This window comes from Streptomyces sp. NPDC032198 (genome assembly GCF_040636975.1).
GTDB lineage: Bacteria > Actinomycetota > Actinomycetes > Streptomycetales > Streptomycetaceae > Streptomyces.
The window spans coordinates 1-203,203 of record NZ_JBEZVL010000018.1; the positions used below are offsets into that span (position 1 = coordinate 1).

General features: G+C 71.0%; 163 protein-coding genes and 4 pseudogenes. 79 read left to right on the forward strand and 88 right to left on the reverse strand.

Annotated features, from left to right (window positions below):
• The 3 genes from AB0E78_RS36725 to AB0E78_RS36735 form a co-directional block, all read right to left on the reverse strand.
• A partial coding sequence (locus tag AB0E78_RS36725; RefSeq protein WP_361842419.1) for a type I polyketide synthase occupies positions 1 to 2,298 on the reverse strand: 2,298 nt, incomplete at its 3' end.
• A 463-nt stretch (positions 2,299 to 2,761) separates the two neighbouring features.
• Positions 2,762 to 3,505 (reverse strand): TetR/AcrR family transcriptional regulator, encoded by a 744-nt coding sequence (locus AB0E78_RS36730; protein ID WP_361842422.1) that lies wholly within the window; start codon positions 3,503 to 3,505, stop codon positions 2,762 to 2,764.
• Between the two features lie 5 nt (positions 3,506 to 3,510).
• Complete coding sequence (locus AB0E78_RS36735) at positions 3,511 to 5,103, reverse strand: MFS transporter (RefSeq protein ID WP_361842425.1); 1,593 nt, start codon at positions 5,101 to 5,103, stop codon at positions 3,511 to 3,513.
• Between the two features lie 531 nt (positions 5,104 to 5,634).
• Between AB0E78_RS36735 and AB0E78_RS36740 the strand changes: the two genes are divergently transcribed.
• The 5 genes from AB0E78_RS36740 (at position 5,635) to AB0E78_RS36760 (ending at position 12,624) form a co-directional block, all read left to right on the forward strand.
• The gene (locus tag AB0E78_RS36740; protein WP_361842428.1) at positions 5,635 to 6,909 is read left to right on the forward strand and encodes an acyltransferase domain-containing protein; all 1,275 of its coding nucleotides are present in this window, start codon (positions 5,635 to 5,637) and stop codon (positions 6,907 to 6,909) included.
• A 236-nt stretch (positions 6,910 to 7,145) separates the two neighbouring features.
• Positions 7,146 to 7,325: a DUF5302 domain-containing protein gene (locus AB0E78_RS36745; protein WP_361842429.1), complete on the forward strand. Its 180-nt coding sequence runs from the start codon at positions 7,146 to 7,148 to the stop codon at positions 7,323 to 7,325.
• Positions 7,326 to 7,546: 221 nt separating this feature from the next.
• Positions 7,547 to 9,361, forward strand: coding sequence for an acyl-CoA dehydrogenase (locus tag AB0E78_RS36750; protein WP_361842432.1), 1,815 nt, complete (start codon positions 7,547 to 7,549; stop codon positions 9,359 to 9,361).
• A complete protein-coding gene (locus AB0E78_RS36755; protein ID WP_361842435.1) occupies positions 9,358 to 10,359 on the forward strand; it encodes a 4'-phosphopantetheinyl transferase superfamily protein in 1,002 nt (333 codons plus the stop codon). The genes AB0E78_RS36750 and AB0E78_RS36755 overlap by 4 nt, the downstream gene beginning before the upstream one ends.
• Positions 10,360 to 10,563: 204 nt before the next feature.
• Complete coding sequence (locus AB0E78_RS36760) at positions 10,564 to 12,624, forward strand: condensation domain-containing protein (RefSeq protein WP_361842438.1); 2,061 nt, start codon at positions 10,564 to 10,566, stop codon at positions 12,622 to 12,624.
• A 105-nt stretch (positions 12,625 to 12,729) separates the two neighbouring features.
• On the opposite strand, the gene AB0E78_RS36765 is transcribed toward AB0E78_RS36760, so the two are convergent.
• Genes AB0E78_RS36765 through AB0E78_RS36780 form a run of 4 tightly spaced genes read right to left on the reverse strand, consistent with a single transcriptional unit; the run spans position 12,730 to position 17,292 of the window.
• A complete protein-coding gene (locus AB0E78_RS36765; RefSeq protein ID WP_361842441.1) occupies positions 12,730 to 13,752 on the reverse strand; it encodes an acyltransferase domain-containing protein in 1,023 nt (340 codons plus the stop codon).
• 41 nt (positions 13,753 to 13,793) lie between these two features.
• A complete protein-coding gene (locus AB0E78_RS36770) occupies positions 13,794 to 14,837 on the reverse strand; it encodes a polyprenyl synthetase family protein (RefSeq protein ID WP_361842443.1) in 1,044 nt (347 codons plus the stop codon).
• On the reverse strand, positions 14,834 to 15,886 hold the full coding sequence (locus tag AB0E78_RS36775; protein WP_361842446.1) for a terpene cyclase: 1,053 nt from the start codon (positions 15,884 to 15,886) through the stop codon (positions 14,834 to 14,836). The genes AB0E78_RS36770 and AB0E78_RS36775 overlap by 4 nt, the downstream gene beginning before the upstream one ends.
• A complete protein-coding gene (locus AB0E78_RS36780) occupies positions 15,883 to 17,292 on the reverse strand; it encodes a cytochrome P450 (protein ID WP_361842449.1) in 1,410 nt (469 codons plus the stop codon). The genes AB0E78_RS36775 and AB0E78_RS36780 overlap by 4 nt, the downstream gene beginning before the upstream one ends.
• Positions 17,293 to 17,546: 254 nt before the next feature.
• Here AB0E78_RS36780 and AB0E78_RS36785 point away from each other — a divergent pair, with 254 nt between their 5' ends.
• The gene (locus AB0E78_RS36785) at positions 17,547 to 18,731 is read left to right on the forward strand and encodes a spore photoproduct lyase family protein (RefSeq protein ID WP_361842451.1); all 1,185 of its coding nucleotides are present in this window, start codon (positions 17,547 to 17,549) and stop codon (positions 18,729 to 18,731) included.
• On the opposite strand, the gene thrS is transcribed toward AB0E78_RS36785, so the two are convergent.
• From thrS to AB0E78_RS36800, 3 genes and pseudogenes are all read right to left on the reverse strand, one after another.
• Entirely contained in the window at positions 18,708 to 20,081 is a 1,374-nt protein-coding gene (thrS, locus tag AB0E78_RS36790; RefSeq protein WP_361842454.1) for a threonine--tRNA ligase, read from the reverse strand. The two genes, AB0E78_RS36785 and thrS, sit on opposite strands and share 24 nt — an antisense overlap.
• Before the next feature lie 463 nt (positions 20,082 to 20,544).
• Positions 20,545 to 22,367, reverse strand: a pseudogene (locus AB0E78_RS36795) (discoidin domain-containing protein).
• A gap of 122 nt (positions 22,368 to 22,489) precedes the next feature.
• Positions 22,490 to 24,304 (reverse strand): coagulation factor 5/8 type domain-containing protein, encoded by a 1,815-nt coding sequence (locus tag AB0E78_RS36800; RefSeq protein WP_361842455.1) that lies wholly within the window; start codon positions 24,302 to 24,304, stop codon positions 22,490 to 22,492.
• Between the two features lie 392 nt (positions 24,305 to 24,696).
• Between AB0E78_RS36800 and AB0E78_RS36805 the strand changes: the two genes are divergently transcribed.
• Positions 24,697 to 25,749, forward strand: coding sequence for a LacI family DNA-binding transcriptional regulator (locus AB0E78_RS36805; protein WP_361842458.1), 1,053 nt, complete (start codon positions 24,697 to 24,699; stop codon positions 25,747 to 25,749).
• Positions 25,750 to 25,773: 24 nt separating this feature from the next.
• On the opposite strand, the gene AB0E78_RS36810 is transcribed toward AB0E78_RS36805, so the two are convergent.
• Together AB0E78_RS36810 and AB0E78_RS36815 are read right to left on the reverse strand one after the other, a co-directional pair.
• Positions 25,774 to 26,262 carry an ATP-binding protein gene (locus tag AB0E78_RS36810; RefSeq protein WP_361842460.1) on the reverse strand — a complete coding sequence of 163 codons (489 nt, stop codon included), beginning with the start codon at positions 26,260 to 26,262 and terminating at the stop codon, positions 25,774 to 25,776.
• 8 nt (positions 26,263 to 26,270) lie between these two features.
• Entirely contained in the window at positions 26,271 to 27,134 is an 864-nt protein-coding gene (locus AB0E78_RS36815; protein WP_361842463.1) for an MEDS domain-containing protein, read from the reverse strand.
• A gap of 128 nt (positions 27,135 to 27,262) precedes the next feature.
• Here AB0E78_RS36815 and AB0E78_RS36820 point away from each other — a divergent pair, with 128 nt between their 5' ends.
• Positions 27,263 to 28,171, forward strand: a complete 909-nt coding sequence (locus AB0E78_RS36820; RefSeq protein ID WP_361842466.1) for an aminoglycoside phosphotransferase family protein — start codon at positions 27,263 to 27,265, stop codon at positions 28,169 to 28,171.
• 35 nt (positions 28,172 to 28,206) lie between these two features.
• On the opposite strand, the gene AB0E78_RS36825 is transcribed toward AB0E78_RS36820, so the two are convergent.
• From AB0E78_RS36825 to AB0E78_RS36840, 4 genes are all read right to left on the reverse strand, one after another.
• Entirely contained in the window at positions 28,207 to 30,183 is a 1,977-nt protein-coding gene (locus AB0E78_RS36825) for an ABC transporter permease (RefSeq protein WP_361842469.1), read from the reverse strand.
• Positions 30,184 to 30,360: 177 nt separating this feature from the next.
• Positions 30,361 to 31,176 (reverse strand): molybdate ABC transporter substrate-binding protein, encoded by an 816-nt coding sequence (modA, locus tag AB0E78_RS36830; protein ID WP_361842472.1) that lies wholly within the window; start codon positions 31,174 to 31,176, stop codon positions 30,361 to 30,363.
• A gap of 82 nt (positions 31,177 to 31,258) precedes the next feature.
• Positions 31,259 to 31,660 carry a helix-turn-helix transcriptional regulator gene (locus tag AB0E78_RS36835; RefSeq protein ID WP_361842475.1) on the reverse strand — a complete coding sequence of 134 codons (402 nt, stop codon included), beginning with the start codon at positions 31,658 to 31,660 and terminating at the stop codon, positions 31,259 to 31,261.
• An 87-nt stretch (positions 31,661 to 31,747) separates the two neighbouring features.
• Positions 31,748 to 32,602 (reverse strand): arylamine N-acetyltransferase, encoded by an 855-nt coding sequence (locus AB0E78_RS36840; protein ID WP_361842478.1) that lies wholly within the window; start codon positions 32,600 to 32,602, stop codon positions 31,748 to 31,750.
• A gap of 116 nt (positions 32,603 to 32,718) precedes the next feature.
• Here AB0E78_RS36840 and AB0E78_RS36845 point away from each other — a divergent pair, with 116 nt between their 5' ends.
• The 6 genes from AB0E78_RS36845 (at position 32,719) to AB0E78_RS36870 (ending at position 38,128) form a co-directional block, all read left to right on the forward strand.
• Positions 32,719 to 33,873, forward strand: coding sequence for an epoxide hydrolase family protein (locus AB0E78_RS36845; protein ID WP_361842480.1), 1,155 nt, complete (start codon positions 32,719 to 32,721; stop codon positions 33,871 to 33,873).
• Positions 33,874 to 34,012: 139 nt separating this feature from the next.
• A complete protein-coding gene (gene fes, locus AB0E78_RS36850; protein WP_361842483.1) occupies positions 34,013 to 35,251 on the forward strand; it encodes an enterochelin esterase in 1,239 nt (412 codons plus the stop codon).
• 118 nt (positions 35,252 to 35,369) lie between these two features.
• Positions 35,370 to 35,750 (forward strand): cell division protein SepF, encoded by a 381-nt coding sequence (locus AB0E78_RS36855; RefSeq protein ID WP_361842486.1) that lies wholly within the window; start codon positions 35,370 to 35,372, stop codon positions 35,748 to 35,750.
• Between the two features lie 178 nt (positions 35,751 to 35,928).
• Positions 35,929 to 37,095, forward strand: a complete 1,167-nt coding sequence (locus tag AB0E78_RS36860; RefSeq protein WP_361842489.1) for an ATP-binding protein — start codon at positions 35,929 to 35,931, stop codon at positions 37,093 to 37,095.
• Positions 37,047 to 37,415 (forward strand): nucleotide pyrophosphohydrolase, encoded by a 369-nt coding sequence (locus AB0E78_RS36865; RefSeq protein WP_361842492.1) that lies wholly within the window; start codon positions 37,047 to 37,049, stop codon positions 37,413 to 37,415. The genes AB0E78_RS36860 and AB0E78_RS36865 overlap by 49 nt, the downstream gene beginning before the upstream one ends.
• Positions 37,416 to 37,645: 230 nt before the next feature.
• Positions 37,646 to 38,128, forward strand: coding sequence for a DUF6099 family protein (locus AB0E78_RS36870; protein ID WP_361842820.1), 483 nt, complete (start codon positions 37,646 to 37,648; stop codon positions 38,126 to 38,128).
• Between the two features lie 65 nt (positions 38,129 to 38,193).
• On the opposite strand, the gene AB0E78_RS36875 is transcribed toward AB0E78_RS36870, so the two are convergent.
• Both AB0E78_RS36875 and AB0E78_RS36880 read right to left on the reverse strand, forming a co-directional pair.
• Positions 38,194 to 38,418, reverse strand: coding sequence for a hypothetical protein (locus AB0E78_RS36875; RefSeq protein WP_361842495.1), 225 nt, complete (start codon positions 38,416 to 38,418; stop codon positions 38,194 to 38,196).
• Between the two features lie 315 nt (positions 38,419 to 38,733).
• Positions 38,734 to 39,657: an LLM class F420-dependent oxidoreductase gene (locus AB0E78_RS36880; protein ID WP_361842498.1), complete on the reverse strand. Its 924-nt coding sequence runs from the start codon at positions 39,655 to 39,657 to the stop codon at positions 38,734 to 38,736.
• A gap of 178 nt (positions 39,658 to 39,835) precedes the next feature.
• Here AB0E78_RS36880 and AB0E78_RS36885 point away from each other — a divergent pair, with 178 nt between their 5' ends.
• The 6 genes from AB0E78_RS36885 to AB0E78_RS36910 all read left to right on the forward strand — a co-directional run bounded on the left by AB0E78_RS36885 (position 39,836) and on the right by AB0E78_RS36910 (position 48,546).
• The gene (locus tag AB0E78_RS36885; RefSeq protein WP_361842501.1) at positions 39,836 to 40,288 is read left to right on the forward strand and encodes a cold shock domain-containing protein; all 453 of its coding nucleotides are present in this window, start codon (positions 39,836 to 39,838) and stop codon (positions 40,286 to 40,288) included.
• Positions 40,289 to 40,412: 124 nt separating this feature from the next.
• Positions 40,413 to 41,957, forward strand: a complete 1,545-nt coding sequence (locus AB0E78_RS36890; protein WP_361842504.1) for a 3' terminal RNA ribose 2'-O-methyltransferase Hen1 — start codon at positions 40,413 to 40,415, stop codon at positions 41,955 to 41,957.
• On the forward strand, positions 41,954 to 44,548 hold the full coding sequence (locus AB0E78_RS36895) for a polynucleotide kinase-phosphatase (RefSeq protein WP_361842506.1): 2,595 nt from the start codon (positions 41,954 to 41,956) through the stop codon (positions 44,546 to 44,548). Before AB0E78_RS36890 ends, AB0E78_RS36895 begins: the two co-directional genes overlap by 4 nt.
• A 65-nt stretch (positions 44,549 to 44,613) precedes the next feature.
• Positions 44,614 to 45,840 (forward strand): arginine deiminase, encoded by a 1,227-nt coding sequence (locus AB0E78_RS36900; RefSeq protein ID WP_361842509.1) that lies wholly within the window; start codon positions 44,614 to 44,616, stop codon positions 45,838 to 45,840.
• Positions 45,841 to 45,954: 114 nt separating this feature from the next.
• Positions 45,955 to 46,953 (forward strand): ornithine carbamoyltransferase, encoded by a 999-nt coding sequence (gene argF, locus AB0E78_RS36905; protein WP_361842512.1) that lies wholly within the window; start codon positions 45,955 to 45,957, stop codon positions 46,951 to 46,953.
• A gap of 141 nt (positions 46,954 to 47,094) precedes the next feature.
• A complete protein-coding gene (locus AB0E78_RS36910; RefSeq protein WP_361842515.1) occupies positions 47,095 to 48,546 on the forward strand; it encodes an amino acid permease in 1,452 nt (483 codons plus the stop codon).
• Here AB0E78_RS36910 and AB0E78_RS36915 read toward each other — a convergent pair.
• The gene (locus tag AB0E78_RS36915) at positions 48,527 to 48,943 is read right to left on the reverse strand and encodes an ATP-binding protein (protein ID WP_361842518.1); all 417 of its coding nucleotides are present in this window, start codon (positions 48,941 to 48,943) and stop codon (positions 48,527 to 48,529) included. The two genes, AB0E78_RS36910 and AB0E78_RS36915, sit on opposite strands and share 20 nt — an antisense overlap.
• 219 nt (positions 48,944 to 49,162) lie before the next feature.
• Between AB0E78_RS36915 and AB0E78_RS36920 the strand changes: the two genes are divergently transcribed.
• Both AB0E78_RS36920 and AB0E78_RS36925 read left to right on the forward strand, forming a co-directional pair.
• The gene (locus AB0E78_RS36920; protein ID WP_361842521.1) at positions 49,163 to 49,990 is read left to right on the forward strand and encodes an enoyl-CoA hydratase family protein; all 828 of its coding nucleotides are present in this window, start codon (positions 49,163 to 49,165) and stop codon (positions 49,988 to 49,990) included.
• Positions 49,991 to 49,992: 2 nt separating this feature from the next.
• Positions 49,993 to 52,296 carry a bifunctional salicylyl-CoA 5-hydroxylase/oxidoreductase gene (locus tag AB0E78_RS36925; RefSeq protein ID WP_361842523.1) on the forward strand — a complete coding sequence of 768 codons (2,304 nt, stop codon included), beginning with the start codon at positions 49,993 to 49,995 and terminating at the stop codon, positions 52,294 to 52,296.
• Here the strand turns inward: AB0E78_RS36925 and AB0E78_RS36930 are convergent.
• Together AB0E78_RS36930 and AB0E78_RS36935 are read right to left on the reverse strand one after the other, a co-directional pair.
• A complete protein-coding gene (locus AB0E78_RS36930; protein ID WP_361842526.1) occupies positions 52,280 to 53,101 on the reverse strand; it encodes a PaaX family transcriptional regulator C-terminal domain-containing protein in 822 nt (273 codons plus the stop codon). The two genes, AB0E78_RS36925 and AB0E78_RS36930, sit on opposite strands and share 17 nt — an antisense overlap.
• A gap of 4 nt (positions 53,102 to 53,105) precedes the next feature.
• Positions 53,106 to 54,746, reverse strand: coding sequence for an AMP-binding protein (locus tag AB0E78_RS36935; protein WP_361842529.1), 1,641 nt, complete (start codon positions 54,744 to 54,746; stop codon positions 53,106 to 53,108).
• 103 nt (positions 54,747 to 54,849) lie between these two features.
• Between AB0E78_RS36935 and AB0E78_RS36940 the strand changes: the two genes are divergently transcribed.
• The 3 genes from AB0E78_RS36940 to AB0E78_RS36950 are packed head-to-tail and all read left to right on the forward strand — an operon-like array spanning position 54,850 to position 57,363.
• Positions 54,850 to 56,079: an acyl-CoA dehydrogenase family protein gene (locus AB0E78_RS36940; RefSeq protein ID WP_361842531.1), complete on the forward strand. Its 1,230-nt coding sequence runs from the start codon at positions 54,850 to 54,852 to the stop codon at positions 56,077 to 56,079.
• A complete protein-coding gene (locus tag AB0E78_RS36945; protein ID WP_361842534.1) occupies positions 56,076 to 56,474 on the forward strand; it encodes a RidA family protein in 399 nt (132 codons plus the stop codon). Before AB0E78_RS36940 ends, AB0E78_RS36945 begins: the two co-directional genes overlap by 4 nt.
• A 52-nt stretch (positions 56,475 to 56,526) precedes the next feature.
• Positions 56,527 to 57,363, forward strand: coding sequence for an alpha/beta hydrolase (locus AB0E78_RS36950; protein WP_361842535.1), 837 nt, complete (start codon positions 56,527 to 56,529; stop codon positions 57,361 to 57,363).
• A 37-nt stretch (positions 57,364 to 57,400) separates the two neighbouring features.
• Here AB0E78_RS36950 and AB0E78_RS36955 read toward each other — a convergent pair whose 3' ends face one another.
• From AB0E78_RS36955 to AB0E78_RS36965, 3 genes are all read right to left on the reverse strand, one after another.
• Complete coding sequence (locus AB0E78_RS36955; RefSeq protein ID WP_361842538.1) at positions 57,401 to 58,762, reverse strand: VCBS repeat-containing protein; 1,362 nt, start codon at positions 58,760 to 58,762, stop codon at positions 57,401 to 57,403.
• 98 nt (positions 58,763 to 58,860) lie between these two features.
• Complete coding sequence (locus AB0E78_RS36960; RefSeq protein ID WP_361842539.1) at positions 58,861 to 60,390, reverse strand: UDP-N-acetylglucosamine 1-carboxyvinyltransferase; 1,530 nt, start codon at positions 60,388 to 60,390, stop codon at positions 58,861 to 58,863.
• A 121-nt stretch (positions 60,391 to 60,511) separates the two neighbouring features.
• Entirely contained in the window at positions 60,512 to 62,440 is a 1,929-nt protein-coding gene (locus tag AB0E78_RS36965; RefSeq protein WP_361842541.1) for an amidohydrolase, read from the reverse strand.
• Positions 62,441 to 62,573: 133 nt separating this feature from the next.
• Here AB0E78_RS36965 and AB0E78_RS36970 point away from each other — a divergent pair, with 133 nt between their 5' ends.
• Positions 62,574 to 63,575, forward strand: a complete 1,002-nt coding sequence (locus tag AB0E78_RS36970; RefSeq protein ID WP_361842544.1) for a LacI family DNA-binding transcriptional regulator — start codon at positions 62,574 to 62,576, stop codon at positions 63,573 to 63,575.
• Here the strand turns inward: AB0E78_RS36970 and AB0E78_RS36975 are convergent.
• Positions 63,557 to 64,666, reverse strand: coding sequence for an alkene reductase (locus AB0E78_RS36975; RefSeq protein ID WP_361842546.1), 1,110 nt, complete (start codon positions 64,664 to 64,666; stop codon positions 63,557 to 63,559). The genes AB0E78_RS36970 and AB0E78_RS36975 overlap by 19 nt on opposite strands.
• An 87-nt stretch (positions 64,667 to 64,753) precedes the next feature.
• On the opposite strand from AB0E78_RS36975, the gene AB0E78_RS36980 reads away from it, so the two are divergent.
• The 5 genes from AB0E78_RS36980 (at position 64,754) to AB0E78_RS37000 (ending at position 75,726) form a co-directional block, all read left to right on the forward strand.
• Positions 64,754 to 65,653 (forward strand): sigma-70 family RNA polymerase sigma factor, encoded by a 900-nt coding sequence (locus AB0E78_RS36980; RefSeq protein ID WP_361842548.1) that lies wholly within the window; start codon positions 64,754 to 64,756, stop codon positions 65,651 to 65,653.
• A gap of 157 nt (positions 65,654 to 65,810) precedes the next feature.
• Positions 65,811 to 68,525 carry an aconitate hydratase AcnA gene (gene acnA / locus AB0E78_RS36985; protein ID WP_361842550.1) on the forward strand — a complete coding sequence of 905 codons (2,715 nt, stop codon included), beginning with the start codon at positions 65,811 to 65,813 and terminating at the stop codon, positions 68,523 to 68,525.
• A 112-nt stretch (positions 68,526 to 68,637) separates the two neighbouring features.
• Entirely contained in the window at positions 68,638 to 71,817 is a 3,180-nt protein-coding gene (locus tag AB0E78_RS36990; RefSeq protein WP_361842552.1) for an NACHT domain-containing protein, read from the forward strand.
• 130 nt (positions 71,818 to 71,947) lie between these two features.
• Positions 71,948 to 74,152 carry an ATP-binding protein gene (locus tag AB0E78_RS36995; protein ID WP_361842555.1) on the forward strand — a complete coding sequence of 735 codons (2,205 nt, stop codon included), beginning with the start codon at positions 71,948 to 71,950 and terminating at the stop codon, positions 74,150 to 74,152.
• A complete protein-coding gene (locus tag AB0E78_RS37000) occupies positions 74,149 to 75,726 on the forward strand; it encodes an ABC transporter substrate-binding protein (RefSeq protein ID WP_361842558.1) in 1,578 nt (525 codons plus the stop codon). Before AB0E78_RS36995 ends, AB0E78_RS37000 begins: the two co-directional genes overlap by 4 nt.
• A 16-nt stretch (positions 75,727 to 75,742) precedes the next feature.
• Here AB0E78_RS37000 and AB0E78_RS37005 read toward each other — a convergent pair whose 3' ends face one another.
• The 3 genes from AB0E78_RS37005 to AB0E78_RS37015 form a co-directional block, all read right to left on the reverse strand.
• Positions 75,743 to 76,132: a VOC family protein gene (locus AB0E78_RS37005; RefSeq protein ID WP_361842561.1), complete on the reverse strand. Its 390-nt coding sequence runs from the start codon at positions 76,130 to 76,132 to the stop codon at positions 75,743 to 75,745.
• Between the two features lie 124 nt (positions 76,133 to 76,256).
• Entirely contained in the window at positions 76,257 to 78,230 is a 1,974-nt protein-coding gene (locus AB0E78_RS37010) for a HEAT repeat domain-containing protein (RefSeq protein ID WP_361842563.1), read from the reverse strand.
• Positions 78,231 to 78,875, reverse strand: coding sequence for an SAVMC3_10250 family protein (locus AB0E78_RS37015; protein WP_361842566.1), 645 nt, complete (start codon positions 78,873 to 78,875; stop codon positions 78,231 to 78,233).
• 352 nt (positions 78,876 to 79,227) lie between these two features.
• Between AB0E78_RS37015 and AB0E78_RS37020 the strand changes: the two genes are divergently transcribed.
• Complete coding sequence (locus AB0E78_RS37020) at positions 79,228 to 79,851, forward strand: hypothetical protein (protein ID WP_361842568.1); 624 nt, start codon at positions 79,228 to 79,230, stop codon at positions 79,849 to 79,851.
• Positions 79,852 to 79,952: 101 nt separating this feature from the next.
• On the opposite strand, the gene AB0E78_RS37025 is transcribed toward AB0E78_RS37020, so the two are convergent.
• A complete protein-coding gene (locus tag AB0E78_RS37025; RefSeq protein ID WP_361842571.1) occupies positions 79,953 to 83,807 on the reverse strand; it encodes a GH92 family glycosyl hydrolase in 3,855 nt (1,284 codons plus the stop codon).
• Positions 83,808 to 84,329: 522 nt separating this feature from the next.
• Between AB0E78_RS37025 and ngcE the strand changes: the two genes are divergently transcribed.
• The 13 genes from ngcE to AB0E78_RS37090 all read left to right on the forward strand — a co-directional run bounded on the left by ngcE (position 84,330) and on the right by AB0E78_RS37090 (position 101,316).
• Complete coding sequence (ngcE, locus tag AB0E78_RS37030; RefSeq protein ID WP_361842574.1) at positions 84,330 to 85,763, forward strand: N-acetylglucosamine/diacetylchitobiose ABC transporter substrate-binding protein; 1,434 nt, start codon at positions 84,330 to 84,332, stop codon at positions 85,761 to 85,763.
• Between the two features lie 58 nt (positions 85,764 to 85,821).
• On the forward strand, positions 85,822 to 86,871 hold the full coding sequence (locus AB0E78_RS37035) for a sugar ABC transporter permease (protein WP_361842577.1): 1,050 nt from the start codon (positions 85,822 to 85,824) through the stop codon (positions 86,869 to 86,871).
• Positions 86,872 to 86,892: 21 nt separating this feature from the next.
• A complete protein-coding gene (locus AB0E78_RS37040) occupies positions 86,893 to 87,786 on the forward strand; it encodes a carbohydrate ABC transporter permease (protein WP_361842580.1) in 894 nt (297 codons plus the stop codon).
• A 150-nt stretch (positions 87,787 to 87,936) separates the two neighbouring features.
• Entirely contained in the window at positions 87,937 to 89,199 is a 1,263-nt protein-coding gene (locus AB0E78_RS37045; protein ID WP_361842583.1) for an extracellular solute-binding protein, read from the forward strand.
• 111 nt (positions 89,200 to 89,310) lie between these two features.
• Entirely contained in the window at positions 89,311 to 90,189 is an 879-nt protein-coding gene (locus AB0E78_RS37050; RefSeq protein ID WP_361842586.1) for a sugar ABC transporter permease, read from the forward strand.
• Positions 90,189 to 91,073, forward strand: coding sequence for a carbohydrate ABC transporter permease (locus AB0E78_RS37055; protein ID WP_361842589.1), 885 nt, complete (start codon positions 90,189 to 90,191; stop codon positions 91,071 to 91,073). The genes AB0E78_RS37050 and AB0E78_RS37055 overlap by 1 nt, the downstream gene beginning before the upstream one ends.
• Positions 91,074 to 91,272: 199 nt before the next feature.
• Positions 91,273 to 92,472, forward strand: a complete 1,200-nt coding sequence (locus AB0E78_RS37060) for an ROK family transcriptional regulator (protein WP_361842592.1) — start codon at positions 91,273 to 91,275, stop codon at positions 92,470 to 92,472.
• A gap of 120 nt (positions 92,473 to 92,592) precedes the next feature.
• Positions 92,593 to 93,708 carry a sugar ABC transporter substrate-binding protein gene (locus AB0E78_RS37065; protein ID WP_361842595.1) on the forward strand — a complete coding sequence of 372 codons (1,116 nt, stop codon included), beginning with the start codon at positions 92,593 to 92,595 and terminating at the stop codon, positions 93,706 to 93,708.
• 193 nt (positions 93,709 to 93,901) lie between these two features.
• Entirely contained in the window at positions 93,902 to 94,690 is a 789-nt protein-coding gene (locus tag AB0E78_RS37070; protein ID WP_361842598.1) for an ATP-binding cassette domain-containing protein, read from the forward strand.
• Positions 94,687 to 95,976 carry a sugar ABC transporter permease gene (locus AB0E78_RS37075; RefSeq protein WP_361842601.1) on the forward strand — a complete coding sequence of 430 codons (1,290 nt, stop codon included), beginning with the start codon at positions 94,687 to 94,689 and terminating at the stop codon, positions 95,974 to 95,976. The genes AB0E78_RS37070 and AB0E78_RS37075 overlap by 4 nt, the downstream gene beginning before the upstream one ends.
• Positions 95,977 to 96,176: 200 nt before the next feature.
• Positions 96,177 to 98,111 carry a 1-deoxy-D-xylulose-5-phosphate synthase gene (gene dxs, locus AB0E78_RS37080; protein ID WP_361842604.1) on the forward strand — a complete coding sequence of 645 codons (1,935 nt, stop codon included), beginning with the start codon at positions 96,177 to 96,179 and terminating at the stop codon, positions 98,109 to 98,111.
• A gap of 113 nt (positions 98,112 to 98,224) precedes the next feature.
• Positions 98,225 to 99,751 carry an amino acid permease gene (locus AB0E78_RS37085; protein ID WP_361842606.1) on the forward strand — a complete coding sequence of 509 codons (1,527 nt, stop codon included), beginning with the start codon at positions 98,225 to 98,227 and terminating at the stop codon, positions 99,749 to 99,751.
• Between the two features lie 83 nt (positions 99,752 to 99,834).
• Entirely contained in the window at positions 99,835 to 101,316 is a 1,482-nt protein-coding gene (locus tag AB0E78_RS37090) for a glycosyltransferase family 39 protein (RefSeq protein ID WP_361842609.1), read from the forward strand.
• Here the strand turns inward: AB0E78_RS37090 and AB0E78_RS37095 are convergent.
• Positions 101,271 to 101,678: an NTP pyrophosphohydrolase gene (locus tag AB0E78_RS37095; RefSeq protein WP_361842612.1), complete on the reverse strand. Its 408-nt coding sequence runs from the start codon at positions 101,676 to 101,678 to the stop codon at positions 101,271 to 101,273. The genes AB0E78_RS37090 and AB0E78_RS37095 overlap by 46 nt on opposite strands.
• A 113-nt stretch (positions 101,679 to 101,791) precedes the next feature.
• Between AB0E78_RS37095 and AB0E78_RS37100 the strand changes: the two genes are divergently transcribed.
• Positions 101,792 to 102,934, forward strand: coding sequence for a hypothetical protein (locus AB0E78_RS37100; protein WP_361842614.1), 1,143 nt, complete (start codon positions 101,792 to 101,794; stop codon positions 102,932 to 102,934).
• A 63-nt stretch (positions 102,935 to 102,997) separates the two neighbouring features.
• Here the strand turns inward: AB0E78_RS37100 and AB0E78_RS37105 are convergent, their stop codons facing one another.
• The 5 genes from AB0E78_RS37105 to AB0E78_RS37125 all read right to left on the reverse strand — a co-directional run bounded on the left by AB0E78_RS37105 (position 102,998) and on the right by AB0E78_RS37125 (position 109,939).
• Entirely contained in the window at positions 102,998 to 105,130 is a 2,133-nt protein-coding gene (locus AB0E78_RS37105) for a 3-hydroxyacyl-CoA dehydrogenase NAD-binding domain-containing protein (protein ID WP_361842616.1), read from the reverse strand.
• Positions 105,127 to 106,353, reverse strand: coding sequence for an acetyl-CoA C-acyltransferase (locus tag AB0E78_RS37110; RefSeq protein WP_361842619.1), 1,227 nt, complete (start codon positions 106,351 to 106,353; stop codon positions 105,127 to 105,129). The genes AB0E78_RS37105 and AB0E78_RS37110 overlap by 4 nt, the downstream gene beginning before the upstream one ends.
• A 607-nt stretch (positions 106,354 to 106,960) precedes the next feature.
• On the reverse strand, positions 106,961 to 108,238 hold the full coding sequence (locus tag AB0E78_RS37115; RefSeq protein ID WP_361842622.1) for a ribonuclease D: 1,278 nt from the start codon (positions 108,236 to 108,238) through the stop codon (positions 106,961 to 106,963).
• A gap of 78 nt (positions 108,239 to 108,316) precedes the next feature.
• The gene (locus tag AB0E78_RS37120) at positions 108,317 to 108,979 is read right to left on the reverse strand and encodes a response regulator transcription factor (protein ID WP_160507754.1); all 663 of its coding nucleotides are present in this window, start codon (positions 108,977 to 108,979) and stop codon (positions 108,317 to 108,319) included.
• A 291-nt stretch (positions 108,980 to 109,270) separates the two neighbouring features.
• A complete protein-coding gene (locus tag AB0E78_RS37125) occupies positions 109,271 to 109,939 on the reverse strand; it encodes a DUF3000 domain-containing protein (protein WP_361842624.1) in 669 nt (222 codons plus the stop codon).
• Positions 109,940 to 110,061: 122 nt separating this feature from the next.
• Between AB0E78_RS37125 and hemE the strand changes: the two genes are divergently transcribed.
• On the forward strand, positions 110,062 to 111,129 hold the full coding sequence (hemE, locus tag AB0E78_RS37130; RefSeq protein ID WP_361842627.1) for a uroporphyrinogen decarboxylase: 1,068 nt from the start codon (positions 110,062 to 110,064) through the stop codon (positions 111,127 to 111,129).
• Between the two features lie 167 nt (positions 111,130 to 111,296).
• On the opposite strand, the gene AB0E78_RS37135 is transcribed toward hemE, so the two are convergent.
• Together AB0E78_RS37135 and AB0E78_RS37140 are read right to left on the reverse strand one after the other, a co-directional pair.
• A complete protein-coding gene (locus AB0E78_RS37135) occupies positions 111,297 to 112,679 on the reverse strand; it encodes an FAD-dependent oxidoreductase (protein ID WP_361842630.1) in 1,383 nt (460 codons plus the stop codon).
• A 37-nt stretch (positions 112,680 to 112,716) separates the two neighbouring features.
• Positions 112,717 to 113,670 carry a DUF4349 domain-containing protein gene (locus tag AB0E78_RS37140; protein WP_361842633.1) on the reverse strand — a complete coding sequence of 318 codons (954 nt, stop codon included), beginning with the start codon at positions 113,668 to 113,670 and terminating at the stop codon, positions 112,717 to 112,719.
• Between the two features lie 126 nt (positions 113,671 to 113,796).
• Between AB0E78_RS37140 and hemG the strand changes: the two genes are divergently transcribed.
• From hemG to AB0E78_RS37155, 3 genes and pseudogenes are all read left to right on the forward strand, one after another.
• Positions 113,797 to 115,257 carry a protoporphyrinogen oxidase gene (hemG, locus tag AB0E78_RS37145; RefSeq protein ID WP_361842636.1) on the forward strand — a complete coding sequence of 487 codons (1,461 nt, stop codon included), beginning with the start codon at positions 113,797 to 113,799 and terminating at the stop codon, positions 115,255 to 115,257.
• A 4-nt stretch (positions 115,258 to 115,261) separates the two neighbouring features.
• Positions 115,262 to 115,981 carry a hydrogen peroxide-dependent heme synthase gene (hemQ, locus tag AB0E78_RS37150; RefSeq protein ID WP_361842639.1) on the forward strand — a complete coding sequence of 240 codons (720 nt, stop codon included), beginning with the start codon at positions 115,262 to 115,264 and terminating at the stop codon, positions 115,979 to 115,981.
• A gap of 202 nt (positions 115,982 to 116,183) precedes the next feature.
• A pseudogene (locus tag AB0E78_RS37155) lies at positions 116,184 to 116,590 on the forward strand (RNHCP domain-containing protein).
• A 4-nt stretch (positions 116,591 to 116,594) separates the two neighbouring features.
• Here AB0E78_RS37155 and AB0E78_RS37160 read toward each other — a convergent pair.
• From AB0E78_RS37160 to AB0E78_RS37205, 10 genes are all read right to left on the reverse strand, one after another.
• Positions 116,595 to 118,214, reverse strand: coding sequence for an alpha/beta hydrolase (locus tag AB0E78_RS37160; RefSeq protein WP_361842642.1), 1,620 nt, complete (start codon positions 118,212 to 118,214; stop codon positions 116,595 to 116,597).
• 97 nt (positions 118,215 to 118,311) lie between these two features.
• On the reverse strand, positions 118,312 to 119,073 hold the full coding sequence (locus AB0E78_RS37165; protein WP_361842644.1) for a TIGR04222 domain-containing membrane protein: 762 nt from the start codon (positions 119,071 to 119,073) through the stop codon (positions 118,312 to 118,314).
• Between the two features lie 40 nt (positions 119,074 to 119,113).
• A complete protein-coding gene (locus AB0E78_RS37170; protein WP_361842646.1) occupies positions 119,114 to 119,968 on the reverse strand; it encodes a DUF4142 domain-containing protein in 855 nt (284 codons plus the stop codon).
• 134 nt (positions 119,969 to 120,102) lie between these two features.
• Positions 120,103 to 121,095, reverse strand: coding sequence for a TIGR04222 domain-containing membrane protein (locus AB0E78_RS37175; RefSeq protein ID WP_361842649.1), 993 nt, complete (start codon positions 121,093 to 121,095; stop codon positions 120,103 to 120,105).
• 13 nt (positions 121,096 to 121,108) lie between these two features.
• Positions 121,109 to 122,428: a DUF692 domain-containing protein gene (locus tag AB0E78_RS37180; protein WP_361842651.1), complete on the reverse strand. Its 1,320-nt coding sequence runs from the start codon at positions 122,426 to 122,428 to the stop codon at positions 121,109 to 121,111.
• Between the two features lie 110 nt (positions 122,429 to 122,538).
• Positions 122,539 to 123,303: a DUF4142 domain-containing protein gene (locus AB0E78_RS37185; RefSeq protein ID WP_361842654.1), complete on the reverse strand. Its 765-nt coding sequence runs from the start codon at positions 123,301 to 123,303 to the stop codon at positions 122,539 to 122,541.
• Between the two features lie 97 nt (positions 123,304 to 123,400).
• Positions 123,401 to 124,039: a TIGR03086 family metal-binding protein gene (locus tag AB0E78_RS37190; RefSeq protein ID WP_361842656.1), complete on the reverse strand. Its 639-nt coding sequence runs from the start codon at positions 124,037 to 124,039 to the stop codon at positions 123,401 to 123,403.
• A gap of 6 nt (positions 124,040 to 124,045) precedes the next feature.
• The gene (locus AB0E78_RS37195; protein ID WP_361842659.1) at positions 124,046 to 124,501 is read right to left on the reverse strand and encodes a hypothetical protein; all 456 of its coding nucleotides are present in this window, start codon (positions 124,499 to 124,501) and stop codon (positions 124,046 to 124,048) included.
• Positions 124,502 to 124,623: 122 nt separating this feature from the next.
• Entirely contained in the window at positions 124,624 to 125,337 is a 714-nt protein-coding gene (locus tag AB0E78_RS37200) for a TetR/AcrR family transcriptional regulator (protein WP_361842662.1), read from the reverse strand.
• A gap of 80 nt (positions 125,338 to 125,417) precedes the next feature.
• Complete coding sequence (locus AB0E78_RS37205) at positions 125,418 to 126,392, reverse strand: LysR family transcriptional regulator (protein WP_361842823.1); 975 nt, start codon at positions 126,390 to 126,392, stop codon at positions 125,418 to 125,420.
• A 245-nt stretch (positions 126,393 to 126,637) separates the two neighbouring features.
• On the opposite strand from AB0E78_RS37205, the gene AB0E78_RS37210 reads away from it, so the two are divergent.
• Together AB0E78_RS37210 and AB0E78_RS37215 are read left to right on the forward strand one after the other, a co-directional pair.
• Complete coding sequence (locus tag AB0E78_RS37210) at positions 126,638 to 127,531, forward strand: NAD(P)H-binding protein (RefSeq protein ID WP_361842663.1); 894 nt, start codon at positions 126,638 to 126,640, stop codon at positions 127,529 to 127,531.
• A gap of 67 nt (positions 127,532 to 127,598) precedes the next feature.
• Complete coding sequence (locus tag AB0E78_RS37215) at positions 127,599 to 128,012, forward strand: darcynin family protein (protein WP_361842666.1); 414 nt, start codon at positions 127,599 to 127,601, stop codon at positions 128,010 to 128,012.
• A gap of 62 nt (positions 128,013 to 128,074) precedes the next feature.
• Here the strand turns inward: AB0E78_RS37215 and AB0E78_RS37220 are convergent, their stop codons facing one another.
• Entirely contained in the window at positions 128,075 to 128,821 is a 747-nt protein-coding gene (locus AB0E78_RS37220; RefSeq protein ID WP_361842669.1) for an aminoacyl-tRNA hydrolase, read from the reverse strand.
• A gap of 81 nt (positions 128,822 to 128,902) precedes the next feature.
• Here AB0E78_RS37220 and AB0E78_RS37225 point away from each other — a divergent pair.
• Positions 128,903 to 129,754 (forward strand): annotated as a pseudogene (locus AB0E78_RS37225) (ATP-binding cassette domain-containing protein); the annotation flags it as partial.
• 311 nt (positions 129,755 to 130,065) lie between these two features.
• Positions 130,066 to 130,734 (forward strand): ABC transporter, encoded by a 669-nt coding sequence (locus AB0E78_RS37230; protein ID WP_361842670.1) that lies wholly within the window; start codon positions 130,066 to 130,068, stop codon positions 130,732 to 130,734.
• 35 nt (positions 130,735 to 130,769) lie between these two features.
• Here AB0E78_RS37230 and AB0E78_RS37235 read toward each other — a convergent pair whose 3' ends face one another.
• From AB0E78_RS37235 to AB0E78_RS37245, 3 genes and pseudogenes are all read right to left on the reverse strand, one after another.
• Positions 130,770 to 130,940 (reverse strand): hypothetical protein, encoded by a 171-nt coding sequence (locus AB0E78_RS37235; RefSeq protein ID WP_361842673.1) that lies wholly within the window; start codon positions 130,938 to 130,940, stop codon positions 130,770 to 130,772.
• 10 nt (positions 130,941 to 130,950) lie between these two features.
• Positions 130,951 to 131,862 carry a polysaccharide deacetylase family protein gene (locus tag AB0E78_RS37240; protein ID WP_361842675.1) on the reverse strand — a complete coding sequence of 304 codons (912 nt, stop codon included), beginning with the start codon at positions 131,860 to 131,862 and terminating at the stop codon, positions 130,951 to 130,953.
• A 140-nt stretch (positions 131,863 to 132,002) separates the two neighbouring features.
• Positions 132,003 to 132,110: pseudogene (locus AB0E78_RS37245) on the reverse strand (transcriptional regulator); the annotation flags it as partial.
• Between the two features lie 485 nt (positions 132,111 to 132,595).
• On the opposite strand from AB0E78_RS37245, the gene AB0E78_RS37250 reads away from it, so the two are divergent.
• Positions 132,596 to 133,201 carry a TetR-like C-terminal domain-containing protein gene (locus AB0E78_RS37250; protein ID WP_361842678.1) on the forward strand — a complete coding sequence of 202 codons (606 nt, stop codon included), beginning with the start codon at positions 132,596 to 132,598 and terminating at the stop codon, positions 133,199 to 133,201.
• Between the two features lie 42 nt (positions 133,202 to 133,243).
• Here the strand turns inward: AB0E78_RS37250 and AB0E78_RS37255 are convergent, their stop codons facing one another.
• The gene (locus AB0E78_RS37255) at positions 133,244 to 133,687 is read right to left on the reverse strand and encodes a hypothetical protein (RefSeq protein WP_361842681.1); all 444 of its coding nucleotides are present in this window, start codon (positions 133,685 to 133,687) and stop codon (positions 133,244 to 133,246) included.
• Positions 133,688 to 133,716: 29 nt separating this feature from the next.
• Here AB0E78_RS37255 and AB0E78_RS37260 point away from each other — a divergent pair, with 29 nt between their 5' ends.
• The 4 genes from AB0E78_RS37260 to sph all read left to right on the forward strand — a co-directional run bounded on the left by AB0E78_RS37260 (position 133,717) and on the right by sph (position 137,282).
• On the forward strand, positions 133,717 to 134,013 hold the full coding sequence (locus AB0E78_RS37260; RefSeq protein ID WP_361842684.1) for a VOC family protein: 297 nt from the start codon (positions 133,717 to 133,719) through the stop codon (positions 134,011 to 134,013).
• Between the two features lie 138 nt (positions 134,014 to 134,151).
• Complete coding sequence (locus AB0E78_RS37265) at positions 134,152 to 135,390, forward strand: Cmx/CmrA family chloramphenicol efflux MFS transporter (RefSeq protein WP_361842687.1); 1,239 nt, start codon at positions 134,152 to 134,154, stop codon at positions 135,388 to 135,390.
• Positions 135,391 to 135,468: 78 nt separating this feature from the next.
• Positions 135,469 to 136,047, forward strand: a complete 579-nt coding sequence (locus tag AB0E78_RS37270; protein ID WP_361842690.1) for a TetR/AcrR family transcriptional regulator — start codon at positions 135,469 to 135,471, stop codon at positions 136,045 to 136,047.
• A gap of 227 nt (positions 136,048 to 136,274) precedes the next feature.
• A complete protein-coding gene (gene sph / locus AB0E78_RS37275) occupies positions 136,275 to 137,282 on the forward strand; it encodes a sphingomyelin phosphodiesterase (protein WP_361842693.1) in 1,008 nt (335 codons plus the stop codon).
• A gap of 59 nt (positions 137,283 to 137,341) precedes the next feature.
• Here sph and AB0E78_RS37280 read toward each other — a convergent pair whose 3' ends face one another.
• Positions 137,342 to 138,706 carry an alkaline phosphatase PhoX gene (locus tag AB0E78_RS37280; RefSeq protein ID WP_361842695.1) on the reverse strand — a complete coding sequence of 455 codons (1,365 nt, stop codon included), beginning with the start codon at positions 138,704 to 138,706 and terminating at the stop codon, positions 137,342 to 137,344.
• A 94-nt stretch (positions 138,707 to 138,800) separates the two neighbouring features.
• Positions 138,801 to 139,895 (reverse strand): cell division protein ZapE, encoded by a 1,095-nt coding sequence (gene zapE / locus AB0E78_RS37285; RefSeq protein WP_361842697.1) that lies wholly within the window; start codon positions 139,893 to 139,895, stop codon positions 138,801 to 138,803.
• Between the two features lie 37 nt (positions 139,896 to 139,932).
• Here zapE and AB0E78_RS37290 point away from each other — a divergent pair, with 37 nt between their 5' ends.
• The 4 genes from AB0E78_RS37290 to msrB all read left to right on the forward strand — a co-directional run bounded on the left by AB0E78_RS37290 (position 139,933) and on the right by msrB (position 143,305).
• A complete protein-coding gene (locus AB0E78_RS37290; RefSeq protein WP_361842700.1) occupies positions 139,933 to 140,697 on the forward strand; it encodes a pyrimidine reductase family protein in 765 nt (254 codons plus the stop codon).
• 145 nt (positions 140,698 to 140,842) lie between these two features.
• Positions 140,843 to 141,316 (forward strand): indole-3-glycerol phosphate synthase, encoded by a 474-nt coding sequence (locus AB0E78_RS37295; protein WP_361842702.1) that lies wholly within the window; start codon positions 140,843 to 140,845, stop codon positions 141,314 to 141,316.
• 143 nt (positions 141,317 to 141,459) lie between these two features.
• Positions 141,460 to 142,857: a UDP-N-acetylmuramate--L-alanine ligase gene (murC, locus tag AB0E78_RS37300; RefSeq protein WP_361842704.1), complete on the forward strand. Its 1,398-nt coding sequence runs from the start codon at positions 141,460 to 141,462 to the stop codon at positions 142,855 to 142,857.
• Positions 142,858 to 142,897: 40 nt separating this feature from the next.
• Positions 142,898 to 143,305 carry a peptide-methionine (R)-S-oxide reductase MsrB gene (gene msrB, locus AB0E78_RS37305; protein ID WP_361842707.1) on the forward strand — a complete coding sequence of 136 codons (408 nt, stop codon included), beginning with the start codon at positions 142,898 to 142,900 and terminating at the stop codon, positions 143,303 to 143,305.
• 2 nt (positions 143,306 to 143,307) lie between these two features.
• Here msrB and AB0E78_RS37310 read toward each other — a convergent pair whose 3' ends face one another.
• The 11 genes from AB0E78_RS37310 to AB0E78_RS37360 form a co-directional block, all read right to left on the reverse strand.
• Positions 143,308 to 143,718, reverse strand: coding sequence for a hypothetical protein (locus AB0E78_RS37310; RefSeq protein ID WP_361842709.1), 411 nt, complete (start codon positions 143,716 to 143,718; stop codon positions 143,308 to 143,310).
• Between the two features lie 652 nt (positions 143,719 to 144,370).
• Positions 144,371 to 144,682 (reverse strand): hypothetical protein, encoded by a 312-nt coding sequence (locus AB0E78_RS37315; protein ID WP_361842712.1) that lies wholly within the window; start codon positions 144,680 to 144,682, stop codon positions 144,371 to 144,373.
• A gap of 110 nt (positions 144,683 to 144,792) precedes the next feature.
• Entirely contained in the window at positions 144,793 to 145,503 is a 711-nt protein-coding gene (locus AB0E78_RS37320; RefSeq protein WP_361842714.1) for a vWA domain-containing protein, read from the reverse strand.
• A gap of 27 nt (positions 145,504 to 145,530) precedes the next feature.
• Positions 145,531 to 146,715: a protein kinase gene (locus AB0E78_RS37325; RefSeq protein WP_361842717.1), complete on the reverse strand. Its 1,185-nt coding sequence runs from the start codon at positions 146,713 to 146,715 to the stop codon at positions 145,531 to 145,533.
• A complete protein-coding gene (locus tag AB0E78_RS37330) occupies positions 146,712 to 147,764 on the reverse strand; it encodes a serine/threonine protein phosphatase (protein ID WP_361842720.1) in 1,053 nt (350 codons plus the stop codon). The genes AB0E78_RS37325 and AB0E78_RS37330 overlap by 4 nt, the downstream gene beginning before the upstream one ends.
• Positions 147,765 to 147,847: 83 nt before the next feature.
• Complete coding sequence (locus tag AB0E78_RS37335; RefSeq protein WP_361842722.1) at positions 147,848 to 149,044, reverse strand: hypothetical protein; 1,197 nt, start codon at positions 149,042 to 149,044, stop codon at positions 147,848 to 147,850.
• Between the two features lie 63 nt (positions 149,045 to 149,107).
• Positions 149,108 to 151,366 (reverse strand): hypothetical protein, encoded by a 2,259-nt coding sequence (locus AB0E78_RS37340; RefSeq protein WP_361842723.1) that lies wholly within the window; start codon positions 151,364 to 151,366, stop codon positions 149,108 to 149,110.
• A 33-nt stretch (positions 151,367 to 151,399) separates the two neighbouring features.
• Positions 151,400 to 151,795, reverse strand: a complete 396-nt coding sequence (locus AB0E78_RS37345) for a hypothetical protein (RefSeq protein WP_361842725.1) — start codon at positions 151,793 to 151,795, stop codon at positions 151,400 to 151,402.
• A 254-nt stretch (positions 151,796 to 152,049) separates the two neighbouring features.
• The gene (locus AB0E78_RS37350; RefSeq protein ID WP_361842728.1) at positions 152,050 to 153,378 is read right to left on the reverse strand and encodes a M28 family metallopeptidase; all 1,329 of its coding nucleotides are present in this window, start codon (positions 153,376 to 153,378) and stop codon (positions 152,050 to 152,052) included.
• Positions 153,379 to 153,660: 282 nt separating this feature from the next.
• The gene (locus AB0E78_RS37355) at positions 153,661 to 154,122 is read right to left on the reverse strand and encodes a hypothetical protein (RefSeq protein ID WP_361842731.1); all 462 of its coding nucleotides are present in this window, start codon (positions 154,120 to 154,122) and stop codon (positions 153,661 to 153,663) included.
• A gap of 138 nt (positions 154,123 to 154,260) precedes the next feature.
• Positions 154,261 to 154,671 carry an organic hydroperoxide resistance protein gene (locus AB0E78_RS37360; protein WP_361054176.1) on the reverse strand — a complete coding sequence of 137 codons (411 nt, stop codon included), beginning with the start codon at positions 154,669 to 154,671 and terminating at the stop codon, positions 154,261 to 154,263.
• A 179-nt stretch (positions 154,672 to 154,850) separates the two neighbouring features.
• Here AB0E78_RS37360 and AB0E78_RS37365 point away from each other — a divergent pair, with 179 nt between their 5' ends.
• The gene (locus AB0E78_RS37365) at positions 154,851 to 155,315 is read left to right on the forward strand and encodes a MarR family transcriptional regulator (RefSeq protein WP_361842826.1); all 465 of its coding nucleotides are present in this window, start codon (positions 154,851 to 154,853) and stop codon (positions 155,313 to 155,315) included.
• A 58-nt stretch (positions 155,316 to 155,373) separates the two neighbouring features.
• Here the strand turns inward: AB0E78_RS37365 and AB0E78_RS37370 are convergent, their stop codons facing one another.
• From AB0E78_RS37370 to AB0E78_RS37395, 6 genes are all read right to left on the reverse strand, one after another.
• Positions 155,374 to 156,387, reverse strand: coding sequence for an ABC transporter substrate-binding protein (locus AB0E78_RS37370; protein WP_361842735.1), 1,014 nt, complete (start codon positions 156,385 to 156,387; stop codon positions 155,374 to 155,376).
• 38 nt (positions 156,388 to 156,425) lie between these two features.
• Positions 156,426 to 157,205: an ABC transporter ATP-binding protein gene (locus tag AB0E78_RS37375; protein ID WP_361842737.1), complete on the reverse strand. Its 780-nt coding sequence runs from the start codon at positions 157,203 to 157,205 to the stop codon at positions 156,426 to 156,428.
• 1 nt (position 157,206) lies between these two features.
• The gene (locus AB0E78_RS37380; protein ID WP_361842739.1) at positions 157,207 to 158,343 is read right to left on the reverse strand and encodes an iron ABC transporter permease; all 1,137 of its coding nucleotides are present in this window, start codon (positions 158,341 to 158,343) and stop codon (positions 157,207 to 157,209) included.
• A 105-nt stretch (positions 158,344 to 158,448) separates the two neighbouring features.
• Entirely contained in the window at positions 158,449 to 159,747 is a 1,299-nt protein-coding gene (locus AB0E78_RS37385; protein WP_361842742.1) for an MFS transporter, read from the reverse strand.
• Positions 159,744 to 160,571 (reverse strand): DUF364 domain-containing protein, encoded by an 828-nt coding sequence (locus tag AB0E78_RS37390; RefSeq protein ID WP_361842744.1) that lies wholly within the window; start codon positions 160,569 to 160,571, stop codon positions 159,744 to 159,746. Before AB0E78_RS37390 ends, AB0E78_RS37385 begins: the two co-directional genes overlap by 4 nt.
• Positions 160,572 to 160,616: 45 nt before the next feature.
• Positions 160,617 to 161,606 (reverse strand): pyridoxal-phosphate dependent enzyme, encoded by a 990-nt coding sequence (locus tag AB0E78_RS37395; RefSeq protein WP_361842747.1) that lies wholly within the window; start codon positions 161,604 to 161,606, stop codon positions 160,617 to 160,619.
• Between the two features lie 135 nt (positions 161,607 to 161,741).
• Here AB0E78_RS37395 and AB0E78_RS37400 point away from each other — a divergent pair, with 135 nt between their 5' ends.
• A complete protein-coding gene (locus AB0E78_RS37400; protein WP_361842829.1) occupies positions 161,742 to 162,686 on the forward strand; it encodes a kinase in 945 nt (314 codons plus the stop codon).
• Between the two features lie 43 nt (positions 162,687 to 162,729).
• Here AB0E78_RS37400 and rbsD read toward each other — a convergent pair whose 3' ends face one another.
• The 9 genes from rbsD to AB0E78_RS37445 all read right to left on the reverse strand — a co-directional run bounded on the left by rbsD (position 162,730) and on the right by AB0E78_RS37445 (position 174,145).
• Positions 162,730 to 163,119: a D-ribose pyranase gene (gene rbsD / locus AB0E78_RS37405; protein ID WP_361842750.1), complete on the reverse strand. Its 390-nt coding sequence runs from the start codon at positions 163,117 to 163,119 to the stop codon at positions 162,730 to 162,732.
• Positions 163,116 to 164,039 carry a ribokinase gene (locus tag AB0E78_RS37410; protein WP_361842752.1) on the reverse strand — a complete coding sequence of 308 codons (924 nt, stop codon included), beginning with the start codon at positions 164,037 to 164,039 and terminating at the stop codon, positions 163,116 to 163,118. Before AB0E78_RS37410 ends, rbsD begins: the two co-directional genes overlap by 4 nt.
• Before the next feature lie 70 nt (positions 164,040 to 164,109).
• Positions 164,110 to 166,056 carry a substrate-binding domain-containing protein gene (locus tag AB0E78_RS37415; protein WP_361842755.1) on the reverse strand — a complete coding sequence of 649 codons (1,947 nt, stop codon included), beginning with the start codon at positions 166,054 to 166,056 and terminating at the stop codon, positions 164,110 to 164,112.
• Positions 166,046 to 167,650, reverse strand: coding sequence for a sugar ABC transporter ATP-binding protein (locus AB0E78_RS37420; protein WP_361842832.1), 1,605 nt, complete (start codon positions 167,648 to 167,650; stop codon positions 166,046 to 166,048). Before AB0E78_RS37420 ends, AB0E78_RS37415 begins: the two co-directional genes overlap by 11 nt.
• Before the next feature lie 14 nt (positions 167,651 to 167,664).
• Positions 167,665 to 168,681, reverse strand: a complete 1,017-nt coding sequence (locus AB0E78_RS37425) for a LacI family DNA-binding transcriptional regulator (RefSeq protein WP_361842757.1) — start codon at positions 168,679 to 168,681, stop codon at positions 167,665 to 167,667.
• A 524-nt stretch (positions 168,682 to 169,205) separates the two neighbouring features.
• Entirely contained in the window at positions 169,206 to 170,492 is a 1,287-nt protein-coding gene (locus AB0E78_RS37430; protein ID WP_361842760.1) for a DUF1266 domain-containing protein, read from the reverse strand.
• Positions 170,493 to 170,583: 91 nt separating this feature from the next.
• On the reverse strand, positions 170,584 to 171,855 hold the full coding sequence (locus AB0E78_RS37435; protein ID WP_361842763.1) for a cytochrome P450: 1,272 nt from the start codon (positions 171,853 to 171,855) through the stop codon (positions 170,584 to 170,586).
• 74 nt (positions 171,856 to 171,929) lie between these two features.
• Positions 171,930 to 172,751, reverse strand: a complete 822-nt coding sequence (locus AB0E78_RS37440; RefSeq protein WP_361842766.1) for an alpha/beta hydrolase — start codon at positions 172,749 to 172,751, stop codon at positions 171,930 to 171,932.
• A gap of 173 nt (positions 172,752 to 172,924) precedes the next feature.
• Positions 172,925 to 174,145, reverse strand: a complete 1,221-nt coding sequence (locus AB0E78_RS37445) for a hypothetical protein (RefSeq protein WP_361842769.1) — start codon at positions 174,143 to 174,145, stop codon at positions 172,925 to 172,927.
• A gap of 247 nt (positions 174,146 to 174,392) precedes the next feature.
• On the opposite strand from AB0E78_RS37445, the gene phsA reads away from it, so the two are divergent.
• The gene (gene phsA, locus AB0E78_RS37450; RefSeq protein WP_361842771.1) at positions 174,393 to 176,303 is read left to right on the forward strand and encodes an O-aminophenol oxidase PhsA; all 1,911 of its coding nucleotides are present in this window, start codon (positions 174,393 to 174,395) and stop codon (positions 176,301 to 176,303) included.
• Here phsA and AB0E78_RS37455 read toward each other — a convergent pair.
• Positions 176,291 to 176,644, reverse strand: coding sequence for a hypothetical protein (locus AB0E78_RS37455; protein WP_361842774.1), 354 nt, complete (start codon positions 176,642 to 176,644; stop codon positions 176,291 to 176,293). The two genes, phsA and AB0E78_RS37455, sit on opposite strands and share 13 nt — an antisense overlap.
• Before the next feature lie 111 nt (positions 176,645 to 176,755).
• Between AB0E78_RS37455 and AB0E78_RS37460 the strand changes: the two genes are divergently transcribed.
• Positions 176,756 to 177,589, forward strand: coding sequence for a PDZ domain-containing protein (locus tag AB0E78_RS37460; RefSeq protein WP_361842777.1), 834 nt, complete (start codon positions 176,756 to 176,758; stop codon positions 177,587 to 177,589).
• Positions 177,590 to 177,787: 198 nt separating this feature from the next.
• Positions 177,788 to 178,909 (forward strand): aminopeptidase P family protein, encoded by a 1,122-nt coding sequence (locus AB0E78_RS37465; protein WP_361842835.1) that lies wholly within the window; start codon positions 177,788 to 177,790, stop codon positions 178,907 to 178,909.
• Positions 178,910 to 178,963: 54 nt separating this feature from the next.
• Here AB0E78_RS37465 and treZ read toward each other — a convergent pair whose 3' ends face one another.
• Positions 178,964 to 180,709 (reverse strand): malto-oligosyltrehalose trehalohydrolase, encoded by a 1,746-nt coding sequence (treZ, locus tag AB0E78_RS37470; protein ID WP_361842838.1) that lies wholly within the window; start codon positions 180,707 to 180,709, stop codon positions 178,964 to 178,966.
• 158 nt (positions 180,710 to 180,867) lie between these two features.
• On the opposite strand from treZ, the gene AB0E78_RS37475 reads away from it, so the two are divergent.
• Positions 180,868 to 181,419, forward strand: coding sequence for a DUF1707 and FHA domain-containing protein (locus tag AB0E78_RS37475; RefSeq protein WP_361842779.1), 552 nt, complete (start codon positions 180,868 to 180,870; stop codon positions 181,417 to 181,419).
• 44 nt (positions 181,420 to 181,463) lie between these two features.
• Here AB0E78_RS37475 and AB0E78_RS37480 read toward each other — a convergent pair whose 3' ends face one another.
• Complete coding sequence (locus AB0E78_RS37480; RefSeq protein WP_361842781.1) at positions 181,464 to 182,714, reverse strand: M14 family zinc carboxypeptidase; 1,251 nt, start codon at positions 182,712 to 182,714, stop codon at positions 181,464 to 181,466.
• Between the two features lie 301 nt (positions 182,715 to 183,015).
• Between AB0E78_RS37480 and AB0E78_RS37485 the strand changes: the two genes are divergently transcribed.
• The gene (locus tag AB0E78_RS37485; protein WP_361842841.1) at positions 183,016 to 184,071 is read left to right on the forward strand and encodes a cytochrome P450; all 1,056 of its coding nucleotides are present in this window, start codon (positions 183,016 to 183,018) and stop codon (positions 184,069 to 184,071) included.
• Here the strand turns inward: AB0E78_RS37485 and treY are convergent.
• A complete protein-coding gene (gene treY / locus AB0E78_RS37490) occupies positions 184,051 to 186,477 on the reverse strand; it encodes a malto-oligosyltrehalose synthase (protein ID WP_361842784.1) in 2,427 nt (808 codons plus the stop codon). The genes AB0E78_RS37485 and treY overlap by 21 nt on opposite strands.
• Positions 186,478 to 186,558: 81 nt before the next feature.
• Here treY and AB0E78_RS37495 point away from each other — a divergent pair, with 81 nt between their 5' ends.
• Positions 186,559 to 187,893, forward strand: coding sequence for an MFS transporter (locus AB0E78_RS37495; protein ID WP_361842786.1), 1,335 nt, complete (start codon positions 186,559 to 186,561; stop codon positions 187,891 to 187,893).
• On the opposite strand, the gene glgX is transcribed toward AB0E78_RS37495, so the two are convergent.
• Positions 187,868 to 189,976 carry a glycogen debranching protein GlgX gene (gene glgX, locus AB0E78_RS37500; RefSeq protein ID WP_361842789.1) on the reverse strand — a complete coding sequence of 703 codons (2,109 nt, stop codon included), beginning with the start codon at positions 189,974 to 189,976 and terminating at the stop codon, positions 187,868 to 187,870. The two genes, AB0E78_RS37495 and glgX, sit on opposite strands and share 26 nt — an antisense overlap.
• A gap of 158 nt (positions 189,977 to 190,134) precedes the next feature.
• Here glgX and AB0E78_RS37505 point away from each other — a divergent pair, with 158 nt between their 5' ends.
• The 4 genes from AB0E78_RS37505 to AB0E78_RS37520 all read left to right on the forward strand — a co-directional run bounded on the left by AB0E78_RS37505 (position 190,135) and on the right by AB0E78_RS37520 (position 194,484).
• Entirely contained in the window at positions 190,135 to 190,920 is a 786-nt protein-coding gene (locus tag AB0E78_RS37505; RefSeq protein ID WP_361842792.1) for a Tat pathway signal sequence domain protein, read from the forward strand.
• Between the two features lie 64 nt (positions 190,921 to 190,984).
• Positions 190,985 to 192,301, forward strand: coding sequence for a copper amine oxidase (locus AB0E78_RS37510; RefSeq protein ID WP_361842794.1), 1,317 nt, complete (start codon positions 190,985 to 190,987; stop codon positions 192,299 to 192,301).
• A gap of 103 nt (positions 192,302 to 192,404) precedes the next feature.
• Positions 192,405 to 193,646: an SAV2148 family HEPN domain-containing protein gene (locus tag AB0E78_RS37515; protein WP_361842797.1), complete on the forward strand. Its 1,242-nt coding sequence runs from the start codon at positions 192,405 to 192,407 to the stop codon at positions 193,644 to 193,646.
• 112 nt (positions 193,647 to 193,758) lie between these two features.
• Complete coding sequence (locus AB0E78_RS37520) at positions 193,759 to 194,484, forward strand: 3'-5' exonuclease (RefSeq protein WP_361842799.1); 726 nt, start codon at positions 193,759 to 193,761, stop codon at positions 194,482 to 194,484.
• Positions 194,485 to 194,513: 29 nt separating this feature from the next.
• Here the strand turns inward: AB0E78_RS37520 and AB0E78_RS37525 are convergent, their stop codons facing one another.
• Positions 194,514 to 195,368 carry an aminoglycoside phosphotransferase family protein gene (locus tag AB0E78_RS37525; RefSeq protein ID WP_361842802.1) on the reverse strand — a complete coding sequence of 285 codons (855 nt, stop codon included), beginning with the start codon at positions 195,366 to 195,368 and terminating at the stop codon, positions 194,514 to 194,516.
• A gap of 182 nt (positions 195,369 to 195,550) precedes the next feature.
• Between AB0E78_RS37525 and AB0E78_RS37530 the strand changes: the two genes are divergently transcribed.
• Genes AB0E78_RS37530 through AB0E78_RS37540 form a run of 3 tightly spaced genes read left to right on the forward strand, consistent with a single transcriptional unit; the run spans position 195,551 to position 198,602 of the window.
• Complete coding sequence (locus tag AB0E78_RS37530) at positions 195,551 to 196,474, forward strand: sugar ABC transporter permease (protein ID WP_361842805.1); 924 nt, start codon at positions 195,551 to 195,553, stop codon at positions 196,472 to 196,474.
• A complete protein-coding gene (locus tag AB0E78_RS37535) occupies positions 196,471 to 197,313 on the forward strand; it encodes a carbohydrate ABC transporter permease (RefSeq protein WP_361842808.1) in 843 nt (280 codons plus the stop codon). Before AB0E78_RS37530 ends, AB0E78_RS37535 begins: the two co-directional genes overlap by 4 nt.
• Complete coding sequence (locus AB0E78_RS37540; RefSeq protein WP_361842810.1) at positions 197,313 to 198,602, forward strand: sugar ABC transporter substrate-binding protein; 1,290 nt, start codon at positions 197,313 to 197,315, stop codon at positions 198,600 to 198,602. The genes AB0E78_RS37535 and AB0E78_RS37540 overlap by 1 nt, the downstream gene beginning before the upstream one ends.
• 19 nt (positions 198,603 to 198,621) lie before the next feature.
• Here AB0E78_RS37540 and AB0E78_RS37545 read toward each other — a convergent pair whose 3' ends face one another.
• Positions 198,622 to 199,362, reverse strand: coding sequence for a response regulator transcription factor (locus tag AB0E78_RS37545; RefSeq protein WP_361842813.1), 741 nt, complete (start codon positions 199,360 to 199,362; stop codon positions 198,622 to 198,624).
• On the reverse strand, positions 199,359 to 200,564 hold the full coding sequence (locus AB0E78_RS37550; protein ID WP_361842815.1) for a sensor histidine kinase: 1,206 nt from the start codon (positions 200,562 to 200,564) through the stop codon (positions 199,359 to 199,361). The genes AB0E78_RS37545 and AB0E78_RS37550 overlap by 4 nt, the downstream gene beginning before the upstream one ends.
• A gap of 285 nt (positions 200,565 to 200,849) precedes the next feature.
• Between AB0E78_RS37550 and AB0E78_RS37555 the strand changes: the two genes are divergently transcribed.
• Positions 200,850 to 203,069: an MMPL family transporter gene (locus tag AB0E78_RS37555; protein ID WP_361842818.1), complete on the forward strand. Its 2,220-nt coding sequence runs from the start codon at positions 200,850 to 200,852 to the stop codon at positions 203,067 to 203,069.
• Positions 203,070 to 203,203 lie beyond the last annotated feature (134 nt).

Sequence of the window (203,203 nt, forward strand, 5' to 3'; positions counted from 1 at the left end):
CTTGAAGGCTTCTGCGAGTTGGGGTAGGAGGGGGTCCATTTGGGCGTGGTGGGAGGCGTAGTCGACGTTGATTTTGCGGGTGTAGATGTTTTGTTCGTCCAGGTGGGTGATGAGTTGGTCGATGGCGTGGGTGGTGCCGGAGATGACGGTGGAGGTGGTGGTGTTGATGGCGGCGATGGAGAGGTCGTTGCCGTAGGGGGTGATGAGGTTTTGGACGGTGGTGTGGGGTTGTTCGATCAGGGCCATGGCGCCGTTGCCGGTGTGGGGCAGGACGGCTTTGGAGCGGGTGGCGGCGATGTGGGCGCCTTGGTTGAGGGTGAGGGCGCCGCTGGTGACGGCGGCGACGACTTCGCCCTGGGAGTGGCCGATGACGGCGGCGGGGGTGATGCCCAGTGCCTGCCAGGCGGCGGTGAGGGCGATGCCCATGGCGAACAGGGCGGGCTGGACGACATCGACGCGGTCCAGCGGCGGGTTGTCGGGGTGGTCGGGGTCGGTGAGCACTTGGCGCACGGACCAGCCGGTGTGGGGCATGAGGGCGGTGTCGCAGGCGTCGATGGCTTCGGCGAAGGCGGGGTTGTGGTGGTAGAGGTCGGTGCCCATGCCGTGCCACTGGCTGCCTTGGCCGGGGTAGACGAACACGATCTTCCCGCGCGGGGCGGCCGTACCGGTGACGGTGTGGTCGTGGGGCTGGTCGGTGGCCAGCGCGCGCAGGGCTTCGGCGGCTTCCTCGGCGGTTGAGGCCAGGATGGCGCCCCGGCTGTCGAAGTGTGTGCGGTGCAGGGCTGCGGTGGTGGCCACGGCGCCCAGGTCGGCGGTGTCGTGTTGCTGGAGCCAGTCGGCCCACCGTCCGGCCTGCTCGCGCATGGCGTTCTCGGTGCGCCCGGAGACCACAACCGGCAGTACTGCCCCGGGAGTTGGCCCGCCCGAGTCCTCCTCGGCGGCGACTTCGGCGACCTCGGCCCTCTCGGGTGCTTCTTCGATGATGACGTGCGCGTTGGTGCCGCTGATGCCGAAGGAGGACACGCCTGCCCGGCGTATGCGCTCGCCGCGTTGCCAGGGCTGGTTGTCCTGGAGGAGTTCCAGGCCGCTGCCGTCCCATTCGATGTGGCTGCTGGGTGCCTGGGCGTGCAGCGTCTTGGGAAGCGTCTGGTGCTGGAGTGCCAGGACCATCTTGATGACCCCGGCCACACCGGCGGCGGCCTGCGCGTGCCCGATGTTGGACTTGGAGGAGCCCAGATAGAGGGGCCGGTCGGCAGCCCGGCCGGGGCCGAACACCTCGGCCAGCGCACCCGCCTCGATCGGGTCACCCAGCGAGGTGCCGGTGCCATGCGCCTCGATGGCGTCGATGTCGGCGGGGGCGAGGCGCGCGGACGCCAACGCGTCGTGGACGACCCGCTGTTGGGAGGGGCCGTTGGGGACGGTCAGGCCCTGGCTGCGGCCGTCCTGGTTGACGGCCGAACCCTTGATGACGGCGAGGATCTGGTCACCGTCACGCTGGGCCGCCGACAGGCGCTTGAGGACGAGGATGCCCACGCCCTCGGACCAGCCCGCGCCGTCCGCGTCATCGGAGAAGCTCTTGCACCGCCCGTCCGCGGCCATGCCCTTGAACTGGCTCGACTCCACGAACAGTGCGGGCGAGGACATCACGGTCACGCCGCCCGCCAGGGCGAGTTCGCACTCGCCGGCGCGCAGTGCGGCCGCAGCGGAATGCAGGGCGACCAGGGAGGACGAGCAGGCGGTGTCGATCGTGACGGCGGGGCCCTGCAGGCCGAGCACGTACGAGACGCGGCCCGAGATGACGCTGCTGGAGACGCCGGTGCCCTGGTAACCGTCCAGGTAGGTCAGGCCGGTCTGGTCGTCGGCGTAGTCGGCACGCATGGCGCCGAGGTAGACGCCGGTGCGGCTCTCGGCCAGTGTCTCGGGCCGGATGCCCGCACGCTCCAACGCCTCCCAGGAGGCCTCCAGGACCAGCCGCTGCTGCGGGTCCATCGACTGCGCCTCGCGCGGCGGGATCCCGAAGAACTCGGCGTCGAACCCCTCGACGCCGGCGAGGAACCCTCCTTCGTGGGCGTAGCTCTTGCCCGGGGTCTGCGGATCCGGGTCGTAGAGCTCCAGGTCGTCCCAGCGGGCCGGGAACTCCCCTATGGCGTCCCGCCCTTCGTGCAGGAGCCGCCAGTACTCCTCGGGGCTGGTCACCTCGCCGGGGAAGCGGCAGGCCATCGACACGATCGCGACCGGTTCGACGCGCTGTTCCTCGAGTTCCGCGTTGCGCTGCTGAAGCTGCAGCACTGCTGCCATCGCTCGGCGCAGACGATCTTCGTTACCGGTGGGCCTGCTCACGTCCGTCATTCGACTCGACTCCGTCACTTTCTCCGTGAATGCGACAGAGCCGTATCGCGGGTGCGATACGGCTCTGGGGGCAAATCTCTGATTTCCAGTGAAGGAAAGATTGTCCAAGATCTTCGTCTTCAGAACGCGATTGATGATTCGCGGAAGTGACCTTGAATGAACGGGGGTTGCCTGTGTGCAGACACACCGATCCCGTTCGAAAAGTGTGACAGACGAGATGTGGTCGCGTCAACTTTCAAACGACGCGACGAGTGGGGCGTGACCTGGGGGTTCGGCCGCTCGTCTGCTGGTAAGGAGCCATTTTTGGCGGCACTTGAGGGAGACTGTAGAAATGGCTGACGAATAGGATGAGTTCCTATTCGCCAGCCATGGTGAAGCAATATTGAAGTGTTCTTCGAGCGGTTCTTGAGTCCTAGTCCGTCTCGCCGGCCTTGATGCGCATGCCGTCCACCATGCAGCTGAGTCCGAAGGAGAAATGGTCGTCCCAGTCACGGGATTCACCGGCCTCCAGATTCGCCCGCATGCGCGGGAACTGATCTCCCACGGCCTCCAGCATCGGAGGGAGCCAGAGCGACTTGACCTCTTCGGGGTCGAGGGCCGCCTCGCGCATCCGGGACAGCCACTTCACCTCGTCGGCGGCGAAGCCGAGGACGTAGTTCACCAGCGTTCCCACCGCGCGGTAGGCGTGGGGCGGCGCGAACCCGCCCTGCTCGACGAGACCGATGAGGGTCTCGAACATGGCCAGGGCGTGCGGCCCGACCATGGCGTACGTTCCGGCGAGCTGGCTGGACCACGGGTGTTCCCGGATGACGCGCCGCAGGTCGTGGGCGATGTGCTCGGCCTGCCTGCCCCAGTCCGCATCGGGTTTCGGTGCCCGGTCGAGCCGGCCGAAGATCTCGTCGAGTGCGAACTCCAGGAGGGCGTCCTTGGTCGGGACGTGCCAGTAGAGGGACATCGCCGCGACCCCGAGGTCGGTCGCGAGGCGGCGCATGGAGAGGGCGCCGAGGCCCTCGGTGTCGAGGATCTGGACGGCGGCCGACACGATCTGATCGCGGCTCAGGGCGGGATGGCTGCCGCTGGTCTGGGGCCGACGACGGGCCGGCCCGGACAGCCAGATGCTGTCCAGGCGCGGCTTTCCGCCGGTGTTCGTCGTCATGGCGGTCAGGATACGCCCGCGTTGTCCTGGCTCAGCTGCTGGTCCAGCGCCTCCTCGGGTTCGGCGGGGGCCGCCGCCGGGGTGCTGCCCTTGCGCAGGACGAACCAGGCGAGGAGGCCGGCGGCCACGGCCGCCGCGGCGCCGAACCGCAGGCTCTGGGAGATGCCGGAGACGAACGCCTCCCGGACCTCGTCGACGACACGGGGTGCGTTCGCGCCCTGGGCCGCCGCGTCCAGCGCCTGGCCGACCGAGTGTCCGGAGTCCTCGGGCAGCGAGCCGGGCAGCTTCGACGTGAACTGCGCGGCGGCCAGGCTGCCGAGCGCCGCCACACCGAACGCGCTGCCGAACTCCTGCATCGTGGAGTTGAGCCCGGAGGCCATGCCCGCACGCTCCGGCGGAATGGCGCTCATGAGGGTGTTCGACGAGGCGGGCAGCGCGATGCCGACACCGCCGCCCATCAGGGCCAGGCCGAACAGGGTGACCACGTAGCCGGTGTCCGCGCCCACGAAGCTCAGGGTGACGAGCCCCAGACCCAGCACGATCAGGCCGAACGCCAGGGTGGCCGGGGCGCCGATGCGGGCGCTCAGCTTCGGGCTGAACGGGGTCATCGCGAGCAGGACGATCGCCATGGGAATGACGCCGAAACCGGCCTGGAGCGGGCTGTATCCGAGGACGAACTGCAGGTACTGCGTGAAGAGGAAGAGCGAGCCCGCCATGGCGACGGACGTCAGCGCGGCACTGCCCACGGCCCCGCTGAACAGGGGATTGCGGAAGAGGGAGAGGTCCAGCATCGGGTCCTTGGCCCGCCGCTCCCAGATGATGAAGCCGATCAGCGCGACCAGGCCGGCGGCGAGCGGAACGATCACATCGGCGGAGCCCCAGCCGTGCTCGGGCGCGGAGATGACCGCGTACACCAGGCCGACGCCCATCACCGCGGACAGCACGACGCCGGGTACATCGGGCTTGCGGACCTGCGGGTCCCGCGACTCGGGCACCAGGGCGACCATGACGACCAGTGCGGCGATGCCGATCGGGACGTTGATCAACAGGACCGAGCCCCACCAGAAGTGGTCGAGCATGAACCCGCCGATCACCGGGCCGAGAGCGATGCCGCCCGATGCCACGCCCGTCCAGATCGCGATGGCCTTGGGCCGTTCCTTCTCGTCGAAGACCTGGAGCAGGACGGCGAGGGTGCTGGGCATCAGGAAGGCCGCGCCCACGCCCATGCCGATCCGGCTCACGATGAGCTGGGTCGGGCTCTCGGAGAAGGACGCCACCCCGGAGCCGACGGTGAACAGCACCAGCCCCAGGAGCAGGGCCCGCTTGCGGCCGAAGCGGTCGGACAGTGACCCCGTGGTCATCAGCAGTCCGGCCAGCACCAAGGTGTAGCCGTTCATGACCCACTGGATCGACGAGGTGTCGGCGTGCAGTGACTCGGTGATCGAGGGGATCGCCACCGTCAGCACGGTGTTGTCGAGCAGGACCAGGAGGAGTGCGAGGCACAGGGCGGAGAGGATCCACCAGCGCTGCGGATGCGCTTGGGGTCCTGTCGCTGTCCCCGTCGCGTCCGGCGTTCCGTGCGATGAGTTCTTGGTCAAGGCGAGTTCTCCCTTGCGGATGCGCAGCCTTACGGCGTACGTGCCACTTACGGCGTACGTGCAACTTACGACGTACGAGACACTTACACAGTAAGGGAACTGCTGTCGTGGGGGGCGGTGATTTCCGGCCACGGCCACAAGGGGCGGCCGGAGCACGGTCGGAGAGGTGCGGCGCGGCATCGGCGCATCCGCGCGACGAGAGCGAGCCGGGCCGGTGCCATCAACCCTGCTGCACCCGGGAGGTGTTGTCGACGCAGGTGGACGCGTCCTCGAGCGGCCCTCGAGCGGAAGTGGCGCTTCTCAAGGGAACTTCAAGCGGGACTGGTGAAAGTGGGTCGATCTGTCCACGCGGATGGGCCGGAACCCGTCGCGACCAGAGCCGAGGAGGAGCCGATGGGTCATGTCACGTCGAGCAGCGGGGGAGGGCCTGCCGCGGCTGTCGGGCCCGCCGTGTCCCGGGCGCCCGTCGCCGTCGTCGGAGTCGGCCGGGGCCGTCACCGCAATCGGCCGGATCCTGTCGCCGTTCGGTGGATGGTGCTCGACGCCGTCTGGTCCGCCGTACGGGACGCCCGTCTCACCCCCCTGGAACTGACGGGCCGCCGGACGGGTGCGTTCTTCCCCCGGGAGCTCGCGGCGCTCGGCGGCGGCACCATCTCCGCGCACCTGGCCCGGGTGCTCGGGCTGCGCGGCCCGGTGGACCCGGTGCCGGGCGCCGACGGTGCGACCGCCGCGCTGCTCGCCGTGCGGAGCCTGGGTGACGGCGAGAGCGACGTGGCCCTGCTGGGCGGAGCCGGGCGCGGGGAACACGACGTACTCGTGCTCTGCCGTCTCGCGGACGCGTTCGCCGCGGGGCGGCGCGTGTACGCGGAGATAGGCGGTACCGGAGCGCGGCGGGCGCCGGGGGAGGCCGTCGAGGGAGAGCTCACCGGGCTGCTGCGTGCCGTGACGCCGCTGGACCGGGGGGAGTTGGTGCCGGATGCGCCGGGCACCCGGCTCGGGCTCGTCCCGTCGCCGGCGCGACACGGTGGACCGGTCACGCGCGGCCTCCTGCCGTCGCCCGGGGCGCCGGGACCGCCGGGACCGCCGGGACCGCCGGACGGATCCGGGGTGGCGGTGCTCTTCGCGGGGGAGTGCCGCGCGTGGTGGCCGACGGGGCGCGAGCTCTACCGGCACTACCCGGTGTTCCGGAAGGCGTTCGACGAGGCGAGTGCCGCACTCGACGTCCATCTGCCGCTGCCGCTCGCCGCCGTGGCGTTCGCGCCGGAAGCGGGCGTGGACGCGGAACTGATCGAGGAGCCCGAGTTCGGCCAGGCGGTCTCCTTCGCCTGCGAACTGGCCCTGTTCCGCCTCTGGGAGGCCTGGGGGCTGCGGGCCGCCGCGGTCACGGGACACGCGGCCGGGGGCCTGACGGCCGCTCATGCGGCGGGAGTTCTCGGGATGGAGGACGCGGCACGGCTGATCGTCGCCCGGGGGCGGCTGGTGCGCACCCCCGCGCGGGGCGGCTCGACGCCGGGCGACTTCCTGGAGGTGGCCCGACGGTGCCGGTTCGAAGAGCCCCTACGGACCTGGATCTGCCCGGAAGTTGAGAGGCGGTCGGGTCATGGACCGCGGTCGGAGGAAGGTGGGCGCTCGCCGGACTACTGGTTGCGGCAGGCGGTTTCGGCACCCGGCCTGCCGCGTGTGGCGGACGCGCTGACGGCGGCGGGGTTCCGTCGCCAGGTGGAGTGCGGGCCGGCGGGGCGGTATGCGGTGCTCTCCGTGCTGGGTGACGCGGAAGGGGCGCCGGTGGTTCAGGGCCGACGGTGAAGTGGGATTCAACCGTTCCTCAAGTGAAGAGAGATGCACTTGCAGTCGTCGGCCGACCAACCATCGGCGGACACGTGAGTGGCACCCCCGTCGCCTCTCCCGGGAACGCGTGCAATGCCGTACTGCCGTCTTTGCTCGATATTCGTTGATCGATTCGACGTCCTCCGTTCCGGGTATTTGTGGGACAGAATATGTGTGCCACTCTGGTTTTGTCATCGATTGCTCAGGAGGCATTTATGACCGATACGCCCGAGCGGAACGCGGACGAGGCCGAAGTCAAGCGTCGCTTCAAGGAGGCCCTTGAGAAGAAGGGGCGTTCCAAGGGGCGATCGGCGCACGAGGAAGGCCGGTTGCGAGTGAAGAGCATGAGCGGAGCAGTGGGACAGAAGCGGTTCTTCCGCCGCAAGACCGGCTGATCCCACCGCGCTTTTGCGCAACAGCTCCGGGAATCGCCCCGGCCCGATCACCGATCGGGCCGGGGCGATTTCCGTGCTCCCCTCGAATATGGCTCGAAGGTGAATTGAATTTCGCTCGACAAACGCTGGAGAAGCGCTTGAGAACCACTTGAGGAGTTTTCTCGTGCAGAGCTGTACGAGGGTTCAAGGCGTCCTTGAGTGAATCTCGTCAAGGTGTTCCCATGACCATCAGCGCCGAGACCGTCCAGTCGCCGGCCGCCGCGCACGGCAGGGCGGAAGCGGACGCCTCCGCCCGGGCCGCGCGGTTCGAGGCGCTGCTCGGCGACCCGTACGACCTCGGCAATCCCCATGGTCTGCACGCCCTGTTCGCCGCCGACGCCCGGCGCACACCGCCCGCGGGGACCGAGGCGCTGCTTGCCCGCGAAGGGCTCGGCGCGGAGTTCGTGCCCGCCGCGTACGGCGGCCGTCTCACCCGCGCCGACCTGCTCGTGCGCGTCCTGCGCCCCGTCTTCCGGCGCGACATCGCGCTCGGGTTCGGCTCCGGCGTCACCTCGCTGTTCGCGGCCGGTGCCGTCTGGGCCGCAGGCAGCGGGCGCCAGCGCCGGGACACCGCCGACCTGCTGCTCGGTGGCGGGCGGGCCACGGCCCTGCACCACGCACCCGCCCCCGCCGACGCGTCACCGCACCAGGACCGCACCGTGACCGCACACGCGAAGGCCGGTGGATACCGCGTCGACGGCCGAAGGGACATGGTCGTCGACGCGGAACGGGCCGACCTCCAGGTGGTCTACGCCCGCACCGCTGCCGCCCCCGGAGCCCGCAGCCACTCCGTGCTGCTCCTCGACCCCGCCGGCCGGCACCCCGGCCACCTGCGGCACCTGCCGCGCGTGGAGACCCTCGGCATGCGCGGAGTGCCGTTCTCCGGCCTGGAGTTCACCGACTGCGCCGTCCCCGCGGACGCGCTCGTGGGCGGTGCGGGGGACGGCACGGAGCTGGCCCTGCGCGTGTTCCAGGTGAACGGCAGCGTGCTCTGCGGCCTCGTCACCCCGGCCGTCGACACCGTGCTGCACTCCGCCGTACGGGCCGTGACCGCCGGTCGCGGCGGGCCCGTCGCCAAGCGCTGGCGCAAGCCGCTCGCGGGCGTCTTCGCCGACCTCCTCGCCTGCGACGCCATGGCCACGGTCGCCCTGCGCGCACTGAGCCTGCTGCCCGCGGGAGCCCACCTTCTCGCCGCCGCCGTGATGTACGTGGTGCCGGGCCAGTTGCGCGAGGACCTGGAGGAACTCGCCACCGTCCTCGGCTCGCACGGTTACGAGCACGCGAGCGCGGAGTACGGCGCGCTCGGCAAACTCATGCGCGACCTGACCGTCGCCGGGCTCGGCCCCACCGGCACCGTGCTCTGCCGGTCCCTGCTCGCCCCCCAGTTGGGGGGCCTCGCGAGAGGCTCCTGGTTCGCCGAACCGGAGCCGCCGCCCGAGCTGTTCCATTCTGCTGCCGAACTCCCCTTCCTGGACTATGGGTTGATCGCGGTCGCGGGCGGCGGCGACTTCATGTGTGCCGCGCTCGTCGGCTCCGCCGCCCGGCTCGCCGCCCTCCGTGGCGCCGGCGGCCACATCGCCGAACTCGCCGTACTTGCCGAGAGGTTCGTCGGTGAACTGCGGGCCCTCAGGGAGGAGTGCCGCCGCCTGCCGACGTCGGGTGCGGCGCTCACCGACCCCGCCGTGATCGTGCTCATCGACCGCTACAGCCGGGTGGTCGGCGCCGCCGCGGTGCTCGGCGTCTGGGAGAGCCAGGACGGCAGCGACCCCTTCCTCGCCGACCCCGCCTGGGCGCTGCTCGCCCTGTCCCGGATCGGCGGAAACCTGGCCCTGCCGGTGCCCGACCTGCCCCACGACTGCCAGGACCGGGTCTTCGGCGAACTCGTCCGCCGCTACCGGGAGGGCCGCGGCTTCGGCCTCGACACGCCGGCCCCCGCACGGGCGGCACCCACCGGTAGGGCACGCACCGCGACCGCACAGGTGAGGAAGGGCCCTTGAGGACCACGCGCACCTCCCCGGAGGCCACCACACAAGCCTTCGGAGCGGCGGCCCGCATCGGCCCGCCGATCCACGTCAGCGGGCCGGACGCACCCTGGCACCGCGTACGCGAGTCCATGGGCCGCCACGGCAACGCCGTCGTCCACGCCACCTGGGGAGAGTGGCTCACCGCGGCCGTCGCCGACCCCGCGCTGCGCCGCCTCCTCGGCCGCGACTGGCAGCGCTACCGGAGCACCGGCGACCCCGCCGTCCGCTTCCGCTTCGCCGTCTCCCGGCTCGTCACGAAGTTCACGGCCGCCGTCGCCCTGCACGTCGAGCCGGCCGAACTGGAACTCGCGTACAAGATCGGCGGACGCCCGTACCTGCGCGGATTCGACCAGCTCGATGTGAGCCTGACCCACACCGACGACCTGATCGCCGTGGTCATCAGCCGCGACGGCCGTATCGGCGTCGACGCGGAACCCGTCGACCGGCCCATGTCCTACGAACTGCTGCACGGCCATGTCCTGACGGCCGCGGAACGCGCCGCACTCGCACCTCTGCCCCCGGACGAACGCGCCGCCGAGATGCTGCGGCTGTGGACCCTGAAGGAGGCCTACACCAAGGCGCTCGGCCAGGGACTGCGGCTCGGCTTCACCGAGTTCGGCTTCGGCCCGGGCGACGGCGAGTCGCACACACCCGGTGGCGAGCTGCACACGCCCGACGGCAGGCCCGCCGCCCGCGGCGAGTGGTCGTTCGCCACGCACCGCGTCCTCGGCCGCTACCTGCTGAGTGTGGCCCGCCAGGACACGGGCCTCGGCGGCTGCCGCGACACGACGGCCCGCGGCATGCTCGACGAGGGCCTCGTGGCGGCGGTCGCCGAACGCCTCGCGGAAGGCGTCGACGAGCGCGTCGACGAGCGCGTCGCCGAGCGGCCCCGCCAGGGCGGTCTCGACAGCCGGTCGCAGGTCCGTCCAGGTCGGCTGGAAGAATCCGGCGCACCTCCCACACACGGCTAACGTGCCCTGCAACGGCAGCGGGGGCGCAGACGACCGGACCATCACGTGTCGGCGCCGTGCCGGCGCCGTAGGAGCGGGCCCGTGCACGCTCGTACCGCACGTGTGGAGAGAGAGGAGGAGGGGCTCTCCGCAGGTACGCGGAGCCCGTGTACGCAGACCGGCGGCGAGACGCCGCGGCACGCGACGCAGGCGCCCCGGACGATCATGAGCACCGACCACGCCCCGCACAGCAGGCCCGACGCACCGATGACCGTCGTCGTCGATCTCGCCGGTGCGCCCGGTCCTGCCCTGCCCGTCCTGGAGCTGCGGGGCCCACTGGACACCCACCGCCTCGAAGCCGCCCTCGACCGCATCGACCGCGAGAGCGCCCGCCCCGCCCGCAGGCCGCTGTGGCGCCACCGTCTGGAGGAGCACGGGCCCGGCCACCACACGCTGCGGCTCACCGCCCGCGCGTCCGCGGGCAGTTCCGTCGACTTCCCGGCCGGCCTGCTCGCCGACCTGCTCACCGACACCCCGCGGCACGAAGAGGGTGCCCGCAGGATCGTGCCGACCTCGCTGCAGCGCGAGCTGATCGCCGACTCCGACGCCCACCCCGGCACCGGCAGGCACAGCGAACAATTCGCCTTCGCCTGGAACGGACCGCTCGATCCGGACAGGTTCACCACCGCCTGGCAGTCCGTCTTCGACCGTGAGAGCGTCCTGCGCGCCACCTTCGAGGACGGTCCCGAGCCCCAGCTGGTGCTGCACGAGCGGATCACGCCCGAAGTCGTCCACCTGCCGCATGCCGCCACCGACTGGTACGCGCTCGTCGAGGCCGACCGCCGCCGGGGTCTCGACCCGCGCGGCCCCGGCCCCCTGCGCATCACCGTCCTGGCCGGCGGCCCGCCAGGGCAGGACACCCCCGCGCCCGCCCGCGTGCTGCTCACCTTCCACCACGCCCTGCTCGACGGCTGGAGCGTACGCAGCCTGCTGCAGGAGTTCTATCGCGCCTATCTCGCGGACGGCGCGCTGCCCGGCGGCGAGCGGCGCCCCGACATCGGCGACTACGCACACTGGCTCACCGCCCAGGACACCGCGCCCGCACGGGACTTCTGGTCCCGAAACGACCTCGCCCCCGCCACCGAGCCGCCCGCCGCCGCCCTCACCGGCGCGGGCGTCGGCCACGCCCGTACCCGCCTCGACACCGAGGAGACCGAGCGGCTCAGGACGTGGGCGGCGGCGCTCGGCAGCCCCGAGAGCAGCGTGCTGCACGCCGTGTGGGCGCTGCTCCTGTACCGGGCCCGGGGCACCGCGGGCCCGGCCCGTGTCCGCTTCAGCTCCACCGTCTCGGGCCGCGGCATCCACTTCGACGGCGTCGAGCGGCTGCCCGCCCCCCTGCGCAATCCGCTGCCGGTCACCGTCGACGTCGACCCGTGCGCGACCGTGCTCGCGGTCCTGGCCGGACTGCGCGACGAAGCCGTGGACCGCGGCGCGTACGAGTGGGTGACGGCAGGTCAGATACGGTCCTGGTCGGGAGCACGGGACACCGGGGCGAGCGGCAGCCTGCTCGTCTTCGAGCACCGGCCGTGCGATCCCGACGGGCTCACGGAGCTGCTCGCCGCGCAGGGCATCCTGGTCGGCTCCCCCGAGACCCTCGGTGTCCGTACCGCCTTCCCCCTCACCCTCGTGGCCCACCACGGCGACGACGGCGGACTCGTCGTCACGGCCTCCTACGACCGCACGCGGCTCGGCGACGCCGACCAGGTCCTCGCGGACACCGCGTTCCTGCTCCGCCAACTCCCCGGCAGGGAAGGGGAGAGGACGACCGTCGGGGAGGTGCTCGCGCTGCTCGACGACCTCCCGAGGCCGCTGGCCCCCGGGCCCGACCGCACCGCGGGGCCGCCCTCCGACGACACCGAGGTGCCCCCGCTCGTGGTGCTGCGCCCGGCCACGCACCCCGGGGCGGGAACGGTCTGCCTGATCCAGACGCCGAGTACCCCGCACTCCGTCCACACCCGGGTCGTGCGGGCCTACCGGGGACCGGAGATGATCGCGCTGCTGCGCCCGGCAGCGGGTTCCCGCCGGCATGAGGCCGTCCTGCGGGCGCTGCGGGAAGGACCCCTGGTCCTGGGCGGATTCTCCGGCGGAGGTGTCGCCGCGTACGAGATCGCGCGATCGGTCGCCGCGTCCGGCGGGCGGGCGCCGGTCGTGGTGCTCACCGGTGCCGCCACGCGGCCCGCCGACTTCGCCCGGACGCTCGAAGCCACGGCACGCCGCTCCCGCTGAGCAAGCGCTGGGTGGTGGTGACGTGCGGAAGCCCGGTCCTCTGGTGCGGAGGACCGGGCTTCCGTGTGTCCTGACAGCTGGGCCGGGTGCGTTGGGCCCTGCCGCCTACCGGACCGGGCCGGACAGGCGTGCCACGAGGTCCTCGAGGCCCTGGCGCGGCGGCACGTCCCGGTGGGACGTGGCCAGGATCTCGGAGCGGGTCGCTCCGTGTTCCGCCAGCGTCTGTTCGAGCGAGTACGAGGCGACCGGGTGCGGGGAGATCTCGACGATCCGCACCGGGTGCCGTGCGGCGAGCCGGGCCGTCGCTTCCGTCAGGAGCGTGGGTTCGCACATGTTGCGCACCCAGTACGCCGCGTCGAGCGCGTGACCGTCGGCGAAGCCGTTCGTGACCGTCGACCAGTACGGCACGGCGGTGCGCCGGGTGCGCAGGGTGCCGAGGCGGCGGATGAGTTCGGGGCCGAGGCCGGCCAGCAGGGTGCTGTGGCCGGCGTAGTCGACGGGGGTGCGCTGGGTGCGCACGCCCCTTTCGGACAGTTCCCGTTCGACCTCGGCGATGCCGTCGTTCGTCCCGGACAAGCACACCTGTACGGGGGAGAGATGACTCGCGAGGAAGACCCGCCCCGCACTTCCGGCGCTGAGGCGTCCGGCTTCCTCGGGCGACAGGTCGCAGACGATGAGCGTGCCGTGCCCCGCCGCCCGTTCGGCCACGAGCCCGGACCAGGTCGCGATGAGCCGCGCCCCTTCCGTAAGGGACAGGGCACCGGCGTCGACCGCCGCGGCGGCCTCGCCGATGCTCGCCCCCAGCACGATGTCGCTCCGCACGCCCCACTCCCGCAGGGTGCGGGCCAGAGCGGTCTGCACGGAGAACAGGACGGGCTGGAGGACGTCGGTGCTCACCAGGGTGCTGCCGTCGTCGGCGCGGAGCTTCTCGGTCACCGACCATCCGGCGACGGCGCGCACGGCGCGGTCGCACTCGTCCAGGGTGGCCCGGAAGGCGGGTTCGGCGAGCAGCGCATGGCCCATGCCGATCCACTGCGGCCCGCCGCCCGAGAAGAGGAAGGCCACCTCGGGGGAGTCCAGTACGGAACTCCGGGCGGCTCGTGCGGTATTCACTGGATTACGGGTCATGAGCGTGTCCTCGGCATTCCTGATGGACCACGGGGCTGTGCTCAGCGGTCGCGACGGGTGATGAGGTCGGCGATCGCGAGCAGTCCCCGCGTCGCCCCAGGACCGAGGGAAGCGCCGAAGAGCTGGTCGAGCGCCTGCTTCCACTGGCGTGCGGCCTCCTGCTCGGCCCAGTCCCGGCCGCCCGCCTCCTCGATCAGCCGGGCCGCCCGGACGACTTCCCCGTCGTTCAGCGGCCGGGGGAGGCGGTACAGCTCCGCGAGGCGGCGCCCCGCATTGCTGTCGCCGGTCAGCGCCGCGACCACCGGCAGGGACTTCTTGTGCCGCCGCAGATCACCGCCGGTGACCTTGCCGGTCGCCCGGGTGTCTCCCCAGATCCCCAGCAGGTCGTCGACGAGCTGAAAGACCATCCCCACGTGGTGTCCGAACCCGCGCAGCCCGGCGACCTGCCGCGAAGTCGCGTCCACCGACAGCGCGCCGAGCGCACACGCCCCGGCGAGGAGCGAGGCGGTCTTGCCCGCCGCCATCGTCAGGCACTCCTCCAGGCCGACCTCCTGACGGTCCTCGAAGGCCATGTCGGAACCCTGGCCCGCCACCAGCTCAAGCAGGGCCCGGCACAGCTCCGACGTCCCGGTGGCATCCGCGGGAGGGGGCGTGGACGCCAGCGTGTCCAGCGCGAGCGCCAGCAGAGCGTCGCCCGCGAGCACGGCCTGAGCCTTGCCGAAGACGTTCCAGGCGGTGCGGCGTCCGCGCCGGAACAGGTCTCCGTCCATCAGGTCGTCGTGCAGCAGCGAGAAGTTGTGCACCAGTTCCACCGCGGCGGCGCCGTCCAGGGCACGGTCGGCCGGACCGCCCGCCGCCTCGGCTGCGGACAGGACCAGGGCTCCCCGCACGCCTTTGCCCCAGCCGTCCTGGCACGGGTTCCCGTTCTCGTCGCACCAGCCGAAGTGGTAGCGGGCGACCGTCCCCACGGGCTCGCTCAGCCGGTCGACGGCACGGCGGATGCGCGGGCCGGTGAGCTGCTGGTACTGCCGCAGCAGGGCCCAGGCCTGTTCCGTGTCCGGCGCCAGGTCCACGGCCGCCGTCATCGTTCCGCCCCCATCAGGGCGCGTTCCAGGTACGCGGCGGGGTGTTCCTGCGAGAGCTGCGCCCCGTCCTGGTAGCGCTTGGTGCGCCGCGACCAGTCGAGGTTGCCGCGCATCCAGGTCCGCATGCCGGCGAGACAGGGCACCAGCAGCGCGGCATGGCGCGGCTGGGCCCGCATCAGCTCCGCCTCGGCGCTCAGGAAGCGCTCGGTCTCCGCGCCGGTGGCGGCGCACACCTCGGCCAGCGCCTGCTCCCGGTCGAGCCCGCGGTGGTACTGCATGAGGTAGGCGAGATTGTGCACCTCGCCCAGCGCACGCTCCTTGTCCAGCGAGTAGACGTCGTTGGTCCAGCACACCACGTTGCAGGCGGCGTCGCGTGCGGCGGTGAACTCCGCGCTGTCGTAGAGGCTTTCGGGGACATCGAGCCCCTCGACGATGTCGATCAGGTCCATGCAGACGTAGATGGCGCCCGTGTGCCGCCTCTTCTCGATGTACGTCGTCTCGTCGGGGACGGTGCCCCTGACCCGGTTGCCGCCCTCCCACACCGTGGCCGTGACCAGGCAGTCCCGCAGATGGCCGATGAACCTGCGGCGCCACTGGGGGGAGGCGCCCGCCGCGGTGCGCTGCCACAGCTCGGCCAGCGAGGAGACCGCGAGCGGTGTGTTCGCCGCGTATCTGACGCTCTCGCCGAAGTCGGGCGCCTCCAGGACCTCCTGCATGGCGCGGACCGTCCGCTCCATGTGGTCAGGGCTGCGGCCGACGCCGCCGTCGTCCAGCTGGTCGTCGACGAGGAAGAGCCAGGCGAACCAGTCGGCCATCAGCTCCAGGTGCCGCGCGCTCGCGGAGGGGTGGACGAGGGAGACGAACCAGCCGAAGTCCGCCCGGTCGAAACGCTCCCTGGCCGACTCGCGGTGCACCAGGCCGGTGCGCCGCACCCAGTCCGCGAGCTGTGCGCGCGCCCGGTCGGTGTGCGGGTTCTCCCGGTAGGGGAAGGGGCAGAAGATCTCGGGTATGTGCGCGAGTTCCGCGCCACCGGTGCTCCGCGCGCTCATGAACGCCGCTCCAGTCGAAGGTGGACGCCGCCCTTGGGGTGCAGCGTGATCAGTGCGTCGGGCAGCACCTCGGGAGCCCCCTCGGGCGTCACCAGGCGGTGCCCGCGGGCCACGGTGGCCAGGGCGAGGCAGATCTCGGTCAGCGCGAAGTGCTTGCCGAGGCAGACCCGGGGGCCGCTGCCGAAGGGAACGTAGGCGTGCTTGGGGCGCTCGGCGATCGCCTCCGGCGTGAAGCGCTCCGGGTCGAACCGCTCCGGGTCGTCCCAGAAGTCCGGGTGGCGGTGCAGGAGATAGCTGTTGACCAGGACCTGAGTGCCCGCGGGCACCCGGTAGCCGTCGATGATGTCCTCTTCGCGGGTGTGCCGCATGAGCTGGTACGCCGGGGAGTAGATGCGCAGGACCTCGTCGACGATCATCCTGGTGTACTTCAGCTTGGCCAGGTCCTCGAATTCCGGCACCGTGCGGTCGCCGAGAACCTCGTCCAGTTCGGCGTGGAGCTTGCTCTCCACCTCGGGGTTCCTGGCCAGCAGATAGAAGGCCCAGGCAAGGGTGTTGGTGGTGGTTTCGTAGGCCCCCACACAGATGTTGAGCACCTCGTGGTGAAGCTGCTCCAGGTCCATTCCCTTTCCGTCCCCCTCGTCCACGGCGTGGAGGAAAAGAGAGAGCATGTCCGGCTCCTCACCGGGCGGGGAATCATCGGCGAGCCGCTTCTTGATGAACTCGGAGACACACTCGTCCATGCAGTCGATCGCCCGGCGCAGCCGCACATGGCTGGGGGTGGGAAAACTCAGCGGCGGGAACGGGAAACTGAAGAAATCTCCCAGTACGGTGTTGGCCAGCTGGAAAGCGCGCTCGAAGGACTGCGCCACACCGCTGATGTCGGCGCTGAAGAGAGACCGGCCGACGATGCGCAGCGCCAGTTGCCCGAATTCGTCGGTGACGTCCAGCGGGGCTTCGGCGTCGGTCCTGGCGTCCCAGCGCTCCAGCATGCTCACCGTCTCGTCCGTCATGTTCCGGGCGAACTTGGGCACCGTGCGCGGGGTGAAGAAGGGCGCCATCATCCGGCGCTGCCTGCGCCAGAGGTCCATGTCGGCGGTGGCGATCAGTCCGTCGCGCAGCACCGGGCGGGCTATGCGGAAGATCGCGGCGTTCTTGTCGTACTGCTCGCTCTTGTCCACCAGGACATGGCGAATGTAGTCCGGATGATTGAGCATGACCATCCGCATGCCGAGCAGCCGGAACCGGTAGATGTCCCCGTGCCTTTCGAGCCCCCCCTTGAGGAAACCGATCTGATCGCGCCGGAATGCGCGGGTGCCGCCGATCCCGTCACGGGCCCGCAGGACGGGAATCTCCTTGAATGGGGTGCTCCGCTGCCCAGGAATGGATTTGCTCAGCGTGGTGGACACCGATACGCACCTCTTTCTGATGTGGAAGCGAAGGGCCTCCTCGGGGAGTTCCCTTTCCGGGAGGATCTCTCGTGCGTCCTCGAACCCCGATTCGACCTCCGATCAATCCAACTGTCAAAGCAGATCGACCCGTTGACGGCAATCCCTCAAGCGAGGCTCCACCGCTGCGTGCCTTTACCTCCGAGCGACCGCCGGGGCTGAGACCCTTGTGTGCGGTGGGGCAGGGAAAAGCAACCGGTGGAAAGGACCAGTACGTGGAGCGGTCGGCGGCAGGAGCTGCCTCGGAAGAGCCTGAGCAGCAGGCTCTCTTCGGGTGGACGGACACCTCGCCGGCCCCGGCCGCCGCACCCGGGGGCGGAGCCTTCCGGGACAGTCCGCGGGCCCGGCGGATGCTCGACGTGCGGGAGGTGTACGCCGAGCCCGCGGCCCTCGACTCGCCGCGCGGCCAGCAGATCATGGCCCGGCTGCCGGGAGTGCGCGTGACCGAGGTCGAGAGCCACTGGCGCATCCCCGCCCTCCACGGCAACGACGGCAACGTCGCCCGGTGGGCCCGCATCAAGACCGAGACGCTCGTCCTCGGCGTCAAGCACACCCTCGCCACCCGCCCCAACGGCAGATCCGCCGACTGGATCGCGCCGGGCCCCTCCAACGGCTGCGCGATGGCCTGCGCCTACTGCTACGTTCCGCGCCGCAAGGGCTTCGCCAACCCCATCACGCTGTTCACCAACATCGAGGCGATCGTCGCCCACGTCCGGCGGCACGTGCGGGCCCAGGGCCCCAAGACGGAACCCAACCAGTGCGACCCCCGGGCCTGGGTCTACGACATCGGCGAGAACGGCGACTGCTCCGTCGACGCCCTGGTCTGCGACAACACGGCCGATCTGGTCGCCGCGTTCCGCGGCCTGCCGACGGCGAAGGCCTCCTTCGCGACCAAGTTCGTCAACCCCGACCTGCTCGCGCTCGACCCGCAGGGGCGCACACGGGTGCGCTTCTCCCTCATGCCCGCCGCCGATGCCCGGCTGCTGGACATCCGCACCAGCCCCGTCGAGGAGCGCATCGCCGCCGCCCCGGACTTCCTCGACGCCGGGTACGAGGTCCACTTCAACCTCTCGCCCGTCGTGCTGCGCCCGGGGTGGCAGCGCGACTGGGCCGACCTGCTGGCCCACCTCGACGACGTCCTGCCCGCCCGCGTGAAGGAGCAGGCGGCGGCCGAAGTCATCATGCTGACCCACAACGAGGCGCTCCACGAGGTCAACCTGGGCTGGCACCCCCGGGCCGAGGACGTGCTGTGGCAGCCGGAGGCCCAGGAGACCAAGCGCTCACAGAACGGGGCACTCAATGTCCGCTACGCCCATGACATCAAGCAGCAGTCACTGACGCGCGTCCAGCAGCTCCTTGCGGCGCACGCGCCGTGGCTACGCGTCAGATACGCCTTCTGAGCCCCCTCGGCGGTGCGGGCGCCCGTGTTCCCACAGGTCGGTGCCGTGGGCCTCGACGAGCGCGCCGACACGGGCGAGGAGGCCGTCCGCGGGCATGGGGTCGAGCCGGCGCCCGTCGCGCAGCCGCAGGGCGACCTGGTCGTCGGCGGCCTCCTTGGCACCGATGACCGCCTGGTAGGGCACCAGGCGGGCCTCCCTGATGCGGGCACCCAGGGTGCCGCGCTCCGGCCCCGCGATCTCGGCCCGCAGTCCGAGCTCCCCGCAGCGCCGCGCGAACGCCACGGCGTTCGGCAGTTCGGCGTCGGAGATGGGCAGGACGGCCAGCTGGGTGGGGGCGAGCCAGGCCGGGAAGGCGCCGCCGTGCTGTTCGATGAGGTGGGCGACGGCTCGCTCCACGCTGCCGATGATGCTGCGGTGGACCATGACCGGGCGGTGCTTCGCGCCGTCCGCGCCGATGTAGTGCAGGTCGAAGCGGTCGGGCTGATGGAAGTCGACCTGGACGGTGGAGAGAGTGGACTCCCGGCCCGCTCCGTCGGCGACCTGGACGTCGATCTTGGGGCCGTAGAACGCGGCTTCCCCCTCCACCGCCTCGTAGGGCAGTCCGGAGCGGTCGAGGACGTCGGTCAGCAGGGCGGTGGACCGTTGCCACAGCTCGGGGGCGGCGACGTACTTGCCGCCGGGGCCCGGCAGGGAGAGCCGGTGGCGGGCCGGGGTGATGCCGAGGGCCTCGTACGCCCGGCGGATCATCTCCAGGGCGGACCGTGCCTCGTCGGCGACCTGGTCCAGGGTGCAGAAGATGTGCGCGTCGTTGAGGTGGATGGCACGGACTCGGGTCAGGCCGCCCAGCACGCCCGAGAGTTCGGAGCGGTACATGCCCCCCAACTCGGCCATGCGCAGCGGGAGTTCACGGTAGCTGTGCGGACGCGAGCGGTAGATCACCGCGTGGTGGGGGCAGAGGCTCGGCCGCAGGACGACCTGCTCCCCGCCGAGGTCCATCGGCGGGAACATGTCCTCGCTGTAGTGCGACCAGTGCCCCGAGATCTCGTACAGCTCCCGCTTGCCGAGCACCGGCGAGTACACGTGCTGGTAGCCCGCCCCGCGCTCGGCGGCGCGGATGTACTCCTCCAGGGTGTGCCGCACGGCCGCGCCGTCCGGCAGCCAGTACGGCAGTCCAGCGCCGATCAGGGGGTCGGTGTCGAACAGGTCGAGCTCGCGGCCGAGCCTGCGGTGGTCATGCATGGCGGTCTCCTCGCGTACGTAGGGCGTACATCGGGCGAGTGACCATGGCGAAGCCCCGGGGCACTCGCCCCGGGGCCTTCGACTGGAACATCGGTCAGCGCGCCGGGACACTCTCCGGCGTCGTCGTCATCGCAGCGCGCTTCATGCGGGGGACGCTAACAGAGGAGCGGCGGTGTCCACCCGGTATTTTTCGCGCGCCGGGGAAGCGCCGGAGCAGGGCTGTGCGGGACGCAGCTCCCGTGGCCGCACCGGCAGCTGTCCTACGCCATCCTGCTCGGCGCCGACCGGACACTCCCTGCGGGCCAGCAGGAGCCGCATCACCGACGAGGCGGCTCCTGCCAGAGCCCTTCGTGGTGGGAAATCCCGCATCTCACCCATGGAGGGCACTGCGCGAGGAAGCGACGAGGGGGAGCCTCGTTCCTCGCGCCCCGGGCGGCCGTCGCCACCCCGTGCGCGGCGGCCGCCGTCAGATCAGCCGCTCCCTTCGCACAGCCACGACGTTACTCCGCCTTTCCTTCACCGTCCGTACACAAGCCGGGAGTTGGTACGAATCGGTGTCCGGTGCGGGCGTGGGTCAGCCCTTCTGTTCCACCCGCACCCAGTCGATCTCCGCCTTGACCCCGCCCGCCGCGACCTTGTCGACGCTGGACTGCGGTAGGCCCCAGTACGGCTGGGTCACCTTGTTCCAGCCCGCCGGGTAGGCGCCGCCGAGGGCGAGGTTGAGGATGACGTACTGGTGGTGGTCGAAGACCCACTCGCCGCGCGTGGACTCCAGCTTGTTGCGCGTCGTCTCCTGGACGAGGCGGTCGTCGACGGAGAAGCGCATGCCCGTCGGCGTCCACTCCACCGCGTATGTGTGCCACTGGTCGGCGGTGCCGCCGTTCGGATACGTCTGGCGGGCGCCGACGTTGCCGTCCGCCGAGTAGCCGGGGCCGTGCAGGGCGGAGCTCGTCCAGTCCGCGTAGCCGATGTTCTCCATGATGTCGGTCTCGCCGGAGGCGGGCCACGAGACGTCCGGGTCGTCCACGTCGCTGCCCAGCATCCAGAACGCGGGCCAGAACCCGTCCCCGACGGGCAGCTTCATGCGGGCACTGACCTTGCCGTACGTGAAGTCGAACGTGGTGTTGGTGTCGACGCGGCCCGAGGTGAAGTCATAGGTGCCGCCGCCCGCGGTGGTGCAGTTGTCGCAGTACTTGGCCTGGAGGACGAGATTTCCGTTCTCCGTACGGATGTTGTTCGTGGAGTCGACGTACGCCTGCGACTCGCCGTTGACCGAGCCCATCTCCGTGCCGGTGCGCACCACCCGCCACTTGGAGCGGTCAAGGCCCCCGCGGTGAAGTCGTCGAAGAACGTCGTCCGGTACGCCCCCGACTGCTCGCCCGGCAACGCCGGATACGCGGCGGACGCGCTGCCGCCCGTGCCCCACACCTGGAACTCGTAGAGGGAGTAGCCGAATTGGGCGGTGGCCGGCGCAGGATTGTAGAAGGACCGGCGTTCCTTGCCGAGCATCCGTACGTAGCGGCCGGTCGCGGGCTGCGAGAGCTTCACGCTGTCGTGCCGGCCCACCGCGTCACCGGGCGACTTGACGTCCGCCCGGCGCGCGGCGACCTCCGAGGCGGAGGGCTTGTGGACCGTGCGCCAGGTCTGGTTGTCGTCGGAGACCTGGAGCTCGTAGTCGACCGCGTAGGCCGCCTCCCAGTACAGGTCCACGGTGTCGATGGTGGAGCGCGCGCCCAGGTCGACCGCGATCCAGCGGTTGGCGTTCCAGTCGCTGGACCAGCGGGTCTGATCGGCCTTGAGGTCGGCGGGCCAGCCGCCGTCGGTCGCGAAGGACGGTGCGTTGCCCGCGTGCTGATAGCGGTTGGAGTAGGCCGGGTGGTTCAGGGCGAGGTTCGAGCGGGTCGTCGAGGCCGGGGCGGGTGTGCCGCCGTACACCTTGAGGGCGTGCAGCGAGTAGCCCCAGGGCGTGGCGCGTTCGACGCCGCGCATCCGTACGTAGCGGCCCGTCACTTCCTGGGGGTAGGTGTGGGCGGTGACGGAGCCGCCCGTGCCCGCCGTCTCGGTGTAGAAGGGGGTCCAGTCGGTGCCGTTCCCGGACACCTCAAGGACGTACTTCTTGCCGTACGCGGCCTCCCAGTCCAGCACGACGCGGTCGACGCGCAGGGTGGCACCGAGGTCGACGCGTATCCACGCGTCGTCGGCGAACTGGCTGGACCAGCGGGTCGAGGCGTTGCCGTCGAAGGCGGCGCCAGGACCCGCGCTGCCCGCCTCGTTGCCGGACGCGGTCGCGGAGGCCGGGTTCGCGGTGTATGCCTCGGCGGCGCGGTCGGTGTCCCAGGCCGCTGCGGCGACCGCGCCGGGAGGGTCGGCCGGCGCCGCGGACGCGAGGCCGGCCATCAGGGTCAGGACGCAGGCCGTCGCCAGCGCGACGACCGGGGTGAGTCTCTTTCTTCGGAACGTGCCGGAGCGCATGCTGCTCTCCTTGCGGGTGGGTGAACTGGCTGAAGGGGGAGGGCGGTTCATGGGAAGGAGACCACCGTGGACGGCACCGTGTTGGACCCCGACGTGGGAGCACCGGTCGAGTTGATGACGTGCGCGTACTGACCCTTGCCGCCGAGCGAGACGACGAGCAGGTGGTGGAACTTCACCCCTGACTTGTTGGGTGCGGCGAAGCCGTGTTCCTGCACGATCGTCGGATCGACGTTGTAGTAGCAGTAGCTGCCGAGCCCCCAGCCCTCATGGGTGGTGACGGAGTCGGCGACCTTGTACGAGGCGAAGCCCTTGATGCCGCCGTTCTGGATGGCGGCCTGGTTGGGGGCGTCGTACGCCTTCTCGTTCTGATAGAAGATCGTGCGCCCGCGCTCGCCGTTCCACTGCACGTCGTACTTGTTGAAGTGCTCCACGAACAGGCCGGTGGCCAGCACGTCCGCGCCGTTGACGACGACTCCGTAGTCGGCCCGGTTGGTCTCCCAGCCGACGCCGTCCCCGTGGTCGGCGCGCCAGATCCAGGTGTGGTCGACGATGGTGTGGCGGCTGTTGACCACCATGCTGGTGGTGGCCTTGCCCGCGCCCGCACCGCCGATACGGATGAACACGTCCTGCACGGTGGTCGGGTTGCCGACGTGCGAGGCGCCCGCGCCCGACGGGCCGATCTCGACGAGCGTCCGGGAGTTCTGCGGCCCGGCGTCGACCAGGAACCCGGCCAGCCGCACCCCGTCGACGTCGGCGGTCTTCACCGCGGTGACCCCGCCGTCCGGTATGAGGGTGGCGTAACCGAGCCCGAGAACCACGGTGTTCGCCTTCTTGACCTCGATCGGCCGGTCGAGGTGGTAGATGCCGGGGGTGAGCAGGAGGTGCAGCCCCCGGTCGAGTGCGGCGTTGAGGGTGGCCGCGCTGTCGCCCGGCTTGGCGAGGTAGAAGGCGGAGAGGGAGAGGGACTGGCCCTGCGGGGTGCCGTGGCCCCAGCTGGTGCCGCGCGCGTTGGTGCGCAGGGCGGGAAGGAAGACCTTGTACTCCGCGCCGTCGAGGTAGAGGAAGGGCTTCTCGCGGGAGTACGGGGTGTTGTTCAGGGTGGTGTAGGGCGGGTTGGGGAAGGAGTCGCCGGGCGCGCCCTCGACCCCGGAGAAGACCATGTTCCACACCGCGTTGAGCCAGCCTCCGATCGAGCTGTCGCGGGTGTACCACTGCTGCTGGGAGTACGGCTGGACGGTGCCGTCGATCCGGCTGTCGGCGATGTAGCCGCCGCTGGCCCAGCCGTAGCCGTTGGGCGCGAGGTTCAGGTCGCCGCGCACGTGCATGCGGCGGAACGGTGCGGCCTGCGAGACGGCCCAGCGGTTGGCTCCGCTGACCGGGGAGAGGGAGAGGTTCTCCGCCGAACGCCAGAAGTTCTGCGTGGCGTTTCCGTTGAACCAGCCCGCGTCGACGGTGACGTCGCCGTTGAAGTGGGTGTCGTCGGGGGAGAGGCCCAGGCCCATGATCGAGGTGTAGAAGCCGATCTGGGCGTTGAGGCCGTTGTAGGTCCCCGGCTTGAACAGTAGGGCGTAGCGGCCGGCGGCGAACTGCGCCGACTCCTGCTTCTTGAAGATCTCGTCCAGCTTCCCCTGGATGCCGCCGGTGGAGGGGTCGAAGACGATGACGTTCGGGCCGAAGTCGGGGGCGAGGGCGTTCGCCGGCTGCGGGCGGCGCGCGGCGTGGAGCTGCGCCGGGGCGGCGTCGGGAGCGGCGACCGCCTGCGAGGCGAGCAGACCGGTGGCCGGGACCGCCAGCGCGGCGGCCAGGGCGGAGCGACGGGAGAGCGTGGATTTCGCGGCGGGCGCAGGCTGGTGCTCGGACATGGCAAGTCTCCCTGGTGGCTGCGTGACGGGTGCGGGGAAGCGCTGGTGGTGGGGGCGGACACCGCTCCGGAGTCAGTGGGGCAGAGCGGTGCCGCATGCGTGCGGCTTTAGTTCAGGATCTGAACGGTGATCGCTGAGAGAGCGCTCTCTCGCGTTGGATAGTTGTGTCTGGGACAAGGCGCGTCAAGGGGGTGCGCACGATGTCGCGCTGTCCGGGTGGGAAGAAGTCAACTAGGTGCCCCTGTGCGCAAGTTGGCGTCAATCGCTCTGGCCTGGGCGTTATGTCCGACGGTGGGAGGTGTCGACCAATAGCGCGCGCCGCACGCCGAATTGATGGGCCGTCAGGCGCCGGGACCCGAACGCCCGCCCACCCCGGTTGCTATAAAGACCCCGTGACTGCCGACGCCCTGCGCCCCGCCCGCCCCGTGACCCTGGAGGACGTGGCCCGGACGGCCGGAGTGTCACGCGCCACTGTCTCCCGGGTGGTGAACGGCGCGCCCACCGTCGACCCGGTGCTGCGCCGCAAGGTGGAGGAGGCGGTCGAGGCCACCGGCTACGTCCCCAATCAGGCCGCCCGCTCCCTGGTGACCCAGCGGACCGACTCCATCGCCCTGGTGGTGTCCGAGCGTGAGCGCAGGCCGGTCGAGGCGCCCTTCGTCGGCCGGATGTTCACCGACCCCCACTTCGGCCGGGTGGTCGGCGGGCTCCTCGACGTGCTGCGCCCGGCCGGGGTCCAGATGGTCCTGATGCTGGTGGACGACGACGCCTCGCGCCGGCAGCTCCTGTCGTATCTGCGCCAAGGTCATGTGGACGGCACGGTGCTCGTCTCCTCGCACGCTTCCGACCCGCTGCCCCTGCTGCTCGCGGAGACCGGCCTGCCCGCCGTGCTCGCCGGGCGCCCGGCCCAGACGGTCCCGCTGCCATACGTGGAGGTGGACCAGCGGGCGGGCGCGCGGATGGCCGTCGACCGCCTGGTCGCCGGGGGGCGCCGCAGGATCGGCAGCATCGCGGGGCCGCAGGACATGCCGGCCGCCCAGGAACGCCTCGAAGGGTTCCGTGACGCGCTGGCCGCGCACGGCATCACCGACGCGCCCTGGGCGGAGGCCGACTTCACCCGGGTGGGCGGCGCGGAGGCGACACGGCGCCTGCTGGACCAACTCCCCGACCTGGACGGTGTGTTCGTCGCCTCGGACCTGATGGCGCAGGGCGCGCTGCAGACCCTGTTGCGGGCGGGCAGGCGGCTGCCGCAGGACGTCGCGGTGGTCGGCTTCGACGACAGCGAGGCCGCCGGTGCCTGCGAGCCCGCCCTGACCACGGTCCGGCAGCCGGTGGAGGAGATGGCCGCCGAGATGGCCCGGCTGCTGCTGGGGCGGATCAAACGGCCGGGAGCGGCACCGCTGTCGATGGTGTTCCGTCCGGCGCTGGTCGAGCGGGCCTCGGCATGAGCGGCGATGGCCGCGCGGCCCACCTCAGGACAGCAGCGCCACCAGCGTGACCTTGGTCCCTGCCGGGCAGACCGAGACGTCGAAGTGGTCCGTGAGGGCCTGGGCCAGCCACAGGCCCCGTCCGCTCTCCGCCTCGTCGGCGTCGGGCAGCGTGGCCGCCTCGCACGGCTTCGCCCGGGTCAGCCCCGGACCGCTGTCCGCGATGACGCACCGCAACCCCTGCGCTGTGTGCGCGAGTTGGATACGGCCCTTGCCGCCGCCGTGTACGACGGCGTTGCTCGCGACCTCGTGCACGGCGAGCACGAAGTCGCTGAGCCGGGGGTCGCAGAGGCCCGCGTCCTCGGCGCGACGGGTGACCTGGAGCCGTAGCCTCGCCAAGTCGGCCATGGTGAAGGGTAGTTCGAGGAGAGGTGCCCTGCCCGGTGAGAGGGAGAGGGTGATGTCGATGTGCTCCCGGTGCGGGGCGGGGTCACCGCCGTTGTCGTCGTTGCCGATACCGCGGTTGAGGATCACTTCGCGGATCACCCTTCGCCCAGGCCGAGTTGAGGTACGTCGACGGCTCCGCAGAGCCGTATCACTCTGTCCTGCTCGGGCCGGGAGCGGACCGCGAGGAGGTGGTCGCGGGGCAGCCCGCCCGCGAGCCGCACCAGCGTCGATGCGGCGTGTACGTCCATGAAGCACAACTCGGAGAGATCGAGTACGCGGGGGCGGTCCGGTCCGGTCAGGGCCTGCGCGAGTGCCGAGTCGAACTCCTCGCGTGTGGCGAGGTCGACGTCTCCGGAGACCCGCAGTTCGGTGCCGGTCCGGGTGATGTCCAGGGCGCCGAGGTGTCGCAGGACCTGTTTGGGGTGCGCGTGGCGGACCCGGTCAAGGAGGCCGTCGCCGAACTTCCGCCGGTCGTACTCACAGATGGCGGTGAACCCGATCTCGGCGAAGAGCGGCGAGAGCCCGGTCTCGTACTCCACCAGGAGTTCCTGGTCGACGCCCGGTCCGGCGGCCCAGCCCATGTCACCGACCACCCGGATGCCGGAGAAGCCGTCGTGACGTGCTCTGTCCGTCAACTCGGCCCAGGTCTTGGCCCGTTCGTCCGGGTCGAAGCCGGTGTCCGGGTCGAACCCGGGGACTTCGTTGACCACGGCGAGCCGTCCGTCCATGAGCGCGGGACCCAGCGGGAAGCCGCCGACGCTCAGCCGCTCGGCCGCGAGGGCGGGAGTGGTGGTCCGGTCGGTGAAGAACACCACCTGCTCGCCGCGCGACAGACCGATGTCGGCGTACGCGGCACGGAGTTCCCAGCGGGTTTCGTCGTCGTCGAATCCGAGGCAGGCGTGGTCCCCGGAGTTCATACGGGTGACGGAGACCGTCCTGGTCACAGAACTGGCATCCATGGGGCAGAGCCTAGGGTCCGCGCGAGGCATCACAGCCGTCGTGATCACTGTTGACTGAAGTCGTTCCAATCGCTCGACAACTCGATAATTCGTTGCGCGACGCGATCGCAGGAGGTGATGATCCCCGCATGGTTCCGACTCCTCCCGACGGCCGCGCCGGAATCGACGCCGCCCTGGTGAAGCGTTTGATCGCCGAGCAGTTCCCGCAGTGGCGCGACCTGCCGGTCAGGCCGGTGGAGGTCGACGGCTGGGACAACCGGACCTACCGCATCGGGGACAGCCTGACGGCCCGGCTGCCCACCGCCGCCGGCTATGTGCCCGCGGTGGCCAAGGAGAACGAGTGGCTGCCCCGGCTCGCGCCGTCCCTGCCGTTCGCCGTCCCGCCGATCCTGGGCGAGGGCGCGCCGGGCGAGGGCTATCCCTACCCGTGGTCCGTCCGCGGCTGGCTGGACGGCGAGACGGCCGCGCCCGGACGCATCGACGACATGGCCCAGTTCGCGCTCTCCGTCGCGGAGTTCATCCTCGCGCTCCAGCGCTGCGACGCCACCGGAGGCCCGCTCGCGGGCGAGCACAGCTGGTACCGGGGGGCGTCACCGGCGTACTACGACGAGGAGACCCGGCGGTGCCTCGCCGCACTGGAGGGACGCGTCGACACCGGCAGGGCGGCGGCCGTCTGGGAGGCCGCCCTCGCCGCCGAGTGGCACGGGACGCCCGTGTGGTTCCACGGTGACATCGCCCCGGGCAACCTCCTGGTAGCCGACGGCAAGCTCACCGCCGTCATCGACTTCGGCACGTCGGGCGTCGGGGACCCGGCCTGCGACCTCGTCATCGCGTGGGGGATGTTCTCGGGGGAGAGCAGGGAGGCGTTCCGGCGCGCGGTCGGCCACGACGAGGGCACCTGGGCGCGGGCCCGCGGCTGGCTGCTGTGGAAGAGCCTGCTGACCCTGACCGGGCACATCGACACCGATCCGGAGCGGGCGGCCGTCGACCGGCGGCTGATCGCCGAGGTCCTGGCCGACCACGAGCTCTTCGGCTGACGCCGCCCAGGTGACGGGGCGCGGAGCCGGGCGGCTCAGGTGGGCACGACCGTGGTCTCCGTCGCCTTCACGCTGGTCCACACCCGCGTACCGTCGGTGAGGCCGAGCTCGGCCGCCGCCTGCGGGGTGATCTCGGCGACCAGATCGGGTGCCTGGGGCGAGGTGATCAGCAGGCGGAGGCGGCTGCCGCTGGTGGTGATCTCGCGGATGGTGCCGGGCCAGACGTTGCGGGGACTGCCGGTGGGCTTGTCGCGGTGCACGGAGACCGCCTCCGGCGCGATGATCGCCAGCGCCTCGGTGCCCGCCGGGAGCGGGTCGGCGATCACGAGGGTCCCGCCGCCGGGCAGGGCGAGCCCCTCCGGCACCGCGGTGCCGGACCAGGCGTTGCGGCCCAGCATCCTGGCCACCCACGGAGAGCGGGGGTGCCGGGTCACCTCGGCGGGCGCCTCGTCCTGCAGGGCGAGCCCTTGGTCGAGTACGAGCACCCGGTCGGCGAGGGACACCGCCTCGACGGGGTCGTGCGTGACGATCAGGCAGACGCCGCCGAAGGTGTCGAGATGCGTGCGCAGGGTGTGGCGCACATGGGCCCGCGTCGTCTGGTCGAGCGCGGCGAGCGGTTCGTCGAGCAGGAGCAGCCGGGGGCGGGCCGCCAACGCCCGCGCCAGCGCCACCCGTTGGGCCTGACCGCCGGAGACCTGTGCCGGCCTGCGGTGCGCGAGGTGCCCGACGCCGAGCCGGTCGAGCCACTCCTGTGCGCGCCGCCGGGCCTCGGCCCTCGGGACACCCAGCGCACGCGGCCCGTACGCCGTGTTGGCGAGGGCGCTCATGTGCGGGAACAGGGCACCGTCCTGCGGCACCCAGGCGACGTGGCGGCGGTGCGGCGGCAGGTCGGTGACGTCGGTGTCACCGAGCCGGAGCGCGGCGTGGGCGCGCGGGGTGAGGCCGAGAAGCGCGCGCAACAGCGTGGTCTTGCCCGCGCCGTTGGGTCCGACGACGGCGATCGTGGTGCCCGGTTCCGCGTCCAGGGTGAGCTGGTTGAAGCCGGTGACCTCGGCGTGCAGGGACCAGCGCTCCGTGGACGTGGACGGCGGCACGGGCTCGGCATCGGCGGACCCCGCGTCAACAGGCCCTGCGTCGGCGGCTCGGGGCAACGCAGGCGAGTCCGTCTCGTCCGGCAGCCGCTCGGACCGCCCTTGGCGCCGGGTGCCCGGAGTGCTCATCCAGCGGCCGCGCAGGGCGACGAGCACCGCCATGGCGATGGCGAGCAGCAGCAGCGACACGGAGGTCGCGGCCTCGGGGGAGTCCTGGAGCAGCAGGTACACCTGGAGGGGCAGGGTCTGCGTGGTGCCGGGGAGGTTCCCGGCGAAGGTGATGGTCGCGCCGAACTCGCCCAGGGCCCGCGCCCAGGTCAGGGCGGCACCCGCGATGAGCCCGGGGGCGACCATGGGCAGCGTGACGGTGCAAAACACCCGTACGGGCGAGGCGCCCAGGGACGCCGCGGTCTCCTCGTAACGGGGGCGGAGGCCACCGAGCGCGCCTTCCAGGCTGATGACGAGGAACGGCATCGCGACGAAGGTCGCGGCGAGCACCGCGCCGGACGTGTGGAACGGCAGGGTGATCCCGAACGTGCCCTCCAGCCACGGGCCGAGCAGCCCGCGCCGCCCGAAGGCGAGCAGCAGGGCGACGCCGCCCACGGTGGGCGGAAGCACCATCGGGAGCAGCACCAGGGACCGTACGACCGCCTTGCCGGGAAAGTCGACACGGGCGAGCAGCCAGGCGAGCGGCACCCCGAGCAGCAGGGAGAGCCCCAGCGCCCAGAAGGAGACGACGAGGGACAGCCGCAGCGCCTGCGTGGTCCCCTCGCTGGTCAGATGGGACCCGAGCGCACTCCACTCGGTCCGCAGCAGGATCCCGAGCAGCGGCAGCATCAGGAACGCGATGGCGAGCAGCGCGGGGACCGCGAGGGCGATCGGGGTGCGGGGGCCGGCGGTGCGGCCACGCAGGCGTTTCATCGTGGTCCCTGGGGTGCGCTCGGTGCGGTGCTACGAGGTGAGGGGGCGTCCGGGGCGTTCCGGGAGACGGCCGGTACGCCCCCGACCGGGGAGGCGGTCGGCCCCCTCACCCCGGCGGGTGTGGCCCCGCCCGGCCGGAGGAGGGCGGGCCTCCAGCGGAAGGACGGGGCCGACGGGCTACGGCTTCTCGAAGCCCGCGTCCTGGAGGATCTTCTGGGCCTCGGGCGTGGCCAGCCACTTCACGAACGCCGCCGCTGCCTCGCCGTGCTTCGACGTCTTCAGGGTGGCCGCGGGGTACGAGGCGATCGCGTTCTCGGCGTCGGGGATCTTGATCGCGTCGACCTTCTTGGGGGAGGCGGCGGCGTCGGTCTTGTAGACCAGACCGGCGTCCGCCTCGCCCAGCTCGACCTTGCTGAGGACCGCGCGGACGTTGGGCTCCTGCGAGACCGGCTTCACGTCGATCTTCTGGGCGTCCAGGATCTGCTCGCTGTAGCGGCCGACCGGCACCTCGGGTGCGGCGAGGACGACCTTCAGCTTGCTGTCCGAGAGGTCCTTCAGCGCGTCGATCTTCTTCGGGTTGCCCTCGCCGGCCGCGATGACCAGGCGGTTCTTGGCGATGACGGACGGGCTGCCGGTGTCCGACTTCAGGCCGTCCATGGTCTTGGTGTCGGCGGTGACCAGGGCGTCGGCAGGGGCGCCCTGCTTGACCTGGGCGGCCAGTTCCTGCGAACCGGCGAAGGAGAAGTTGACCTTCGTCCCCGGGTTCTTCTTCTCGTACGCGGCGCCCGCGGTCTTGAAGACGTCGGTGAGCGAGGAGGCGGCGAGCACGGTGAGGTCGGCCTTCGGGGCGGCTGAGCCCGAGGACTTCTTGCCGCTGTCCTTCTTGCCGTCGTTGCCGTCGTCGTTGCCGCAGGCGGCGAGCGGGACGAGCAGCGCGGCCGTCAGCACGGCGGCTGCGGTACGGCGCTTGGTGGGACCGAGAGTGAGGGACATGAGCGTGGAACTCCTTGGGGGACGCGGCGGCCGGCGGCACGGACCGGCCCTTGGCTGAGGGCCTTGGGTACGGACCCGAAGGTCAGGTGCGGTCGATGTGCACGCTGGTGGACTTCACGCGGGCGGTTGCCTGCATGCCGACCTCCAGGCCGAGCTCTTCCACGGCCTCCCGGGTCAGGAGCGAGACGAGCCGGTGCGGACCTGCCTGGATCTCGACCTGGGCCGCGACGTCGCCCAGCTTCACGGCGGTGACGATGCCGGGGAAGGCGTTGCGGGCAGAGGTGTAAGGGACGTCGTCCTCGCCGTTGCCCCCCTGCCCCTGTGCGACCTCGATGGAGAACGCGGCGAGCGCGCGGCCGTCGATGAGCCGGCGGCCGCCCTCGTCCCGGTGGGTGGCGACCCGTCCGGCGTCGGCCCAGCGACGAGCGGTGTCGGGGCTGACGCCGAGCAGGCGTGCCGCCTGTCCGATGGTGTAGGACTGCATGCGCGTCACGATATGCCGCCCCACCTGGCATCTACAACACTTCTGGGTCTTTCTCCATAGCAGATGCCACCTCCCTTGGAGGAAAGGTCAAGAGGTGACATCGCCTCCGGGGGACGCGGTCTTCCGCACCTGCGGCACCTGCTTCAGGGTGATGCCGAAGTGCGTGGCGTACGCGTCGAGCACCTCGGCGTCCGTGGCCAGTTCGGCGGTGTGCCGCTCACCTGCTGTCGTCGTGGTGAGGGTGCGGCCGCTGAGGGTGATCCGCCCGGTCCCGGTGAGCATCGAGCAGACCAGCGACCGCGTGAAGTGGGACGTGGGCGAGGTGCGGTGCCACCAGGCGCCGGACGTGAAGTCGCCGAGGGCGCGCGGGCGCCGGTCGACCACGTACTGCGCCTTGCCGTCCCTGCTGACGTCCAGGTCGCCCTCGGCGGTCTCGGTGATGCGGAAGGTGCCGCCGGGGTCCTGCTGCTCGCCGCGTTCGCCGTAGGCCAGCGGGAAGTGGCTGTGGGTGCCGAAGCCGACGTCCGCGAGCCAGTCGCCGCCGTCGGAGGTGCGCACACGCAACGCCAGGTGGTCGTAGGGGATCCCGGGGGTCCCGGTGTCGTCGTACACGCGGGCCTGCAACAGCGTCACCTCGAAGCCGAGCGAGGTGAGCAACGCGGCGAAGGCCCCGTTGAGTTCGTAGCAGAAGCCGCCGCGGTGGGCGTCGACGACCTTGGCCACCAGGGCGTCGTCGGTGAGTTCGATGTTCTCGCCGAGGTGGATGGAGAGGTTCTCGAAGGGAACGGCGAGCAGGTGCGCGAGATGCAGATCGCGCAGGGCGTGCGTGGTGGGCGCGGTGGGGCGGTCGGCGCCGATGCGCCGCAGGTAGGCATCCGTACGGTCAGAGTTCTGGTCAGCGATCCGGTCAGCTGTCTGGTCAGCGGTCTGGTCAAAATCCATGGGCAGATTCTTGCGCGTCGCGCATCATGGGCCTGCCCGTCGCAAGCTGCTGCCGCGTAGCCGCGGTTCGGCGCTGTGGCGCTGTGGCACCCCTTGCCTCTCGTACCGAAGGAACCATGACAGCCGAACCCGCTCCTTTCCGGACCTCCGTCTCCGACGACGTACTGGACGACCTGCGTACGCGCCTGCGGCGCACCCTCTTCACCCAGCCCTCCGACTCCGCGTACTGGGCGGCAGGCGTCGACCCCGGTTATCTGCGCGAACTCGTCGCGTACTGGGCGGACGGCTTCGACTGGCGCGCCGCCGAGGCCGCGCTCAACGTCTTTCCGCAGTACGTCGCCGAAGTCGCCGGACGGCGCGTGCACTACGTCCATCTGCGCGGTCGCCGCCCCGAAGGTGCCCCCGCACCGCTGCCGTTGATCCTGAGCCACGGCTGGCCGAGCAGCTTCGTGGAGATGCTGCGGGTCGCCGAACGCCTGGCCGACCCGGCGGCGCACGGCGGTGACCCGGCCGACGCCTTCGACGTGGTGATCCCCTCGCTGCCCGGCTTCCTCCACTCCGAGCTGCCGCGCGAGCCGTTCACGCGCAGAGGCGTCGCCGAGATCTGGCACGAGCTGATGACCACGACCCTGGGCTACGAACGCTTCGGGGCCTTCGGCGGGGACATCGGGGGCGGGGTGACGCAGTGGCTCGGCGCGCTCTACCCGCGGGAGGTGGCCGGGGTGCACGTCACGTCCGCGGTGATCACGGAGCAGTTCGACGCGGGGCCGCCGACCCCCGAGGAGCAGACGTTCCTCGACGCCCTGGACGCGTACGACGCGACCGACCAGGGCTACAGCGAGATCATGTGCACCCGCCCGGACACCGTCGCCGCCGCCCTGATGGACTCCCCGGCGGGGCTCGTCGCCTGGATCGCCGACAAGTACCGCGACTGGAGCGACTGCGGCGGCGAGCTGGAGGCCCGCTGGGACAAGGACGCCCTGCTCACGGTCGCGACGCTCTACTGGGCCACCGGCAGCATCGGCTCGTCCTTCCGGCAGTACTACGACTACCCCCGGAACAAGCCCGTCCCGCCCATCACCGTCCCCGCCGCCGTCACCCTCAGCCATGAACCGGCGTTCGCGGACTTCCCCAGGAGCCTGGCCGAGCGCACCTTCAGGGATCTGCGCCACTGGAGCACGCCGAAGCGGGGCGGGCACTTCATGGCGCACGAGGAGCCGGAGCAGGTGGCGCGGGAGCTGCGGACGTTCTTCCGGCCGCTGAGGGGCTGATTCGGGCGGCGCGGAGGGGTGCGGCGAGGCTGGTTCTCCATGACAACAATTGACTTAGGTTAGGCTAAGCTAAGTTGATGTTGCTGTCGTGTGCTGGACCAGGAAGGCGGGGAACGATGCGGGTCCTCTTCGTGTGCGGATGACTGTCACCACGGGGGTGCTCGCGGCCGACGCGGCGCCCCGCAGGATCGCGGGCGCCGTGCCCCGCGTGCAACGCGCCGCGGCCCGCGCCGCCGACGCCCCCGAAGCCGAACGCGCCGTCATCCTGGAGGAGTTCTGGGCGGATGCCGCGCGCCACGGCACCCCCCTGGTCGAAGCCATCGAAGGCGACCCGGATCACCGCGCCGTGACGTTCCTGTGGCGCGGCCACCGCGCCACCCGGCAGGTCCTGCTCCTCGCCGAGGGCATCACGGACCCCGCCGACCCCGCCGCGGCGCTGCTGACCCCACTGCCCGGCACGGACATCTGGCACCTCACCTACCGGCTGCGCGCCGACCACCGCGCCTCGTACCGGATGGCCGCCGACGTCTCGCCCGGCGAACCGCCGGCCTCCGCCGAGCTCCTCCGGCGACGGCTGCTCTCCCTTTCCGCGCACGCCGCTCCCGACCCGCTCAACCACCTTCGGACACCCGGCCGCCGGCCGGACCGCGACACCTCCGTGCTCGAACTCCCGCAGGCGCCCGCGCCCGCGCGTGCCTGGTCCGATCGGCGTGCCGGGGCGTCCCGGGGGAGGGTCGAGCGGCACCGGCTGCCCGCCGGGGTGCTCGGCGCCGAGCGGGACGTATGGGCGTATCTCCCGCCGGGTGGCCGCGCAGTCGACCTGCCGGTGCTCGTGCTGAACGACGGCGACATGTGGTTCGGGCGGCTCGCCTTCCAGGACACTCTGGACGCCCTCATCGCCGAGGGCGCCCTGCCGCCCCTCGCGGTCCTCGCCCCGGACTCCGTCGACCGGGCCACGCGCAGCCGGGAACTGGGCGCGCACGACAGCCATGTCGGCTTCCTCGCCGACGAACTGCTGCCGTGGGCGGCCGGCCGCTGGCCCCTCACCACCGACCCCGCGCGCACGCTCGTCGCGGGCCAGGGCCTGGGCGGACTGGCCTCCCTGTACGCGGGTTTCCAGCGGCCGGAACGGTTCGGCAACGTCCTGGCCCAGTCCGCGCCCGTCTCCCGGCTCGACGGCCGTGCGACCGGCCCCGTCGCCGTGCGCATGGATGTCGGACTGCGTGAGGAAGAAATTCTTGATCACCATCGTGACCTGTACGAGATGCTGCGCTCGCGCGGCTGCCCGGTGACCCTGAACGAGTACAACGGCGGTCACGACTGGGCCTGTTGGCGCGTTTGTCTCATCGAAGGGCTTGTGGGACTCCTGGGACACTGACCCGCCGGCCCTGGCACACTGGTCGGCCCGCCCCGTGTCGCTGTTGGGCCGAACGGGTGAGGTCGCGTAAGAATGAGCCGGTGCAGATATCGAGTGCGAGCCAGGACGGGGTGGAGCGTTGAACAGCCACGACGTCACCGATGAACAGTGGGAAGGGCTCGCCCAGGTCGTACCGCTGCGCAGCCGCAACGAATGGCCGTCCTGGCCCGGCCACCGCGCGATGCCCGACGCGGAGACCGAGGCGCGGCGGCGTTTTGTGGTGATGCGGGTGAACGTCTTCGCGGACGCCCGCGAGGTCGCCGAGACCGTGATGGCGCAGATTCCGGTCCTGCTCGACCTGACCGGGGCGGAGACGGAGGTCGCCAAGCGCGTCCTGGACTTCAGCAGCGGCGTGGTCCTCGGCCTCGGCTGCGGGATGCACCGGGTCGACAAGAACGTCTTCCTGCTCGCCCCGCCCGGCACCGAGGTGCAGGGACTTGTCGCGGCGGCGCAGTCGTAGCGGGGCAGTTGTGCGAGGCGGGGGCCCGGCTGTTCGCCACGGCCGCAGTCGGGCATAGGCCAGGCGCATAGCCGCTCGCGGTGCGGCGCCTGGGCACCTCCTGCCGGAATCCCTCATTCGTAGGAAGGTCACTTGGGCGGAACGGTTCACCAGATCCGTCGCCGCCTACCGTCCGGACATGACTGTGCACCTCCCGGAGGCGGGCGCCGAGCCACCGCCGGGTCCGGACCGGAGCCGCGTCACCGAACTGCGGCTATCGGCGTTCGCCTCGCACCGGGGCGCCGTGTTCCCGCTCGGACCGCTGACCCTCGTCGCGGGGCCGAGCGGGAGCGGCAAGTCCACGGCGCTCGCCGCGTACGAGGCGCTGGCGCGGCTCGGTGCGGGCGAGGAACTCGTCGACGTCTTCGCCGATCCCGTGGCCTGCGTCCCCGATCGCGCACGAGGTGACGAGCAGCAGCGGCGCGGATTCCGCATCGGCTGCACGGTCGACGGGCCCGTCGGGGCGGTGCGGCTCGACGTCGCCGTACAGGCGGAGCCCGAACTGCGCGTCGTGGGCGAGCGGCTGACCTGGGGCGGGCTCGCCCTCCTGGAGACGGCGCTACGCGACCCGGGGCGGCGCGCGGTGCAGGCGGCCTGGCACACGGCGGGCTCCACGCCGGTGACGCGCGGCCCCCTGCCGGACGACCGGCTCGGCACGGCGCTGCTCCCGCTGCGCGTCGCGGGGAAGACCGAGGGGCAGCGCCTGGTGCTCGCGGCGGCCGAGCAGGTGGTGGTCGCGCTGCGTTCGGTGTTCCCGTGCGCGCCACGGCCCGGACGCATGCGGCTGCCCGTGCCTCCCGGGATGATCGGCGCGGGCCGCCTGCTGGGCGGCTGCGACAACCTCGCGGAGGTCCTTCTCCGTACGAGGGAGGAGTGCGGGCAGCGTCATGCGCGGCTGGTGGCCGCGGTGCGGGCGGGGTGTGCGGGGCCGGTCGCCGACGTGGTCTCGGAGGTGGCCTACGACGGGTCGGTCCACGCGTTCATCGACCGGGGCGGTGGGATCAGAACGCCCGTCGGGCGGCTCGGGGACGGCGAGTTGAGGTATCTGGCGCTCGCGCTGGTACTGCTCACCGGTCCCGGAGTCCTTGAGGTGGACCCGGTGGCCGAGGTGCCGTCGGCCTACCAGAACCTCACCGTGCTCGCCGACGGCCTCGACCACTTCCTGGACCAGCGGCAGAAGCGCGCCCTGGCCGAACTGGCGGCGCGTACCTGCGAACGCGGACACATTCGCCTCGTCGGGACGGTGAGCGACGCGTCGTGGGCGGATCTGGTCGGCGGGGCCGCGATGGTAGACCTGGAGGCGTGACGGAACTTGATGTAGCGGGACTGCAGCGCAGGCTGGCCGACTTCGCGGCCAAGCGGGACTGGGAGCAGTACCACACGCCGAAGAACCTGGCCGCCGCGCTCAGCGTGGAGGCGTCCGAACTGGTCGAGATCTTCCAGTGGTTGACCCCCGAGCAGTCGGCACGGGTGATGGAGGACCCCGGCTCGGCGCATCGGGTGACGGACGAGGTCGCCGATGTGCTCGCCTACTTGCTGCAGTTCTGCGAGGTGCTCGGCATCGACGCGCTGGCGGCGCTCGCAGCGAAGATCGACCGGAACGAGCAGCGCTTTCCGGCGAAGTGAGATCGCCTGTCCACCACTTGCCCCACATCGGCCCACGACCCCTACCCAACGTCTATCTATGGCGCGTAGATTTGTCACTCTCCGGAGTGGACGCGTTGTCCACAGTCGATAGCTTGTCCACAGATTTCCGGGTTGCTCTGGCTTTTCGTCCCGCTGGCACTCACTCTGGGTAGCGGGTAAGGGAGTTCGGGCGATCGTGCGACGGATGCGCGGGATGGGTGGGGGTGAGCATGGAGGCGATGCGGCTCATCGAGGCGAGCAGGCACGCGCTGGCGCGGAGCCAGGAGCCGTCGGACGTCGTGGCCGAGGTATGGCAGTCCCAGGCCCTCGCGCAGGCGATCGGCAGCCGCCTCGCGATCGCCGGACCTCCGGAGTTACGGGGCGAGGCGCTGGGCCTGAGCGAAGTCGGCGGCAGGGGCTGCGGGGTCCTCGATGCCCCGGGTCTCGGCACGGAGGGCATCCGGGCGGCGCGGCTGACCGGTATCGGCCGGGCGCACGAGGTGCTGCGGGGGCTCGACGAACTGCTCGGCGAGGCGGGGATCGCGCTCGTCGCCGTGGCCATGGGCGCGGACGACGAGGGGGTGTACTGGCAGTGCATGGAAGCGATCGACGCCGCCGACGAGGCGCGGGACCGGGTGCTCGAGATGCTGCGCAGACTCGCGGTCCGCGAACAGAGCCTGCCCGAGCCGGACTCGGCTGCGGGGGCGCCATGACCCGGCGCCGTGACGGGGGCCGCGGGCGGCCGGGCGGCACAGGCGCCGGGGGAGTGCCGGCGCCGTCAGAAGCGGGTGGGCTCGTCGCCGGCGGGGGGACGAGGGGCGGGGGGTGCGGTGTCGCCGGCCGTCGTCGACTGCTGCAGATCCGCGTCGAGCTGAGTCAGATCCGCGTTGAGCGCGGCCATCAGCTCCTCCATCTGCTGGAGCAGGCCCTTGGGTGGGCCCTGCTGCTCGGGCACGGACGGTTCGCGCGCGGCCTCCTGATCGGGTACGGCTTCCTGGGACATGACGGCCTCCTCGGCCCTCGCCCTCCCGGTGGTGGAGGGCTGCTGATGCGAGCGACGCACCAGCAGCGGCCGCCGGCGCGGGTGCCGGGCGGTCCGGCTCCGCCCGAGCCAACGATCACCTGCGGCGGCGGGTCACTGGGGCGGGGCCACACCGGATGCCGGGTTGACGGAATTTCACCCGGCCGGGGCCGCGCGGGACCGGCGGCACCGGTGGAGTTGACGGGAGCGCGACCGGCTCCGAAGGCACGGAGGCCGAATGCACGGAGGCCTACTGCACCGGGGCCGCTCGGCGGCCGAGGGGTGGGCGCGCCGCGGTCAGCTCAGCTGCGACATGACCTGCGAGGAGATCAGCTCCAGGTGGTCGAGGTCGTCCAGGTCGAGCATTTGGAGGTACATGCGCTGCGAGCCGACGGCCTGGTAGGCGGCGATCTTCTCGACGACCTCGGCGGGGGAGCCCGCGAGTCCGTTCGCCTTCAGGTCCTCCACCTCGCGCCCGATCGCGTCGGCGCGGCGCTTCACCTCCGCGTCCGTCTTGCCGACGCAGGCCACCAGCGCGTTGGAGTAGGTGAGGTCGTCGGCCTTGCGGCCGATCTCTTCGGCGGCGGCGCGGACCCGCTTGAACTGCTGCTCGGTGTCGGAAAGAGAGGCGAAGGGGATGTTGAACTCGCTCGCGTAGCGGGCCGCGAGGGCCGGCGTCCGCTTGGCGCCGTGTCCGCCGATGAGGACGGGCACCTTGGGCTGCGCGGGCTTGGGAAGGGCGGGGGAATCGGCGAGTTGGTAGTAGGTGCCGTCAAAGGTGAACCGTTCGCCGACCGGGGTCTCCCACAGGCCGGTGACGATGGCGAGTTGCTCCTCCAGGCGACCGAACTTCTCCTTCGGGAAGGGGATTCCGTACGCGGCGTGCTCCGCCTCGTACCACCCCGAGCCGAGGCCGAGTTCGATGCGGCCGCCCGACATCTGGTCGACCTGCGCGACCTGGATGGCGAGGACGCCGGGCAGCCGGAAGGTGCCCGCGGTCATCAGGGTGCCGAGCCGGATCCGGCGGGTCTCACGGGCCAGGCCCGCGAGGGTGATCCAGGCGTCCGTGGGGCCGGGGAGACCGTCGGAGGAGCCCATCACGAGGTAGTGGTCGGAGCGGAAGAAGGCGCTGTAGCCGAGGTCCTCGGTGGCCTTGGCGACGCGGAGGAGCGTCTCGTAGGTCGCACCCTGCTGCGGTTCGGTGAAGATTCGAAGGTCCATGCAGCTATCTTGCCCGGATGCCCGTTCCACTTTCAGTCCCGCACGGGCCGTGTTGCCGCCGCCGACGGCCGGGGCCTGAGGGGACGCTCGGTCGTACGGCGCAGGGGAGCGGAGGTTAGGCTTCGGCACTGGCTGTCCGGGCGAGGGGCCCGGAGATGGTGTGGGGGTTGGGGTCGAGATGGTCGCTGGCAGGGTTGTCCGGTTCGACGGCGCGCGAGGGTATGGATTCATCGCCCCGGAGCATGGTGGGGAAGACGTGTTCCTGCACGCCAACGACCTGCTGATCCCGGAGCCTCTGGTGCACACGGGGGCGCTGGTCGAGTTCGAGATCGAGGAGGGCGAGCGCGGCCCCAAGGCGTCCTCCGTCCGCCTCCCCAAGGGGGCGCAGGCGTCGGCGGCAGTGCCGTTCGTCGGTGGCAGGGCGCAGATGCCCCCGTCGATCCAGGCGTCCGCCGCGGGGTTCGACGACGGCGAGGAGCCGACCTGCGATGTGCTGAGCGTCGCGGAGTACTCGTTCGAGGTGACCGAGCTGCTGCTCGGCGCGGCTCCGTGGATGACCGGTGAGCAGATCAAGCACCTCCGCGAACAACTGGTGCAGCACGGCAGGAGCCACGGCTGGGTCGAGGGCTGAAGGGCCCCTGACGGGGAGCGAAAAACCCCTGAGTGAGTCCGTGATGTTCGCTGTACGGTCTAGAGGCGCGCTGGAGCCGCAACCGTAAGTTTCCGCAGTTCAGATTGCGTTTCGAGGCATACCCGTGTTCCTGACGATCAGTACTTCCGGTACCCCTGAGAGCCCCGCGACCGACCTCGGTTTCCTGCTGCACAAGCATCCCGAGAAGGCGCAGGCGTTCTCCACTTCCTACGGCACCGCGCATGTCCTCTACCCCGAGGCGTCCGTGGAGCGTTGCACCGCGGCGCTGCTGCTCGAGGTGGATCCCGTGGCGCTGGTGCGGCGGGGAAAGGGCAAGGGCCGGGGCGGGGCGCCCGATGCCGCGCTCGCACAGTATGTGAACGACCGGCCCTACGCCGCTTCGTCGCTGCTCGCCGTGGCGCTGAGCGCGGTGTTCTCCAGCGCCATGCGCGGGGTGTGCAACGCGCGGCCCGAGCGGGCGGGGCAGCCGCTGCCGCTGCGCATCGAGGTGCCCGCGCTGCCCGCGCGGGGCGGCGCCGACCTGGTGCGCAAGCTGTTCGAGCCGCTGGGCTGGACGGTCACGGTGACGCGGATTCCGCTGGACGAGCAGTTCCCGGAGTGGGGCGACTCGCGGTACGTCCACCTCGTACTCGACGTCCCGGACGGGAAGTTGACCTTGGGTGAGGCGCTTCGGCACCTCTATGTCCTGCTCCCCGTGCTCGACGACGCCAAGCACTACTGGGTCTCGCCTGACGAGGTCGACAAGCTGCTGCGCGCCGGTGAGGGCTGGCTCGCGGACCACCCGGAGCAGAAGGTCATCACCAGCCGCTATCTCGCGCGGCGCTGGTCGCTGACCCAGGAGGCCATGCAGCGGTTGGAACTGGTGCGGCTCGCGGACGCGGACGACACGGATGTCGAGGACATCGACAACGCGGTCGTCGAGGAGAGCGCTGACCCCGAGGGCGAGGAGCGCGCGGAGAGCACGGGCAGGCCCGTCCCGCTCGCCGTGCTGCGGCGCGAGGCGATCCTCGCGGCGCTGGCCGGCGCCGGTGCCGGTCGCGTGCTCGATCTCGGCTGCGGGCAGGGCCAGTTGGTCCAGGAGCTGCTCAAGGACACCCGGTTCACCGAGATAGCCGGTGTCGATGTGTCGATGCGGGCGCTGACCATCGCGTCGCGGCGGCTGAAGCTCGACCGCATGGGCGAGCGGCAGGCCGAGCGGGTCAAGCTCTTCCAGGGCTCGCTCGCCTACACGGACAAGCGGCTCAAGGGGTACGACGCGGCGGTGCTCAGCGAGGTCATCGAGCACCTCGACGAGGAGCGGCTGCCCGCCCTGGAGTACGCCGTGTTCGGCTCGGCCCGGCCGCGCACCGTGCTCGTGACGACACCGAACGTCGAGTACAACGTCCGCTGGGAGACGCTCGCCGCCGGGCACGTCCGGCACGGCGACCACCGGTTCGAGTGGACGCGCGAGGAGTTCCGGGGCTGGGCCCGGCAGGTGGCCGAACGGCATGGCTACGGAGTGGAGTTCGTGCCCATCGGGGAGAACGACCCCGAGGTGGGGCCGCCGACCCAGATGGCCGTGTTCACGCAGGCCGACAAGACGGACGACAAGACCACCCTCAAGACCGACAAGACCGACACGAAGGCGAAGGAGGTGCAGGCGGCATGACGAACGAAACCAGCAGCGGCTCCAGCACGGAAGCCACTCACGCGGGACGTGTGCTGCCCGTCACCGACCTCTCCCTCGTCGTCCTCGTCGGCGCCACCGGCTCCGGCAAGTCGACCTTCGGCCGCAAGCACTTCAAGCCCACCGAGGTCCTCTCCAGCGACTTCTGCCGCGGCCTCGTCGCCGACGACGAGAACGACCAGGGCGCGAGCGGCGACGCCTTCGACGTGCTGCACTACATCGCGGGCAAGCGCCTCGCCGCGGGCCGCCGCACCGTCGTCGACGCGACGAACGTGCAGAGCGAGAGCCGCAAGCAGCTCATCGAGCTGGCCAGGCAGTACGACGTCCTGCCCATCGCCATCGTCCTGGACGTGCCCGAGGACGTCTGCGCCGCACGCAACGCGGGGCGCGCCGACCGGGCCGGCATGCCCCGCCGTGTCATCCAGCGCCACCAGCGCGAACTGCGGCGCTCGCTCAAGCACTTGGAGCGCGAGGGGTTCAGGAAGGTGCACGTCCTCAAGGGCGTGGAGGAGGTCGACCACGCCACCATCGTCACCGAGAAGCGCTACAACGACCTCTCGCACCTCACAGGACCCTTCGACATCATCGGCGACATCCACGGCTGCGCCGCCGAGCTGGAGACGCTGCTCGGCAAGCTCGGTTACGTGGACGGCGCGCACCCCGAAGGGCGTACGGCCGTGTTCGTGGGCGACCTCGTCGACCGCGGACCGGACTCGCCGGGCGTGCTGCGCCGCGTGATGTCGATGGTCGGCGACGGCAGCGCCCTGTGCGTGCCGGGTAATCACGAGAACAAGCTCAGCCGCTATCTCAAGGGCCGCAAGGTCCAGCACACCCACGGACTCGCCGAGACCGTCGAGCAGTTGGACGCCGAGAGCGAGGAGTTTCGCGCGAGCGTGCGGGAGTTCGTGGACGGCCTCGTCTCGCACTACGTCCTCGACGGGGGCAAGCTCGTCGTCTGCCACGCGGGTCTGCCCGAGAAGTACCACGGGCGGACGTCGGGCCGGGTGCGCTCGCACGCGTTGTACGGCGACACCACCGGCGAGACCGACGAGTTCGGCCTGCCCGTGCGCTACCCGTGGGCGGAGGACTACCGCGGCAGCGCCGCCGTGGTCTACGGCCACACCCCCGTGCCGACGGCGACCTGGCTGAACAACACCATCTGCCTGGACACCGGTGCCGTGTTCGGCGGCAGGCTCACCGCGCTGCGCTGGCCGGAGCGCGAACTGGTCGACGTACCGGCGGAGCAGGTCTGGTACGAACCGGCCAGGCCGCTCCGCACGGAGGCCCCCGGCGGCCACGACGGCCGTCCGCTCGACCTGAACGACGTGCACGGCCGCCGCGCCGTGGAGACCGGTCACGCCGGCCGTGTCGCGGTGCGCGAGGAGAACGCGGCGGCGGCCCTTGAGGTCATGAGCCGTTTCGCCGTGGACCCGCGGCTCCTTCCCTACCTCCCGCCGACGATGGCCCCGACCGCGACATCGCAGCGTGAGGGCTATTTGGAGCACCCGGCCGAGGCCTTCGCCTCGTACGCCAAGGACGGGGTGGGCCGGGTCGTGTGCGAGGAGAAGCACATGGGCTCGCGCGCCGTGGCCCTGGTGTGCCGTGACGCGGACGTGGCCCGCGAGCGCTTCGGCGTGGACGGCCCGACCGGCTCGCTCTGCACCCGTACGGGACGTCCCTTCTTCGACGACCCGGAGATCACCGAGGAGATACTCGGCCGGGTGCGCGACGCCGTCACCGAGGCGGGACTGTGGCAGGAGCTCGCTGAGTCCGATAGCGCCTCCGGCGCGGGCGACTGGCTGCTGCTCGACGCCGAGTTGATGCCCTGGTCGCTGAAGGCCTCCGGCCTGCTCCGCACGCAGTACGCGGCCGTGGGCGCCGCGGCCGGAGCCGTCTTCCCCGGCGCGATCGCCGCCCTGGAAGCGGCGACGGCGCGCGGCGTGGACACCGGGGGGCTCCTGGCCAAGCAGCGCGAACGAGCCGTGGACGCCGCCGCGTTCACGGACGCCTACCGCCGCTACTGCTGGCCGACCGAGGGCCTGGAGGGCGTGCGTCTCGCGCCGTTCCAGATCCTGGCCGTCCAGGGCCGCAGCCTCGCCGCGCTCCCGCACGACGGACAGCTCGCCCTGATCGACCGCATGGTGGAGCACGACGGCACCGGCCTGCTGCAGACCACCCGGCGGCTCTACGTCGACACGGGCGACGAGGCGTCGGTCCAGGCGGGCATCGACTGGTGGCTGGAGATGACCAGCCGCGGCGGCGAGGGCATGGTCGTCAAGCCGGTCGAGGCGCTGGTCAGGGACGGTAAGGGCCGGATCGTGCAGCCCGGCATCAAGTGCCGCGGACGCGAGTACCTCCGGATCATCTACGGCCCGGAGTACACACGGCCCGACCACCTCGACAAGCTGCGCGACCGCTTCCTCGGCCACAAGCGCTCGCTCGCCGTCCGTGAGTACGCGCTCGGCCTTGAGGCCCTCGACCGGCTCGCGGCGGGTGAGCCGCTGTGGCGCGTGCACGAAGCGGTGTTCGCGGTTCTCGCCCTGGAGTCGGAGCCGGTGGACCCGCGGCTCTAGGCAACGAGAACCGGGCTTTGGCCAACGGCAGGCGTCGGCCGCCCGGCCGGGGAAAGATGGACTCCATGGGATTCCATGTCGACTCCGAGGCCGGGCGGCTGCGCCGCGTGATCCTGCACCGACCTGATCTGGAGCTCAAGCGGCTCACCCCGAGCAACAAGGACGCGTTGCTCTTCGACGACGTCCTGTGGGTCCGCAGGGCCCGTCAGGAACACGACGGATTCGCCGACGTGCTGCGCGACCGCGGGGTGGCCGTCCACCTCTTCGGGGACCTCCTGACCGAGGCCATGGACGTGCCAGGGGCGCGTCTGCTCGTCCTGGACCGGGTCTTCGACGAGAAGGAGTACGGCCCGCTGGCGACGGACCATCTGCGGGCCGCGTTCGAGACGTTGCCGTCCGCGGAGCTCGCCGACGCGCTGATCGGCGGGATGACCAAGCGGGAGTTCCTGGAGCGGCACCCCGAGCCGACGTCCGTGCGCTTCCACTGCATGGACCTGGACGACTTCCTGCTCGGCCCGCTGCCCAACCACCTCTTCACGCGCGACACCTCGGCGTGGATCTACGACGGCGTCTCCATCAACGCGATGCGTTGGCCCGCGCGGCAGCGCGAGACCGTGCACTTCGAGGCGATCTACCGGCACCACCCGCTCTTCCGCGGCGAGGACTTCCACGTCTGGTCCCAGGGGCAGGCGGACTACCCCTCCACCATCGAGGGCGGCGACGTCCTGGTGATCGGCCGGGGCGCGGTCCTCATCGGCATGAGCGAGCGCACCACGCCGCAGGCCGTGGAAATGCTCGCGCACAAGCTCTTCGCGGCGGGCTCCGCGCAGACGATCGTGGCCCTGGACATGCCGAAGAGACGCGCGTTCATGCATCTCGACACGGTGATGACGATGGTCGACAGCGACACCTTCACGCAGTACGCGGGCCTGGGGATGCTGCGCTCGTACACCATCGAGCCCGGCGTCGACGGGCGGGAGCTGAAGGTGACCGACCATCCGCCCGAGCACATGCACCGGGCCATAGCGGCGGCCCTCGGGATGAGCGGCATCCGGGTCCTCACGGCGACCCAGGACGTGCACGCGGCCGAGCGTGAGCAGTGGGACGACGGCTGCAACGTGCTGGCGGTCGAGCCCGGCGTCGTCGTGGCGTACGAACGGAACTCGACCACGAACACGCATCTGCGCAAGGAGGGCATCGAGGTGATCGAGATCCTGGGCAGCGAGCTGGGGCGCGGCCGGGGCGGTCCGCGGTGCATGAGCTGTCCGGTGCAGCGGGACGCCATCGACTGACGGCCACCGAACTGGCAGCCATCGAGTGGCCTGTGCGGAAGTGGGCCTGTATAGAAATGTGGAGCGTCGTATAGACTTCCAGTATCCCCGTACGCGTACCCCTGGAGCGCCCTCATGGCCATCGACCTCACCGGCCGCCACTTCCTCAAGGAGCTGGACTTCACCGCCGAGGAGTTCCGCGGCCTGATCGAGCTCGCCGCCGAGCTGAAGGCGGCCAAGAAGGCGGGGACCGAGACGCAGCGGCTGCGCGGCAGGAACATCGCGCTGATCTTCGAGAAGTCCTCCACGCGGACCCGCTGCTCCTTCGAGGTCGCCGCCGCCGACCAGGGTGCCTCGACAACGTACATAGACCCGGCCGGATCGCACATCGGCAGCAAGGAGTCCGCCAAGGACACCGCCCGGGTGCTCGGCCGGATGTTCGACGCCATCGAGTTCCGCGGCGACGCCCAGTCGACCGTCGAGGAGCTCGGCGCGTACGCGGGCGTGCCCGTCTACAACGGCCTGACCGACGACTGGCACCCCACCCAGATGCTCGCCGACGTGCTCACGATGACCGAGCACAGCACGAAGCCGCTCACCGAGATCGCGTTCGCCTATCTCGGTGACGCCCGTTTCAACATGGGCAACTCGTACCTGATCACCGCCGCGCTCCTCGGCATGGACGTACGCATCGTGGCGCCCAAGGCCTACTGGCCCGCCGAGGAGATCGTCGCCCGGGCCCGCGAGCTCGCCGGGACCAGCGGTGCCCGGATCACGCTCAGTGAGGACGTCACCGGGGCCGTCGCGGGCGCCGACTTCGTCGTGACCGACGTCTGGGTCTCCATGGGCGAGCCCAAGGAGGTCTGGGACGAGCGCATCACGGCCCTCGCGCCCTACGCCGTGACCATGGACGTCCTGCGCGCCACGGGCAACGCCGACGTGAAGTTCCTGCACTGCCTCCCGGCCTTCCACGACCTGGGCACGAAGGTCGGCCGCGAGATCCACGCCCGGCACGGTCTAAGCTCTCTCGAGGTCACCGACGAGGTCTTCGAGTCCGCGCACTCCGTCGTCTTCGACGAGGCGGAGAACCGGCTCCACACGATCAAGGCGATTCTCGTCGCGACACTCGCCTGACAGAAGCTCACACTGGCGGGGCCGGGGAACACCTTCCCCCGGCCCCGCTTCTTTGCGGCACTTCCCCAAGCTCTCGACTTCGTTCGAGCAGGGGAGGCCCCAATCCGCCGCGCCCAGCACCACCGAAATGAGAACCACCGCATGCGCTCGACCGGTCCGGCAGGACTCCGCGTCAAGTCCCCCGAACTCCTAGTCGCCGAATCGGGTGCCGACCTCGAGGGCCACGGCCTGAAGCGCACCATGGGCCTGTTCCAGCTGGTGTGCTTCGGCGTCGGCGCGATCGTCGGCACCGGCATCTTCGTCGGCCTCTCCGACAGCGTCGCCGAGGCGGGCCCCGCGGTCGCCGTCTCGTACCTCCTGGCCGCCGTGACCTGCATCTTCACCGCGTTCTCGTTCGCCGAGCTGGGTGGCGCGATCCCGGTCTCCGGCAGCTCGTACTCCTTCGCGTACGCCTCGCTCGGCGAGCGCACCGCGTTCCTCGTCGGCTGGTGCCTGCTCCTGGAGTACGGCGTCTCCGTCTCCGCCGTGGCGGTCGGCTGGAGCCAGTACCTGAACGAGCTGCTCGAAAGCCTCACCGGCTGGCACCTGCCCGACGCGCTCTCCGCCGGGCCCGGCGAGGGCGGCGCCGTGAACCTGCCCGCCGTGGTCGTGATCCTGCTGGCCGCCGTGCTGCTCGTACGCGGCATCCGGGAGAGCGCGCGGGCGACGGCCGCCATGGCCATGCTCAAGATCGGGATCCTGCTGCTGTTCCTCGCGATCGCGTTCACCGCGTTCAAGGCCGGCCACCTCACCCCCTTCGCGGGCGCCGGGGCCTCCGGCATCACCGCGGGCGCCTCGCTCGCCTTCTTCTCCTTCATCGGCTTCGACGCGATCACCACGGCGGGCGAAGAGGTCAAGAACCCCCGCAGGAACATCCCGATCGCCATCCTGATCTGCATCGGCGTCGCCACCCTGCTGTACGTCGCCGTCGCCCTCGGGGCGATCGGCGCGCTGGGCGCGGACGCGGTGGCCGACAAGCCCGCCGCGCTCTCGCTGGTCGTCAACCAGGTCACCGACTCCTCGGTCGGCGGCGGGATCATCGCCTTCGGCGCGGTCGTGGCCATCGCGTCCGTCGTGCTCGCCGTGATGTACGGCCAGACCCGCATCCTGATGTCGATGTCCCGCGACGGGCTGGTCCCGCGTGTCTTCGAGCGCGTCTCGCCCAAGACGTCGACGCCGGTCGCCAACACCTGGATCGTCGCCGCGGTCTTCGCCGTACCGGCCGCCTTCTCGTCGCTCGACGTGGTGGTCAACCTGACGACGATCGGCACGCTGGCCATCATGGTCGTGGTGAATGTCGCGGTGCTCGCGCTGCGCCGCTCGGCGCCGGAGCTGAAGCGCACCTTCCGGGTGCCGCTGTACCCGGTGAGCCCGGTCCTGGGCGTGGGTTTCTGCCTCTACCTGATCTGGGGCACGGGCTGGACGACGTGGGTGCAGTTCGCCGTTTTCCTGGTCGTGGGCTCCCTGGTGTACGCGCTGTACGGGCGCCGTCACTCGCGGCTCGGCAAGGCCGAGGCGGCCGACTCCGCGACGCCTACGCCGCGGGCAGGGTGAACCAGACCGCCTTGCCGGAGCCGGTGGTGCGGTGACCGCAGGACGAGCTGAGGGTGCGGATCAGGAGCAGGCCGCGCCCGTGTTCCTGCCAGGGGTCCGGCTCGTTCATCGGCCCCGGGTCGGAGAGATCGCCGGGCGGCAGCGGGTTCGAGTCGTGGACCTCGACCTGGCAGCCGGTCGGCAGGAGCTCGATGACGAGCTCTATCGGGTCCTGCCCCGAGGTGTGCTCCACCGCGTTGGCCACCAGCTCGGCCGTGAGCAGCTCGGCGGTGTCGCTGTCGGCGGGCGTGTCGATCTCCATGAGCGCCGTACGCACCAGTGCGCGGGCGATCGGCACCGCGGCAGTGGTGTGCGGCAGCGCGATGCGCCACGAGGTGGGAGCGGGAGATTCGTGCAAGGCGGGTCCGTTCAGGGCAGCAGGCGATCCTGCTTTCAACCGTACGAAGCTTAAGCGCTATGTCGACAGGGTCGACGGTCGGGCAGAACCGGGACGTCTGGCCCTTGAGGGGTATCGCGTACTCGTGACGACAGTCACGGACAGGTGATAGCTTCGAAGAGCAGAGAGAACGTCACGAGATGGACCGCCGCCGCCCGACCGAGGAGGCCGCACGTCGTCATGAGTCCCTTCACCGGCTCCGCCCCCCGCACCCCCGAATGGCAGCACCTCCGCTTCGAGGTGCACGACGGGGTCGCCACGGTCACCCTGGCCCGCCCCGACAAGCTGAACGCGCTCACCTTCGGCGCCTACGCCGACCTGCGCGACCTCCTGGCCGAACTGTCCCGCGACAAATCCGTGCGCGCCCTGGTGCTCGGCGGGGAGGGACGCGGCTTCTGCTCGGGCGGTGACGTCGACGAGATCATCGGCGCGACCCTCGGCATGGACACCGCCCAGCTCCTCGACTTCAACCGCATGACGGGCCAGGTCGTCCGCGCCATCCGCGAGTGCCCCTTCCCGGTGATCACCGCCGTGCACGGGGTGGCCGCGGGCGCGGGTGCCGTGCTCGCCCTCGCCTCGGACTTCCGGGTGGCGGATCCCTCGGCGCGGTTCTCCTTCCTCTTCACCCGGGTCGGCCTGTCGGGCGGCGACATGGGCGCCGCTTACCTCCTGCCCCGTGTCGTCGGCCTCGGCCACGCCACCCGCATCCTGATGCTGGGCGACCCGGTGCGCGCCCCCGAGGCCGAACGGATCGGCCTGATCAGCGAGCTGACGGACGAGGGCAGGGCTCCCGAGGCCGCACAGACCCTCGCGCGCCGCCTCGCCGACGGCCCCGCCCTCGCGTACGCGCAGACCAAGGCGCTGCTGACCTCGGAACTGGACATGCCGCTCGCCGCGGCCGTGGAGCTGGACGCGGCGACACAGGCACTCCTCATGACCGGCGAGGACTACAAGGAATTCCACGCGGCGTTCACGGAGAAGCGCTCGCCCAAGTGGCAGGGGCGCTGACGATGACGGCCCCCGACCACGGCTCCGCCCACCGCATCGCCGTCATCGGCGGCGGCCCCGGCGGGCTCTACGCCGCCGCCCTCCTCAAGCGGCTCGACCCGGAGCGCGAGATCACCGTCTGGGAGCGCAACGCCCCGGACGACACCTTCGGCTTCGGAGTCGTCCTCTCGGATGAGACCCTCGGCGGCATCGAGCACGCCGACCCCGTCGTCTACCGCGCCCTGCAGGCCGAGTTCGTGCGCTGGGACGACATCGACATCGTGCACCGGGGGAGCCGGCACACCTCCGGCGGGCACGGCTTCGCGGCCCTCGGGCGGCGCAGGCTGCTCGGCATCCTGCACGAGCGGTGCCGTGAACTCGGCGTCGACCTGCGCTTCCGGGCCGAGGCGCCGCCCGCCGCCGAGCTCGCCACCGCGTACGACCTGGTGATCGCGGCGGACGGCGTGCACAGTCTCACGCGTGAGGCGCACGCCGAAGCGTTCGGGCCGAGCGTGGAGACGCACCGCTGCCGCTACATCTGGCTCGCCGCCGACTTCGCCTTCGACGCCTTCCGCTTCGAGATCGCCGAGACCGAGCACGGCGTGATGCAGCTGCACGGCTACCCCTTCTCCACGGCCGGCACGGGCGAGTCCACGGTCATCGTCGAGATGCGCGAAGAGGTGTGGGAGGCGGCCGGGTTCGCGGAGCTCGACGAGCGGGAGTCGACCGAACGCTGCGCCAAGATCTTCGCCGACGCCCTCGACGGCCGGACGCTGCGCGGCAACAAGTCCGCCTGGATCAACTTCCGCACGGTTGTCAACAAGCGTTGGTCGCACGGCAATACGGTGCTTCTCGGCGACGCGGCCCACACCGCCCACTTCTCCATCGGCTCCGGCACCAAACTCGCCGTCGAGGACGCGCTCGCGCTCGCCGCCTGCCTGGAGGAGCAGCCGGACATCGCCGACGCCCTCGCCGCGTACGAGACGGAGCGCCGTCCCGTCGTCGAGTCCACGCAGCGCGCGGCCCGCGCGAGCCTGGAGTGGTTCGAGCGGCTCCCGGACTACCTCGGCCAGCCGCCGCGCCAGTTCGCGTTCAACCTGCTCACCCGCAGCCGCCGCGTCACCCACGACAACCTGCGCCTGCGCGACGCCCACTTCACCGAGTCCGTCGAGCGCGACTTCGGCTGCCCGGCCGGTACGCCGCCGATGTTCACGCCCTTCCGCCTTCGCGGCCTGACCCTGCGCAACCGCGTGGTCGTGTCGCCCATGGACATGTACTCCGCGGTGGACGGCGTCCCCGGCGACTTCCACCTCGTCCACCTGGGCGCTCGGGCGCTCGGCGGCGCGGGCCTGGTCATGACCGAGATGGTGTGCGTCAGCGACCGGGGCCGCATCACGCCGGGCTGCGCAGGGCTCTACACCGACGGGCAGAGCGACGCCTGGCGCCGCATCACCGACTTCGTGCACGCGCAGGCGCCCGGCACCGCGATCGGCGTCCAGCTCGGCCACTCAGGGCGCAAGGGCTCGACGAAGCTGATGTGGGAGGGCATCGACGAACCCCTCGACGAGGGGAACTGGCCGCTGGTGGCGCCCTCGCCCCTCCCGTACAAGGCGGGCAGCCGGCGCCCGCACGAGCTGGACCGGGCCGGGCTCGACGAGATCCGCGAACAGTTCACCGAGGCGGCCCGGCGGGCCGAGCGGAGCGGCTTCGACCTTCTCGAACTGCACTGCGCCCACGGCTATCTGCTGTCCGGCTTCCTCTCGCCGCTGACCAACCGACGGACCGACGAGTACGGTGGCTCGCTGGCCAACCGCATGCGTTTCCCGCTCGAAGTCTTCGACGCGGTAAGGGAGTTGTGGCCGGACGGCAAGCCCATGACTGTCCGCGTCTCGGCCACCGACTGGGCCGACGGCGGCACCACCGCGGACGACGCCGTCGAGATCGCCCGCGCCTTCGCCGCGCACGGAGCCGACGCGATCGACGTCTCCACCGGCCAGGTCGTCTCCGACGAGCGCCCCGCGTACGGCCGCTCCTACCAGACCCCGTTCGCCGACCGCATCCGCAACGAAACCGGCGTCCCCGTCCTCACGGTCGGCGCCATCTCCTCCTGGGACGACGTCAACTCCCTGATCCTGGCGGGTCGTACGGACCTGTGCGCGCTCGCGCGCCCGCATCTGTACGACCCGCACTGGACCCTGCACGCGGCGGCCGAGCAGGGGTACGCCGGACCGGGCGTCAGCTGGCCCGTGCAGTACGGGGCGGGCAGCCGCCGGCCGCAGACCGGCCGTACCGACGCCCCCAAGCCTCGCCTCAAGCTGGGGAGTTGAGCGTCACGAAGCGCGCTCCCGCGTCCCGCAGCCGTCCGTCGAGGGCCGTGAACACCTCGGCGGACCGGTCCCCGGGCCACCCCTCGGGGAGGAGTTCCCCCGGCAGCCCCGGATCGGCGTAGGGCAGCCGGCGCCAGGAGTCCAGGGCGAGGAGGTAGTCGGGGTACGCCTCCTCCGGCGGGGTGTCCGTGCGCCCCTGCCAGGCCCTGAGCACCGGCTCGTGCCGGTCGAGGAACGCCTCGTGCTCCTTGGCGATGGACGACAGGTCCCACCAGCGGGCCACCGCGTCGGCCGTCGCCGCGAAGCCCAGGTGCTCGCCGCGGAACAGGTCGACGTACGAGGCCAGTTGGAGGCGCTCCAGGGTGTGCCGGGTCTCTTCGTAGAGGTGCGCCGGGGCGATCCACACCCCCGGAGCGGCCGTTCCGAAGCCGAGCCCGGCAAGGCGGGAGCGCAGCACGTGCCGCTTCTGGCGTTCCGACTCCGGCACGGAGAACACGGCGAGCACCCAGCCGCCGCCCTGCCGCGCCGCCGGGGGAGAGGCGTAGATGCGCCGGTCGCCGTCGTCCAGGAGCTGGCGCGCGTCCGGCGAGAGGGCGTAACCCGCCGCGCCCGCCGCCGTCCGCGCGGGGACGAGGAGACCGCGCCGCTTGAGCCGGGACACGGAGGAGCGCACGGACGGGGCGTCCACGCCGACCGGGGCGAGGAGCCTGACCAGCTCGGCGACGGGCACCGGGCCGGGGGCCGCGCGCCCGTAGGCGCCGTAGAAGGTGACGATCAGGGACCGTGGAGTGTGCTGCTCGGACACGTGATCACTCTACGGGCCCGGGCTCGCGCAGCCGGAACCGTTGCAGCTTGCCTGTCGCGGTGCGCGGCAGGGCGTCCAGATAGACGATCTCGCGCGGACACTTGTACGGCACCAGCTCGCCCTTCACGAACTCGCGCAGCCGGTCCGGGTCCCGCTCCGTGCCCGCGCGCTGGACGACGTACGCGACGACGCTCTGCCCGCGCAGCTCGTCCGGGCGCCCCACGACGGCGGTCTCCAGGACGTCCGGGTGGCGCAGGAGCGCCTCCTCGACCTCAGGGCCCGCGATGTTGTACCCGGCCGAGATGATCATGTCGTCCGCGCGGGCCACGTAGGTGAAATAGCCGTCGGCGTCGCGGACATAGGTGTCGCCGGTGACGTTCCAGCCGTGGCGCACGTACTGGAGCTGCCGTTCGTCGCCCAGATACCGGCAGCCGACGGGACCGCGCACGGCGAGCAGCCCGGGCTCCCCGTCCGGCACCGGGGCGCCCGAGTCGTCGACCACGCGCGCGTGCCACCCCGGGACGGGGCGGCCCGTGGTGCCGGGACGGACCGCCTCGTCGGCGGCGGAGATGAAGATGTGCAGGAGCTCCGTCGCGCCGATTCCGTTGATGATGCGGAGCCCGGTGCGCTCGTGCCAGGCCCGCCAGGTGGCGGCGGGCAGGTTCTCGCCCGCGGAGACGCAGCGCCGCAGCGTGGAGACGTCCGGCGCGTCCGGCTTGCCCAGCTCGTCGAGCATCGTGCGGTAGGCGGTCGGCGCCGTGAACAGCACCGTCACGCCGTGCTCGGCGATCGCGGGCAGCAGCTGCCGGGGGCCCGCCTGTTCGAGCAGGACCGAGGAGGCGCCGACCCGCAGCGGGAAGATGACGAGCCCGCCGAGCCCGAAGGTGAAACCGAGCGGCGGGCTGCCCGTGAACACGTCGTCGGGCCCCGGTTTCAGGACGTGGCGCGCGAAGGTGTCGGCGATGGCGAGCACGTCACGGTGGAAGTGCATGCAGCCCTTGGGGCGGCCCGTGGTGCCGGACGTGAAGGCGATGAGGGCGACGTCGTCGGATGCGGTGTCGACGGGTTCGTAGACGTCCGGCTGCCGGGCGGCGCGTGCCAGCAGGTCGTCGTCCGCGTCCCCGCCGAAGGGGGTGACACCGAGCCCGGGGATCCCGGCCTTGATCAGGTCGTCCACGGCGCGGGCGTCGCACAGCGCGTGGCCGACCTCGGCGATCTCGCAGATCGTGGCCAGCTCGTGCGGGCGCTGCTGGGCCAGGACGGTGACCGCGACCGCGCCCGCCTTCATCACCGCGAGCCAGCAGGCCGCGAGCCAGGGGGTGGTGGGGCCGCGCAGCAGGACGCGCTCACCAGGCCGCACGCCGAGCTCGGCGGTCAGGACGTGGGCGGTCCGGTCGACGTGCCGCTGCAGCTCGCCGTACGTCCATGCGTCGCCGGAGCCCGTACGGAAGGCGGGCCGGTCGCCGCCGAGCCGGTCCACCGTCCGGTCCAGGAGCTCGGCACCGCAGTTGAGGCGATCGGCGTAGTGCAGTTCGGGCCGGTCGCGGACGAACGCGGGCCACTGCTCCGGCGGCGGGAGATGATCCCGGGCGAAGGTGTCCACGTGGGCCGATGGGTGGAGTCGCAGTGCACTCTTGGCGTCCACAGCGGGTCGCCCCCTTGCCGTTCGGGCTTGTGGTGAGCTCGCGGAACGAGCGTATCGTGATGGTGACGACAGTCAACGGTGCGCGATAAAGGAGGGGCCCGGGATGACGGCATTCTCGCTCAATCCGGAACAAATCGCCTGGTGTGCGGAGCTGCGCACCCTCGCCGACGAGCGATTGCGTCCGCTGGCCGAGAAGGGCGAGCCGGGCCGCGTGAACCGCCCGCTGGTGGAGGCGCTGGGGGAACTCGGCCTCCTGGACCGCCTGTTCGCGGGGGAGGGGGCGGCCGGCTCCACCGCCTCACGGGCGACCTCGCACGCCACGTCGGGCGCCCTGGGGCTCTGCCTCCTGCGCGAGTCCCTCGCCCACGCCTGCACGGAGGCCGAGACCGCCCTCGCCCTGCAGGGGCTGGGGGCGCACCCCATCGCCGCGTACGGCTCCGCGCGGCAACGTGAACAGTGGCTCGCCCCCGCCCGCGCTGGCCGTGCCATCGCCGCCTTCGCGCTCTCCGAACCCGGGGCGGGCTCGGACGCCGCCGCCCTGGCCCTGGCCGCCGCACCGGACGGCCCCTCCTCCTGGCGGCTCACCGGCGAGAAGTGCTGGATCTCGAACGCCCCCGAAGCCGACTTCTACACCGTCTTCGCCCGTACGACCCCCGGCGCGGGCGCCCGCGGAGTCACCGCCTTCCTCGTGCCCGCCGACCGCGCGGGCCTCACCGGCACGCCCCTGGACATGCTCTCCCCGCACCCCATCGGAGCCCTCGCCTTCGACGGCGTGACCGTCACCGCCGACGACGTCCTGGGCGAGCCCGACCGCGGCTTCCGCGTCGCCATGACCACCCTCAACCGTTTCCGCCCCAGTGTCGGCGCCTTCGCGGTCGGCATGGCCGCCGCGGCCCTGGACGCGACGCTCGCGCACACCGCCGAACGGGACGCGTTCGGGGGCAAGTTGAAGGACCTCCAGGCGGTGGCGCACCAGGTCGCGGAGATGGCCACCCGGACCGAAGCGGCCCGCCTCATGGTGCACGCGGCAGCGGCTGCCTACGACCGCGGCGAGCCGGACATCGCCCAACGGGCCGCGATGGCCAAGCTGATGGCCACGGAAACGGCGCAGTACGTCGTCGACGCCGCGGTCCAGCTGCACGGCGCGCGCGCCCTGCAGCGGGGGCACCTCCTGGAGCACCTCTACCGCGAGGTGCGGGCACCTCGCATCTACGAAGGGGCGAGCGAGGTCCAACGGACCATCATCGCCAAGGAGTTGTACGCCGCTCAGGCCGCCACCGAGTCCGCCGCCCCGTCCGTCCCGTCCGTCAGCCACGAGGAGCCCTCCGCATGAGCCTCGAACGCGTCAACCCCGACGAACTCTCCCCGCCCACCGGCTTCTCGCACGCCGTCACCGCGACCGGCGGCCGTCTCGTCTTCCTCGCGGGCCAGACCGCGCTCGACGCCGACGGCAAGGTCACCGGCACGACCCTGCCCGAGCAGTTCGAGCGGGCGCTGGCCAATCTCCTCACCGCCCTGCGCCACGCGGGCGGCACCCCCGCCGACCTCGCCCGCGTCACCGTCTACGCCACGGACGTCGCGGACTACCGGACCCAGGCACCCCAACTGGGCCGTATCTGGAAGCGGTTGGCGGGCCGGGACTACCCCGCCATGGCGGTGATCGGTGCGGTCCGTCTCTGGGACGAGGAGTGCCTGGTGGAGCTGGACGGGGTGGCGGTCATCGACTGATCCGCATAGCGTCGGGCCGACGATCACGCGAGGTTACGGGGGCGGGGCGGCCATGGCACGGATCGAGCTCACTGCGGGACCGGTCGAGTACGAGGACACCGGCGGGACGGGCACACCGCTCGTCCTCCTGCACGGCCTCGTCCAGGACGGCAGCGTATGGCGGTATGTCGTCGACGAGCTGCGCCACGAGTTCCGCTGCCTGGTGCCGACCCTCCCGTACGGCAGTCACCGCGTGCCGCTGAGGCCCGGCGCCGAGCTGACCCCGATGGGCATGGCACGGCTGATCGGCGAGTTCGCCGACGCGCTGGAACTCGGCGACGACGCGGTCTTCGTCGAGAACGACGCCGGGCGGCTCCAGCAGCTGGCGGCCGAGCGCCCCGACCGCGTCGGCCGGATGGTCATCGCGGGCTGCGAGGCCTTCGACAACTACCCGCCGCGCGCCGGCGGCAAGATGATGGACGCCGCCGCGCGCGTCCCCGGCGGCATCGCGCTCCTGATCCGCATCCTGTCCGTGCGCGCCCTGCGCCGCGTCCCCGGCACGGGATACGCGGTCATGGCGCACCGCCAGGTCCCGCACGACCTGACGGACCGCTGGCTGGCCCCCCTGCGCACCGACCCCGTGGCCCGCCAGATCCTGGTCCACTACCTGCGCTCCGCACGCAGGACGGAAATGCTCGAAGCGGCCGACTCCCTGCGCACGTACGACAGGCCCGCCCTGGTCGTCTGGGGCAGGCAGGACAAGATGATGCCCCCGGAACACGCCCGCAGATTCGCCGCGCTGCTCCCCAAGAGCCGCCTGGTGGAACTGGACGACTGCCGCACCCTGATCCCACTGGACCGCCCCGACGGCCTTGCGGCGGCGATCCGGGAGTTCGTGGCGAGCACCTGAGCGCCGGGACTACGGGACGCCGGGGCGCGGGGGTGCCTCAGTCGCGTCCCGCGAACGACGTCGTGGTGAACGCGGTCTTGTCCCGCGACGACGTGCCGTCCGTGATCCACCAGTGCGTCGGCTGCTCGCCGTACAGAGCGAAGAGCACATCTATCGCCCAGTGCAGGATCAGCTCCTCCTTGCCGTCACCGTCGAAATCGGCGGCGGCGTACGGGCGGGCATGGCGCCACCGCGGCTGGGTCTTCGTGTCCTTCACCCGGGCGGGCCCCTCCCGGAGCACCTCGGTGCGGTCCTTCTCGCCGTCGATCAGCAGCGCGCCGGTGTCCGTGGCGATGAGGAGGCTGTCCTTGCCGTCGCCGTCGGGGTCGGCGGACGTGTAACCGCCGGGCCCGAACTCGGAGTTGCGGCTCTGCGGGATCTTGTACGTGAGCGGGTCGCCGCCCTTGCCGGGGTAGACCGCGAGCGAGGCGATCACCTCCGGGCTCTCGTCCGTGTCCGGCTCGTCGTTGCGGCCCCCGTCGTCGCCGATGGCCAGGTCGGTGGCCCCGTCACCGTCGTAGTCGCCGAACGCCGCCCCATTGCCTTCGCGCAAGGTGATGGGCGTGCGGGAGAGGCCGCTCCCCGTGCGCGCCCAGTAGAGGACCCCACCGCTCTGCTCGCCGTCGTCGCCCTCATGGATGAGCAGCGCGGTCGCGTGCGCCTTGCCCGACGGATCGATGTCGTCCGCGGCGAGCCAGTTTCCCCGGCCGGGCCGGGTATCGGTGCGGGCCGGGACACCGGAACGGGTGACGGGGCCGTACACCAGGGTCACCGACCCGTCCTGCCGGACCGCCGCGATGTCGTGGTGCCCGTCCCCGTCGAAGTCGCCCCGCACCGGCCCGTGCAGGCCGGAGCCCGACCCGCCGTCCGGTGCCTGGATCCGGGTCGCACCCACGCCCGGCTTCGGCCCGCTCGGGCCGCCCCAGTCCACGGTCAGCCGCTCCGGCCGCCGGGGCTCGTCGGTGGCGACGAAGTCGGGGTAGCCGTCGCCGTCCAGGTCGGCGGTGGTGACGGTGCCCGAGCGGTAGTCGTACACGGCGTGTGTCGACGGGTCGAGCCCCTCGGCGGAGCCGAAGACGACGGCGGTCCGCCCGACTTCCTTCTTGCTGTCGCGAGAAGCCAGGGGAAGAAGCAGATCGCGGTGCCCGTCCCCGTTGATGTCGTCCGGGTCCTTGGAGCCCTTGCCGTCGGAGGGCACGGGACGCGAAGCGGTCGGCGTCGACACGGGGTTGCCGCCGTCCTTGGACGGCGACGGTTTGCCGTGGTTGCCCTGCTCGCCGCACCCCGCCGCGAGCAGGGCCAGCGAGGCACAGAACACGACGAGGGCGCGTGTGCCGGGAACAAGGGTGCGATCTGCCATGCACCCACCCCAGCACCGCGCCCTCGTACATCTCCAGGGACGGCTGCCGATCGTTGCCCAGTCGTAGCGGGAAGATCCGGTTCCGGTGCCGTTCGCTCTTAGATGTCCCGGAACGTCTCGATCTGCGCGCCCACGGAGTTGAGCCGCTCGGCCAGTTCCTCGTAGCCACGGTTGATCACGTACACGTTGCGCAGCACCGACGTGCCCTCGGCGGCCATCATCGCGAGCAGCACGACCACGGCGGGCCGCAGCGCGGGCGGGCACATCATCTCGGCGGCACGCCAGCGGGTCGGGCCCTCCACCAGGACCCGATGCGGGTCGAGGAGCTGGAGGCGCCCGCCGAGGCGGTTCAGGTCGGTCAGATAGATCGCGCGGTTGTCGTAGACCCAGTCGTGGATGAGGGTCTTGCCCTGCGCCGCCGCCGCGATGGCCGCGAAGAAGGGGACGTTGTCGATGTTCAGGCCGGGGAACGGCATCGGGTGGATCTTGTCGATCGGCGCCTCCAGCTTGGAGGGCCTGACGGTGAGGTCGATCAGACGCGTACGGCCGTTGTCGGCGAAGTACTCCGCCGTGCGGTCGTGGTCGAGCCCCATCTCCTCCAGGACCGCGAGTTCGATCTCCAGGAACTCGATCGGGACGCGGTTCACGGTCAGTTCGGACTCCGTGACGACCGCCGCGGCGAGCAGGCTCATCGCCTCGACCGGGTCCTCGGAGGGCGAGTAGTCGACGTCGACGTCGATGTCCGGGACGCCGTGCACCGTGAGGGTCGTCGTGCCGATGCCCTCGACCTTCACGCCGAGCGCCTCCAGGAAGAAGCACAGGTCCTGGACCATGTAGTTCGACGAGGCGTTGCGGATGACGGTCGTGCAGTCGCTGCGCGCCGCGGCGAGCAGGGCGTTCTCGGTCACGGTGTCGCCGCGCTCGGTCAGCACGATCGGGCGGTCCGGGACGACGTCACGCGCGACCTCCGCGTGGTAGAGCCCCTCGGTCGCCGCGATGTCGAGGCCGAAGCGGCGCAGCGCGATCATGTGCGGCTCGATCGTGCGGGTGCCGAGGTCGCAACCGCCCGCGTACGGCAGCTTGAAGCGGTCCATGCGGTGAAGGAGCGGACCCAGGAACATGATGATCGAGCGGGTCCGGATCGCGGCCTCCGCGTCGATCGCCTCCATGTCGAGCTTGGCCGGCGGCACGATCTCCAGGTCGACCCCGTCGTTGATCCACCGGGTGCGGACGCCGATCGAGCCGAGCACCTCCAGGAGGCGGTAGACCTCCTCGATGCGCGCCACGCGGCGCAGCACCGTGCGCCCCTTGTTGAGGAGGGAGGCACAGAGCAGCGCCACGCAGGCGTTCTTGCTCGTCTTGACGTCGATGGAGCCGGAGAGCCGTCGGTTGCCGACGACGCGCAGATGCATGGGCCCCGCGTACCCGAGCGAGACGATTTCACTGTCGAGAGCCTCGCCAATACGGGCGATCATCTCAAGGCTGATGTTCTGGTTGCCCCGCTCGATGCGGTTCACGGCGCTCTGACTTGTGCTGAGCGCCTCGGCAAGCTGCGACTGTGTCCAGCCCCTGTGCTGACGGGCGTCGCGGATGAGCTTGCCGATACGTACGAGGTAATCGTCTGCCATGTTTCGCAGGTTATCTCAGATATGAGATGACGCATGCGCTGGGGTAGGCCATCCGGGAAACGACCGATTCAGTACGGAAGTTCCCGTACGTCGTTTCCGTACGCCACCTGCCCCTGCCGGGTCAGCCGCATCCGCACGAGGCGTGCCGCCCCGCGTGCACCGCGGCCTGCGCCGTGGGCCGGGGCCCGGCCGCCGCGCGCGTCACCCGGGCGGCGGCAGCGCGCCCGGCCGACGACTCGGCGTCATGCACCACTGTGCCTCCGGTCAACGTCAGACGCACTTCGGAGGAGCTGATATCGGCCACCGGACACCGCGTCACATCGCGGTCGAGCAGCACCAGATCGGCCGACTTTCCCGTTTCGACGGAGCCCGTCAGATGGTCCATCCGGAGCTGACGCGCCGTGCCGAGGGTGTGCATGAGCAGGGCGGACGAGCGGCTCAGTCCCTCCTCCTCGCGATACAGATCGCCCTCGCCCTCGTTCCCGAACCGGTCGACGGCGGTGCGCACCTGGTTCCACACCTGGAGCGGATCGACCGGCCAGTCCGAGCCACCGGAGAGCCGCGCCCCGTGCCGCTCCAGGCTGCGCGCCGGGTACTGCCATCGGTGCCGCCCGGCACCGATGTAGGGCAGCAGCGCGTCCATCGTCCAGGTGTTGCGGGTGGCCCACTGGAGCTGCATGCAGGGGATGACGCCGAGCCGGGCGAAGCGGGGCAGGTCGGCGGGGTCGACGAGTTGGAGATGGGCGGTGGTGTTGCGCAGGCCGCGCGCTCCGGTCGTGCGCAGGGCGTACGCGTACCCGTCGAGTGAGGTGCGGACGGCACGGTCGCCGATGGCGTGCGCGTGCATCTGCCAGCCGTCCTCGTTGAAGGCCGCGGTGAGCCGGCCGTAGTCCGCCGCCGACACATAGAGGTCGCCGCGGTGGTCGGTGGGCCTGCCGTCCTTGTCGAGGTAGGGCTTCAGGAGCGCCGCGGTCTGCGCCGGGTACTCGATGACCCCGTCGAGGAACACCTTGACGGTGCCGAACCGCAGTCCGGGTACGTCCTTGAACTCCGCGCGCAGTCCCCGCGCGTACGCGAGCGCGGCGGCCGGGTCCTTCGTCATGTCGGTGTCGATGCGCAGGGCGGGCACGATGCGCTGCGGCAGCTTCCCGCTCTCGGCGAGCGCCTTGTAGAGGCCCAACTCGCCCTTGCCGACGACGGCTTCCATGAACGTGGTGATGCCCGACGCGGCGGCCTCGGCGAAGACCTTCGCGGCGGCGGCCACGAGCTGCTCCTGGTCGGGCTCGGGGATGTGCCGGGTGACGAGCGGCTGGGCGTCGTCCTTGAGCACACCGGTGGGCTTGCCGTCCTGGCCCTTGACGATCTTGCCGCCGACCGGGTCAGGGGTGGACGCGGTGATGCCCGCGATGTCGAGGGCGCGCTTGCTGACCCAGGTGTTGTGCCCGTCGCCGCCGCGCAGCGCGATGGGCCGCCGGGTCGGCAGCGCGTCCAGCATGGAGTGGTGTGGGGCGGTGCCGTGCGGCAGCAGCCCCACGGGGTTCCAGTCCTCCACCACCAGCCATCCGTCGGGCTCCTGGTCGGCGGAGTCCTTCAGGAACGCGGTCAGCGTCTTCTGCAGGTCGGCGACGGTCTGCTCGGCTCCGGCGAGCGAGGGGCGCAGCGAGCGGCTCGCGGCGTCCATGGGGTGGGCGTGCCCGTCGTGGATGCCGCTCATGAGGGTCCCGCCGCGGCCGTCCACCACCTCGGTGTCCCGCCCGATGAACCGCTTGAGCGAGGAGTCGCTCCCGACGGCAAGGATCTTCCCGTCCCGCCCGACGGCGACGGCCCGCGCCCGCTCGTGCTCCCGAGTGCCGCTGAAGACACGGGTGTTGTGCACCACGAGGACGGCGGACCGGCGCCGCGGGGCGGGCCCGGCGGCCTCGGCGGCCTCGGCGGGAGCACCCACCGCGGCGAGCAGTCCGGCGGCCCCGGCGGAGGCGATGAGGCCGCGCCGGGAGAGGGAGGAGGTATACGGAGACGAGGGGGAGGACGGAGTGGACGGAGAGGGCATGGGCGCTCCTGAGTCGGGAGGGGTCCGCCGCGAAGCGGTGGCACAGAGACTCACCGAGTAACCCGTTAACCAGAAGCGGCCGTCCGCGACGGATTCCGTGGGGACATGGCCCCCGGGGCAGGGAATCCGTAGGATGACCGTCGTGCCAGGGCCCACCCTCACCGACATAGCCCGCGCGGCGGAGGTGTCGACAGCGACGGTCTCGCACGCCCTGAACGGCACCGGCCGCCTGGGCGCCGCCACCCGCCGCAGGGTGCGGGAGACCGCCACCGCCCTCGGGTACGGCACGCCGGGGCCACCGCGCAGCCGAACGCTCGGCATCGCCGTCACCACGTTCGCCACGGCCTGGAACTACACGGAGATCGCGTACTTCTCACGCGCCGTCACGGCGGCCACCTCCGCGGCCCACGCGCGCGGCTACGCCCTCACCACGCTGCCCGCCGACCGCGCCGCGGACGACACCTGGCACAGCCTCGCCGTCGACGGCATGCTGATCATGGACAGCCCGCGCGGTGACCCCATGGTCCACGCGCTGCGCGCCCGCGGCATTCCGCTCGTCTTCGACGGCGTCCCCGGCGACCCTCGCCCCGGCGACCACTGGGTCGACAACGACCACGAGGCGACCACCCGCGAGGTCCTCGACCACCTCGCCGCCTCCGGCGCCCGCCGCATCGCCCTGCAGTCGGGCCACGGCGACGAGCACTACGCACGCGCGGTGACGGCCGCGTACACCCGGTGGTGCGCGGAGCGCGGCGCCGAGCCGCTGGTGGTGCCCTTCGACGTGGCGGACGATCAGGGCCGGGCGTTCGACGCGCTGCTGCGGGGCCCGGATCGCGCCGACGCCGTCCACGCGGTGTACGACCCGGGCGGCCGCCAGCTCCTGGCCGCCGCGGCCCGTCTCGGGCTGCGGGTCCCGGACGAGCTGCGTGTGGTGTGCGCGAGCGAGGACCCCGGGTACGCGACGACACGGCCGCCCGTGACCACGGTGACCCTCGACCCGGAGCGCACGGCACGCGCCGCCGTCGGCCTCCTCGTCGACCTGATCGAGGGCGCCGTGACGCCGCCGGGCCCGGTCGTCGTACCGGCGAGCCTCCTGGTGCGTGACTCGTCGCGCGCTCAGCCCGCGGCCGGATAGTCGACGTACCCCCGCGCGCCGCCCTGGTAGTACGTGGCGGGGTCACCGGTCGCCAGCTCCCGGCCCAGGGCGAACCGGCCGACCAGGTCGGGGTTGGCGACGAAGTGGGTGGCGAAGGACACGGCGTCGGCGCATCCGGCGTCGACGAGGGCGTTCGCGGAGTCCTGGCCGAAGCCGTTGTTCGCGATCAGCGGCCCGTCGAACCGCTTCCGGTAGCGGGCGAACGCCTCGAAGGCAGGAGCCCCGCCGGGCGCCGCGACGTCGGGGCCGCGCAGGTGGAGATAGGCCAGGGGGCGGTCATTCAGCGCCGTCACCAGCTCGTCGTGGCCGGCGAGCATCTCCTCGTCGACGACGAAGCGGTCGGTCGCGGCCATGTACGGGGAGAGGCGCACGCCCACCCGCCGCCCGTCCCACTCGGCGGCGACCGCGTCGACGACGTCGAGCAGCAGGCGCCGCCGTCCCGCGCGGTCACCGCCGTAGGCGTCGGTGCGGTGGTTGAGACGGGGGTTGAGGAACTGGGCGAAGAGGAACGCGCCGAGGGCGCCGATCTCGACCCCGTCGAACCCGGCACGCCGCGCGTTGGCCGCCGCCGCGCGGAACTCGGCGACGGTCGCCTCGATGTCGCCCGCGGTCATCGCGCGCGGCGTGTGCGTCGCCCGGAACCCGCCGGGGGTGAAGGTCCGCGCACGGGGGTCGATCGCCGAGGGCCCCGCGGGCAGTTCGCCCCCGAGGTGGTCGGGGTGCGAGGCGGCGCCGGTGTGCCAGAGCTGCTGCACGATGCGGCCGCCGAGGGCGTGGACGACTTCGGTGACGCGGCGCCATCCGGCGACCTGGGCCTCGCTGTAGATGCCGGGGACGTTGACGAACCCGATGGCCCGCTCGCTGACCCAGGTCCCTTCGGTGATGATGAGCCCGGCGCAGGCCCGCTGTCCGTAGTAGGCGGCGTGCAGTTCCGTGGGGACGAGGCCGGGATTGTCGGCGCGGGCCCGGGTGAGCGGGGCCATCACCACGCGGTTGGGCAGCCGGAGCTCGCCCAGGCCGGTGCCGCGCAGGAGCGGCTGGTCGAGGGCGGTGGGCAGGGTGGCGGTCATGGTGGTTCTCCTTCGTGGCGCTACGGTCACGGCGGCTCGGCCGCGGGGGACACGAGGGTGACGGCGTACGACGGGGAAAGGTGACCGATGGACGGGCAAGAGGTGCTCGCGGACCGCTTCGAGGCGCACCGGGGCCATCTGCGCGGTGTCGCGTACCGCATGCTCGGCTCGCTCAGCGACGCCGACGACGTCGTGCAGGAGGCCTGGCTGCGGCTCAGCCGCACCGACGCCGACGAGATCGAGAACCTCACCGGCTGGCTCCGCACGGTCGTCTCCCGCCTCTGCCTGGACCTGCTCCGGTCGGCCGCCGCACGCCACGAGCAGCCGGCCGGCGAGCACCTGCCCGACCGGATCCCGGAAACCGGCGACGGCGGGGACCCGGAGGAGGAAGTGCTGCTCGCCGACTCGGTGGGCCGGGCCCTGCTCGTGGTGCTCGGCACCCTGGGTCCCGCCGAAAGGGTCGCGTTCGTGCTGCACGACCTGTTCGCCGTGCCGTTCACGCAGATCGCCCCGATCGTGGAGCGCACACCGGCCGCCGCCAAGAAGCTCGCGAGCCGCGCGCGCCACAAGGTCCAGGCCCCGCCCGAGGTCCTCGCCGCACCCGGGCTCGCGGGGGACCGGCGTGTCGTCGAGGCCTTCCTGGGGGCGGCCCGCGACGGCGACCTCGAAGCGCTGCTCACGGTCCTCGCCCCCGACGTGGTGCGCACCGCCGACCTCTCCGCGGTGATCCGCGGCGCGCGGGCGGTGGCGGAAGAGACGGTGCTCCTTCGACGCAACGCCCGCTTCGCGGAGCCCGCGCTCGTCGACGGCACGGTGGGCGTGGTCGTGGCCCCGTACGGGCGACTGCTCCTCGCGCTGCTGGTCAGGGTCGAGGGCGAGCGGGTCGCCGCGTACGAGGTGATCGCCGATCCGGAGCGGCTGCGCGGGCTGGATCTGCGCACGCTGGCATGCGGGCAGGCGGGCGCGCCTCGTCGTACACGCGGGTGATGTACTAGAGTTATCTCGACATCGAGATATCTGCCGAGGCGCACCAGAAGCCGCCACTCGGTAAGGGTTACCTAACTAAGCCTTACCTTAGCGGATCGACGAGGAGTCGTGGCGGCAGGATGTGACGGAAACGCGCACATATATGAAGGAGACTGTCGTGTCGGCGAACAGCTTCGACGCCCGCAGCACGCTGCGCGTGGGCGACGAGTCGTACGAGATCTTCAAGCTGGACAAGGTCGAGGGCTCCGCGCGGCTGCCCTATAGCCTGAAAGTCCTTCTTGAGAACCTGCTCCGCACCGAGGACGGCGCGAACATCACCGCCGACCACATCCGTGCGATCGGCGGCTGGGACTCCCAGGCCCAGCCCTCGCAGGAGATCCAGTTCACGCCGGCCCGCGTGATCATGCAGGACTTCACCGGCGTGCCCTGCGTCGTCGACCTCGCCACCATGCGTGAGGCCGTCAAGGAGCTCGGCGGCGACGCGGACAAGGTCAACCCGCTCTCCCCGGCCGAGCTGGTCATCGACCACTCCGTCATCGCCGACAAGTTCGGCACGGCGGACGCCTTCGGCCAGAACGTCGAGCTGGAGTACGGCCGCAACAAGGAGCGCTACCAGTTCCTGCGCTGGGGCCAGACCGCCTTCGACGACTTCAAGGTCGTCCCGCCGGGCACCGGCATCGTCCACCAGGTCAACATCGAGAAGCTGGCCCGTACGGTCATGGTCCGGGGCGGCCAGGCCTACCCCGACACCCTGGTCGGCACCGACTCGCACACCACGATGGTCAACGGCCTGGGCGTCCTGGGCTGGGGCGTCGGCGGCATCGAGGCCGAGGCCGCGATGCTGGGCCAGCCGGTCTCCATGCTCATCCCGCGCGTCGTCGGCTTCAAGCTGACCGGTGAGCTGCCCGCGGGCACCACCGCCACCGACCTGGTGCTCACGATCACCGAGATGCTGCGCAAGCACGGCGTCGTCGGCAAGTTCGTCGAGTTCTACGGCGAGGGCGTCGCCGCCACCTCGCTCGCCAACCGCGCCACCATCGGCAACATGTCGCCGGAGTTCGGCTCCACCGCCGCGATCTTCCCGATCGACGACGAGACGCTGAAGTACCTGCGCCTGACCGGCCGTGACGAGCAGCAGGTCGCGCTCGTCGAGGCGTACGCCAAGGAGCAGGGCCTCTGGCTCGACCCGGCCGCCGAGCCCGACTTCTCCGAGAAGCTGGAGCTCGACCTCTCCACGGTCGTCCCCTCCATCGCAGGACCGAAGCGTCCGCAGGACCGCATCGTCCTCGCCAACGCCGCGCAGCAGTTCGCGCTCGACGTACGCAACTACGTCGATGACGACGACGAGGCGGGCAAGGAGTCCTTCCCGGCCTCCGACGCTCCGGCCAGCACGAACGGTGTCCCGTCGCGTCCGACCACCGTCACCGCCCCCGACGGTTCGACGTACGAGATCGACCACGGCGCCGTCACCGTCGCCGCGATCACCTCCTGCACCAACACCTCGAACCCGTACGTGATGGTCGCCGCCGCGCTCGTCGCGAAGAAGGCCGTGGAGAAGGGCCTGACCCGCAAGCCGTGGGTCAAGACGACCCTCGCCCCGGGCTCCAAGGTCGTCACCGACTACTTCGACAAGGCGGGGCTCACCCCCTACCTCGACAAGGTCGGCTTCAACCTCGTCGGCTACGGCTGCACCACCTGCATCGGCAACTCGGGCCCGCTGCCCGAGGAGGTCTCCAAGGCGGTCAACGAGCACGACCTGGCCGTGACGTCGGTCCTCTCCGGCAACCGGAACTTCGAGGGCCGCATCAACCCCGACGTCAAGATGAACTACCTGGCGTCCCCGCCGCTCGTCGTCGCGTACGCCCTCGCCGGTTCGATGAAGGTGGACATCACCAAGGACGCGCTCGGCGCGGACCAGGACGGCAACCCCGTCTACCTGAAGGACATCTGGCCCTCCGAGGCCGAGGTGAACGACGTCGTCGCCAACTCCATCGGCGAGGACATGTTCAACAAGTCCTACCAGGACGTCTTCGCGGGCGACGCCCAGTGGCAGGCGCTGTCGATCCCGACCGGCAACACCTTCGAGTGGGACCCGCAGTCGACCTACGTGCGCAAGCCCCCTTACTTCGAGGGCATGACGATGGAGACCACCCCGGTGGCCGACATCACGGGCGCCCGCGTCCTGGCTAAGCTGGGCGACTCGGTCACCACCGACCACATCTCCCCGGCCGGTGCGATCAAGGCCGACACCCCGGCCGGCAAGTACCTCACGGAGCACGGCGTCGAGCGCCGCGACTTCAACTCCTACGGCTCGCGCCGAGGCAACCACGAGGTCATGATCCGCGGCACGTTCGCCAACATCCGCCTGCGCAACCAGATCGCGCCGGGCACCGAGGGCGGCTTCACCCGCGACTTCACGAAGGACGACGCCCCGGTGTCGTTCATCTACGACGCCTCGCGGAACTACCAGGCGGCCGGCACCCCGCTCGCGATCCTGGCGGGCAAGGAGTACGGCTCGGGCTCGTCCCGCGACTGGGCCGCCAAGGGCACCGCGCTCCTGGGCGTGAAGGCCGTCATCGCCGAGTCGTACGAGCGCATCCACCGCTCGAACCTCATCGGCATGGGCGTCCTGCCGCTCCAGTTCCCGGAGGGCCAGACCGCCGAGACCCTCGGTCTCACCGGCGAGGAGTCCTTCTCCTTCACCGGCGTGACCGAGCTCAACGAGGGCCGCACGCCGAGCACCGTCAAGGTCACCACCGACACGGGCGTGGAGTTCGACGCGGTCGTCCGCATCGACACCCCCGGTGAGGCGGACTACTACCGCAACGGCGGCATCATGCAGTACGTGCTGCGCTCGCTGATCCGCAAGTAGGTATTGCCGTAAGGCAGTTGGGCCCGCATCCCCCTCACCGGGGGGTGCGGGCCCTACGCTTTGTGTGCCAGGGAGCACGGCGGCGACGGGGGTTTCTGTGGACGCGGGAGCAGTGGGTATCAAGGTCGCCTCCTCGGTCGTCGTGCCGCTCCTGAAGCGGCTGCTGCTGCCGCCGCCCAAGGCACCCGGAGCCGAGTACACCGAACGGCCCGTCCGGATCAAGGGACTGCTGGCCTTCGTGGGGGACCACCCCTCGCTCAGCAAGGACGACATGCACCGGCTCGCCCAGGAGCTGGTGCGCCGGGCGGTGCGGGCCGCGGGACCCCACGAGCGGCCGATCGCGGACAACGAGCACGACGCCGTCGGGCAGGCCCTGACCCGGACCCTCTTCGCCCTCGGCGAGCTCGACATGGACGACGTACAGATCTTCGTGCTCGGGCCCGAGGAACTGGCCAAGGAGCTCTCCCGGAAGGCCGGGCCCGACACGCGCAGGCTCCTCACCCGCGACGCGGCGCTCTTCCATGACGTACTCCTGCGCACGGCGTGCGTGCACCTCGTGCGCTTCTTCACCCAGCGGCCCGGATTCGCGGCCCGCGCCCAGCTGGAGGAGTTCCACGAACTGCGGCGCCAGCGCGAGCAGTTGGAGGTCATCCTGCGCCGCGTGTCGGGCGACGACTGGACGGCGGCGGACGCCCGCTTCGAGGAGAAGTACGCGGGCTACGTCGTCAAGCGCCACGGCAGTCTGACCCTCTACGGAGTCGACCTGCGCGACCGCCGCGGCAAGGAATGGCCCCTGGAGAGCGCCTACCTGAGCCTGCGGGCGGTCGCCACGGCCGCCGTGGACGAGGAACCCGAGGCGGCCCGCGAGGGAAGGGCGGCGGAGCTGGAGGAGAGCGTCGAAACCGTCCTCGTCGGGCGACGGCGCGTCCTGCTCCAGGGGCTCGCCGGTACGGGCAAGACGACACTCGTCCAGTGGCTGGCCCTGACCACCGCCCAGCAGGACACCGTGCCGGGGCATCTGCCGCAGCTCCTGGGGCGCGTCCCGTTCGTCCTGCCGCTGCGCACCCTGGTCCGCGAAGGCACGGAACTTCCGCTGCCCGACGACTTCCTGCGCCGGATGGGCTGCCCGCTGGCCGGCACCGAACCCGCGGGATGGACGGCGCGCCTGCTCCAGAACGGCCGCGGGGTCCTGCTCATCGACGGCCTCGACGAAATCCCGCACGCCGACCGCAGCCGCACCCGGGACTGGCTGCGCCAGCTCCTCGCCGCCTTCTCCGGCAACCTGTGGCTCGCCACCACCCGCCCCTCGGCGCTCGACCCCGGCTGGCTGGAGCGCGAGGGCTTCCACGAGTTCACCCTGAACGCGCTGCGCCCCGACGACCTGCGGCGCTTCATCCAGCGGTGGCACACGGCCGCCGCGGCGGAAGAGGGCGAGGACGACGCGCTCATCCAGTCCCTGCGCGCCCGGCCGGAGTTGAGCAGGCTCGCCACCAACCCGCTGATGTGCACCCTGATCTGCGCGCTGCACCGGGAGCGCAGCGGCTATCTGCCCGCGGGCCGCGCCGCCCTCTACAAGGCGGCCCTGTCCATGCTGCTCGAACGGCGCGACGTGGAGCGCGGACTGCGCGGTCTCAAGCTTAGCGAGGAGGCCGCCGCCGAACCCCTCAAGCGCCTCGCGTACTGGCTGATCCGCAACGAACGCACCCAGATCGAGCGCCCGGACGCGGTGGAGCTGGTCCGCAGGCTCCAGCCCCAGGTGCCGAGCCTGCAGGAGATGGGCGAACCCGAGGACGCACTGCAGTACCTCATCGAGCGCACCGGAGTGCTCCGCGAACCCGCTTCGGGGGCCGTCGACTTCATTCACCGCACCTTTCAGGATTATCTCGGGGCCAAGGCGGTGCTCGAAGAGCGGGACTTCGGCATTCTGGTGAAGAACGCCCATGCCGACCAGTGGGAGGACGTGGTGCAGATGGCTGTCGCGCAGAGCGATCACAACGGACGCGCCGATCTGCTCATGCGGCTCAGCGACCGAGGCAACCGCGAGAAGGACGCCACGGTCCAGGCCAGGCTCCGGCTGCTCGCCCTCGCGTCACTGGAGCAGGCCACCCGCCTCGACCCCACCGTGCGGCAGACCATCGAGACCGAGGCGGCGCGCATGGTCCCGCCGCGCAGCCTGCGCCAGGCCAGGGTCCTCGCGCGCACCGGGCCGCTGCTGCTCGGCCTGCTGGACAAGGCGCGCGACCTGGAAGGCGACGAGGAACTGGCGACCGTCCACGCGATCTGCCAGATCGGCGGTGACGCCGCCATCCCGCGCCTGCGGAAGTTCCTCGGCACCCGCCAGCCCGCCGTACGCGCCCAACTCCTGGGCCACTGGGACCGGTTCGAGACCGGGGTGTACGCCGACGAGATCATCCGGCCGCTCCTCACCGAGGACCCCTCGCAGCCCGTCACCGTGCGCTCGCGCGCCGAGCTCGACGCGCTCGCGACGCTGCCCGGCTGCGAACGCGTCGGCATCCACGGCGACTTCGCCCCCGAGGCCGTACGCGCGGCACTGGACCCCCGGCGCCTGCGCGAGCTGCGGCTGCGCGGCGCGCTCCAGCTCGACGACCTCGGTCTGCTCGATGACTTCCCGGCACTGGAGAGCCTCACCCTGCGGGGCTGCCGCAACGTCAGGGAGCCCGCGCCGCTCACCCGGCTGCCCCGACTGCACACCCTCGTACTGGAGGACCTCCCGCAGTTCGAGCCGCTGGCGAAGCTGGCGGAGTGCCCGAACCTCACCGCCCTGCACCTGGGCCTGCAGGTGCCCTGGCGCGGGCTCGCCGACCTGTCCCGCCTCGGGGACCTGCGCGTCCTCGCGCTGCCGATGGGCACCGTCGAACTGACGGAGATCAGGCACTTCCAGGCGCTGGAGGAACTGCGCCTGCACGAAGCGGGCGACCGGCTGCTGCCGGACGGGTGGGGTGCCCTGCTCGCCCGGCTGCCCGAGCTGCGCACGCTGACCCTCTCCCCGGAGCAGCTGAGCACGCTGCTCTTCGACCCCAGGGCGCAGGTCTCCCAGGTCACCCATCTCTATGTGTACGCCAAGCCGGGCGCCTCCGTGTCGTTGCGGCGCATCGCCCGGCGGCTGCCGGGGCTCGTGGAGATCCACCTCACCCAGGGCACCGACATCGATCTCTCGCACCTGGCGGGCCTGTCCGGGCTGCGACGGGTCAGGCTCGCCTATCCGGGAGCGGTCCGTGCGGCGGTGGACCTCCCAGACCGGGTCGATCTGGAGATTTACCCGCATCCCTGAAGCGAAGGGGGGTAAGTTCCACTGTTCCGAGGGGAGTTGGAGCAGCAGTCAGCGGCTGGTGTCCGGGGGAGCGCTGCGCCTCGCCCCGGTGGTGGCCGAAGGCTCCCAGGGGGAAGCAGGATGTCGTCGGATGGGCAAGCCGCACATGCCACTGCTGTACGGTCGCGGGCCACTGGTGGGCTCGCTCGTACCGTCGCTCACCGGGCTGGCCTACGACGAACGGGCGCGCAGGAAACGGGAGTTCGGCGACGACGTGCCCGTCCTCCTGCTCACCGGGCAGCACGGGCTCGGACGCAGCGCCGTCCTCGAAGGGCTGGCGCGGCACTACCACAAGCGGCTCCCTCTGGCGCATGTGCGGGTCGTCGTGCCCGGCGCACCCGCCGCCGTATCCGTCGGGTCCACGCAGCCCGGGGGTGTGCCCGCTGCCCCCGCCGCCGACTTCGTGCAGATCCTGGAGCGGATCGTGTGCGCGCTCGCACCCGGGTTCGGCCTGTTCCCGGTCCTGGTGCCCGGCCTGTTCGCGGTCTCCGGCTGGTCGCTCGGCGACGCGGACGTGCGGGACGCCGTGTGCGCCCGGCACGCCCGGCTCCTGATCGCCTGCGGGCTGCTCGCCGGGGGCGAGCGGGACGTGGCGCGGGAGTGGTCGGATCGGGTCGAGGCCTCCGTCGCCGAGGCGAAGGGCGTGGCCGACGCGGGCGCGGTCGACGCGGGCGTGGAGGTGGCGGACGACGACGGCTCGCTGCCGGTCACCGCGGCGATCCTGCGTGAACTCCAGTCCCTGCGGGGCCTGGCCCCGGCCCGGAACTGGTACGGGCAGCGGCACACCGCGCCGGACGGCGCCACCGGGAAGCCCGATGCCCTCCTCGAACTCGGCCGGCGTTTCCACCGGGGCGGCGACTACCGGCACGCCGTCGAGAACACCCTCATGGCCGCCTTCCTGGAGGAGGTGGCCGCCGGCTACGGCGTGGTGCGGCACCTGAACCGTGAGCCCTGGCCGCTGATCCTCCTCGACGAGGCGCACGCCCCCGCGGGGCAGCGCTTCCTGCACCTGCTCCTCGAACACCGCGCCCTCGTGCAGCGTCCCCACCGGGACCGCATCACCGTCGTCGCCACCCGGCTCGGGGACATACCCGAGGAGGAGGCGCCGCAGGCGGTCCGCCGCGAACTGGCCGATCTGCTGCCGGCCGCGGGCAGCGGGCGGCGCAAACAGGCCGCCGCCATCTGGCAGCGCACCGGACACGATCCGTCCGCCGGACTGCTCGTCGTGCCGCTCACACCGCTGTCCAGGGACGACGTCCTGTCGATGCTCGACCGTGCGTCGGCGCGGCTGCTCCACCCGCACCTGGCGTCGGCGCTGCACTCGCTGACCGGCGGACACCCGGCGGCCAGCACCGTGCTGTGCGACGCCGTGGTGCACGCGGCCCGGCAGAACCGCACGGTGGCCCCCAGGGACCTCCTCGACCTGCCCACCCCGCAGGGGCGCCCGGTCACCCAGGTGCTCCTGGAGGACCTGCTGCCGGACCGGCGCCAGCGCGACCGGCTCCTCGTGCTGTGCCTGGCGCGGGACAACGCGACCGCGGAGACCCTCGCCGAGGACCTGCGTCTCGACGGGCCGGAGCAACTGCCCGCCAACGCGGCGGCGCAGTACCTGGTGGAGCGGCAGTGGCAGCAGTCCGTCCCCGTCGACGCGCCGCTGGTGGAGAGCCCGCTCCTCCAGTCGCTCCTCGTCCACGAGGCGCGCCGCACCTCGCCGCCGCCCGACGACCCGCACAGCTGGCACCAGATCCACCGCTTCCTGCACCTGCATCACGTGCAGCGCTCCGACACCGGGGAAGCGGACGCGCTGCGGCACAGCCTGGCCGCCGGGAACGCGCCCCGGGTGGTGGACATGCTGACGGACGAGTTCGGCGCGGAGGAGGCGGAGCAGAGCGTCCAGCACTGGCTGCTCTGCCTGCGGCACTGCGCCACCGCCCCGACCCCGCCGTCGGGCGGCACCGCGGCCGCCAGGAACTCCCATGAGGACAGCGGCGGCTGGAGCGACCACCGGGTGGAGATCGCGCTCGGCGAGCACGCCGCCCGCTACACCCACCTCGACGAGGCGGGCCGCTGCATCAACCGCCTCCTGCACGCCCTGTGGTACCTGTCCGAGCCGTACGCCGACCCGGCGATCGACCCGGACGCCGAGACCCTGTGCCAGGCGGTGGGCGACGAACTGGGGTTCCTCTCCCGCCGCCACCGCACCTGGTACGCAGCCCTGGGCAGGGCCGCCCGCGACTGGCCGGTGGCCGCCCGTAAACGGCAGGTCCTGCCCGTCCCCGCCAGTGAGGGGTCATGATGTTCAACCACCCGCCCAAGGAGTGGGGCCCCCTCGAATGGCTGGTGGCCGCGGTGGTGGCCGGCGCCCTCGTGATCGGCCTCGTCACCTGGAACGGTTCGCGCCCCGGCCCGTGCGGCGAGGGCCTCGACGAACTCGCCGGGCAGTGCGTCGGCGTCACCGACCAGGCCTTCGACGCGGACGAGAAGGCCGAGAGCCTCATCAAGGCGGTGGCGGACGAGAACGCCCGGGTCGCGCGGGACTGGGAGAACCCACCGGGCGACGGGCCGCACATTCCCTACGTACGCATCGCGCTGATGATGCCCTTCACGTCGGACGCGTCCAGCGCGATGACCGACGACATGATCCGGCGCGCCCTCGCGGGGGCGCTCGCGGCGCAACTGGAGGCCAACAGCGCGAGCGGGCCGCACTACCAGCTGCTCTTCGCCCCCGACGGCAAGGACCTCAGCCAGTGGAAGCCCGTCGTCGACCGGCTCGCCGAGCTGGCGAAGGACACCGAGACCCCGCTGGTGGGCGTGACCGGCATCCCCAGCAGTACGACGGAGACCCGCAAGGCCGTGGCCGAGCTCACCGAGCGCGGCATCCCCACGGTCGGCCCGGTGATCACCGCCGCGTCCATGAACTTCCGGTACTTCTTCAAGACCTCGCCCAACAACGAGCAGTTCGCCAAGGCCCTGTCCCGCTATCTCGACCGCTATCCGCAGAACGAGAAGGGCCTGCTCCTCTGGGACAGCCGCGAGGGCGACGTCTACTCGAAGAACCTGCGGGAGATATTCGACCGGCACTTCGGGAAGACCTACGACCTGAAGAACCACAACTCCCACTACATCGGCTCGTCGGGCGACGACCAGGGCATCCCGCGGCGTTTCGCCGACGCCGTCGCGAGGATCTGCCGCGACAAGGCGGACACCGTCTTCTTCGCGGGCCGCGACCAGGATCTGCCCGCCTTCATCAACCGCCTTGCCAATGAGGGTGGTTGCGACCGGAGGGGCAAGCTGCGGATCCTCAAGGTCGGCATCGGTCTCGAACCGACGCTCACCTCCGCCGGCATCGAACGCAGCCTGCGCAGGGCCAACGCCACGATCGTCGACGCCTCGGCCTACGACCCGGACTGGGCCGACCGCCCCGGCGAAGCACCCTCGGGCTTCTCCCCCTTCCACGCGCGCTTCAAGAAGATGGAAAGCGAGCACGACCTCGGCCCCAATGCGTTGAAGGACGGGTACGCGGCCATGTACTACGACGGGTTCGCACTCCTCGCCTCCGCCGTCGACCGCACGTACAGCGAGATCAGCGAAGGCGGCAGGAAGACGCCGGATCCGAAGCGGCTGCCCTCCACCAAGGACGTGTACAGCACGCTCACCATCTCGACCATCAGCGGCGACACCTGCACCGGCTGTCTCGTCGGGGCGGGCGGCACCTACGGGTTCACCGGCCCGGGGGAGAACGACCAGTGGGCCGTCTGCAAGCCCGTCCCGGTCATCGAATTCCCCCCGGTGGCCCGCTCCGACGACGAGAAGAAGCTGCCGCTGTACCGGACGTACCGGGGGGACAAGGCGAAGAGCTGCCCGTCATGAACGGGCGGGGCGGCGACTACTGCGGGAAGCCGCCGTACGGCACGGTGATGAGTTCCATGGCGTGCCCCGCTGGATCCAGGAAGTACACGCCCCGGCCGCCGTCATTGGTGTTGATCTCGCCCGGCAGCTTCTGGTGCGGGTCGGCCCAGTGCTCGACGTCGCGCGCCTTGATCTTCTCGTACGCCGCCTCGAACTCCGGCTCGGAGACCAGGAACGCGTAGTGCTGCGGAGTGATCTTGTCCGCGGGGATGGTGGCGAAGTCCAGGGTGACGGAGTTGCTCAGCTCCACCGCGATGAACGGGCCCCACTCGGAGGTGATTTCGAGGCCCAGAACGTCCGCGAAGAACTCGGCGGACTCCCGGTTGTCCCGGGCGTGGATGATCGTGTGATTCAGTTCGACCGACAAGGAATGCCTCCAGAAGGCATCTCCCGACACCTCCATGCCTCACCCAGCCGGTGACCGACACGCGATGTCGCCGTGGATCTTAGGCACGGTGACATCGCGCTGTCGAGGTGTTTCCCGCGGACGGTCATCCTCCGCTGCCGGGCGACCGCGGTCGGCCGGGGCTCTGGGCGCCTTCGGCTTCCCGGCGGTCCGCCATGGTGGTGAGGGCCGCGCGCTGGGCGTCGCCGTCGTGCCCGGCCCTGCGGCAGTAGGCCAGCACGTACCCGTCGGCCTCCTCGGTGCCCAGCTCGGCGAGGGCCCGCACGGCGGCATCGCAGTGGGCGTACCGGAGGTCGCCGGTCAGCGGCGCCGCCAGCGGCCCGGCGCTCTCCGGCGCGCGGTGCCTGCCCAGCGCTTCGGCCACCGCCGCGTACTCGCCCTCCGACAGGCGCGTCACCCCGGCCAACTGGCAGAGCCCTGGGACCGCTTCGGCCCCGGGAAGGCGCGTGAGCGCCTCGACCAGCTCATCGGCGACATCACTCCGGAGCTGCCGCGCGAGGGAGGCGAGGACGGGTCCTGCGGGGGCGCCGACCCGGCCCAGGGCTTCCACGGCGGCCCGTGCGACATGGAGGTTCGCGTCCAGCGCGGCGACCGTCCCGAGCGCCATGGCCGCCTCCGCCACGGGGAAACCGCCCAGCGCCTGCACCGCCTGGAGCCGCACCGCCTCCGACGGGTCCCATACGGCGGCGAGGACCACCGGCAGCGACTCCCGTGCCCCGATCAGACCCAGCGCGTGCAGGGCGCGGGCCCTGAGTGTCCCGGGCTGCTCCCCGTCCCCCGCCAGGGCCGCGAGGCGTTCGGCCGCAGGCCGGTGGCGCAGCGCGCCGAGGGCGTCGGCGGCAGCGGTACGCAGCCGCGTCGCCTCCTCGCCGTTCAGGGCCGCGAGGAGCGGCGGCACGGCGTCCGTCCGTCGCAGAAGCCCCAACGCCCGCGCGGCATTGCACCGTTGGGCTGAGTGGCCGCCCCCGGACAGGATGGTGAGCAGCTCCTGTACGGGTGGCTGCGGCAGCCGGGCCACCGCCCGCGCGACCGCCTCGCCGATCCGCCCGTCGCCGAGCACGGCAAGGAGCGCGTGGGCCGCCGCCGCGCCGCCGACGGCCCCGAGTGCCGAGGCCGCGGCCCTGCGCACGGTCGGCACGACCGCCTCGTCGAGGAGCTTGATCAGGGTCGGCACATCCCGGTAGTCATGTGCTGCGCCGAAGAGCTCGGGCCGCTGCTGGATGAAGGCGCAGACCGTGACGGCGGCGCAGGCGGGCGCTTTGCGGGCGGCAGGACGACCGGGTACGGAATCCATCAGTTCGCCACGGAGCTCGTCCCGGCCGGTCTTGGTCCTGGCGAGGAGCGCGGCCGTGGGCGCCGCGGTCGCCGCGTCCGGATCGCGCAGCGCGCGCCGCAGCATGATCTCGGGGATCCGGCCGGCCGGTGGCGGCCACGACTCCTCGGGGAGGTCGACGAGCGCCTCGACGGCGGCTCTGCGCAGTTCGGGCGACGTGCCCTTCGCGTCCACGACGAACAGCAGCGCCGCTCCCGTACGGGGATCACGCAGCGCACCGAGCGCCCGGACCGCGGACACGTCGTCACGCGGCAGCAGCGTCCAGAGCGCGGCCAGCAGCACGGGCGCGGCCTTAGGCGGGCGCAGCGCGGCCACCGCGTCGACCACCAGCCGCGAGGGACGCGGCTCGGCGAGCCGGTCCAGCAGCTCACGGACGACCTCGGGTCCGCCGAAGGCGCCCAGGGCCCGGAACACCCTCTCCTCCTGCCCGTGGTTCTCCAGCAGCCCGTCGCGCAGCAGCCGCAGCAGCAGGGGGACGGCGCGGCGTTCGTTCAGCCTCACCAGGGGGTCGATGACCCGCAGATGGAGATAGCGGGGGTAGCTGCCGGGATGCTCCAGGCAGTCGAGGAGCGCGTCGGCGGCCGTCGGGCCGCCGACGTCACCGAGCAGCGCGGCAGCCTGCCGCGCCATGGGGAACTCGTTGGACCGCAGGACCCGGACCAGACCGTCGACATCCCCGGTCAGCCGCATCAGGCCCAGGTCGGCGCGTGCCGCACCCTGCTCCACTCAGGCCCCCCGCTCCTGGTCCTCGTCCGCCATCGCCACGTACAGCGGTGTGCCGATGACGATCTTCAGTTCGCGCCCGTCCTCGCCGGTGACGGTGCCGTGCAGCAGCCGCCGCGCGAGGAACTCGCAGTAGACGGGCGGCACGGTCAACGATGCGGAGAATTCCAGGACTTGATCCAGTGGGGACTGCCTGCTCGCCGGGCGTCGGCGGTCCGGAAAGTCGTCCAGGAGCCGGAACAGCGACGGCAGGTTGGAGTGGGCCGCCTGGATGGTGTCGACAGCCGCCCGCTGCCCGATCAGGTGGTGCGCCGACCCGATGAGCGCGATGACCGTGTCACCCTCGCGTCCCGTCATGAACATCGGCCGGTCGGCGGTGCCGTACCCCGCGATCCGCAGCCCCAGATCGCCCCGGAACCAGGGCCTCGGCTCCGTCATCCAGCTGACGTCGAACTCCCGCTCCAGGTAGGTCTCGACGACGTCGAGCCGGTCGTACGTGCCCGCCTCGGCGCGCGGCGACTGCAGGGCGACGCTCAGCACCTTCAGGTCGACCTTCGCCTCGACGGCGATCCGCTTGAGCAGCTTGGGCGGGATCTGCTCGTACAGCATGTCCAGCTTGGAGCCGGAGACGTAGAGGTAGTACCGCACGGGCCGCAGCATCGCATACTCGCGCCGGAGGATGGGGCACCTCGCCGCCCCGCAGGGGGGACTGCCCATGTGGCCCGTAAGGCTGCCCCCGCGTCCCTGGAGCCGCGTCGACCTCGCGCGTAAGGGTGGAGCGGTTGGTCCACCCCCTTGACCGCCGGAGGAACACAGACGGCCCTGGCCCGAGACGACAACGACAAGGCCGGGGCCCGGAAGAAGGGCGCGCCCGAGCGGGCCCGGCATGATGCGCCGCACCGGGCATGCGTGGGCGCAGGACCAGCACCAGCACGGCGCCGGATGCGGACACGAGACGAGGGAGACGAAGGGGGCGCCGGGGACGCAGGTCCAGCGTTCCGTGAGCAGTACGGTCGCGCGACGCGTCGCGCGGGAGGCCACCGCCCCCTCCGTCACCGCCCAGCGCAAGACCGCCGACCACGGCCAGGGGCTCACGCGGACGGAAACCGTGCAGCGGGCGCCCGCAGCCGCCTACTACGCCCCGGACGAGGAGTCGACCGCGCATCCGGGATTCACCACCACCGTGGTGGCGACGCTGAACGGGCACCCCATCGGGCAGTGGACCAGCGAGACCACCGCCCAGTCGGACAACGACCACGCGGAGGACCAGATGCTCGACTACCTGGACTCGGAGATCGACTACTACGAGGGCTCCTACGACCCCGACTCCGTCATGTCCACCGGTGTGCCGAGGATCCGCGGCGGCATGAGGCACCAGCTGGCGCTCCAGATCACCGCGAGCCCGTGCTCCACGACGCACGGAACCTCCAGGAAGCCCCACGGAGACGGCTGCGCCGAGCGGCTCATCGACTACGCCGAGAACGGCTATCGGGGGCACAAGTTCACCATTTCGATGACCGCGCACCACTACTACCAGCCGCAGGGCGTGCGCGGCGCCAAGGACAAGTCCAGGTCGGCCGTGAGGGACAGGCGCAATGCCGGGATCCATGTGAGCGTCGGCTGAGCGGGGACGGAGACGGGGGCGGGGCCGAACGCCAGCGGGGGCGGGAGTGAACGCGCCACTCCCGCCCCCTTGTTGACCGGCGGTCGTCCCGCCGGTGCGGATCAGCCCAGGAGCTCGACCTCCGCGAGCGTCGCGGACCCGTCGGGCACGAGCCGGTAGTGCGCGTAGGTTCCCGGACGGTCGACCGTGAACACCCGGGTCTGCTTGTCCCAGGCGAAGGACTCGCCGGACCGCTTGTCGAGGTCCTTCCACTTCTCGCCGTCGGCGGAGCCCTGGAGGACCCAGCCGCGCGGCGCCTTCGCCTTGTCGGTGGCGGACGTCAGCGTGTACTGCACCGCCTTGGTCTCCTTGCCGACCGGAAGGTCCACGGCGGCCTCCGAAGTTGCCTCCGTCTTCGACGAGTTGTCGAAGAGCGCGCCGTCACCCCTGAGGGCGTCACCGCGCGGCGACGGCACCTCGTCGTCCTGCGTGACCGACGCCGGCTGCGCGTTCTTGCCGGTGCCCCACGACGAGGGCTCGGGGCCCATGTCGAACTCCAGGACGCCACCGCGTGCGATCTCCTTGTGGGGGAGCGCCGTCGAGGTCCACTGCTTGCCGTTGACCTTCAGGCCCTGGACGTAGATGTTCTTCGCGCTGTTCTTCGGCGCCTTGACGACCAGGTCGCGACCGCCGTCCATGTGCACCGTCATCTTGGTGAACTGGGGCGACCCGATCGCGTACTCGCCGCTGCCCATGACCAGCGGGTAGAAGCCGAGCGAGGAGAAGAGGTACCAGGCCGACTGCTCGCCGTTGTCCTCGTCGCCGTGGTAGCCCTGCCCTATCTCGCTGCCGGTGTAGAGGCGGGAGAGGACCTCGCGGACCTTCTCCTGCGTCTTGGACGGCTGCCCTGCCGCGTCGTACATGTAGGCGACGTGGTGGGCGACCTGGTTGGAGTGCCCGTACATGCCCATGCGTACGTCGCGTGCCTCGGTCATCTCGTGGATGACGCCTCCGTAGGAACCCGCGAACTCGGCGGACCCGGTCTCCGGAGTGGCGAAGTACGTGTCGAGCTTGTCGCCGAGGCCCTTGCGGCCGCCGTAGAGGTTGGCGAGGCCGCGCGAGTCCTGCGGGGCGGTGAAGGCATAGCCCCAGGCGTTCGTCTCGGTGTAGTCGTAGCCCCACACGCGCGGGTCGAACTTGTCGGACGGGACGCGCCACTCGCCCTTCTCGCTCTTGCCCTGGAAGAACCCGGCCTTGTCGTCGAAGAGCTTCACGTAGTCGCGGGCGCGGTTGAGGAAGTAGTCCGACTCCTCCTTGTAGTGCTTCTCGCCCGTCTTCTTGTAGAGGGCCTGGCCCATGCGCGAGATGCCGTAGTCGTTGAGGTAGCCCTCAAGAGCCCAGGAAAGGCCCTCGTGGGTCTCGCTGGGGGTGTAGCCGAGGAAGGGCGACGTCTCCATGCCCTTGCGGCCGACGCCCGAACTCGGCGGCACCACGGTCGCGTTCTTCAGCGCCGCGTCGTACGCGTCCTTCGCGTCGAAGTCCACGCCCTTGACGTACGCGTCGGCGAACGCCACGTCCGACGAGGTGCCCGTCATCAGGTCCGCGTAGCCGGGTGACGACCAACGGGACGTCCAGCCGCCGTCCTTGTACTGCTGTACGAAGCCGTCGACCAGCTCACCCGCCTTCTTCGGCGTGAGGAGCGAGTAGGCGGGCCAGGTCGTGCGATAGGTGTCCCAGAAGCCGTTGTTCACATAAGGCTTGCCGTCGACGATCTTCGCGCCGGTGTGGGTCGGGGTGTCGGGCCCGGTCTGCGGCGAGAAGGGCGAGGCGTACTGGTACTTCGACTTGCCGCCCGCCGAAGTGACCTTCTCGAAGCCCGAGTTGGGGTAGAGGTAGAGGCGGTAGAGGGAGGAGTAGAGCGAGGTCCGCTGACCCTCGCTCGCGCCCTGGACCTCGACCTTGCCGAGGATGTCGTCCCAGCTCCGCTGCGCGCGGTTCTGCACGCGGTCGAAGGAGGTGCCGGACGGGATCTCGCGGTCCAGGTTGGCCTTGGCCTGGTCGAGGCTGATGAGCGAGGTCGCGAGGCGCAGGTTGACCGTGCGGTCCTTGCCCGCCTCGAAGCGCAGATAGCCGGTGACGTCACCGCCGCCCCCGCCGTCGAGCTTGCCGCCCGCGGTGACGGGCGCGTCGAAGGTCCCGTACACGAAGAGGCGGCTGGCTCCGGCGGAGAGCCCGGACTTCACGTCCGAGAATCCGCTCACCACACCGCTCTCCTTGTCGAGGGTGAGGCCGCCCTTCTCGGAGACGTTGTCGAAGATGACGCTCGCGTCGTCACCGGGATAGGTGAACTTCATCATCGCCGCGTGGTCGGTCGGGGCCATCTCGGCCTTCAGACCGTTCTCGAACGTCACGCCGTAGTAGTGCGGGCGTGCCGTCTCCTTCTCGTGCCTGAAGGGCAGCGCGCGCTTGGTGCGGGACGCCGACGGGGTGTCCTTGTCGACCGACGGCATCATCTGGAAGGTCTGCCGGTCGCCCATCCAGGGGCTCGGCTCGTGGCTCGCGCTGAACGCCTGGATCGTCGGCAGGTTGTCCGCGTTGTTGCCGCGCGCGTAGTCGTAGAGCCAGCTCAGGGAGCCCGCGTTGGTCACCGGCGTCCAGAAGTTGAAGCCGTGCGGTACGGCCGTCGCGGGGAAGGTGTTGCCGCGCGAGAAGCCGCCGCTCGAGTTCGTGCCGCGGGTGGTGTCCGCGTAGTCCGAAGGGTGGGCCTTCGGCTTCGCCGGGGCCTTCTCCTTCAGGGAGACGTCGTCCACCCAGCCCCGGAACTTCGCGGGACCCTTGGGGGAGTCGTACGCGACGAGCACCCGGTCGACGGTCTTGCCGCCCGCGACCTGCCCGATCCGCGCGGCCACGTTGTTCCACTGGTTGACGTAGAGGCCCTTGGCGGCGCCCTGGCCCCGCGGCGTCAACGGGAAACCGTTCTGGTCCGTCGCCTTGAGGTCACTCAGATAGGTGCCATCGGTGAACGCCAGGTCCACGGACACGTTCGTGGCGTCGTAGTCGAGGTCGCCCTCCGCCATGGAGGGGAAGATCCGGTACGACAGCTCGGTGTCACGCCGCACCGAGACGTTCACGTCGAAGACCTTGTTGTACGAATAGCCGCGGCCGTCCACCTTGTGGGTGCCCGCGTAGCGCAGCGCGCGCTTGCCGGTGAACCCGGCGCCCGACTTCGCGGTCGGGGAGCCGCTGGGGCCGCGGTCCACGAGGGAGAGCATGTCCTCGGGGACGGGCGTCTCGCTGCCGCCCACGGAGAGCTGGACGTCGGAGAGCTGGAGGGCGTCGGACGCGCCGTTGTTGGCGGTCATCTCCAGGCGGTAGTGCGCGTACGCCGTGCCGTTCTCGAAGTCGTACTTCTTCGTCTGGTGACGCTTGTCGAACGTTTCACCCTTCCGGGTGTCGAGGACCTTCCAGTCCTTGCCGTCCGTGGAGCCCTGCAGCGTCCAGTCCTTGGGGTCGCGCTCGTCGTGGTCGTTCGCCGACGTCAGCGCGTACGTGATGGCCTTGGCGGGCGCGTCGAGGTCGAACTCCACCCATCCGGTGGGCGCGAAGGTGAGCCACTTGCTGGTGGGCTCCCCGTCGATGAGGTTCTCCTTGACCTCGCCGCTGCCGGAGTTCTCGCCGCTGGCGCGGACCTCCGTGACGTGGTCGTTCACACTCCCGGGGATCCCCGAACTGAACGCGCCGTTGACCCCGGCGGTCCGCTTCTTCCCGTCGGGACCGGTCTCCACGGTGTTCAGCCAGTCGGGCTGGGCGTCGCCCTCCTCGAACGATGAGACGAACTCCTTGGCCGCTTTGGGTGGTTCCTCCGGTTTGGCGACGGCGGCGCCCTGCGCTGTCGCGACGAGCGTGAACGCGGCCGCTCCGAGGACCGCGGCCGAACGATGGTGTCTGAAGCGAGGTCTGCGTGATCTGTGCGGCATCCCCGAGCCCCTCCCTGCGAGTTGGACAACGTTGTCACATCGCTGCGCAAGGTCCAGTAGGGCGTCAAGTTGCCGGTGGTGTCAAGGCTGTTGAAAGCGCCGGAAGAGCCGGGAGGGGCGCCGGGCCCCGGGGGAAAGTCCAAGGGGATCCAGGAGAAAGTCCAATGAGGTGCAAGTGGGCGCCAGGGAAGATCCATGAAGGGGAGCGAAGGCGGGTCCCGGATGCGATCGCATGCGTCGGCTGAATTTGCTCACGCCGTGAACGAACCAGGCCGTGTCTCCGCGAGGTCTCAACTCGGGAAAGACTGCAGGCCCAAGCTGCGTTCGATCTTGCTCTGTCGCCGAGAAGTGGACTATACCTATCGGCACCCTGAGTGGCGGGTGCGAGCCCTTGCCATGTAGTTGTCGCACTAACGCACCACCGAAGCTTCAACTGACCCGCGGTGTCGGGCCCTTCGCCACTGGCGAGCTGTCGGGAGCCCCGTACGCCGCCTGAGTCCTGGAGAAGGCGAGGACTTGAGCATGGGATCCACCAGCATCAACCGTCGTGACGTGATGAAGAGGGCGGCGGCCACCAGCCTTCTCGCGGTGCCGGCCATGGGCGCCCTGAGCTCCTGCGCGAGCGGGGGCGGGGACGAGAACAAGGCGGAGAAGGGCGAGAAGTCCAAGAAGAATCCGCTCGGCGTGAAGACGGACGCCGGTCTTGGGGTCTACATCTTCAACGGTGGATACGGCGACAAGTACGCCCAGTTCGTCACCGACATGTACAAGAAGAAGTACCCCAAGTCGGACGCCGGCCAGAAGGCCACGACGAAGATCGCCACGCAGCTCCAGCCGAAGATCGTCCGCGGCAAGCCGACGGCCGACGTGGTCAACAACTCCGGCGCCGACCAGATGAACATCGGCAAGCTGGTGCACAACAAGCAGGTCGCCGACCTCAGCGAGCTGCTGAGCGCCCCCTCCTGGGACGACCCGAGCGTGACGGTGCGCGAGACCCTCGTACCGGTGGTCGAGCAGATGGGCACCTTCGGCAGCAAGGAGGTCTACCAGCTCAACATCGCCCTGACGGTGTACGGCAACTGGTACTCCAAGAAGCTGCTCGAGCAGGGCCTCGACACCGAGTACCCCAAGACCTGGGACGAGATGCTCGCGGTCTGCAAGAAGGCCAAGGCCAAGGGCATCCACGGCTGGAGCTACCCGGGCGGCCACCCCCGCTACGTGTTCTTCAGCATGTACGCGATGTTCGCCCAGCGCGGCGGGCGCGACGTCACCGACGCCATGGACTACCTGGAGCCCGACGCCTGGAAGAACGACGCCGTCAAGGACGTCTTCGAGGCGTGGGAGGAGCTCGTCGCCAAGAAGTACGTGCTGACCGGCTTCGACGGCACCGAGGCGCACACGGAGATGCAGACCGCCTGGACCAAGGGCGGCAAGTGCGTCTTCGTGCCCAACGGCTCCTGGGTGGAGAACGAGGCCAAGGACACCACGCCGAAGGACTTCGAGATGACGGTGGGGGCCACCCCCTCCCTCGACTCCGGCGACAAGCTGCCCTTCGGCACGCTCTACGCCCCCGCCGGTGAGCCGTTCATCGTCCCCGCCAAGGCCCAGAACGTACAGGGCGGCATGGAATGGCTGCGGATGATGTACAGCAAGGAAGCCGCCCTGAACCTGTTCAAGGACGTCGGCTCGATGCCCGTGGTCAAGGGCGCCATCGACGGCGAGAAGCTCCCGTCCGGCACGGCGAGCGCACAGGCCGCCATCAAGGCCGCCGGGTCCAACATCGTCATCCCGAAGTTCTTCGACTGGTACAACGAGCTGTTCCGCGAGGACTTCAACAACATGATCGCCAAGTTCATGCTGGGCCAGATCGGAACCAAGCAGGCGATGGAGACCATGCAGAAGGCGTCGGACCGGATCAAGAACGACCCCGACATCACCAAGATCAAGAAGTCCTGACCGGCACCGGCGGCGGGACCGAGAACTCAGGCATGTGAGCGAGGCGGGGCGGAGCAGCATGACGACGGACACCCGGGTGGACAGTTCCCCACCCCCGAAGAAGACGACGGAACGGACGCCCGGCGGCAAACCGGCGAACCGGCTGTTGTTCCTCCTGGCGGTCCTGCTGCCGCCCCGCTTCACCCCGGAGAGCGTGCGCTACGACCGGCGCTACCGGACGCTGGACAAGTACCGCTTCATCGCGGGCTTCCTGGCCCTGCCGCTCGCGTTCTACGCCCTGTTCGTCATCTCACCCTTCGTTCAGGCGATCTACTACTCGTTCACCGACTGGTCGGGCGGGCCGGTGGCGAACTTCATCGGCTTCGACAACTTCACGAAGATGTGGAACGACGAGCGCTTCTGGGACTCCCTGCAGGTGAGCGTCACCCTGGCGGTCGTCGCCCCGGTGCTCACTCTCGTGCTCGGCATGTTCTTCGCGTACATGATCACGTCGGGCGGCCGGCACCGTAAGGGCCAGGCCATCGCCGGCGTCGCGGGCTCGTCGTTCTACAAGGTCGTCTACTTCTTCCCCCAGGTCCTGTCCGTCGCGATCATCGCCGTCGTCTGGGGCCGCGTCTTCAACACCAACAGCGGCCTGATCAACGGCGGGCTCGACAAGGTGGGCATCGCGGGCCCGGCCTGGCTGGGCGGCGACCGCTCGCTCGCCCTCATCGCGGTGCTCGTCGTGCTCTCCTGGAGCTTCGTCGGCTTCTACGTGGTGCTGTTCTCCGCCGCGATGGGCGCGATCCCCAAGGACATCTACGAGGCCGCGCTGCTCGACGGCGCGGGCCGGGGGCGGACCTTCTTCAGCGTGACGCTCCCGCTGATCTGGGACACGGTGCGGACCGGCTGGATCTACATGGGCATCCAGGCCCTCGACTCGTTCGCGATCGTGCTGGTCATGGTGCCGGAGCACGTCCTGAAGGTGACCCCGGTCTTCCTCTACGAACGATTCCGTGACGGTCAATACGGCTATGCCACGTCCATCGGTGTCGTCCTCCTCGTCCTCAGCATGGCGTTCTCGCTGATCGTCATGAGGATCGGGAATCGCGACCGGATCGAATACTGAGACCGCGGGAGCCACTGCATCATGACCACGACCACCGCGCCCCGCACCGATGCCGCCAAGGAACCCCGCCGTGGGACCGGTGAGGCGGGCGGAACGACGCTGAACGTCTTCTCGCACGCCTTCCTCGTCCTGTGGGTGATCCTCGCCGCGGGCCCCCTCGTCTGGGTCGCGCTCACCGCGCTGCGCCCCTCGGTCGAGATCCTCAGCGATCCGATGGGCTGGCCGACGTCCTTCCACTGGGAGAACTTCGCCCACGCGTGGACCACGGCCAACATCGGGCAGTACGCCCTCAACTCGCTGATCATCCTGGCCGGTTCACTGACCGGGACGATGCTTCTGGGTTCGATGGCGGCGTACGTGATCGCCCGCTTCACCTTTCCGGGCAACCGGCTGATCTTCATGCTCTTCGCGGGCGGGATGATGTTCCCGGTCATCCTCGCCCTCGTCCCGCTCTTCGCGGTCATGGAGAACTTCGGCCTCCTGGACACCCGGCCGGGCCTGATGATCGCCTACATCGCGTACTCGCTGCCCTTCACCGTCTTCTTCCTGACCTCCTTCTTCCGGACGCTGCCGACCGGCGTCCAGGAGGCGGCGATGGTCGACGGGGCGTCGCACACGCGCACGTTCTTCCAGATCATGCTGCCGATGGCCAAGCCCGGTCTGGTGAGCATCGGCATCTTCAACTTCCTCGGGCAGTGGAACCAGTACCTGCTTCCGCTGCTGCTCAACAACGAGGAGGAGAGCAGGTACGTGCTGCCCCAGGGCCTTGCCACGCTGGCCGTGTCACAGGGCTACCGGGGCGACTGGGGAGCCCTCTTCGCGGGCCTGACGATCGCGATGGTTCCGGTGCTCGTCGTGTACGCGGTCTTCCAGCGCCAGGTGCAGGCGGGGCTCACTGCGGGTGCTCTCAAGTGACCCTGCGCACAGGTGATTTCAGCTTGGCCACGAAAGTGGTCTAGGCCTGTCGCGGCAATTCCGGCCGTGAGTAATGTCGGCCCCACGGCGCCGCGGGGGGAACCTTTTGCCCGCGTTCAAGTCGACACCGATGTCGAAGGGTTGAACAGCATGAGGAATCGATTGATCGCCACCGGTGCGGCGACGCTCGCGATGGCCATGGGACTCACCGCGTGCGGCGGTGACAGCGACAGCGGCGACGGCAAGACCATCAAGCTCGTCGCCGCCGACTACGGCGACAAGGCCTCCAACGCCTCCAAGAAGTACTGGGACGGCGTGAAGAAGGAGTTCGAGAAGGAGAACAAGGGCTACACGGTCGACGTCCAGGTCATCAACTGGAACGAGATCGACAAGTCCGTCAAGAACATGATCCAGGCGGGCAACCAGCCCGACCTCCTGCAGACCGGTGGCTACGCCGACAAGGTCGCGGACGACCTGCTCTACAAGGCCGACGAGGTCCTCTCGCCCAAGACGCGGGAGAACCTCATTCCGACCTTCGCCAAGGCCGGCGAGGTCAAGGGCACCCAGTACGGCATCCCGTGGGTCTCCTCCAGCCGCGTCATGTTCTACAACAAGGCCGTCCTGAAGAAGGCGGGCGTGAAGACGCCGCCCAAGACGTGGGACGAGGTCGCCGCCGCGGCGAAGAAGATCAAGTCCTCCAAGGCCGCCGAGACCCCGTACGCCCTGCCGCTTGGCCCCGAGGAGACCCAGGGCGAGACGATGATGTGGGAGCTCGGCAACGGCGGTGGCTACACCGACGCGAGCGGCAAGTACACGCTCGACAGCGCCAAGAACGTCGAGACCTTCGACTGGCTGCAGAAGAACCTCGTCAAGCCCGGCCTCACGTACTCCAACCCGGCCTCCACCGACCGCAAGACGGCCTTCGCCGACTTCGCGGCGGGCAAGGTCGGCATGCTCAACGGCCACCCGAGCCTGATCCAGATGGCCAAGGACGGCAAGGTCGACTACGGCGTCGCGCCCATCCCCGGCAAGGAGGGCCCGCTGCAGTCCACCCTCGGCGTGGCCGACTGGATGATGGCCTTCAAGGACGGCGGCGCGGAGAAGGAGGGCGTGAAGAAGTTCCTGGACTTCACGTACTCCAAGAAGATGCTGCAGTTCGACGAGATGTACAACCTGATGCCCGTCACCCAGGACACCCTGAAGACGATGCAGACCAGCGGCAAGCACAAGGACCTGGAGCCGTTCTTCGCGGTCCTGCCGAACGCCAAGTTCTACCCGCTGGGCGACACCTCGTGGGACGTCATCTCCGCCGAGATGAAGAAGACCGGCGGCAAGGCCGCGAGCGATGACCCCAAGACGGTCCTCGGTGACCTGCAGAAGAAGGCGGAAGCGGCGGCTGCCGAGGCCAAGTAGCAGCCATACCGCACCAGTTCGCTCCGTACGCAAGGAGACCTTGTGTCACTGAAGGCCCCTCCGCCCCCGGCCGAAACCGGCCGGGGACGGAGCGGGCGCGCACCCAGGCCGGTGAGCCGACGCAGCGGCATCGCCCGACTCGGCCCGTTGCCCTGGATAGCGCCCGTCATTCTGCTGATCCTCGCCGTGGTCATCTGGCCGGTCGTCGAGCTGATCCGCACCTCGTTCCTCAACATCTCCATCGCCGGCATCGTGCGCGGCAGCGCGGGGACCGACAAGTACAAGAAGCTCTTCGAGGAGACCGACTTCGGGTCGGTCCTGCTCTGGACGGTCGTGTGGACCGTCGTCGTGGTGTCGGTGACGATGCTGCTCTCGCTCGCCCTCGCCCAGCTCTTCAACCAGAAGTTCCCCGGCCGCACCGTCACCCGCTGGGCGCTCATCGCGCCCTGGGCGGCATCCGTCCTGATGACCGCCATCGGCTTCAAGTGGATGCTCAACCAGACCGCGGGTGTGCTCAACACGCTGATGCTGGACCTCGGTCTCATCGACAAGTCCAAGGACTGGCTCGGCAAACCGGAGACGGCCTGGCCGTGGATGATGGCCGTCGCGATCTTCGTGTCGCTGCCCTTCACCACGTACACGCTCCTCGCCGGACTGCAGACCATCCCGCACGAGGTCTACGAGGCGTCGCGGATCGACGGGGCGAGCCCCTGGCAGACGTACCGGCACATCACGGTGCCGATGCTGCGGCCCGCGTTCCTGGTCGGCGTGGTCATCAACCTCATCAACGTCTTCAACTCGTTCCCGATCATCTGGGCCATGACGCAGGGCGGTCCCGGCTATGACACCTCCACGACCATGGTGTTCATGTACAAGCTGAAGGAGACCGACATCGGCGAATCCGCCGCGATGTCGGTGGTCAACTTCGCGATGGTCGTCGTACTCGTGCTGATCTTCCTGAAGGTCAGCCGATGGAACGAGGAGGACTGATGGCCACCGCGACCCAGACCCGCGCGGGGTCACCGAAGAGCCCCGCGCCCCGCCCCACGGCCAAGCGCACGTTCCGGCCGCGCACCCTGGTCATCACCGTGGTCGCCTGGGCGCTCGCGGCGATCTTCCTGGCTCCGTACCTGGAGATGGTGATCACCGCGCTGCGTCCCAAGGACGAGCTGCGCGACCGGACGTACCTCCCGCAGAACCTGGAGTGGTCGAACTTCATCGAGGTCTGGAAGGAGTCCGAGCTCGGCCAGAACCTGCAGGTGACCCTGCTGGTCGCGGGCGGCGCGACGCTCCTGGTGCTCCTGGTCTCGCTGCCCGCCGCGTACTACACGGCGCGCGTGCGCTACCGGGGACGCAAGGCCTTCCTGCTGCTCGTCCTGATCACCCAGATGTTCCAGCCCACCGCCCTCCTGGTCGGCCTCTACCGCGAGTTCCACCAGCTGGACATGCTCAACTCGGTCTGGACGCTGATCATCACGAACGCGGCGTTCAACCTCGCGTTCGCGGTGTGGATCCTGACCGCCTACATCAGCTCCATCCCGCCGGAGCTGGAGGAGGCGGCGATGGTGGACGGCACCAGCCGCTTCGGGGCGATGGTGAAGGTGACGCTGCCGCTCGCGCTGCCGGGCGTGGTCACCGCGGTGATCTTCACCTTCATCACCTCCTGGAACGAGTTCGTGATGGGCCTCACGCTCACCACCGAACCCGACAAGCAGCCGCTGACCGTCGGCATCAACAACTTCATCGGCGCCTACACCGTGGAGTGGAACTACCTCTTCGCGGCGTCCGTGGTGGCGATCGTGCCGGTCATCGTGCTGTTCGCCTTCATCGAGCGGCACGTGGTCTCGGGTCTCACCGCGGGATCGGTCAAGTAACGGATCGGCCCTCTCAGGCCGGGTCTGGGTGGTTTGGGGTGCATCCTCGCCACTTGGACCCGGCCTGTCCCGCTGTTCCGGAGTGCCGATTTGGGTCAAGGACTTGACTGCGCCAACCCGTTCAGCAGAGCTTGGAGTTCACAACTTGTACGGGCAGCGAAGTCGCTGTGACGTCATACGGAAAAGGGTGGCTGAGTCAATGGAGACTCCGGGGTCGCAGTCGTCGCTGCACCGGGCCAATCTCGAGCGGGTCGTACGTGCCGTACGGCTCGCCGGGTCGCTCACTCAGGCGGAGATCGCCAGGACGACAGGTCTGTCCGCGGCCACGGTCTCCAACATCGTCCGGGAGCTCAAGGACGGTGGAACGGTCGAGGTCACGCCCACCTCGGCAGGCGGCCGCAGGGCCCGCAGCGTCGCGCTCAGCGGCGACGCGGGCATCGTCATCGGCGTGGACTTCGGCCATACGCACCTGCGCGTGGCCGTCGGCAACCTCGCCCACCAGGTGCTCGCCGAAGAGGCCGAGCCGCTGGACGTGGACGCGTCGGCCGCGCAGGGCTTCGACCGGGCGGAGCAGCTGGTCAGCAGGCTGATCGCGGCGACCGGCGTGGACCGCGCGAAGATCGCGGGCATCGGCCTCGGCGTGCCGGGGCCCATCGACGTGGAGTCCGGGACGCTCGGCTCGACCTCGATCCTGCCGGGCTGGACGGGGACGAAGCCCGCCGAGGAGCTCAAGGACCGCCTCGGGGTCCCCGTGCACGTCGACAACGACGCCAACCTCGGCGCGCTCGGCGAGCTGGTCTGGGGGAGCGGCCGCGGAGTCAAGGACCTCGCGTACATCAAGGTCGCGAGCGGTGTCGGCGCCGGTCTCGTCATCGACGGGCGGATCTACCGCGGCCCCGGCGGCACCGCGGGCGAGATCGGCCACATCACGCTGGACGAGTCGGGCCCGGTCTGCCGCTGCGGCAACCGCGGCTGCCTGGAGACCTTCGCGGCGGCCCGCTATGTGCTGCCCCTGCTCCAGTCCAGCCACGGCACCGAGCTGACCATGGAGCGCGTGGTGGGCCTCGCGCGGGACGGCGACCCCGGCTGCCGCCGCGTGATCGCCGACGTCGGCCGGCACATCGGCAGCGGTGTGGCCAACCTCTGCAACCTCCTGAACCCCAGCAGGGTCGTCCTCGGCGGTGACCTGGCGGAGGCCGGTGAGCTGGTCCTGGGGCCCATCAGGGAGTCCGTGGGGCGCTATGCGATCCCCAGCGCCGCGCGCCAGCTCTCCGTGCTTCCAGGGGCTCTGGGGGGCCGTGCGGAGGTGCTCGGAGCGCTGGCCCTCGCACTCAGTGAAATGGGCGATTCGACCCTTTTGGATGGCTCTGCACCGGTGGCCGCACCTGCCTTCACTTAGATAACGCATGGCACCGTTGTCATCTCGTTAAGGATTTACTCCTTGACGCCGGTGTGGCGGCCGAGTTGACTTCGAGCCACCTCGGCCGCAACGACGCGGCCACGTCAGGGAGGCCCCCGAATGAACACGCGTATGCGTCGTGCCGCCGTTGCCGTTGCCGCCACCACCATGGCCGTCACCCTCGCCGCCTGTGGCAGCGCCAAGGAGTCCAGTGGTGACAAGTCCGATGAGCCCAGCTCCAAGAAGGGCGACGCGCTGAACATAGGTCTGCTCCTGCCGGAGAACCAGACCGCGCGTTACGAGAAGTTCGACAAGCCGCTGATCGAGAAGCACGTCAAGGATCTGACGAACGGCAAGGGCAAGATCACCTACGCCAACGCCAAGCAGGACGCCAACACGCAGAACCAGCAGGCCGACACCATGATCACCAACAAGGTGGACGTGCTGATCGTGGACGCCGTGGACTCCAAGGCGATCGCCGGTTCGGTCAAGAAGGCCAAGGAGGCGGGCATCCCGGTCGTCGCGTACGACCGCCTCGCCGAAGGCCCGATCGACTCCTACACCTCCTTCGACAACGAAGAGGTCGGCCACGTCCAGGGCAAGGCCCTCCTCGAGGAGATGGGCGACAAGGCCAAGGACGGTGAGATCGTGATGATGAACGGCGCGATCACCGACCCGAACGCCAAGCTCTTCAAGAAGGGCGCCGAGGCCGAGCTCAAGGGCAAGGTCAAGGTCGGCAAGTCGTACGACACCAAGGAGTGGAAGCCGGAGAACGCCAACGCCAACATGGAGGGCGCGATCTCGGCGATCGGCAAGGACAAGATCGTCGGTGTCTACTCCGCGAACGACGGCATGGCGGGCGGCATCATCACCGCCCTCAAGGCCGCCGGCATCTCCAAGCTCCCGCCGGTCACCGGCCAGGACGCCGAACTCGCCGGTGTGCAGCGCATCGTCGCGGGCGAGCAGTTCATGAGCGTCTACAAGTCCTACCCGCAGGAAGCCGAGATCGCCGCGAAGATGGCCGTCGCGCTCGGCAAGGGCGAGAAGCTCGACTCGATCGCCAAGACGACCGTCGACAGCCCCACCGCCAAGGACGTTCCCACCGTTCTCGTCCCGGTCGTCTCGCTGACCGACAAGAACATCAAGGAGACCGTCATCAAGGACGGCATCTACTCCGTCGACGAGATCTGCACGGCCAAGTACAAGGCCGACTGCGGCAAGGTCGGCCTGAAGTAAGTCCCCCCAGCAGCCCGGGACTTCACCACCATTGAGGCCTGTCCGGCGCCCCGTTCCAACAGCCCCGCAGCTCTAGGCGGGGCGCCGGACAGAAACGCGCTCCGGTCACCCGCGGCTCGTTTCGTTCCTTTCGTTCTTCTCGTTCTTCTCGTTCTCTTCTGTTCAACCTCCCGCCGGTCAGGCGGCGAAGGAGATGGTTCACGTGTCCGCTACGCCCGTGTTGGCGTTGCGCGGGGTCTCCAAGCGATTCGGTGCCGTCCAGGCGCTCACCGACGTCGAGCTTGAGGTCCACGCCGGTGAGGTGGTCGCCCTGGTCGGCGACAACGGCGCAGGAAAGTCCACGCTGGTCAAGACGATCGCCGGCGTGCATCCCATCGATGACGGCGTCATCGAGTGGGAGAGCAAGGCCGTCCAGATCAACAAGCCGCACGACGCCCAGAACCTGGGCATCGCGACGGTCTACCAGGACCTCTCGCTGTGCGACAACATCGACGTCGTCGGCAACCTCTTCCTCGGGCGTGAGCTGCGCAAGCGCGGTGTGCTCAACGAGGTCGAGATGGAGCGCCGCGCCCGCGAGCTCCTCACCACGCTGTCGATTCGCATACCCAGCGTCCGCATTCCGATCGCCTCGCTCTCCGGCGGTCAGCGCCAGACGGTGGCGATCGCCCGCTCGATGCTCGGCGAGCCCAAGCTCGTCATCCTCGACGAGCCCACCGCCGCCCTCGGCGTCGAGCAGACCGCGCAGGTCCTCGACCTGGTGGAGCGGCTGCGCGAGCGTGGCCACGCGGTCATTCTCATCAGCCACAACATGGCGGACGTCAAGGCCGTCGCGGACAAGGTGGCGGTGCTCCGGCTCGGCCGGAACAACGGGATCTTCGACGTGAAGACCACCTCGCAGGAAGAGATCATCTCCGCGATCACGGGTGCCACGGAAAACGCCGTGACCCGTCGCGCGGCGCGCAACGTGGAGGTCCAGAAGTGAGCATCGAGAAGACCTCCACGCCAGGCGACGCACCCGTCGACGCCCCGCCGGCCGCGGCCGACGCCGTCACCGCGGTGGACCCCCGCCTGCTCGTGCGCGAGCAGGGGTTCGCGGGCTACATCACCGAGTTCAAGCGCAAGATACGCGCCGGTGACCTGGGTTCCATCCCGGTCATCGCGGGCCTCATCATCATCTGGGCGATCTTCGCCAGCATGAACTCGCGCTTCATGACCGCGGAGAACCTCAGCAACATCTCCGTCGCCATGGTCGGCACCGGCCTGATCGCGGTCGGCATCGTCTTCGTGCTGCTGCTCGGCGAGATCGACCTGTCGGTCGGCTCGGTCAGCGGTGTCTCGGGCGCGGTCGCCGCCGTGCTCGCCGTCACGCACGGCGCCCCCGAGTGGGTCGCGCTGATCGTCGCCATCCTCACCGGCACCGTGATCGGCACCATCCACGGCTTCTTCTTCGCGCGCATCGGCGCCCCGGCGTTCGCCGTCACCCTGGCAGGCCTGCTGTTCTGGCAGGGCTTCATGCTGCAGATCCTGGGTGACAACGGCACCATCAACCTGGACTCCGACGGCCTGATCGCCAAGCTGACCTCGTACTACTTCACGGACGTCGCCGCCGCCTACGGCCTCGCGGTCGTCGCCGTCGCCGCCTTCTTCCTCTCCGCCTTCCTGGACAGCCGCCGCCGCGAGGCGGCCGGCGTCCCGTCCAGGCCGCTGAGCGAGATCATCGTGCGCACGGTGGCCCTGGCCGTCGTGGCCTTCGCCGCGGCGATCATGTTCAACCAGTACAAGGGCCTGCCCCTGGCCCTGGTGATCTTCCTGGTGGTCCTGGTCGGCACCGACTTCGTGCTGCGCCGCACCACCTACGGCCGCAAGGTCTTCGCCCTCGGCGGCAGCGTCGAGGCGTCCCGCCGCGCGGGCATCAACGTCACCCTGGTCCGTACGTCGGTCTACGCGATCGCCGGTACGTTCGCGGCGACCGGCGGTCTCTTCATGGCCTCCAAGATCGCCGCCGCCAACCAGGGCGCCGGCACCGGTGACCTCCTGATGAACGCCATCGCGGCGGCCGTCATCGGCGGCACCAGCCTCTTCGGTGGCCGGGGCCGCACCTGGAACGCCCTCCTGGGCGTCATGGTGATCACGTCGATCCAGTACGGCTTGGCGCTCGAAGGAATCGCGACTCCGGTCCAGTACATGATCACCGGTGGCGTACTGCTCGCCACGGTCGTGATCGACTCGATCACCCGCAAGACCCAGAAGACGGCAGGCCGCGCCTGACCTGCCAGAACCCGGTACAGAGCTGCCCGGCACCGCAATGACGCGGTGCCGGGCAGCTCTCTGTGTCCCGCCGGGGTACCGCCGATCGCGTGATGCGGAACTCCCGGCCCGGACGTCACCTTCGGCGGCGGAACATTAGACTCAACAGGCCCGGCAACATCCGGTCAACGCTCGAACAGCTCTACTGCAAGGAGGCACGGGTGCCGCTGCTGACCCGCATCAGGGGACCGCGCGATCTGGACCGGCTCAGCCCGGAGGAGCTGAACCAGCTGGCCGGCGAGATCCGCGCCTTCCTCGTCGACGCAGTGTCCAAGACAGGCGGCCACCTCGGCCCCAACCTCGGCGTGGTCGAGCTCACGATCGCCATGCACCGCGTCTTCGAGTCGCCCCGCGACAAGGTGCTCTTCGACACCGGCCACCAGAGCTACGTGCACAAGCTGCTCACCGGCCGTCAGGACTTCGGCAAGCTGCGCACCAAGGGCGGCCTCTCCGGCTACCCCTCGCGCGCCGAGTCCGACCACGACGTGATCGAGAACTCGCACGCCTCGACGGTCCTCGGCTGGGCCGACGGTCTCGCCAAGGCCAACGAGGTGCGGGGCAAGGACGACCACGTCGTCGCCGTCATCGGCGACGGCGCCCTCACCGGCGGCATGGCCTGGGAGGCGCTGAACAACATCGCCGCCGCCAAGGACCGCCCCCTGGTGATCGTCGTCAACGACAACGAGCGTTCGTACGCCCCCACCATCGGCGGCCTCGCGAACCACCTGGCGACCCTGCGCACCACCGACGGCTACGAGCGCTTCCTGGCCCGCGGCAAGGACTTCCTGGAGCGCACCCCGGTCGTCGGCAAGCCCCTCTACGAGACACTGCACGGCGCGAAGAAGGGCCTGAAGGACTTCATCGCCCCGCAGGGCATGTTCGAGGACCTCGGCCTGAAGTACGTCGGCCCGATCGACGGCCACGACATCGAGGCCCTGGAGTCCGCCCTGGTGCGCGCCAAGCGCTTCGGCGGCCCGGTCATCGTGCACTGCATCACCGAGAAGGGCCGCGGCTACAAGCCCGCAGAGGAGGACGAGGCCGACCACTTCCACGGCATCGGCCCGATCCACCCCGACACCGGCCTGCCCATCGCGTCCGGCGGCATGGACTGGACGTCCGTGTTCGGCGAGGAGATGGTCAAGCTCGGTCACGAGCGCGAGGACATCGTCGCCATCACGGCCGCGATGCTCCAGCCGGTCGGCTTGCAGAAGTTCTCCAAGGCCTTCCCCGACCGGGTCTACGACGTGGGCATCGCCGAGCAGCACGCGGCCGTCTCCGCGGCGGGCCTGGCCAGCGGCGGCCTGCACCCCGTCTTCGCGGTGTACGCGACGTTCCTCAACCGCGCCTTCGACCAGCTCCTGATGGACGTGGCCCTGCACAAGTGCGGCGTCACCTTCGTCCTGGACCGCGCCGGAGTCACCGGCACGGACGGCGCCTCGCACAACGGCATGTGGGACATGTCGATCCTGCAGTGCGTGCCGACCCTGCGGATCGCCGCCCCGCGCGACGCCGACCAGGTCCGCCTCCAGCTGCGCGAGGCCGTCGAGGTGGACGACGCCCCGACCGTCGTGCGCTACTCGAAGGGCGCGGTCGGCCCGGCGGTCAAGGCCGTCGGCAAGGTCGGCGGCATGGACGTCCTGCGCAAGGCGGGCACCAGCCGGCCCGACGTCCTCCTGGTCTCCGTGGGCGCGCTCGCCCCGATGTGCCTGGAGATCGCGGACCTCCTGAACAAGCAGGGCATCACGACGACGGTCGTCGACCCCCGCTGGGTCAAGCCCGTCGACGAGGCGCTCGCCCCGCTCGCCGAGCAGCACCGCGTGGTCGTCACCGTCGAGGACAACTCCCGTGCGGGCGGCGTCGGTTCGGCGATCGCCCAGGCCCTGCGCGACGCGGGCGTCGACGTACCGCTGCGCGACTTCGGCATCCCGCCGCGCTTCCTGGACCACGCGTCGCGCAAGGAGATCATGGCCGAGATCGGTCTGACCGCCCCGGACATCTCCCGCCAGGTGACCGGCCTGGTCGCCAAGCTGGACGGCAGGTTCGAGCGCACGGCAGCCGTGGACTCGGTCGAGGCGGGGGAGCCCGCGCGCGACTGAGTCAACATGCACCGCCGATGGGCCGGTTTCAGCACCCTGTACGGGTGGTGGAACCGGCCCATTCGCGTGAATCGACACGCGCCGGGGCTTTCGGGGTACTCGCTCTCTCGATCATGTCGGGGACGACAAGCGTGGGAGGTACGCCCGTGAGCAGCAGTCTCTTCAGGACGAAGAGCGTCGAGCAGTCCATCAGGGACACCGAGGAGCCGGAACACGCGCTCAAGAAGTCGCTGTCCGCCCTCGACCTCACGGTCTTCGGCGTCGGTGTCATCATCGGCACCGGCATCTTCGTGCTGACCGGAAAGATCGCCAAGGAGACGGCGGGGCCCGCGGTCGCCCTCGCCTTCGTCGTGGCCGGACTCGTCTGCGGACTCGCGGCGCTCTGCTATGCCGAGTTCGCGTCGACGGTGCCGGTCGCCGGGTCCGCGTACACCTTCTCGTACGCCTCTCTCGGGGAGTTCCCGGCCTGGATCATCGGCTGGGACCTCATCCTCGAGCTGGCGCTCGGCTGTGCGGTGGTCGCCGTCGGCTGGTCGGGCTATCTGCGCTCGCTCCTGGACACCGCCGGGATGCATCTGCCGCAGTCGCTGAGCGGCACGCACGAAGGGAACTTCGGCTTCGACCTGCTCGCCTGTGTGCTGGTGCTCGTCCTGACCGGCATCCTGGTCGCGGGCATGAAGCTGTCGTCGCGGGTCACGAACGTCATCGTCGCCGTCAAGGTCACCGTGGTGCTCCTGGTCATCATCGTCGGCGCCTTCTTCATCACCGGCGCCAACTACGACCCGTTCATCCCGGCGTCCGAGCCCGCCGAGGGCGGCGGCGGCATCACGGCGCCGCTGGTCCAGCTGATCTTCGGCTTCACGCCCTCGCACTTCGGCGTGATGGGCGTCTTCACCGCGGCGGCCGTCGTCTTCTTCGCGTTCATCGGCTTCGACATCGTCGCGACCGCCGCCGAGGAGACCCACAACCCGCAGCGCGACGTGCCCCGCGGCATCCTCGGCTCGCTCTTCATCTGCACGATCCTGTACGTCGCCGTCTCCGTCGTCGTCACGGGCATGCAGAAATACAGCGAACTCTCCACGGACGCGCCACTCGCGGACGCGTTCAAAGCCGTCGGACACCCCTTCTGGGCGGGCCTGATCAGCTTCGGGGCGGCGGTCGGACTGACCTCGGTCTGCATGATCCTGCTGCTCGGCCAGACCCGCGTGTTCTTCGCGATGAGCCGTGACGGGCTGCTGCCCCTGACCTTCTCCAAGGTCCACCCCACGTTCGGCACCCCCTACCGCTCCACGCTGCTGCTCGGCGGGATCGTCGCGGTCGTCGCGGGCTTCACCTCCATCGACGAACTGGCCGAACTGGTCAACATCGGGACGCTGTTCGCCTTCGTCGTGGTCGCTCTCGGCGTCATCCTGCTGCGCAAGCAGCGCCCCGACCTGCCGCGTTCCTTCCGCACCCCGCTGGTGCCGTTCGTGCCGATCCTTTCGGTGCTCGCGTCGCTGTGGCTGATGCTCAACCTGCCGGCGGAGACCTGGCTGCGGTTCGGCGTCTGGATGGTGCTCGGCATCGTCATCTACTTCGTCTACGGGCGTTCGCACAGCCGTCTGCACCAGCGCGACCCGCAGGCCGACGACGCACGGTAGTCGTCCATCCTTCACCGAGCCTTCTCGTCCGGCCCTGTATGTCCCGATCCAAGGGGAAGTGCGGGGCCGGATACCGTGCACACATGCTCGCCGAGCCCTCCGCATCACTACGCTCCGTACGCACGCTCCCGGCGCCCCGAGCGCCGTACTGGCCGCGCCTGCTCCCCCTGCTCGCCGCGCTGGCCTGCCTCACCCGGATCCCCTCCTTCCGGTGGCCGCTGTGGAGTCCGGACGAGGGCTATCTCGCCGTCCAGGCAAGGATGCTGGCCGACGGGGGAGAGCTCTATGAAACGGTCGTCGACCGCAAGCCACCGCTCGTCCCCTGGCTGTACGAGGGGGCGTTCGCGCTCTTCGGGGACGCCACCCTGCTCCCGCTGAAGGTGCTCGCGGTGGCGGCCCAGCTCCTGACCGCCGTCCTCCTCGCCCTCATCGCCAGGCGCCGCTGGGGCGACCGCGCGGGCCGCACGGCGGGCGTGCTCCACCTCCTCGTCTCCGTCGGCCTGAACCCCGAGGACGCGCAGGCCGCCACCTTCGAGGTCTTCATGCTGCCGTGCACGGCCGCCGCCCTCTGGTGCGCGGACCGGCGCCGCTGGGGGGCGGCGGGTGCCGCGGTGGCCTGCGCGTTCCTCGCCAAGCAGACCGGGGGAGCGGCCCTGGTGCCGGTGGCGTGGCTGCTGTGGCGGACGGGCGGCGCCCGAAGGGACTTACTGCGCCTGGGAGTCGGGCTGTGCGGGCCGGTCATCGCGGCGGCCGCGGTGACGCATCCCGCGGGGTTCCTGTTCTGGACGGTGACGGGCTCGGGGGCGTACGCCTCCTTCACCGGCTCCGAACTCCACGTGCTCTTCCGGGGTCTGACGAACACGGCACTCCTCGCGGCGGCCTGCACCGGGTTCATCCCGCCCGTCGTACGGGTCCTGCGCATCGCCCGCACCGGATCGACGGAACTATGGCTCTGGCTCGCCTCATCGGCGGGCGCGGTCCTCGCCGGCTTCCACTTCTTCGGGCACTACTACCTCCAACTGACGCCGCCGCTCGCCCTGTTGGGCACCGCCGCGCTCCAGATCCTGCCCCGGGAGCGCACCCTGACGGCGGTGTCGGTCTCGGCCGGGGCGTGCGCGCTGTTCCTGGCCTGGGGGATGCTGGCGCCGCGCCCCGAGCTGGCGCACGCGGAGCGGATCGCGGGCGAGATCCGGGCCCGCACGTCACCCGGGGAGCGGGTCCTGGTGTGGGGCATACACCCCGAGACGTACTGGCTGGCCGACCGCGCCCCCGCGAGCCGCTATCTCACGGCGGGGCTCCTGACCAACTACAGCGGTGGCCGCGACGGCCCTCAGGTGGGCGAGAAGTACGCCGTGGAGGGCGCCTGGCAGGTCTTCCGCGGCGAACTGGCGGCCCATCCGCCCGCGCTCGTCGTGGACGACTCCCGGGGCAAGCCCTTCGCGCCGCAGCGGGTGCCCTCCCTGCGGCGGATCCTCGCTGCGGGGTACGAGCGCGTGGGGGTGGTGGACGGCGCGGTGATCTACTCGCGCCCCGACGCGGGCCGCTCCCCCTCGGCCGCGGGCTGACGCACCGCACGCGGGCCCAGGCACTCGGCACCCAGCTCGCCGACGCGGCGGCGCAGCTCCCGGTCGGCCGTGACGACGACGCAGGGGCGCGGTGCCGCATCGGCGACCAGCTCCACGATGCGGTCGTCGCCGCTGCCGGGCGCCGGGACCACACGTACCCCTTCGACGGACTCCACGCCGCGAGCCGCGCCCTCCACCACGAGGGTGACGTCGAGCGGCCCCGGACGGCCCGGGAGCCCCGCTTCGGCGTACGCGACGAGCCGGTCCCGCAGCCGCTCGGCGGCCCCGTGCCGGTCACGCCACCAGCCGTCGGGGACCGAGCCGACGACGTTCGCCGCGTCCACGACGAGAAGAGTTCTCATGGCGTCACCCTGGCACACCGGGGCCGCTCGCCCCGGCCGGGAGCCGATCGCGGCGAACGTAGACTGACAGGACCGGAGAAAACGAACACTCGTAGGAAGGCCCGCGCCGAGTCATGCCGCAGAGGTCCGCCCCCAGGCCCGAGCGGGACCCCTCCCGCCAGACGGCCGCCGCCGCCGACCACGCGGCGAGCGGCACCCTCGCGACCGGCCGCTGGCTGCTGCGCGGCAAGGACGGCAGGCTCACCGCGTACGCCCGCTCGGCGGACGGTCTGCTGCGCTGGACGGAGACCCGTCCCGGCGGCCCCGACTGGACGGGCCCCGACCTCTTCGAGGCGCCGCACCTGACCCATCTGACCCTGGCCCAAGGTGCCGACGGGTACGTCCACTTCATCGCCCTGCGCACCCTGCCCAAGGAGGGCGGCGGCACGGAGGTCGACGTCGTGCACGCCCTCCAGTACCAGTCGGGCCGCCCGCTCATGGACTGGCGCTCGCTCGGCAACCCGCACACGAAGATGGTCGAGCGTGCCCCGCACCTCGGCGCGCCGACCGCCGCGGTGGACGCCGCGGGCACGGTCCACGTCTTCGTGCGCGACGCGGTGAACAGCGTCCGGCTGCGGCGCGAGGGCAAGGGCGGCAAGTGGGAGGGGTGGAAGGACTTCAAGGTCCGCGAGGTCCTCGACGGCATCACGGCGGTCGCCACCTCCACGGGCCGGGTGGAGGTCTACGGCCCGGCGGAGAACAAGACGCTGCACTGGGCCCAGGAGAAGCAGGGCGGCGAGTTCCAGCGCGCCGGCGACATCCCGCTGCCCCCGGCCGCGGGCTCGGGCACGGCCCTGGAGACGGGCCCCGATCGCCTCACGTTCTACGCGGCCGACGCGCGCGGCAAGGGCGTCCTGGCCCACCGCGGTGACGACGAGGACATGCGGCCCCTCGGCGGGGTCCCGGACCAGGGCCCCACGGCAGCCGTACGCGCGACGATAGAGGGGCACGACTGCACGGTCCTCGCCCACCGGGGCCAGGACGGCCGCCCGGTCATAGCGGCCTACCCCACGGAGGACGAGAAGGCGGGCGTCTGGTGGTCCGAGACGGGTGAACCCTGTCTGGGCTCCCCGGCGTTGGCGCTCGACGCCCGGGGCCGTGTGGTCATGGCGACCATCGGCCTGGACGGCACGCTGCGGCTCGCACGCCAGAAGGCGGAGTCGGGGCTCGCGCTGGGCGCGTGGGCGCGGGTTCAGGGAGTCCTGCGAAACGGGTGACGCCCGGCCGGCCCCAGGGGCCGGCCGGGCATCACCCGTCTGCGGAGGTGCTGCGCGAGGGTGTTACGCGGGCACGCTGGCCACGCCCTGCGCCAGGAACGGCTTGCCGTTGACCCGCTCGCTGACACCGGCCCGGTCCAGGTACGGCGTGATGCCGCCCAGGTGGAAGGGCCAGCCCGCGCCGGTGATCAGGCACAGGTCGATGTCCTGCGCCTCGGCGACGACGCCCTCGTCGAGCATCAGGCCGATCTCCTGCGCCACGGCGTCGAGCACGCGGTCGCGGGTCTGCTCCTCGGTCAGGACGGTGTCGCCCTGCTTGAGGAGAGCGGCGACCTCGGGGTCGAGCTCCGGCTTGCCGGAGTCGTAGACGTAGAAGCCGCGCTTGCCGGCCTTGACGACCGCCGCGAGGTTCGGGGAGACGGTGAAGCGGTCGGGGAAGGCACGGTTGAGCGTCTCGGAGACGTGCAGACCGATGGCCGGACCGACCAGTTCGAGGAGCACCAGCGGCGACATCGGCAGACCGAGCGGCTCGACGGCCTTCTCGGCGACGGTGACCGGGGTGCCCTCGTCGATGACGTTCTGGATCTCGCCCATGAAGCGGGTGAGGATGCGGTTCACGACGAACGCCGGGGCGTCCTTCACGAGCACCGCGGTCTTCTTCAGCTTCTTGGCGACACCGAAGGCCGTGGCCAGCGAGGCGTCGTCCGTCTGCTCGCCGCGCACGATCTCCAGGAGCGGGAGGATCGCGACGGGGTTGAAGAAGTGGAAGCCGACGACCCGCTCGGGGTGCTTCAGCTTCGACGCCATCTCGGAGACCGAGAGCGAGGAGGTGTTGGTGGCGAAGATCGCGTGCGCCGGGGCGACCGCCTCGACCTCCGCGAACACCTGCTGCTTGACGCCGATCTCCTCGAAGACGGCCTCGATGACGAAGTCGGCGTCGGAGAAGCCCTCGGCCTTGTCCAGGACACCGGAGACCAGGCCCTTGAGGCGGTTCGCCTTGTCCTGGTTGACGCGGCCCTTGAGGAGGAGCTTGTCGATCTCCTCGTGGACGTAGCCGACGCCCTTGTCGACGCGCGCCTGGTCGATGTCGGTCAGCACGACCGGCACCTCCAGGCGGCGCAGGAAGAGCAGCGCGAGCTGCGAGGCCATCAGGCCCGCGCCGACGACGCCGACCTTCGTGACCGGGCGCGCCAGGTTCTTGTCCGGGGCACCCGCCGGGCGCTTGGCGCGCTTCTGGACGAGGTTGAACGCGTAGATGCCGCTGCGCAGTTCGCCGCCCATGATGAGGTCGGCGAGCGCCTTGTCCTCGGCGTCGAAGCCCTTCTGCAGGTCGCCGTCCTTGGCGGCCTCGATGATCTCCAGGGCGCGGTAGGCGGCCGGGGCCGCACCGTGCACCTTGGAGTCCGCGATGCCACGGCCGCGCGCCACGGCGGCGTCCCAGCCCTCGCCGCGGTCGATCTCGGGGCGCTCCACCGTGAGCGAACCGTTCAGGACGGAGGCCGTCCAGATCAGCGACTGCTCAAGGAAGTCCGCGCCCTCGAAGAGCGCGTCGGCGATGCCGAGCTCGAAGACCTGCTTGCCCTTGAGCTGGCGGTTCTGGTTCAGCGAGTTCTCGATGATGACCGAGACGGCCTTGTCGGCGCCGATCAGGTTCGGGAGCAGCGCGCAGCCGCCCCAGCCCGGTACGAGACCGAGGAAGACCTCGGGCAGCGAGAAGGCCGGCAGGGCCTTGGAGACGGTGCGGTACGAGCAGTGCAGACCGACCTCGACACCGCCGCCCATGGCAGCGCCGTTGTAGTACGCGAAGGTCGGCACGGCGAGGCCGGAGAGGCGCTTGAAGACCTCGTGGCCGCCCTTGCCGATGGCGAGCGCGTCCTCGTGCCGCTTGAGGATCTCGACGCCCTTGAGGTCGGCGCCGACGGCGAAGATGAACGGCTTGCCGGTGACACCGACGCCGACGATCGTGCCCTCGGCCGCCTCCTTCTCGACCTGGTCGATGGCGGTGTTCAGGTTCGCCAGGGAGCCGGGGCCGAAGGTGGTCGGCTTGGTGTGGTCGAAGCCGTTGTCGAGCGTGATGAGCGCGAAGCGCCCGGCGCCCGCGGGCAGGTCGAGGTGGCGTACGTGCGCCTGCGTGACGACCTCGTCCGGGAACAGCTCGGCCGCACCCTTCAGAAGCTCAGTGGTGGAGCTGCTCACTTGTCGCCTCCGGCGTCCTTGTGGTTCGGGTTCTCCCAGATGACCGTGGCGCCCATGCCGAAGCCGACGCACATCGTCGTCAGGCCGTAGCGGACGTCCGGCTGCTCCTCGAACTGCCGCGCCAGCTGCGTCATCAGACGCACGCCGGAGGAGGCGAGGGGGTGGCCGTACGCGATGGCGCCGCCGTACTGGTTCACGCGCGTGTCGTCGTCCGCGATGCCGTAGTGCTCCAGGAAGGCGAGCACCTGCACGGCGAAGGCCTCATTGATCTCGAAGAGACCGATGTCGGAGATGGACAGACCCGCCTGGGCGAGCGCCTTCTCGGTGGCCGGGATCGGGCCGTAGCCCATGACCTCGGGCTCAACACCCGCGAAGGAGTACGAGACGAGCCGCATCTTGACCGGCAGGTCGTGCTCGCGGGCGAAGTCCTCGGAGGCGATGATCGACGCCGTGGCGCCGTCGTTGAGGCCCGCGGCGTTGCCGGCGGTGACGCGGCCGTGCGTACGGAACGGTGTCTTCAGCCCGGCGAGGCTCTCCAGGGTGGTGCCCGGACGCATCGGCTCATCGGCGGTGGCGAGACCCCAACCGGTCTCGCCCGCTTCTTCGTTGGTCCGCCGTACGGAGACGGGCACCAGGTCCTGCTGGATCTTGCCGTTGGCGTACGCCTTGGCGGCCTTCTCCTGCGAGCGCACCGCGTACTCGTCGGCACGCTGCTTGGTGATGCTCGGGTAGCGGTCGTGCAGGTTCTCGGCGGTCATGCCCATGAAGAGGGCGGACTCGTCGACGAGCTTCTCGCTCACGAACCGGGGGTTCGGGTCGACGCCCTCGCCCATGGGGTGGCGGCCCATGTGCTCGACGCCACCGGCGATGACGGCGTCGTACGCACCGAACGCGATGGAGCCCGCGGTCGCCGTCACGGCGGTCAGCGCGCCCGCACACATGCGGTCGATGGAGTAGCCCGGCACGGACTGCGGGAGCCCCGCGAGGATCCCGGCGGTGCGGCCCAGCGTCAGACCCTGGTCGCCGATCTGCGTGGTCGCGGCGATGGCGACCTCGTCGATCTTGGCGGGGTCGAGGGCCGGGTTGCGGCGGAGCAGCTCCCGGATGGCCTTGACGATCAGGTCATCCGCACGGGTCTCGTGGTAGATGCCCTTCGGGCCCGCCTTGCCGAACGGGGTGCGGACGCCATCAACGAAGACGACGTCCCTGACGGTACGAGGCACGATGGCTCTCCTCCAGGGTGCGGGTGCGCCTGCCGGCGCGCTTCCGGGTTCCATGCTACTTGCCGGTAACTATGCTGCCCAGTCCCGGTTCGGGGAGGCGAAGGTCACATTGTCCGGCGGGGGCGCCTTTAGCGGGGGCGCCGGGGGGTGAGGCTGCTGCTGGGGACCTTGTACGGGTACGCCCCCGCGGCGCCGGGGCCACTCCCTACGCCGCAGATCAGCTCGCCCTGCCCCGCGGCTTCGCGCCGGATGCCACCCACTTTCTGCGGCCGGCGGGGGCGTGTCCTGTCCCGCCGCTTCGCGCCGGATGTCTCCCGCCCGCCCACCCGATCGCCCTGCGTGCTTCCGGGAGCTGTAGGTGCTCGATGCACTGCCGGGTAAACGGGTGGGCGGGAGGAGGAGATCCGCCGCGAAGCGGCGATCCAGGGAGGCCCCCACGGCGCCCAGGGAGGCTCCCCACGCGAACCACCCACCCGCCCCTCACCCCGGCACTGCGGGGTAATCGGGTGGGTGGGTGGGAGACATCCGCCGCGGAGCGGCGGGCCGGGCCGGGATGGCGGCGGCGTCAGGACGAGGCCGCGGCGGTCCAGCTCGGGTGGCCCCGGCGTCAGGCCGGGGTCGTGGTGAGGGCCTTCACCAAGGCGGGCGTCACCTGCGTGATCTGCCACTGCCGCGCCCCGTGCGAGGCCAACGCCGCGGCCACGGAATCCGCGTCCACCTGACCCGGCGGCTCCCAGCAGACCCTTCGTACCGTGTCCGGAGTGATCAGGTTCTCCTGGGGCATGTTCAGCTCCTCGGCGAGAGCCGAGACTCCGGCCCGCGCGGCGGAGAGCCGAGCGGCGGCGGCCGGGTCGCGGTCCGCCCAGGACCGGGGCGGCGGCGGCCCGGAGACGGTCTGTCCGGGCTGCGGGAGCTCCGCGTCGGGCAGGGCCTTCGCACGGTCCACCGCGGCCTGCCACTGCTCAAGCTGGCGCCGCCCCATGCGGTGCCCGAAGCCGGTGAGACCGGAGAGCGCGTGGACGTTCGGCGGAAGGCCGAGCGCCGCCTCCACGATCGCGCCGTCACTGAGCACCTTGCCGGGCGACACGTCCCGCCGCTGGGCCACCTTGTCGCGGGCGGTCCACAGCTCACGTACGACCGCCATCTGGCGACGGCGCCGCACCTTGTGCATCCCGGACGTACGCCGCCAGGGGTCCTTGCGCGGCGGCGCCGGCGGGGCGGAGGAGATCGCGTCGAACTCCTCGCGGGCCCACCCCAGCTTCCCCTGCCGGTCGAGCTCCTTCTCCAGCGCGTCCCGCAGGTCCACGAGCAGCTCGACGTCGAGCGCCGCGTACCGCAGCCAGGGGTCGGGCAGCGGCCGTGTCGACCAGTCGACCGCCGAGTGGCCCTTCTCCAGGACGAAGCCGAGCACGCCCTCGACCATCGCGCCGAGGCCGACCCGGGGGAAACCCGCGAGGCGCCCGGCGAGTTCCGTGTCGAAGATGCTGGTGGGGATCATGCCTATTTCGCGGAGGCACGGCAGATCCTGCGTCGCGGCGTGCAGCACCCACTCCGCGTCGGAGATCGCCTCACCGAGCTCCGACAGGTCGGGGCAGGCGACGGGATCGATCAGAGCGCTGCCCGCGCCTTCACGGCGGAGCTGCACGAGATAGGCACGCTGGCCGTACCGATAGCCGGACGCACGTTCGGCGTCCACGGCCACGGGGCCACTTCCTGCCGCGAACGCGGCGATCACCTCGGCGAGCGAGGTTGCGTCGGCGACCACCGGAGGAATTCCATCACGCGGCTCGAGCAAAGGGATCGGCGCCGTTTCGACGTCGTCCGGAGGGCCGCCTCCGGTGGTTCGCAGTGAACTGTCTGCTGCGGTCTCTTGGGCGTCGGTCACCTGTCAAGGGTATCTGTGTATGCACAGCGCCCGTCGACGGAACGTTCCGTCGACGGGCGCGCGAGGGGTGTAAATGAGTCAGTGGATGATTCCGGTGCGCAGGGCCACCGCCACCATCCCGGCGCGGTCGCCCGTGCCGAGCTTGCGTGCGATGCGGGCGAGGTGGCTCTTCACGGTCAGGGCGGAGAGCCCCATCGAGACACCGATGGCCTTGTTCGACTGACCTTCCGCGACGAGACGGAGAACCTCCACCTCACGGCCGGACAGTTCGCGGTAGCCACCGGGGTGGCTGGGTGCGCCCGGCGGGCGGCGGTGCATTCGGGCGGCGGCCGAGCCGATGGGCGCGGCGCCGGGACGGGTGGGGAGACCGACGTTGTTGCGGGTGCCGGTGACGACGTAGCCCTTGACGCCGCCCGCGAGGGCGTTGCGTACGGCGCCGATGTCATCGGCGGCGGAGAGGGCGAGGCCGTTCGGCCAGCCCGCCGCGCGGGTTTCTGAGAGGAGCGTCAGGCCGGAGCCGTCGGGGAGGTGGACGTCTGCGACGCAGATGTCACGGGGGTTGCCGATGCGGGGACGAGCCTCCGCGATCGACGAGGCCTCGATCACGTCGCGAACACCGAGGGCCCACAGGTGGCGGGTGACGGTGGAGCGGACGCGTGGGTCGGCCACGACGACCATGGCGGTCGGCTTGTTCGGGCGGTAGGCGACCAGGCTTGCGGGCTGCTCGAGGAGAACGGACACCAGGCCTCCTGGGGTGCGGACTGACCCGGCTCGGGGATGAAGCCGGGACGAACCGTGCTTTCAAGGTCACCAACCTCTTCGGCATCAAACCCGTCCGCCTTTAGAGAATGATCACGATTTGGTGAGTAACAATTCGGGCGATTCGGACACGCGATCGATCATCCGAAGATCAACCCGAATCGGAGTCGTTCAGAATCGCTCATCCGCGTGATCGTCAGCGCCCACCCGAGCCCCACCCGATGCCCCGCCCGCTACCCCCGTCCGGCTACCCCCTCGCGCCGTCCCCGTCCCTCACGGCGTCTGCGGCCCCCGCCGCTGCGGCAGCGACACCACGGAACCTTCGCCGCCGTGCCCCTGGCTCACCGGCGGCAGCCCCGCAACCTGGCAGAGCAGATCGCACCACGCGATGAGATGCGCCGCCGTGTCCGGCGTCCCGCCGGGCCCTTCGCGGGGCGTCCACGACGCCCGGATCTCGATCTGCGACGCGGGCGCCCGCTCGGCGAGCCCGCCGAAATAGTGCGAGCTCGCACGCGTGACCGTGCCGCTCGGCTCCCCGCAGGCCAGACCGCGCGCCTGCAGCGCGCCCGTCAGCCAGGACCAGCAGACCTCGGGCAGCAGCGGATCCGCCGCCATCTCCGGTTCGAGCTCCGCGCGGACGAGCGTGACGAGGCGGAAGGTGCCCTGCCACGCGTCGTGTCCCGCCGGATCGTGCAGCAGGACGAGACGTCCGTCCGCCAGGTCCTCGTCGCCTTCGACCACCGCCGCCTCCAGGGCGTACGCATGCGGTGCGAGGCGCTGTGGCGGCCGCGTCGGGTCGATCTCGATCTCGGGCCGAAGCCGTGCCCCGCGCAGCGCGTCGACCGCCGCCCGAAAGGCCAACGGAGCCGATTCCGCCACCTTCCCCTCCGTACTTTCCATCTCGCCAGCGCCGTCCGACCGTTGTCCTTGAGCCGCAGCCATGCGGGGAAGATTAAGGGGAACGGCGGCTTCGCGCAGGGAGAGACACCCGTGAGAGGGGCCCCGGTCAAGCCAGGGTGTCCCTCGGGACAGGCGGTGCGGGCGCCCGTGCGAGACTTTCAGGCGTGAGCGCCAACAACAGCCCCGCGGGCCACCAGAACGCAGCGACGTACGACTCCGCTTTCATGAAGGCCTGCAGGCGCGAGCCCGTGCCGCACACGCCGGTCTGGTTCATGCGGCAGGCGGGGCGCTCACTTCCCGAGTACCGCAAGGTGCGCGAGGGCACGGCCATGCTGGAGTCCTGCATGATGCCGGAGCTGGTCACGGAGATCACGCTGCAGCCGGTGCGCCGCCACAAGGTCGACGCCGCGATCTACTTCAGCGACATCGTGGTGCCCCTCAAGGCCATCGGCATCGACCTGGACATCAAGCCGGGCATCGGCCCGGTCGTCGCCAACCCCATCCGCTCGCGCGCCGACCTCGCCCAGCTGCGGGACCTGACGCCGGACGACGTCAGTTACGTGACGCAGGCGATCGGCATGCTGACGGCCGAGCTGGGGTCGACCCCGCTCATCGGATTCGCCGGGGCGCCTTTCACCCTCGCGAGTTACCTGGTCGAGGGCGGTCCGAGCCGTAATCACGAGCACACCAAGGCGCTCATGTACGGCGACCCGCAGCTCTGGGCGGATCTGCTCGACCGGCTCGCGGAGATCACCGGCGCCTTCCTCAAGGTGCAGATCGAGGCGGGCGCGAGCGCCGTGCAGCTCTTCGACTCGTGGGTGGGCGCGCTGGCTCCCGCCGACTACCGGCGCTCCGTGATGCCCGCGTCGCAGAAGGTCTTCGAGGCCGTGGCCCCGTACGGGGTGCCGCGCATCCACTTCGGTGTCGGCACGGGCGAACTGCTCGGTCTGATGGGCGAGGCGGGCGCCGACGTGATGGGCGTCGACTGGCGCGTCCCGATGGACGAGGCCGTCCGGCGCGTGGGCCCCGGCAAGGCGCTGCAGGGCAACCTCGACCCGGCGGTCCTCTTCTCCACGCGGGAGGCGGTCGAGACCAAGACGGACGAGGTCCTGGCCGCCGCGGCGGGGCTCGATGGGCACATCTTCAACCTCGGCCACGGCGTTCTGCCGACCACGGATCCCGACGCGCTGACGCGGCTCGTGGAGCATGTCCACACGCGGACCGCACGCTGACGAAGTCGTTTCGTAGTTGGCTGAAAATCTCGCCTGAATGTGACGGGTGAGGCGGCGGACTGGACCCGTCCTCGACCGGGACCGGTGAGTTTCCCGAGTCCTGGGGTCCTGGGACGGCGTCCGGTCCGGCCGCCGGAGCCACGACGACGCGGCGGAGCGGCGCGGACCTAACCCGCCGACCGCACCGCCGCGACCGCCTTGCGAGCCGCCACCAGGACCGGGTCCCACACCGGCGAGAACGGCGGCGCGTAGCCGAGGTCGAGCGCCGTCATCTGGTCCACCGTCATCCGGGCCGTCAGGGCCACGGCGGCGATGTCGACGCGCTTGCCCGCGCCCTCGCGGCCGACGATCTGGACGCCGAGGAGCCGTCCCGTGAGGCGCTCGGCGAGCATCTTCACCGTCATCACGGCCGCACCCGGGTAGTAGCCCGCGCGGCTCGTCGACTCGATGGTGACCGACACGAACCGCAGGCCGGCCGCCCGCGCCTCCTTCTCGCGCAGCCCCGTACGGGCGATCTCCAGGTCGCAGACCTTGCTGACGGCCGTGCCGACGACGCCGGGGAAGGTCGCGTAACTGCCGCCCACGTTCGAGCCGATGACCTGGCCGTGCTTGTTGGCGTGCGTGCCGAGCGCGATGTGGCGCTCGCGGCCCGAGACCAGGTCGAGCACCTCGACGCAGTCGCCGCCCGCCCAGATGTTCTCGTGGCCGCGCACCCGCATCGCGAGATCCGTGAGCAGTCCGCCGTACTCGCCGAGTGGCAGACCCGCCGCGCGGGCCAGCTCCGTCTCGGGGCGCACGCCGATGCCGAGCACCACCACGTCCGCCGGATACTCCGCGTCCTCGGTGGCCACCGCCCTGACCCGGCCGTCGTCACCGGTGAGGATCTTGGTGACCTCGGCGCCGTTCACCATCTCGATGCCCATGCCGGACATCGCGTCATGGACGAGGCGGCCCATGTCCGGGTCGAGCGTCGACATCGGCTCCGTGCCGCGGTTGACGACCGTGACCTCGTAGCGGCGCTGGATCAGGGCCTCGGCCATCTCGACGCCGATGTAGCCCGCGCCGATGACGACCGCCCTGCGGCCCTCCGTGCCCGCCAGCGTGTCCAGGAGCGCCTGGCCGTCGTCCAGGGTCTGCACGCCGTGCACGCCGGGGGCGTCGATGCCGGGAAGCGACGGGCGGACCGGCCGGGCGCCGGTGCCGATCACGAGCTTGTCGTACGACGTCCAGGCCTCCTCGCCGGATTCCAGGTCCCGGGTGCGGACCCGGCCGCCCTCGACGTCGATCTCCACGACCTCCGTACGCATCCGCAGGTCGATGTCGCGGGCCCGGTGCTCCTCGGGCGAACGCGCGATCAGCTCGTCCCGCGAGGGGACGTCGCCGCCGACCCAGTAAGGGATGCCGCAGGCCGAGTACGAGGTGAAGTGGCCGCGCTCGAACGCGACGATCTCCAGCTCGTCGGGGCCCTTGAGCCTGCGTGCCTGGGACGCGGCGGACATGCCCGCCGCGTCGCCCCCGATGACGACAAGTCGCTCTCTCGCGCTACTCATACGGACACGCTACGACGCGGATGCAGTTGACGGCCTCCTAGCCTTCGTCGCCTTCGCGCGCCGGTGCGGCCGGAGCCACGGGGGCCGCCGCCACGGCAGGCCGGCGCGGCAGCCTGGGCCGCACCAGGCGCTGCCACAGCAGGAACAGCAGCACGGCCACCGCCGCGAACGGCAGCATCGCGCCGAGCACGACCGCCAGCCACCGCAGCATCGTCACGAAGGCGCTCCAGCCGCCGGACAGCGCGTCCAGGAACGTGGGGTCGTCGTCGTCCGCCTTCTTCGCCGCCGTCTCGCTGAGCGAAAGCGTGATGGTGGACATGCTCGTACGGTCCTTGAGCGAGGACTGCTGGGCGAGCAGCGCCTCCAGCTCCGACTGACGGGTGCTCAACTCGCCTTCCAGGGTGACGACATCGCTCAGCTTGGTCGCCTTGTCCATCAGCTCCCGCACCCGCGCCACGCTCGCCCGCTGCGACTTGACGCGGCTCTCCACGTCGACGACCTGGTCGGTGACGTCCTGCGCCTTGGCCTTGCGCTCGATCAGCTTGCCCGTGCCCTCCAGGGACGTGAGCACCTCGTCGTAACGGTCCTGCGGGACGCGCAGCACGATGCGGGAGCGCTCGTGGCCGCGCCCGTCGCGGTCGGTGGTCTCGTCGCCGACGACACCGCCCGCGTCGGCGGCCACCGAGCGGGCCTCGTCGAGGGCCTTCGGCACGTCCTTGACGCGGACGGTCAGGGTGGCGGTGCGGATGATGTGCGTGCCGATGAGCTTGGGCGGCTCCTTCGGGCCGGACTTGTCCGCCGCGCCGCCCCCGGCCACCCCCTTGCCGTCGGAGTCGGCGGCGCCGCCCTCCTGGGCGGCGCTGCCCGCCGCCTTGTCGCTGTCGCTGCTGGCGCCGCCCGCGCTGCACCCGGTGAGTGCGAGGGCCGCGGCGAGCAGCAGGGCGAAGAGTGCCTGGACCGTGCGGTGCCTCGACGTGCTGGACGCGTGCATCTCGACGTACCCCCGAGGATCGTGGTGACTGATGCTCCTTTGACGCCGGGGAGGGGCGGAACGATGGTTGCCGACCGGTCCCGATGGGGTCACGGTCGGGACTCGCCCTGCTCGTAGAGTGGAGGCATGCGCGAAACGGACACACGTACGGGTCAGACGGGTCATGTCGTTGTCATCGGGGGCGGGATCGCCGGACTGGCCGCCGCCCACCGATTGCTCGCCACCGGCGCCCGCGTGACCGTCCTGGAAGCCTCCGACCGGCTCGGCGGCAAGCTGCTCCCCGGCGAGATCGAGGGCGTCCGCGTCGACCTCGGCGCCGAGTCGATGCTGGCCCGCCGCCCGGAGGCCGTCGCGCTCGCCCGCGAGGTGGGCCTCGCCGACCGGCTGCAGCCGCCCGCCACGGCGACCGCCGCGATCTGGACCCGCGGCGGCCTGCGCCCGATGCCCAAGGGGCACGTCATGGGCGTGCCCGGCGACGCGTCCGCCCTCTCCGGAGTTCTCTCCGACGAGGGCCTGCGCCGCATCGAGCGCGACCGCGACCTGCCGCCCACCGAGGTCGGGGACGACGTCGCGGTCGGTGAGTACGTGGCCGCGCGCCTCGGCCGCGAGGTCGTAGACCGCCTCGTGGAGCCGCTCCTCGGCGGCGTGTACGCGGGCGACGCGTACCGCATCTCGATGCGCTCGGCCGTCCCGCAGCTCTTCGAGGCAGCCCGCACGCACGACTCCCTCACGGAGGGCGTTCGCGCCATCCAGGCCCGCGCCGCGCGGAACCAGCAGACCGGACCCGTCTTCATGGGCATCGAGGGCGGCGTCGGCCAACTGCCGCTCGCCGTCGCGGAGTCGGTACGCGCGCGGGGTGGGGAGATTCTGCTGAACTCCAAGGCCCACGGCCTGCGCAAGGCCGAGGAAGGCTGGGAGGTGTACGTCGAGGACCGGTGCCTGGAGGCCGACGCCGTCGTCGTCGCCCTGCCCGCCTACGCCGCCGCCGCGCTGCTCGGCGTCGAGGCCCCCGCCGCCGCGGCCGAGCTCGCGGGCGTCGAGTACGCCTCCATGGCCCTGATGACCCTCGCGTACCGCCGCGGCGAGACCGACCTCCCCGAAGGCAGCGGTTTCCTCGTGCCGCCCGTCGACGGGCACACCATCAAGGCGTCCACCTTCGCCTCGCGCAAGTGGAGCTGGATCGCCGACGAAGACCCCGACCTGCTGGTCCTGCGTACGTCAGTGGGCCGGTACGGCGAGACGGAGATCCTGAAGCGCGACGACGACGAGCTCATCGAGCTCTCCCGGCGCGACCTGCGCGCGGCCACCGGCCTGGACGCCGCACCCGTCGCCACCCGCGTCACCCGCTGGCACGACGGCCTGCCGCAGTACCCCGTCGGCCACCACGCGCGCGTGGCCCGCGTCCGCGAGCACGTGAGCAAGCTGCCCGGCCTCGCCGTGTGCGGAGCCGCGTACGACGGCGTGGGCATCCCCGCCTGCATCGCGAGCGCCTACGCGGCCGTCGACCAGCTCGGCGGTGACCTGGCCGGTGTGCAGGAGCTCACCGCCAACCCGGTGCAGAGCCTGCACGGCGGCGGAGGAGAATAGGGCCATGAGTGACGACGCCCCCGCCAAGAGCCCGAACGCGGGCAAGAAGGCCAAGGACCTCAACGAGGTCATCCGCTACACGCTGTGGTCCGTCTTCAAGCTGCGCGACCTGCTGCCCGAGGACCGTGCCGGCTACGCCGAAGAGGTCCAGGACCTCTTCGACCAGCTCGGCGCCAAGGACATCACCGTCCGCGGCACGTACGACGTGTCGGGCCTGCGCGCCGACGCCGACGTCATGATCTGGTGGCACGCCGAGACCGCCGACGAGCTGCAGGAGGCCTACAACCTCTTCCGCCGCACGAAGCTCGGCCGCGCCCTGGAGCCGGTCTGGTCGAACATGGCGCTGCACCGCCCCGCCGAGTTCAACAAGTCGCACATCCCGGCCTTCCTGGCCGACGAGACGCCGCGCAACTACATCAGCGTCTACCCCTTCGTGCGCTCCTACGACTGGTACCTCCTGCCCGACGAGGACCGTCGCCGCATGCTCAAGGACCACGGCATGATGGCCCGCGGCTACCCCGACGTGCGCGCCAACACGGTCGCCTCCTTCTCGCTCGGCGACTACGAGTGGCTGCTCGCCTTCGAGGCGGACGAGCTGTACCGCATCGTCGACCTCATGCGGCACCTGCGCGCCTCCGAGGCCCGCATGCACGTCCGCGAAGAGGTGCCGTTCTACACCGGCCGCCGCAAGTCGGTGGCCGAGCTCGTGGCGGGGCTCGCGTAACCCTCTCCGTCGCACCCACGCACGCACCGGGCGGGCGCGGCAGCCGTAATTCGGTTGCCGCGCCCGCCCGGTGCGCGTTTTCATCGAGAGGCCGAACCCGAGAAGTCGAACCCGAGAACGAAAGACGGTGCGTGTATGCCCAGGGCCCCGCGGATCAGCTCGAAGTCAGCCCATTCCGCGACGCACTGGAGTCACTCCCATCATGTCCCGCAACACCTCTCGGCGGGCCCGCACTGAAGCGCGCGCCCAGTCCTTCCGCTGCCTGCAATGCGGTCTCGACGTCTCGATGACCGCCCCCGGCACCGACCACCGCAACCTCCCCCAAGCTCTTGAAGAGCAGGGGGGACCCCCACCCCCAACTGCCTGTGGAGCCGACACCTCGACGACACTCCGGGCGACCGGGACGCGGACTGCGGCGCCCGGATGGAACCCCTCGCCATCTCCGTACGAGGAGACGGCGAATGGGTCCTCGTCCATCGCTGTACTCACTGCGGCGTCCTGCACGCCAACCGCACGGCGGGCGACGACAACGCCCTGCCGCTGACCCGGCTCGCGGTGCGCCCGCTCGCCCAGCCGCCGTTCCCGCTGGAGCGGCTCGGCGCGCTGTGACGCCCTAGAGCTCCCTGGGGAGAGCCGCCGCCCGGGTGCCCGTCTGCGGCTGGGGCTCCTTGTGCGGTGCGCACGCCGCGCGCCGCACGGGGAGCCTGCCCTCCAGGAGGTAGGCCTCCAGGTGGCCGTTGACGCACTTGTTGGGTCCTGCCGCGATGCCGTGGGTGCCCGCGTCCCGCTCGGTCACCAGGACCGAACCGCCCAGCCTGCGGTTCAGCTCCTTGGCACCCGCGTACGGGGTCGCCGCGTCCCGCTCGGCGGCCAGGATCAGCGTCGGCGGAAGCTCGCCCTCCGCGGTGCGGACGTCCAGGGGCTGCTGCCGGGCCTCGGGCCAGTAGGCGCACGGCAGGTTCATCCAGGCGTTGTCCCAGGTCTCGAAGGGGGCGACGCGCGCGAGGCGTGAGTTGTCGCGGTTCCAGGTCCTGAAGTCCGTCGGCCAGGCCGCGTCATTGCACTCGACGGCGGTGTAGACGGCGTTGCCGTTCTCCTGCTCCTTGGCCGCCTTCGGCTCGGGCGCGGCCTGCTCGATCAGCGGCTTCGGGTTTCCCTTCACATACGCCGAGAGCGCCGAGGCGCGCGCCGGCCAGTAGTCGTCGTAGTACCCGGCCTGGAGGTACGCGGACTGCAGCTGGCCGGGGCCGACCTTGCCGCCCGCGGGCTTGGCCGCGAGCTTGTCGCGCACCTTTTCGTAGCTCCGGAGGACCGCTTCGGGCGTCTTGCCCAGGTGGTACGTCTTGTCGTGCTTGGCCACCCACGTGCGGAAGTCGCCCCAGCGGTGCTCGAAGGCCGCGGACTGGTCGAGGTTGTTGCCGTACCAGATCTGCGACGGATCGGGGTCGACCGCCGAGTCGAAGACCATGCGGCGCACGTGCGTGGGGAAGAGCGTCGCGTACACGGCGCCGAAGTAGGTGCCGTACGAGGCGCCCATGAAGGTCAGCTTCTTCTCGCCGAGTGCCGCCCGCAGCACATCCAGGTCGCGGGCGTTGTTCAGGCTCGTGTAGTGCCGCACGGCCTTCCCGGAGCGCTTGACGCAACCCTCCGCGTACGCCTTCGCCTGCTTGACGCGCTCCAGCTTGTACGCCGTGTCGGGGTGGGTCGGCGCCTGCGTCGGGGCCTTGACGAACTCCTTGGGGTCCTGGCAGGAGATCGGCGCCGAGCGGCCGACACCGCGCGGGGCGTAGCCGACGAGGTCGTACGCCGCCGCGAGGCGCTTCCATTCGGGGAGCATCCCGACCATCGGGAAGTACATGCCGGACCCGCCGGGACCGCCCGGGTTGAACACGAGGGCGCCCTGCCGCTTGACGGCCTTGCCCCGCCGCGGTTCGGCCCGCTCGGTGGCCTTGGTGCGGCTGACGGTCAGCCTGATCTGCCTGCCGTCCGGGTGGGCGTAGTCCAGCGGCACCGAGACCGTGCCGCACTTGATCGACGGGGGCAGGTGCTCCGCCGCGGGGCAGGCGCCGAAGCGGACACCGGCCGCCTGCGCGCGCTGAGCCGCGACCTGGGTGCCCTGTACCTCCGGGCGGGGGAAGATGTCGGCCGCCGACGCACTGCCCGTGGGAGCGGCGACGAGTGCGGTCAGGACCAAGGATCCGGCGGTTCCGTAGAGGGCGGCTGCTGCTCTCATCGCTCTCCATCCCTTCATTCGGCCGTGTGTTGCTCGAACAAAAGGGATGATTCGTTCGGTAAAAGGCGAAGTAAAGCACCGCCTCGCCGGATTCGGCTCAATGACCCCGATGCGCCGCATCCCGGTGTGCGAAGGCCGCACGCAGTTCCGGATCGGCGAGCGCGCGGGTGCCGCGTACGGCGACGGCGGTGAGGTCGGAGCCACCGCGCGCCGGGAGCGCGCTGAGCAGGAGCTGGCCCGCGGGCGAGGCCCAGCGCGGGTAGGGGTGGATCTCGAAGCGGGCGACGGCCAGGCAGCTCGCGTTCAGGACGAGGGGCAGCGCGAACCAGAGCGCCACGGGCACCTCTCCCTGCGGCTCCTGGGCGGGCATCAGCAGGGCGACGGCCCCCAGAGCGACCACCGCGGCCGCTGCCACCCGCACCTGCCGGACCGCTCCCGCGACCCCCGACCAGGTGCCGTCCGGCAGGGCAAGGCCCGCCGCCACGAGGCGGTCCGCGAGGGCCCGCATCGCGTCGGTGCCTGCCGCCGCCCGGCGCACCGGAGCTATCGGCGACTGCCCTTCGGGTCCTATGGCGCCGAGCACGGACCGCTCCATGTCGTCGCCGCCCACCGGGTCGACGACCGTCGCCCAGCCGGTGTGCGCGAGCAGCAGCCGCCGGGTGCGGGCCATCGACACCAGGGTGAGGTCGGTGACGCGTGCGGGGCCCCCGGAGAGGAACGCGGCTTCGTAGAGGGTCAGTTCATGGCGGAGCCCCGGGGCCGCGCCGCGCCGGGCGGTGCGGTACGCGGTGAGGCAGAGCCGGGCGCAGGACAGACCCGTCACGACCCAGGCCACGAGAAGGAGCGGAAGCCAGAACATGCCGGTGTTCTATGCGAGGGAGCGGGGGGCGCGCCACGGGTTATTCACCATGCGGACGCGGGATCGCGGGTACATAACGTTCCGCTTTGCTGCGGGCCTTCTTCTTTCCTTTGTCGCGCCCCTTGCCCTTCTTGTCCTCGGTGCTCTCCTTGGGCTCCTTGGGCTTGGGGCGCGATGCCGGCGGAGGCAGCGAGAACGTGGGGGAGGGGGAGACCGGGGTCGCCGGATCCGGGGACTCGGCCGGGCCCGGCGGGGCGGGGGAGCGGGTCACCGGGACGGGGGCCGCAGACGCCGCGGCGCGCGCCAGCTCGTCGAAGTCGACGAGGCCTGTGCCCTCCAGGACCTTGATGTGGTCGAGGACGGTCGTGTTCGCGTCGTCCGCGAGCGCGCGCACCAGCGAGTTGCGGGTGGTCGCGCGGACCTCGGCCACCACCGAGAAGACCTTGCCGTGGGCGGCCCGCAGGATGTTGGCGAACTTCTCGTCGTACGTGTCGCCCTGCGCGTCGCTCAGTTCGTCGAGCCAGCCCCGCTGCTGCGAGCTCGGCTGGTTGGGCAGCTCCAGGTTGAGCCGCGTCGCCACCTCGCGCACCCGTGCGTCCAGGAACGTATGGCCCTCCACGAGGTGCTCGCCCGCCGTCTGGACGGCCTTGGTGGTGCCGCGCGCCTCGGCCTGCTGCCCGGCCGGCAGCTCCCAGAGGCCCGCGAGCCGCACCTTGGTGATGAACTCCCGGTCGAGCGCGGAGAGCGGGCCGAAATCCGTCGACACGGTCTCCGCGTCGAGTCTGTCCACGCCGGTGCCCGACCTGTCCGCGTACGACCAGACAGGGAAGAGCAGCGCGGCCAGGGTCGCGACGAGTCCCGCGACGATGAGGCCGGTGCCGTTGATGGATCGCATGACGCCTCCTGTTGCGGCACCGCACGTTAGTGCGCCACGGGGAGGCGCCTGCGGCTTACCGCCCGGAGTACGTCAACTTCCGTACGGGTAAGGGGCATCCGATGCGGGGCGGGCGCCGATCGCACGGCAGGGGGCTAGGAACTGCTCCCTCCGCCACCCCCACAGCCGCCACCGCCGCCTCCTCCGCCGCAGGACGACGAGGAGCCGCCCCCGCCGCCACAGCCGCCGGAACTCCCGCAACCGGAGCCGCCGCACGACGAACCGCCGCCTCCGTCACCGCCCCCGCTGCCGCCTCCGCACCACGCGATGGTGCCGGATCCGGAGCTCGCGTACGACGCGGACGTCCGCGACGTACGCCCCGGCCGGACGCGGTGCGCGGCCCGCAACTGGGCCTGCAGGTCGGGGCCGAGGACGCCGACGAGGCCGTCCACCGCCACGCGGTGCGCCGCGGTGCCGGGCGCGTGCGCGCCCGCGGCGCGGTACTCCGCGAGAGCGTTCCGGCCCGTGGCGGTCACCCGGGTGCGGGTGGCACGGCTGGAGAGCTGACCGATCAGGGCGCCGAGCACCCAGGCCACGATCAGGGCGATGGTCGAGGCGCTCACGGGGTCCCATGAGGGGCCGTCGTCGTCCTCGACGGCGATGACGGCGATGAGGACGAACATTCCGGCGAAGATCATGGCGTTGTGCCGGATCTTCCGGCGCCGCAACCGGTCGAGGGCCTCGGGGCGCACCATCAGGCCGCGCCGGGCCAGGGCGTCGCCGATGTCCTGCACGGCGGCGCTGCGCATCACGCCGACGCGCAGCCAGTGCAGGGCGCCGCTCGGCGCCTCGGCCTGGGCCTGGAGCACCGCGGCCTCCACCGGGTTGCGGACCTCCGTCGACTGGATCGCGACGACCCCGGGGAACGCGACGACCAGGCGTCCGTCCTCGTGCAGGGCCGCGATCGCGGCGTCGGCGACCCTGCCGGGACCGCCGCCGAGGAAGGCGGCCTCCATGGGGTCGAACACGGCTCCGTGCCGGGCGTCGGGCTGCTGAGGCGCGGCCGGCCGGATGCGAGAGACGCCGATGAGGAGACCGGCCGACGAGGCGGCGATCAGTAAGGCGAGACAGACGGAGACGATCTGCATGGCCGCCGCCCTCCTAGCCCCGGCGCAGCGCGAACCGCGCCGCCCGGAGCCACCGCGTGACAGGGCGTGCGTCCAGCGGCGCGGGCCCGGACCGTTCGAGCCACCACCGGGTCAGCGCGCCGCGTGCCTCGGCGTCCTCGGGCTGCCCGGCGAGCAGCAGCCGCTCGGCGAAGTCCATTGCGTCACGCCGGTATCCGCCGGGCATCGGGCGTGCCTGCGCGTACGCGAAGAACTCCGGCCGGTAGCTCGCGCCCAGGATCTCCGGCAGCTCGGGCGCCACCTTCGCCACGACGTCCGCCCGCTTGCCGGTCAGCGCCCGGCTCTGCACGGCCAGCCGGGCCCGGTCGAACCCCTCGGGCGCGGGCGTCCCGGCCACCAGAGCGGACAGGAACGCGGTCTGCGCGAGGGCGAGACGCTGGCGGGCGGGGTCGGGGGTGACGGGGTCGGGGACGGGTTCTGTGGCCCCGGCGTCCGGTGCCGTGACGGTGGCGCTCTCGCCCGAGACGGGCGCCTTCGTCCGCACCCGCTCCCGTATCGCGGCAAGCTCCCGCTCCAGCTCCTCGGGGGCGGGGAAGTTCTCGTCCCGCTCCAGCAGGACACCCGGCGGGCTCACCCGTGCCGCCAGGTCCGACAGGATCGCGAGGACCGGCTCGGGGACGGGGTGGGCGTGGCTGTCGTGCCAGACGCCGTCCCGCTCGAAGCCGCCCGCGACATGGACGTACGCGATCGCCTCGACCGGCAGCTCGTCCAGGGCCTTCGCGGGGTCCTCGCCGCGGTTGACGTGGTTGGTGTGCAGGTTGGCGACATCGATGAGGAGCCGCACGCCCGTGCGCTCGACGAGCTCGTACAGGAACTGCCCCTCCGTCATCTCCTCGCCGGGCCAGGAGATCAGCGCCGCGATGTTCTCCACGGCGAGCGGCACCGGCAGCGCGTCCTGCGCGATGCGCACGTTCTCGCACAGCACGTCGAGCGCGTCACGGGTGCGCGGCACCGGGAGCAGATGGCCCGCCTCCAGCGGCTGCGAAGCCGTCAGCGGGCCCCCGGCCCGTACGAACGCGATGTGCTCGGTGACCAGCGGCGAGCCGAGCAACTGAGCGCGCTCGGCGAGCGCGGCCAGGCGCGTCTCGTCGGGACGGTCGGCGCCGCCGAGACCGAGCGAGACGCCGTGCGGCACCACCGTGACACCGCGCTCGCGCAGCCGCAGGAGGGAGTCGGGGAGGTGCCCGGGGCACAGGTTCTCCGCGACGGCCTCGACCCAGTCGATGCCGGGCATCCGTTCCACGGCGTCCGCGATCTCCGGACGCCATCCGATTCCGGTCCCCAGATGCTTCATGTTCCCCCTCCTCCGCCAAGACCCCGCGTCGTACCCCGTGTCTTGTGAACGTGTGCAGAGGTCATGGCCCCGGCGCCCGCCGCCGAACCCCTGAGGGGGGACGTTCAGAGCTACATTTGAGGTTCCGGCCGATTCGTGTTGACTTCTCCCGGTGACGCGGGAGAGGGCCGCGATGTGGTGGACACGTCGCCGGTCGGACCTGCCGCCGGGGGCACCGGAGGTACGCCGGAGGGTGGCGGCGGGCCGGTGGGGCTGGCCGTGGCGGTGGCGGCGCCGCCGTTCGCGATGTCGTCGAAGTCGACGCGTCCGGTCGCCTCCAGCATCGTGATGTGGTCGAGGACCGTCTGGTTGGAGTCGGTGGCCAGCTGCCGGATCAGCGAGTTGCGCGTGCTGTCCCGCACCTGCGCGATCGCGGCGAACACCTTGCCGTGCGAGGCACGCAGCAGGTTCGCGAACTTCTGCTCGTACGTCTCGCCGCTGGCCTCCGTCAACTCCTGGAGCCAGCCCTGCTGTTGGGCGGTCGGCTGGTTCGGCAGCTCCACTCCGAGCTGTGCCGCGACCGAACGGGCCCGCTTGTCGAGGTCCGTATGGCCGACGATGAGATGGTCACCGGCCTCCTTGATCGCCCGGGTCGGTGCCCGCTCGACCGCCTGTTGTCCCGCGGGTATCTCCCACAGGCCGGCGAGCCGCACCTTCACCAGCAGGTCGCGGTCGGCCGTCGAGAGCGGACCCCACTGGGTGGCCACGGACCCGGCGGCCAGATTGGCGGGCCCCGTGCCCGAACGGTCGGCGTAGGACCACATGGGGAACGCGAGCGCGCCCAGTGTGACCACGAGTGCCGCGATGATCAGAGCCGTGCCGTTGATGCGCCGCAATGTGCCGTGCCTCCCTGCCCGTCGACCTGCCCGTCAACCTGTCGTGGGGCAAGCTACTTCCTGGTACCGGGAGATACGGAAGAGGCGTGCGTGATGTTCAACGCTTCGACGGGCCGGTGTGAAATTCCGGCGCCGCCCCGGCGGACCGCCCCAGGAGGGCCAGCGTCTCCTCCAGCGGGGACGCGTCCTCCGATGTGGGCAGTACCGGCGCGAACGCGGCTCCGGGGCCTCGGCGTTCGGGGTCCTTCGGCACGCGGCGGGCGATGTCGAGTGCGGCCTCGACGACCGGCTGGGGGAGGTCGAGACCGACGCCGAGGGTCGTCGCCACGTCCCAGGAGTGCACCACGTAGTCCAGGAAGTGGAAGCCGACGGCGATGCGTCCCGTGAAGGTGGCGCCGATCTCGGGCAGGGTGAACCCCCTATCCATGACTGCGACTTCGGTGCCTTCTCCGGAGCCTTCCTCGGTGAACGCGGCCAGTACGTGACGCACTGATTCCTCGTAGACCTTGAGCGGGTCACGGCCGAGGTCCGGCGCGATCCAGTACGTACGGTCGGCGCCCGCGCCGCGCGCCGCCGCCGCGAATCCGTGGTGCTGCGCGGCCATGTGCGCCACCAGGTCGCGCAGCGTCCAGCCCGCGCAGGGGGAGGGGCGCTCCCAGTCGGTGTCGCGGGCCGCGCGCAGGATGCGGAGCGATTCCTGGACGGCGGTGCGGTCGAGTGCGATGAGGTCGGTCATGGATCCTCACGGTCCTTCCGGTGTGTGAACGGCCGGTTCCGGCCAAGGAGTTGAGGCAGATATCAGGGCGTGCGCGGCGGCCCATACGGCGACTTGGCCGCCGGGCCGGTCCACTGTCCAGGTCGTGGCGCGCATCGTGCCGCGGTCCTGGTGTGCGCGGACGGTCCGTATGTGGTCGGGGCGCCCGACGAACGCGTACAGCGACCGCTCGTCGGCCCAGACCGAGACGGACCCCGAGCGCTTGCGCCACGGGTCGACCCAGAGCCACATGCCGACGGCGCCCGGCGTCCTGGGCCAGCTCCGGCGCAGCCGCAGCCCCGCCAGAGCGATCGGGACGGTCTGGGTGTGCCGGTCGGCGGTGAACTCCGTGACGCTCACCAGGGCCGGTCCCGACGTGGGTGGTGCCTCGGGGCCCGCTTGCCACGGCGTACGCATGATCGATCGCAGGATCGGTGAAGGCATGCGACGAGCATAAATCTAAACGAACGGTCGTGCTACTTGTTTTGGGTGGTTGGTTGGAGACCCAACGGCTGGGCGGGCAGGGAAGCTTGCTCGGGAGGGGTCGCTCAAGGGGCTGAAGCTGCTCAGGGGAGTGGACGCACCTGCGACGGGTTCGTCGCCGCCGTGCGCAGTCGTGCCGTGATGGCGGTGCCCGCCCTGCGGTAGGCGTCCGGCTCGCCGTGCAGCACCGAGTGCGCGTTCGCCGTCTCCATCAGGGCGATGAGCTCGAAGGCGAGCTGCGGTACGTCGGTGTCCGGGTGCAGTTCGCCGGTCTCGCGGGCTTCCGCGACGCAGCGTTCCATCCGAGCGGTCCAGTCACGGTTGGCCCGGACCATCGCGTCGTGCACCGCGCCCTCCCGGGAGCCGAACTCGGCGATCACCCCGTAGAAGAAGCAGCCGCCGGGAAAGACCCGCTGTTCCGAGTAGGCGAGCCAGCGCGCGCAGAGCTGCCACAAGCGGTCGAGGCCGGGCGGGGTCTGTTCGGCCGGTTCCACCACCGTGTCCAGGTAGATGCGGCCCGCCGCGCGGACGGTCGCGAGCTGCAGCTCCTCCTTGGAGCCGAAGAGCGCGAAGACCCCGCTCTTGCTGAGCTTCAGCTCGGTGGCGATGCGACCGACGGAGAGCGCGTCCAGGCCCTCGACCGAGGCGATGTCGACGGTGCGGCGCAGCACGAGGCGCCGGGTCTGGTTACCGCGCTCGACGCGGCCGTCGAGCTTGGTGCCGGTCGCGCGCGCTGCCGCGCCCGCCGTCCTCGCGCCTGCCCCAGCGTCCTCGCTCACGCCGAGCTCGCTCGCCATGCCGGTCTCCTCAACGCCGTTCCTCCATGAGTCTTTGGAGGTACATCTTCTCTCGTGCCGCCGACTCGTGGGCGCGCACGTCAGGAGGGCGGGCTCCCGGGTGAGGGCGAGGGCGCGGACGCGGGCGCGTGAACCGTCCGGCGGACGGCGTCGCGGAGCCAGTGGTGGCCTCCGTCGGCCGCTTGGCGGGGGTGCCATGCCATGCCGAAGGCCAGCGGCGGCAGGGGCAGGGGGATGTCGAGGAGGCGCAGGCCGAGGAGGGTGGCGGGGTCGCTGAGGGGAGAGGGGGCGGCGCCGGGGAGAGCGGTGGGGATGAGGCATACGACGTCACTGCGGGCGGCGAGGGTCATCGCGGCCATGTGGCTGGGGAGGACGACGGCGACGCGCCGGGTGAGGTTCCGCTCGGCCAGGGCGGTGTCCAGGGGGCCGGTGAACCGGCCACGGCGGCTCACCACGACGTGTTCGGCTGCGGCCAGCCGTTCCGGGGTCAACTCCCCGTCGGTGAGGGGGTGTCCGGGCCGGACGGCCGCCGCCATCCGCAGGGTGACGAGTTCTTCGACCCGGGTCTCGGGGTCGACGTGGTCGATGGAACCGACCTCCAGGTCGATGCGGCCGTCACGGAGGGCGGGGCCGGCTTCCAGCTCCTCGGCCCGGAACCGCAGCGAAACCCCTGGCGCTTCTTGGTGGGCGAGCCGCAGCAGCCCGGGGGCCAGTGCCGCGCCGACCAGGTCGGCCGCCTGGAGGGTGAACGTGCCGCGCAGGGCGGCGGGGTCGACTCCCGCGCCGGGTGTGAGCAGGGCGCCGAGCCGGTGGACCACCGCGGCGGCCTCGTCGCGCAGGGCCTGGGCCCGGGGCGTGGGGACCATGGTCTGGCCGGCCCGGACCAGGAGGGGGTCCTGCAGGATGCGCCGGAGGCGACCGAGGGTGCGGCTCATGGCGGCGGGGGACGTGTGCAGGCGGGCGGCGGCACGGGTGACGCTCTGCTCGGCCAGCAGGGCGTCGAGCGCGACGGCGAGATTGGCGTCGATGGCAGGTGCCGACGGCTGTGAGCCGATTGAGGCCCCTGAGGCCCCTGAGGTCCCTGGGGCCCCTGAGGGTGATGAGGGTGATGAGGGTGATGACACCCCTGAGGCCCGCGGGGCCCCTGAACTATGTGAAGCCTCTGAAGACGCTGGACTGCTGCTCATCGGCATAATTCCATTTCAGGCAATGATTCCTTGCTGAGGTTCCCATTGTGGCAACACCTGGGTCCTCCGCAGGATGAGGGACGTACCCATTCGGCACGACCCGCGAGGTTTCCATGATCGTCATTACTGCTCCCACCGGGAACATCGGCCGCCAACTGCTGCCCCTGCTCCTGGAGTCCGCCCCTGCCCGCGGCGAGGAACTGCGCGTGATCGTGCGCGATCCCGCCCGCCTTCCCGACGCGGTGCGGGAACGCGTCGAGGTGATCACCGGCTCGCACGGCGACCCCGAGGTCGTCGAGCGGGCCTTCGAGGGCGCGGACGCCGTGTTCTGGCTCGTCCCCCCGGACTCCTCACTCTCCCCGGAAGAGGCCTACAGCGGCTTCACCCGTCCCGCCTTGAAGGCCCTCGTGGCGCACGGTGTCGGCCACGTCGTCGGCGTCTCCGCGCTCGGCCGCGGCACTCCGGTCGCCGACCGCGCGGGGCTCGTCACCGCCTCGCTCGCCATGGACGACCTCATCGCCGACGCCGGTGTCGCCTACCGGGCCCTGGCGAACCCGTCCTTCTTCGACAACCTCCTTGAGGAGGCCGAATCGATCCGCGAGAAGGGCGTCTTCGTCGACGTGGTCGACGCCGACCGCAGGGCCCCTCTCGTCGCCGTCGCCGACATCGCGGCCGTAGCGGCCGGTCTGCTCCTCGACCGCGGGTGGACCGGACGGGACGAGGTCCCGGTCCTCGGCCCGCAGGACCTGTCGCCCAACGACCTGGCCCGCATCATGACCGAGCAGTTCGGCCGCCCCGTCCGCTACGAATGCCAGCCGCTCGACGAGCTGTACTCCACCCTCGTCGGCTACGGCCTCGACGAGGCGTTCGTCCAGGGCATCGTCGACATGAAGCGGGCCAAGAACGAGGGCCTCGACGCCGGTGTAGCCCGCACTCCGGCCACTGCCACGCCCACCACCTTCGAAGAGTGGTGCGCCCGGACGCTGAAGCCCGCCGTCCTGGCCTGAAGGCGCGCCACCCGCACCCACACCTGAACCTGAATCTGCACCATCTGACGCCCCGGAGGCGCCCGTCATGCCCGCCGAGAACATCACCGAGAACACCACCGAGAACACCACCGAGAGCCCTGCGGAAAATGCCGCGCCGCCGGTCACCGCGTTCATGCTCATCAAGACCATGCCCGAGTGGCTCGCCATGACTCCGCAGGAGCGGGTGGACGCTTTCACCAGCCAGGTCATCCCCGCGATCAAGGCCAAGACGACCGGCGTCCGGTCACGCTTCTACGACACGGAGTTCTACTCCACCCGCGTCACCGACGTATGGGTCTGGGAGGCCGACGACCACGAGGCCTACCAGCTCCTCATCGACGCGCTGCGCGAAACCCCGTTCTGGGACCGCTACTTCGAGATCGTCGATCTCCTCGTCGGCACCGAGAACGGTTACGCCCGTACCTACGGCCTCGCCCCCGTGGCCAGCGTCTCCACCTGACACCACCACCTGACACAACCACCCGACACAAGCACCTGATACGCCGCCCCCGGCGACAACCGTCAGCGCAGTGCAGGGTGGTCGGCGACCACGGTGCAGGAGCCGGGGGCGATCTCCGTGAAGCCCGCGTCCCGCACCACCGGCAGGCCACTGGCCACGAGATCGCGCCAGTGCGCGGCGTCCGGGGTGCGGACGGAGAGCGGGAAACCGGCGTCCCGCCAGGCCGTGCGCTCCTCGTCGGACAGCTCCCACCAGGCCAGTTGGGCGCCGTGCCCCGCCTGCGCCATCGCCTTGCCCGCCGACATGTCGACATCGGGGCTCATCCACAGGACCGGCGCCGTCGCGTCGGCCGGCGGCACCTCCTCCGGGTCGTCCAGGTCCGTGCCCGAGACCTGGAGGCGGGCCAGATCCTTGGGCCAGCCGTCAAGCGGCACCGGCGGAAAGACGCGGACCTGCGCGGACTTGCCCGTGACCGTGATGCCCGGGAGCGCCTCCGCCCGCCGCCACTCGGCGCCGCGGGCCCGCCGCACCACCTTGCGGATCCTGGCGTCCTGCCAGTCCCGCATGGCCTGCGCCCACTCGCCGTCGCCGAGGGACCGCTCGTCGGCGAGCATGACGAGGACCGCGCGGGCCGCGGTCTCCAGGGCGTCCGTACGGTGCGGGGGCTCGGCGCGTTCGATGCGCGCCACCAGCGGCAGTACGTACTGAGGTGCCTCGTCGCGTGTCGTCTGCTCCACGCGGAAGGGGCTGTCCTGGGGGTCTGGGGTGTCCTGCGGCTGGGGGTTCCCGGCGGTCTGGTCGCTGCTCACGCGTCCAGTCTGCCAGGCGGAAGATCAGGCCGGTCAGGGGCTTTGCCTGTGACGGCCGGGCCCGTGCGCCAGGATGGCCGCATGAACAGTGATCTCGCGGGGGCCGCGCTGCGGCTCGACGGGGTGGGGCGCCGCTACGCCATGAGCGGGCCGTGGGTGCTGAGAGGTGTCGGCTTCGGCGTCGGCGCGGGCACGCTGGTGCGGATCGAGGGCGCGAACGGCACCGGCAAGTCGACGCTGCTGCGGCTGCTGGCCGGGATCGACGCCCCGAACGAGGGCCGTGTCGTCGGCCGGCCGCGCACGGCATACGTCCCCGAACGCTTCCCCGCGGCGCTGCCGTTCACGGCCGCCGGGTATCTCACGCACCTGGGCCGCGTCCACGGCCTGGGGAAGGCAGCCTCCGCGCGGGGCGCGGAGGAGTGGCTGGAGCGCTTCGGGGCCGGGAGTTACGCGCGTATGCCCCTGTCGGAGCTGTCCAAGGGCAGCAGCCAGAAGGTAGCCGTGGCCCAGGCTTTCCTCGCGGCCCCCGAGCTGCTCGTCCTCGACGAGGCGTGGACGGGCCTGGATGCCGCGGCCCGCGACGAACTCGACCGGGCGGTCGCCGAGCGGGTCGTGGAGGGCGGCACCGTGGTCTTCGTGGACCACGACCCCCGGCGGCTCTCGGGGTCGGTCGACGTGACGTACGCGGTGGTCGGCTCGGCGGTCAACGCCCTTAAGCCGGAAGCCACTTCGCGAGAATCCGCCACCCCGGAAGGCCCCACGGTCGTGATCGAAGCACAGGGCCCACCGGGCACCGCACCCCCCTCGATACCGGGCACCGTCACCGCCCACTCCCCGGAAGGGACCCTCCGGCTGACGGTCCCATCGACGCACTCGGACCTCGCACTACGCACGCTCCTGACGACACGCCCACCGTGGCACGTGGTGTCGGTGTCCATGGCGGGGCCGGGGACAGGGACGGGGGCGGTTCCGACGGCTGCCGAGGAGTCGGTGCCGGGCCTGGCGTCGGCATCGGGGCTGGGTGGGGCGCCGGTCGGGGGCTCGGTCCCGGGCCTGGCGTCGGCTTCCGGCCGGGGGCAGACGTCCGTCACGGATTCCGTGCCGGGGGCGGTGGTCGCTTCGAGGGCGGAGCCTGGCCGTGCGTCCGTCGCGGACCCCGCCCCTGACCTCTTGCCGGAGCAGGCGATCGACGCGGGCTCCGCCGGGCCCTCGGGCCGGCCCGTGGTGGGCGAGGTGCGTGAGCGGTGAATGCTCTGCTCGGTTATCAGTCCGCCCTCCTCGTGCGCTCCCAGCGGTGGCTCGCCCCCGTGATCCTGTACGCCGCGTTCCTCGCCGTCGGCGTACAGAGCGGGCAGCCGGTGCTCGACTCCCTCGCGTACGCGGCCGCCGCGCTGCTTCCCGTCGCCGCCTGGCTGGTACGGATCTGCGTCACCAACGAGCCTCCCGCGGCCCGGAGTTGCACGGCCGCGGCGGTAGGCCCCTGGCGCGCCCAGCTGGCCTGCCTGCTCTCCGCGTTCCTCGCCTCGGCCGTGCTCGGCGCCGTGGCCACTCTCGTCGTGGCCGTCATCAGTGACCCGGCGAGCACCGACCACCGGACTGCCGTGAACCGCCTCGGGGCGAGTGCCGCGGGGCTGCTCGCGATGCTGGTGAGCGTGCTCGTGGGCACTGCCATCGGCGCCGTCACGAGTTGGCCGCTGATGCGCTCGCCGGGCCGGGCGGTCTCCGTGATGCTGCTCGCCTCGCTGCTCTCCCTGGTGACCACGGGCTCCCCCGCGAAGGCCGTCATGACCGGGCTCGTCTCGGGGTCGCGGGACGGTGTGGTGCCGGTGCCGTTGCTGCCGGTCGTGGGGGCGGCGGTCCTCGCGGTGGCGGCGGTGGGCGCGGCCTGCGGGCTGGCTTCGCGCAGGGGTTGAGTACCCGCCCCGGGGCGGGCGTCAGGGTTCTGTGCTCAGCCCGAGCAGGCCGTGCGCTGCGCCTCGTGCCACTCGCACACGGGGCACAGCGTCACCCCCTTGTGCGTCTCCGGATACTCGGTGGGCTCGCGGCACAGCACGCACTCGGCGAACGGGCCCTCCACGGCGGGCTCGGCGGTGCTGTCGGCGCTGTTGGTGTCGTCCACGCGCGCCAGACTATCCGCGCGTACCCGCCGCCCTGATCTGCTCCGACACCCTTCCGAACCGGAAGCCGCGCTCACGCAGCTTCGGGACGATCGTCCGCAGGGCGCGCTCCGTCGTGGGAGCCGCGCTGCGCGTGCAGTGCATCACCACGACCGAGCCGGGACGCACCCCGTCAAGCACTTGCCGGGCCACCGCGTCGGCGTCCGTCGCGAAGGCGTCGCCGCTCACCACGTCCCACTGCACGGCCGTGACGCCGCCCGGAGCCAGCGCGCGCAGCGCCCGCTTGTCGTAACAGCCCCCGGGGAAACGGAAGTACGGCACCTGGTGCTCGACGCCCGCCTTGCGGAAAGCGGCGAAGGCGCGCTCCATGTCGGCGCGCATCCGGGAGGCGGGCACGGTCGGCAGGCCGTAGCAGCGGCCGGTGAAGGCGTAGTGGCTGTACGAGTGGTTGGCGACCTCGAACAGAGGATCCCGGCCGATGTCCTTGGCCTGCGCCGGGTACTCCTCGGCCCACCGCCCCGTCATGAAGAACGTCGCGGGCACCTTCAGCCGGCGCAGCGTCGACACCAGCGCCGGATTGTCGAACCGCTCACCCGAGGCGGCGCGCGGCCCCTGGTCGGCGGTCATGTCGGCGTCGAAGGTGAGGGCGACAGTGGGGGCGGCGGACGCCGGAGTGCGGGGGGCGTTCTTGAAGACGGGGGTGAGACCGGCGGGGCCGGGTGCGAGCGTCGCGGGGCGGGGCGAGGCACTCGCCGTGGAGCGCGGGTGCGGTGCGTTCTGGTCGCGGCTGCCCGGCTCGGACCCCGTGCCGCAGGCGGCGAGCGCGGTGAGGGTGAGGGCGGACAGGGCGCAGGCGGCGGTCAGCCTCCGCGCGGTGCGTGTTCGCGTGCCTGTGCGTGTGCGTCTACGTGTCAGGGTGATCATCCGGCGAACGTATCGCCATAAAAAGGATGAAATGCTGAAGTGCGGGCCGTGCTGCCCCGTACTGCCCCGGACGGCCGAACCACCGACCCCGGTGCGCCCCGCTCGGCGCTGTGGAAGGGCCCGTCCGCGACGGCCGCACCCTCGGGGTCGACCTCGATACGGGGATGCAGCGCGGCGAGTTCCGCCGTGTGCCTGCGGCTGGTGGCGGCCCGGCGGCCGTCGAGGAGCCCCGGGGTGGCGAGCGTGAACGGAGGTGAGGCTCTGCGCGGCCCCCGGCCTGCGGACGACGGGTGGCCCGGCGCCCGCGCTGCGCATCGGCGCGCCGCACGGCCTTGACGGCCTCGCGGACGCGGACGTCGTACCAGTGCCTGTCGCCGGGCCCACCGGATCTCCCATGCTCCCGGCCGGGGGTGAGGCTGGTCTCCCGGCCGGTCATGAAACGGACGTCAGCGCGAGCCCAACACCCGTACGGACGGGGTCAATTCACCAGACGGAACGAGCGCGCCCTTCCAGTCCTTCATCATTCTTAACCCCCGCAATCGTGGTCGGTCGGAGTGCCTCAGTGGCAGAGAATCACTAATGCTCACCAATGAGCATTAAGCTGCGCTCACGTTAGCGAGAGGCGGGCCCCTCGCGCAACGCGAGACCCACAGGGCCCGCCGGGCTCACCGGGTTCACTGGGTTCACCGAGGCGGAAGGGGGCGGAGGCCTGGTGCGAAGTACATTGGCGCCGATGACAGAGCGACCACCACACGGCTCGGCCCGTCCCGGCGGGCGGACGGCCCGCACCCGCACCGCCGTCCTCGCGGCTGCCCTGGACGAGCTCGACGCGGCCGGGTTCAACGCGCTCACGCTGGACAAGCTCGCCGCACGCTCGGGCGTCCACGTCTCGACGATCCGCCGCCGCTGGCGCACCGTCGAGGGTGTCGTCGTCGACCTGCTGGCCCAGCACAGCTCGACGATCCCGACCCCGGACTCCGGCGACTTCCGGCAGGACCTGCACGAACTGGCCCAGGCCATCGCCGACTTCCAGGCCGCGCCGCGCAACTACAACCTCATCGAAGGCATCGTGGCGGCCGCCGCACACGACTCGGGCATCGCCGACATCGTCCGCGGCGCCTTCACGGCACGCACCGAGCACGTCACCCAGCTCGTGAGCCGCGCCGTCGACCGCGGTGAACTCCCCCCGGAAACCAGCGCCACCGAAGTCATCGCGGCCCTGAGCGCGCCCTTCTACTACCGCCTCCTCATCCTCCGCGCCCCCGTGGATGAACGACTCGTCCACACCAGCGCCGAAGCCGCCTACTACGCGGCACACGCGGGGGTCTTCGGCCGATAGGACCCGGCGAGCGCACATACCCGTACACCAGCCCCCCCGGAGTCACACGCCGGTCGCCCCGGCCGCCGCCGTCCGGGACACCTCTTCGGTGAACCGCTGCCGCAGCAGTTCGTACGCGTCATGGCGGCGCGGGAGCCGTCCCGGCGGGCGTGTCACTGAACGTGGCGCCGTGACCCGCTGGCCCAGCCGGAACTGCTCCCGCGTCAGGTCCAGTTCGACCCCGCTCGCCAGGCGGTTCCACCAGTGGAAGCCCTGCTGCTCGCCCCCGGCCGACCACACCTCCCCGACCAGCAACTCGCCGCCGAGCATGTCGTGCACGACGAGCGTGGTGATGTCGCAGTGGCCCCAGGCCGGGTTGTCGGTGGTCCACGGGGTGCGGGCCGCGTCGTCGGGGGAGCAGGTGTCGGCGGACCACGCGAGGCGCAGCGCGGCATCGATGCCGGTCAGGGTCAGCGGATGCGCACCAGCCGGGAGCAGCGGATTCATGACCGTCAGAATGGCACCCGCCACTGACAATGCCGCTGACGACGCCTCCGGCACAGGCTTCACGCACGCACTACTTCGCCGAGGTCTCCGAGCCGAAGACCCAGAAGAACCGCGTCCACCTCTGTCTCCAGCCCGAGAGCACCCGCGACGCGGAGGTGGAACGGCTCCTGGCGGTGGGCGCGACCGTGGCGGCGGACCGCCGGAACGCTGACGGCACCGGCTGGGTGGTCTTCCTCGACCCCGAGGGCAACGAGTTCTGCGTGCTGCGCGGCGCGGCCGAACGCGCGGCGGCCGAAGCGGTCAGCTGTGACCGGGTCGCTCACTGATCACAGCGGGGAGCGGCGGGCGCGTACACGCCCCGGCAGCAGCATTTTGAAGCGAACGATTCAAAATGTGCTAGCGTCCTGATCGTCGATTTTGGAGCGGGCGCTCCAAAAACTCAGTCGCGATCAGGAGGAGCGTCAATGCCGCCTGCGGTGTACATAGTTGGGCTCGGCATCTTCACTCAGGGGACCTCGGAGTTCATGCTGTCCGGCCTGCTGCCGGGCATGGCCGCCGACCTGGGGGTGTCGATCCCCGACGCGGGGCTGCTGATCTCGGCCTTCGCGATCGGCATGGTCGTCGGCGCGCCGCTGCTCGCGGTGGCCACCCTGAGCTGGCCCCGGCGGACCGCCCTCGTCTCCCTCCAGGCGGCCTTCGTCGTCGCCCACGTGATCGGCGCGCTCGCGCCCGGCTACGGCGTCCTCTTCGTCACGCGCGTGGTCAGCGCCCTCGCGTACGCGGGGTACTGGGGCGTGGCCGTGGCCACCGCGGTCGCCCTCGTGCCGCCCGCGGCCAAGGCGAAGGCGGTCGCCGTGGTGGCGGGCGGTCTCACGCTGGCCACGGTCGTCGGCGTGCCCGCAGGCACCCTGCTCAGCCAGTACTCCAGCTGGCGCGCCGCGTTCTGGGCGGTGGCCGCGGCCACCCTGGTGAGCCTCGTGTGCACGCTGCTCGTCGTCCCCGGTGGCCGGTCCGAAGCCGGGCGTACGTCGGTGAAGGCGGAGCTGCGCGGCATGGCGCGGCCCCAGCTCTGGCTCTCGTACGCCATCACGGCCTTCGCCTTCGGCGCGGTCATCGTCACCTTCAGCTATCTCGCACCGCTCCTGACCGACGTGAGCGGAGTGTCCGAGGGGTGGGTGCCCGCGGTCCTCGCCCTGTTCGGCGCCGGCGGGATGCTGGGCCTGGTGATCGGCGGACGCACGGCCCAGGCGCATCCCCTGCGGACCCTGGGCGTGGGCCTCGGGGCGCTCGCCCTCTTCTCCGGGCTGCTCGCCCTCATGGCCGGTTCGACGGTCTTCGTGATCGCGCTGGTGTTCCTCCTGGGGCTGGTCGGGTACGTCACCAACCCCGCCCTGCAGTCACGGGTGTTCACCCTCGCCCCGGCCGCCCCGACGCTGGTCGGCGCCACCAACACGGCCGCGTTCAACGTCGGCAACACCCTGGCCCCGCTCCTCGGCGGCCTGACCATCGACGCCGGACTGGGCTACGCCTCCGTGGCCTGGGTCGGCGCCGCGCTCGCCGCCGCCGGAGCGCTGACCGTGCTCTGGGCGGGCCGGCTCCAGCGGGCGGACCGGGACCTGGCGTCCGAGCTCCGCGACCCCCGCGACCCGCACGGCCCCGACGACCCCCGCGAACCTCAGGAACGTACGCACGCGACCGCATGACCGGACCGTGCGTGCCGACCGCCCGCCATGCTGTCGCGACATTTTGTACGTGTATTCCAAAACCCGTACTGTAGGGCCATGGCCAGGCCACGAGAGTTCGACGAGGACCGCGTCATCACCGCGGCCATGGACACGTTCTGGCGGCACGGCTACGAGGGCACGTCGACGCGCGCGCTGTGTGACAGCACCGGCCTCGGGCCCTCCAGCCTCTACAACACCTTCGGCGGCAAGCGTCAGCTCTATCTGCGCGCACTGCAGCGGTACTACGAGACCAGCACCGCCGAGCAGGTCGAGCTCCTGCGGGGCGAGGGCACGGCGAAGGACCGGCTGCGGGCCATGATGGTCCACGCCGTGGACGCCGATCTCGACGAGGCGGACGGGCGCGGCTGCTTCGCGATCAACGCGGCCGTCGAGATCGCCGGGCTCGACCCAGCGGTCAAGGACGCCGTACGGCGCAACTTCGACCGGGTCGAGGAGGAGCTGCGCACGGTCGTGACGACCGGCAAGCGCGCGGGCGAGCTCCGGTCGACGGCCGACGCGCGGACCGTCGCCCGCCGGGTGCAGAGCACGTACTACGGCCTGCGCGTCCTCGCCCGCGTCCAGGACGACCGGCAGACGCTGCTCGACACGGTGGAGAGCACGCTCGCCGATCTGTGATCACCGGGCCGTGACATGCGCCCGGCGCCGCTCGAGCCCTCCGGGCATGGCGGGACGCACAAAATCGCCGCGCTCCCGCCGCGGGTTCTTTGTTCACGTGACGTATCCCCAGAAGTAGTCACGGCTGATTGGATGTGCGGCGCCCCATCAGCCGCACCACGTGCACACCGTGCCAACGCGTGCATCGCGTGCACTTTCCCAACTACCCCCCACTCCCAGGAGATTCAGTGCCGCACCCAGCGCCGCGCAGGACTCACGCCGTCGCGATCGCCACGGTGCTCGCCGCGGCCACGCTCGTCACCGTCACCGTCACCGTCGCCCCGTCCGCGAGCGCCGCCGACGCGCCTGCCGCCTCTGTCGACACTCCCGCACTCAAGGTGCTCTCGTACAACGCGTTCCTCATGAGCAAGAACCTTTACCCGAACTGGGGTCAGGACCACCGCGCCAAGGCCATTCCGGCCGCGGACTTCTTCCAGGGCAAGGACGTCGTCGTCCTCCAGGAGGCCTTCGACAACTCCGCGTCCGACGCGCTGAAGGCCAACGCCGCGGACCGCTACCCGCACCAGACGCCCGTCATGGGCCGGAGCAAGGACGGCTGGGACGCCACCGGCGGTGCGTACTCGTCGGTGACACCGGAGGACGGCGGAGTGACCGTCCTCAGCAAGTGGCCGATCGTGCGCAAGGAGCAGTACGTCTACAAGGACGCCTGCGGCTCCGACTCGTACTCCAACAAGGGCTTCGTCTATGCCCAGTTGGACGTGAACGGCAAGAAGGTGCACGTCGTGGGCACCCACGCCCAGTCCACCGACCCGGGCTGCGGCTCCGGTGAGGCGGCCGCGACCCGTGCCCTGCAGTTCAAGGAGATGGACGCCTTCCTGGACGCCAAGAACATCCCGGCGGCCGAACAGGTCCTCGTGGCCGGGGACTTCAACGTGGACTCCCACAGCGGTGAGTACGCCTCAATGCTCGCCGACGGCGGCTTCGACCCCGCCGACGGACGTACGGGCCACCCGTACTCCTTCGACACCCAGGACAACTCCATCGCGTCCGAGCGCTACCCGGACGACCCCCGCGAGGACCTGGACTATGTCCTGCACCGCAAGGGCCACGCCCGCCCCGCCACCTGGCACAACGAGGTGGTCAAGGAGCAGAGCGCGCCCTGGACGGTCTCCAGCTGGGGCAAGAAGTACACGTACACCAACCTGTCCGACCACTACCCGCTGATCGGCTCCTAGCGACGGGGTGCGGGGTGCGCGGCGGCCAACCGCCGCGCACCCCGTCACGTCACGTCAGATCACGTCCGGTGCCACGGCCCCGTCACCGCGAACGTCGTGCCGGGGGTGTAGCAGTTGACGTACATCGTCTCGTGGTCCGGCGAGAAGCAGACGCCCGCGAACTCGCCCCACTCGGGCTCCTCGGGGGTGCCGATGTTCTGCTGCCCGCGGGCCATCGCGTAGACCTCGCCGCGCCGCGTCAGGCCGTAGACATGCTGTGCGCCCCCGCCGTCCTCGGCCACCATCAGGCCGCCGCTGGGTGCGAGGCAGATGTTGTCGGGGGACTCGCCGGGCAGCTGGATGTCGGTGCTCGGGCCGAAGACGATCACCAGGGTGAGACGGCGCTTCGAGGGTTCGTAGCGCCAGATCTGCCCGAAGTGGTCGGCCGCGGAGCCCTCCGCGCTGTGCGCGAACGACGACACGAAGTAGACGGAGCTCCCGCCCCAGTAGCAGCCCTCCAGCTTCTGCGCGTGCGTGATGCCCTTGGGGCCGAAGTCCTGGTTTCTGATGGGGGTCTGGGCCGCGAGCGGGTCGGGTACGTCGACCCATTCGACGCCCTCGAAGTGCGCGCCCGTCTCCTGGATCGCGGACAGGTCGGGCACGCCCGGCACCCGCATGGCCTGCAGCTTGCCGCCCGCGCGGAGCGAACCGCGGCCGCCCTCGGGCTTCTTGGGCAGGAAGCGGTAGAAGAGACCGAAGGGCTTGAGGAAGGCGTCCTCGGTCTCGTAGACGACACCTCGCCGTGGATCGACGGCAATTGCCTCGTGCTGGAAGCGGCCCATCGCGGTGAGCGGCACGGCCCCGGTGCGGCGCGGGTCGACGGGGTCGACCTCGAAGATGAAGCCGTGGTCCTTGGTGTAGCCGTTCGTGCCGGCCTTGTCCTCGGTCTCCTCGCAGGTCAGCCAGGTGCCCCAAGGGGTCGGCCCACCCGCGCAGTTGACCGCGGTACCGGCGATCGCGACGCGCTCACCGATGACGTTGTTGTGGCGGTCGAGGGAGAGCGCCGTACAGCCGCCCTTGCCCATCGGGTCGTAGGTGATGCCCTCGACCGTGGGCACGGGGACTCTGCCGTCCTTGCGGTTCTCGTGGTTGCGGACGAGGTTCGTGCCGCCCTTCTTGCCGCGGAACGTGGCCATGCCGTCGAAGTTGCTCGGCACCTTGCCCTCACCGGACGGCAGATCGCCGCCCTCCCGCGAGAGGACCTTGTAGCGGAAACCTTTCGGCAGATCGAGCAGACCGGCGGGGTCGGGCACCAGCGGCCCGTACCCGGCCTTGCCCTGCGCGGCGGCGCTGCCCGCGAAGAGTTCCGAGAGCGCTCCGGTGAAGGCGATTCCCGCACCCACCGCACCGGTACGGGCAAGCACCTGACGTCGTGTCGTGGACATAAAAGGCCGACCTCCTGCTGGCGGACAGGAACATGACCGGATGTGTGTACCACGCGCCTAGGCGTGCGGGAACCACGCGCGTAGCGGTGAGTCGCTACGGCTTGACGAGGCTCTTCGCGTCCCGCGCGAGCGCGGTGAGCCGGGAGATCGCCCGGAAGTACTTCTTCCGGTAGCCGCCGTTCAGCATGTCCTCGCTGAACAGCTGGTCGAAGGGGACGCCCGAGGCGAGCACGGGGACCTCGCGGTCGTACAGGCGGTCGGCGAGCACGACGAGGCGCAGGGCGGTCGACTGGTCGGGGACGGGCGTCACGTCCGTGAGGCAGACGGCCCTGAGGTCGTCGGTGAGCGCTCCGTACCGGCTGGGGTGGACGCGTGCGAGGTGGTCGAGCAGATGCGGGAAGTCGTCCAGGCTCGCGCCTTCGGTCGCGTACGCGGTCTTGGTGACCTGCTCCTCCGAGTGCGGGGACGGCGCCTCCGGAAGACCCCGGTGGCGGTAGTCCTCGCCGTCGATCCGCAGCGACTTGAAGTGGGTGGCCAGGCCCTGGATCTCGCGCAGGAAGTCGGCGGAGGCGAACCTGCCCTCGCCGAGCTTGCCCGGCAGCGTGTTCGAGGTCGCGGCGAGCGCGACGCCCTCGTCGACGAGCCGCGAGAGCAGCGAGGAGACGAGCACCGTGTCGCCCGGGTCGTCGAGCTCGAATTCGTCGATGCAGAGCAGCCGGTGCCCGCCGAGGGTGCGCACGGTCTGCTGGAAGCCGAGCGCCCCGACCAGGTTCGTCAGCTCGACGAAGGTGCCGAACGCCTTCTGCTCGGGCGCGGCGGGCGTCGCGTGCCAGAGGGAGGCCAGGAGGTGGGTCTTGCCCACGCCGTAGCCGCCGTCGAGGTAGACACCGCGGGGTCCCGTGGGGGCCGCCGGCTTGGCGCGGCCGAACCAGCGCTTCTTGCCGGCGCCGGACGCGTGTGCCCCGCCGAGCCCGGCCGCGAAGCCGCTCAGGACCCGCACGGCCTCGGTCTGGCTCGGCTGGTTCGGGTCCGGGATGTACGTATCGAAGCGGACGGAGTCGAAGCGCGGGGGCGGCACCATCTCGGCGACCAGACGGTCGGCGGGGACATGGGGCTCGCGGGCGCACAGCGACAGGGGAGCCGCTTCGGCTATGGGGCTCTGCCCGGGGGCGGCGGTGGAGGACGACACGGTTCCTAACTGTAAGCGCCGTGCAAGACTGCTGGACATGCGACGCCTGTTCCCTGTGACCGACCAGACAGACGAAACATCAGTACGAGAGTGGGAGCTGGCCGAGCTGGCCGACGCGTACGCCTACCCTCCGGGCGACACTCCCTGGCTGCGCGCCAACATGGTGTCCACGCTCGACGGGGCGGCCCAGCACGACGGCCGGTCGCAGCCCATCTCGAACGCCGCGGACATGCGGATCTTCGGCACCCTGCGCGCGGTCGCCGATGCTGTGGTCGTGGGTGCCGAGACGGTCCGCCAGGAGGGTTACCGCCCGGCACGCGTGCGTGAGGCCTTCGCCGGGCGCAGGGCGGCGGCCGGGCAGTCGGTGGTGCCCGCGATCGCCGTCGTCAGCGCGAGCCTGAACCTGGATTTCAGCCTTCCGCTTTTCACCTCGCCCCCGGTGCCCACGCTCGTGGTGACCGGTGCCGCGGCGCCCGCCGACCGGGTCGCGGCGGCCGAGAAGGCGGGTGCCGTGGTGGTGGTCGCGGGGGAGGGCACGGCCGTCGAGCCGGAGCGGGTCGCGCCCGCCCTGGCCGAGCGCGGCCTGACCCGGCTGCTCACGGAGGGCGGGCCCCGGCTGCTCGGCCAGTTCGTGGCGGCGGGGGCCCTGGACGAGCTCTGTCTGACGGTGTCCCCGATGCTCACCGCGGGGGACGCGCAGCGGATCGCCTGGGGGTCCGCGCTCGCGGTGCCGGAACGATTCGCCCTGGCTTCCCTGCTGGAGGAGGCCGGGTTCCTCTTCACCCGATACCGTCGGACCTGACAATCAGCGGAATCACCCGTTCCGTTTCGCTTCCGCTGGGCACACTAAAAGTCGCAGACCCCGTGCGGCCACGGGGCAGGATGGTTTCCGCAGGGGCCCGTCGAGACAGACTCCCGGCGGCCCACGGATGAGAAGGGCGCCTGTCGTGTTCACAAGCGTATTGATGATCGAGAAGGCCCTGACGTCCGCCGACGTGGAGTTCGTCACCACCTTGCACGGCGACGAGACGGTCACCTTCCGAGTGCTGCTCCAGCCCCGCGGCGATCAGGCGGACCGCCTGCTGCGGGCTATCGACGACGTGGCGCTGGGGGAGCTCGACGAGGCGGCGAGGGAAGGCGACGTCCCCGAGGGGCAGGACGCCACGGCCCCCGCGCAGAAGGCCCTCGAGGTCTCGCTGACGGCGCTGCACGCGGCGGGCTGCGAGGCAAGGGGACAGCTGATCGAGGACCACCCCCTCGACGCGCTCAGGCAGCTGGTCGACGAGGCCGACGCGGACGAGGTCATCGTGCTGACCGACCCGCACTACGTGGAGGAGTTCTTCCACCGGGACTGGGCCTCGCGGGCGCGGCACAAGGTCGGCGTACCGGTCCTGAAGCTGTTCTCGCACGCGAAGGACTAGGCGGCCCGGGCGGGGCGGCGAGGGCGGCAGGACAGGGGGCGGGGCGGCACGGCAGGGCGCAGGTGTGCCCGCCGTCCGCCCGAGGCAATAGTCTGGGCCCTGCTCATCTGCCGTAACTCTTGGACTCTTGGGGAGACACACGTATGGCACCCGGCCTGCCCACCGCCATGGACCGACCGCACTTCATCGGCATCGGCGGCGCCGGAATGTCGGGCATCGCCAAGATCCTGGCCCAGCGCGGCGCCAAGGTCGCCGGCAGCGACGCGCGCGAGTCCGCCACGGCCGAGGCCCTGCGGACCCTGGGCGCCACGGTCCACATCGGCCACGACGCCGCGCACCTCGCGTCCGACGCGACCTGCGTGGTCGTCTCCTCCGCGATCCGCGCCGACAACCCCGAGCTGGCCCGCGCCACGGAACTCGGCATTCCGGTCGTGCACCGCTCGGACGCGCTCGCCTCCCTCATGGAGGGCCTGCGCCCGATCGCGGTGGCCGGCACGCACGGCAAGACCACGACGACGTCGATGCTCGCCGTCACCCTCTCCACCCTCGGCCTCGACCCCTCGTACGCGATCGGCGGCGACCTGGACGCGCCGGGCTCGAACGCGCTGCACGGCGACGGCGACATCTTCGTGGCCGAGGCGGACGAGAGCGACCGCAGCTTCCACAAGTACGCGCCCGAGGTCGCCATCGTCCTGAACGTGGAGCTCGACCACCACGCCAACTACGCGTCGATGGACGAGATCTACGAGTCCTTCGAGACCTTCGCGGGCAAGATCGTTCCCGGCGGCACGCTGGTGATCGCGGCGGACCAGGACGGCGCTGCCGAGCTGACGCGGCGCGTGCGCGCCGCGCTGCCGGACCTCAAGGTCGTCACGTACGGCGAGTCCGAGGGCTCCGACCTGCGCATTCACAAGATCACCCCGCGCGGTCTGACCAGCGAGGTCACGGTCGTCCTGAACGGCAAGTTCCTGACCTTCACGGTCTCGGTCCCCGGCCGCCACTACGCCCACAACGCGGTGGCCGCCCTGGCCGCGGGCATCGCCCTCGGCATCCCGGCGCACAACCTCGCGTCGGCCCTCGGCTCGTACACCGGCGTCAAGCGCCGCCTCCAGCTCAAGGGCGAGGCGAAGGGCGTCCAGGTCATCGACTCGTACGCGCACCACCCCACGGAGATGACCGCGGACCTGGAGGCGATGCGCTCCTCCGCGGGCGACTCGCGCCTCCTGGTCCTCTTCCAGCCCCACCTCTTCTCCCGCACGCAGGAGCTGGGCAAGGAGATGGGCCAGGCCCTGGCCCTCGCGGACGCCTCCGTGGTCCTGGACATCTACCCCGCCCGCGAGGACCCGATCCCCGGCATCACCAGCGCCCTGATCACCGACGCGGCCGTCGCGGCCGGCGCCGACGTCCGGGCCGTGCACGACAAGACCGAGGCCGTCACGGTCATCGCGGGAATGACCAGGCCCGGTGATCTCGTTCTCACCATGGGAGCGGGCGACGTCACGGACCTCGGCCCGGAGATCCTGGCCGAGCTTTCCCACTGATCGGCCCAGCCGAAGTTGTCGAAGTAAGGGGTTCAGTCTCATGTCGTACGACGTCGAGAAGCCGGACGAGCAGTGGCGCGCGGAGCTGAGCCCCTCGGAGTACGCGGTGCTGCGCCAGGCGGGCACGGAGCCCGCGTTCCGGGGTGAGTACACCGACACCAAGACCAAGGGCGTCTACTCCTGCCGTGCGTGCGGCGCCGAGCTGTTCACCTCGGAGGAGAAGTTCGAGTCGCACTGCGGCTGGCCGAGCTTCTTCGACCCCAAGGACACGGACGCGGTCGAGCTCCTCCAGGACTCCTCGCACGGCATGGTGCGTACGGAGGTCCGCTGTGCCCGATGCGGGTCGCACCTCGGTCACGTATTCGAGGGTGAGGGCTATGCCACGCCGACGGACCAGCGGTACTGCATCAACTCGATCTCGCTGACGCTGGCGCCCACGGAGGGCTGAGCTCAGGACGGTGACGGCTCGGAGGTGACGTCTTCCTGGCCGATCCTCCGGCCGTTCTGGTAGATCGTCACGACGCCGTCGTGGATGCGATAGCGATAGGGGTCGTTGCGCGCCTCATAGCCGTCCGACGTCTTCTCGGCGGGCATGGCGATGCCCTTCTCACGATGGTCGCTGAACTCACCGAAGTAGTACAGTCGCCCGCCTTCCGTACGGCAGAGAGTGATCTGCTTGTTCTTCGTGCGGAACGCCTCCACCAGTTCCGCCCCTTCCCCGGAGGGCAGCGCCGAGGCGATCCGCCCCGGGCAGGAAGCGGCCTTCGGCGAGATCTCCGGTTCGGGATCGCTCCCCCCGGACGGGAGGCCGTCCCCGCAGCCCTTGACGAGCAGCGGAAACAGGAAGAGAACCACGGCCACGCCGAGGCAGCTCTGGAGACATCCTTTGGTCGTGTTCTTCTTCGGCTTGGGGCGTCGGTACGAGGGGTACGCGGGCCGATAGGTCGGTGCCGGTCTGCTGACGGGGGGCCGGCGTGGGGTGGTGGCCGGCGGGACGTAGCCGCCGGAAGCCGCCGACGGGTAGAAGACCTCGGCCGTCGGCGGGCGGGGCGCTGTGGGCCGTCTGGAAGAACCCGTTCCGGTCCGTGGGCGAGGCGATGATGTGCTTGTGTCGCCCCCAGGACGAGACGATGTGCTCGGCCTGGCGGTTGTCGTTCTCGGTGCTGTCTTCTTGGGCGGAGGCTTCTTGGCTGCCGTCTTCTTGGCCGCAGTTTTCTTGGGGGCGGGCTTCTTCGGTGCAGCCTTCTTCGTCGCGGCCCGCCAGCCCGTCGCGCAGGCGATGCAGGACAGATCGGTCCGTGCGTTGTTGGTGTCGCACTTGAGGCACGTCCAGTCCCCCGCGGGGCGGGCCGCAGACGGCCGCTTGGCCGGAGCCCGTTTGGCGGGCGTGGGGGTGCTCCGCGCCGTGTCGCAGATGTGACACACCTTCTCGTCAGGTGCGTTGAAGATGTCGCAGGCCGCGCATCGCCAATTGGCCCCAGCCACCCTGAACCTCCCCTCCCGTGCTGACCCGCTAGGGCGCCGGGGCTGCCGCGATCCGGTCGAAGATCTCCTGGTACAGCTCCTCCGACGGAGCGCTCACAGGATCGGCGAGCCACTCTTCGCTGTCGCAGGGCACACGGTGCAACGAGTCGTCCTCCGTCGCTTCGGCTGCCAAGTCCGCCAGCCCGTGGGTCCGTTGCAGGTCTTCGACGAACCGGATTGCCTGGGACGTGTACGTCGAAGGGACGTCGACCCGCACCATGACCCGGCCCACTGCACCCTGCGACCCGGGCCGGAAGTGGAAGATGATCTGTGCCCCGCTGTCCGGCCCGTGGGTACGCATGCTCACTGAGGTGCACCGGTCCACGCCTACTTCCATGACTCCGAAACCACGCCAATGGAAGGTGAACATCTCCCCAAGCACGCTGAATTCGCCGTCCGGCAGATCGAGTCTCACAGACTGTTCGCGATCGTCTCGATGATCTCGTCCATCTCGAACTCCTCAAGGCCTTCGCCCGCCTTGGACTCGAAGTGGAGCGTGAGGTCCCATTCCTCGGAGATGGGGTCCTTCCAGGGGGCGCTGTCCGGTGCGAAGAGAACGAGGCGTTTCGCCGATTGCTCCATCACGGCAGTCTGGCTGCGCGCATAGCCCCACTGCTCGAAGAGTTCGTCCATGGTGCGGGGAATCCGTGCGGGGTAGGTCTGACCGGCTACGCCTACCGTCCCGAGCGGGTGGGCCGGTGCGTCGGTGAACATCACGACCACATGCCGCCTGCGGTCAAGGCCCTTCTCCCAGGGCGAGTTGATGGCCAGTGCGAGGGCTTCGAGGCCGGACTCGGGGATGTCGCCGCCGCCGGCCGCTTCGATTCCGCGCACGAAAGACTCGAACTCCTTCGACTGCGCGGGAAGTTGCAGGAAATCGGTCTGCTCGATGGCGTCGGAAGGATCGTCGCCGAAGTCACGGAACGCGATGACCTTCAGCCGTAGCTGGCTGATGGCCTTGCCCTTCTTCGCCATGACGTCGTTCAGCCGCTCATGGAACTGCAGAGCGCTGGACTTCACCGTATCGAGAACAGGGAACATGCTGGCTGTCGCGTCGACGCAGAGCACGATGTCCACCGCGTACTGGAGATTGCCCTGGTATTGCCCGGTGTTCGCGTTCATGTGGTGTCTGTCTCCTCGGAACTGACGTTATGGCTTGCGACGGTCGCCCAGATTGATCCGCACCCTGGACGTCTTCGACGCGGCAGGACGTGACTCCTCGGGAGGAGAGGCGGCTGGGGCTTCGGCGGCAGGGGTTTCGGGGGCCGGCTCCTGAGTGGAGACCGGAGCCGGGCCGGTGGCACGAGGGGCGCCGCCGCCCTTGAGATTGGCCCGGATGCGGCTGACGCGCTCGGAGGAGCCTCCCGGCCGCGCGGCGTTGCCCGTGTCCGCGCCGGGCTTCGTGTCCGGTTCCGACTTCGACGTACCTGGTCGACGGAGCTGGAGTGCGCACACCTGGGGGTCCTTGAGCGCCGTCAGGTATGCCGCCATCCGAGGCCGTTTTCTGGGCACCAGGGCCGTCATGGCCCGGATCAGCCCCTGCATGGAGTCCGAGAGGCGGGTGTCGACGGCCAGCGCCTCGCCCGCGTTGACCGCGTCCGCGGGAGAGCCGTACCGGTCGGCGTGGCCGGGCAGCGCCCCGGTGAGGTAGTAGTGCGTCATCAGCCCGAGCGCGAAGGTGTCGACAGCCGTCGTCAAGTCTTCCGCCTGAACCGTCTCGTCCTCCTGAACATAGCGACGCCACTCGGGTGCGCCGTACAGCGAGTCACCCGCGATGTCCTGGCGTCCTGGGGGCTGACCCGTCAGGTACGAGTCGTCGAAGTCGATCAGCTTCGCGGTGTGGAAGGCCGCTCCGCCCCGCTTCTGCACCAGCACGTTGAGCGGTTTGAGGTCACCGTGCACCACATCGATGTCATGCAGCAGTTGCACACTGTTCGCCAGAGTCTTCAGGAGCACCGCCTTTTGCCGTGGGTCCAGCGACTGGGGCTTCTCCAGGGTGGAAGTGTCGATGCGTTCGGTGACCTTGTAGTACGTACTGCCCTCGTGGAAGAAGTCCGTGGCGAGCACGAGGTTGCCGCCGCCGCGCGCGTCAGGGCGCAGCCGCTTCATGATGCCTCGGTGCCGGTCCTCGAATTCCTGGCAGACCTCGAGCCGGACACGGCGACTCGCCGCGCTCGCCGTGGAGCCTTCACGGGGCCGTTTGGGCTCGAGGAAACGCTTGAGGAAGAACTGTTTTTCGCTCTTCTCCGCGAAGGCCCACATGCATTTGCCGCCGCCCGCGTTGGTCGGCTCGCTGATGATGCGATACCCCTTGATCACATCGCCAAGTTTCATGTCCGCTCCTCCGGCAGCGCCGGCAGATAGGTCTCGTAACCGACGCGGTAGGCCTGCCAGGTCGTTTCCTGCCAGGCGCGGATCTCGGATGGCTGGTCGGTCGCCTGGGGCGTACCGCTTCCCAGGAGCTTCCGTACGTCGGCATGGCGCTGAGTGAAGTCGGACCGCAGGCGAGAGAAGTCCCTGTAGCCCAGCGCGACCAGTGCGAGCGACGCGTCATCCGCCGTGTAGCCCTGCACGCTGCGCCGGATCAGGTCGGCCCACTCGTCCGTGCTCTGCGCCCGCATCAGCGTATGGAGCAGCACATACTCGAATTCCGCCGGCGTATGGACGTATCCGAAGAAGCCGTCCGTGGCGGTCAGTAGCACGGCTGGGAGCTGCAGCGTCCTCCGAGTGGCGTCGATGGTGAATTCCCGGTCCGCGCAGATCGAGTTGGTCATCGGCGGGTCCGAGCGCAGCAGTGCGAGCGCGTCTGCCTCCTCCGTGTGATCGCGGGTGACCACATGCAGCCCGCTGCCCGGGTGCAGGAGGTAAGCGCGCGAGTCGCCGGCCCAGAGGGCCTGCATCTCCAGCTCGTTGTCGTCGCGCAGGTGGTACTGCACGGCTGCCAATGTGGTGGGTAGTTGGCGACGCATCTTGCCCACGATCTTGCTGCGTCGCTGTGGCGCGGACTCGTGGAAGTAGTCCAGGTAGTCACGCAGCTGCTCGGCGGTATCCGGCTGCTCGCGCGTGACCACGTCGTGGAACCAGCAGTCGGTGGCCAGTCGCGCCACGCGAGAACCGACCCACGCTCCGGTCCGTGTCCCGCCGTCCGGAGCCTGCCAGACGGGTGCTGAACCCGCGCCTCCCGAGCCGTCGAATACAGCGATCAGCCCCTGCGCCGTCCCCAGATGGTGGGCGATGAGTGGCTCGGCGTCCTCGCCACGGCCGGCGACGCGTTCTGTCCATACGCCCACGGATTGCAGCCCGCTCACGTCACGGACCCACACCATCGCGGCCGGGGCGGGCGGCGCGTCGGCCGTGGGTGGTTCGACCTGCTGGTCGGGCATTGCCGTGGATGGCAGGGCCGGGCGTTCGCCCGCGCCGTTGCCCGGGGCATCCACCCGTCCCCCGGCTGGGCTGGGGTGTGCTGTCATCGCCGATCACCGGCGTCCTTGCCAGGGCCTCGCGCGCCGTCAGAACGCTTGGCCGTGCCTCGCACTCGGCTTGCGCGTCGTGGCGCGTCGGACTCGGTCGGCTTGGCTTCAGTAGCGCCGGAGGCGGAAGGCTCCGGATCGCTGGGGCGGGGTCGAGGGGGTGGGGGAACGGCGTGGCCCGGCGCAACTGGCTCGTCTTCCGGTGGCCGGAAGGTCAAATATGGGCTGGGCGCACGTGGGGTAACCACTTCGCCCCGCAACGCCGTCCGCTCCGACGGTTCTTCGGGTTCGGGGCGTTCATCGGCCACCGGCTCGGCCGCGCCGCTTCCCGAAGTCAGGGTTCCCCTCAGGCGGCTGCGCCGCCCACCACCGAACGGGCGATCCCCGTCACCCAGGACGTCCTCCACGACGGCGCGTTCCAACTCGGCCTGTTCGAACGGCTCTCGGTGCGCGTCGCCGCGCTCCAGGACCATACGCATCGCCTGGAGACGGGCCTCGCGTTGCTCGGCCTCCCCCTTCTCGATCCAGGCGAGTGCGGCACGGGCCCCTTCTTTCTCCATGATCTCGGCGATGATCCCCTCGACCCCCTCGTCGCGGATCATGTCCAGGTGGCGCTTGCGGCGCATCCCGTCCAGGCGGGTTTCGCGTACGACACTTCGGAACTCGCGTCCGCTCTCGGCGATCTCGTCCTCGTCCACGAGGAGCTCGACCTGGATGTTGCGCAGCCGCACGGCCGAATCACCGGCGAAGCCGTGGAGCGCCGAGTTGAGGGCTTCCTCCGCATCATGGAATTCGGCGATGTCGTAGCCGCGGGACACCTGCCGCAGCATCCGGCGTATCGCTCCGTACAGCGCACCGCTCATGTCCCTGATGCCGCGTGCCACCACCTCGGCAGGGTCGGCGACCTGAGCGATCAGCTCCACCCGGCTGCGGAAGGAGAACGTGGCGTCTCGGCTGAGCAGGGCCACGTCCAACACGAGCCGGTGCTCGGTCAGGTCGACCGTGTAGACCCGTTGGTACGCGCCGAACCGTGCTGCCGCGATCTCACCGCCGGGAAGGACCGTCAGCGCGGGCCCGCTGTCCGGGACCAGCACCAAGGCTCTGCCCGGAGCCGGCGGGCGCAGCGGATTCGTCAGCCGCCATCGTGGTAGCGGCTGGCTGTCAAGGACGGGGTCATACGTCAGCTCCTCCACTGCTCTCCTCTCCTCTGCTTCTGCGTCCTGCGGGGTTGCAACGGACCTGTACGGGGGTGAGAGTCAGCTCGCACGCTCCACGGCGCGCCGCAGCGCGGCAGAGTTCGGGGAGGGGCGCTCCCGGTCACCCGACCAGCGCGCCAGCCACCAGAGCAGCCGCTCGCGGTGCTTGCCCGGCCTGCGGGCAATGTCGACCAGAAGCAGGCTGATCTCGTCCAGCGCGCCGGGGCACCGGTCCGCGTACTCGTCTATCCAGCTCCGCAGGGCCTCAAGTGCCGGTTCCTGTACGGGCTTACGGGCCAGGGCCCGAGCCCACAGCTCCGAGACCCGTGCCGCGTCCTGCGGCAGTCGGCCGAGCAGTAGCGGAACCCCGGGCACCGCGCCCTTCAGCGGGCCGGTGCCGGTGGTGCCGGGGGCAGCCTGTTCGTAGGGGAGAGACGTTGCGAAGACAAATGCCGACAGCGTCTTCACCACCATCGGGGACACGTCCTGCGGCTGTGACCAGTCGAGGTAGGCGTCCAGTACTTCACTCGTCCGGCCCTGATGGAGCAGGTGGACGCCACCCCAGGTGACCGGCGTGAGTGTGCCCCAGTCGTCTCCGCGGTCGAGTGCCGTGCGCAGCACACGCAGTGCGCGCTCGGGTGTGTTCCTGCCGAAATGTCCGCCGACCGCGTTCGCTGCGGTGCCGGCCAGTCGGCGCTCGTAAGCGGACGATCCGCTGCCTGCCCAGTCCTGCAGCAGTTCCCAGACCTGCTCGGCAGACTCCGGAGCGCCGCCTGCCACGCCCAGGGCGGTGGCCGCGGCTTGGCGTACGGGCCAGGACGTGCTGCCTGCCCAGGACTTCAGGTACCGGTGCACGGCGTAGTGATGGTCGGCTCGGGCCAGCATCCCGGCCGCGACGGCCGCCTGCGCCCGCACCTCCAGATCGGCGTGCCCGAGGAGCCGGCGCAGCCAGCTCAGAACCGCTTCCCGGCGGCCGTCGAGGGTCGTCCACGCGTAGGCGACCACTACGTGCCGCAAGAGCGAGCTGCGGAAGCGCACACGGGGTGGCCCTGGTGTGCCGTCCTCCTCGGCGAAGACCAGCTCGATCCAGGATTGTTCATGCCCGAGCCGGTCCCGGAACCGGATGTCGGGCGGCGCGGGATCGGCCGGCGCCAAGGCCTTGTACAGCGTCATGGCGGCGTCGGCGACCGTGAGGTAACGACTGTCTTCCAGGACAGCCGTGGCCAGGGCAAAAGCGATCGCCTCTGGCTCCGGGTGGCTGTGGAACCAGGTGTACACCTGGTCGCTCGGGTCGCGTAGCGCGGCAACCGCCGCCGCCAGGTCGCCCTCCGCGGTGATGACCGAGGCCAGCGAGACCGCGTGGCTTGCCCAGGGGCGTTCGCTCAGAGCCGCCACGGCGCCGGAGGACTCCAGAACGGCGTGCAGTTCGGAGCGCAGCCCGGGATCGCCGCCGAGGCCGAGCACCCGCCGCTCCACGACGGCCACGGGGTCGACGGTGGCCACGGGATACCGGGCCACCGCGTCCGTGCCAGGGCCTGATGCCAGCACGTCCAGATCGTGGCCGCCCACGAGTACCAGATGACTCTGCGCGGTGCGCAGCCTCGCAGCGGCTCCTGCCAGGCTACGGAGCCCTGCCGCACCGAACGGGCGTACGCCTGTGGGGCCGTCGTCGAGCACGGCGAGATATCCGCTGTGCTCGGCCGGTGGCTCCCAGTCCGGGGACGCGATCGCCGAAGCGTCGAGAACGTGATGACAGGAGCCGCCCAGGGCGCCGTTCAGAGCCAGCGTCTCGGCCAGGAGATTGACGGCGGCAGCCGTGCGTCCGCTGCCGGGAGGTCCGGTCAGCACCAGCAGGTGGTGCTCCCGCAGGAGGTCCAGTGCATCGTCGTAACCGTCGGGCTGGACGTACAGCTCGGTGTACTCGGAGAGTTCGGTCTCCGCCAGCGGTACGGTGCATGCTGCGCCCACCGGCTGTGTGGATGCACGCCGACCGTCGGTGTGGAAGCCGCCGCCGAAGCTGACAGAGTCATTGAACAGCGCGAGCGTGCCGATCCGCGTACCTGAGGCGTCGGCGTTCAGGCGCTCGGCGATGAGGTCGGCGATGGCCCCCGCCCGAAGTGCTTCCGAGCGCTCGGCCTCGTCCTGACCGCCGCCCTCGGCGAGCGACTGCAGCGCATCCGATTCACTGACCGGGCCATCGCCGTGCGCACCATTGAGGGCAGCGGTATCCGTCGACGGGCTGGTCTCCGCGGCGGGCGGAGTGTCGGGCACGCCTGCGGCCCCGTGTGCTGCCTCGGACGGCAGCGATTCCTCGCTCATGAACTCTTGTTCTTCCGCGCTGCCTTGAGGTGGTCAGGAGATGTTCCAGTCGCCCTGGATCTCGACTTTCTGGTTGAAGACCTGGGCGTTCTTGATCAGCGCGGCGTTCACCTGCGCCCCGCCGCCCTGGGCAGCTACCGCTTCGTCGACCATCCGCCGTACATCCGCCTCGAAGTCGCGGTCACGGAGCATGTGCGCCAACAACACGCGCTGCAACTGCTCTTGTGCGCTTTCGTCATCAGGCTGCCGCTGTACCTGGTCGAGCGCGCCCTCGGCGTCGGTGTCACCACGGAAGCGCGCTCTGATCCGCTCGACCAGCCGCGCCCCACCGTTCCAGCCGGAGCGGCCGGCTTCTTGAGCGGCGGACTCCGCCATGCCCTTGACCACCAGAGCAACCCCGGCGGCTGCGGCAGCGGTGAGCGGATCCATGTACTCCCCCGTATTTCGTACAGACAGGCTTCTCAACCTAGGTGAAGGGGGTTACTCCGGTGGCGCACTGCTCACGAATGTCTAAAAATTGCCGGTTCAATTGTCAACGCGCAGTGAGTTAGGGCCAGTTCGGTCCGCAGGGTCGACTTTGTACGTCCAGTTCTCAGCCATGCCCGCACAGGCTGAGCAGCGGTGCGCGCCCCCCGTGTGCACCAGGCGGAGGCGCGCAGGCCGGTCGTCTGAGCCGGGCAGGGTCAGAACGTCAGCTTCCAGCTGTTGATGTAGCCGGTGTCCTGCGCTGCCACGTCCTGCACGCGCAGCTTCCAGGCGCCGTTCGCCGCCTCGCTCGACGCGTTGACCGTGTACGTCGCGACGACGTTGTCCGCCGAGTCGTTGCTGCTGGAGTTCTTCAGGCGGTACGCCGTGCCGTCGGGGGCGACCAGGTCGACCACCAGGTCACCGCGCCAGGTGTGCCGGATGTCGACGCCCACCTGCAGGGTGGCCGGGGCGTTGCCCGTGCGGCCGGTCACGTTCACCGTCGAGGTCACGGCCGCGCCGTTGTCCGGGATGGTGACGTCCGCGGTGTTCTCGTACGTGTCACCGGGCGGGACCGGGGTGTCCGCGCCGAGCGTCCAGATCGCGTAGGCGATGGCGTCGCTGTTGCGGTCCAGGGCGGTGTCGTTGATGTTCGCCGAGGTGTCGCACGACGCGTGGTAGCAGCGGTCGAAGGCCTGGCCCGCCGTGCCGCCCCACTTCTGGGCCTGGGCGGACGTCTTGGTGTAGTCGGCGCCGGAGAACAGGCCGCCGACCGGGATGCCGACGTTCTTGAAGCTGGCGTGGTCGGAGCGGCCGTCGCCCTCGGTCTCTATCTCCGTGGGTATGTTCAGGCCCGCGTAGAAGTCCTTGAAGGTCTTCTCGATCGTGGGGTCGTCGTCGTAGACGAAGTAACCCGGGTTCGGGGAGCCGATCATGTCGAAGTTGAGGTAGCCGCTGACCTTTGAACGCTCCGCGGAGGGAAGGTTGTTGACGTAGAACCGGGAGCCGATCATGCCCAGCTCCTCGGCGCCCCACCAGGCGAACCGCAGGTGCTTGGCGGGCTTGAGCTGCGCGCGCGAGACGGCGAGCGCGGTCTCCAGGATGCCGGCCGAACCCGAGCCGTTGTCGTTGATGCCGGGGCCCGCCGTGACGCTGTCGAGGTGGGCGCCCGCCATCAGGACGCTGTTCGCGTCGCCGCCGGGCCAGTCGGCGATGAGGTTGTAGCCGGTGGCGCCGCTGGAGGTGAACTGCTGGACGGTGGTGGTGAATCCGGCCGCGTCCAGCTTGGCCTTCGCGTAGTCGATGGAGGCCTTGTAGCCGGGGCGCCCATGGGCGCGGTTGCCGCTGTTGGCGGTGGCGATGGACTGGAGCTGCGAGAGGTGCGCCTTGACGTTGGCGAGCGGGATGTCGGGTGCCGCGAGCGTCGGGGAGGGGGCCGCGAGTGCCGTGGGCGCGGTGACGGCGAGCAGTCCGGCGGCGGCGAGCGTGGCGATGCCCGCGGTGGCCCGTCTCAGGGTGCGGGGCAGGGCAGGTCTGGAGATTCTCATGTGGGGCTCCGAATTCCGAACAGCGAGGGGGACGGAACGTACTGACGCCCTGCGACGCGGGTGCCGCAGGGCGCTGGAGCTGTACTGGGCTGCACTGAGCCGAAGAGAGTTGCGTGAGTGGGACGCGTGAAGTGAGGTGCGTGGCGCGAAGTGCGTTGCCTGATATTGGGGGTGCGTCGACGCGCCGTCAAGAGAGGAAATCGGTCAGAAGCCGGTCAGCCAGTTTCGGATACCGGACACACCCGAAGACTCTCGGAACCCCGCGGGGGGTGGGGCGGGCCCTCAGTCCTCTTCGGGCGTCTCGGGGCGCAGCAGCGGGTGCTTCACGCCCGGGAACACCCGGGCCTTGATCACCGGCTCGGCGGACGCGCCCTGGACCACCGTCTCGGCGATGCCCCACGGGCGGCCCGGCAGGACCACGAGGATGGTGTACGTCGAGGCGCAGCCCATGCAGTCGTAGCGGTCCGCCCAGGTCTCGACCTCGGTGCGGCTGCCGGGGTAGCGGGCCACGTGGCGGTGGCGGGCGTGGCAGTGGTCGCACTTCTCGCCCGGCTCGCAGGTGCCGCCGCAGGGGCACGGCACGTCCAGGGTCTCGGCGGGCTGCCAGCGCTGCGTGACGACCGCCTCGCGGGTGGCGCCCATGTCCTTCATGGCCTTGAGGTTGCGGGCGGCGACGTTGTACGACTCGCCGGTCGACGTCATCCGGTTCCGGATCACGTCCTTGCGTCCGCGGTTCGTCGTCATGCTGGGCCTCCTGGGGTTCACGCAGCCCACCAGGAGGCCCATGAGATCGGTACCTCTACGGTACCCGCCGTCGGGCCCTCTCTTGTTCGACCCCTTGCTCGATCTCCTGCCTGATGCCGCGATCGGCCGCGGGCCCGGCTACTCGATGACGAGCTCGACCTCGATGTTGCCGCGGGTCGCCTTCGAGTACGGGCAGTACGCGTGCGTGGCCTCGACCAGCTGCTGCCCGGTCTCGCCGGCCAGGGAGTCCGGCAGCTCCACGCGCATCACGACCGCGAGGCCGAAGCCCGCGTCGTCCTTGCCGATGGAGACCTCGGCGGTCACCGAGACGTCCTTCGTGTCGACCTTCATCTCACGGGCGACCGCTCCCATGGCGCTGGCGAAGCAGGCCGCGTACCCGGCGGCGAAGAGCTGCTCGGGGTTGGTGCCCTGTCCGTTGCCGCCGAGGGCCGGGGGCATGGCGAGCGCGAGGTCGATCTGGCCGTCGGAGCTGACGGCGCGGCCCTCGCGGCCGTTGGCGGTGGCGACGGCGGTGTACAGCGCGTTCATGGGGGTGCCTCTTCCCTCGGTCTGAGAACGGAACGAGAGGAACGGGGTGCGTTCGCTCTGCCCTAATGGTTGCACACGATTTAGTTGTGCACAACTGAGTGGCGCGTGCGAGGTACGCTGGAGCCATGACGCCATCGCCGACCGCCGTACCGCCCCCGCCCGGAGGCGAGCTGCCCGACATGCCCGACGCGGAGCTGCCCGACGTGCCCGACGCCGAGCTGCTCCGCCTCGATCACCAGGTCTGCTTCTCGCTGCACGCCGCCTCGCGCGCCTTCGGCGGCGTCTACCGCGATGCCCTCAAGGATCTGGGCCTCACCTATCCCCAGTACCTGGTGATGCTGGTGCTCTGGGAACACGGCCCGCAGCCCGTCAAGGCGATCGGCGAGCGGTTGCGCCTCGACTCCGGCACGCTCTCGCCGCTCCTCAAGCGTCTCGAGGCCGCGGGGCTCGTACGGCGCGAGCGCAGCGCCGCCGACGAGCGCTCCGTCACCGTCCAGCTGACGGAGGCGGGGGACGAGCTGCGCGAGCGCGCGCTGCCCGTCCCCCGCCGGATCCTCGCGTCGACCGGGATGACCGTCGAGGAGATCCTCACCCTCCAGGGGCTCCTCGGGCGGCTCACGGGCTCGCTCGACCAGGCCCAGTGAGGGCAGTCTTGGGGGAGGGCTGACCTGGTGAGGCGGGCTCAGTGAGGCTCGGGCCGCGTCACCGCTTCAGTTCCCGCACGTACTTCCCGAACTTCTCCAGGCCGTCGATGTTGCGCGGGCCGCTGATGCCCTCGTTGTAGTCGAGGACGAAGAAGTTGTTCTTCTTCACGGCGGGCAGTTCCTTGGTGTGCGGGGACTTCCTCAGGAACTCGATCTTCTTCTTGGCGGGCATGTCGCCGTAGTCGAAGATGATGACGACCTCGGGCTCGGCCTTGGCGACGGCTTCCCAGTTGACCTGGGTCCAGCGCTCGTCGAGGCCGTCGAAGACGTTCCTGCCGCCGGCGGCCTTGATGATGTCGTTGGGCGGGACCTGACTGCCGGCCGTGAAGGGCTGGTCCGTGCCGGAGTCGTAGAGGAAGACGGGGACCCGGCCGCCCCTGGGAGTCTTGGGGGCCTTGGACTCGACGGCGGCCACGCGCTTCTTGAGGCCGCCCACGACCTCGTCCGCCTTCTTCTCGACCCCGAAGATCTTGCCCAGGCGGTCCAGGTCCGAGTACAGGGCCTTGAACGGGGTGACCTTCTCCGGGTACTTGGGGTAGTTGAAGCAGCTCTCCGTGTGCATGAAGCTCTGGATGCCGAGCTTGTCCAGGATCGCCGGGGTGATGCCCCGCTGGTCGCTGAAGCCCGAGTTCCACCCGGCGACGACGAAGTCGGACTTGGCCTCCACGACCAGCTCCTTGTTGAGCAGATCGTCGCCGAGCATCTTCACCTTGGCGTACTCCGATGCCCAAGGGGACTCGCTCACCGGGGGGTTGGCCGGAGGCATCACGTAGCCGTGGACGTGCTTCGTCAGGCCGAGGCTGAACATCTTGTCGGCGCTGCCGCCTTCGTAGACCACCGCGCGCTGCGGGGTCCTGTACGGGACCGGCTCACCGCAGCGCTTGACGGTGACCTTCTCGGGGGCGCCCGCGGCTCCCTCGGTGTCGGAGGCTGTGTCGACCTCCGCGCCGCAGCCGCCGAGCAGCAGGGCTGCCGCGAGCGCCGATCCGATGGTGGTACGTGTTCTGGGCATGGTCCGGTGGTGCCTTTCCGATGTCTGTGGCTCGGGTGTCAGAGGAGAGTGGCGGGGGTCAGGGCATAGAGGAGTTGGGGGTCGCCGGTCAGGGGGTGGCTGATCACGCTGGCCTTGACGCCGAACACCTCGTCGACGAGCCCCGTCGTGAGCACCTCTTCGGGCGTCCCGGCGGCCACCAACACGCCGTCGGACAGCACCCCGAGGCGGTCGCACGCGGCCGCCGCGAGGTTGAGATCGTGCAGGACCACGAGGACGGTGAGGCCCGAGCCCTTCAGCAGCGAGAGGAGCTCTATCTGGTGGCGTACGTCGAGGTGGTTGGTCGGCTCGTCGAGGACCAGGATCCGAGGCTCCTGCACCAATGCCCGCGCCAGCAGCACGCGTTGGCGTTCGCCGCCCGACAGGGTGAGTACGCCGCGGTCGGCGAGGCGGGTGAGGTCGAGGCGGGCCATCGTCCGCTCGCACAGCTCCCGTTCGCGCGCGCCGAGTGCCTGGTTCCCGCGCAGATGGGGCGCGCGGCCCAGGGCGACGACTTCCTCGACGGTGAAATCGAGGTCCACCGAACCGTCCTGGGCCATCGCGGCGATGACTTGCGCGCTGCGGCGCGGGGTCAGCCGGGAGACGTCGTCGTCGCCCACCCGGACCACACCCGAGCTGGGGCGCAGCGCGCGGTAGACGCATTTGAGGGCGGTGGACTTGCCGCTGCCGTTCGGGCCGACCAGGCCCACGATCTGGCCGCTGCCGACCGCCAGGGACAGGTCCCGGACGAGGAGCTTCCCGTCGAGGGTGACGGACAGGCCGTCGAGAGCGAGTTCCATCTCAACGTCCCCCGAACATATAGCCCTTGCGCCGCATCAGTGCGACGAACACCGGCACCCCGACCAGCGCCGTGATGACCCCGAGCGGCAGCTCGCGCGGCGCGACCAGCGTCCGCGACAGCAGGTCGACCCAGACCATGAACACCGCTCCGACCAGCGGTGCGACGGCGAGCACGCGCGCGTGGGTGGCACCGACCACCATGCGTACGAGATGGGGCATGACCAGGCCGACGAAACTGATCGCACCGCTCACGGCGACCATCACGCCGGTGATGAGCGAGGCGAGCAGGAGCAGGCCCTTGCGGTGCCGGTCGGGGCTGATGCCCAGGCTCGTCGCGGTCTCGTCGCCGAGCGCCAGGACGTCCAGCGCCCTGCTGTACCGGTGGAGCACGGCGATGCCGAGCAGCACGCAGGCGGCCACGACGGGCAGCGCACCCCAGGTGGCGGCGCCGAAGCTGCCCATCGTCCAGTACAGGACCATGCTGGTCGCCTCGCTGTCCGGGGCGAAGTAGATGATCACGCTCATCACGGCCTGGAAGCCGAGTGCCATGGCGACGCCCGTCAGGACGAGCCGCAGCGGCGAAAGCCCGCCACCGCGGCTCGCCGAGGCGACGTACACGAGTAGGGAGGCGACGAGCGCGCCGATGAACGCCCCCGCCGACACCGCGTAGATGCCGAGTGTCGCGAGCCCGCCGGTGACCGTGACGGCGACCGCGCCGACCGAGGCCCCGGAGGAGACGCCGAGGACGAACGGGTCGGCGAGCGCGTTGCGCACCAGCGCCTGGATGGCGACGCCGACCGCGCTCAGCCCCGCCCCCACAAGTGCCGCGAGGAGCACCCGGGGTGTGCGGATCTGCCAGATGATCTGATACGTCGTCACCTCATCCGCGTCAATGCTTCCGCCGCTCAGCGCCGCCCACAGCAGCCGGGCCGTGTCACCCGGGGTGACGACGGCGGAGCCGAGGCCGATGGCCACGACGACGGAGACGAGAAGGACGAGAAGAAGCGCGCCGCAGGTCACCGCGCAGCCCGCGGGGGTAGCGAGCCGGTTCCGAGCACGAGGGGCCGGCGGACCGGAACCGTGCGCACCGGCCGCCGTGATGGTGGTCGCTGTGGCGGGGATCGCGGTCGGGGGCATGGCGTCGGGCCTTTCGAGTCGGAGGGGGATCGGTCGCGAGGGAGGGAGGGAGGTGGCAGGCGGCAGGCGAGGCGCGGCGAGCGCAGCGCAGGGTGCCATGGGGGGTTAAGGCGCGGGCTCCGGGGCCTCCGCCGGGGCTGGCCTCGACAGAGCTCCGTCCCCCGGGTCCGTTCGCCGTACGAATGACGCGGCCACCAGCGCCACGACCACCAGCGCCCCGAAGGACACGGCGATGCCCGGATAGCCGGCGAGGCCCAGGCCGAGCCCGCCGAGGCCCGCGCCCACGAAGACTCCGAGGCTCATTCCCGCGGCGTTCACGCTCAGGGCCGCGCCGCGCTGTGTTCCGCAGCGGCGGACGAGCAGGCTGACCACGCACGCGGCCACGACGGCGTGGCTCGCCGCGTGCAGGGACGTCATCGCGAGGGCCAGCGGCAGCCAGTGCGTGAAGTAGAAGCCCACGACCGAGACGAGCGCGGCGAACAGGCCGACGGCCAGCATCCGCTCGGTGCCGATCCGCGGTTCCTCGGAGTTCGTGATCCGCCCCGTGAGGAGATTGCTCACGAAGAACGACGCGCCGCTCAGCGTCCACACGAACGCGAAGAGCCCCGGGTCGAGTTGGAAGCGGTCGTCGTAGTAGGCCGCCAGATAGGAGAGATAGCCCATGAACACGGCGGTGCGCAGGAGGGCGATCAGGAGCAGCGGCACGACACCGGGGATCGCCCCCAGCGCCTTGAACGAGGCGATGTAGCCCAGGCGTGGGGAGTCGGCCTTCTCCTCGACCGGCTTGTCCTTGCCGCGCACGAAGAAGACCGCGGCGAGCAGCAGCGACACCCCGGTCACGGCGAACAGGTCGCCCTGCCAGCCCCAGAACAGCGCGGGCAGCGCGATGACCGGCGCCGCGAGCATCGCGGTCATCGACTGCGTCGCCGTGACGAGCGTGGCCGCGCGCCCCGCCGCCCTGCCGGAGCCGAAGCGGTCGGCGGCGGCCGCGGTCAGCGCCGGGTTCAGTACCGACGTACTGGCGCCGACCAGCAGGCAGAACACGGCGAGCAGGATGAAGTCCCCGCTGGCGCCGAGTGCGGCGGACACGCCGAGCGCGGCGAGGCCGCCCGCCGCCGCCCACTCCTTGCGCACCCGGTCGATCAGCGGGGCGAGCGCGGTACCCACCAACAGGGCCGCGAGGCCGCCGAGTCCGCGCAGACCGCCCAGCGTGGCGACGCTGCTGTCGGCGTCCTCGGCCATCGGCACCAGATACGTGCTGAAGACGGTGAACGGCAGCAGGCCGACCGCCGACGCGACCAGGACGGGCCACAGCGCGCGGGCCATCCGCCAGTCGCCGGGCAGCGCCTCGTCCGCCCCCGCGTCCCGGTGCTCCAGGGCGGAGCCCTTGGAGTCGACGTTCATGCCGCCTCCTTGTAGCGGTAGAGCGGCGTCTCGTCGGCGCTGAACTGCGAGAACGCGAAGGGCTCCGCGGAGAGCCCGGTCACCCCGGCGGGCAGGAACGCGCGGGCCACGGCGCTGCCGCTCTGCGCGTACACCACCAGCGGCACCCCGTGCTCGCGGCAGTGCGCGAGGATCAGGTCGAAGGTGCCGTTGCTCAGCGTCATGCCGGTGGCGACCACGGCGTCGGCCTCCTTGAGCACCTCCGTCATGTCGTCGGTGATCCGGTCGCCCCACTGGGTCGTACGGAGATTGAGGTCGCAGGGCAGACAGACGCCGCCCCGTTCACGTATCGCCGCGACCAGCGGATTGACCACGCCGATGAGCGCCACTTTGGCGCCCGGCTCGATGTCGAGCAGCCCGGCGATGGCGGCGTCGCGGGCCTTCGCCCGGACTTCCGGGGTACCGGTGGGCAGCGTGATGCGCTCGGCGTCGGCGGCGTCCCGGTGCGGGTTCACCTGCGCGAGATAGGCGTCGAGCGCGGCGATGCGGACGGGGGTGGACTCGGCGCGCAGCAGCTTGTCGAGGCTGTGGCCCGAGGCGTTCTCGCAGAAGTCCGGGGGGAGTTCACCGGCCTCGAAGGAGCAGGCGCCGAACGCCGTGCCGACCCGGAGCAGCAAGTAGTGGTTGTGGTACGTCACTTGGCTGCCCGCGAGGCGGGTGGTGTTGTACAGCCAGAACGCGCTGGTGACGGAGAGGTCTCTGGGGTCGGGGCCGTGGTCGCCCGCCAGGACGGCGTCGATGAGCTCCGCGACGTTCTGGGGCGTGCGCGGGTCGGGGTGTGACATGTGGAGTTCTCTCAGATGGTGGTAGAGGGGCAAGTGGTGACGCGGTCAGGGAAGGTCGCGCCAGGAAGTGGTCGACCAGGGGTGCCTCAGCTCGTCGAGCGAGGTGATCTCGTGCGGCTTCAAGGTGTCGATGTCCGGTGCGTCCGCGTGTTTCGCATAAGCGCTCTCGACATAGCGGTGACCCGTGTCCGCGGCGATGAAGACGTACGTACGGGAATCGTCTCGGCGCCGCTCCCAGAGAGCGGTCAGATAAGCGGCGCCGGTGGAAAGACCGGCGAAGATTCCGCTGTTCCGCAGAAGCGAGACCGCGCCGGACACCGCGCAGTCGAAATTCACCCAGTGCACGCGGTCGTACGCCTCGTGCCGGACATTCTCGAAGGCGATGGCGCTGCCGATCCCGGCGATGATCATGTCCGGGTCGGCCACGCGCTCCGAACCGAAGGTGACGCTGCCGAAAGGCTGTACGCCGACGAGTGACACATCGCGACCCGCGTCCCGCAGATATCCGGCAATGGCGCCGGTCGAGGCTCCCGAGCCGACCCCGCCCGCCAGGGCGAGGGGCCCTTCGGGCACCTCGGCGTCGATTGTCCTGGCCACGTCGCGGTAGCCGAGGTAATGAATGCCGTCGTGGTACTGCCGCATCCAGTGGTACGAGGGATTGGCCTCGAGTATCTCGGCGATGCGCCGCACTCTCAGCTCCTGGTCGAGCCGGAGATTCTTTGACGGCCGCACCTGTTCCAGCGTGGCGCCGAGTATCTCCAGCTGAATGCGCAGGGTGCGGTCCACGGTCGTGGAACCCACGATGTGGCATTTCATTCCGTAGCGGTGGCAGGCGAGAGCCAGGGCTTGCGCGTAGATACCGCTGGAACTGTCGATGAGGGTGTCGCCGGGTTTCACGGCGCCCGAGTCGAGAAGGTGACGGACCGCTCCCAGAGCCGAATAGATCTTCATCGTCTCGAATCGGAGACAGACCAAGTCCGGCTCCAGGGATATGAGATCGGGCTTCTTCACCGCTTCGGCTATGTGGTCGTGCATGTCTGGCCTCTGCCCCCTGTGTCGGTCGCCGAGCCGAGAGCATCACACTAGATGAAAATGATTGTCAAGACGGATAGTCCTGTGGCAGCCTGTGGGCACTGGAGGTGTCGGGATGTTGAGAGGAGACCTGTGAAGCTGTCCCAGGAGGCCGGGCCGCGGCCCCGTGCGGCGGGTGCGCGGTCGGCCGGAATCGGAGTGGGTACCGCCTTCGGGACCTTCGGCGAGCTGCTTCAGGGCGTGCTGCCGGAGGAGGACGGGGACTTCCTGGTGACGTTGCCCGTCGCGCGGTGGACGATGGCCACCTTCCGGCCGGAACCCGGCGTCGGGGAAGTTCTGGTCCGGCCCGATCGCAAGACCAAGGCGCTCCAACTTGCCCGTACGATCTGCGAGTTGGCGGAGCTGCGAACGGGCGTGCCGGTCGGGGGAACCCTCCGCGTCAACAGCGTCATCCCCGAGGGCAAGGGTCTCGCGAGCTCGTCGGCCGACCTGGTCGCGACCGCGCGGGCGGTCGGGCAGGCGCTGGACGTGGCGATGCCGCCGTCCCGCGTCGAACGGCTCCTCGCGGACATCGAGCCCACGGACGGGGTGCTCTATCCGGCGATCGTCGCCTTCCACCACCGCACCGTGCGGCTGCGCGGCATCCTCGGATCGCTCCCGGTCATGGCCGTGGTGGGGATCGACGAGGGTGGTTCGGTCGACACCGTCGACTTCAACCGCATCCCCAAGCCGTTCACCCTCGCCGACCGTCACGAGTACGCGCGCCTGCTCGACCGGCTGGCGTGCGCCGTCCGCCGCCGCGACCTGGCGGAGGTGGGCAGGGTCGCGACGCGCAGCGCCCAGATGAATCAACTCCTGCGCCACAAAAGGTCGTTGGAGCCGATGCGGGAGATCTGCCGGGAGGTCGGCGGCCTGGGCGTCGCCGTCGCGCACAGCGGCACGACCCTGGGCATCCTGCTGGACACCGCCGACCCCTCGTACACGCAGCGGGTCAGCGCGGCGGCACAGGCGTGCGGGGAGCTGGCGGGCGGGGTGACGGTGTACCGGACGCTGAGCTTTCCCGCCGGGGCCGTGCGGAGCTAAGGGGCCGGGAGCGCGCGCGGCCGGGGCAGGGGAGCGTACGAGGCTAGAAGAACACCCCGCACCGCAGCAGCACATTCGCGTATGGCGTGGCCTCGCCGGTGCGGACCACCAGGCGGGCCGTGGCCGTGCGGCGCTTGAGTTCCTCGTGCGGGATCAGGGTGAGGGGCGTGACGCGGGCGGACAGGAGATCGGCCGCCGCCGGGTTCGCGTCCCGGACCTCCTCCGCCGCGGTTCCGCCCTCCGTCACCAGCTCGGCGAGCAGCCCGTCCAGGACCTCGGCGAAGGACGGGACGCCTGCCCGGAAGGCCAGGTCGACGACCCGAGGCCCCGGCGGAATGGGCATGCCCGCATCGCAGATCAACACAGTGTCCCCGTGGCCCAACTCGGCCAGGGCGCCGCAGAGATGGCGGTTGAGGATGCCGCTCCTCTTCATGCCGAATCCACCTCGGCCGCCGTCGGGTACGACTCCTGCGCGCCCTGCCGGGTGACCGACGCGGCCCCGACCCGCGCCGCGTACGCCGCCGCCGTCGGAAGGTCATCGCCCAGGCCGATGCGCCACGCAAGGGCCGCCGTGAACGCGTCACCCGCGCCGGTGGTGTCCACCGCGTCCACCTTCGGGCTCGGCACCCTGACGGGGGAGGCGGTGCCGTCCGCCGTCAGTGCTCCCTCCGCGCCCAGGGTGATCACCACCGAGCGGGGCCCGAGGGCGAGCAGCGCCCGCGCCCAGTCCTCGGGGGAGTCCGAGGATTCCCCCGCATCGCCCAGGATGTAGCGCGCCTCGTGCTCGTTCACCACCAACGGGTCGCACGCCGCGAGGACTTCGTCCGGCAGCGGCGCCGGTGGCGAGGGGTTGAGGACGAGGCGGCCGGTCGCCGGCAACGTGCGTACGACCTCCGTGACCGACTCGATGGGGATCTCCAGCTGCGTCGAGACCACCCGGGACGCGGCGAGCAGGCTGCCCGCCGCGCGGATGTCCTCGGGGGTCAGCCGGGCGTTGGCACCCGGCGAGACCACGATGCTGTTGTCGCCCGACGGGTCGACGGTGATCAGCGCGACGCCCGTGGGCGCCCCGCCGACCAGGACGCCGACCGTGTCCGCGCCCGCCGCGCGCTGCGCTGCGAGCAGGAGCCTGCCGTGTGCGTCGTCGCCGACCCGCGCGAGCAGGGCGGTACGGGCGCCAAGACGGGCCGCCGCGACCGACTGGTTCGCGCCCTTGCCACCGGGATGCGTGGCGAGGTCGGAGCCGAGGACCGTCTCGCCGGGGGCGGGGCGGCGCTCGACGCCGATCACCAGGTCGGCATTGGCCGACCCGACGACCAGGAGGTCGTACGTGGCGTCGTCGTGGTCGTTCATCGGTGGATCCAGCTCCTGTGTTCGTTCGTCCGGCGGGGGCGGTGGGGGCACCGGCGAGGGTGCGAAGGAGTCAGGAGAAGTCGGCCACGTTCTTCTTCGTGACCACCTTCACCGGGACCTTCACCATCGTGTCGACGTCCTTGCCGCGCAGTGCCTTCACCGCGTTCCGCACCGCGATCCTGCCCAGCTCCTTCGGCTGCTGCGCCACGGACGCGTACAGCGAGCCCGACTCGACGGCCTTCAGGCCGTCGGGGGTTCCGTCGAAGCCGACCACCGACACCGACTTGCCCGCCTTGCCGCCGAGCGCCTTTGCGGCGCCCAGGGCCATCTCGTCGTTCTCGGCGAAGACGCCGTCGATGCCGGGGTTCGACTGCATGAGGTTCGTCATGACGTCCAGGCCCTTGGTGCGGTCGAAGTCCGCGGGCTGGGAGGCGACGACCTTGATGCCGGGGTACTCCTTGATGCCCTCGGTGAAGCCCTTGCCGCGCTCGCGGCTCGCCGACGTGCCCGCGACGCCCTGGAGCGTGACGATCCTGCCCTTGCCGCCCAGCTTCTCGGCGAGGGTCTTCGCGGCGAGCTTGCCGCCCGCGATGTTGTCGGAGGCGACGAGCGTCGCCGCCTTCGCCTTGTTCACGCCGCGGTCGGCCGCGATCACCGGGATGTCCGACTTGTTGGCGCCGCGCACCGCGGGGCCGACGGCGTCCGAGTCGACCGGGTTGACGATGATCGACTTCATGCCTTCGCCGGTGAAGTTCTGCAGCTGGTTGGTCTGCTGCGACGCGTCGTTCTGTGCGTCCGTGACCGTGAGGTCGACGCCGGCCTTCTTGGCCTCCGCCTGCGCGCCCTCCTTCATCTGCACGAAGAAGGGGTTGTTGAGGGTGGAGAGCGACATGCCGATCTTCGTCGTCGTGCCGGAGGAACCGTTGTTGAAGAAGGACACGGCGCCCACGACGGCCGCCACCAGCACGGCCGCGATCCCGATCTTCAGGAGCTGCGGCCCCTTCTTCCCGCCACCGGCCGCCGCGCCCGTCGAGGCCCCCGGGGTCGCCCCGGCCTTGCGGCGCAACGTGTCGAGCAACACCGCGAGCGCGATGACGACGCCGATCACGACCTGCTGCCAGAAGGCGGACACGGAGAGGAGGTTGAGGCCGTTGCGCAGGACCGCGAGGATCAGCGCGCCGATCAGGGTGCCGGACGCCTTGCCGACGCCGCCCGCCAGGCTCGCGCCGCCGATGACGACCGCGGCGATCGCGTCCAGCTCGTACCCCTGCGCGGCCTGCGGCTGCGCGGAAACCAGGCGGGACGCGAGGACGATGCCCGCGACGGCGGCGAAGAGGCCGGACAGGCCGTAGATGACGAGCTTCTGCCGCTTCACGCGCAGGCCGGAGAGGCGGGCCGCCTCTTCGTTGCCGCCGATCGCGTACATGGAGCGGCCGATGTACGTACGGGCCAGGATGACGGCGGTGATCAGACCCATCGCGATCATCACGATGACCGGGACCGGCAGCCAGCCGCCGATGGTGTCACCGAGGTTGGAGACCGAGTCGGGGAACGGGATCGGGCTGCCCTGCGAGATGACCAGGGAGAGGCCGCGGGCCACCGACAGCATCGCCAACGTCGCGATGAACGGCGGGAGTTTGCCGTACGAGACGAGCAGTCCGTTGACGAAACCGCACGCTATGCCGGTGCCGACGGCGAGGACGATCGCGAGCCAGACCGGCAGGCCCTGTGAAGTCGCCGTCCAGGCGAGGACGGTGGCCGAGAGCGCGGCCACCGAGCCGACCGACAGGTCGATGCCCGCCGAGACGATGACGAAGGTGACGCCGAACGCGAGGATCGCGGTCACGGCGGCCTGCACGCCCACATTGAGCAGGTTCTGGGTAGTGAGGAAGTCGCCGGACAGCAGCGACATCGCCACCAGGAGGACGACCAGGGCGCTCAGCGCGCCATTGTCGAGCAGCACGCGGCGGAGACCGGTGGCGCCACCCGCGTTGCTCTTCAGCGTTTCAGTGGCCACGGGAGGCCTCCCCTTCGGTTGCTTCGTCGTTCTGAACTGCCGTGCTGTCGTGGGCTTCCGTGGTGCTCACGGCCAGTGCCATCACCGCGTCCTGCGTCGCGTCGTCCGCGGCGAGTTCGCCCGCGATGCGGCCCTGCGCCATGACGAGCACGCGGTCGCTCATGCCGAGGACCTCCGGCAGATCACTGGAGATCATCAGGACCGCGTGCCCGGAGGCCGTCAGTTCGTTGATGAGCTGGTAGATCTCGACCTTCGCGCCCACGTCGATGCCGCGCGTCGGCTCGTCGAGGATCAGGACCTTGGTGTCTGCGAGCAGCCACTTGCCGATGACGACCTTCTGCTGGTTGCCGCCGGAGAGCGTGCGCACGTGCTGGCCGAGCCCGGCCATCCGCACGCCGAGCTGCTCGGCGATCCGGGCCGCCGCGACGCGCTGGCCCTTGAGGTCCACGAGCCCGGAGCGCGTCGCCGAGCGCAGCGTCACCAGGCCGAGGTTCTCCTGCACGGAGGCGTCCAGCAGGAGCCCCTGGCCCTTGCGGTCCTCCGGTACGAGGCCGATTCCGGCGCCCATCGCGGCGTTCACGTCATGCCGGGGCAGGCGTTCGCCGCGTACGTCGACGGAACCCTTGTCGTACGGATCGGCGCCGAAGACCGCGCGCGCCACCTCGGTCCGCCCCGCGCCCACGAGTCCCGCGAGGCCGACGACCTCGCCGGCCCGCACCTCGAAGCTGACGTCGTGGAAGACGCCGTCGCGGGTGAGACCCTCGACGGTGAGCAATGCGGCGTCGGCGTCCGGGCCCCCGGCGTCCGGGCGTTCGCGCGGATACTGCTGCTCGATGCTGCGGCCCACCATCAGCCGTACGAGCTCGTCCTCGGCGGTCGACGCGGGCACCTGGTCGACGCTGCGGCCGTCGCGCAGGACGGTCACGCGGTCGCCGAGCGCGGCGATCTCCTCCAGGTGGTGGGTGATGAAGACGACGCCCACACCGTCCGCCCGCAACTGCCGCACGATCACGAAGAGTTTGTCGACCTCCTCGCTGGTGAGGACGGCCGTCGGCTCGTCCATGATCAGGACGCGGGCCTGAAGGCTGAGCGCCTTGGCGATCTCGACCATCTGCAGCCGGGCGATGCCGAGTTCACGCACCTTGGCGCGCGGTGACACCTGGACGCCGACCCGCTTCAGGAGTTCCTCGGCGGCCGACTCCATCGCCTTCCGGTCGATCATCCCGAAGCGGCGCGGCTGGCGGCCCAGGAAGATGTTCTCGGCGACGGTGAGGTCGGGTACGAGGTTGAACTCCTGGTAGATCGTGGCGATACCGAGCCGTTCGGCGTCCTGCGCCCCGTGAATGCGGGCTTCCTTCCCGTCCACGAGGATGCGGCCGCTGTCGGGGCGGTAGGCGCCGGAGAGCATCTTGATGAGCGTGCTCTTGCCCGCGCCGTTCTCGCCGAGCAGGACATGCACCTCGCCGCGGCGCAGATCGAAGTCGACGGAGTCGAGCGCGACGACGCCGGGGAACGTCTTGCGTATGCCTTCGATGCGCAGCAACTCGGTGCCATCGGGGGTGAGTTCGGGGCTGCGGTCGGCGGTGCGCGGCAACTCGTCCGGGTTGCTCACGTGGTGCTCCTCTGGTCGGTGGGGGACTCGCCGCAGGAGCGGCGTACGACGAGGCGGGCGGGCAGGGTCACGGACCGGGGGCTCCTGCCCTCGATCCGGTCGACCAGGGCCTGCACGGCGGCTCGTCCCAGATCACCGGTCGGCTGCGCGATGGCGGTGATCGGCGGATCGGTGTGCACGAACCACGGGATGTCGTCGAAGGCGGCGAGCGCGATGTCGTGCGGCACGCTCAGGCCCTGGGCGCGGATGGCGTCGAGCGCGCCGAGCGCCATCAGGTTGTCCGCGGCGAAGATCGCGTGGGGCGGCTCGGGCAGCGCGAGGAACCGTTCGGTGGCCCGGCGCCCGCTGTCGGCCTGGAAGTCGCCCTGCCCGATGTAGTCGTCGGGCAGCGGGAGCCCGTACGCGCCGAGCGCGTCGCGGAAGGCCTCGACGCGCTCGCTGCCGGTGGTGGTGGCCGCGGGCCCGGCGATGATCGCGAGCCTGCGGTGGCCGACGGCGTGCAGGTGGGCCACCAGGTCACGGACGGCCTCGCGGCCGTCGGCGCGGACGACGGGGACGTCCACGCCCGGGATCCAGCGGTCCACGAACACCATCGGCGTGCTGGAACGCGCGGTCTCCAGCATCAGCGGGGAGCCGCCGTCGGTGGGGGAGACCAGAAGCCCGTCGATCCGGCGGTCCAGGAGCGTGCGCACGTGGTGGTCCTGCAGCTCGGGCCGCTCGTCGGCGTTGCCGATGATCACGCTGTAGCCGAGCGCGCGGGCCGCCTCCTCGACGGAGCGGGCCAGGGCCGTGAAGTACGGGTTCAGCACGTCGCTGATGACCAGGCCGAGGGTGCGGGTCTGGTCGGTGCGCAGCGAGCGGGCGACGGCGTTCGGGCGGTAGCCGAGGCTCTCTATCGCGGCGATGACACGGGCGCGGGCGGCCGGGCTGACCGAGGGGTGACTGTTCAGGACACGCGAGACCGTGGCGACGGATACGCCTGCCTCGGCCGCGACGTCCTTGATGCTCGCCATCGCCGGTCCACCTCCTTGTGGAATCGATTACACGGAGGATTGGAATCGATTACATGGGCGGGTGGCAAGCCCCTGGAGGGTCAGCGAGACCGGATTGTGATGCGGGGTGCTCAGGTGAGCGGGGTGGGGTGGGGTGGGGCGGCCGTGGGGTTGCGGTTGAGGGCGGGGGCGGACGGCGCCGTTGGTTGATCCCGCGGGCGATCACGCGAAAGGCGCGTCGGTCGAGTGTGTGGACGGCACGTCAGCCGATCGCGCGGACGGTACGTCGGCCGTAGTGGGCGCTGCGTCCCCAGCGGGCCATCTTCGACGCGCGCCCTATGTTCCAGGCGGCGATGGTGCGGACATGGCCGTCGGGCGGCAGGAGGTCGTCGGTGCGGAAGCGCGGCGCCGGTGCGTAGTCCCCTCGTCCTCCTGCACGGCCTGGCCGATCGCGCGGACGTCGCGTCAGCCGTTCATGCGGACGGCACGCCGGACGAGTACGCGAACGCACGTCAGTCGATCGCGCGGACGGCACCGTCAGCTGATCATGCGAAAGGCACCGTCAGCCACGGGCTGTCCGGGTCCGTGGTCAGCTCTCGGTGGGCCTGGAGCACCGTCGTGTACCAGGCGCCGAACTGCTCCTCGTCGAAGTGGAGGCAGCGGCCGAGGACGTAGCCCGCGGAGAACTCCTCCCATGAGGTGTACGCCGACCGGGCCGCGTGGCTCGCGCGCTCGACGGCGGCCTCCAGCTCCGCATGGGTCGCGTAGCGGGCGCCGCGTCCCCAGCGGGCCATCTTCGACGCGCGCCCGATGTCCCAGGCGGCGATGGTGCGGACATGGCCATCGGGCGGCAGGAGATCGTCGGCGCGGAAGCGCGACTCGTAGCGGATGATCTTGCCGACGAGCCCGCGCAGCGCGGCGACGAAGTCGTCCAACTCGGGGTCGTCGCCCGGCTCGTGCGGGGAGTCGGGGCCACCGGCCTCCGCCATGCGGTCGCGGATCGTCACCTCCACGCACTGCCGCCACAGCTCGGGGTCGACGCGTGGGCCGAACTGCTCGATCAGCGACGTACGGGCGCCGAGGACGAAGTCCCAGTACCACGGGCTCACTTCACGGTTCAGGAGCCGCTCCTGCGTGGCGAGCCAGTCCTCGCGGTCGTGCACGCCCCACCACTCCGCCAGGCGCTCGATCTCGGAGTGGTGGCCCGCGCCGTGCCAGTCCAGCGTGTTCCACGCGTCGCCGTTGGCGAAGCAGAGGTGGGCGCCGCAGGCCAGGCCGTGCAGGAGCACGGGCGACTCCGGGGCGCCGGTGCGGCGGGTGTCGATGCGGTCGTGCAGACGGTCGTCGGCGTAGAGGTCCGCGTGCAGGTCCGCCCACACGTTACGTTCCTCGTCGGTCGTCAGATAGAACTGCTGGCAGGGCGTGGCCGCGTTGACCACCAGGAGGTCGATGTCGTCGGGCAGTTCGGCGGCGAGCGTGCCGAGCGTGACGAACTCGTACACCACTTCGGGATGCGGGCGGGGAAGCAGCCCGGCGGTGTACATCTGCGCGATCCGGCGGCCGTCGGGGAGATCGACGGTGAGGACCGGGCGATCGGTCGCGCCCGGCTCGATCTCGGCCACCGACACCGGGCGGTACAGGCCGGTGACGGCTATCGCCCGCAGGTAGGTGTACGCGTCGTCGGCCTCGCACAGTTCGTACAGGTGCTCTTCGAGGTCGGCGGGTGCCTGCCAGGGGGTGCCGTCATCGGGGGCTTCGGCGTACGGGAAGACGTCGTCGTGGTACTCGTCGGGGTACTCGTCCTCGGCTGCGGGGACGGCTGCGCCGTGCATGCGGGGGTCTCCGTGGTCAGGGGCGCGGGTGCTCGCGCGCGGGGCTCGCGGTAGATCTTGAACGGTATCCGATGGCTGTTCGGACGCGGCGCTACCGTGCCCTCGGTGTCCGCACCGGCACTCGCACCGGTACTGACTTCAACCCGTTGATGAAGTTGGAGACGAGACGTCGCGGCGGCCCCGCCAGTTCGAGAGGACCGGCCTCCAGGGTGCGGAACTCCTCGTACAAGACGCGGAGTTGGAGACGCGCGAAGTGGGCGCCCAGACAGACGTGCGGGCCCTCGCCGAAGGAGACGTGGGGGTTGGGGGAGCGGGACAGGTCGAGCCGGTGCGGGTTCGCGAAGACGCGTTCGTCGTGGTTGGCCGACGCGTGAAAGACGACCACCTTGTCCCCGGCGCGGACGCTCCGGCCGCCCAGCACCGTGTCCCGGGTGGCCGTACGGCGGAACGTGAGCACCGGCGGGTGCCATCGCAGCAGTTCGTCCACCGCCGTGGAGACCGGGACCTCGCCCTCGCGCAGGCGGCGGTACTCATCCGGGTGTTCCATGAGCGCGAGGAGGCCCCCGGGTGCCGCGCTGCGGACGGTGTCGTTTCCCGCGACGGTGAGCAGGAAGAAGAACATCTCCAGTTCGGGGGCGGTCAGTTCGGGATCGGTCGCGAGGGTGGTCATGACGTCATCGGCGGGTACGCGGCGCTTGTGTGCCGCGAGGTCCTGCGCGTAGCCGAACATGTCGCGCAGCATCGCCGGTGAGCGCGGATTGAGAGGCTTCCCGTCCGCGCCGCGCAGCAACTCACCCCCCTCATCGGGGTCTTGATAGCCGATCACGCGCTGCGTCCAGCGCAGTAGCAGGCCGCGGTCGCTCTCGGGCACGCCGAGGAGGTCGGAGAGATTGAGCAACGCGTAGTCGTCGGTGACATCGCGCACGAGATCGCATGTGCCGTCGCCCCTGCGGTCGCCGATGCCGTCGCGGGCTCGATCGGTCGCCGCGTCGAGCAGGCTGCGGGCCCGGTCGCGGGCCAGGGACTCGAAGCGTTCCACCCGCCTGGGCGTGAAGGCGCGGCTCACCAGGCGACGCAACCTCCCGTGTCCCGGCGGATCCTGATTGAGCATCATGCGCCGGATGAACGGCAGGTCGTCCGGGTCGGGGTCGCGGATCTGGGTGGCGCCCAGGTGCGAGGAGTAGGTGACGGAATCCTTGAGCACGCGAACCACGTCCGCGTGCCGGGTCACCGCCCAGAAGCCGGGCCCCGCGGGCCAGTCGAGCACCTGCGGCTCACCCTGCCAGGCGACGGGGTGCTGGTCCCGAAGCGCACGATAGCGATCGTGGGGAACCCCGGCAGCGTACTGCCGGGGGTCGAACACGTCGGGTCCGTCTGGCCTGTCCGGCGCATCGGGTACATCGGGTACATCCGGTACATCGGGGGGTTCAGCGACGCTCACGACGAGATGTCTTCGTTCTCGGCGTCCTTGCGCAGGAAGTCCTCCACGGTGCGGGTCAGGGCGAGTGGGGTCTCGTCCATCGCGTAGTGCCCCGCCTCGCTCAGTTCGGTGAGTTCGGCGCGCGCGTACCAGCGCAGCCAGGTCCGGCGCATCAAGTCCGCCCCCAGCGCGGGGTCCAGGGCCCCGACCACCGCGAGTGCGGGCACGGTCGAGCCCTCGACGCGGTCGTGGAAGTCCTCGCCGGCCCAGGAGTCGAGCCAGGCGCGGAAGGCCTTCGCGTCGCTGGCGTCCAGCGAGCGTTCCACCATGCGGTCGAGCCAGGCCGCAGGCCGTGTGCCGCCGGTGGTGATGTCGATGATCGCGCGGCGGTTCCCCGGCAGATGGTCCGCCTCCGCGAACAACTCCCACTGCTCCGGCGGGAGATCGAGCCCGGACGCGGGCACGGGGGAGACGCCGACCAGCCTGCGGACCCGGTGCGGCGCGATCGCGAGGACCCGCTGGGCGACGCTGCCGCCCATGGAGTGGCCGATCAGCGAGAAGCGGTCCCAGCCGAGACGGTCCGCCAGGGCCACGACATCGGCGGCACCCTCGGAGGTCGTGTACGCGCCGGCCGCGTCCTTCGCCTCCCCGTACCCGCGCAGATCAACGACCGCGTACTGGAACGAGGCGAGGTCGAGGTCCGCGAGCACCGGCGCGTACGCCGAACGGTCGCCGAACCAGCCGTGCACGGCGATCACCTTGTGGGGGCCGTCGCCCAGGAGGGCATGCGGTAGCTGGAAGGAGGGGGTGGAGGCAGGGGTGGAAGGGCTGGAGGCCACGTCGACTCCGATCACCTTGAGGAGGAGGGGGCCGTTCGTGGCGGCCCGGGACAACGTTCGCCCCAACCCTTCCTGGCCGCAAGGCCGCAAGGCCGCAAGGCCGCAAGGGTGCGAGGCCTCGCCGATCCCCGTAGCACAGCCCGGAAGCACCCGACGTAACCCACGTGCGAGACCTACGACTCCGCCGCCGCAGCCTCCACCGCCCTCCGCTCCAGCTCGGCCAGCCGCGCGTCTGCGGCTGCCCGGCCCTGGTCGGTGTCCTGCAGCGCCAGGTGCAGACGCTGCGCCCGTATGGCCTGGGTGTAGTCCCCGAGCAGCGCCAACTCGTCGCGCAGGACGGCCAGCTGGTCCGGATCGGGGCCGGTGTCGTCGAGCTCGCGTATCAGATAGGCGCGGGCCGTCTCCACCATCCCCTGCTGGCGTGCCAGCTCCAGCCAGGTGGATTCCGGTTCGTCGTCGGGGTCCATCCCATAGTTGGAGTCGTCGAACGAGCGCGCCCACTCCTGGACTTGCCCTGCCTCCTCCGGAAGCCCCGCGAGGCCGCGCCAGGTGTCGTACGTCGTCTCGCGGGCCTCGTGCAGCAGTGGCAGGTCCTCGGCCAGGCAGTGCAGCCCGACGAGGACGACGGCGAGCCGCAGTTCGTCGGACATGGAGGCGTCCGCCTCGTGCTTGAGGAGGTGGCGCAGGAGCGCACGGTCGGTGTTCCGCCGGTCGTACTGCGCGGCCCGCAGCGCCGCCACCCTGCGCGCCCGGTCCCGGGCGACCCCGTCCCAGACCGTGCGGTCGCCCATCCGCAGCAGGGCCAGGTCGGTGCGCCCTTTGGTGAGCACCTGCTCCCACAGGGGCGGGCGCGGATGCGGATCGAGGCGCCTGTATGCCAGGTGCTCGACGGCGTTGAGGAGGAGGTGGTCCGGTTCGGTGCGCAGCAGCGAGGCGTGCAGCCGGGCGACGAGCTGCAAAGGGGAGCGCTCCGGGAGCCCGAGGGAGGCCCGGAGCTCGGTGCGGTGCGCGTCGAGATCGGGCACGCAGTCCTCGCGGAAGTCGCCCTCCGTGTCGGCGATCTCGGCGAGTATCCGCGCCTCGCCGTCGGTCGGTGAAAGACGTACGTAGTCATGCCAGCCGGGCAGGCCGACGAGGATCTCCAGGGCTTCGTCCACGCTGTCCCCGATGATCCCGGCGGAGCCCTCGGAATCGGCGTACAGCACGGAGCCGTCACCGCACACGAAATACGTGCCCCCGGAATCGTCCCCGGCGATTGGTTCCAGCGGACCACCCGACGCGAGGCGGACCTCTTCGACGTGGTCCGTGCGGGACAGATCGAATGCGAAAGGGAACGCGGCCAGCTCGGCCAGGCGTGGGTCCTGTCGCAGCAGCCGGAGTGCACGTTCGGTCATGTTCCGAAAGTAACAGCGGTCACTGACAGCAGACCCACAACAGGACTGCCCAATTCCCTCTGTGCTTTCCGATACTTTTCCTGCGGAATGGGGGATTCGTGGAACTTGGCGGGGGCGCCGAGAGTCTTTATTCGTGAGGGGGCGGCCACTGACCAGGCTGCTCAACTGGCCGCCGGACGGCGGCCCTTGCATTTGCATTGATCATCACGGCTGATCGATGCAGCCGATCAACACGGGGGTGTTCATCTTGACCGACATCATCGAGCGCACCACGGACCGCCTGACGGCACAGGGGGAGCTGGCGCCGTACGTCACACCGCTGCCGGTGCCGCCGGTCCTGCGGCCGGACTCCGTCGACTGGCGCGACGAGACCGACGTGCCCGCGGAGACCGAGATCGCGCTGCGCCCGGCCTGGATCCGGCTGCACCCGCAGCTGCCGCCGACCCAGATGTGGGGGTACGACGGGTGTGTGCCGGGCCCGACGATCGAGGTGCGGCGCGGCCGCCGCATCCGGATCGCGTGGACCAACCGCATTCCGAAGGGCGCCGAGTATCCCGTCACCTCCGTGGAGGTGCCCCTGGCCGTCCCGAGCCCCGGCACCCTGCCCGGCCGCGCGGGCGTGGAGCCGAGCAAGGACGTGGCCGCGCTGCCTGCCTGGTCCGTGACGCACCTGCACGGCGCGCAGACGGGCGGGGGCAACGACGGGTGGGCGGACAACGCGGTGGGGTTCGGCGACGCCCAGCTCGCCGAGTATCCGAACGACCACCAGGCGGTTCAGTACTGGTACCACGATCACGCCATGAACATCACCCGGTGGAACGTGCAGGCGGGGCTGTATGGCACGTACCTGCTGCGGGACGACGAAGAGGACGCGCTCCACCTCCCCTGCGGGGAGCGGGAGATCCCGCTGCTGTTCGCCGACCGGAACCTGGACACGGACGAGGACGGCCGGCTGAACGGCCGCCTCCTGCACAAGACCGTCATCGTCCAGGCCGCGAACCCGGAGACGGGCAAGCCGGTCACGCTGCCCTTCACGGGCCCGTACAGCACGGTGAACGGCCGCATCTGGCCGTACGCGGACGTGGACCCGGCCTGGCACCGCTTCCGCCTGGTGAACGCGTCGAACGCCCGTATCTACGACCTCGTGCTCGTCGACGAGGACAACAACCCGGTGCGGGGCGTCCTGCACCAGATCGGCAGCGACGGCGGTCTGCTGCCGCGTCCCGTGCCGGTCGACTTCGACGAGGCACTGCCCACGCTCACCATCGCCCCGGCCGAGCGGATGGACCTCCTGATCGACTTCCGTGCCCTCGCGGGCAAGCGGGTGCGTCTGGTGAACAAGGGCCGGGGCCAGGCCCCCGGCATCCCGGATCCGGCGAACGACGTGCGCTATCCGCAGGTCATGGAGTTCCGCGTGCGGGACACCGAGGCCGATGACTCCTTCTCGCTCCCGGAGGTGCTCTCGGGCTCCTTCCGCCCGCTGAGCCACGACATCGAGCACGGTCACCGCCTGATCGTCCTGACACCGCCCGCCACGAAGGGCGGCGGAGGCCACCCGGAGATCTGGGAGATGACCGAGGTCAAGGACGCGGGCGACATCCGGGTCGCGACCGAGGGAGTCATCCAGCTGACGGGCGCGGACGGGAAGACCAAGACATACCGCCGGACCGCCCGCACCTTCAACGACGGTCTCGGCTTCACCATCGCCGAGGGCAGCCACGAACAGTGGAGCTTCCTGAACCTCGCGGTGAACCCGCCGGTGACCCACCCCATGCACATCCACCTGGCCGACTTCCAGCTCCTGGGCCGCGACGCGTACGACGTGTCGGGCTTCGACGTCACGGTGGGCGGCACCCTGGCCCCGATCGCCTTCGACCCGAAGAAGGAGATCCCCCTCGCCCCGAACGAGCGAGGCTGGAAGGACGTCTTCCGGGTCCCGGGCGGCCAACTGCTGCGCGTGATGGGCAAGTTCGACGGTGCGTACGGCCGCTTCATGTACCACTGCCACCTCCTGGAGCACGAGGACATGGGCATGATGCGCCCCTTCGTGGTCATGCCGAAGGAGGCCCTGAAGTTCGACCACGGGGCGGGCCACGGCGGCCATGACGGCCATGACGGGGCCGGGCACGAGGGAGGTCACACGGGTCACAGGGGCTGACAGAGGCCCCGGACGGACAGCCAGTCCCGCAGGCCCTCGGAATGGACCAGCGGGAACTGGCCGTCCTGGCCGTACTCGACGTCACTGCTCACCTTGCCCAGGTGCAGTCTCAGCCGCTGGACATGCCGCCCGCGTGCGTCGCTGAGGTCGAACCGCAGGTCACCCCAGCACATGCAGCAGAAGCCGTCGGCGGTGAGATCGATCGCGAGGAGCCCGGCCAGTTCGCGGAGCTCGGCGGGGTCGTGCACGTCATGGAGCAGGTCGGACCCGCCCGTCGTCCCGGTGATCCGGACGCGCGTCGTCCGGGCCCAGAGGGACGCGATGTCGGGGTTGGTCGTCACGCGGTCACGCTATCGGGCGCCCCGGTCGCCGAGGCCGCACACCTGGACGTCACTCGTTCGTGAATCGTCGCGCCGCGTCACCCCGGGTAGGGCTGTGGCCGGAGGCGAGCCATGGAACAGACTGCGTTGCGTCCCAAGCCGATGCCCGGACAGGATCCCGGCGATGGCGGCAGGTTCGGGAGGTTCGGAAGGAGCGGCAGAGGCGGCGGAGGCGGCGGAGGTGGCAGGGACGGCGGATCCGGTGGCGGCCGGAAGTTCGGCATAGGGCGAAAGGCGCGTGCCGGGCGGGCATCCGGCTCGGGCCACCGGTCCGGGACCGGCCCCCGCCCGCACGCCGCGCGACGGCGCGGGCGGCGGCTGATCACCCTGTTCTTCGGGCTGCTGGTCTCGGTCGTCCTCGTCCTGACGGGGGTGGGTCTCGGCACCGTCACCACCACCGTCATCGGCATGAGCAAGCTCGCCGACATGCAGAAGCAGGCGCAGGCTCAGGCGCAGGGCGGTGCCAAGGGGCAGGCAGGGCAGGCCGGACGGGCCCCGGGTGGCCATGCCCCGGGTGGGCAGGCCGCTCCGGGTGCGGCGTCCAAGCCCGCCGCCGTCCCGCCCGCCGCCGTCCCGCCCGCCGCCGCGCCGACGCCGCCGCAGAAGGAGCACGGCAAGGCCGAGGCGCGGACCGCCACGCGACCCACGCTGGGCGTGGAGGCCGTCGACGCACCCAAGGGCGCCGGTGCCCTGCTCGTCGGAGTGCACAGCCCGGGACCCGGTTACACCGCCGGTCTCGTACGGGGTGACGTACTGCTCGCCTTCGGCAGGACCCGCATCGCGTCCGCCAAGGGCCTGGCGGCCGCGGTCGCCGCCGCTGCCCCGGGAAGGAACGTCACTGTGACCGTGCGCCACGAGAGCGGAGGGCGGCAGGCCCTGTCGGTGACACCGGGCTTCGTGACGTGAGGTGCGCGGCGTACGGGACGCGAGTGCCGCGACTGATGCTCGTGACGTACGTGACGCGACGGGGGCCGCCGTAATGGGCTCGCGCCGGCGCTGGGGCAGGGGCAGGATCGGCATCACCGGCAGCACCACGCCGTGCCGCCGTAGACGCCGCACACGCCGCAGCGAGCAGCCCTGGAGGCCCCCATGACCGGTATCCCCATGACCGGCGCCCCCGCGCCCTTCACCGCCGATGACTACAAGGCCCGCATGGACCGCGCCGCGGCCGACGCGGCGGACGCGGGGCTCGCCGGGCTGCTCGTCGCGCCGGGCCCCGACATGGTCTGGCTCACGGGCTACCGTCCGGTCGACACCGAGCGCCTCACCGTCCTGGTGCTCGCCGCGGGCCAGGAGCCGGTCCTCGTGGTGCCCACCCTGGAGGCCCCGGACGCGGAACTCGCCGCGGGCGCGAGCGCGCTCTCCCTGCGGGACTGGACCGACGGCAAGGACCCCTACGCCGCGACCGCACCGCTCCTGGACGTCGACGGCCGCTTCGGGATCAGCGACAACTCCTGGGCCATGCATCTCCTCGGCTTCCAGAAGGAGCTGCCGAACACCTCCTACGTGAGCCTCACCGAAGCGCTCCCCATGCTGCGCGCCGTCAAGGACGCCGCGGAGCTTGAGCGCCTCGCGGCGGCCGGTGCCGCCGCGGACGCCACGTACGAGGAGATCAAGAAGGTTTCCTTCGCGGGCCGCAAGGAGACGGACATTGCCGCCGAACTCGCCGAGCTGCTGCGGCGGTTCGGGCACTCGCAGGTCGACTTCACCGTCGTCGGATCCGGCCCGAACGGCGCCAACCCGCATCACGAGGCGGGCGAGCGCGTCATCGAGGACGGCGACATGGTGGTCCTCGACTTCGGCGGCCTGCTGGGGGGCTACGGCTCGGACACCTCGCGTACGGTGCACGTGGGCGAGCCCGACGCCGAGGAGCAGCGGGTCCACGACATCGTGCGCGAGGCGCAGGAGGCCGGCTGCCGTGCGGTGCGGCCCGGCGCCGTCTGCCAGGACGTCGACAGGGCGGCGCGGGCGGTGATCACCGAGGCCGGGTACGGCGAGCACTTCATCCACCGCACCGGGCACGGCATCGGCGTCACCACCCACGAGCCGCCCTACATGATCGAGGGCGAGGAGCTGCCGCTCGTGCCCGGCATGTGCTTCTCCGTGGAGCCCGGCATCTATCTGCCGGGCCGCTTCGGAGTGCGCATCGAGGACATAGTGACGGTCACCGAGGACGGCGTACGGCGTCTCAACTCGACGCCGCGCGAGCTGGCGATCGTCAACTGACCGTCCCCGGAGCCCTCTGACTCTCCCCGCTGTCCTCATGGCGCCCCGCAGTCCTCACGGCATCGCGAGCACCGCGCAGGACTCGGCGGGCAGCCGCAGCAGCCCGTCCGCTCCGGGCGCGGTGACCGGCTGCCACGCCGCGAGCACCCGCGTGCCCCGGCCGCCCAGCGGGATGTCGACCGCCTCCTTGCCGATGTTCACCGCGATCCGCAGATCACCGCGCCGGACCGCGAACCACCGCCTCTCCTCGTCGTAGGCGACCCGGAGCGCCGCCAGATCGGGGTCGCGGAGGTCGCCGCGGGCGCGGCGCAGGGCGATCAGTTCGCGGTACCAGGCCAGCACGCGCGCGTGGGGGTCGGTCAGCGGCTCGGCCCAGTCGAGACAGGAGCGCTCCCTGGTGGCCGGGTCCTGCGGATCCGGAATGTCGCCCTCGGCCCATCCGTGCGCGGCGAACTCCCGGCGCCTGCCCCGGCGTACGGCCTCCGCGAGCTCGGAATCGGTGTGGTCCGTGAAGAACTGCCAGGGCGTCGCGGCACCCCACTCCTCGCCCATGAACAGCATCGGCGTGAACGGTCCGGTGAGGGTGAGCGCGGCGGCGCAGGCGAGCAGACCGGGGGAGAGGGTGGCGGAGAGCCGGTCTCCCTGTGCGCGATTGCCGATCTGGTCGTGGGTCTGCGTGTAGCCGAGGAAGCGGTACGCGGGCGTCCGGGCGCGGTCCACGGGCCGGCCGTGCCGGCGCCCCCGGAAGGTCGAGTACGTGCCGTCGTGGAAGAAGCCACCCGTCAGCGTCTTGGCGAGCGCGGCGAAGGGTGCCCGGGCGAAGTCTTCGTAGTAGCCGTGCGCCTCACCGGTGAGCGTGGCGTGCAGCGCGTGGTGGAAGTCGTCGTTCCACTGCGCGTGCACCCCGAGCCCGCCCCGCGCGCGCGGGGTGACGACCCGCGGATCGCCCTGGTCGGACTCGGCGATCAGCGAGAGCGGCCTGCCGAGCTCGTCGGCAAGCCCGTCCACGGCCGCCGAGAGCTCCTCCAGGAAGTGGCACGCGCGCGTGTCCCGCAGCGCGTGCACCGCGTCCAGCCGCAGGCCGTCCAGGTGGTAGTCGCGCAGCCAGGCGAGCGCACTGCCGATCAGATACGCACGCACCTCGTCCGAGCCGGGGGCGTCCAGGTTGACCGCGGCGCCCCACGGGGTCTGGTGGGTCTCCGTGAAGTAGGGCCCGAACGCGGGCAGATGGTTGCCGGACGGGCCGAGGTGGTTGTGGACGACGTCGAGCACGACGCCGATGCCGTGCGCGTGCGCGGCGTCGACGAATCGTTTCAGCGCGTCGGGACCGCCGTACGGCTCGTGCACGGCCCACAGGGAGACGCCCTCGTACCCCCAGCCGTGCTGCCCCGGGAACGGGCAGAGCGGCATCAGCTCCACATGGGTGACGCCGAGCTCGGCGAGGTGGCCCAGACGCCCCGCGGCCGAGTCGAGCGTGCCGTCCGGCGTGTACGTCCCCACGTGCAGCTCGTAGAGGACCGCGTCCCGCACTCCGCGCCCCGCCCAGGGCGCGCGCCACGCGTACCGGTCGTGGTCGACGACCGCGCTGAGCCCGTCCGGTCCGTCCGGCTGGCGTCGCGAGCGGGGATCGGGCAGCACGGGGCCGCCGTCGACCGAGAAGCCGTACCGCGCCCCGTCGGCGGCCTCCGCCCGCACCGTCCACCACCCGGCCCGGCCATCGGCGCGCTCCATCGCATACGTGCCGTCCTCGCACTGAAGTGCGACTCGCGCGGCCCCCGGTGCCCACACCTCGAACTCCACCGACAGTTCCCCCTTGTCCGACATCCGCTGTCGTCCGTCCGTCCTCATCCGTACGTCATCCGTGGTGACGTACGTTCCATCGTGCTGCAGAAGTGATCGGTTCGCGGTCGTTCCGCGTTTTCTGGACACTCCGGCCGAGCTGACCGACAATCACCAGGGTGACGTCGTCCTTTGAGTTCCACACGTACCCCGCGCGGCTGACCGACGCCGAGCGTGACAGGGCGCTGAAGGTGCTCAGGGAGGGCGCCGCCCTCGGCAAGCTGTCGCACGACACGTTCGTGCGGCGCATGGAGCTGGCGCTCGCCGCCCGTCAACCGGACGAACTCGCCGCGCTCACCGCCGATCTGCGGACCGAGGGGCGTCTCTCGCGCGTGGTGTTCGGCACCGTCGGCGCGGTCTCCGGGTTCACGGTCCGGCTGCGCAGGGCCTGGCAGGCCGAGCGCCTGCCGAAGCTGCTTCTTCCGGTGCCGGGGAACCCGCATCCGCTGCGGATCGGCCGCGACCCCGCGAACGGGCTCAGGCTCAGCCACGAGACGGTTTCCCGGGTGCACGCCGAGCTGAGCAGACAGGGCGGCATGTGGGTGCTGCGCGACCTCGGGTCGACCAACGGCACGTCCGTGAACGGCCGCCGGGTGATCGGTGCGGCCGTCGTCCAGGACGGCGATCTGATCGGCTTCGGGAAGATGAGCTTCCGGCTCTCCTCCTCGTGAAGCCCCGTGAGACCCGGCAGGGATGTGTGTGAGCCGTGCCGCGGTCAGTCGTCCTGCACGCGCGCGTGCCGCGCCGCGGCGACCGTCGTCCGTGACTGGTGCTCCACCTGGTCCTCCAGTGGCACCCAGCGCGCCCTGAACCGCTCGGCGAACGCCTCGCTCCAGTGCTGGACGAGCCGTTCGAGGCGGGGTGCGGCCGGGTCGCCCGCCGCGTCGAGGACCCGCAGCAGCATCGCGGCGGCCCGCAGCGGAAGGCGGCGCCCGAAGGCGTCGACACTGCCGATGTACGCCATCGACGTCCCCGCGGGCGGCAGCCGGGCCCAGTCGTCGGCGAGGCCGGGCACCAGGTCGAGCGCCCAGCGTGCCGCGCGCAGCAGTGGCCCCCGCGCCTCCGGGAGTCGCGGCACGGCCTCGCCGAGGATGCCCTCGACCAGGCCCGCGTCATGGCGCAGCCGCTGCGAGAAGCCGCGCAGCGCGAGCACGGGGGAGGGGTGGACGGCCGCGTCGTCCACGAGGTCGCTCGCCCACATGGGGACCTCGACGATGGCGGTCAGGCCGCCGTACCGGTGGGCGTGGTGCCAGGTCGTGTGCCGGGCGTCCTCGGGGAGGCTCGGATAGGCGGCCGCCGAACCGGGACCCGGCAGCACATGGACCCCCGGCCCCGAGACGGGCCAGCCCGCGGCGTCCGAAGCCCCCGTCTCCACCGGTATGTGCAGCTCCGCCGCCGACTTGGCGAACGGCTCCGCGAGCCCCGGGATGTCCCGCGTCAACTGCACCCAGCTGCCGCCGAGATCGGTGCCGTGCAGCGACACCTGCAAGTAGGGCCGCAGTTCGTCGATGACGCCGGTCAGGGTGCGCGTCTCCGGAGGCAGCCGGTCGGGCGGAAGGACGGAGGGGGACCACTCCGGCTGCTCGGGTCCCGCGGGCCGGAAGAAGTGCCGGTGGTAGTCGAACAGGGTGCGCGGCGCGGGCGTGCGGTGCAGGTTCGCGCCGTCCGGGTCGGCGCACAGGAGGAAGTGCCAGGAGGCGTCGGCGCGCAGGTCCTCGTCCCGCAGGGCCCATTCCGCGAGGTGGAGCAGCGTCGAGCCGCCGGTCGGTTCGTTGGCGTGCGCGCCCGCGACGACCAGGACGGCGCGCGGTGAGCGTCCGACGGACAGCAGGTGCAGAGGTCTCCCGGCGCGCGAGGCCCCCACCTGACGCAGCGTGCTGAGCTCCGGGCGGTGTGCGGCCAACTGCCTTGCGGACAGCACAAGTTCGGCCACATTGGGATAGCGCTGCTCCGCCAGTTGACTCACCCCCGTCTTGTCCGCTGACGCAATCCGCAGTACGCCACGCGGTCGGGCAGGTGTCAAGCGTGCGCCCCAAGGGGCGTCACCCCACGTCGGACCTTCTCCCCGAGCGTCACCCGAATGGGTGTATGGGAACTGCGCGAGCCGCCCGGCGGTGATCCGCTGAAACCCCCACACGCACCTGCCGGCGGGGGCGCCTAGGAGGAGCGGGGAGCCAGCCGTGTTGTCGAGCTCGTCCCCTCATGGGCACCGTCCGCCGCCGGCCGCGCCGCGTCCGTACGCGCACGCGGGACCGGCCGCGAAGGCCCTGGCCGCTCCGCTGCCCAGCCTCCTGTCCCCCGGCGTGGCGCGTGATCCCTACCGGCACTACCGCCTGCTGCGCGAGGACTTCCCCCTCGTCCGCGACGAACCCCTCGGGGCCTGGCTGCTCAGCCGGTACGCGGATGTGCGGGCCGCGCTCGCCGACGCCCGGCTCGGTGCGGAGCCGAGCGCTCCGGGCCCGGACTGCCGGGGGCTCCTGGAGCCCGCGCTGCGGGCCGCCGCCGAGCGCACCGCCTACGTCCTCGCCCGGCGCATGGCGGGGCGGCGTGAGGCCGACCTCGTCGCCGACTTCACCGCCTGGCTGCCCGCCGCCGCGGCCGTCGCCGCGCTCGGACTGCCCTGGGAGGACGCCGTACGGGCGCAGGAGTGGTGCCGGACGGGCTCCGCGCACCCCGGCGCCCCCCACCCGGAGCTGGCCGCACTGCTGCGCCCCCACGTGGTGCGGCGCCGTTCCCATCCCGGCACCGACCTGCTCTCCGCGCTGTGCGGAGGCCGGGCGGACGGGCAGGCGCTCTCGGACGACGCCGTGACCGGCCTTGCCTGCACGCTCCTCACCGGTGGCGGCGAGGCCACCGCCCTCGCGCTGGCCTCCTTCCTCGCCAACCTCCTCGACCACCCCGCCCAGTTGGACCTCGTGCGCGCCCGTCCGGGGCTGATACCCGGCGCCTGGGCGGAGTCCCTGCGCCGCGATCCGCCCGCCCCGGTCGTGCTGCGCCGCGCGACCGCGCCGATCGCCCTGGGCGGCACCACGCTGCCCGCCGGAGCCGTGGTGGCCTGCCTGATCGGCTCCGCGGGCCGCGACCCCTACCGCTTCGCCGACCCCGACCGCTACGACATCTTCCGCGCCGACCCGGCGCACCTGGCGTTCGGCGCGGGACCGCACTACTGCCCGGCCACCGCCCTGGCCGGACTCGCCGCCGAATGCGGCCTGCGGGCCCTGCTCGACGCCATGCCGGGCCTGCGCTGGGCACCCGGCTTCCGGTCCGCGCCCCGGGGCCTCATGACGCGGGCGCCGCGCCGGCTACTCGTCCGCCCCTGTTGAGACCCGCTCCAGGAGCACCACCGGCAGCTCCCCGAAAAGCTCCTCCACGCGCGCGTGCCCCGTGAACTCCCGCCCCCGGGTGAGCAGATCGGCCCACCGCCCCTCCGGCAGCTCCAGCTCCGTGGAGCGCCAGCCGCCCGCCTCGGCCAGCCGCAGGGAGAGCCGCGTCGCCGCCGCGATCACCTCTCCGGAGCGCGCGAAGGCCACGCAGTGCGCCGCACCGGGGCCCCGCGCCGCCAGCGGCTCGTACGTCGCCGCGCCGCCGAACAGCTCCGGGCGCCGCCTGCGCAGCCGCAGCGCGGTCGCCGTCACGGCCAGCTTCTCCTCGGAGAGGTCCCAGCGGTCCCGGTGCTGCTCCAGGTACTCAAGGACATGCGGCTGGAACCGCACGGGCCGCCGGTTGTCCGGGTCCACGAGCGCCCGGTACTCGCCCTCCGTGCCCTGGTAGAGGTCGGGCACCCCGGGCATCGTCAACTGGAGCAGCGTGGCCCCCAGAACACTGGCCCGCACGTGGGGCCGCAGGCCGCTCGCGAACTCCGCCACGGTGTAGAGCGGCGGCCCGCAGGGGCCCGCCTCCACGAACGCCGCCACGGCCTTCTCGTACGCCTCGTTCGGCTCGGTCCAGCTCGTGTGCAGGCCCGCCTCGCGCACGTGCTTGAGCAGGGCCTGCTGGAGCCGTTCGTCGTAGGGGAAACCGAAGCCGACGGCCGTCTGCCAGGCCGCCCACGCCAGTTGGGGATCCGGCGCGCTGGTGCCGCCCGCGCGCGCGGTCTGCTCGGTCACGTCGACCAGCAGGTCCGCCCACTTCTCCGGGCACTGCGTCAGGACGGCGATGCCCGCCCGTACGTCGGCGCTGCGCTTCGTGTCGTGCGTGGAGAGCACCGTCCCCGCGTAGGGCCAGTCGCGCTGCACGCGCGCGCAATAGGCGTGAAAGGCCTCCGGGGTCACCGCGGGACGCTCGGGGGAGCCGCCCACCTCAGCGGCCGACAGGAGCGGCGCGTGCCGGTAGAACGCCGTGTCCTCGACCGCCTTGGCCCGCAGCGCCGACGAGGTCTGCGCGAACCGCGCGCGGAAGCCGTCGACCGCGGGCCCGGACCCCAGCCGCCCCAGGACCAGGTCCCGTACGACATCGACCGCCTCGGCCTCCTCCCGTACCGCGAAGGCCGCCTTCGCCTCCTCGGCGGCACCCACCGTGAGCACCGAAGCGGGCTCGGCGCCCCCGGAGACGTACGGCCGGTAGACGGGGAGTCGCACGAGCAGCTCCAGGAGCGAGGTGCGCAGGGCCCAGGGCGCGTGGTCGCGCAGCGCGGGGTCCGCGGCGCAGAGCGCGGTCGCCTCGCGCGTGAGGCGGTCGGTCTCGGCGGCCAGCTCATGGGCGAGCACCTTGTACGCGGCGCGCCGTACCGTCGCCCCCCAGTCGCCGCCCCGGTCCACCGCGGGCGCCGTGAACCTGCGGTACTGGCCGAGGAGCTCGCCCGCCCCCGCCGGGTCCGTGAAGAGGCCGTCGAGGTGGCGCAGCGCGTCGTATCCGGTGGTGCCCGCGACGGGCCACGCGGCGGGCAGCTGCTCCCCGTCCGCGAGGATCTTCTCGACGACGGTCCAGCTGCCCCGCGTGGCCTCCTGGAGCCGCTGGAGGTACGCCCCCGGATCGGCGAGCCCGTCGGGGTGGTCGATCCGCAGCCCCTCCACGACCCCCTCCCGCAGCAGTTCGAGGATCTTCGCGTGGGTGGCGTCGAACACCTCGGGGTCCTCGACGCGCACCCCGATGAGGTCCGAAATGGTGAAGAAGCGCCGGTAGTTGAGCTCCGTACGGGCAAGGCGCCACCAGCCGAGCCGGTACCACTGCGCGTCGAGGAGCCGGGGAAGGGGCAGCTCCGCGGTGCCTTCGCGGAGGGGAAAGGCGTGCTCGTGGTAGCGCAGCACGTCGCCGTCCACCCGCAGGCGCTCCAGCTCGTCCCCGATCCCGCGCCCGAGCACCGGAAGCAGCACGCGTCCGCCGCCCGCGTCCCAGTCGATGTCGAACCACCGCGCGTACGGCGATCCGGGCCCCTCCCGCAGTACTTCCCACAGAGCGTGGTTGTGGCGCGGCACCGCCGCCATGTGGTTCGGCACGATGTCCACGACGAGGCCGAGTCCATGCGCCCGCGCGGTGCGCGAGAGGCACCGCAGCCCCTCCTCGCCGCCGAGCTCCTCGCGTACGCGCGCGTGGTCCACGACGTCGTAGCCGTGCGTGGACCCGGGAACGGCCTCAAGGACCGGCGACAGGTGCAGGTGCGAGACCCCCAGCGACGCCAGGTACGGGACGGCCGCCTCGGCGGCCTCGAAGGGGAACTCCGGCTGGAGCTGCAGTCGGTACGTGGCGGTGGGCGGCGGCGGGACCGCGGGCTCTGAGCGCTCAGGCGTCATGCGAACGTACGTACCCGCCTGGCGGGCTTTCGTGCCATCGACTCATGCTTCTGGCCGTCATGGTGTGACTAGCTTCGGACGATGGCTGCAAAAGTACAGGTCGCTCAGGACGGGCAACGGAAGGACGGAAACGGGAGCGGGGACGGGGGTGGGGGAGCACCCGGGCTCCTGGACACCTACCGGGAAGTCATCGGGCACACCGGAGTGCTCCTTCCGGTGATCTCGTTCCTCGGCAGGCTCCCCGTTGCCATGATCCAGTTCGGCAGCGTCCTGCTGGTCACCGAGACCAGCGGATCCCTCGCCACCGGCGGTGTGGTCGCCTGCGCCCTCGCGCTCGGCCAGGTGACCATGGGCCCGCTCGTCGGCCGCCTCGCCGACCGGCGGGGCCAGCGCGCCGTCGTCCTCGGCTTCTCGCTGCTCAACGCCGTGGCGATCGCGGTGTACACGCTCGGCGCCCTCCTGGAGCTGCCCACGCCCGCGCTCGTCGTCCTCGCCGTGCTCGCCGGCGCGAGCATCCCGGGGATCGGCCCGCTGGCCCGCGCACGCGCCGTCCCGCTGGTCCGCCGGGCGGGTGGTGACGACCGGCTGGTCAACACCGTGCTGTCCCTGGAGAGCACGATGGACGAGCTGTCCTTCGTGCTCGGCCCCGCCTTCGTGGGCCTCGCCGCGGTGGCGTGGCACCCGGCGTACGCGTTCGGCGCGGCAGCGCTCCTGGTCGCCGTCTGCGGCTCCGGCTTCGCACTGCACCCCACGGGCCGGACGGTGCGGGCCGCCCCGGGGTCAGGGCGGGCGGCACGCGCGCGTGGCGGCCGGGAGCGCCTTCCGCGCGCGGTCGTCGTCGTACGGGTCGGCCTCGTCTTCGTCGGCGTTCTGCTCGGCGCCTGTGGAGCGGGCATCACGGCCCTCACCGAGGAGTTGGGGCAGCCGGGCCAGGCAGGGCTCGTCTACGCCGCCATGGGCGTCATGAGCGCCGTCGTGGGGCTCTCCATGGCCGCGCTGCCCGAGCTCTTCGGCCTGTACGCCCGCTGGCGCGTGGCGACGGCCGCCGCGGCACTGCTCTCGCTGCCGCTGGTGTGGACGGACAGCATGACGGCCCTGTACCTCGTGGTGACCGTCTTCGGTGCCGTCTACGCCCCGAACCTGATCACCGGTTTCGCGCTCACCGAGCGCTCCTGCCCGCCGCGGCGCCTCGCCGAGGGGATGACGTTCGCGGCGAGCGCCTTCGTCGGCGGCCAGGCGGTCACGCTCGCCGTGGCGGGACGCCTCGCCGAGTCCTACGGGCCCGGAGCGGCGTTCGCGCTCGGCAGCGTGGCCGCCGCCGTCGCGTTCCTCGTCGCCCTTGCCGCCCGCCCCGCGGCGGACGACGGCGCGAACGCCACCACCCCTCAGGTCACGCCGGGCGCTGCAGGACGGTGAGGCTCCGGTCGGTGAGCGTCAGGCGTTCACCGGCCGCCGCCTTCGGTCCCGTGTCCGGCGGCACCCCCTCGGCCAGCGAGGTGTCCACGACCACCTGCCACTGGCGGCCGTGATTGACCGGGACGACGAACTCGAGCGGCTCCGCCGACGCGTTGAACATCAGCAGGAACGAGTCGTCGGAGATCCGCTCGCCGCGCGGACCCGGCTCCGAGATCGCGTTGCCGTTCAGGAACACCGTCAGCGCCCGCGCGTGCGACGCGTCCCAGTCCTCCTGCGTCATCTCCTCGCCCTCCGGCGTGAACCAGGCGATGTCGGAGAGCTCGTCGTGCGTGCCCTCGACCGGCCGGCCGTGGAAGAACCGCCTCCTGCGGAACACGGGGTGATCGCGCCGCAGCCACGCCATCGCGCGCGTGAACTCCAGCTGCGTGCTCTCGCCCTGGGGCCAGCGCACCCAGGCGATCTCGTTGTCCTGGCAGTAGGCGTTGTTGTTGCCTCCCTGTGTGCGGGCGAACTCGTCGCCGTGGCTGAGCATCGGTACGCCCTGCGAGAGCATCAGCGTCGCGATGAAGTTGCGCATCTGCCGCTCGCGCAGCTCCAGGACGGCCGGATCATCGGTCTCGCCCTCGGCGCCGCAGTTCCAGGAGCGGTTGTGGCTCTCGCCGTCCTGGTTGTCCTCGCCGTTGTCGTCGTTGTGCTTCTCGTTGTACGAGACGAGGTCGTGCAGGGTGAAACCGTCGTGGCAGGTGGTGAAGTTGATCGATGCCAAGGGGCGCCGCCCGTCGTCCTGGTAGAGGTCGGACGAGCCGGTGAGCCGGGACGCGAACTCGGCGAGGGTGCGCGGTTCGCCCCGCCACAGGTCACGCACGGTGTCGCGGTACATGCCGTTCCACTCGGTCCACAGCGGCGGGAAGTTGCCGACCTGATAGCCGCCCTCGCCGACGTCCCACGGCTCGGCGATCAGTTTCACCTGGCTCACCACGGGGTCCTGCTGCACGAGGTCGAAGAACGACGACAGCCGGTCCACCTCGTGGAACTGCCGGGCGAGCGTCGCCGCGAGGTCGAAGCGGAAGCCGTCCACATGCATGTCGGTGACCCAGTGCCGCAGCGAGTCCATGATCATTTGAAGCACGTGCGGCGACCGCATCAGGAGCGAGTTCCCGGTGCCCGTGGTGTCCATGTAGTAGCGCGGATCGTCCGTGAGGCGGTAGTACGAGGAGTTGTCCAAGCCCTTGTAGGAGAGCGTCGGGCCCAGGTGGTTGCCCTCGGCCGTGTGGTTGTAGACGACGTCGAGGATCACCTCGATGTTCGCCTCGTGCAGCGCCTTCACGGCCTGCTTGAACTCCAGGACCTGCTCCCCCCGGTCGCCCCAGGACGCGTACGCGTTGTGGGGCGCGAAGAAGCCGATCGTGTTGTAGCCCCAGTAGTTGTTCAGGCCCATGTCGACCAGACGGTGATCGTTCACGAACTGGTGCACCGGCATCAGCTCCAGGGCCGTCACCCCCAGCTGCACGAGGTGATCGATGACCGCCGGATGCGCGAGTGCCGCGTACGACCCGCGCAACTCCTCCGGAAGATCGGGGTGCCGCATGGTCAGGCCCTTCACATGGGCCTCGTAGAGCACGGTCTCGTTGTACGGGGTGCGCGGCGGACGGTCGTCGCCCCAGTCGAAGTACGGATTGACCACCACGGACGTCATCATGTGCGGCGCCGAGTCCAAGTCGTTGCGCTTGTCCGGGGCGCCGAAACGGTAGCCGTACACCTCCTCGCCCCAGTCGATCCGGCCGCTGACGGCGCGGGCGTACGGATCGAGCAGGAGCTTCGCCGAGTTGCAGCGGTGCCCCTGCGCGGGGTCGTACGCGCCGTGCACACGGAAGCCGTACCGCTGGCCCGGCATCACGCCGGGCAGATAGGCGTGCAGCACGAACGCGTCGGACTCACGCAGCTCGACGGCTGTCTCCGAGCCGTCGTCGTGCAGCAAACAGAGCTCTATGCGGTCGGCGGCCTCGGAGAAGACCGCGAAGTTCGTGCCGGCGCCGTCGTACGTGGCACCGAGTGGATACGCCTGTCCTGGCCACACCTGCATGCATACGACTCTTCCACTACCGCCCCCTCGGCCCGGGGTCACTTTGGTCAGAGTCTCCCCGAAAGTGGGGCAACCACGCGGGAGTTGAACCCGTCTAACCGTCCGACCACATACTCGGTATGCCCTTTGAAGGGGCTCGTGGGGGAAATGGGGAGTAAGTGAGAGAGCTAGTCAGACGCCACCTGGGGAAGGTGGTGGCGGGCGCGGCAGTAGCGGTGGCCGCCACCGCGGTGCTGGTGGGCGTCACACTGCCGGGGGCGGGCGAGTCGGGGGGCCGCCAGGCCAACGCGGCGGACGCGAAGCAGGACGCCGTCATGAAGGACGGTGTCGTCGAGGCAGCGCCCGACGAGGGTGAGAAGGGCATAGGCAGCGACCCGCTGACCGATGCGGAGATCAAGCGCGCGGAGAAGGCGTCGGTGTCGGGCGCCCTGCGCTCCAGTGCCAGGGACGTCGAGGGCGACCGCGGCCCGCAGCTCCTTTCGACGAACCTCAGTGAGCCGGAGCCGACCGATGCGGGCGCCGCGGCCCCGCGCCGCGCGGAAGTCGTCTACTACGACTACAAGAAGGACGCGGTCATCACCAAGACGGTCAACGTGGAGACCGGCAAGGTGGAGGACACGACCACCGCGCAGAACGTCCAGCCGCCGCCCAGCCAGGAAGAGCTCGCCGAGGGCGCCGGGCTGCTGATCGCCGACCCGCTCGGCAAGGGCCTGAAGCAGGACTTCAAGCACGCCACGGGCAAGGCGCTGACCGGCCCGGGACAGCTGCAGCTGAGCGGCATGGTCTTCCGCAAGGAGACCGTCGAGCGCGTCCCGGCCAACCTCGCCGACTGCGGCAAGCACCGGTGCCTGCAGGTCGTCACCAAGGTCAAGAACGGCCCGTGGATCGACACCCGGTCCCTCGTCGTCGACCTGAGCACCCGCTCCGTCGGCCGCCTCGGCTGATCTCGGCCCACCGCGCACGACACCACACTTCTGCTTCTCCTCGTACGAGGGAGTTCACAACGCAATGCACGTCAACAGACTTTCGCGCGCCCGCACCAGGGTCACCATGGCCCTCGCGGTCTCCGCGCTCATCGGCGGCGCCGCCACCGTCGCCTCACCCGCATCGGCCGCGCCCAAGGCGCCCAGCGCCCCCACGGCGGCCGCCGACTGCAGTGACGCCTACAAGATCGAGCAGACCGTCGACGGCGGCACGACCTGGCGCATGTGCTGGCACTACAACACGCTCTCGGGTCTCATCCTCGACAAGATCAGCTACCAGCCCAAGGACGAGGCGAAGCCGATACCCGTCCTGACCAGCGCCCGCCTCGCGCAGGTCCACGTCCCCTACGACGACGGCCAGGCCGAGTACGACGACGTCACCGGCACCGACTTCGGCCAGGCCCTGCAGGACCTGAACCCCGGCGAGTGCCCCGGCGGCACCATCAAGACCGTGAAGGTCCCGCAGCGGGGCGACGTGAAGGGGCTGTGCGCCACCACGCGCGCGCGTGGCCACGCGTACCGCCTCAACGACGACCAGAGCACCGGCGGCACCGGCAAGGTCTACACGGGTCAGGGCAAGGACCTGCTCGTCTACACCGTGAACAAGGCCTCCTGGTACGAGTACATCACCGAGTGGCGCTTCTCCTCGGACGGCACCATCACCTCCCAGGTCGGCGCGACCGGCAGCCTCTCCCCGTACGACTACGACGGCGGCGACAGCCGCGGCTGGCCCATCGGCAAGGGCGACCAGGCCAAGGCCGAGAGCCACGCCCACAACGTCTTCTGGCGGCTCAACTTCGGCCTGGACGGCTCCCCGAAGGCCAAGGTCGAGCAGTACGACTCCAAGGTCACCCCGCCCACCGGCCAGGGCAGCCCCACCACGAAGACCACCCGCACCAAGGTCACCAAGGAGCTCGCCGGTGACAGCAAGGACATGCGCTGGTGGCGCGTGGTCAGCGGGGCCGGCAAGAACAAGGACGGCCACCCCCGTTCGTACGAGATCGTGCCCGGGGCCAGCAACAAGCACGCCGGACGCCCCTTCACCAAGCACGACGTGTACTTCACCGAGTACAAGAAGTGCGAGCAGTACGCGAGCAACAACCCGGGATGTGCGGCCGGGGCACCGACGAGCGTCGACAAGTGGGTGAACGGTCAGTCCCTGACACACCCGGTCACCTGGGTCCATATCGGCTTCCACCACATCGCCCGCGACGAGGACCAGCAGCCGATGCCGGTCCACTGGCAGGGCTTCTCGCTGGCCGCGCGCGACGTGACCGCTATGAGCCCGCTCACTCCGCAGGACCTCGCCAACCAGAACGGCCAGCCGCCAATGGGTGGTTGAGAATCCACCCTTGCCATCCGGCTGCACCGCCCGCCGCTCCCGGAGTACCCTTCCTTGATCGTTGAACGGGGGAGTGCTCGGGGGAGCGGAAGGGGTGCGCTGGGTGAGCTCGGGAGGGCGGGAACTGCCCCCTGGTGACGAGGGTCACGAGGGGGGTCCCGCGGACGGCCCGCCCGGAGCGGTGTCCCTGGCGCGGCCGATGGAGATGGGATCTCAGATCGGACCCGAACTGGACTGGGGCGCCGACGCCTGGCGCGAGGTGCGCACGCGCGCCCAGCGCGCCGGGCGGGCCTACATCTGGCTGAATCTCGTGGAGCAGCGGCTGCGCGCGGTCGTGGCCGCTGTTCTGCGTCCCATCTACGAACCGGTGCACGCCGACGACTGGGTGGTCGCCGCCGCCGGACCAGCCGGGCAGGAGTGGGTGCAGCGGGCCGTCGCCGTACGCGAAGTGAGCCGCCGCAAGGGGTACTTGCTCGACCCGGCCGACGACAACGTCCTCAGCTTCCTCACGCTGCCCCAGCTGCGCGAGCTGATGGTGCAGCACTGGCCGTGCTTCGAGCCGTACTTCGACGACCGCAGGGACGTCGAACTCGCCCTGGACGAGCTGGAGGTGACCCGCAACGTCGTCTCCCGCAACCGCGCCCTGTCCACCGCCGTGCTCGCCCAGGCGGAGCGCGCGTCGGCCAAGCTCCTGGACATACTCGGCGCGGGCACGGACACGCCCTCCGCGCGCCGGCTGCCCGTCGACGCCGTGGAGTCCCTGGTCGGCGACCGGTACGCCGACGTGGTGGGCGTCCACTCGGACCGGGTGCGGCTGCTGAGGCAGTTCCCCGCCGAGGACATCTTCGGGGGCGCCCGCCGCCTCGACGCGATCGGGATCGGCCTGAACCTCCTGGTCCAGAACTTCTCCGGACGCCGCCTGGTGCGCCTCGCGGAGTCCGGCTGCCGGGTGCGGCTGCTCTTCCTCAACCCGGCGAGCAGCGCGGTCAAGCGCAGGGAGCGTGAACTGGGCCTGAAGCGCGGTGAATTGAGCCGTAGCGTCGAGATGAACATCCTGCACATGCGCCGGGTGCGGGCCCGCCTGCGCGACCCGGGCGCCTTCGAGATCCAGGTCTTCGACGAGACGCCGCGCTTCACCGCGTATCTGGTCGACGGGGACGGCGCGGACGGCATCGCGGTCGTCCAGTCGTATCTGCGCAGGACGCGTGGGATGGAGGCGCCGGTGCTCGTGCTGCGCGGGGGCCGCCGGGTGGTGAAGGCGGACGAGCCGGACGAGAGCGGACTCTTCGAGACGTACCGGGAGGAGTTCGAGCTGGCCTGGGCGGACTCGCGGCCGGTCTCCTGAGCCGTCTCCCGAGCCGTCCCCGGCGGCAAGCGGAAGGTGGGCCTCGGATTGTCAGTGGCCCGTGGGATCGTGGTGGTCAATGGGGGAAAGCACCACAGAGAAGGGGGCGGCCATGGGCTGGCACCGGGAGCTGCTGATCGGTTTCGACCTGGAGACGACCGGGACGGACCCGCGCGAGGCACGCATCGTGACGGGCGCGGTGATCGAGGTCAGGGCCGGCGAGACGCTGGGCCGCAGGGAATGGCTCGCCGACCCGGGGGTCGAGATCCCGGCGGACGCGGTGGCGGTGCACGGCATCTCGAACGAACGGGCGGCCAGCGACGGCAGACCGGCCGCGGAGGTCGCCGACGCGATAGCCGCCGTGCTCGTCTCGTACTGGCAGTCCGGTGTCCCGGTCGTGGCGTACAACGCGACCTTCGACCTGACCCTGCTCTCCGCCGAGTTGCGCAGGCACGGCCTGCCGTCCCTGCGCGAGCGCCTGGGCGGCGCGGAACCGGCCCCGGTCATCGATCCGTACGCGATCGACCGCTCCGTCGAGCGCTACCGCAAGGGCAAGCGGAACCTCGAAGCGGTCTGCACCGAGTACGGCGTGCTCCTGGAATCGGCGCACGACGCCACGTCGGACGCCCTGGCCGCGGCCCGCCTGGCCACCGCTATAGCCGACCGCCACCCGAAGCTGGCCGCGTTCGGACCGGCGGAGCTGCACCGCCGCCAGATCGAGTGGTACGCGGAGTGGGCGGCGGACTTCCAGAAGTTCCTTCGGAAGAAGGGCGAGACGGACGCGGTGGTGGACGGCACGTGGCCGCTCCGGGAGGAGTTCAGCGCGTCCGGCGTCTGACCCCGCCGCGGGCGTCTGACCCCGACGCGTCAGAAGGGGTACCACCGCACGCTCGGGTCACCGTCGCGGAGTGACGCGACCCGGCGGCGGAACTCGGCCAGCGCCTTCGGGTTGGTCGGCGCGTGCTGCGCGACCCATGCGCAGCTCGCCGTCTCCCGGGCGCCCCGGAGCACCGCGCACCCCTCCCACTCCCGCACGTCCCAGCCGTACTCCGCGACGAACCCGTCGTACGCCTCGGCCGGCAGTCCGTACCGATCCCGCGAGAGCGCCATCACCACCAGGTCGTGCTCCCGCAGATCGGCGGAGAAGGTCTCCAGGTCGACCAGGACCGGACCGTCCGCGCCCACCAGGACGTTGCGGGGCAGCGCGTCGCCATGGATGGGGCCGGGGGCGAGCCGGGGGGTGAGTGCCGCTGCCGCCGCCTCGAACCCGTCCCTGCGCTCCCGCAGATAGTCCGCGTCCGCCACGTCGATCGCGTCGCCGGCGAGCCGCAGCCATCGCTCGACGCCGCCGAGCAGCTCACGCCGGGGCAGCTCGAACTCCGGCGCGGGAAGCGCGTGCACGAGGCGCAGGAGTGCCGCGAGGTCGCGCGGCTCGGCGGGGCGCACGGACTCCGGGAGGCGGTGCCACACCGTCACCGGGTGCCCGTCCACGAGCCGGGGTTCGCCCTCGGCGGCCCGCACCGCGGGCACCCCGGAGTCCTCAAGCCAGCGCGCGATCCGCAACTCCCGCCGCGCGCGGTCGAGAAGCTCGGGCGCCGCACGGCCGACCTTGACCACCGTCCCGCCACTGCCGAACACCGCGTTCTCCCCCAGGGCGAGCAGCGCCGCGTCCCGCTCAAGACCCGCGGCGTCCAGTACGTCCCGTGCCCGCGCCTCGTCCATCCGTTGCCTCCCGCACCGCTCGCTGCGTTCGCCACGCAGCCCGGCGCACAGTCTCCCATTCGCACAGGCCAAGGGGTTGCGAGGCCTGCGTAGCTGCTTGACGTATCAAGATCCCATCAGCACGATGACGGGGGCCGCCTGGGCGGCCAAACCCCGATGAGCCGCCCAAAGGAGCCGATTCCGTGACATTGGCGACCGCGACAAAGCGGTCAGAGAACGGCGCGTCCGCCCGCAGAGGCGCGGACCACGGCGCCTGGTTCCTGGTGCTGCCCGCGCTGATCCCGATCCTCGTCCTCAGCGTGGGCCCGCTCCTCTACGGCATCACGCTCGCGTTCACCGACTCCCAGTCGGGCCGCACCGAGCCCACCGAGTGGATCGGCCTCCTGAACTTCCAGGACCTGCTGCACGACACCCTGTTCTGGGACTCGTTCCGCATCGGCCTGCTGTGGGCGGTCGGCGTCACCGTGCCGCAGTTCCTGCTCGCGCTCGGCCTGGCCCTCCTGCTCAACCAGAACCTGCGGTTCCGCTGGCTGGCACGGTCCCTCGCGATCATTCCGTGGGCGATGCCCGAAGTGGTCGTCGGCATCATGTGGCGCCTGGTCTACAACCCGGACGCGGGCGTCCTGAACGAGACCCTGAGCAACCTAGGCCTGGGCGACGGCCGCGACTGGCTCACGGGACTGAGCACCGCACTGCCCGCGGTGATCGTCGTGGGCATCTGGGCCGGCATGCCGCAGACCACCGTGGCGCTGCTCGCCGGGCTCCAGAACACCCCGCGCGAACTGCACGAGGCCGCCGAGATGGACGGCGCGGGCGCCTGGCGCCGCTTCCGCACGGTCACCTGGCCCGCCCTGAAGCCGGTCGCCCTGGCCATCACGGCACTCAACTTCATCTGGAACTTCAACTCCTTCGCCCTCGTCTACGTCCTGACGAACGGCGGCCCCGGCGGCCGCACCCGCCTCCCCATGCTCTTCGCCTACGAAGAGGCGTTCCGCTACGGCCAGTTCGGCTATGCGGCGGCGATGGGCTGTGTGATGGTCGCGGTGATCTCGGTCATCCTCGCGTTCCACCTCGCGGGCCGGCTGAGGGGAGGCGACGAGAAGTGAGCACCACACGCACCAGCAAGCCCGCACGCGCCGGGCAGTACCTCGCGCTCCTCGGCTACCTCGTCTTCCTCGCCTTCCCCTTCCTCTGGCTGATCTCCACGGCCTTCAAGCCGCCGCGCGAGCTGGCGAGCCTGCACCCCACCTGGATCCCCAAGGACCCCACCCTCGCCAACTTCCGCCAGGCCTTCGACGAACAGCCGCTCCTGCGCGCCGCGGGCAACTCCCTGATCGCGGCGGTCTGCGCGGCGCTCATCGCCGTCGCCATCGCGACACCGATGGCGTACGTCATGGCACGGCACCGCACGGTCCTCGCGCGGGCGGCCACCGGCTGGGTCGTGGTCAGCCAGGCATTCCCGTTCGTCCTGGTGATCATCCCGCTCTTCCTGGTCTTGAAGAACCTCGGTCAGATCAACTCCCTGCCCGGCCTGATCATGGTCTACGTGGTGTGGGCGCTGCCCTTCGCGCTGTGGATGCTGGTGGGCTATGTGCGCGCCGTGCCCATGGAGTTGGAGGAGGCGGCGGCGGTCGACGGCGCGGGCAAGCTGCGTACGCTCGTCTCGGTCACCGCGCCGCTGCTGGCGCCCGGCATCGTGGCCACGGTCCTCTTCGCCTTCATCACCGCGTGGAACGAATTCTTCTTCGCGCTCGTGCTGCTCAAGACCCCGGAGAAACAGACGTTGCCGGTCGTCCTCACGCACTTCATCGGCGCGGAGGGTGCGGCCGACCTCGGCCCGCTCGCCGCGGCCGCGTTCCTGGCCACCCTCCCCTCGCTCATCATCTTCGCGCTCATCCAGAAGCGGATCACCGGCGGCATGCTGACCGGGGCGGTGAAGAGCTGATGCGCGCACGGACCGCCACCGCGCTGACCGCGGCCCTCGCCCTGCTGCTCGCCGGATGCAGCGGTGATTCCGACGGGTCCGACGACGGGAAGATCACCCTCCGCTTCCAGTCGCTCGCCTGGCAGAAGGAGTCGGTCGACGCCAACAGGGAACTCGTCAAGGAGTGGAACGCCACCCATCCCGACGTCAAGGTCGAGTACGTCCAGGGCAGTTGGGACAGCGTCCACGACCAGCTCCTCACCTCCTTCGAGGGCGGCGAGGCGCCGGACATCATCCATGACGCGTCGGACGACCTCGCCGACTTCGCGTACGGCGGGTATCTCGCCGACCTCGACGAGCTGCTCCCCGACCGGCTCAAGTCCGACATCCCGGAGCGGAGCTGGCAGACGACGACGTTCGGGGACGGCGTCTACGGAGTGCCGTTCCTCCAGGAGCCCCGCGTCCTGATCGCCAACGCGAAGTGGCTGAAGAAGTCGGGCGTACGGATCCCGACCCCCGAGAAGCCGTGGTCCTGGGACGAGTTCCGGACGGTCTCGAAGGAACTGAGCGACGGCAAGGGCAAGTACGGCGTGGCCTGGCCGCTCAAGGAGCCGGTCTCCGCGACGCTCAACCTCTCGCTCTCCACCGGCGGCCGGATGTTCCACCGTGGCGACGACGGCAAGGTCGGCATCCGCTTCGACAAGGCCGACGCGATCATGCCGCGCACGGTCCACGACCAGGTCAACACCGACAAGAGCGCGTCCAGCACGACCCTGGGCATGGGCGGCTCGGACACGCTGCCGGGCTTCTTCGGCGGCAAGTACGCGATGGTCCCGCTCGGCTTCTCCTACCGTCAGCAGATCGTCCAGCAGGCACCCAAAGGCTTCGACTGGCAGGTGCTGCCTGCCCCCGCCGGGGCGGAGGGGCTCGCGCAGGGCGTCAGCCCGCAGACGCTGTCGGTCTCCGAGGACACCGCACACAAGAAGGAGGCCGTCGAGTTCATCGACTTCCTCCTCCAGCCGAAGAACATGGTGCGCCTCGCGCAGGGCGACTGGATGCTGCCGACGGGCGAACAGGCCCTCAAGGACCCGGCCCTGCACACCACGAAGAACGACTGGGCGACGGGCACCGCGCTCGCGAAGGATCTCCGCTCGGCGCCCGCCCAGTCGGTGCGCGGCTACGCGGAGTGGAAAGACAAGGTGGCGACCCCGGCGCTGCAGGAGTACTACAGCGGGGCGATCGACATGGACGAGCTGAGCAAACGGCTGGTGACGGACGGAAACCTGGTGCTCAAGAGGTATCAGCGCTAGGCCCTCCCCAAGGAGGCGATCAGCGGGGGAGCCCGGCCCCGTTCCCCTGACCTGCCCGCACGAGCCCCGATTCGTACGCGGCGATGACCGCCTGCGCGCGGTCGCGGACGCCCAGTTTCGCGAAGATGCCGGTGGCGTGGTTCTTCACGGTCTGCACGCCGATCTCCATCCGCTGCGCGATCTCGGCGTTGTCGAGGCCCGCGGCGATCAGCCGGAGCACGTCGACCTCGCGCGGCGTGAGCCCGGCGAGGTCGGCCGTCGGCGGGTGCGCGGCCGGGGCCGGGGTCACGAAGGTGGCGAGCAGCCGGGTCAGGAGCCGCGGGGCGACGACGGCCTCGCCGCGGTGGACGGTGCGCAGCGCGGCCACCAGCTCCTCGGGGGAGACGTCCTTGGGCAGGAACCCCGAGGCCCCCGCCCGCAGGGCGCCCACCACGTGCTCGTCCATGTCGAAGGTGCTGAGCGCGAGGACCCTGCACCCGGGCAACTCGGCGGCCAGCCGTTCGGTGGCCCGGACACCGTCGAGCACGGGCATGCGGATGTCCATCAGGACCACGTCGGGGCGGAGTTCGAGGGCCGCCGCGATGGCCTGCTCGCCGTCGCCCACTTCGCCGACGACCCGGATGGCGGGGTCCGAGAGCAGGATCAGCGACAGGCCCCGGCGCACCAGCGGCTGGTCGTCCGCGATGAGCACGCTGATGCCGCCGGGCTCGGCTCCGGGGTCGGTCCCGGGCTCGGGTTCGGGTGCGGTCGGGGAGGTCATGGGGTCCTGTCCTTCTCGTACGTGTCGGTGGACAGCGGCACGCTCGCGGTCACCGCGAATCCGCCCTCCTCGCGGCTGCCGGCCCGCAGGGAGCCGTCATGCAGGGCGACGCGCTCCCGCATGCCCAGAAGACCGTACCCACCGCCTTCGCCCTTCCCGCCATGCGCCCTGCCGTCACCGGCGCCGTCGTCGGCCACCTCGACGGTGACGTGGTCCTGGAGATACGCGAGCCGCACCGTGGCGCGGGCGGGCCCCGCGTGTTTGCGGGCGTTGGTCAACGCCTCCTGGACGATCCGGTAGAGGGTGAGACCGACCGGCATCGGCAGCGCCACGGGCCGCCCGGTGACGTGGAGTTCGGCCGGCAGGCCCGCGGCGGTCGAATCGGCGACGAGCCGCTCGATGCCGTCCACCCCCGGCTGGGGTTCCGACGGCGCCTCCTCCGGGGTGTCGGTGCTGCGCAGGACCCCGAGGAGCTGCCGCATCTCCCGCAGCGCCGTGCGGCCGGACTCCTCCAGGGTCACCAGGGCCTCGCGGGCCGTGTCCGGGTCGCGGTCCAGGGTCGACCTGGCCCCGCCGGACATCAGGTACATGGTGGTGATGTGGTGGGCCACGATGTCGTGCAGCTCGCGCGCGATGCGGCGCCGTTCCTCGGTCACCGCGCGATCCGCGAGGAGCTTGCGGTTGATGTCCAGCTGCCGCTTCCACTGCCGCACGGCCAGGCCGATGGCGACGATGAGGCAGGGCGTGACCAGCACGTCGGTGAGGCCCACCCCCAGGAAGGGCACGTCGTTGTTCAGGTAGCGCGCGAGCTGCACGGGTGCGGTGGCCAGGATGCTCAGCGCCACGGCGCGCCGCTCGCTGTGCCGGGCCACGGTGTAGAGCGCCACCGCGACGGCGCCGCCGTAGCTGTTCGACATCGGCGTGCCCGGGTCGACGGCGAGGCCGAGGTTGACGGCCGCCTGCACGGTGAGGACCACGGCGAGCACCGGCACGGCGTGATGGCGTCTGAAGAGCAGCGGGACCGCGGACGAGACGACCAGCAGGATCCCGAGGACGGTGACGGGCGCACCGGGTGCCTCCTCGCCGGGGGCGAGGTAGGCCAGTACGTCGAGCCCCACCGCGACGACGGCGACCGCCGCGTCGCCCGGCGTCGGCCGCGGCCCGCCCGTGGGCGGTGCCGGTGGGAAGAAATCGCGGCCCATCCGGGCGCCTCCTGGTCGAGCGTCGAGCGTCGAGCGGTGCCGCGGGTCCTGAAGTTCCCGCCTTTCCCCACCCATTAGATCCCGGACCGCCGGGCCGGTGATCGGCGCGTGGGCGGTTCTTCCGCCCAGTACTGGAGTACTGCCCGCGACGGAGTACCGGACCACGGTCACGGGTGCGTCCCCTTCCGGCGGCCGACGCTCTCAAGGGGTCTGCCGTGATGACCTGTTGGAGCCTCGAGGAATTCTCCTGGCCATTCCGCCGCCCGGGAAAAGCAGGGACAAGAAATGATCCGCAAGCTGACCTCGTTCTCCACCCGACATCGATGGCTGACGATCGTCGTATGGACGATCCTCGGAGCGGCCCTGTCGCTTGTGGGAAATTCGATGATGTACGACGTCACCGACTCCCAGGCGGGGGATTTCCTGCCCAAGAAGTACGACTCGGCTGTCGCCCTGCGCATCGCGGAGGACGAGTTCGGCACCAAGCCCGACCCCAACGCCCTGACCGTGCTGGTCGGCAGGGACGACGGCAAGAAGCTCACGGCGGGCGACCAGCGCAGGATCGCCGCCACCGCTGCTGACCTGGGCCGGGAGCGGATCGTCGCGCCGAAGCCCGAAGAGCTCATGAAGGACCACTCGCAGACCCCGCGGGTATCGCCGGGAGCCGTCGCCCCGGACAAGTCCTTCCGGCTCCTGACCGTGTCCCTCTCCGGAAATCCCGCCGACCCGGGTCTGCAGGACGTCTACAAGAAATTCCGGGACGGCGCGAAGGACGAATTCGCCGCCGACGGCCTGCGGGTGGGATTCACCGGCGGAATAGCCTCCACGGTGGACAACACGGATGCCGAGGAGCCCACGGGCAAAGTCGTCGGCAGCCTGACGATGGGCCTCATCGTCGTCCTGAACGTGCTGGTGTTCCGCAGCCTGGCCGCCGCGTTCGTGCCGCTCATCGCGGTCGCGCTGATCGGCGGTGTCGCATCGGGAGCGGTGGTCGGCGCGGCGAAGCTCTTCGGCATCAACCTCGACCCGTCCACTCCCTCGCTGATCGGTGTCGTACTCCTGGGAATCGGGATCGACTATTTCCTCTTCCTGATGTTCCGGTTCAGGGAGCAGCTGCGGAACCATCCCGAGCAGAACGCCCGGTCGGCCGCGGCCGAGACGACAGGGCGCGTGGGCAGCGCGATCACGTCCGCGGCCCTGACGATCGTGGCGGCGTTCGCGACGCTCGGCCTGGCGAGCTTCGGGCAGTTCCGGGTCCTCGGCCCCGCCATCGCGATCTCCGTGCTCGTCATGCTCCTCGCCAGCCTCACGCTCATGCCCGCACTCCTCGCCGTGCTCGGCCGCGGCATGTTCTGGCCCGCCCGCGCCTGGAAGACGGAGCGCACCGGAGGGATCAGCGCCCGCCTGGGGCAGGCGGTGACCGCACGGCCCGTGCGGTACGCACTCGGCAGTCTGGTGCTGCTCGGCGCGCTCGGCGCCGGCGCGATCGGCATGAAGATGAGCTACGACCAGCAGGGCCTGCACGAGACCGCCGCGGTCCGGACGGCGGAGCAGATCTCCCGCAGCCTGCCCGCGGGAGTGTCCGACCCGCACAGCGTGTACGTACAGAGCACCGACGGCGGTGACATCAAGGCGAGTTCGCTCACCGGCATGACCCGTGCCCTCGCCAAGGCTCAGGGTGTCGGCGAGGTGGGCAAGCCGGTGCTCAGCAAGGACCGCACGGCCGCGCGGGTCGACCTGTTCCTGAGCGTCGAGTCCGATACGCAGAAGGCACGCGACCTGGTCTCCGGGCCCGTCAGGGACACGGCAGCGCGGACCGCCCCGCAGGGCACCAAGGCGTACGTCACGGGAACGGCCGCCGTCTTCGCCGACATCTCGACGGCCGTGGAGAAGGATCTGCGCCTGGTGTTCCCGGTCGCCGCCCTGCTGATCGCGGTGATCCTCTTCCTGCTGCTGCGCTCCCTGCTCGCACCGGTCGTCCTGATGATCGCCGTGGGGCTCGGGTTCGTGGCCACCCTCGGCGCGAGCACGCTGCTCTTCCAGCACGGCCTCGACCGGCCCGGGGTGTCGTTCACGCTGCCCCTGGTGCTCTTCCTGTTCGTCGTCGCCCTCGGTACCGACTACAACATCCTGATCACCGACCGGATCAGGGAGGAGATGGAGAAGCCGGTCCCGGCGCGGCACGCGGTGGCCGAGGCGGTCCGGCACACCGCGCCCGCCGTCGCCACGGCCGGCATCGTGCTCGCGGGTTCCTTCGCCAGTCTCGCCGCGAGCCCCTCCACCCAGGAGATCGGCTTCGCCACCGGCCTGGGGATCCTGCTGTCCTCGCTCGTGCTCTCCCTCGTCCTGGTGCCCGCGCTCGCCGCGCTCCTCGGCCGCGGGCTGTGGTGGCCGCGCAGGGCGGCCAAGACCCAGGGCCGCCACCACACACCGGACGGGCCGCCGCCCGCCCCCGAGGAGTACTGGCCGCAGGCCTCCGCCCGGGCGTACTCCGAACGGCATTAGGCGGCACGGGAGGCACGGCCGGCACGGGTGGCACGGAGTCGGGGGGGGGGGGCCCGCCGCCCCCCCCCCCCCCACCCCCCCCCCCCCAAAACCCCCCCCCCCCCCCCCCCCCCCCCGAAAGGGCCCCCCCGTAC

What these genes read in the sequence shown, in the direction of transcription:
- AB0E78_RS37550 (WP_361842815.1), bottom strand. Translation starts at nt 200,564, where the DNA reads ATGGGCCGCGATTTCTTCCCACCGGCACCGCCCACGGGCGGGCCGCGG.
- AB0E78_RS37060 (WP_361842592.1), top strand. Translation starts at nt 91,273, where the DNA reads ATGGAGACTCCGGGGTCGCAGTCGTCGCTGCACCGGGCCAATCTCGAG.
- AB0E78_RS36975 (WP_361842546.1), bottom strand. Translation starts at nt 64,666, where the DNA reads ATGACCGCCACCCTGCCCACCGCCCTCGACCAGCCGCTCCTGCGCGGC.
- AB0E78_RS37375 (WP_361842737.1), bottom strand. Translation starts at nt 157,205, where the DNA reads ATGGAACTCGCTCTCGACGGCCTGTCCGTCACCCTCGACGGGAAGCTC.
- AB0E78_RS36940 (WP_361842531.1), top strand. Translation starts at nt 54,850, where the DNA reads ATGACGGCATTCTCGCTCAATCCGGAACAAATCGCCTGGTGTGCGGAG.
- AB0E78_RS36770 (WP_361842443.1), bottom strand. Translation starts at nt 14,837, where the DNA reads ATGACGGCGGCCGTGGACCTGGCGCCGGACACGGAACAGGCCTGGGCC.
- AB0E78_RS37000 (WP_361842558.1), top strand. Translation starts at nt 74,149, where the DNA reads ATGATGTTCAACCACCCGCCCAAGGAGTGGGGCCCCCTCGAATGGCTG.
- msrB (WP_361842707.1), top strand. Translation starts at nt 142,898, where the DNA reads ATGTCGTACGACGTCGAGAAGCCGGACGAGCAGTGGCGCGCGGAGCTG.
- AB0E78_RS36840 (WP_361842478.1), bottom strand. Translation starts at nt 32,602, where the DNA reads ATGGATTTTGACCAGACCGCTGACCAGACAGCTGACCGGATCGCTGAC.
- AB0E78_RS36925 (WP_361842523.1), top strand. Translation starts at nt 49,993, where the DNA reads ATGACGGCCCCCGACCACGGCTCCGCCCACCGCATCGCCGTCATCGGC.
- AB0E78_RS36965 (WP_361842541.1), bottom strand. Translation starts at nt 62,440, where the DNA reads ATGCCCTCTCCGTCCACTCCGTCCTCCCCCTCGTCTCCGTATACCTCC.
- AB0E78_RS37095 (WP_361842612.1), bottom strand. Translation starts at nt 101,678, where the DNA reads ATGAGAACTCTTCTCGTCGTGGACGCGGCGAACGTCGTCGGCTCGGTC.
- AB0E78_RS36955 (WP_361842538.1), bottom strand. Translation starts at nt 58,762, where the DNA reads ATGGCAGATCGCACCCTTGTTCCCGGCACACGCGCCCTCGTCGTGTTC.
- AB0E78_RS37270 (WP_361842690.1), top strand. Translation starts at nt 135,469, where the DNA reads ATGGCCAGGCCACGAGAGTTCGACGAGGACCGCGTCATCACCGCGGCC.
- AB0E78_RS37330 (WP_361842720.1), bottom strand. Translation starts at nt 147,764, where the DNA reads ATGCCCGACCAGCAGGTCGAACCACCCACGGCCGACGCGCCGCCCGCC.
- AB0E78_RS36950 (WP_361842535.1), top strand. Translation starts at nt 56,527, where the DNA reads ATGGCACGGATCGAGCTCACTGCGGGACCGGTCGAGTACGAGGACACC.
- murC (WP_361842704.1), top strand. Translation starts at nt 141,460, where the DNA reads ATGGCACCCGGCCTGCCCACCGCCATGGACCGACCGCACTTCATCGGC.
- AB0E78_RS37265 (WP_361842687.1), top strand. Translation starts at nt 134,152, where the DNA reads ATGCCGCCTGCGGTGTACATAGTTGGGCTCGGCATCTTCACTCAGGGG.
- AB0E78_RS37160 (WP_361842642.1), bottom strand. Translation starts at nt 118,214, where the DNA reads ATGAGAGCAGCAGCCGCCCTCTACGGAACCGCCGGATCCTTGGTCCTG.
- AB0E78_RS37215 (WP_361842666.1), top strand. Translation starts at nt 127,599, where the DNA reads ATGCCCGCCGAGAACATCACCGAGAACACCACCGAGAACACCACCGAG.
- AB0E78_RS37555 (WP_361842818.1), top strand. Translation starts at nt 200,850, where the DNA reads ATGATCCGCAAGCTGACCTCGTTCTCCACCCGACATCGATGGCTGACG.
- AB0E78_RS37280 (WP_361842695.1), bottom strand. Translation starts at nt 138,706, where the DNA reads ATGTCCACGACACGACGTCAGGTGCTTGCCCGTACCGGTGCGGTGGGT.
- AB0E78_RS36745 (WP_361842429.1), top strand. Translation starts at nt 7,146, where the DNA reads ATGACCGATACGCCCGAGCGGAACGCGGACGAGGCCGAAGTCAAGCGT.
- AB0E78_RS36970 (WP_361842544.1), top strand. Translation starts at nt 62,574, where the DNA reads ATGACCGTCGTGCCAGGGCCCACCCTCACCGACATAGCCCGCGCGGCG.
- AB0E78_RS37425 (WP_361842757.1), bottom strand. Translation starts at nt 168,681, where the DNA reads ATGGCGAGCATCAAGGACGTCGCGGCCGAGGCAGGCGTATCCGTCGCC.
- AB0E78_RS37345 (WP_361842725.1), bottom strand. Translation starts at nt 151,795, where the DNA reads ATGGATCCGCTCACCGCTGCCGCAGCCGCCGGGGTTGCTCTGGTGGTC.
- AB0E78_RS36760 (WP_361842438.1), top strand. Translation starts at nt 10,564, where the DNA reads ATGAGCACCGACCACGCCCCGCACAGCAGGCCCGACGCACCGATGACC.
- AB0E78_RS36960 (WP_361842539.1), bottom strand. Translation starts at nt 60,390, where the DNA reads ATGGCAGACGATTACCTCGTACGTATCGGCAAGCTCATCCGCGACGCC.
- AB0E78_RS37055 (WP_361842589.1), top strand. Translation starts at nt 90,189, where the DNA reads ATGGCCACCGCGACCCAGACCCGCGCGGGGTCACCGAAGAGCCCCGCG.
- ngcE (WP_361842574.1), top strand. Translation starts at nt 84,330, where the DNA reads ATGGGATCCACCAGCATCAACCGTCGTGACGTGATGAAGAGGGCGGCG.
- AB0E78_RS37430 (WP_361842760.1), bottom strand. Translation starts at nt 170,492, where the DNA reads ATGCACGGCGCAGCCGTCCCCGCAGCCGAGGACGAGTACCCCGACGAG.
- AB0E78_RS36945 (WP_361842534.1), top strand. Translation starts at nt 56,076, where the DNA reads ATGAGCCTCGAACGCGTCAACCCCGACGAACTCTCCCCGCCCACCGGC.
- AB0E78_RS37395 (WP_361842747.1), bottom strand. Translation starts at nt 161,606, where the DNA reads ATGCACGACCACATAGCCGAAGCGGTGAAGAAGCCCGATCTCATATCC.
- AB0E78_RS36775 (WP_361842446.1), bottom strand. Translation starts at nt 15,886, where the DNA reads ATGAGCGCGCGGAGCACCGGTGGCGCGGAACTCGCGCACATACCCGAG.
- AB0E78_RS37325 (WP_361842717.1), bottom strand. Translation starts at nt 146,715, where the DNA reads ATGAAACTTGGCGATGTGATCAAGGGGTATCGCATCATCAGCGAGCCG.
- AB0E78_RS36815 (WP_361842463.1), bottom strand. Translation starts at nt 27,134, where the DNA reads ATGGATGCCAGTTCTGTGACCAGGACGGTCTCCGTCACCCGTATGAAC.
- AB0E78_RS37385 (WP_361842742.1), bottom strand. Translation starts at nt 159,747, where the DNA reads ATGAACGTCGACTCCAAGGGCTCCGCCCTGGAGCACCGGGACGCGGGG.
- hemQ (WP_361842639.1), top strand. Translation starts at nt 115,262, where the DNA reads ATGAGTGACGACGCCCCCGCCAAGAGCCCGAACGCGGGCAAGAAGGCC.
- AB0E78_RS37190 (WP_361842656.1), bottom strand. Translation starts at nt 124,039, where the DNA reads ATGACCGACCTCATCGCACTCGACCGCACCGCCGTCCAGGAATCGCTC.
- AB0E78_RS37390 (WP_361842744.1), bottom strand. Translation starts at nt 160,571, where the DNA reads ATGTCACACCCCGACCCGCGCACGCCCCAGAACGTCGCGGAGCTCATC.
- AB0E78_RS36730 (WP_361842422.1), bottom strand. Translation starts at nt 3,505, where the DNA reads ATGACGACGAACACCGGCGGAAAGCCGCGCCTGGACAGCATCTGGCTG.
- AB0E78_RS36845 (WP_361842480.1), top strand. Translation starts at nt 32,719, where the DNA reads ATGACAGCCGAACCCGCTCCTTTCCGGACCTCCGTCTCCGACGACGTA.
- AB0E78_RS37320 (WP_361842714.1), bottom strand. Translation starts at nt 145,503, where the DNA reads ATGAACGCGAACACCGGGCAATACCAGGGCAATCTCCAGTACGCGGTG.
- AB0E78_RS36895 (WP_361842506.1), top strand. Translation starts at nt 41,954, where the DNA reads ATGACGAACGAAACCAGCAGCGGCTCCAGCACGGAAGCCACTCACGCG.
- AB0E78_RS37340 (WP_361842723.1), bottom strand. Translation starts at nt 151,366, where the DNA reads ATGAGCGAGGAATCGCTGCCGTCCGAGGCAGCACACGGGGCCGCAGGC.
- AB0E78_RS37085 (WP_361842606.1), top strand. Translation starts at nt 98,225, where the DNA reads ATGTCGGGGACGACAAGCGTGGGAGGTACGCCCGTGAGCAGCAGTCTC.
- AB0E78_RS36750 (WP_361842432.1), top strand. Translation starts at nt 7,547, where the DNA reads ATGACCATCAGCGCCGAGACCGTCCAGTCGCCGGCCGCCGCGCACGGC.
- AB0E78_RS37240 (WP_361842675.1), bottom strand. Translation starts at nt 131,862, where the DNA reads ATGATCACCCTGACACGTAGACGCACACGCACAGGCACGCGAACACGC.
- AB0E78_RS37090 (WP_361842609.1), top strand. Translation starts at nt 99,835, where the DNA reads ATGCTCGCCGAGCCCTCCGCATCACTACGCTCCGTACGCACGCTCCCG.
- hemG (WP_361842636.1), top strand. Translation starts at nt 113,797, where the DNA reads ATGCGCGAAACGGACACACGTACGGGTCAGACGGGTCATGTCGTTGTC.
- fes (WP_361842483.1), top strand. Translation starts at nt 34,013, where the DNA reads ATGACTGTCACCACGGGGGTGCTCGCGGCCGACGCGGCGCCCCGCAGG.
- AB0E78_RS37370 (WP_361842735.1), bottom strand. Translation starts at nt 156,387, where the DNA reads ATGCCCAGAACACGTACCACCATCGGATCGGCGCTCGCGGCAGCCCTG.
- glgX (WP_361842789.1), bottom strand. Translation starts at nt 189,976, where the DNA reads ATGCAGGTGTGGCCAGGACAGGCGTATCCACTCGGTGCCACGTACGAC.
- AB0E78_RS37290 (WP_361842700.1), top strand. Translation starts at nt 139,933, where the DNA reads ATGCGACGCCTGTTCCCTGTGACCGACCAGACAGACGAAACATCAGTA.
- AB0E78_RS36910 (WP_361842515.1), top strand. Translation starts at nt 47,095, where the DNA reads ATGCGCTCGACCGGTCCGGCAGGACTCCGCGTCAAGTCCCCCGAACTC.
- AB0E78_RS37545 (WP_361842813.1), bottom strand. Translation starts at nt 199,362, where the DNA reads ATGACCTCCCCGACCGCACCCGAACCCGAGCCCGGGACCGACCCCGGA.
- AB0E78_RS37495 (WP_361842786.1), top strand. Translation starts at nt 186,559, where the DNA reads ATGGCTGCAAAAGTACAGGTCGCTCAGGACGGGCAACGGAAGGACGGA.
- AB0E78_RS37195 (WP_361842659.1), bottom strand. Translation starts at nt 124,501, where the DNA reads ATGCCTTCACCGATCCTGCGATCGATCATGCGTACGCCGTGGCAAGCG.
- AB0E78_RS37465 (WP_361842835.1), top strand. Translation starts at nt 177,788, where the DNA reads ATGACCGGCGCCCCCGCGCCCTTCACCGCCGATGACTACAAGGCCCGC.
- AB0E78_RS37025 (WP_361842571.1), bottom strand. Translation starts at nt 83,807, where the DNA reads ATGCCGCACAGATCACGCAGACCTCGCTTCAGACACCATCGTTCGGCC.
- AB0E78_RS37540 (WP_361842810.1), top strand. Translation starts at nt 197,313, where the DNA reads ATGCGCGCACGGACCGCCACCGCGCTGACCGCGGCCCTCGCCCTGCTG.
- AB0E78_RS36995 (WP_361842555.1), top strand. Translation starts at nt 71,948, where the DNA reads ATGGGCAAGCCGCACATGCCACTGCTGTACGGTCGCGGGCCACTGGTG.
- AB0E78_RS37355 (WP_361842731.1), bottom strand. Translation starts at nt 154,122, where the DNA reads ATGACGACGAACCGCGGACGCAAGGACGTGATCCGGAACCGGATGACG.
- modA (WP_361842472.1), bottom strand. Translation starts at nt 31,176, where the DNA reads ATGTCCCTCACTCTCGGTCCCACCAAGCGCCGTACCGCAGCCGCCGTG.
- AB0E78_RS37360 (WP_361054176.1), bottom strand. Translation starts at nt 154,671, where the DNA reads ATGAACGCGCTGTACACCGCCGTCGCCACCGCCAACGGCCGCGAGGGC.
- AB0E78_RS36835 (WP_361842475.1), bottom strand. Translation starts at nt 31,660, where the DNA reads ATGCAGTCCTACACCATCGGACAGGCGGCACGCCTGCTCGGCGTCAGC.
- AB0E78_RS37445 (WP_361842769.1), bottom strand. Translation starts at nt 174,145, where the DNA reads ATGACCGAACGTGCACTCCGGCTGCTGCGACAGGACCCACGCCTGGCC.
- AB0E78_RS37140 (WP_361842633.1), bottom strand. Translation starts at nt 113,670, where the DNA reads ATGCACGCGTCCAGCACGTCGAGGCACCGCACGGTCCAGGCACTCTTC.
- AB0E78_RS37255 (WP_361842681.1), bottom strand. Translation starts at nt 133,687, where the DNA reads ATGAATCCGCTGCTCCCGGCTGGTGCGCATCCGCTGACCCTGACCGGC.
- AB0E78_RS37520 (WP_361842799.1), top strand. Translation starts at nt 193,759, where the DNA reads ATGGGCTGGCACCGGGAGCTGCTGATCGGTTTCGACCTGGAGACGACC.
- AB0E78_RS37510 (WP_361842794.1), top strand. Translation starts at nt 190,985, where the DNA reads ATGCACGTCAACAGACTTTCGCGCGCCCGCACCAGGGTCACCATGGCC.
- AB0E78_RS37525 (WP_361842802.1), bottom strand. Translation starts at nt 195,368, where the DNA reads ATGGACGAGGCGCGGGCACGGGACGTACTGGACGCCGCGGGTCTTGAG.
- AB0E78_RS36885 (WP_361842501.1), top strand. Translation starts at nt 39,836, where the DNA reads ATGGTCGCTGGCAGGGTTGTCCGGTTCGACGGCGCGCGAGGGTATGGA.
- AB0E78_RS37315 (WP_361842712.1), bottom strand. Translation starts at nt 144,682, where the DNA reads ATGCGTACCCACGGGCCGGACAGCGGGGCACAGATCATCTTCCACTTC.
- AB0E78_RS36880 (WP_361842498.1), bottom strand. Translation starts at nt 39,657, where the DNA reads ATGGACCTTCGAATCTTCACCGAACCGCAGCAGGGTGCGACCTACGAG.
- AB0E78_RS36820 (WP_361842466.1), top strand. Translation starts at nt 27,263, where the DNA reads ATGGTTCCGACTCCTCCCGACGGCCGCGCCGGAATCGACGCCGCCCTG.
- argF (WP_361842512.1), top strand. Translation starts at nt 45,955, where the DNA reads ATGGCCATCGACCTCACCGGCCGCCACTTCCTCAAGGAGCTGGACTTC.
- AB0E78_RS37070 (WP_361842598.1), top strand. Translation starts at nt 93,902, where the DNA reads ATGGTTCACGTGTCCGCTACGCCCGTGTTGGCGTTGCGCGGGGTCTCC.
- AB0E78_RS37100 (WP_361842614.1), top strand. Translation starts at nt 101,792, where the DNA reads ATGCCGCAGAGGTCCGCCCCCAGGCCCGAGCGGGACCCCTCCCGCCAG.
- AB0E78_RS36825 (WP_361842469.1), bottom strand. Translation starts at nt 30,183, where the DNA reads ATGAAACGCCTGCGTGGCCGCACCGCCGGCCCCCGCACCCCGATCGCC.
- AB0E78_RS37065 (WP_361842595.1), top strand. Translation starts at nt 92,593, where the DNA reads ATGAACACGCGTATGCGTCGTGCCGCCGTTGCCGTTGCCGCCACCACC.
- AB0E78_RS36920 (WP_361842521.1), top strand. Translation starts at nt 49,163, where the DNA reads ATGAGTCCCTTCACCGGCTCCGCCCCCCGCACCCCCGAATGGCAGCAC.
- AB0E78_RS37125 (WP_361842624.1), bottom strand. Translation starts at nt 109,939, where the DNA reads ATGGCTGCGGCTCAAGGACAACGGTCGGACGGCGCTGGCGAGATGGAA.
- AB0E78_RS37045 (WP_361842583.1), top strand. Translation starts at nt 87,937, where the DNA reads ATGAGGAATCGATTGATCGCCACCGGTGCGGCGACGCTCGCGATGGCC.
- AB0E78_RS36900 (WP_361842509.1), top strand. Translation starts at nt 44,614, where the DNA reads ATGGGATTCCATGTCGACTCCGAGGCCGGGCGGCTGCGCCGCGTGATC.
- AB0E78_RS37200 (WP_361842662.1), bottom strand. Translation starts at nt 125,337, where the DNA reads ATGGCGAGCGAGCTCGGCGTGAGCGAGGACGCTGGGGCAGGCGCGAGG.
- AB0E78_RS37365 (WP_361842826.1), top strand. Translation starts at nt 154,851, where the DNA reads ATGCCCGACGCGGAGCTGCCCGACGTGCCCGACGCCGAGCTGCTCCGC.
- AB0E78_RS36800 (WP_361842455.1), bottom strand. Translation starts at nt 24,304, where the DNA reads ATGTCCGAGCACCAGCCTGCGCCCGCCGCGAAATCCACGCTCTCCCGT.
- AB0E78_RS37165 (WP_361842644.1), bottom strand. Translation starts at nt 119,073, where the DNA reads ATGTTCTGGCTTCCGCTCCTTCTCGTGGCCTGGGTCGTGACGGGTCTG.
- AB0E78_RS37135 (WP_361842630.1), bottom strand. Translation starts at nt 112,679, where the DNA reads ATGAGTAGCGCGAGAGAGCGACTTGTCGTCATCGGGGGCGACGCGGCG.
- AB0E78_RS37180 (WP_361842651.1), bottom strand. Translation starts at nt 122,428, where the DNA reads ATGAAGCATCTGGGGACCGGAATCGGATGGCGTCCGGAGATCGCGGAC.
- AB0E78_RS37175 (WP_361842649.1), bottom strand. Translation starts at nt 121,095, where the DNA reads ATGCAGATCGTCTCCGTCTGTCTCGCCTTACTGATCGCCGCCTCGTCG.
- AB0E78_RS37410 (WP_361842752.1), bottom strand. Translation starts at nt 164,039, where the DNA reads ATGAACGACCACGACGACGCCACGTACGACCTCCTGGTCGTCGGGTCG.
- AB0E78_RS36875 (WP_361842495.1), bottom strand. Translation starts at nt 38,418, where the DNA reads ATGTCCCAGGAAGCCGTACCCGATCAGGAGGCCGCGCGCGAACCGTCC.
- AB0E78_RS37350 (WP_361842728.1), bottom strand. Translation starts at nt 153,378, where the DNA reads ATGAGAATCTCCAGACCTGCCCTGCCCCGCACCCTGAGACGGGCCACC.
- AB0E78_RS37040 (WP_361842580.1), top strand. Translation starts at nt 86,893, where the DNA reads ATGACCACGACCACCGCGCCCCGCACCGATGCCGCCAAGGAACCCCGC.
- rbsD (WP_361842750.1), bottom strand. Translation starts at nt 163,119, where the DNA reads ATGAAGAGGAGCGGCATCCTCAACCGCCATCTCTGCGGCGCCCTGGCC.
- AB0E78_RS37460 (WP_361842777.1), top strand. Translation starts at nt 176,756, where the DNA reads ATGGAACAGACTGCGTTGCGTCCCAAGCCGATGCCCGGACAGGATCCC.
- AB0E78_RS37170 (WP_361842646.1), bottom strand. Translation starts at nt 119,968, where the DNA reads ATGCGATCCATCAACGGCACCGGCCTCATCGTCGCGGGACTCGTCGCG.
- AB0E78_RS37210 (WP_361842663.1), top strand. Translation starts at nt 126,638, where the DNA reads ATGATCGTCATTACTGCTCCCACCGGGAACATCGGCCGCCAACTGCTG.
- AB0E78_RS37260 (WP_361842684.1), top strand. Translation starts at nt 133,717, where the DNA reads ATGCCGCTGACGACGCCTCCGGCACAGGCTTCACGCACGCACTACTTC.
- AB0E78_RS37250 (WP_361842678.1), top strand. Translation starts at nt 132,596, where the DNA reads ATGACAGAGCGACCACCACACGGCTCGGCCCGTCCCGGCGGGCGGACG.
- AB0E78_RS37380 (WP_361842739.1), bottom strand. Translation starts at nt 158,343, where the DNA reads ATGCCCCCGACCGCGATCCCCGCCACAGCGACCACCATCACGGCGGCC.
- AB0E78_RS36740 (WP_361842428.1), top strand. Translation starts at nt 5,635, where the DNA reads ATGGTGCTCGACGCCGTCTGGTCCGCCGTACGGGACGCCCGTCTCACC.
- AB0E78_RS36870 (WP_361842820.1), top strand. Translation starts at nt 37,646, where the DNA reads ATGGAGGCGATGCGGCTCATCGAGGCGAGCAGGCACGCGCTGGCGCGG.
- AB0E78_RS36980 (WP_361842548.1), top strand. Translation starts at nt 64,754, where the DNA reads ATGGACGGGCAAGAGGTGCTCGCGGACCGCTTCGAGGCGCACCGGGGC.
- AB0E78_RS37035 (WP_361842577.1), top strand. Translation starts at nt 85,822, where the DNA reads ATGACGACGGACACCCGGGTGGACAGTTCCCCACCCCCGAAGAAGACG.
- AB0E78_RS36765 (WP_361842441.1), bottom strand. Translation starts at nt 13,752, where the DNA reads ATGACCCGTAATCCAGTGAATACCGCACGAGCCGCCCGGAGTTCCGTA.
- treY (WP_361842784.1), bottom strand. Translation starts at nt 186,477, where the DNA reads ATGACGCCTGAGCGCTCAGAGCCCGCGGTCCCGCCGCCGCCCACCGCC.
- AB0E78_RS36860 (WP_361842489.1), top strand. Translation starts at nt 35,929, where the DNA reads ATGACTGTGCACCTCCCGGAGGCGGGCGCCGAGCCACCGCCGGGTCCG.